The 226,340-nt window shown below is 72.6% G+C and carries 220 protein-coding genes, 12 pseudogenes and 1 riboswitch (1 of these 233 running past the window's edge); of the genes and pseudogenes, 144 read left to right on the top strand and 88 right to left on the bottom strand.

Annotated elements, in window-relative coordinates; translation table 11 throughout:
- The 3 genes from OHA91_RS02245 to OHA91_RS02235 all read right to left on the bottom strand — a co-directional run.
- Positions 1–105: the beginning of a cytochrome P450 gene (locus OHA91_RS02245; protein WP_328738443.1), read on the bottom strand. 1,080 nt of this gene lie to the left of the window's left edge; the window shows 105 of its 1,185 coding nt (coding positions 1–105); its start codon is at positions 103–105; its stop codon lies off the left edge, out of view.
- Positions 95–802: a cyclodityrosine synthase gene (locus OHA91_RS02240; RefSeq protein ID WP_328738442.1), complete on the bottom strand. Its 708-nt coding sequence runs from the start codon at positions 800–802 to the stop codon at positions 95–97. Before OHA91_RS02240 ends, OHA91_RS02245 begins: the two co-directional genes overlap by 11 nt.
- A gap of 245 nt (positions 803–1,047) precedes the next feature.
- Positions 1,048–1,923: a PhzF family phenazine biosynthesis protein gene (locus OHA91_RS02235; RefSeq protein ID WP_328738441.1), complete on the bottom strand. Its 876-nt coding sequence runs from the start codon at positions 1,921–1,923 to the stop codon at positions 1,048–1,050.
- A 103-nt stretch (positions 1,924–2,026) separates the two neighbouring features.
- On the opposite strand from OHA91_RS02235, the gene OHA91_RS02230 reads away from it, so the two are divergent.
- The gene (locus OHA91_RS02230) at positions 2,027–2,989 is read left to right on the top strand and encodes a TAXI family TRAP transporter solute-binding subunit (RefSeq protein WP_328738440.1); all 963 of its coding nucleotides are present in this window, start codon (positions 2,027–2,029) and stop codon (positions 2,987–2,989) included.
- Positions 2,990–3,034: 45 nt separating this feature from the next.
- Here OHA91_RS02230 and OHA91_RS02225 read toward each other — a convergent pair whose 3' ends face one another.
- From OHA91_RS02225 to OHA91_RS02205, 5 genes are all read right to left on the bottom strand, one after another.
- Positions 3,035–3,205, bottom strand: coding sequence for a hypothetical protein (locus OHA91_RS02225; protein ID WP_328738439.1), 171 nt, complete (start codon positions 3,203–3,205; stop codon positions 3,035–3,037).
- A gap of 8 nt (positions 3,206–3,213) precedes the next feature.
- Positions 3,214–3,669, bottom strand: coding sequence for a hypothetical protein (locus tag OHA91_RS02220; RefSeq protein ID WP_328738438.1), 456 nt, complete (start codon positions 3,667–3,669; stop codon positions 3,214–3,216).
- Between the two features lie 270 nt (positions 3,670–3,939).
- A complete protein-coding gene (locus OHA91_RS02215; RefSeq protein WP_328738437.1) occupies positions 3,940–5,319 on the bottom strand; it encodes a sensor histidine kinase in 1,380 nt (459 codons plus the stop codon).
- Positions 5,316–5,990, bottom strand: coding sequence for a response regulator transcription factor (locus OHA91_RS02210; protein ID WP_266496163.1), 675 nt, complete (start codon positions 5,988–5,990; stop codon positions 5,316–5,318). The genes OHA91_RS02215 and OHA91_RS02210 overlap by 4 nt, the downstream gene beginning before the upstream one ends.
- Positions 5,991–6,054: 64 nt before the next feature.
- A complete protein-coding gene (locus OHA91_RS02205) occupies positions 6,055–7,497 on the bottom strand; it encodes an MFS transporter (RefSeq protein WP_408059147.1) in 1,443 nt (480 codons plus the stop codon).
- 293 nt (positions 7,498–7,790) lie between these two features.
- Here OHA91_RS02205 and OHA91_RS02200 point away from each other — a divergent pair, with 293 nt between their 5' ends.
- Positions 7,791–9,131: a phytase gene (locus OHA91_RS02200; RefSeq protein WP_328738436.1), complete on the top strand. Its 1,341-nt coding sequence runs from the start codon at positions 7,791–7,793 to the stop codon at positions 9,129–9,131.
- A 76-nt stretch (positions 9,132–9,207) separates the two neighbouring features.
- Positions 9,208–10,047 (top strand): PaaX family transcriptional regulator, encoded by an 840-nt coding sequence (locus OHA91_RS02195; protein ID WP_328738435.1) that lies wholly within the window; start codon positions 9,208–9,210, stop codon positions 10,045–10,047.
- An 84-nt stretch (positions 10,048–10,131) separates the two neighbouring features.
- On the opposite strand, the gene katG (OHA91_RS02190) is transcribed toward OHA91_RS02195, so the two are convergent.
- On the bottom strand, positions 10,132–12,363 hold the full coding sequence (gene katG, locus OHA91_RS02190; protein ID WP_266496169.1) for a catalase/peroxidase HPI: 2,232 nt from the start codon (positions 12,361–12,363) through the stop codon (positions 10,132–10,134).
- Between the two features lie 293 nt (positions 12,364–12,656).
- Between katG (OHA91_RS02190) and OHA91_RS02185 the strand changes: the two genes are divergently transcribed.
- The 3 genes from OHA91_RS02185 (at position 12,657) to OHA91_RS02175 (ending at position 14,036) form a co-directional block, all read left to right on the top strand.
- Positions 12,657–13,067: a Fur family transcriptional regulator gene (locus tag OHA91_RS02185; protein WP_328738434.1), complete on the top strand. Its 411-nt coding sequence runs from the start codon at positions 12,657–12,659 to the stop codon at positions 13,065–13,067.
- A gap of 139 nt (positions 13,068–13,206) precedes the next feature.
- Positions 13,207–13,575, top strand: coding sequence for an STAS domain-containing protein (locus OHA91_RS02180; RefSeq protein ID WP_266496174.1), 369 nt, complete (start codon positions 13,207–13,209; stop codon positions 13,573–13,575).
- 14 nt (positions 13,576–13,589) lie between these two features.
- On the top strand, positions 13,590–14,036 hold the full coding sequence (locus OHA91_RS02175; protein ID WP_266496176.1) for an ATP-binding protein: 447 nt from the start codon (positions 13,590–13,592) through the stop codon (positions 14,034–14,036).
- 10 nt (positions 14,037–14,046) lie between these two features.
- Here OHA91_RS02175 and OHA91_RS02170 read toward each other — a convergent pair whose 3' ends face one another.
- From OHA91_RS02170 to OHA91_RS02155, 4 genes are all read right to left on the bottom strand, one after another.
- Positions 14,047–14,949, bottom strand: a complete 903-nt coding sequence (locus OHA91_RS02170; RefSeq protein WP_266496178.1) for a SigB/SigF/SigG family RNA polymerase sigma factor — start codon at positions 14,947–14,949, stop codon at positions 14,047–14,049.
- Positions 14,950–15,056: 107 nt separating this feature from the next.
- Positions 15,057–15,788, bottom strand: coding sequence for a metallophosphoesterase family protein (locus tag OHA91_RS02165; protein ID WP_266496181.1), 732 nt, complete (start codon positions 15,786–15,788; stop codon positions 15,057–15,059).
- Entirely contained in the window at positions 15,785–16,039 is a 255-nt protein-coding gene (locus OHA91_RS02160) for a hypothetical protein (protein ID WP_266496183.1), read from the bottom strand. The genes OHA91_RS02165 and OHA91_RS02160 overlap by 4 nt, the downstream gene beginning before the upstream one ends.
- Positions 16,036–16,689: a nucleotidyltransferase family protein gene (locus tag OHA91_RS02155; RefSeq protein WP_266496185.1), complete on the bottom strand. Its 654-nt coding sequence runs from the start codon at positions 16,687–16,689 to the stop codon at positions 16,036–16,038. Before OHA91_RS02155 ends, OHA91_RS02160 begins: the two co-directional genes overlap by 4 nt.
- 205 nt (positions 16,690–16,894) lie before the next feature.
- On the opposite strand from OHA91_RS02155, the gene OHA91_RS02150 reads away from it, so the two are divergent.
- The 6 genes from OHA91_RS02150 to OHA91_RS02125 all read left to right on the top strand — a co-directional run bounded on the left by OHA91_RS02150 (position 16,895) and on the right by OHA91_RS02125 (position 25,747).
- Positions 16,895–17,575, top strand: coding sequence for an HAD family hydrolase (locus tag OHA91_RS02150; RefSeq protein WP_266496187.1), 681 nt, complete (start codon positions 16,895–16,897; stop codon positions 17,573–17,575).
- A gap of 59 nt (positions 17,576–17,634) precedes the next feature.
- Positions 17,635–18,129 (top strand): DUF6328 family protein, encoded by a 495-nt coding sequence (locus OHA91_RS02145; protein WP_328738433.1) that lies wholly within the window; start codon positions 17,635–17,637, stop codon positions 18,127–18,129.
- A 181-nt stretch (positions 18,130–18,310) separates the two neighbouring features.
- Positions 18,311–22,273 carry a Pls/PosA family non-ribosomal peptide synthetase gene (locus OHA91_RS02140; protein ID WP_266496191.1) on the top strand — a complete coding sequence of 1,321 codons (3,963 nt, stop codon included), beginning with the start codon at positions 18,311–18,313 and terminating at the stop codon, positions 22,271–22,273.
- Between the two features lie 94 nt (positions 22,274–22,367).
- Entirely contained in the window at positions 22,368–23,690 is a 1,323-nt protein-coding gene (locus OHA91_RS02135) for a M1 family metallopeptidase (RefSeq protein ID WP_266496193.1), read from the top strand.
- 234 nt (positions 23,691–23,924) lie between these two features.
- Positions 23,925–24,404, top strand: a complete 480-nt coding sequence (locus OHA91_RS02130) for a hypothetical protein (protein WP_266496195.1) — start codon at positions 23,925–23,927, stop codon at positions 24,402–24,404.
- A 305-nt stretch (positions 24,405–24,709) separates the two neighbouring features.
- Complete coding sequence (locus OHA91_RS02125) at positions 24,710–25,747, top strand: hypothetical protein (RefSeq protein WP_328738432.1); 1,038 nt, start codon at positions 24,710–24,712, stop codon at positions 25,745–25,747.
- 48 nt (positions 25,748–25,795) lie between these two features.
- Here the strand turns inward: OHA91_RS02125 and OHA91_RS02120 are convergent, their stop codons facing one another.
- The 3 genes from OHA91_RS02120 to OHA91_RS02110 form a co-directional block, all read right to left on the bottom strand.
- The gene (locus tag OHA91_RS02120) at positions 25,796–26,785 is read right to left on the bottom strand and encodes a nucleotidyl transferase AbiEii/AbiGii toxin family protein (RefSeq protein WP_328738431.1); all 990 of its coding nucleotides are present in this window, start codon (positions 26,783–26,785) and stop codon (positions 25,796–25,798) included.
- A 109-nt stretch (positions 26,786–26,894) separates the two neighbouring features.
- A complete protein-coding gene (locus tag OHA91_RS02115) occupies positions 26,895–27,449 on the bottom strand; it encodes a hypothetical protein (protein WP_328738430.1) in 555 nt (184 codons plus the stop codon).
- 60 nt (positions 27,450–27,509) lie between these two features.
- Positions 27,510–29,375, bottom strand: coding sequence for a serine/threonine-protein kinase (locus OHA91_RS02110; RefSeq protein WP_328738429.1), 1,866 nt, complete (start codon positions 29,373–29,375; stop codon positions 27,510–27,512).
- A 311-nt stretch (positions 29,376–29,686) separates the two neighbouring features.
- On the opposite strand from OHA91_RS02110, the gene OHA91_RS02105 reads away from it, so the two are divergent.
- From OHA91_RS02105 to OHA91_RS02095, 3 genes are all read left to right on the top strand, one after another.
- Positions 29,687–31,573: a VanW family protein gene (locus OHA91_RS02105; protein ID WP_328738428.1), complete on the top strand. Its 1,887-nt coding sequence runs from the start codon at positions 29,687–29,689 to the stop codon at positions 31,571–31,573.
- Positions 31,574–31,759: 186 nt separating this feature from the next.
- Positions 31,760–34,393 carry a SpoIIE family protein phosphatase gene (locus OHA91_RS02100; protein ID WP_328738427.1) on the top strand — a complete coding sequence of 878 codons (2,634 nt, stop codon included), beginning with the start codon at positions 31,760–31,762 and terminating at the stop codon, positions 34,391–34,393.
- Positions 34,394–34,457: 64 nt separating this feature from the next.
- Positions 34,458–35,456, top strand: coding sequence for an RNA ligase family protein (locus OHA91_RS02095; RefSeq protein WP_328738426.1), 999 nt, complete (start codon positions 34,458–34,460; stop codon positions 35,454–35,456).
- 32 nt (positions 35,457–35,488) lie between these two features.
- Here the strand turns inward: OHA91_RS02095 and OHA91_RS02090 are convergent, their stop codons facing one another.
- Positions 35,489–37,573: a SpoIIE family protein phosphatase gene (locus OHA91_RS02090; protein WP_266496216.1), complete on the bottom strand. Its 2,085-nt coding sequence runs from the start codon at positions 37,571–37,573 to the stop codon at positions 35,489–35,491.
- Between the two features lie 336 nt (positions 37,574–37,909).
- Here OHA91_RS02090 and OHA91_RS02085 point away from each other — a divergent pair, with 336 nt between their 5' ends.
- Positions 37,910–38,263 carry a hypothetical protein gene (locus tag OHA91_RS02085; RefSeq protein ID WP_136228359.1) on the top strand — a complete coding sequence of 118 codons (354 nt, stop codon included), beginning with the start codon at positions 37,910–37,912 and terminating at the stop codon, positions 38,261–38,263.
- Between the two features lie 204 nt (positions 38,264–38,467).
- Here the strand turns inward: OHA91_RS02085 and OHA91_RS02075 are convergent, their stop codons facing one another.
- A complete protein-coding gene (locus OHA91_RS02075) occupies positions 38,468–39,835 on the bottom strand; it encodes a pyridoxal phosphate-dependent decarboxylase family protein (RefSeq protein WP_328738425.1) in 1,368 nt (455 codons plus the stop codon).
- Between the two features lie 78 nt (positions 39,836–39,913).
- Entirely contained in the window at positions 39,914–40,441 is a 528-nt protein-coding gene (locus tag OHA91_RS02070; RefSeq protein ID WP_328738424.1) for a flavoprotein, read from the bottom strand.
- A 60-nt stretch (positions 40,442–40,501) separates the two neighbouring features.
- Here OHA91_RS02070 and OHA91_RS02065 point away from each other — a divergent pair, with 60 nt between their 5' ends.
- The 5 genes from OHA91_RS02065 to OHA91_RS02045 all read left to right on the top strand — a co-directional run bounded on the left by OHA91_RS02065 (position 40,502) and on the right by OHA91_RS02045 (position 44,568).
- Positions 40,502–40,909, top strand: coding sequence for an SgcJ/EcaC family oxidoreductase (locus tag OHA91_RS02065; RefSeq protein WP_328738423.1), 408 nt, complete (start codon positions 40,502–40,504; stop codon positions 40,907–40,909).
- A 69-nt stretch (positions 40,910–40,978) separates the two neighbouring features.
- Positions 40,979–41,848, top strand: a complete 870-nt coding sequence (locus tag OHA91_RS02060; RefSeq protein ID WP_328738422.1) for a hypothetical protein — start codon at positions 40,979–40,981, stop codon at positions 41,846–41,848.
- Positions 41,849–41,968: 120 nt separating this feature from the next.
- A complete protein-coding gene (locus OHA91_RS02055; RefSeq protein ID WP_308288993.1) occupies positions 41,969–42,661 on the top strand; it encodes a DUF6882 domain-containing protein in 693 nt (230 codons plus the stop codon).
- A 530-nt stretch (positions 42,662–43,191) separates the two neighbouring features.
- Entirely contained in the window at positions 43,192–43,836 is a 645-nt protein-coding gene (locus OHA91_RS02050; RefSeq protein WP_328738421.1) for a DUF4360 domain-containing protein, read from the top strand.
- Positions 43,837–43,884: 48 nt separating this feature from the next.
- On the top strand, positions 43,885–44,568 hold the full coding sequence (locus OHA91_RS02045; protein ID WP_266496228.1) for a DUF4360 domain-containing protein: 684 nt from the start codon (positions 43,885–43,887) through the stop codon (positions 44,566–44,568).
- Between the two features lie 77 nt (positions 44,569–44,645).
- Here OHA91_RS02045 and OHA91_RS02040 read toward each other — a convergent pair whose 3' ends face one another.
- On the bottom strand, positions 44,646–45,110 hold the full coding sequence (locus OHA91_RS02040; RefSeq protein ID WP_266496229.1) for a hypothetical protein: 465 nt from the start codon (positions 45,108–45,110) through the stop codon (positions 44,646–44,648).
- Positions 45,111–45,241: 131 nt separating this feature from the next.
- On the opposite strand from OHA91_RS02040, the gene OHA91_RS02035 reads away from it, so the two are divergent.
- Positions 45,242–45,793, top strand: coding sequence for a GNAT family N-acetyltransferase (locus OHA91_RS02035; protein ID WP_266496230.1), 552 nt, complete (start codon positions 45,242–45,244; stop codon positions 45,791–45,793).
- A 172-nt stretch (positions 45,794–45,965) separates the two neighbouring features.
- A complete protein-coding gene (locus OHA91_RS02030) occupies positions 45,966–47,075 on the top strand; it encodes a hypothetical protein (protein WP_328738420.1) in 1,110 nt (369 codons plus the stop codon).
- Positions 47,076–47,134: 59 nt separating this feature from the next.
- On the opposite strand, the gene OHA91_RS02025 is transcribed toward OHA91_RS02030, so the two are convergent.
- Complete coding sequence (locus OHA91_RS02025) at positions 47,135–48,031, bottom strand: endonuclease/exonuclease/phosphatase family protein (protein WP_328738419.1); 897 nt, start codon at positions 48,029–48,031, stop codon at positions 47,135–47,137.
- Between the two features lie 494 nt (positions 48,032–48,525).
- Between OHA91_RS02025 and OHA91_RS02020 the strand changes: the two genes are divergently transcribed.
- Positions 48,526–50,688, top strand: coding sequence for a discoidin domain-containing protein (locus tag OHA91_RS02020; RefSeq protein WP_328738418.1), 2,163 nt, complete (start codon positions 48,526–48,528; stop codon positions 50,686–50,688).
- 57 nt (positions 50,689–50,745) lie between these two features.
- Here OHA91_RS02020 and OHA91_RS02015 read toward each other — a convergent pair whose 3' ends face one another.
- The 4 genes from OHA91_RS02015 to OHA91_RS02000 are packed head-to-tail and all read right to left on the bottom strand — an operon-like array spanning position 50,746 to position 55,402.
- Entirely contained in the window at positions 50,746–52,137 is a 1,392-nt protein-coding gene (locus tag OHA91_RS02015; protein ID WP_328738417.1) for a GH1 family beta-glucosidase, read from the bottom strand.
- Complete coding sequence (locus OHA91_RS02010; protein WP_266496243.1) at positions 52,134–53,027, bottom strand: carbohydrate ABC transporter permease; 894 nt, start codon at positions 53,025–53,027, stop codon at positions 52,134–52,136. Before OHA91_RS02010 ends, OHA91_RS02015 begins: the two co-directional genes overlap by 4 nt.
- Positions 53,017–54,069, bottom strand: a complete 1,053-nt coding sequence (locus OHA91_RS02005; RefSeq protein ID WP_266496246.1) for a carbohydrate ABC transporter permease — start codon at positions 54,067–54,069, stop codon at positions 53,017–53,019. The genes OHA91_RS02010 and OHA91_RS02005 overlap by 11 nt, the downstream gene beginning before the upstream one ends.
- A gap of 10 nt (positions 54,070–54,079) precedes the next feature.
- Positions 54,080–55,402 (bottom strand): ABC transporter substrate-binding protein, encoded by a 1,323-nt coding sequence (locus tag OHA91_RS02000; RefSeq protein WP_328738416.1) that lies wholly within the window; start codon positions 55,400–55,402, stop codon positions 54,080–54,082.
- A gap of 252 nt (positions 55,403–55,654) precedes the next feature.
- Between OHA91_RS02000 and OHA91_RS01995 the strand changes: the two genes are divergently transcribed.
- The 5 genes from OHA91_RS01995 (at position 55,655) to OHA91_RS01975 (ending at position 59,872) form a co-directional block, all read left to right on the top strand.
- Complete coding sequence (locus OHA91_RS01995; RefSeq protein ID WP_266496250.1) at positions 55,655–56,959, top strand: ROK family transcriptional regulator; 1,305 nt, start codon at positions 55,655–55,657, stop codon at positions 56,957–56,959.
- Positions 56,960–57,038: 79 nt separating this feature from the next.
- A complete protein-coding gene (locus OHA91_RS01990) occupies positions 57,039–57,869 on the top strand; it encodes a class I SAM-dependent methyltransferase (RefSeq protein ID WP_266496252.1) in 831 nt (276 codons plus the stop codon).
- Positions 57,870–58,043: 174 nt separating this feature from the next.
- Positions 58,044–58,457, top strand: a complete 414-nt coding sequence (locus OHA91_RS01985) for an Ig domain-containing protein (RefSeq protein ID WP_266496254.1) — start codon at positions 58,044–58,046, stop codon at positions 58,455–58,457.
- A gap of 140 nt (positions 58,458–58,597) precedes the next feature.
- A complete protein-coding gene (locus tag OHA91_RS01980; RefSeq protein WP_266496257.1) occupies positions 58,598–59,224 on the top strand; it encodes a nucleoside/nucleotide kinase family protein in 627 nt (208 codons plus the stop codon).
- Positions 59,225–59,353: 129 nt separating this feature from the next.
- Positions 59,354–59,872: a hypothetical protein gene (locus OHA91_RS01975; RefSeq protein ID WP_328738415.1), complete on the top strand. Its 519-nt coding sequence runs from the start codon at positions 59,354–59,356 to the stop codon at positions 59,870–59,872.
- Between the two features lie 67 nt (positions 59,873–59,939).
- Here the strand turns inward: OHA91_RS01975 and katG (OHA91_RS01970) are convergent, their stop codons facing one another.
- Entirely contained in the window at positions 59,940–62,129 is a 2,190-nt protein-coding gene (katG, locus tag OHA91_RS01970; RefSeq protein ID WP_328738414.1) for a catalase/peroxidase HPI, read from the bottom strand.
- Between the two features lie 314 nt (positions 62,130–62,443).
- Here katG (OHA91_RS01970) and OHA91_RS01965 point away from each other — a divergent pair, with 314 nt between their 5' ends.
- Positions 62,444–62,872: a Fur family transcriptional regulator gene (locus OHA91_RS01965; protein WP_266496266.1), complete on the top strand. Its 429-nt coding sequence runs from the start codon at positions 62,444–62,446 to the stop codon at positions 62,870–62,872.
- 28 nt (positions 62,873–62,900) lie between these two features.
- Here OHA91_RS01965 and OHA91_RS01960 read toward each other — a convergent pair whose 3' ends face one another.
- A complete protein-coding gene (locus OHA91_RS01960; protein ID WP_266496269.1) occupies positions 62,901–63,122 on the bottom strand; it encodes a hypothetical protein in 222 nt (73 codons plus the stop codon).
- 269 nt (positions 63,123–63,391) lie between these two features.
- On the opposite strand from OHA91_RS01960, the gene OHA91_RS01955 reads away from it, so the two are divergent.
- Complete coding sequence (locus tag OHA91_RS01955; RefSeq protein ID WP_328741054.1) at positions 63,392–64,147, top strand: crotonase/enoyl-CoA hydratase family protein; 756 nt, start codon at positions 63,392–63,394, stop codon at positions 64,145–64,147.
- 55 nt (positions 64,148–64,202) lie between these two features.
- Positions 64,203–64,775, top strand: coding sequence for a 2'-5' RNA ligase family protein (locus OHA91_RS01950; protein WP_328738413.1), 573 nt, complete (start codon positions 64,203–64,205; stop codon positions 64,773–64,775).
- On the opposite strand, the gene OHA91_RS01945 is transcribed toward OHA91_RS01950, so the two are convergent.
- Complete coding sequence (locus OHA91_RS01945; protein ID WP_328738412.1) at positions 64,764–65,702, bottom strand: LysR family transcriptional regulator; 939 nt, start codon at positions 65,700–65,702, stop codon at positions 64,764–64,766. The genes OHA91_RS01950 and OHA91_RS01945 overlap by 12 nt on opposite strands.
- Before the next feature lie 71 nt (positions 65,703–65,773).
- Here OHA91_RS01945 and OHA91_RS01940 point away from each other — a divergent pair, with 71 nt between their 5' ends.
- Positions 65,774–66,427: a maleylpyruvate isomerase family mycothiol-dependent enzyme gene (locus tag OHA91_RS01940; protein ID WP_266496275.1), complete on the top strand. Its 654-nt coding sequence runs from the start codon at positions 65,774–65,776 to the stop codon at positions 66,425–66,427.
- A gap of 1,173 nt (positions 66,428–67,600) precedes the next feature.
- Here OHA91_RS01940 and OHA91_RS01930 read toward each other — a convergent pair.
- Together OHA91_RS01930 and OHA91_RS01925 are read right to left on the bottom strand one after the other, a co-directional pair.
- Positions 67,601–67,795: an antitoxin gene (locus OHA91_RS01930; protein WP_266496278.1), complete on the bottom strand. Its 195-nt coding sequence runs from the start codon at positions 67,793–67,795 to the stop codon at positions 67,601–67,603.
- Positions 67,796–67,901: 106 nt separating this feature from the next.
- Positions 67,902–68,219 carry an SCO4225 family membrane protein gene (locus OHA91_RS01925; protein WP_266496280.1) on the bottom strand — a complete coding sequence of 106 codons (318 nt, stop codon included), beginning with the start codon at positions 68,217–68,219 and terminating at the stop codon, positions 67,902–67,904.
- A gap of 667 nt (positions 68,220–68,886) precedes the next feature.
- Here OHA91_RS01925 and OHA91_RS01920 point away from each other — a divergent pair.
- Positions 68,887–69,123: a hypothetical protein gene (locus OHA91_RS01920; RefSeq protein WP_136228390.1), complete on the top strand. Its 237-nt coding sequence runs from the start codon at positions 68,887–68,889 to the stop codon at positions 69,121–69,123.
- 159 nt (positions 69,124–69,282) lie between these two features.
- Here OHA91_RS01920 and OHA91_RS01915 read toward each other — a convergent pair whose 3' ends face one another.
- Positions 69,283–69,711 carry a C40 family peptidase gene (locus OHA91_RS01915; RefSeq protein WP_266496283.1) on the bottom strand — a complete coding sequence of 143 codons (429 nt, stop codon included), beginning with the start codon at positions 69,709–69,711 and terminating at the stop codon, positions 69,283–69,285.
- Positions 69,712–70,063: 352 nt separating this feature from the next.
- On the opposite strand from OHA91_RS01915, the gene OHA91_RS01910 reads away from it, so the two are divergent.
- From OHA91_RS01910 to OHA91_RS01900, 3 genes are read left to right on the top strand one after another with little or no spacing between them, the layout of a single operon-like run.
- Positions 70,064–71,401 (top strand): MFS transporter, encoded by a 1,338-nt coding sequence (locus tag OHA91_RS01910; RefSeq protein ID WP_266496286.1) that lies wholly within the window; start codon positions 70,064–70,066, stop codon positions 71,399–71,401.
- Positions 71,398–72,609, top strand: coding sequence for an anhydro-N-acetylmuramic acid kinase (locus OHA91_RS01905; protein ID WP_328738411.1), 1,212 nt, complete (start codon positions 71,398–71,400; stop codon positions 72,607–72,609). Before OHA91_RS01910 ends, OHA91_RS01905 begins: the two co-directional genes overlap by 4 nt.
- The gene (locus OHA91_RS01900; protein WP_266496291.1) at positions 72,594–73,148 is read left to right on the top strand and encodes a YbaK/EbsC family protein; all 555 of its coding nucleotides are present in this window, start codon (positions 72,594–72,596) and stop codon (positions 73,146–73,148) included. Before OHA91_RS01905 ends, OHA91_RS01900 begins: the two co-directional genes overlap by 16 nt.
- A 37-nt stretch (positions 73,149–73,185) precedes the next feature.
- On the opposite strand, the gene OHA91_RS01895 is transcribed toward OHA91_RS01900, so the two are convergent.
- The 3 genes from OHA91_RS01895 to OHA91_RS01885 form a co-directional block, all read right to left on the bottom strand.
- A complete protein-coding gene (locus tag OHA91_RS01895) occupies positions 73,186–73,686 on the bottom strand; it encodes a hemerythrin domain-containing protein (protein ID WP_328738410.1) in 501 nt (166 codons plus the stop codon).
- 108 nt (positions 73,687–73,794) lie between these two features.
- Positions 73,795–74,358: a methionine ABC transporter permease gene (locus tag OHA91_RS01890; RefSeq protein ID WP_328738409.1), complete on the bottom strand. Its 564-nt coding sequence runs from the start codon at positions 74,356–74,358 to the stop codon at positions 73,795–73,797.
- Positions 74,348–74,698 carry an NIL domain-containing protein gene (locus OHA91_RS01885; protein ID WP_328738408.1) on the bottom strand — a complete coding sequence of 117 codons (351 nt, stop codon included), beginning with the start codon at positions 74,696–74,698 and terminating at the stop codon, positions 74,348–74,350. Before OHA91_RS01885 ends, OHA91_RS01890 begins: the two co-directional genes overlap by 11 nt.
- A gap of 266 nt (positions 74,699–74,964) precedes the next feature.
- On the opposite strand from OHA91_RS01885, the gene OHA91_RS01880 reads away from it, so the two are divergent.
- Positions 74,965–76,164, top strand: coding sequence for a serine hydrolase domain-containing protein (locus OHA91_RS01880; protein ID WP_328738407.1), 1,200 nt, complete (start codon positions 74,965–74,967; stop codon positions 76,162–76,164).
- 148 nt (positions 76,165–76,312) lie between these two features.
- A complete protein-coding gene (locus tag OHA91_RS01875) occupies positions 76,313–77,851 on the top strand; it encodes a glutamate synthase subunit beta (protein ID WP_328738406.1) in 1,539 nt (512 codons plus the stop codon).
- 67 nt (positions 77,852–77,918) lie between these two features.
- On the opposite strand, the gene gap is transcribed toward OHA91_RS01875, so the two are convergent.
- Together gap and OHA91_RS01865 are read right to left on the bottom strand one after the other, a co-directional pair.
- Entirely contained in the window at positions 77,919–78,917 is a 999-nt protein-coding gene (gene gap, locus OHA91_RS01870) for a type I glyceraldehyde-3-phosphate dehydrogenase (protein WP_266496304.1), read from the bottom strand.
- A gap of 138 nt (positions 78,918–79,055) precedes the next feature.
- Positions 79,056–80,012 (bottom strand): GlxA family transcriptional regulator, encoded by a 957-nt coding sequence (locus OHA91_RS01865; RefSeq protein ID WP_266496306.1) that lies wholly within the window; start codon positions 80,010–80,012, stop codon positions 79,056–79,058.
- Between the two features lie 114 nt (positions 80,013–80,126).
- Here OHA91_RS01865 and OHA91_RS39805 point away from each other — a divergent pair.
- Positions 80,127–81,359, top strand: a pseudogene (locus OHA91_RS39805) (FAD-dependent oxidoreductase).
- Between the two features lie 93 nt (positions 81,360–81,452).
- Here OHA91_RS39805 and OHA91_RS01850 read toward each other — a convergent pair.
- The 6 genes from OHA91_RS01850 to OHA91_RS01825 all read right to left on the bottom strand — a co-directional run bounded on the left by OHA91_RS01850 (position 81,453) and on the right by OHA91_RS01825 (position 88,113).
- Positions 81,453–83,183, bottom strand: a complete 1,731-nt coding sequence (locus OHA91_RS01850; protein ID WP_266496310.1) for an acyl-CoA dehydrogenase family protein — start codon at positions 83,181–83,183, stop codon at positions 81,453–81,455.
- Positions 83,184–83,275: 92 nt separating this feature from the next.
- Complete coding sequence (locus OHA91_RS01845) at positions 83,276–83,848, bottom strand: PadR family transcriptional regulator (protein ID WP_328738404.1); 573 nt, start codon at positions 83,846–83,848, stop codon at positions 83,276–83,278.
- A gap of 186 nt (positions 83,849–84,034) precedes the next feature.
- Positions 84,035–85,408, bottom strand: a complete 1,374-nt coding sequence (locus OHA91_RS01840) for a carotenoid oxygenase family protein (RefSeq protein ID WP_328738403.1) — start codon at positions 85,406–85,408, stop codon at positions 84,035–84,037.
- A 70-nt stretch (positions 85,409–85,478) separates the two neighbouring features.
- Positions 85,479–85,961 (bottom strand): SRPBCC family protein, encoded by a 483-nt coding sequence (locus tag OHA91_RS01835; protein ID WP_328738402.1) that lies wholly within the window; start codon positions 85,959–85,961, stop codon positions 85,479–85,481.
- Positions 85,962–85,986: 25 nt separating this feature from the next.
- The gene (locus tag OHA91_RS01830; protein WP_266496318.1) at positions 85,987–87,462 is read right to left on the bottom strand and encodes an MFS transporter; all 1,476 of its coding nucleotides are present in this window, start codon (positions 87,460–87,462) and stop codon (positions 85,987–85,989) included.
- Positions 87,463–87,546: 84 nt separating this feature from the next.
- Positions 87,547–88,113 (bottom strand): TetR/AcrR family transcriptional regulator, encoded by a 567-nt coding sequence (locus tag OHA91_RS01825; protein WP_266496321.1) that lies wholly within the window; start codon positions 88,111–88,113, stop codon positions 87,547–87,549.
- A 168-nt stretch (positions 88,114–88,281) separates the two neighbouring features.
- Between OHA91_RS01825 and OHA91_RS01820 the strand changes: the two genes are divergently transcribed.
- The 12 genes from OHA91_RS01820 to OHA91_RS01765 all read left to right on the top strand — a co-directional run bounded on the left by OHA91_RS01820 (position 88,282) and on the right by OHA91_RS01765 (position 100,788).
- A complete protein-coding gene (locus tag OHA91_RS01820; RefSeq protein ID WP_328738401.1) occupies positions 88,282–88,614 on the top strand; it encodes a hypothetical protein in 333 nt (110 codons plus the stop codon).
- Between the two features lie 72 nt (positions 88,615–88,686).
- Positions 88,687–89,628 (top strand): alpha/beta fold hydrolase, encoded by a 942-nt coding sequence (locus OHA91_RS01815; RefSeq protein WP_328738400.1) that lies wholly within the window; start codon positions 88,687–88,689, stop codon positions 89,626–89,628.
- 495 nt (positions 89,629–90,123) lie between these two features.
- Positions 90,124–92,766: a DUF6777 domain-containing protein gene (locus OHA91_RS01810; RefSeq protein ID WP_328738399.1), complete on the top strand. Its 2,643-nt coding sequence runs from the start codon at positions 90,124–90,126 to the stop codon at positions 92,764–92,766.
- A gap of 272 nt (positions 92,767–93,038) precedes the next feature.
- Positions 93,039–93,506, top strand: a complete 468-nt coding sequence (locus OHA91_RS01805) for a hypothetical protein (RefSeq protein ID WP_328738398.1) — start codon at positions 93,039–93,041, stop codon at positions 93,504–93,506.
- An 88-nt stretch (positions 93,507–93,594) separates the two neighbouring features.
- A complete protein-coding gene (locus tag OHA91_RS01800) occupies positions 93,595–94,020 on the top strand; it encodes an ATP-binding protein (protein ID WP_266496332.1) in 426 nt (141 codons plus the stop codon).
- Positions 94,021–94,332: 312 nt separating this feature from the next.
- Positions 94,333–94,935: an ECF RNA polymerase sigma factor SigK gene (gene sigK, locus OHA91_RS01795; protein ID WP_266496334.1), complete on the top strand. Its 603-nt coding sequence runs from the start codon at positions 94,333–94,335 to the stop codon at positions 94,933–94,935.
- Positions 94,932–95,684 carry an anti-sigma factor gene (locus OHA91_RS01790; RefSeq protein WP_328738397.1) on the top strand — a complete coding sequence of 251 codons (753 nt, stop codon included), beginning with the start codon at positions 94,932–94,934 and terminating at the stop codon, positions 95,682–95,684. The genes sigK and OHA91_RS01790 overlap by 4 nt, the downstream gene beginning before the upstream one ends.
- A gap of 125 nt (positions 95,685–95,809) precedes the next feature.
- On the top strand, positions 95,810–97,069 hold the full coding sequence (locus OHA91_RS01785; protein ID WP_328738396.1) for an NAD(P)/FAD-dependent oxidoreductase: 1,260 nt from the start codon (positions 95,810–95,812) through the stop codon (positions 97,067–97,069).
- Positions 97,063–97,812, top strand: a complete 750-nt coding sequence (locus tag OHA91_RS01780) for a DUF1365 domain-containing protein (RefSeq protein WP_276566049.1) — start codon at positions 97,063–97,065, stop codon at positions 97,810–97,812. Before OHA91_RS01785 ends, OHA91_RS01780 begins: the two co-directional genes overlap by 7 nt.
- Positions 97,813–97,883: 71 nt before the next feature.
- Complete coding sequence (locus OHA91_RS01775) at positions 97,884–99,161, top strand: cyclopropane-fatty-acyl-phospholipid synthase family protein (protein ID WP_328741049.1); 1,278 nt, start codon at positions 97,884–97,886, stop codon at positions 99,159–99,161.
- A 40-nt stretch (positions 99,162–99,201) separates the two neighbouring features.
- Positions 99,202–100,023 (top strand): DUF1295 domain-containing protein, encoded by an 822-nt coding sequence (locus OHA91_RS01770; protein ID WP_328738395.1) that lies wholly within the window; start codon positions 99,202–99,204, stop codon positions 100,021–100,023.
- Positions 100,024–100,086: 63 nt separating this feature from the next.
- Positions 100,087–100,788 carry an alpha/beta hydrolase gene (locus OHA91_RS01765; protein WP_328741047.1) on the top strand — a complete coding sequence of 234 codons (702 nt, stop codon included), beginning with the start codon at positions 100,087–100,089 and terminating at the stop codon, positions 100,786–100,788.
- Here the strand turns inward: OHA91_RS01765 and OHA91_RS01760 are convergent, their stop codons facing one another.
- Positions 100,789–102,912, bottom strand: coding sequence for an MMPL family transporter (locus OHA91_RS01760; protein ID WP_328738394.1), 2,124 nt, complete (start codon positions 102,910–102,912; stop codon positions 100,789–100,791).
- Positions 102,913–103,189: 277 nt separating this feature from the next.
- On the opposite strand from OHA91_RS01760, the gene OHA91_RS01755 reads away from it, so the two are divergent.
- The 7 genes from OHA91_RS01755 (at position 103,190) to OHA91_RS01725 (ending at position 109,190) form a co-directional block, all read left to right on the top strand.
- Complete coding sequence (locus tag OHA91_RS01755) at positions 103,190–103,804, top strand: dihydrofolate reductase family protein (protein ID WP_266496346.1); 615 nt, start codon at positions 103,190–103,192, stop codon at positions 103,802–103,804.
- Positions 103,805–103,847: 43 nt separating this feature from the next.
- Positions 103,848–105,092, top strand: coding sequence for a ClC family H(+)/Cl(-) exchange transporter (locus OHA91_RS01750; RefSeq protein ID WP_266496348.1), 1,245 nt, complete (start codon positions 103,848–103,850; stop codon positions 105,090–105,092).
- 83 nt (positions 105,093–105,175) lie between these two features.
- Positions 105,176–105,691 (top strand): SRPBCC family protein, encoded by a 516-nt coding sequence (locus OHA91_RS01745; RefSeq protein ID WP_266496350.1) that lies wholly within the window; start codon positions 105,176–105,178, stop codon positions 105,689–105,691.
- Positions 105,692–106,018: 327 nt separating this feature from the next.
- The gene (locus tag OHA91_RS01740; protein WP_266496353.1) at positions 106,019–106,420 is read left to right on the top strand and encodes a cofilin family protein; all 402 of its coding nucleotides are present in this window, start codon (positions 106,019–106,021) and stop codon (positions 106,418–106,420) included.
- Positions 106,421–106,690: 270 nt separating this feature from the next.
- Positions 106,691–107,017 carry a divalent cation tolerance protein CutA gene (gene cutA, locus OHA91_RS01735; RefSeq protein WP_328738393.1) on the top strand — a complete coding sequence of 109 codons (327 nt, stop codon included), beginning with the start codon at positions 106,691–106,693 and terminating at the stop codon, positions 107,015–107,017.
- A 37-nt stretch (positions 107,018–107,054) separates the two neighbouring features.
- Positions 107,055–107,717, top strand: coding sequence for a class I SAM-dependent methyltransferase (locus OHA91_RS01730; RefSeq protein ID WP_266496355.1), 663 nt, complete (start codon positions 107,055–107,057; stop codon positions 107,715–107,717).
- A gap of 306 nt (positions 107,718–108,023) precedes the next feature.
- Positions 108,024–109,190 (top strand): alanine--tRNA ligase-related protein, encoded by a 1,167-nt coding sequence (locus OHA91_RS01725; RefSeq protein WP_328738392.1) that lies wholly within the window; start codon positions 108,024–108,026, stop codon positions 109,188–109,190.
- Positions 109,191–109,212: 22 nt separating this feature from the next.
- Here the strand turns inward: OHA91_RS01725 and OHA91_RS01720 are convergent, their stop codons facing one another.
- Positions 109,213–110,214, bottom strand: a complete 1,002-nt coding sequence (locus OHA91_RS01720) for a hypothetical protein (RefSeq protein ID WP_266496360.1) — start codon at positions 110,212–110,214, stop codon at positions 109,213–109,215.
- A 173-nt stretch (positions 110,215–110,387) separates the two neighbouring features.
- On the opposite strand from OHA91_RS01720, the gene OHA91_RS01715 reads away from it, so the two are divergent.
- Complete coding sequence (locus OHA91_RS01715; RefSeq protein WP_328738391.1) at positions 110,388–111,443, top strand: MBL fold metallo-hydrolase; 1,056 nt, start codon at positions 110,388–110,390, stop codon at positions 111,441–111,443.
- A gap of 43 nt (positions 111,444–111,486) precedes the next feature.
- Here OHA91_RS01715 and OHA91_RS01710 read toward each other — a convergent pair whose 3' ends face one another.
- A complete protein-coding gene (locus OHA91_RS01710; RefSeq protein WP_328738390.1) occupies positions 111,487–113,943 on the bottom strand; it encodes a CehA/McbA family metallohydrolase in 2,457 nt (818 codons plus the stop codon).
- Between the two features lie 111 nt (positions 113,944–114,054).
- The gene (locus tag OHA91_RS01705) at positions 114,055–114,846 is read right to left on the bottom strand and encodes an SDR family NAD(P)-dependent oxidoreductase (protein WP_266496365.1); all 792 of its coding nucleotides are present in this window, start codon (positions 114,844–114,846) and stop codon (positions 114,055–114,057) included.
- A 146-nt stretch (positions 114,847–114,992) separates the two neighbouring features.
- Here OHA91_RS01705 and OHA91_RS01700 point away from each other — a divergent pair, with 146 nt between their 5' ends.
- Positions 114,993–115,565, top strand: a complete 573-nt coding sequence (locus tag OHA91_RS01700; protein ID WP_266496366.1) for a TetR/AcrR family transcriptional regulator — start codon at positions 114,993–114,995, stop codon at positions 115,563–115,565.
- A 33-nt stretch (positions 115,566–115,598) separates the two neighbouring features.
- Here the strand turns inward: OHA91_RS01700 and OHA91_RS01695 are convergent, their stop codons facing one another.
- Positions 115,599–116,126: an NUDIX hydrolase family protein gene (locus tag OHA91_RS01695; protein WP_266496367.1), complete on the bottom strand. Its 528-nt coding sequence runs from the start codon at positions 116,124–116,126 to the stop codon at positions 115,599–115,601.
- Positions 116,127–116,345: 219 nt separating this feature from the next.
- Here OHA91_RS01695 and OHA91_RS01690 point away from each other — a divergent pair, with 219 nt between their 5' ends.
- Together OHA91_RS01690 and OHA91_RS01685 are read left to right on the top strand one after the other, a co-directional pair.
- Positions 116,346–117,566, top strand: coding sequence for a cytochrome P450 family protein (locus OHA91_RS01690; protein ID WP_328738389.1), 1,221 nt, complete (start codon positions 116,346–116,348; stop codon positions 117,564–117,566).
- A gap of 87 nt (positions 117,567–117,653) precedes the next feature.
- Complete coding sequence (locus OHA91_RS01685; RefSeq protein ID WP_328738388.1) at positions 117,654–118,607, top strand: helix-turn-helix transcriptional regulator; 954 nt, start codon at positions 117,654–117,656, stop codon at positions 118,605–118,607.
- Positions 118,608–118,631: 24 nt separating this feature from the next.
- Here the strand turns inward: OHA91_RS01685 and OHA91_RS01680 are convergent, their stop codons facing one another.
- Together OHA91_RS01680 and OHA91_RS01675 are read right to left on the bottom strand one after the other, a co-directional pair.
- Positions 118,632–119,006, bottom strand: a complete 375-nt coding sequence (locus tag OHA91_RS01680; protein WP_266496372.1) for an STAS domain-containing protein — start codon at positions 119,004–119,006, stop codon at positions 118,632–118,634.
- 152 nt (positions 119,007–119,158) lie between these two features.
- The gene (locus tag OHA91_RS01675) at positions 119,159–119,437 is read right to left on the bottom strand and encodes a LuxR C-terminal-related transcriptional regulator (protein WP_408059146.1); all 279 of its coding nucleotides are present in this window, start codon (positions 119,435–119,437) and stop codon (positions 119,159–119,161) included.
- A gap of 293 nt (positions 119,438–119,730) precedes the next feature.
- Here OHA91_RS01675 and OHA91_RS01670 point away from each other — a divergent pair.
- Positions 119,731–120,370 (top strand): annotated as a pseudogene (locus OHA91_RS01670) (LuxR C-terminal-related transcriptional regulator).
- A 97-nt stretch (positions 120,371–120,467) separates the two neighbouring features.
- Here OHA91_RS01670 and OHA91_RS01665 read toward each other — a convergent pair.
- Positions 120,468–121,286 carry a peptidoglycan recognition protein family protein gene (locus tag OHA91_RS01665; protein WP_328738387.1) on the bottom strand — a complete coding sequence of 273 codons (819 nt, stop codon included), beginning with the start codon at positions 121,284–121,286 and terminating at the stop codon, positions 120,468–120,470.
- Positions 121,287–121,483: 197 nt separating this feature from the next.
- Here OHA91_RS01665 and OHA91_RS01660 point away from each other — a divergent pair, with 197 nt between their 5' ends.
- Both OHA91_RS01660 and OHA91_RS01655 read left to right on the top strand, forming a co-directional pair.
- A complete protein-coding gene (locus tag OHA91_RS01660) occupies positions 121,484–122,137 on the top strand; it encodes a hypothetical protein (protein WP_328738386.1) in 654 nt (217 codons plus the stop codon).
- A gap of 112 nt (positions 122,138–122,249) precedes the next feature.
- A complete protein-coding gene (locus OHA91_RS01655) occupies positions 122,250–122,879 on the top strand; it encodes a GNAT family N-acetyltransferase (RefSeq protein WP_328738385.1) in 630 nt (209 codons plus the stop codon).
- A gap of 52 nt (positions 122,880–122,931) precedes the next feature.
- On the opposite strand, the gene OHA91_RS01650 is transcribed toward OHA91_RS01655, so the two are convergent.
- The 3 genes from OHA91_RS01650 to OHA91_RS01640 form a co-directional block, all read right to left on the bottom strand.
- Complete coding sequence (locus OHA91_RS01650) at positions 122,932–123,357, bottom strand: hypothetical protein (RefSeq protein WP_328738384.1); 426 nt, start codon at positions 123,355–123,357, stop codon at positions 122,932–122,934.
- Positions 123,358–123,511: 154 nt separating this feature from the next.
- The gene (locus OHA91_RS01645) at positions 123,512–123,760 is read right to left on the bottom strand and encodes a hypothetical protein (RefSeq protein ID WP_266496383.1); all 249 of its coding nucleotides are present in this window, start codon (positions 123,758–123,760) and stop codon (positions 123,512–123,514) included.
- Positions 123,761–123,997: 237 nt separating this feature from the next.
- The gene (locus OHA91_RS01640) at positions 123,998–125,329 is read right to left on the bottom strand and encodes an MFS transporter (RefSeq protein WP_328738383.1); all 1,332 of its coding nucleotides are present in this window, start codon (positions 125,327–125,329) and stop codon (positions 123,998–124,000) included.
- 260 nt (positions 125,330–125,589) lie between these two features.
- Here OHA91_RS01640 and OHA91_RS01635 point away from each other — a divergent pair, with 260 nt between their 5' ends.
- The 6 genes and pseudogenes from OHA91_RS01635 to OHA91_RS01610 all read left to right on the top strand — a co-directional run.
- Complete coding sequence (locus OHA91_RS01635; RefSeq protein ID WP_328741045.1) at positions 125,590–126,054, top strand: DUF2199 domain-containing protein; 465 nt, start codon at positions 125,590–125,592, stop codon at positions 126,052–126,054.
- Positions 126,051–126,745 (top strand): annotated as a pseudogene (locus OHA91_RS01630) (hypothetical protein). The gene OHA91_RS01635 and the pseudogene OHA91_RS01630 overlap by 4 nt, the downstream one beginning before the upstream one ends.
- 163 nt (positions 126,746–126,908) lie before the next feature.
- Complete coding sequence (locus tag OHA91_RS01625; protein WP_328738382.1) at positions 126,909–127,589, top strand: helix-turn-helix transcriptional regulator; 681 nt, start codon at positions 126,909–126,911, stop codon at positions 127,587–127,589.
- A 32-nt stretch (positions 127,590–127,621) separates the two neighbouring features.
- On the top strand, positions 127,622–128,125 hold the full coding sequence (locus OHA91_RS01620; protein ID WP_328738381.1) for a DUF3291 domain-containing protein: 504 nt from the start codon (positions 127,622–127,624) through the stop codon (positions 128,123–128,125).
- Positions 128,126–128,181: 56 nt separating this feature from the next.
- Entirely contained in the window at positions 128,182–128,595 is a 414-nt protein-coding gene (locus tag OHA91_RS01615; protein WP_266496388.1) for a response regulator, read from the top strand.
- 7 nt (positions 128,596–128,602) lie between these two features.
- A pseudogene (locus OHA91_RS01610) lies at positions 128,603–128,785 on the top strand (alpha/beta hydrolase); the annotation flags it as partial.
- Between the two features lie 342 nt (positions 128,786–129,127).
- Here the strand turns inward: OHA91_RS01610 and OHA91_RS01605 are convergent.
- Both OHA91_RS01605 and OHA91_RS01600 read right to left on the bottom strand, forming a co-directional pair.
- Positions 129,128–130,249: a nucleotide disphospho-sugar-binding domain-containing protein gene (locus OHA91_RS01605; RefSeq protein WP_328738380.1), complete on the bottom strand. Its 1,122-nt coding sequence runs from the start codon at positions 130,247–130,249 to the stop codon at positions 129,128–129,130.
- A gap of 176 nt (positions 130,250–130,425) precedes the next feature.
- A complete protein-coding gene (locus OHA91_RS01600) occupies positions 130,426–131,127 on the bottom strand; it encodes a DUF4232 domain-containing protein (protein ID WP_328738379.1) in 702 nt (233 codons plus the stop codon).
- A 197-nt stretch (positions 131,128–131,324) separates the two neighbouring features.
- On the opposite strand from OHA91_RS01600, the gene OHA91_RS01595 reads away from it, so the two are divergent.
- The 9 genes from OHA91_RS01595 to OHA91_RS01555 all read left to right on the top strand — a co-directional run bounded on the left by OHA91_RS01595 (position 131,325) and on the right by OHA91_RS01555 (position 138,564).
- Entirely contained in the window at positions 131,325–132,110 is a 786-nt protein-coding gene (locus OHA91_RS01595) for an alpha/beta fold hydrolase (RefSeq protein WP_328738378.1), read from the top strand.
- 178 nt (positions 132,111–132,288) lie between these two features.
- Positions 132,289–132,534, top strand: a complete 246-nt coding sequence (locus tag OHA91_RS01590) for a protealysin inhibitor emfourin (RefSeq protein ID WP_266496397.1) — start codon at positions 132,289–132,291, stop codon at positions 132,532–132,534.
- A 110-nt stretch (positions 132,535–132,644) separates the two neighbouring features.
- Entirely contained in the window at positions 132,645–134,123 is a 1,479-nt protein-coding gene (locus tag OHA91_RS01585) for an RNB domain-containing ribonuclease (protein WP_266496399.1), read from the top strand.
- 222 nt (positions 134,124–134,345) lie between these two features.
- Positions 134,346–134,885 carry a GtrA family protein gene (locus OHA91_RS01580; protein ID WP_328738377.1) on the top strand — a complete coding sequence of 180 codons (540 nt, stop codon included), beginning with the start codon at positions 134,346–134,348 and terminating at the stop codon, positions 134,883–134,885.
- A 287-nt stretch (positions 134,886–135,172) separates the two neighbouring features.
- Positions 135,173–135,820: a hypothetical protein gene (locus OHA91_RS01575; protein WP_328738376.1), complete on the top strand. Its 648-nt coding sequence runs from the start codon at positions 135,173–135,175 to the stop codon at positions 135,818–135,820.
- Positions 135,821–135,949: 129 nt separating this feature from the next.
- Entirely contained in the window at positions 135,950–136,315 is a 366-nt protein-coding gene (locus OHA91_RS01570; RefSeq protein ID WP_328738375.1) for a hypothetical protein, read from the top strand.
- Positions 136,316–136,598: 283 nt separating this feature from the next.
- Positions 136,599–137,024 (top strand): nuclear transport factor 2 family protein, encoded by a 426-nt coding sequence (locus tag OHA91_RS01565; protein WP_328738374.1) that lies wholly within the window; start codon positions 136,599–136,601, stop codon positions 137,022–137,024.
- The gene (locus tag OHA91_RS01560; RefSeq protein ID WP_328738373.1) at positions 137,021–137,911 is read left to right on the top strand and encodes an NmrA family NAD(P)-binding protein; all 891 of its coding nucleotides are present in this window, start codon (positions 137,021–137,023) and stop codon (positions 137,909–137,911) included. The genes OHA91_RS01565 and OHA91_RS01560 overlap by 4 nt, the downstream gene beginning before the upstream one ends.
- A 59-nt stretch (positions 137,912–137,970) precedes the next feature.
- Positions 137,971–138,564, top strand: coding sequence for a TetR/AcrR family transcriptional regulator (locus tag OHA91_RS01555; RefSeq protein ID WP_328738372.1), 594 nt, complete (start codon positions 137,971–137,973; stop codon positions 138,562–138,564).
- A gap of 280 nt (positions 138,565–138,844) precedes the next feature.
- On the opposite strand, the pseudogene OHA91_RS01550 reads toward OHA91_RS01555, so the two are convergent.
- Positions 138,845–139,579: pseudogene (locus OHA91_RS01550) on the bottom strand (type 1 glutamine amidotransferase domain-containing protein); the annotation flags it as partial.
- Positions 139,580–139,611: 32 nt separating this feature from the next.
- On the opposite strand from OHA91_RS01550, the gene OHA91_RS01545 reads away from it, so the two are divergent.
- The 6 genes from OHA91_RS01545 to OHA91_RS01520 all read left to right on the top strand — a co-directional run bounded on the left by OHA91_RS01545 (position 139,612) and on the right by OHA91_RS01520 (position 142,832).
- Positions 139,612–140,100, top strand: coding sequence for a helix-turn-helix domain-containing protein (locus OHA91_RS01545; RefSeq protein WP_328738371.1), 489 nt, complete (start codon positions 139,612–139,614; stop codon positions 140,098–140,100).
- 53 nt (positions 140,101–140,153) lie between these two features.
- A riboswitch (guanidine-III (ykkC-III) riboswitch) is annotated at positions 140,154–140,216 on the top strand.
- Between the two features lie 75 nt (positions 140,217–140,291).
- On the top strand, positions 140,292–140,762 hold the full coding sequence (locus tag OHA91_RS01540) for an Ohr family peroxiredoxin (RefSeq protein WP_266496422.1): 471 nt from the start codon (positions 140,292–140,294) through the stop codon (positions 140,760–140,762).
- A complete protein-coding gene (locus OHA91_RS01535) occupies positions 140,749–141,210 on the top strand; it encodes a hypothetical protein (protein WP_328738370.1) in 462 nt (153 codons plus the stop codon). The genes OHA91_RS01540 and OHA91_RS01535 overlap by 14 nt, the downstream gene beginning before the upstream one ends.
- 165 nt (positions 141,211–141,375) lie before the next feature.
- Positions 141,376–141,570, top strand: a complete 195-nt coding sequence (locus OHA91_RS01530; RefSeq protein ID WP_266496425.1) for a hypothetical protein — start codon at positions 141,376–141,378, stop codon at positions 141,568–141,570.
- A gap of 182 nt (positions 141,571–141,752) precedes the next feature.
- The gene (locus OHA91_RS01525; protein ID WP_266496427.1) at positions 141,753–142,028 is read left to right on the top strand and encodes a WhiB family transcriptional regulator; all 276 of its coding nucleotides are present in this window, start codon (positions 141,753–141,755) and stop codon (positions 142,026–142,028) included.
- A 90-nt stretch (positions 142,029–142,118) separates the two neighbouring features.
- The gene (locus OHA91_RS01520; RefSeq protein ID WP_328738369.1) at positions 142,119–142,832 is read left to right on the top strand and encodes a hypothetical protein; all 714 of its coding nucleotides are present in this window, start codon (positions 142,119–142,121) and stop codon (positions 142,830–142,832) included.
- Positions 142,833–142,874: 42 nt separating this feature from the next.
- Here the strand turns inward: OHA91_RS01520 and OHA91_RS01515 are convergent, their stop codons facing one another.
- On the bottom strand, positions 142,875–143,270 hold the full coding sequence (locus OHA91_RS01515; protein ID WP_328738368.1) for a hypothetical protein: 396 nt from the start codon (positions 143,268–143,270) through the stop codon (positions 142,875–142,877).
- Positions 143,271–143,681: 411 nt separating this feature from the next.
- Between OHA91_RS01515 and OHA91_RS01510 the strand changes: the two genes are divergently transcribed.
- From OHA91_RS01510 to OHA91_RS01465, 10 genes are all read left to right on the top strand, one after another.
- Entirely contained in the window at positions 143,682–145,166 is a 1,485-nt protein-coding gene (locus tag OHA91_RS01510) for an aldehyde dehydrogenase family protein (protein ID WP_266496435.1), read from the top strand.
- A gap of 14 nt (positions 145,167–145,180) precedes the next feature.
- Complete coding sequence (locus OHA91_RS01505) at positions 145,181–146,770, top strand: GMC family oxidoreductase (RefSeq protein WP_266496437.1); 1,590 nt, start codon at positions 145,181–145,183, stop codon at positions 146,768–146,770.
- Positions 146,767–147,870 (top strand): quaternary amine ABC transporter ATP-binding protein, encoded by a 1,104-nt coding sequence (locus OHA91_RS01500; RefSeq protein WP_266496439.1) that lies wholly within the window; start codon positions 146,767–146,769, stop codon positions 147,868–147,870. Before OHA91_RS01505 ends, OHA91_RS01500 begins: the two co-directional genes overlap by 4 nt.
- A gap of 52 nt (positions 147,871–147,922) precedes the next feature.
- Positions 147,923–149,992: an ABC transporter permease subunit gene (locus OHA91_RS01495; RefSeq protein WP_328738367.1), complete on the top strand. Its 2,070-nt coding sequence runs from the start codon at positions 147,923–147,925 to the stop codon at positions 149,990–149,992.
- 1 nt (position 149,993) lies between these two features.
- Positions 149,994–150,980 carry an ABC transporter substrate-binding protein gene (locus OHA91_RS01490; RefSeq protein ID WP_266496443.1) on the top strand — a complete coding sequence of 329 codons (987 nt, stop codon included), beginning with the start codon at positions 149,994–149,996 and terminating at the stop codon, positions 150,978–150,980.
- A gap of 91 nt (positions 150,981–151,071) precedes the next feature.
- Positions 151,072–151,380, top strand: coding sequence for a hypothetical protein (locus tag OHA91_RS01485; protein ID WP_266496446.1), 309 nt, complete (start codon positions 151,072–151,074; stop codon positions 151,378–151,380).
- A gap of 397 nt (positions 151,381–151,777) precedes the next feature.
- Positions 151,778–152,383, top strand: coding sequence for a hypothetical protein (locus tag OHA91_RS01480; RefSeq protein WP_328738366.1), 606 nt, complete (start codon positions 151,778–151,780; stop codon positions 152,381–152,383).
- 125 nt (positions 152,384–152,508) lie between these two features.
- The gene (locus OHA91_RS01475) at positions 152,509–153,231 is read left to right on the top strand and encodes a hypothetical protein (RefSeq protein WP_328738365.1); all 723 of its coding nucleotides are present in this window, start codon (positions 152,509–152,511) and stop codon (positions 153,229–153,231) included.
- Positions 153,232–153,371: 140 nt separating this feature from the next.
- On the top strand, positions 153,372–154,481 hold the full coding sequence (locus OHA91_RS01470; protein ID WP_328738364.1) for an LLM class flavin-dependent oxidoreductase: 1,110 nt from the start codon (positions 153,372–153,374) through the stop codon (positions 154,479–154,481).
- Positions 154,478–155,140 carry a CE1759 family FMN reductase gene (locus OHA91_RS01465; RefSeq protein WP_266496457.1) on the top strand — a complete coding sequence of 221 codons (663 nt, stop codon included), beginning with the start codon at positions 154,478–154,480 and terminating at the stop codon, positions 155,138–155,140. The genes OHA91_RS01470 and OHA91_RS01465 overlap by 4 nt, the downstream gene beginning before the upstream one ends.
- A gap of 303 nt (positions 155,141–155,443) precedes the next feature.
- Here the strand turns inward: OHA91_RS01465 and OHA91_RS01460 are convergent, their stop codons facing one another.
- A complete protein-coding gene (locus OHA91_RS01460) occupies positions 155,444–155,728 on the bottom strand; it encodes a hypothetical protein (protein ID WP_328738363.1) in 285 nt (94 codons plus the stop codon).
- Here OHA91_RS01460 and OHA91_RS01455 point away from each other — a divergent pair.
- The 7 genes from OHA91_RS01455 to OHA91_RS01425 all read left to right on the top strand — a co-directional run bounded on the left by OHA91_RS01455 (position 155,715) and on the right by OHA91_RS01425 (position 160,837).
- Positions 155,715–155,996 (top strand): hypothetical protein, encoded by a 282-nt coding sequence (locus tag OHA91_RS01455; protein WP_328738362.1) that lies wholly within the window; start codon positions 155,715–155,717, stop codon positions 155,994–155,996. The two genes, OHA91_RS01460 and OHA91_RS01455, sit on opposite strands and share 14 nt — an antisense overlap.
- 105 nt (positions 155,997–156,101) lie before the next feature.
- The gene (locus OHA91_RS01450) at positions 156,102–157,613 is read left to right on the top strand and encodes an MFS transporter (protein ID WP_328738361.1); all 1,512 of its coding nucleotides are present in this window, start codon (positions 156,102–156,104) and stop codon (positions 157,611–157,613) included.
- A 47-nt stretch (positions 157,614–157,660) separates the two neighbouring features.
- Positions 157,661–158,101 carry an SRPBCC family protein gene (locus OHA91_RS01445; RefSeq protein WP_328738360.1) on the top strand — a complete coding sequence of 147 codons (441 nt, stop codon included), beginning with the start codon at positions 157,661–157,663 and terminating at the stop codon, positions 158,099–158,101.
- A 129-nt stretch (positions 158,102–158,230) separates the two neighbouring features.
- The gene (locus tag OHA91_RS01440; RefSeq protein WP_328738359.1) at positions 158,231–158,854 is read left to right on the top strand and encodes an ABC transporter permease; all 624 of its coding nucleotides are present in this window, start codon (positions 158,231–158,233) and stop codon (positions 158,852–158,854) included.
- A gap of 117 nt (positions 158,855–158,971) precedes the next feature.
- Positions 158,972–160,225, top strand: coding sequence for a M20 metallopeptidase family protein (locus OHA91_RS01435; RefSeq protein ID WP_328738358.1), 1,254 nt, complete (start codon positions 158,972–158,974; stop codon positions 160,223–160,225).
- A complete protein-coding gene (locus OHA91_RS01430; RefSeq protein WP_328738357.1) occupies positions 160,222–160,410 on the top strand; it encodes a hypothetical protein in 189 nt (62 codons plus the stop codon). Before OHA91_RS01435 ends, OHA91_RS01430 begins: the two co-directional genes overlap by 4 nt.
- A 67-nt stretch (positions 160,411–160,477) precedes the next feature.
- Positions 160,478–160,837 carry a VOC family protein gene (locus OHA91_RS01425; RefSeq protein ID WP_266496474.1) on the top strand — a complete coding sequence of 120 codons (360 nt, stop codon included), beginning with the start codon at positions 160,478–160,480 and terminating at the stop codon, positions 160,835–160,837.
- A gap of 9 nt (positions 160,838–160,846) precedes the next feature.
- Here OHA91_RS01425 and OHA91_RS01420 read toward each other — a convergent pair whose 3' ends face one another.
- A complete protein-coding gene (locus OHA91_RS01420; RefSeq protein WP_328738356.1) occupies positions 160,847–162,061 on the bottom strand; it encodes a hypothetical protein in 1,215 nt (404 codons plus the stop codon).
- Positions 162,062–162,347: 286 nt separating this feature from the next.
- Here OHA91_RS01420 and OHA91_RS01415 point away from each other — a divergent pair, with 286 nt between their 5' ends.
- From OHA91_RS01415 to OHA91_RS01390, 6 genes are all read left to right on the top strand, one after another.
- Positions 162,348–164,912 carry a molybdopterin-dependent oxidoreductase gene (locus tag OHA91_RS01415; RefSeq protein WP_328738355.1) on the top strand — a complete coding sequence of 855 codons (2,565 nt, stop codon included), beginning with the start codon at positions 162,348–162,350 and terminating at the stop codon, positions 164,910–164,912.
- A complete protein-coding gene (locus OHA91_RS01410; protein WP_266496481.1) occupies positions 164,909–165,892 on the top strand; it encodes an FAD binding domain-containing protein in 984 nt (327 codons plus the stop codon). The genes OHA91_RS01415 and OHA91_RS01410 overlap by 4 nt, the downstream gene beginning before the upstream one ends.
- A 255-nt stretch (positions 165,893–166,147) precedes the next feature.
- Entirely contained in the window at positions 166,148–166,888 is a 741-nt protein-coding gene (locus OHA91_RS01405; RefSeq protein ID WP_328738354.1) for a ribosome-inactivating family protein, read from the top strand.
- Positions 166,885–167,733 (top strand): hypothetical protein, encoded by an 849-nt coding sequence (locus OHA91_RS01400; protein ID WP_266496486.1) that lies wholly within the window; start codon positions 166,885–166,887, stop codon positions 167,731–167,733. The genes OHA91_RS01405 and OHA91_RS01400 overlap by 4 nt, the downstream gene beginning before the upstream one ends.
- A complete protein-coding gene (locus OHA91_RS01395; protein ID WP_328738353.1) occupies positions 167,730–168,482 on the top strand; it encodes a class F sortase in 753 nt (250 codons plus the stop codon). The genes OHA91_RS01400 and OHA91_RS01395 overlap by 4 nt, the downstream gene beginning before the upstream one ends.
- A gap of 141 nt (positions 168,483–168,623) precedes the next feature.
- Positions 168,624–168,917, top strand: a complete 294-nt coding sequence (locus OHA91_RS01390) for a WhiB family transcriptional regulator (RefSeq protein ID WP_266496490.1) — start codon at positions 168,624–168,626, stop codon at positions 168,915–168,917.
- 10 nt (positions 168,918–168,927) lie between these two features.
- Here OHA91_RS01390 and OHA91_RS01385 read toward each other — a convergent pair whose 3' ends face one another.
- Positions 168,928–169,218, bottom strand: a complete 291-nt coding sequence (locus OHA91_RS01385; RefSeq protein WP_266496493.1) for a hypothetical protein — start codon at positions 169,216–169,218, stop codon at positions 168,928–168,930.
- 221 nt (positions 169,219–169,439) lie between these two features.
- On the opposite strand from OHA91_RS01385, the gene OHA91_RS01380 reads away from it, so the two are divergent.
- The 3 genes and pseudogenes from OHA91_RS01380 to OHA91_RS01370 all read left to right on the top strand — a co-directional run.
- Positions 169,440–169,931 carry a GNAT family N-acetyltransferase gene (locus OHA91_RS01380; protein WP_328738352.1) on the top strand — a complete coding sequence of 164 codons (492 nt, stop codon included), beginning with the start codon at positions 169,440–169,442 and terminating at the stop codon, positions 169,929–169,931.
- A 15-nt stretch (positions 169,932–169,946) separates the two neighbouring features.
- Positions 169,947–170,168, top strand: a pseudogene (locus OHA91_RS01375) (DUF6228 family protein); the annotation flags it as partial.
- Positions 170,123–170,332 (top strand): annotated as a pseudogene (locus OHA91_RS01370) (DUF6228 family protein); the annotation flags it as partial. The pseudogenes OHA91_RS01375 and OHA91_RS01370, both read left to right, overlap by 46 nt.
- 129 nt (positions 170,333–170,461) lie before the next feature.
- Here the strand turns inward: OHA91_RS01370 and OHA91_RS01365 are convergent.
- Positions 170,462–171,433, bottom strand: coding sequence for a sigma-70 family RNA polymerase sigma factor (locus tag OHA91_RS01365; RefSeq protein WP_328738351.1), 972 nt, complete (start codon positions 171,431–171,433; stop codon positions 170,462–170,464).
- 190 nt (positions 171,434–171,623) lie between these two features.
- Between OHA91_RS01365 and OHA91_RS01360 the strand changes: the two genes are divergently transcribed.
- Entirely contained in the window at positions 171,624–172,784 is a 1,161-nt protein-coding gene (locus tag OHA91_RS01360) for an amidohydrolase family protein (RefSeq protein WP_328738350.1), read from the top strand.
- A gap of 143 nt (positions 172,785–172,927) precedes the next feature.
- Positions 172,928–173,452 carry a DoxX family protein gene (locus tag OHA91_RS01355; protein ID WP_328741044.1) on the top strand — a complete coding sequence of 175 codons (525 nt, stop codon included), beginning with the start codon at positions 172,928–172,930 and terminating at the stop codon, positions 173,450–173,452.
- A gap of 18 nt (positions 173,453–173,470) precedes the next feature.
- Here OHA91_RS01355 and OHA91_RS01350 read toward each other — a convergent pair whose 3' ends face one another.
- The 3 genes from OHA91_RS01350 to OHA91_RS01340 all read right to left on the bottom strand — a co-directional run bounded on the left by OHA91_RS01350 (position 173,471) and on the right by OHA91_RS01340 (position 175,601).
- Positions 173,471–173,743, bottom strand: coding sequence for a hypothetical protein (locus tag OHA91_RS01350; RefSeq protein ID WP_266496504.1), 273 nt, complete (start codon positions 173,741–173,743; stop codon positions 173,471–173,473).
- Positions 173,744–174,012: 269 nt separating this feature from the next.
- Entirely contained in the window at positions 174,013–174,507 is a 495-nt protein-coding gene (locus OHA91_RS01345) for a lamin tail domain-containing protein (RefSeq protein WP_328738349.1), read from the bottom strand.
- A gap of 752 nt (positions 174,508–175,259) precedes the next feature.
- A complete protein-coding gene (locus tag OHA91_RS01340) occupies positions 175,260–175,601 on the bottom strand; it encodes a HopJ type III effector protein (protein WP_266496508.1) in 342 nt (113 codons plus the stop codon).
- A gap of 182 nt (positions 175,602–175,783) precedes the next feature.
- Here OHA91_RS01340 and ligA point away from each other — a divergent pair, with 182 nt between their 5' ends.
- Positions 175,784–177,823 carry an NAD-dependent DNA ligase LigA gene (gene ligA, locus OHA91_RS01335; protein ID WP_328738348.1) on the top strand — a complete coding sequence of 680 codons (2,040 nt, stop codon included), beginning with the start codon at positions 175,784–175,786 and terminating at the stop codon, positions 177,821–177,823.
- A gap of 334 nt (positions 177,824–178,157) precedes the next feature.
- Complete coding sequence (locus OHA91_RS01330; protein WP_328738347.1) at positions 178,158–179,498, top strand: GNAT family N-acetyltransferase; 1,341 nt, start codon at positions 178,158–178,160, stop codon at positions 179,496–179,498.
- Between the two features lie 70 nt (positions 179,499–179,568).
- Here OHA91_RS01330 and OHA91_RS01325 read toward each other — a convergent pair.
- A pseudogene (locus OHA91_RS01325) lies at positions 179,569–180,102 on the bottom strand (transposase family protein); the annotation flags it as partial.
- A 65-nt stretch (positions 180,103–180,167) separates the two neighbouring features.
- On the opposite strand from OHA91_RS01325, the gene OHA91_RS01320 reads away from it, so the two are divergent.
- From OHA91_RS01320 to OHA91_RS01305, 4 genes are all read left to right on the top strand, one after another.
- Positions 180,168–180,557 carry a hypothetical protein gene (locus tag OHA91_RS01320; protein ID WP_328738346.1) on the top strand — a complete coding sequence of 130 codons (390 nt, stop codon included), beginning with the start codon at positions 180,168–180,170 and terminating at the stop codon, positions 180,555–180,557.
- A gap of 598 nt (positions 180,558–181,155) precedes the next feature.
- Entirely contained in the window at positions 181,156–182,493 is a 1,338-nt protein-coding gene (locus tag OHA91_RS01315) for a fibronectin type III domain-containing protein (protein WP_328738345.1), read from the top strand.
- A 56-nt stretch (positions 182,494–182,549) separates the two neighbouring features.
- Positions 182,550–183,299: a lytic polysaccharide monooxygenase auxiliary activity family 9 protein gene (locus OHA91_RS01310; protein ID WP_328738344.1), complete on the top strand. Its 750-nt coding sequence runs from the start codon at positions 182,550–182,552 to the stop codon at positions 183,297–183,299.
- Positions 183,300–183,583: 284 nt separating this feature from the next.
- On the top strand, positions 183,584–184,186 hold the full coding sequence (locus OHA91_RS01305) for a TIGR03086 family metal-binding protein (protein WP_266496519.1): 603 nt from the start codon (positions 183,584–183,586) through the stop codon (positions 184,184–184,186).
- A gap of 5 nt (positions 184,187–184,191) precedes the next feature.
- Here the strand turns inward: OHA91_RS01305 and OHA91_RS01300 are convergent, their stop codons facing one another.
- Positions 184,192–184,914 carry a 4'-phosphopantetheinyl transferase family protein gene (locus tag OHA91_RS01300; RefSeq protein ID WP_328738343.1) on the bottom strand — a complete coding sequence of 241 codons (723 nt, stop codon included), beginning with the start codon at positions 184,912–184,914 and terminating at the stop codon, positions 184,192–184,194.
- Between the two features lie 89 nt (positions 184,915–185,003).
- A complete protein-coding gene (locus OHA91_RS01295; RefSeq protein WP_328738342.1) occupies positions 185,004–185,885 on the bottom strand; it encodes an AraC family transcriptional regulator in 882 nt (293 codons plus the stop codon).
- Between the two features lie 221 nt (positions 185,886–186,106).
- On the opposite strand from OHA91_RS01295, the gene OHA91_RS01290 reads away from it, so the two are divergent.
- Together OHA91_RS01290 and OHA91_RS01285 are read left to right on the top strand one after the other, a co-directional pair.
- A complete protein-coding gene (locus OHA91_RS01290) occupies positions 186,107–187,222 on the top strand; it encodes a serine hydrolase domain-containing protein (RefSeq protein WP_328738341.1) in 1,116 nt (371 codons plus the stop codon).
- Between the two features lie 244 nt (positions 187,223–187,466).
- Positions 187,467–187,775 carry a hypothetical protein gene (locus OHA91_RS01285; RefSeq protein ID WP_328738340.1) on the top strand — a complete coding sequence of 103 codons (309 nt, stop codon included), beginning with the start codon at positions 187,467–187,469 and terminating at the stop codon, positions 187,773–187,775.
- A 103-nt stretch (positions 187,776–187,878) separates the two neighbouring features.
- On the opposite strand, the gene OHA91_RS01280 is transcribed toward OHA91_RS01285, so the two are convergent.
- On the bottom strand, positions 187,879–188,139 hold the full coding sequence (locus OHA91_RS01280; protein WP_328738339.1) for an SDR family NAD(P)-dependent oxidoreductase: 261 nt from the start codon (positions 188,137–188,139) through the stop codon (positions 187,879–187,881).
- A gap of 9 nt (positions 188,140–188,148) precedes the next feature.
- Between OHA91_RS01280 and OHA91_RS01275 the strand changes: the two genes are divergently transcribed.
- Together OHA91_RS01275 and OHA91_RS01270 are read left to right on the top strand one after the other, a co-directional pair.
- Positions 188,149–188,400 (top strand): TetR-like C-terminal domain-containing protein, encoded by a 252-nt coding sequence (locus tag OHA91_RS01275; RefSeq protein ID WP_328738338.1) that lies wholly within the window; start codon positions 188,149–188,151, stop codon positions 188,398–188,400.
- Positions 188,401–189,660: 1,260 nt separating this feature from the next.
- The gene (locus tag OHA91_RS01270) at positions 189,661–190,041 is read left to right on the top strand and encodes a hypothetical protein (protein WP_328738337.1); all 381 of its coding nucleotides are present in this window, start codon (positions 189,661–189,663) and stop codon (positions 190,039–190,041) included.
- Positions 190,042–190,275: 234 nt separating this feature from the next.
- On the opposite strand, the gene OHA91_RS01265 is transcribed toward OHA91_RS01270, so the two are convergent.
- Positions 190,276–190,716 carry a hypothetical protein gene (locus tag OHA91_RS01265; RefSeq protein WP_266496535.1) on the bottom strand — a complete coding sequence of 147 codons (441 nt, stop codon included), beginning with the start codon at positions 190,714–190,716 and terminating at the stop codon, positions 190,276–190,278.
- A 770-nt stretch (positions 190,717–191,486) separates the two neighbouring features.
- Here OHA91_RS01265 and OHA91_RS01260 point away from each other — a divergent pair.
- A complete protein-coding gene (locus OHA91_RS01260; RefSeq protein ID WP_266496537.1) occupies positions 191,487–192,776 on the top strand; it encodes a YhgE/Pip domain-containing protein in 1,290 nt (429 codons plus the stop codon).
- 135 nt (positions 192,777–192,911) lie between these two features.
- Here OHA91_RS01260 and OHA91_RS01255 read toward each other — a convergent pair whose 3' ends face one another.
- Positions 192,912–193,508, bottom strand: coding sequence for a TetR/AcrR family transcriptional regulator (locus tag OHA91_RS01255; RefSeq protein ID WP_328741043.1), 597 nt, complete (start codon positions 193,506–193,508; stop codon positions 192,912–192,914).
- A 167-nt stretch (positions 193,509–193,675) separates the two neighbouring features.
- Between OHA91_RS01255 and OHA91_RS01250 the strand changes: the two genes are divergently transcribed.
- Both OHA91_RS01250 and OHA91_RS01245 read left to right on the top strand, forming a co-directional pair.
- Positions 193,676–194,635 carry an alpha/beta hydrolase family protein gene (locus OHA91_RS01250; protein WP_328738336.1) on the top strand — a complete coding sequence of 320 codons (960 nt, stop codon included), beginning with the start codon at positions 193,676–193,678 and terminating at the stop codon, positions 194,633–194,635.
- A 222-nt stretch (positions 194,636–194,857) separates the two neighbouring features.
- Complete coding sequence (locus OHA91_RS01245; RefSeq protein WP_328738335.1) at positions 194,858–195,589, top strand: hypothetical protein; 732 nt, start codon at positions 194,858–194,860, stop codon at positions 195,587–195,589.
- A 309-nt stretch (positions 195,590–195,898) separates the two neighbouring features.
- Here the strand turns inward: OHA91_RS01245 and OHA91_RS01240 are convergent, their stop codons facing one another.
- The 5 genes and pseudogenes from OHA91_RS01240 to OHA91_RS01220 form a co-directional block, all read right to left on the bottom strand.
- Positions 195,899–196,768, bottom strand: a complete 870-nt coding sequence (locus OHA91_RS01240) for an alpha/beta fold hydrolase (RefSeq protein ID WP_328741042.1) — start codon at positions 196,766–196,768, stop codon at positions 195,899–195,901.
- Positions 196,769–196,776: 8 nt separating this feature from the next.
- Positions 196,777–197,526 (bottom strand): SAM-dependent methyltransferase, encoded by a 750-nt coding sequence (locus tag OHA91_RS01235; RefSeq protein WP_328741041.1) that lies wholly within the window; start codon positions 197,524–197,526, stop codon positions 196,777–196,779.
- Positions 197,527–197,541: 15 nt separating this feature from the next.
- Positions 197,542–198,755, bottom strand: a pseudogene (locus tag OHA91_RS01230) (glycosyltransferase); the annotation flags it as partial.
- A gap of 108 nt (positions 198,756–198,863) precedes the next feature.
- Positions 198,864–199,646: a VOC family protein gene (locus tag OHA91_RS01225; protein ID WP_328738334.1), complete on the bottom strand. Its 783-nt coding sequence runs from the start codon at positions 199,644–199,646 to the stop codon at positions 198,864–198,866.
- Positions 199,647–199,698: 52 nt separating this feature from the next.
- On the bottom strand, positions 199,699–200,712 hold the full coding sequence (locus OHA91_RS01220) for a GNAT family N-acetyltransferase (protein ID WP_328738333.1): 1,014 nt from the start codon (positions 200,710–200,712) through the stop codon (positions 199,699–199,701).
- Between the two features lie 592 nt (positions 200,713–201,304).
- On the opposite strand from OHA91_RS01220, the gene OHA91_RS01215 reads away from it, so the two are divergent.
- From OHA91_RS01215 to OHA91_RS01195, 4 genes and pseudogenes are all read left to right on the top strand, one after another.
- Positions 201,305–202,276 carry an AraC-like ligand-binding domain-containing protein gene (locus tag OHA91_RS01215; RefSeq protein WP_328738332.1) on the top strand — a complete coding sequence of 324 codons (972 nt, stop codon included), beginning with the start codon at positions 201,305–201,307 and terminating at the stop codon, positions 202,274–202,276.
- 50 nt (positions 202,277–202,326) lie between these two features.
- A pseudogene (locus OHA91_RS39800) lies at positions 202,327–203,308 on the top strand (serpin family protein).
- 683 nt (positions 203,309–203,991) lie between these two features.
- Positions 203,992–205,284, top strand: coding sequence for a hypothetical protein (locus OHA91_RS01200; protein ID WP_328738331.1), 1,293 nt, complete (start codon positions 203,992–203,994; stop codon positions 205,282–205,284).
- Between the two features lie 183 nt (positions 205,285–205,467).
- The gene (locus OHA91_RS01195) at positions 205,468–205,929 is read left to right on the top strand and encodes a hypothetical protein (RefSeq protein ID WP_328738330.1); all 462 of its coding nucleotides are present in this window, start codon (positions 205,468–205,470) and stop codon (positions 205,927–205,929) included.
- A 602-nt stretch (positions 205,930–206,531) separates the two neighbouring features.
- Here the strand turns inward: OHA91_RS01195 and OHA91_RS01190 are convergent.
- The gene (locus tag OHA91_RS01190) at positions 206,532–207,002 is read right to left on the bottom strand and encodes a hypothetical protein (protein ID WP_266496562.1); all 471 of its coding nucleotides are present in this window, start codon (positions 207,000–207,002) and stop codon (positions 206,532–206,534) included.
- 897 nt (positions 207,003–207,899) lie between these two features.
- Between OHA91_RS01190 and OHA91_RS01185 the strand changes: the two genes are divergently transcribed.
- The 5 genes from OHA91_RS01185 (at position 207,900) to OHA91_RS01165 (ending at position 210,794) form a co-directional block, all read left to right on the top strand.
- Positions 207,900–208,355: an alpha/beta hydrolase gene (locus OHA91_RS01185; RefSeq protein WP_328738329.1), complete on the top strand. Its 456-nt coding sequence runs from the start codon at positions 207,900–207,902 to the stop codon at positions 208,353–208,355.
- Entirely contained in the window at positions 208,352–208,936 is a 585-nt protein-coding gene (locus tag OHA91_RS01180) for a DinB family protein (protein ID WP_328738328.1), read from the top strand. The genes OHA91_RS01185 and OHA91_RS01180 overlap by 4 nt, the downstream gene beginning before the upstream one ends.
- Before the next feature lie 18 nt (positions 208,937–208,954).
- Positions 208,955–209,248, top strand: a complete 294-nt coding sequence (locus tag OHA91_RS01175) for a hypothetical protein (RefSeq protein ID WP_276566088.1) — start codon at positions 208,955–208,957, stop codon at positions 209,246–209,248.
- A 17-nt stretch (positions 209,249–209,265) separates the two neighbouring features.
- Positions 209,266–209,736 carry a GNAT family N-acetyltransferase gene (locus tag OHA91_RS01170; protein ID WP_328738327.1) on the top strand — a complete coding sequence of 157 codons (471 nt, stop codon included), beginning with the start codon at positions 209,266–209,268 and terminating at the stop codon, positions 209,734–209,736.
- 419 nt (positions 209,737–210,155) lie between these two features.
- Positions 210,156–210,794: an HAD-IA family hydrolase gene (locus OHA91_RS01165; protein WP_328738326.1), complete on the top strand. Its 639-nt coding sequence runs from the start codon at positions 210,156–210,158 to the stop codon at positions 210,792–210,794.
- 52 nt (positions 210,795–210,846) lie between these two features.
- On the opposite strand, the gene OHA91_RS01160 is transcribed toward OHA91_RS01165, so the two are convergent.
- On the bottom strand, positions 210,847–211,389 hold the full coding sequence (locus OHA91_RS01160; RefSeq protein WP_266496573.1) for a hypothetical protein: 543 nt from the start codon (positions 211,387–211,389) through the stop codon (positions 210,847–210,849).
- Positions 211,390–211,523: 134 nt separating this feature from the next.
- Entirely contained in the window at positions 211,524–212,453 is a 930-nt protein-coding gene (locus tag OHA91_RS01155; protein WP_328738325.1) for an AraC family transcriptional regulator, read from the bottom strand.
- A gap of 110 nt (positions 212,454–212,563) precedes the next feature.
- Here OHA91_RS01155 and OHA91_RS01150 point away from each other — a divergent pair, with 110 nt between their 5' ends.
- A complete protein-coding gene (locus OHA91_RS01150; RefSeq protein ID WP_266496578.1) occupies positions 212,564–213,244 on the top strand; it encodes an NAD(P)H oxidoreductase in 681 nt (226 codons plus the stop codon).
- A 53-nt stretch (positions 213,245–213,297) separates the two neighbouring features.
- Here the strand turns inward: OHA91_RS01150 and OHA91_RS01145 are convergent, their stop codons facing one another.
- The 6 genes from OHA91_RS01145 to OHA91_RS01120 all read right to left on the bottom strand — a co-directional run bounded on the left by OHA91_RS01145 (position 213,298) and on the right by OHA91_RS01120 (position 218,997).
- Positions 213,298–213,558: a hypothetical protein gene (locus tag OHA91_RS01145; RefSeq protein WP_266496581.1), complete on the bottom strand. Its 261-nt coding sequence runs from the start codon at positions 213,556–213,558 to the stop codon at positions 213,298–213,300.
- Between the two features lie 74 nt (positions 213,559–213,632).
- Positions 213,633–214,079 carry a hypothetical protein gene (locus tag OHA91_RS01140; RefSeq protein WP_328738324.1) on the bottom strand — a complete coding sequence of 149 codons (447 nt, stop codon included), beginning with the start codon at positions 214,077–214,079 and terminating at the stop codon, positions 213,633–213,635.
- Between the two features lie 376 nt (positions 214,080–214,455).
- A complete protein-coding gene (locus tag OHA91_RS01135; protein WP_328738323.1) occupies positions 214,456–215,772 on the bottom strand; it encodes a glycosyltransferase family 87 protein in 1,317 nt (438 codons plus the stop codon).
- Between the two features lie 827 nt (positions 215,773–216,599).
- On the bottom strand, positions 216,600–217,628 hold the full coding sequence (locus tag OHA91_RS01130; RefSeq protein ID WP_328738322.1) for an ABC transporter permease: 1,029 nt from the start codon (positions 217,626–217,628) through the stop codon (positions 216,600–216,602).
- Complete coding sequence (locus OHA91_RS01125; RefSeq protein WP_328738321.1) at positions 217,625–218,599, bottom strand: ABC transporter ATP-binding protein; 975 nt, start codon at positions 218,597–218,599, stop codon at positions 217,625–217,627. Before OHA91_RS01125 ends, OHA91_RS01130 begins: the two co-directional genes overlap by 4 nt.
- A complete protein-coding gene (locus OHA91_RS01120; RefSeq protein WP_136233079.1) occupies positions 218,596–218,997 on the bottom strand; it encodes a GntR family transcriptional regulator in 402 nt (133 codons plus the stop codon). The genes OHA91_RS01125 and OHA91_RS01120 overlap by 4 nt, the downstream gene beginning before the upstream one ends.
- 110 nt (positions 218,998–219,107) lie before the next feature.
- Here OHA91_RS01120 and OHA91_RS01115 point away from each other — a divergent pair, with 110 nt between their 5' ends.
- A complete protein-coding gene (locus OHA91_RS01115; RefSeq protein ID WP_328738320.1) occupies positions 219,108–219,251 on the top strand; it encodes a hypothetical protein in 144 nt (47 codons plus the stop codon).
- 251 nt (positions 219,252–219,502) lie between these two features.
- Here the strand turns inward: OHA91_RS01115 and OHA91_RS01110 are convergent, their stop codons facing one another.
- Positions 219,503–219,742 (bottom strand): hypothetical protein, encoded by a 240-nt coding sequence (locus tag OHA91_RS01110; RefSeq protein ID WP_266496604.1) that lies wholly within the window; start codon positions 219,740–219,742, stop codon positions 219,503–219,505.
- Between the two features lie 265 nt (positions 219,743–220,007).
- Here OHA91_RS01110 and OHA91_RS39795 point away from each other — a divergent pair, with 265 nt between their 5' ends.
- From OHA91_RS39795 to OHA91_RS01090, 5 genes and pseudogenes are all read left to right on the top strand, one after another.
- Positions 220,008–220,247, top strand: coding sequence for a DUF6193 family natural product biosynthesis protein (locus OHA91_RS39795; RefSeq protein ID WP_353963477.1), 240 nt, complete (start codon positions 220,008–220,010; stop codon positions 220,245–220,247).
- A gap of 103 nt (positions 220,248–220,350) precedes the next feature.
- Complete coding sequence (locus OHA91_RS01105; RefSeq protein ID WP_266496606.1) at positions 220,351–220,641, top strand: hypothetical protein; 291 nt, start codon at positions 220,351–220,353, stop codon at positions 220,639–220,641.
- Between the two features lie 1,135 nt (positions 220,642–221,776).
- The gene (locus OHA91_RS01100; protein WP_328738319.1) at positions 221,777–223,363 is read left to right on the top strand and encodes a serine/threonine-protein kinase; all 1,587 of its coding nucleotides are present in this window, start codon (positions 221,777–221,779) and stop codon (positions 223,361–223,363) included.
- 102 nt (positions 223,364–223,465) lie between these two features.
- Positions 223,466–223,639: pseudogene (locus tag OHA91_RS01095) on the top strand (dienelactone hydrolase family protein); the annotation flags it as partial.
- Between the two features lie 30 nt (positions 223,640–223,669).
- Positions 223,670–223,978: pseudogene (locus OHA91_RS01090) on the top strand (transposase family protein); the annotation flags it as partial.
- A gap of 277 nt (positions 223,979–224,255) precedes the next feature.
- On the opposite strand, the gene OHA91_RS01085 reads toward OHA91_RS01090, so the two are convergent.
- From OHA91_RS01085 to OHA91_RS01075, 3 genes are all read right to left on the bottom strand, one after another.
- Positions 224,256–225,578, bottom strand: coding sequence for a UDP-glucose dehydrogenase family protein (locus OHA91_RS01085; RefSeq protein WP_266496613.1), 1,323 nt, complete (start codon positions 225,576–225,578; stop codon positions 224,256–224,258).
- 85 nt (positions 225,579–225,663) lie between these two features.
- Positions 225,664–225,885 (bottom strand): hypothetical protein, encoded by a 222-nt coding sequence (locus OHA91_RS01080; protein WP_266496615.1) that lies wholly within the window; start codon positions 225,883–225,885, stop codon positions 225,664–225,666.
- Positions 225,882–226,088 carry a hypothetical protein gene (locus OHA91_RS01075; RefSeq protein WP_266496617.1) on the bottom strand — a complete coding sequence of 69 codons (207 nt, stop codon included), beginning with the start codon at positions 226,086–226,088 and terminating at the stop codon, positions 225,882–225,884. The genes OHA91_RS01080 and OHA91_RS01075 overlap by 4 nt, the downstream gene beginning before the upstream one ends.
- Between the last annotated feature and the right edge of the window lie 252 nt (positions 226,089–226,340).

The following is a 226,340-nucleotide window of genomic DNA, read 5'->3' as shown; positions in this document are numbered from 1 at the left end:
CGTGCGGACACGCTTGACCGGCTCGTCGCGCAACTGCGCGACCTCGGCCGGGAGTTGGTCGCCGCGTGCGGAGAACGGGAAGTCGAGGAGGGTGTCAGTGGGCATCGGAGTCTCCTTCGGCGGGGGTGATGATGGCGTGGCCCTGGTTGCGTGAGGCGCGAAGCCCCGAGCCGCGCGAGTAGAGCAGTTCCGCCATGGGCAGGAGCTGGTGGTAGCAGTTGAGGGAGGACGGCACGCCCAGGATGGCGGGCGTGTCCAGGAACAGCGGCGCCTCGGCGCAGACGTACTCCAGGCAGACCTCGCGCTGACGGGGGGTGGCAGCCTTCCCGTTCAGCACCTTCGATGAGAGGAACACGTCGACAAGGGAGTTGCAGGTCTCGCGGAACTCCGGGTCGATGTCGAGCAGATTGTTCAGGTGGTTGTGGAGGCTCCGGTACGCCGGGATGTCGGTGAGGGACGACATCGGACGGGCCCGGAGGCGGACGCCGGTGGGGTCGGCTTCGGCGGCGGCGTTGTTGACCTTGGCGCGGACTCCGCGCAGGTTCTTCACCGCCTTGCGGCGTGCTTCGTCCTCGCCGTATCCGAGGGCCTCGTACATCTCCGCGACATGCATGTCGGTGTAAATGAGGTCGACCTGCGCGAAGTTGCGCATGCCCCACTGGGCGAGGTCTAGGACGCGCTGTGCTGAGAAATAGCTGTTGCCAGGCGAGATGCCGATGACGGCGTGATCGCCTTCATCGTTGATCACCTGGCAGTGCGGGGTGTATGGCCGGACTGTGAAGACTTCGATTGCTGTCGTCAACAGGGGTCGGGTCCTTTGCGCCGCAAGTCCCGTGGGGCCCTGTGCCCCGGGTGTGGCGGCGACGTGATGGAAGGTACCCGAACTCTGAGCGACGTTCCATGTCTTCTGGGTAGTAACTCATCTGTCGGACAGACCAGTTGACCTGGGCATCTTTCCCGGGCCCGGACGGGTGCCGCGACGGCGCCGACCTGGTACTCGTCCATACGGTGAGTGTTCATCAGGTCTTCACAGTCGAGCTCGGCGGGTCAGCGTCCGGGATCCGGGAGCTCGCGGAGGCGGCCCTCGGCGACGAAGGCGACCTCGCCGCCGACCCGCACGGCGCGGACGTCCGCGCCGCGGCCGTCGGCGCTGACGGCCATCGCGCTGGGGCGCCCGGTGAAGCGCCCCTGCCGCAGGACCCACTGTTCGCCGTCGCCGGTACGGCCGTGCCGGCGCAGGTACGCGGCGCCGCAGCCGGCGCCGCTGCCGGTGGCGACGTCCTCGACGAGCCCGTCGTTGGTCCAGTGCCGTCCCTCCGCCGCCGCCGCGTCCAGGACGTACGCGAACTCGGCGCCGAGGCGGGCCAGCGGCACGTCGAGCGGCGCGACCACGCGGGCACGGGCCAGCGCGTCGCCGCGGACGGGGAGCACCAGGTAGCGCAGGCCGGTGGAGAGGACCTCCGGCGGCAGGCCGGGGTCCAGGTCCCCCGGTTCGAGGCCGAACAGCGCCGCGAGACCGCTCGGGTCGGGGCGGCCGAGGAATACGGCGGGACCCTGGTCGAGGAGGCTCGCGTACCGGCCCGGCCCGCGGCGCCGGGTGGCGACCTCCACCGTCCGGGCCGGCAGCCGCAGCGTCCAGGCCCCGCGATCGGCGCCCCCGCCGTGCAGGTCGTGCAGGACCGCGGCGGCGCCGACGAGGGGATGTCCGGCGAAGTCCAGTTCCCCGGCGAGGTCGAAGACGCGGGCCCGCCAGGTGCCCTCGGCCGGTTCGTCGCGGACCAGGAACACGGACTCGAAGTGCCGCAGTTCCCGGGTGACCGCCAGCATCTGGGGCCCGGTGAGACCGGCCGCGTCGGGGAACACCGCGAGGCCGTTGCCGCTGTAGGGGCGGTCGGTGAACACGTCGACGTGATGGAAGCGCATGGGCCGACACTAGAGGGGTGCCGCCCCCGCGCACGGGTGGTGGTGCGTGCCGCATGATGGTGGGCCACCCCGCTCACCCGACGACACTTCCGGAGGCCGGTCGTTGAACGGACCGTCGCGCCGCGCCGTGCTGGGCGCCGGGCTCGCCGCCGCCGCGGGTTCGCTCGGCGGATGCTCGGGGGGCTCCGGCCCCGTACGGCGGCTCCGGCTCGCGACGGGCCCGGAGGGCGGCCCGTACAACGCCTTCGGCAAGGCCCTGGCGCTCGCCGTCGGCGCGAGCGATCTGCCGCTGGAGATCATCCCCGTGAGCACCGCGGCGAGCGTGAACAACCTGCGCAGCCTCGACGAGGGCTCCGCGGAGCTGGCCCTGGCCATGGCGGACGCCGCCGAGGACGCCGTGCTGGGGCGCGACTCCTTCTCCAGGCCCGCCGCGGTGACGGCACTGGCCCGCGTCTACGTCAACTACACGCACCTCGTCGTCCCGGCGGACGGGCCGGTGCGCGCGGTGACGGACCTCGCCGGACGCCCGGTCGCCGCCGGTGCGACGGGATCGGGGGTACGGGTGGTCGCCCAGCGGGTCCTGCGGGCGGCCGGACCGGCCGGCGCCGCCGCACCGGCCGACGAGCGGCCGCTGGGCCTCGCCGCGTCGGTGACGGCGCTGCGCGAGGGCACGGTCGACGCGCTGTTCTGGTCCGGGGGCGTGCCCACGCCCGCCCTGGCCGCGCTGGCGCGCGAGCTGCCCCTGCGGTTCCTGCCGCTGGACGCCTACGTGGGCCCGCTGCGGGCACGCTACGCCCCCGTCTACACGGCGGTCACCCTGCCGGCCGGGGTGTACGGGCTGACGGAACCGGTGGGCACCATCGGCGTCGGCAACTACCTCCTGGCCCGCACGGACGTGCAGGAGGGCGCCGTACGGGAACTGCTGCGGGTGCTCTTCGACCGGTGGCGCGACCTCCTGCGTGAGGTGACGGCGGGCGCCCGCCTGGAGCCGCGCTTCGCCATTTCCACGGGCCAGGTCCCCCTCCACCCGGGCGCGGCGGCGTACTACCGCTCCGTCTACGGCTAGTGCTGTGACCCGGTGAGCCTTTCCGGCCCAGGCCCGTTCCGGCGGTCACCTCCCCCGGCCGCTGCGCTCCGGCGGCCGGGGGAGGTGGTGGTGCGTCAGCATGGTCCTCAGCTCCAGGGTCTCCGCCGGGGTGAGCTTCAGGTTGACGCCCGGCTTCCGTTCCGGTCCCGGCCGCAACTCGTCGGGAAAGTGGAGTCCGGCGCAGTGCGGACTCATGGTCACTATCAACGAGTGGGTCGCGCCGAGAGGTCCGTCGCCCACGGCCGGCTCGACCAGCCCCTGTCCAACTGGTCCCACGTGTGGAAGACCCCTCGCCAGCTCACCATGACGGCCACCGTCACCGGGCGCCGCGCGTTGAGGAAGACCATGAGGCGCCACGGCACGATCCAGCCGAGGAACAGTCCCGCGAAGATCCCCACGGCCGGCACCGGCGACTTCGCACCGGCCACCGTCGCGGCAACGGTTGCCGCCAGGCACAGGATGCCGGTCAGACAGCCGAACGATCCGCCGATCGCTGTCGGCCCCTTCTGGGAGAGGGTCCACGTACCGCACTCCGGACTGCTGCAGATGCTGATGATCTGGTCCAGGCCCGGGCGCTCCGCGGGATCCTTCGCCAGGCACGCACTGATCAGCGGCTCCAGGGCCGGGGGAACGCCCTCGATGTCGGGGTCCCCGTACACCACGTTGTACCGGACGTCCGGACTCGTTCCGTTGCCGAACGGGGGCCGCCCCGTCGCCGCGGTCGGTGTCCGCGCGCGTGTCCGCTCCGACGATGGTGGGCGTCCAGGTACCGCTCACGGCGCGGGCCGCCTCCACCTCGCGCTTGAACCGCTGCCGGTAGCCCGGCTCCGACACGACCGACGCGCCGATCAGTTTGACCGCCACCGGTGTTCCCGACTCGTCGTGCCCGAAGAAGACCTCACCCATCCCTCCTCTCCCCAGAACCCCGCTCAACGCGAAACCTGTGCCGGCGGGAGGTGGAGCCGTGCGACCAGGCCGTGCGGGGTGTTTGCGGCGAGGCCGAGGGTGCCGCCGCTGGTGCGGGCGATCTCGTCGGCGATGGCCAGGCCAAGTCCGCTGCCCGGGACGTTCTGGTGGGCGGGCGAGCGGGTGAACCGCCGCAGCAGCAGGTCCGGTTGGTCCTCGGGTACGCCCGGACCGTCGTCCGCGACCCGGACGACGGTGCTCCCGTCCGGCCGGCATGAGGCGCTCACCTCGACGCGTCCGCCGCACGGCACGAACTTGACCGCGTTGTCCAGGAGCGCGTCCAGGACCCGGCCGGCCGCGTCGGGCAGGGCATGTGCCCACAGGCCGTCCGGGACGCCGGCGGCCGTGAGCTCCAGCCCCGCCGCGCGGAAGACCGGGACCCAGGCCGCCACCCGGTCCCGTACCGCCCGGGACACGTCCTGCCCCGTCAGCCCGGCCGCGCCGGATTCGACGCGCGCCAGCGCCAGCAGACCGTCGAGCAGTTCCTCCAGGCGCTCCGCCTCGTCCAGGGCGCGGGCGTGCTCGGCGAGGCCCGGTCCGGGGGCGACGTGCGGCTCGACGTTCTCCAGCTGCAGCACCAGCGTGGCCAGCGGATTGCGCAGCTGGTGGGAGGCATCGGCGACGAAGTCGCGCTGACGGCCGATGGAGTCGGACACGGCCTCGGCCATGGCGTTGAAGTGCCGCCGCAGACGGCGCAGTTCGGGCGGGCCGGTGTCCGAGCCGGCCCGGGCCTGCAGACTCCCGGCGGCCAGCCGCTCCACCGCCCGGTCCAGGTCCAGGACCGGCCGCATCAACCAGCGGGCGATCCCCGCGGCGACCAGGGCGGCCGCAGCGAACGAGGCGAGCGCCCCGGCGGCGATGAGCGACCAGCGGACCGCGACGTCCCGGCGTGCGGCATCCGTCGGGACGGCCAGCAGGACCGCCCCGCTGACCCGCTCGTCGCGTCCCACCGGCTCGGCGAGCACGACGTCGCCCGGACCCCACGGGCGCAGGGTCGGCAGCCGGTCGGTGGAACGCCCGGTCAGCGCGCGCCCGCGCGCCTCCACCGCCCCGGCGCCGGGTGCCGCCCCCGCCCGGGCCAGGGTCGAGCCCGCCGTGTCGACCACCACCACGCCCGCTCCGTACAGGTCGGCGTACCGGCCGATCTCGGCCGCCAGCTCGGCCCGGTCGGCCTCGGTACGCATCCGCTCCGCGAGATCGGCGAAGCGTACGGCCTCCGAGCGCCGCTGGAGCAGCAGGTGCTCGGTCCGCCCGCGTGCGTACCCCTCGGCCAGTGGCAGGCACAGGAGCAGCGCCGCGACCCCCATGAGGACCGTCAGCACGGCGAGGAGCCTGCGCCTCACCGCTCCCCGCCGAGCTGGTAGCCGTAGCCGCGGACGGTGCGGACGAGCCCGGAGCGGCCGGTCTTGGCGCGGATGCCGGCCACGTGGACGTCCAGCGAGCGCGAGGCGGCGAGGAAGGCGTCGCCCCAGATCCGGTCCAGGATCTCCTCGCGGGAGTGCACCTCGTCGGGCCGGGCGGCCAGGAAGGCGAGGACGTCGAACTCGCGCCGGGTCAGCCGTACTCGGGTGCCGGCGACGGTGACGGTACGGCCCGCCAGGTCCACGTCCACGTCCCCGCGGCGCACCGCCGCCGTGCCCGGGGCATCGCGGTCGGCATGTGCGTCCGTGCGGCGCCGGACGCTGTCGATGCGGGCCATCAGCTCGGCCATCCGGAACGGCTTGACGACGTAGTCGTCGGCGCCCGCCCGCAGACCCTGCACGATGTCGCGCTCCTCGCAGCGAGCGGTCACCACGATCAGCGGCACGCCGCAGACGGTCCGAAGCCGCCGCAGCAGCTCTATCCCGTCCAGGTCGGGCAGCCCCAGATCGAGCAGGACGAACTCGGCCTCGCGGGTGTGGCGCAGTGCGTCCTGGGCCCGCGCGACCCGGCGGACGGTGTGCCCGCGCTGGGCGAGGGCGGTGCCGAGCGCCTGGGCCATCCTGTCGTCGTCCTCGACGAGGAGCGCGTGCATGGGAAGCCTCCTCGCGCCGGGGCGTGCGGCCCGCGCGGCCGCCGCCCCAGGCTACCGTCGCCGTTCAGCGCACGGCTTCGGCGGGAGCGGCGGCCGGGTCCCCCCGGTCGGCGGCGCGATCGGCGTCGGAGTCGGCCTCGGCGCGGCTGAGGGCCGCGTTGCGGGTGTCAGGCATCAGCACGTAGGTCACGAGGGAGATCAGCGCGCACCCGGAGACGTACCAGAAGAACATGGTCTCGTGACCACTGTTCTTGAACCAGAGCGCCACGTACTCCGCGGTACCGCCGAAGAGCGCGTTGGCGATGGCGTACGGCAGGGCCACGCCCAGGGCGCGCACCCTGGTGGGGAACAGTTCGGCCTTGACCGCCGCGTTGATGGACGTGTAGCCGGTGATGATCACCAGGGCGAGCAGCGACAGCCCGAGCGCGGACCAGTACGAGGACGCCGACCCGAGGGCGGTCATGATCGGGTACGTGCCGACGGTGCAGCCCACCGCGAAGGTGATCAGCAGGGGGCGGCGGCCGATCCGGTCGGACAGCATGCCGGCGAAGGGCTGGAGCACGGCGAAGAGGGTCAGCGCGGTGAAGCTGACCAGGGTCGCGGTGGTCTTCTCCATGCCCGCGCTGCCGACCAGGTACTTGGTCAGGTAGGTGGTGTAGGTGTAGTAGGCCACGGTGCCGCCGAGGGTCAGGGCCATGACCAGGCCGGCCTGCCGCCGGTACTGCCACAGGGCCTTGATCGTGCCGCGGGTGCTGTCGTCGTGCGCGTCCTCACCGGACGCCTCCTCCTGGAAGGCGTCGGTCTCCTGGAGCCGGCGCCGCAGCCAGAAGACGACCACCGCGAACAGCGCCCCGAGGACGAAGGGGATCCGCCAGCCCCAGCTCTCCAACTGGCCCGTGGTGAGGGTGTGCTGCATCGTGATCAGGATGCCCAGGCCCAGCAGTTGGCCGCAGGTCATCGACACGTATTGGAAGGACGACCCGAGGCCGCGCCGGTTGCGGGCCGAGGCCTCGGTCAGGTAGGTGGCGCTGGCGGCGTACTCGCCGCCGATGCTCATCCCCTGGAGGAGACGGGCCAGCAGCAGTACCAGCGCGCCGAAGTAGCCCGCCTGGCCGTAGGTCGGGGCGACGGCGATGAGCAGCGCCGCCACGGACATCATGGTGACGGTGAGCGTGAGCGCGCTCTTGCGTCCGTGCCTGTCGGCGGCGCGGCCGAGGATCCAGCCGCCGACGGGGCGCATGAGGAAGCCGACCGCGAAGATCCCCGCGGTGTTCATCAGCTGCGTGGTCGGGTTGTCGCCGGGGAAGAAGGAGTCGGCGAAGTAGATCGCGAAGCTGGCGTAGACGAACCAGTCGTACCACTCGACGAGGTTGCCCAGGGAGCCGCCGATCAGAGCGAGGCGGCGCTTGCGGCGCTCGTCACCGGGCGTCGGAGCGGCAGTCGGAGCAGGGGTGCGTCCGGGCTGGGACCCGGGCTCGGATCCGGGCGCGACGGCGGACGGGGACATGGCGGCTCCAGAGGGAAGTCCCTGATGGGAGAGGGGAGAACGGCCCCGACGGCGGGGGAGTGTCCAGAGCATGCGGGCCGCGTCGCACCCGGACAAGCTCCGCCGCGCAGATCTAACGTTCCGCTAAGGAAGCGGATCTGCACGGGATTTCACGGGGCGGTCATGCTCACGTCATGTCCGCTCCATGGTGGTCACCCGCGGATGGCCCACGGTGGGGGCGGCCCGGCCGCGGAGCACCCGTGGGACCCGACTCCGCTGCCGGCCGCTCCCCGACCCCGTGACCAGGAGGCAAGATGAGCGCGATCTCGAGAAGGCGGACGACGGCCGTCGGCGTGGCCGCCGTGGTGGCCCTGGGCGTGATCGCCGTACCGGCGCACGCCCGCGGGGACCGCGGCGCCCCGCCGTCACTGCCCCAGGTGCCCGCCTCCGTCGAGACGCCCTCCCTCTTCGACGACGAGGCGGGCGGCAACGCCAACGCGGACGACCCCGCGATCTGGCGCAACGCGAAGGACCCCGACCGCAGCCTGGTCATCGCCACCGCCAAGGAGGGCGGCCTGCGCGTGTACGACCTGGACGGGCGCCAGGTGCAGTCCCTGCCCGCCCCGCCGCCGCCCCGGGAAGGGGACGCCGCCGGCCGGTTCAACAACGTCGACCTGATCTCGGGCCTCCGCTTCCCCGACGGCCCCCACGACGTGGCCGTCGTCTCCGACCGGGGCCGCGACCAGCTGCGCGTCTACCGGATCGACGCCGGGCGGACCGGCGCGCGCCTGGTCGACGTCACCGACGAGTCCGCCGCACCGCTCGTCTTCTCGGCCGGTCCGGACGAGGTCGCCGACCAGCGGACCGCCTACGGGCTGGCCGCCTACACCGACCGCCGCAGCGGCCGCTCCTTCGCGGTCACCAGCCGGCGCCACGCCACCGCACTCGCCCTGGCCGAACTCCTGCCCACCGCACAGGGGAAGGTCGGCTACCGCACGGTCCGCACCACCTCGCTGCCCGCCTCCTTCCGGCTGCCCGACGGCAAGACCTGGACTCCCTGCGGCGAACCGGGCGAGGAACCCCAGGTCGAGGGCATGGTCATCGACCCGGACAGCGGCGACCTGTACGCGGGCCAGGAGGACGTCGGCATCTGGAAGCTCGACGCCGACCTGCGCTCGCCCGCCCGGCTGATCGAGAAGGTCCGTTCCTTCGGGGTGCCCGGCACCTGGAACCCGCAGACCGAGGAATGCGACACGGGCGCCGACCCCGGCTTCGGCGGCCGCCACCTCTCCGCCGACGTGGAGGGCCTGACCATCTGGCGCGATCCCGAGCACCCGCGCCGCGCCGGCTACCTGCTCGCCTCCAGCCAGGGCGACGACACCTTCGCCGTCTTCGACCGCGAGCGCGGCGACCGTTACGTCCGCGGCTTCCGCATCACCGCCGGCATCAGGCCCGGAGCGCCCGACGGCTCGCAGGAGTGCGACGGCGCCGCCGTCACGAGCGCCCCGCTGGGCAGGCGGTTCCCGAACGGCCTCCTCGTCGTCCAGGACGGAGCCAACACCCCCGGGACCACCGGCCCCGACGGGGAAGCCCGTACCGACACCGACTTCAAGTTCGTCGACCTGGGCCGCCTCCAGCGCGCCGTACGCCTGTGACCGGCGCCGGGCGGCCGCGCGGAGCCGCGGCCGCCCGGCTCGGTAGGATCGCCACCGCACACGACGGAAGGCGATCATGGCGGACAGTCCCCTCAGGCCCAGCTCGTTGATCAACACGGTCTACGGGGCGTTCCTGCGACGCCTCGGCGGCTGGATCTCCGTCGCCGACCTGCTGACCCTGATGGCGGAACTGGACGTCGACGGCCCGGCCGCCCGCTCGGCGATCTCCCGGCTCAAGAAGAAGGGCGTCCTCGAACCGGAGCGCCGCGGCGCCACCGGATACCGGCTCAGCCCCGCCGCGCACCCCGTCTTCGACGAGGGCGACCGCCGCATCTTCGGCAGCCTGGAGCCGGCCGAGCTCGGCGACGGCTGGGCGATGGCCGTCTTCTCCGTACCGGAATCCGAGCGGTCCTACCGCTACCAGCTGCGCACCCGCCTGACGTGGCTGGGCTTCGGCAACATCGCCCCCGGCGTGTGGCTGGCGCCGGCCCGACTCCTCGGCGACGCCCGCGACATGCTCGTACGGCGCGGACTCAGCGAGTACGTCCACCTGTTCGCCGCCGACTACGCCGCCTTCAGCGACCTGCCCGGAACGGTCAGTTCGTGGTGGGACTTCCCCGCGATCGAGGAGCAGTACGCCGGCTTCACCGAAGCGTACGGCCCCGTCGCCGCGGCCCTGGCGCAGCGGACCGACATCGGGGGCGCCGAGGCGTTCCGCCACTACGTGCCGATGCTCACGCAGTGGCGCCGACTGCCCTACCTCGATCCCGGTCTGCCCGCCGAACTGCTCCCGGCCGACTGGAACGCGGTGGCCGCGCGCCAGGTCTTCCAGCAGCTGAACGAGGTGCTCGCCGCCCCCGCCCTGCGGCACGTACAGGAGATCACCGGTCTGCCGGAGGCGACGGAACGGTCCTGAGAACAGCGGGCTTGGAAACGCCGGTCCGGGCCGCCGGCACCATACGGTGCTGGCGGCCCGGACTCAGCGATCAATGATCAGTGATCAGGAGAGGTCGAACCGGTCGAGGTTCATCACCTTGTCCCACGCGGCGACGAAGTCCTTCGCGAACTTCTCCTTCGCGTCGTCGCTCGCGTAGACCTCCGCGAGCGCCCGCAGCTCCGAGTTGGAGCCGAAGACCAGGTCGGCACGGGTGCCGGTCCACTTGACCTCGCCGGTGGCGGTGTCACGGCCCTCGAAGGTGTTCGCGTCCTGCGACGTCGCCGTCCACGCCGTCCCCAGGTCGAGGAGGTTGACGAAGAAGTCGTTGGTCAGCGAACCGGGGGTCGTGGTGAGCACGCCGTGCCGCGACTGCTGGTGGTTGGCGCCCAGCACGCGCAGACCGCCGACGAGGACCGTCAGCTCGGGCGCGCTCAGGTTCAGCAGGTTGGCCCGGTCCAGCAGCAGGTACTCGGCCGGGAGCCGGTTGCCCTTGCCGAGGTAGTTGCGGAAACCGTCGGCGGCCGGCTCCAGCGCGGCGAACGACTCCACGTCCGTCTGCTCCTGCGAGGCGTCCACACGGCCCGGCGTGAAAGGCACCCGGAGGTCGAACCCGGCGTCCTTGGCGCCCTGTTCGACCGCGGCAGCGCCCGCCAGCACGATCAGGTCGGCGAGCGAGATCCGCTTGCCGCCGTCCTGGGCGGCGTTGAACGCCTCCTGGATTCCGGTCAGGACGCGCAGCACGCCCGCCAGCTGGTCCGGCTCGTTGACCTCCCAGCCGCTCTGCGGCTGCAGGCGGATGCGGGCACCGTTGGCGCCGCCGCGCTTGTCGCTGCCGCGGAAGGACGAGGCCGACGCCCACGCGGTGGACACCAGCTGGGACACCGACAGCTCCGAGGCGAGGACCTGCTCCTTGAGGGAGGCGATGTCGGCGGCGTCGACGAGCTCGTGGTCCAGCGCGGGCAGCGGGTCCTGCCACAGCAGCTCCTCGGACGGCACCTCGGGGCCGAGGTAGCGCACGACGGGGCCCATGTCACGGTGGGTCAGCTTGTACCAGGCGCGGGCGAAGGCGTCCGCGAAGGCGGCCGGGTCCTCCAGGAAGCGGCGCGAGATCTGCTCGTAGGCCGGGTCGAAGCGCAGCGACAGGTCGGTCGTCAGCATCGTCGGGGCGTGCGTCTTCGCCGGGTCGTGGGCGTCGGGCACGGTGCCCGCGCCGCCGCCGTCCTTGGGCCGCCACTGGTGGGCGCCGGCGGGGCTCTTGAACTGCTCCCACTCGTAGCCGAAGAGGATCTCGAAGAAGCTGTTGTCCCAGGTGATCGGAGTGTTGGTCCAGATGCCCTCCAGACCGCTGGTGATCGCGTCCCCGCCCTTGCCGGTGCCGAAGGAGTTGGCCCAGCCCAGGCCCTGCGCCTCGATAGGGGCGGCCTCGGGGTCGGCGCCGACGCTCTCGGCCGGGCCCGCGCCGTGGGTCTTGCCGAAGGTGTGGCCGCCCGCGATGAGGGCCACCGTCTCCTCGTCGTTCATCGCCATCCGGCGGAACGTCTCGCGGATGTCGCGGGCCGCGGCGATCGGGTCCGGGTTGCCGTTCGGGCCCTCCGGGTTGACGTAGATCAGACCCATCTGGACGGCGCCGAGCGGGCTCTCCAGCTCGCGGTCGCCCGTGTAGCGCTGGTCGTCGAGCCAGGTGGTCTCGGGACCCCAGTACACGTCCTCGTCCGGCTCCCAGACGTCGGCGCGGCCGCCGCCGAAGCCGAAGGTCTCGAAGCCCATCTGCTCCAGCGCGACGTTGCCGGTGAGGATCATGAGGTCGGCCCACGAGAGGCTCTGGCCGTACTTCTTCTTGACCGGCCACAGCAGGCGGCGGGCCTTGTCGAGGTTGCCGTTGTCCGGCCAGCTGTTGAGGGGCGCGAAACGCTGCTGGCCGGCGCCGGCGCCGCCGCGCCCGTCACTGATGCGGTAGGTGCCCGCGCTGTGCCAGGCCATCCGGATCATGAACGGGCCGTAGTGGCCGAAGTCGGCGGGCCACCAGTCCTGCGAGGTCGTCAGCACCTCGGCGATGTCCTGCTTCACCGCGGGCAGGTCGAGGCTCTGGAACGCCGCGGCGTAATCGAACTCCTCGCCCAGCGGGTTGGCCACCGCCGGGTTCTTGGCCAGGATCTTCAGGTTCAGGCGTTCGGGCCACCACTGGCGGTTTCCACCGCCCTGGGTGGGGTGCGCGGCGCGCCCGTGCGCGACGGGACAGCCGCCCCCGCCCTGCGCCTTGTCGTCCGTGACGATTGCATCGTGGTTCTCGGACATGGGAATCCTTCCGTACCAGGGGGATCGCGGTGCTCAGGACCGAATGCGGTCGAACAGGCGGGACACGGGGTCCCTGTGCACGGGGTCCGGCCTCGTCGGTCGACTCGACGCCGAGCGGTCACCGTCCCGTACTCCCGCCGCTCGGGAGTCTTCCTGCCTCTTGGCTATCAACGGAACCGATCCTACGATGGACCCAGTCCAAGTCAAGATGAGTACCAAGCCCATATTCGATCGGATGGCGGAAGCCCGTCGGCGAACCGCGGGCGCGCGCCGCACCTGAGGGGGGAGCCGAGATGAGTGACCTGCTGGAACGGCTGCGGGGGCGCGGCTGGCGGCTCACGTCCCAGCGGCGGGTCGTCGCCGAGGTCCTCGACGGTGACCACGTGCACCTGACGGCCGACGAGGTGCACGCCCGCGCCGTCCGACGGCTGCCGGAGATCTCCCGGGCCACCGTCTACAACGCCCTGGGCGAGCTGGTCGCCCTCGGAGAGGTCGCCGAGGTCGCCACCGACGGCCGCGCCAAGCGCTACGACCCCAACGCGCACCAGCCGCACCAGCACCTGGTGTGCTCCGGCTGCGGGCTCATCCGCGACGTCCACCCGGACGGCGACCCGCTGGCGGTGCTGCCGGCGGCGGAACGCTTCGGATTCACCGTTTCCGAGGTCGAGATCACCTACCGGGGCCTGTGCCCGGCCTGCGCCTGACCCGTAGCGCCTCCCGCCAAGTAGATTGATCTACGTGCGCCCGGGTAGGTGCCGTGCAGAACCGGCCGGTCGCCTCGAGCGGAGGCCGGCAGGACGATGCACTGCACGAACCTGCGTACGTGGGAAGAGGTGGCTCCCTATGGCCCCGCCGGCGGACGGCGACAGATTCGCCGTGGACGTACGCTCCGAGGACGACGTGCTGGTCTTCACGCTCACCGGAGAGCTGGACCACGACACGGCGGAACCCCTGCGCGCCGCCCTCACCGCCGCCGTCGACGGCGGTGCGCGCAGGCTGCTGGTGGACTTCTCGGGGGTCCGGTTCTGCGACTCCACGGGGCTGAACGTGCTGCTGCACAGCCGGCTCTCGCTCCGGGAGGAAGGCGGCAGCATCGAGCTGGCCGGGCTGCGCCCACCCGTCGCACGCATGTTCCGCATCACCGGTGCGGACGGGATCTTCGCCGTACACCCCGACGTGGCGCACGCGCTGGCCGAGCCGCGGCACGCGTGAGGGAGGAGCGCGCCATGGAGCCACGCTCTCCCGACCGTCGGCGGAGCCTCCTGCTGACGGGCATGACGGACGTCGTCACCCGGTGCCGTGACTTCACCCGTGACGCCCTCGTCGACTGGAAGTGGATGCCGGGCGCCCGCGACGACTCCGAGGACGTCCTGCTGCTGGTGTCCGAGGTCGTAGCCAACGCCTGCCTGCACGCGGGCGGGCCCCGCACCCTGCTGCTGGAGTGCACGGACGACCTGCTGCGCGTCGAGGTCACCGACAGCAATCCCGTCGCCCCCGCCCCGCGCTCACGTCCCGACCCCGCCCGGCCGGGCGGGTACGGGCTGCTCATCGTGGAGCGGATCGCCCGCCGCTGGGGCACCGTGCCCCTCGCCGACGGCAAGTGCGTCTGGGCGGAGATCGACTCGCCGCTGCGGTCCCCGGATGCCCGGGGACCGCAGCCCGTGTCGTGGTGAGCGGCTGCCCTCAGGACGCGCCGCCGTCCTCGTCAACCCCGCCGTCGCCGGGGTCCTCCAGCGGGTCCTCCAGCATCCCGGCGCGCAGCCTGGCCATGATCCGGCTCAGGAGCCTGGACACGTGCATCTGCGAGATGCCGAGGCGCTCGCCGATCTGGGACTGGGTGAGCTCCTCGCCGAAGCGCAATTGCAGGACCAGTCGGTCGCGCTCACCGAGGGCGGTGAGGAGGGGCTTCAGCGTCTCCAGGTCCTCGATGCGCCCGTAGGCCTCCTCCTCCGCGCCCAGGGAGCGCGGCAGGGCGCCGCCGTCCGCGTCCTGGCCGACGGAGGTGCTGAGGGATTCGGCGACGTAGCAGTTGGCGGCCTGGCGGCCCTCGGCCAATGCGTCGTCGCTGACGCCGAGGTGCTCCGCGAGCTCGTGGTCGGTCGGCCGGCGGCCCAGGTCCTGCTCCATCGCGTCGCAGCACTTCGCCATGTCCAGGCGCAGCTCCTGCAGGCGCCGCGGGACCTTCACGGACCAGCTGGTGTCCCGGAAGAAGCGCTTCATCTCGCCCGTGATGGTCGGCACGGCGAAGGTGGCGAACTCGACCCCCCGCTCGACGTCGTACCGGTTGATGGCCTTGATCAGGCCGATCGTGCCGACCTGGACGATGTCCTCGAAGGGCTCGCTGCGGTTGCGGAAGCGCCGGGCCGCGTACTTCACCAGGCTGAGGTTCAGCTCCACGAGCGTGTTGCGGACGTAGGAGTACTCCGGTGTGCCCTCGGTCAGGGAGCGCAGACGGTGGAAGAGCGCGACGGACAGGCTCCGGGCGTCGTCCGTGCTGACGGCGAGGGGGTTCTCGGGAATCTCGATGGTGTCCACCGGGGCTCCCGTATGGACGGGGTCCAGGGTGTCGCGGGACAGGGGGGTCATGAGTGTCCTCCGACGGGTCGGGGGGCTGCGCGGTGCGCAGCGGGGCCGTCGTGGGTTTCTGTCGGGTTATATACCCGATCGCGGCGCCCTGACCCTTCCGGCCGTCCTCAGCCCGGCGGCGGGGAGAGGTGGTACACGGCGAAGGCGCGGTCGATGACGGGCATGGCGACGTTGCGCACGCGCACCCCGCCGCCCGTCATCCCGTGTTCGGTGCCGAGGTGCGCGTGTCCGTGGAGCGCCAGGTCCGCCCCGGCGCCGTCGATGGCCTCCGCCAGCAGGTAGCTGCCGAGGAAGGGGTAGATCTCCAGGGGTTCGCCCGCCAGGGTGTCCGGCACGGGCGAGAAGTGGGTGAGGGCCACCCGCAGGCCGCTGCCCCGGGCGTCCAGCTCGCGCAGGGTTCGGCCGAGCCCGTCCGCGCACGCCCGGGAGTACCGGATGAAGGCCTTCATCTCCGGTTCCCCGAACTCGGAGGCGCTGCGGCCCGCGAACCCCCCGCCGAACCCCTTCGTCCCGGCGATCCCCACGGTGACGCCCCGGATGTCGAAGGTGACGCCGTCGCCCTCCAGGACGTGGACGCCCTCCTCGGCCAGCTCGCGGGCGACGAGGTCCGGCTGGTCGCTCTGGTAGTCGTGGTTGCCGAGGACGGCGACGACCGGCACGGGCAGCCCGGCGACCTCCGCGGCCACCACCCGGGCCTCCTCTCGGGTGCCGTGCCGGGTGAGGTCGCCGGCCAGCAGCAGCAGGTCCGCGCAGTCGCCGAGCGTGTCGAAGGCCGGCCGCAGAGTGCCGGCACTGCCCGGTCCGAGGTGGATGTCCCCGACGGCCGCGATGCGGATCACGACAGCACCTCCGCCGCCCCGGGCGGCCCGACCCGCTGCACGGTCAGGTCCTCGTGCCAGGGCACGCCCTCCAGTTCCTCCGCGACGATCCGCAGCACGGTCGTCCGGGACCCTGCGTCGGCGACCCCGCCCCAGACCATCACCCACGCGCCGCGCGCCTCCACCCGTACGCCGAGCTCGGCGATGTCCTCGCGCGCCAGCCGGTCGCGCAGGTGCTCCACGCGGTAGTCGAGGTTCTCGACGGAAGTCATGGGGTCCCCTTCCCACGGTCGATGACGGTGAGCCGGTCGAGGAGGTAGAGGAAGGCGTCCGGCAGCGGGGCGTCACGGTGTACGCGGTCCAGCCGGCCCCAGTCGATCTGCTCGCGCAGCATCCGGGCCATCGGCAGCAGGTCGCCGAAGTCGCAGTAGTGCTCGGACAGGGCGGCGAGCAGGCTGTCCATCAGGTCGGTGGGGGAGAGGACCGGCATCCACACCGAGTCCACCGATTTCACGCTCGCCCTCTCCAGCAGCTCCGTATCGACCGGCCGGCGGGCGAGCTCGAAGATCAGGTCGATCTCTTCCCCTCCCGTACGACCCTTGACCAGCCAGTCCTCGGCGGCCCGGCGCATCTCGATGCCGCCGTCCTCCAGCGCTTTGATCGCCGCGTCGGCGTCCTCGCGCCGCACGCAGAAGTCCGTGTCGTGCTGGAAGCGGGCCGGGACGCCGTGGGCGAACGCGGCCACGCTGCCGGCCAGCGCGAACGGCTGCCCGGACTGCTTGAGCAGGGCCGCCACGCGTTTGGTGACCTCCAGGATCGCCTGGGTGTGGTCCTCGGGGAGGGACCCGTCGGTCATGGAGGGCGGACTCAGGGCCTCCGGGGGAGGGGCGCCGCCGACCGCGTCGGCAGGAGGCTGGTTCACGGGGGACCTCCCTCGTTCGATCCGGCGATGCCCGGACGGGGATCCTCTGCCCGGACGGCAGGCGCCTAACCCGTCCGGCGCCGCCGAAACCCCGCGGCCGGACGCGGCGAGTGGCGGCGGGCGCAGCGGGTAGGCGCCGTTCGAGGCGGGACCGCCCCGGGATGCGGCCGCGGCCCGGCCCCCGACCGTGTATGAGAGGCCGAAGATGAACCGCGCTGCCCTGTTCGACGTCGACGGGACCCTCACCGACACCAACCACCTGCACGTCACGTGCTGGTGGGAGGCGTTCCGGCAGGCCGGCCACGCCGTGGCGATGCACGACATCCACCGTGCCATCGGCCTGCCGGGCGAGGACCTCCTCGGCCACCTCCTGGGGGAGGACCACGACACGAGCGGCGACGAGCGGCTCACCGCGGCGCACGACACGCTGTACGCCACCTACTTCGACCGCCTGCCCGGCCTCGACCGCGCCGCCGAGCTGCTGCGCGAGCTGCATGCCAGGGGCTGGCGGGTCGTCCTCGTCACGTCCGCGAGCGACGCCGAGCTCACCGCGCTCAGGGGAGCCATCGGCGCCGACGACGCGATCACCGCGACCGCGAGCGCCGACGACGTCAGCGAGGGCAAACCGGCCCCCGACCCGGTGGTCCACGCACTCGGACTCGCGGGCGCGGCCGCGCCCGACGCCGTCTTCGTCGGCGACACCGTGTGGGACATGACGGCCGCCACGCGGGCCGGCGTCGTCGGCGTGGGGCTCCTCAGCGGCGGGATCCCCCGAAGGGACCTCGAGGAAGCGGGAGCCCGCGCCGTCTACCGGCACCCGGCCGACCTCCTGGCCGGCCTCGACGACAGCCCCTTCGCCGACGTGTCCGGGGAGGCTGGGAAGTAGTACTCCTGCCGTGCGCAAGGGGCATCCGGCCCGCCGAACATCCAACCCTGGGAGAGGGAATGTCCGACGCAACCGATCGACGGGACGAAGAGCGGGGCGAAAGCGAGAAGGAGCGTGCCGACCGGCAGTGGCAGGAGCTGATCCAGGAGATACGCGTCGCCCAGACGGGCGTACAGATCCTCTTCGGTTTCCTCCTGACCGTCGTCTTCACCCCCCTCTTCCACGAGCTTCCGCAGACCGACAAGACGATCTACATCGTCACCATCGTCCTCGGCGCCCTGGCGACCGGCGCACTCATCGGTCCCGTGGCCTTCCACCGGGTCGTGTCGGGCCGCCGGATCAAGCCCGAGGCCGTGGCCTGGGCCTCGCGCCTCACCTTCGTCGGTCTCGTCCTGCTGCTGGCCACGTGCACGGCGGCGCTCTTCCTCGTCCTGCGGGTGGCCACCCACGACGCCGTCGTTCCGTGGCTGGTGGCCGGAGTGATGGCCTGGTACCTCCTGTGCTGGTTCGGCCTGCCGCTGTGGGCACGGGTCCGCTACACGGTCGAGAAGTGAAAGCTCCCGGTCCCGAGCGCCCGGCCGACCACCGCTAACCGGCCACACCCGAAGCTTCAACGAGAAAATCCTTGACCGCGCACTAGGCTGGTGGGTTGTTCGGCGGCAGACGGAACAAACAGGGTGAAACAGGTCTCCGCCGATGAACCGGACCAATTGCCGGAACGACACGCGAGGGCCGATGCCAGCCACACCCGAACGCACTGAACTCGCTCTCCTCGACGACCGCGGCCCGTACGACACCCCGGACGGGGGTACGGGACCGCACGAGGAGCCCGGCAAGTCCGCACGGTTCCGCGCCGGGCCCGCCGCCCCGCCCCGCACCCTCGTCGACATCTTCGAGGCCTCCGTACGGGCGTACCCCGACGAGCCCGCCCTCGACGACGGCGCCACCCGGCTCAGCTACCGCGCCCTGGCCGCCCAGGTCGACCGCGGCCGCCGCGCCCTCGCCGCGGCCGGAGTCGGGGCCGGGGACCGGGTCGGCGTACGCGTCCCGTCCGGGACCAACGAGCTCTACGTGGCGATCCTCGCCGTCCTCGCCGCGGGCGCCGCCTACGTGCCCGTCGACGCCGAGGACCCGGACGAACGGGCCGACCTGGTCTTCGGCGAGGCTGGAGTACGGGCGGTCGTGGGCGCCGGACGGCGCATCGACATCGTCGAGACCGCCCACACCGGCGGTGTCACCGGCCTCACCGCCCCCGGCGACCGCTCCGCACGCCCCGGCCCCGAGCACGACGCGTGGATCATCTTCACCTCCGGCTCCACCGGCAGACCCAAGGGCGTCGCCGTCACCCACCGCAGCGCCGCCGCCTTCGTCGACGCCGAGGCCGCGCTCTTCCTCGCCGAGGAACCGATCGGCCCCGGCGACCGGGTCATGGCCGGACTGTCCGTCGCCTTCGACGCCTCCTGCGAGGAGATGTGGCTGGCCTGGCGCTACGGCGCCTGCCTCGTACCCGTCCCGCGCAGCCAGGTCCGCAGCGGCGCCGACCTCGGCCCCTGGCTGGTGGAACAGGAGATCACCGTGGTCTCCACGGTGCCGACCCTGGCCGCCCTCTGGGAACCCGAGGCCCTCGGCGAGGTCCGGCTGCTGATCTTCGGCGGTGAGGCCTGCCCGCCCGAGCTGACCCAGCGCCTGGTCACCGAGGGCCGCGAGGTCTGGAACACCTACGGCCCCACCGAAGCCACCGTCGTCGCCTGCGCCGCACTCCTGACCGGCGAGGAACCCATCCGCATCGGCCTCCCGCTGAACGGCTGGGAACTCGCCGTCGTCGACGGGTCCGGAGACCCGGTGCCCCTGGGCGGCAGCGGCGAACTCGTCATCGGCGGCGTCGGTCTGGCCCGCTACCTCGACCCCGACAAGGACGCCGAGAAGTACGCCCCCCTCCCGTCCCTCGGCTGGCAGCGCGCCTACCGCAGCGGCGACCTCGTCCGCGCGGAACCGGAAGGACTCGTCTTCCTCGGCCGCGCCGACGAGCAGATCAAACTCGGCGGCCGCCGCATCGAGCTCGGCGAGGTCGACGCCGCCCTCCAGGCCCTGCCGCACGTGGCCGGCGCCGCGGCCGCCGTCCGCACCGCACGCAGCGGCAACCAGCTGCTCGTCGGCTACCTCGTCACACAGGACGGCTGGGACCGGGCGGCGGCCGTCGAACGCCTGCGCGCCGAGCTGCCCGCGGCCCTCGTGCCCCTCCTCGCCCCCGTCACCGAACTGCCCACCCGCACCTCCGGCAAGGTGGACCGCGACGCGCTGCCCTGGCCCCTGCCCGACCTGGACACCGCCGGCCCCGCCGAAGAGCTCCACGGCACCGAGGCCTGGCTCGCCGAGCAGTGGCGCGAGACCCTCGGAGCGGCCGTCACCAGCGCCTCCGACGACTTCTTCACCATCGGCGGCAACAGCCTCGCCGCCGCCCAGCTCACCACCCGGCTGCGGACCCGCTACCCGAGCGCGGCCGTGCTCGACATCTACCAGCAGCCCACCCTGCGCAAGCTGGCCCGCCGCCTGGAGAAGTCCGTATCCGACCAGGGCGCGGCCCGCTCCGTGGCACCGGTGCCGTTGCGCTCCCAGGCCGTCCAGTCGCTCCTGCTGCTCCCGCTGCTCACCGTGCTCGGCCTGCGCTGGACGGTCGCACTGCTGGCACTGGGCAACGTACTGCACCGGTTCGGGCCCTACCCGTGGGCGCCGACCGCCTCCTGGTGGCTCGTCGCCGCCGGCGGCGTCCTGCTCTTCAGCCCCCCGGGCCGCCTCGCCATCGCCGCCGGCGGAGCCCGCCTGCTCCTGCGGGGGGTCGAGGCCGGACGGCACCCGCGCGGCGGCAGCGTGCACCTCAGGCTCTGGACCGCCGAGCGGCTGGCCGAATACGCGGGTGCGACCTCCCTGACCGGCTCCTGGCTCGAACGCTACGCCCGTGCCCTCGGCGCCAAGGTCGGCCCCGAGGTCGACCTGCACGCGCTGCCCCCCGTCACCGGCATGCTCAAGCTCGGCCGCGGCTGCGCCGTCGAGTCCGAGGTCGACCTCTCCGGGCACTGGCTGGACGGGGACCAGCTCGAGATCGGCCCCGTCAGGGTCGGCGCGGGAGCGGTGGTCGGCACCCGCAGCATGCTCTTCCCCGGCGCCCGCATCGGCAAGCGGGCCGAGGTCGCCCCCGGCTCCGCCGTGGTCGGGACCGTCCCGACCGGCCAGCGCTGGGCCGGCGCGCCCGCCGTCAAACTCGGCAAGGCCAAACGCAACTGGCCCCAGGAACGCCCCCCGCGCGCTGTCCACTGGCGGGCCATGTACGGGACCACCGGCTTCTGCCTCACGGTGCTGCCCGTCCTCGCCACCGTGCCCGCCCTGCTCGTGCTGAGCCGGTTCGTACCCGCGGACGCCGGGCTCGTCGAGGCCCTGCGCGGAGCGCTGGTCGCCGTGGTGCCCGCAGCACTCGCCTTCGGCCTCGCCTACGCGCTCCTCCTGCTGGTCGCCGTACGCCTGCTCAGCCTCGGCCTGCGCGCCGGCAACCACCCCACGCACAGCCGGATCGGCTGGCAGGCCTGGACGGTCACCCAGCTGATGGACCTGGCCAGGGAGACGCTCTTCCCGCTCTACGCCGGGCTGATCACCCCGGTCTGGCTGCGCCTGCTCGGAATGAAGATCGGCCGAGGCGCCGAGGTGTCCACCGTGCTGGCGCTGCCGAGCCTGACCACCGTGGGCGAAGGCGCCTTCCTCGCCGACGACACCCTCACCGCACCCTTCGAGCTGGGCGGCGGCTGGGTGCGGATCGGGCACTCCGCGATCGGCCGCAGGGCCTTCCTCGGCAACTCCGGCATGGCCGCCCCCGGCCGCACCGTGCCCGACGACGGCCTGGTCGGCGTCCTGTCCGCCGCCCCCAAGAAGGCCAAGAAGGGCAGCTCGTACCTGGGCCTGCCACCGGTCAAGCTGCCCCGGTCCGCGGCCGCCGCCGACCGGAGCCGGACCTACGACCCGCCCGCGCACCTGCTCTGGGCGCGCGGCCTGGTCGAGCTGTGCCGCCTGGTCCCCGTGTTCTGCTCGGCGGCCCTGGCCGTGCTGACCGTGGCGGCCCTGTGCGCGCTGACCGCGTGGAGCGGCCTGGGCGTCTGGGGCGCCGCACTGCTGTCGGGGGCCGTCCTGCTGGCCGCCGGCGCGGCCGCGTGCTGCGCGGCGGCCACAGCGAAGTGGCTCCTGGTCGGCCGGCACCGGACCGGCGAGCACCCGCTGTGGAGCGGCTTCGTCTGGCGCAACGAGCTCGCCGACACCTTCGTCGAGGTCCTGGCCGTGCCCTGGCTGGCCGGATCGGTGCCCGGGACGCCGCTGATGTCCCTGTGGCTGCGCGGGCTCGGGGCCCGGATCGGCCGTGGCGTGTGGTGCGAGAGCTACTGGCTGCCCGAGACGGACCTGGTCACGCTGGGCGACGGCGTCAGCGTGAACCGCGGCTGTGTGTTGCAGACACACCTCTTCCACGACCGGATCTTGAGGACGGATACTGTGATCCTCCGTGAGGGCGCCACCCTGGGCCCGGGCGGAATCGTCCTGCCCGGCAGCACGGTCGGGGCGCGCAGCACCCTGGGCCCCGCCTCCCTCGTGATGGCCGGGGAGTCCGTCCCCGCCGACACCCGCTGGCTGGGCAACCCGATCGAGGCGTGGCGGTCCTGAGGGGCGGTGGCGCCGGCCGGGGCGGAAGTGGCAGCAGTCACGGCAGGGCACACCAGCACGTCGTACGAGCACGGCGCAGGGAGCGGAAGCGGCAGTGAGCGGCCAGACCTCAGCGGTATCGGACCCGTACTTTCCGGCCAACGGAGACTCCCGTTACCGCGTGCACCGGTACGAGATCACCCTGGACTACCGTCCCGGACCCAACCGGCTGGCCGGAACCGGCCGCCTCAGCGCGATCGCCGGACGGGCTCAGCTCACCGAGTTCCACCTGAACCTGGCCGATTTCAAGATAGGCCGTGTCCTGGTCAACGGGCGGGCGCCGCAGTACACCCACCGTGGCGGCAGGCTGCGCATCCGGCCGGCCAAGCCGCTGCCCGCCGGAGCCGCCTTCACCGTCGACGTGCACTGGTCGGGCAACCCCAAGCCGGTGCGCAGCCCCTGGGGCGGCCTCGGCTGGGAGGAACTGACCGACGGCGCGCTCGTGGCCAGCCAGCCGGTCGGCGCCCCCTCCTGGTACCCGTGCAACGACCGCCCCGCCGACAAGGCCTCCTACCAGATCTCCGTCAACACGCCGTCCGCCTACACCGTCGTGGCCGGCGGCCGGCTGCTCACCCGCACCACCAGAGCCAGCACCACCACCTGGGTGTACGAGCAGCCCGCGCCGACCTCCAGCTATCTGGTCGGCCTGTCCATCGGCATGTACCAGACGGTGCTCCTGGGCGACCCCGGGCTCGGGGGCGTCACCCAGAGCGCCCACGTGCCCGCCCACCTGCTGCCGCGGTTCGCCCGGGACTTCGCCCGGCAGCCCGCCATGATGCAGCTGTTCGAGGAACTCTTCGGCCCCTACCCCTTCGGCGAGTACGCGGTGGTCGTCGCCGACGAGGAACTGGACGTACCGGTGGAGGCCCAGGGGCTCTCCCTCTTCGGGGCCAACCACGTCGACGGCGTACGCGGGTCGGAGCGCCTCATCGCCCACGAGCTCGCCCACCAGTGGTTCGGCAACAGCGTGACCATCGCCGACTGGCGCCACATCTGGCTCAACGAGGGCTTCGCGAAGTACGCCGAATGGCTCTGGTCGGAGCGCTCCGGCGGCCGCACCGCGCACGAGCAGGCCGTCGCCGCGCACCGGTCCCTGACCGCACGGCCGCAGGACCTGCGCCTGGTCGACCCCGGCCGGAAGCTGATGTTCGACGACCGCCTGTACGGGCGCGGCGGTCTCGCCGTCCACGCGATCCGCCGCGCCCTGGGCGAGGAGGCCTTCTTCCGCATGCTGCGCGACTGGGCCACCGTGCACCGCCACGGCGTCGTCAGCACCGCCACCTTCACCGCCCACGCCGCCCGGTACGCGGCCGATCCGCTGGACGACGTGTACTCGGCCTGGCTGTACGAGGCGTCCCTGCCGCCCCTGCCCGTGTAGTTTCCGGACGGGTTGCGGCCGTACCGCTCCACCCCTCCTCGACGACCACGCAGGTCAGGGCCTTGCCCGAGGCGGCCGGAAGTGGGTGGGGAGGAGCAGGGACGCCCTTGCCCGCGGCCTATGCGCCTGCCAGCATTCCAGCGCGCGCCCCGCGGAGGCCCGGGGAAGGAGCAGATCCCGGCGCCTCCCTCCGCACGGTTCCGACCCGTGAACGACGAGCCAGGAGTGCATCCCGTGATCCGATCGAAACTGCGTACGCTGCTGCTCGCCGGCGGCAGTGCGGCCGTCATGCTGGCCACCGCCCTCGTCCCCGCCACCGCGTCCGCCTCACCCGCACCCGGGGCCCGGGACGCGGCGGGCGCAGCCGCCGGCTTCTGGTCCTGTACCGTCCCGCCCGGCTACACCTTCACCTCCACCCAGAACACCCTCAACTGCGGGGACGGCGGCTTCCGCACCTACTACTTCGTCCAGCCGCCCGCCGACGGGCTGTGGGCCTGCACCGTGGGCGACGGGTTCACCTACTCCTCCACCCAGAACACCCTCGACTGCTCGACCGGCGGCGGTTTCCGCACCAAGTACCTCCTGCGCACTCCGAAAACCGGTCTGTGGGCGTGCACCGTCCCCTCCGGCTTCACCTACACGGGCACGCAGAGCACCCTCGACTGCTCGACCAGCGGCGGCTTCCGCACCAAGTACCTCCTGCGGGCCTTCTGATCCCGCGTCCCGGACGCCTGCCGGAGCGCAACGCCCGCTCCGCGGGCTTCGGCAGGCCTGGGACGGCCCACGTCTCCCTCCCCCGCGCGGGGGAGGGAGACGGTCCGTGGGGCCGATGCGACCGGAATCGGACCCGGCCGAGCATGGCTGGTGAGGATTCACGGAAGCTGGAGGTCACGGTGCCCACCCCCGCAACGACACGGACACACGACGGGGCACTGCGCCTCGCCCCGACACCCCGCCGGACCGGGTGGACACGGCGGTGGCCCGAGTGGGCGCCCGCCGCCGCGGTGACCTGTGGCGCGGTGTACACCGTGGTCGAGGCCACCTGGGCCGTGACGGGCACCACGGTGCCCTTCACCCTGCACACCGCCCACTCGCCCCTTGCCCAGCTGATCCTGGCCGGTCTGGCCGTCGCCGCCGGCGTCGCCTGCCGGGCCACCGTGCGACCGTTGGGCCGGCCCGCCCGGACAGCGGTGCGGGGTGTCCTCTTCCTGACCACCCCCGTGTTCGCGACGGGCTCGACGGCTCTGCCCGCCTACTTCGTCACCCTGGCGGCCGGCTCCGGGCTTGAGAGCGCCACCGGCCTGGCCCATGTGCTGCTGAGCACGGCCCTCACGGCCGTCCTCGTCCTCGTCGCTCTGTCGTACCGCAGGCGGCTGGCCGGCGTATGCCCCCGCTGCGGCCGGAAGCACGCCGGCGGCCACGACGCCCCACTCGTCCGTCCTGGCGCCACGACCGCCTCCCGGCGCACCAGGAGGCTGGCCTACCTGCTGATGTGCGGGATGCTGCCGTGGGCCGGTGCCAAGACCATCTGGACACTGGGCGGTGATGCGCTCGGCATCACGGCCGCGAAGTGGAAGGAGTCGAACTCCGGGGGATCCGAGGTGGCGCAAGGGCTTGCCGGGGCAGGTGTGGATTTCACCGTGCTGGCCGCGGGACTGGGATTCTTCCTCCTGACCGGGCTGATGTACCCGTGGGGGCAGGTGTTCCCCCGCTGGACGCTCTTCCTCTCCGGGCGCCGTGTCCCGCGTCTGCTGCCCTTGATCCCGGCCTGGCTGACCGCGCTCGGCCTGTCGGTGTACGGAGTCTTCCTGGTGATCTACGCTCCGCTCGCCGCCCTCGGAGTGATACCGCCGCCCCGACTCGACACGGATCTCGGCGCCACCCTCTCCGGGACCCTCTGGCTGGCCGCCTTCGGCGGAACGGCCTTCGGCGGCCTGGGCTTCGCCCTCCTCGTGGCCGCACGCTCCTACTCCGCCCGGACCCGCCCCGTCTGCGCCACCGCGACGACCCCGGAGCCCTCCCTGGGGGTCGCCCCGGCCGCAGTCCGGGGGGGATGAGGTGCGGTGCCGGGCGGCGCGGGCCCGACAAGGTCCGGAAGGGACGGCCTAGCGGCCCAGCACCGGCTCCAGCGCCCTGCCCAGGCGCTCCAGCCACGCCTCGGCCGTACCCCGTACCCGCGGGTGGTCCGCGCGGAAGTCCTCCCAGTCCACGGACCACAGCGCCACGGCGTCCAGGCGCAGCGCCTCCGTGACGGCCGTGTCGCCCGGCTCGCGGCGGAACACCTCGCGCAGCAGCCGCGGCGACAGCCTCGTGGCCGGCGACTCCGCGAGGAGCACGGCGTCGTAGAGGTCCTTGGCCCGTGCCCGGCCCTCCGCGGCGCAGTCGGCGTGCAGCCACAGCAGCTTCCACGCGAGCGAGAGCTCACGGCCCGCCGTGCGCACGACGGTGGACCCGGAGCCGTCACCACGCGGCACCGCCGTCAGGACGGCGGGCTCGGGGAGCCGCTCGTCGCGGGCGAAGTCCAGCCGCACCTCGCCGGCCGGGAGCCCGTCCGCCTCCCAGGGCACGACCACGCGAAGGCCGGGCGAGTCGTACTCCGTATAGGTCCAGGTGCCGTCCTCCCGGGCGGCGTCCGCGTCGAGCACCACGCCCGGCGCTGCCTCCGGCCGCTCGCGCACCAGGTCGAGCAGCGTCTCGTGCGGCGGGCGGTCCTCCGGCTCCGCTTCGGGGATCCAGTGCAGGCCCTCGGGCGGCACCGCAGGCCGCAGTCCCCGGGTGTCGAACTCCTCGAACCTCCAGATCTCGTACCGGTCGGCGCCGTCGGCCGCCTCCGGCCACTGCTGTACGACGGCCAGGTCCTCCACGTACGGATGGGGGTGCCCGGGGTCGATCGGGACGAGCAGGGGCGCAGGGACGATCCAGTCGAGGTCCGCGGGCTCGCGCGCGTCGGCGCCCACCCACGCGGGCATCGCCATGCTCCCGCGCAGCACCAGCGAATCGCCCAGCGGGGACCCGGCGACGAGGGTGAGCAGGTGGTCGAGCGCCGCCCGGTGCGCGGTGCGCAGGCGTTCGGTCCCGCCGATGGAATCCTTCACTGCCGTCCCGCCCCTGATCGTCCGCTGGCCGGTGGCCAACGGTACGGACCGGCACTGACAGCGAGGGCGTGCCGGGCGGCGGCGGCCGGGTGCCCCGGCGGCACGGGCTTCAGGAAGACGTCGGCGCGGGGGTGGGCGTGGTGGTCGCGGTGGGGCTGCCTGCGTCCACGCAGGTCAGGGACACGATCACCAGCGACTCGATCCCACGCCCGGGCTCCGGGGACGGGAGGGCCGTCAGGGCGGTCCAGTTGCCCTTGGTCAGGGTCAGCGTTCCGTTGCCCAGGTCGGGGCCGGCCTGCCAGCCGCGCTCGGAACGGGCCCGTTCGACGGCCGCCTTGAGGGCGGAGTCCACCGTCGCGGGCGCGTGGCGGCCCATCAGACGTTCGGTGCACCGGCCCAGGACCTCCGAGGGCTGCCTGGCCACCGTGATGCCCTCCGCGGCCAGTACCGATGTCATCTCCGACACCACCGCGTCCGCGGGCAGCGGCGGGCCGGAGAAGCGCGGGGGCAGCGGGCCGAGGTCCTGGAACGGGCCCCCGCACGCCGTGGCCGTCGCCGTCACCAAGGCCGCCGTGGCCAGGGACGCCAGGGTGGTGCGCCCTCGTTGCCGTCGCACGATGGTGTCCGTCCTCTCGGTTCGCTGCACGGCCGGCCAGTCTGCCATCCCGTCGATCTTGAGGAAGCACCGGCCGCGGGCGCGTCGGCAGGATCCGGAAGGGACGGCCTAGCTCTGCTTCGTCCAGCGCTGGGACGCCTCCCCGCCGCACGTCCTGGTCACGAGGCCGCTGCTCATGCCGAGGTCGAGGCAGCCGCCGCCGAGGTCGCTGCGGAGGCTGCCGCCCGGACCCGTGCGCCACACCCGGCCGATGTCCTGGGCGCAGTCGCCGACGAAGACGGCCTGGCCGAGTCCGTTGGAGTACAGGCAGCTTCCGCTCTGCTGGTTGACCAGTTTGAAGCTTCCGTCCGACCGGCTCTGCACGGTCCAGCGGGCGGACCCGTTGGCGCAGTCGGCGAAGTCCGCGGCCCCGAAGACCTGGGTGATGCACTTGCCGTTGTTGCCGTTGCGGTAGCGGTAGGTCCCGGAGTCGGGGAGCGGGGGAGGCTGCGCGGGGGCCGCGGTGGGCGCCGTGGAGGTTCCCCCGGCGGACGGGCGGGCTCCGCCACCGTTGCCGCCTGCGTTCGCCGAGCTTCCGGCGCCGCCCGAGCCGGGCTGGCTGCCGCCGCCGGGCACCGTACCCGGGCCGGGGCCGGTTCCGGTGCCGCCGACCGCCGTGACCGGGGCTCCGCCCGCGGCGCCCGGTGCCTGCCCCGGGTCCCGGGCCGGCGGCTGCGCGGCCGGGGCCGTACCGGACGGGTTGCCGCCGCCCGCCGTCGCCGGGTCCGCCGGGGCGGTCACGGGAGCCGCCGGGGTGTCCTGCGCCTCGGCCCGCGGCGCGGACACGTGCGGTAAGTACTGGATGGCGAGCGTCGTACCGCCCGAGACCACGACGACGGGAAGGACCGCGAGGAGGACACGCGTGCGGCGGCGCCGCTCGCGCCGCTCGCGCCGCTCGGGTGCGTCCGGGCGCGGCCCGGCGGCGGGTGTCGCCCCGGGCCCGGGAGCCGCGGGCTCCGCTGCTTGCGCCGGGTCCGGCTTCCCGTCGGTGAGCGAGAGCGTGGGTACGTCGAGGTCGTGCACGTCCGCGGCGAACGCGGCCCGTTCGGTGAGGCGCTCGTCGATCGCCACCGGCCACAGCGGCTGGGTGAACGGGCCCTGCCGGGAAGCGCGTTCGAGGAGGTCTGCCGCCGTGGGCCGGTCGTCCGGATCCTTGGCGAGGCAGGCCTCGACGAGCTCGGCGAGCTCCGGCTCCAGGTCCCGCAGCGGCTCCAGATCGGGCTCCTCGTGGACGATGCGGTACAGCACGCCGTGCCCCGACTCGTCCCCGAAGGGCGGCCGGCCGCACGCCGCGTACGCGAGTACCGAGCCCAGCGCGAACACGTCGGTGGCGCCGCTCAGCTTCCGCTTCCCCGAGGCCTGCTCGGGTGCCATGTAGGCGGGAGTGCCCACGACCATGCCGGTCCTGGTCAGTTGGCTCTGTTCGGCGGCCCGGGCGACACCGAAGTCGATGAGGGTCAGCCCGTCCAGGGTCAGCATGACGTTCGAGGGCTTGAGGTCGCGGTGCACCATGTCCTGCGCGTGCACCGATGCCAGGCTCGCCGCCGCCTCCCGCAGCAGCAGCCACAGCGCGTCCGCGGGCAGCGGTCCGCCGTGCAGCGTGATGGCTTCCCGCAGGGTGATCCCGGGGACGTACGCGGTGGCGAACCACGGCGGCCGCGCCGTGCGGTCCCCGGCGAGCAGCGGCGCGGTGGCGCCGGCGGGCAGCCTGGCGAGGTTGTCCAGCTCGTGCCCGAAGCGGCGCAGGAAGTCCTCGTCCTCGCCGACCACGGAGGCCAGCAGCTGCTTGACGGCTACGTACCGGCCCTCCTGGACGCCGAGGTACACCCGCCCCATGCCGCCGGCCCCGAGCCGGCCCGCGAGCGGGATCGGCCCGATCCGGCGCGGATCCTCCGCCTCCAGCGGCTCGGCTCCGCTCCCCGTCAGCTCCAACACGTCGCCTGCCCCGCTCGAACCGGAAACATTTTCCAGAATCTATCCCGATGATCGGACTGGGGCAACGAGCCTGGTGGAGCGCCGAGTTGGCCCCCGGGGGGCTGCCGGGGGTCCCCTTGGCGTGTGCACGCGACCGCCGGGCCCTGTCGATCGCGGGGTGGCGCACCGGGGTGGTGCCGGGATCGTGAGAACCATTACATTCGTCCCTCAATTGCCCCTTTTGGGGCAATCATGGTTGGCGGTATCTGTCGTCTATGTGCCGCGTGAGCGGCCCGCGTCGTCCGGAGACGGTCGGCGCCACTGGGAGTGACATGGGACGCGTGCGCGGCTGGACGGGCAACCGGCGGACGGCCCTGCCGATGGTGGCGGGCGGAGCCGTCGTCCTCGGGCTGGGCGGCCTCTATGTCACCGGACTCGTGGCCGGCGGCGACGTCGACCAGGGCACGCGCGTGCGCGGCGTGGACATCGGCGGCATGACCGCCGCCCAGGCCCGCCGGACGCTGGACCGGGAGCTCGGCCCCACCGCCGCCGCGCCCGTCGCCATGAAGATCGGCGACCGCGTCGAGAAGGCCGATCCCGCCACGCTCGGGCTGTCCCTCGACACCGCCGCGACCGTCGACCGCGCCGTGCGCAAGGGCTACGACCCCGTCACCGTCATCGGCGGCCTCTTCGCCTCCGGCCGGCGCGACCTCGAACCCGTGATCCGCGCGGACGAGCAGAAGGGCCGCGCCGCGGTCGACCGCATCGCCGAGACCACCGCCCGCGCACCCCGCGACGGCGCCATCGCCTTCGAGAAGGGCGCGGCGAAGGCCGTCACCCCCCTGACCGGTATCAGCCTCGTGGAGGACCGGGCCCTGGGCACCCTGCGTGACGCCTACCTGCGGACCGACACCGCCCCGGTCGTACTGCCCGTCGAGCGCACCGAGCCGGCCGTCGGCGCCGAGGAGACCGGACGGGCCCTGAAGCAGTTCGCCCAGCCGGCCATGTCGGGTCCCGTCGCGCTCACCGTCGCCGGGCAGAGCATGTCGATCACCCCGGCCGTGCTCGGCGAGCACCTGAAGATGCGACCCGACGCCCAGGGCCGCCTCGTCCCCGCCCTCGACTCCAAGGGGCTGCTCGCCGAACCCGCCGTGGCCCGCCCGATCGAGGAGGTCAGCCGTCCGCCGCTCGACGCCGCGCCCCGCGTGGGCCCCGACGGCACCGTGGTCATGGCCCAGCAGAGCCGTGCGGGCCGGAAGGTCACCGAGGAGGCGCTCGGCAAGGCCGTCCTGCCGCTCCTGACCCGCACGGGCGCGGCCCGCAGCGGCGAGGTCGCCACCGTGGCCGTCCAGCCGGAGCTCAGCAGCGAGGAGGCACGACGGATCGGCATCAAGGAGAAGATCTCCTCCTTCACCGTCGAGTTCCCGGCCGCCCCGTACCGCAGCACCAACATCGGCCGCGCCGTCGAGCTCATCAACGGCTCCCTCGTCCAGCCGGGCAAGGAGTGGAGCTTCAACCGCACGGTCGGTGAGCGCACCAAGGAGAACGGCTTCGTCGACGGCATCATGATCAACGACGGCCAGTACGTGAAGTCGCCCGGCGGCGGCGTCTCCGCGGTCGCCACGACCATGTACAACGCCGTCTTCTTCGCGGGACTCAAGCCCGTCGAGCACGGCGCCCACTCCTTCTACATCGAACGCTACCCCGAGGGCCGCGAGGCCACCGTCGCGTGGGGCACCCTCGACCTGCGCTGGATCAACGACTCCGGCAATGCCGTCTACATACAGGCCGAATCCACCGACACCTCGCTGACCATCACCCTCCTCGGCACCAAGAAGTACGACGAGATACGCGCGACCAAGGGACCGCGCACCAACATCACGCAGCCCGAGAAGCGCACCGGGAACGGACCGACCTGCGAGGTCCAGACCCCGCTCGAAGGCTTCGACGTGACCGTCGGCCGGGTCTTCGTCCAGGGCGGCAAGGAAGTCCGAAACGAGGAGTTCCAGACCCACTACACCCCGCGCGACGAGGTCGTCTGCACCCCGGAGGTGCCCGAGGGAGCCAAGACCCCGGCCCCGACGACGCCCGCGGCCCCGGCGGCCCCCGAGGCCCCCTCTGCCGCGCGGACGGCCGAAGCCGCGCCCGCCCCCGCAGGCGCCCCCGCCAGCGCCCCCTCCCGGCACCTCAGCGCCGCCGGCGCACCCCGTACGTCATGAGCGGCGGAACGGGACGAGGCGTGACACTCCCGGCGCGCTTTGTGCATGCCGGGCGCCATGGAGGCCCGGAAGTGCTACAACTGGGTTCGTGACCATTCCTCGTCGCCACCCGTGCCGGGCACGTCGGTGCGGTCACCTCTAGGCAACCGATTCAGAAGCGTCGCCGGCCAGGTATTCGTCCTCCAGGTGGCGATCGTGGTCCTGCTCGCGGCCGGAGCCCTGCTGGCCCTGGTGCTCCAGTCGCGGCACGACATCGACCGCGAGGCACGCAATCGCTCGGTGGCCGTCGCGGAGACCTTCGCACACCAGCTGGGCCTCCAACCCGCGCTGAAGACGTCCGACCCCTCCACGGTCCTGCAACCCCTCGCCGAGCAGACGCGCAAGGCCGCCGGGGTCGACTTCATCGTGGTGATGGACACCAACGGCATCCGCTACAGCCATCCCCAGCCGGACCGCATCGGGAAACGGTTCGTCGGAAACATCGAGCCCTCGCTGCAGGGCAAGGTGCACACCGAGAGCGTCGAGGGCCCCCTCGGCAAGGAGATCCAGGCGGTGGTCCCAGTCAAGGGACCCGGCGGCGAGGTCGTCGCCCTGGTGTCCGCCGGCCTGACCGTCGAGAACGTCACCGGCGCCCTCGACCGCCAGCTCCCGGTCATCCTCCTGGCCATCGCCACGGGCCTGGCCCTGGCGACCGTCGGCACCTGGCTGATCAGCAGACGCCTGCGCCGCCAGACCCACGGGCTCGGCACGCAGGAGATGACCCGCATGTACGAGCACCACGACGCGGTGCTCCACGCCGTCCGCGAAGGCGTCGTGATCACCGACGGCGACGGACAGCTCCTGCTGGCCAACGACGAGGCCAAACGCCTGCTCGGCCTGGCCGAGGACGCCGAGGGCCGCCCCATCGGGGACGTGCCCGGCCTGGAGCGCCGGATGTCGGACCTGCTGCTCTCCGGCCGCGAGGCCACCGACGAGGTGATCGGCTCCGGCGACCGCCTGCTCGTCGTCAACCAGCGGCCCACCCATCCCCGCGGCCGGCCCGAGGGCGCGGTGGTCACCATCCGCGACTCGACCGAGATGCAGATCCTGACCACCCGGGCCGAGACGGCCCGCAGGCGCCTCAAACTGCTCTACGACGCGGGCGGCGACATCGGCACCACCCTCGACGTGGTCCGCACCGCCGAGGAACTCGCCGCCGTGGCCGTGCCCCGCTTCGCGGACTTCGTCACCGTCGACCTCGCCGACCAGGTCATCGACGGCGACGAGCCCGCCCCGGGCGCCGACATGCGCCGCACGGCGATCAGCGGCATCCGCTCCGACCACCCCCTCTACCCCGTCGGCCGGCTGATCGACTTCCTGCCGTCCACCCCGCAGGCCCGCGGCTACGGCACCGGACGGGCGGAACTGGTACCCGACCTGTCGAAGGCGCCCGGCTGGCAGGCCCAGGACCCGCCGCGGGCCCGCGCCATCGTCGACTACGGCATCCACTCGCTCATCGCGGCCCCCCTCATGGCCCGGGGCGTCGTCCTCGGAGTGGTCAACTTCTGGCGGTCGCAGAAACACGAGCCCTTCGACGAGGACGAGCTGTCCCTCGCCGAGGAACTCGTCGCCCGCGCGGCCGTCAGCATGGACAACGCCCGCCGCTACACCCGCGAACACGCCCTCGCCGTGACGCTCCAGCGCAGCCTGCTGCCACGCGCGCTGCCCGAACAGAGCGCCATGGACGTCGCGCACTTCTACCTGCCCGCCCAGTCGGGGGTCGGCGGCGACTGGTTCGACGTCATCCCGCTGCCCGGCAGCCGCGTCGCCCTGGTCGTCGGAGACGTCGTCGGCCACGGCCTGCACGCCGCGGCCACCATGGGCCGGCTGCGCACCGCCGTGCACAATTTCTCCTCCCTCGACCTGCCGCCCGACGAGATCCTCGCCCGCCTGGACGACCTCGTACAGCGCATCGACCACGACCACAACGGGGACTCCGACGACGCGGACGGCGGCGTACTCGGCGCCACCTGCCTGTACGCCATCTACGACCCGGTGTCCCAGCGCTGCACCATGGCCCGGGCGGGCCATCTGCCTCCGCTCCTGGTCGCCCCGGACGGCCGCACGCAGATCGTCGAGCTGCCGGCCGGACCCCCGCTGGGCCTGGGCGGCATGCCCTTCGAGACCGCGGAACTGGACCTGGCCGAAGGCAGCCAGCTGGTCCTCTACACCGACGGCCTGGTGGAGGAGCGGACCCGGGACATCGGCGAGGGCCTGGAACTGCTCCGGGCGGCACTGAGCCACCCCGACCGGGACCCCCACGACAGCTGCCGGGCCGTGCTCGACATGATGCTCCCCGCCCGGCCGACCGACGACGTGGCCCTGCTCATCGCCCGGACCCGGACCCTCGGCCCCGACCGGGTCGCCCAGTGGGACGTGCCCTTCGAGCCGAGCGCCGTCGGCGCCATGCGCAGCGTCGCCGCCAAGAAGCTCGAGGAATGGGACCTGACGGAACTCGGCTTCGCCGCGGAACTGATCCTCAGCGAGCTGATCACGAACGCGCTGCGGCACGGAAGCGAGCCCGTACGGGTACGGCTCCTGCGCGACCACAACCTGACCTGCGAGGTGTGGGACGGCAGCAGCACCGCCCCCCACCTGCGCTACGCCGCCACCACGGACGAGGGAGGGCGCGGACTGTTCCTCGTGGCGCAGCTCAGCGAGCACTGGGGCACCCGCTACACGCCCGAGGGCAAGGTCATCTGGGCGGAACTGGCCCTGCCGGGCACCCCGGGCGGCGGCGAGGCCGTCCTCACGGCCTTCCTGGACGTGGACCCCCTCTGACGGCGCCCCTCGGCGGGGCGAAAAGGACCTGACCGGCACGGGCAGTGATCGCTACCATCGCCCGGTGCACCGTGAAACCGACTGGTCCCCGTACCCGAAGATCCCCGCGAACACCCGGCTGGGAGAGGCCCGCGGCCGGACCTGGGTGGCCCACGAGAAGATCCACGGAGCGAACTTCGCCGTCGTCTGCGACGCGGCGGGCGCACACCCCGCCAAGCGGCGCGAGCTGCTCGGCGACGGCGGACTCGACGACTTCTTCGGCGTCGGCCGGATCTGGCCCGCCCTGGCAGTCGCGGCCACCCGCTGCGCCCACAACCTGAGGGACGCCACCGGCGCCGCGCCCACGGCGCCCGTCACCCTGTACGGCGAACTGGCCGGCGGCCGCTACCCCCACCCCGACGTACCGGCCGTGCCGGGCGCGGCGGCCGTCCAGACCGGCGTCTGGTACGCCCCCGATCTGATCTGGCTGCCCTTCGACGCGACCGTCGCCGACGAGGACGGCCCGCGCTGGGTCGGCGACCGCACCCTGCGCGCCGCGGCGGGCCCGGCAGGGCTGCTCTGCGTGCCGCTGCTGGCCGAGGGGCCGCTCGCCCGGCTCCAGGAACTGCCGGTCCTCTTCCCGACCCGGCTGCCCGGCCTGCTCGGTCTGCCGGCGCTGCCGGACAACCTGGCGGAGGGCCTGGTCGTCAAACCCGCGGGGGAGTCGCGGGGGCCCGCCCGGTCCATGGCCAAGTCCAAGCAGCCCGCCTTCGCCGAGGACGCACGCTTCGACGGCGCGCGCCCCTACCAGACGCCCCCCGAAGGCGCCGCGGGCGTCCCCGGCTGGCTGCTCGCCCACGGCACCGGCCTGCTCACCCCGGCCCGCGCAGCGTCGGCCGTCAGCAAGCTGGGACCCCGTACCCCGCCCGGGGAGCTGGCCGCAGAGATCGCGCGCGACGCCACCGAGGAGGTCGCCCACGAGCTGGGCGGCCTGGACGAGGCCGTCCAGAGGGCCCTGGAGGACTCCCTGCGCGCCGGAGCCCTCACCCTGGCCCGTTTCGACGCCTCCGACCGCCACATGTGACCGGCGGGGCCCTGAGGCGCGCCCGGGCCGCCTCAGGGGCCGCCCGGGTGGTTCGCGCCGATGCGGGCCGTCAGCAGGGCGATGTCGTCGTCGGCGGACGCCGGGACGAGGTGGGCGATCAGCGAGTCGCACAGGTGGTCGAGCGGCTGGAGGGGCTCCGTCAGGAGGCCGGTGAGCTCGCTCAGACGCTCGTCGATGTCACGGTTGCGCGCCTCGATCAGCCCGTCCGTGTACAGGACGAGCAGGCTGCCCTTCGGGAGCGTGATGTCGGTGGTCGTGAAGGTGACCCCGCCGACGCCCAGCGGCGCCCCCGGCGGGGTCTTGACCAGGTAGACCGTCCCGTCGGGCTCCGCCACCGCGGGAGGCGGGTGGCCGGCCCGGGTGATCGTGCAGTGGCCGGTGGCCGGGTCGCAGACCACGTACAGGAACGTCGCGAGCATCGGCTCCGCCAGATCGGCGAGGGTCGCCTCCAGCTGGTGGAGCAGCGCCGTCGGCGGCATGTCGAGGCGCGCGAGGGCGCGGACGGTCGCGGACAGGCGCCCCATCACCGCGGCGGCCGCGATGCCGTGCCCCATCACGTCCCCCATGAGCAGACCGGCCCTGCCTCCGGCGAGCGGGACGACGTCGTACCAGTCCCCGCCGACCTCGTTGACGTCACTGGCCGGCAGGTAGCGGTGGGCGATCTCGATGCCCGGCGGCGGCGTGACGTGCTGCGGCAGCATGCTGCGCTGCAACACGACGGCGGTCTCGTGCTCGTGGTGGTAGAGGCGGGCGTTGTCGATGCTGATGGCGGCCCGGGCGGCGAGTTCGCCGGCGAGGGTGACGTCGTCGGATCCGAAGGGCTCGAAGGGCCGGGTGCGGTAGAAGGAGGCCACACCGAGGACGAGACCGCGCGCGATGAGCGGGACCATCATGAACGAGTGCACGCCCGTCTCGACCAGCTGCGCGGGCTTGGGGGTGTGCCGGGCGGCCGACGCGACGGCCATGGCGTCGAGATGGGCCATCAGGAACGGCTGGCGGGCCGCGAGGGCCTGGGTGTACGGGGCGGTCGCGGGGAAGGTGAGCGTCCGGCCCAGCGGAGCGAGGATCTGGGTGACCGCGGTGCCCGTCAGCGGGGCCTTGCCCAGACGCCGCAGCGCGACACCCCCGGTCAACCCCATGCCCGGCTCGTTGCCCTGCGCGAGCGAGTCCAGCACGTCGACGGTGACGGCACTGGCGAGGTGCGGGACGGCGAGGTCGGCCAGCTCCTGCGCGGTGCGTTCGAGGTCCAGGCTGGCGCCGATCCGGGAACTGGCCTCGGTGAGCAGGGCCAGCCGACGGCGCCCGGCCTCGGCCTCGGTGTGGTCGCGCTGCTGCGTGGTGATGTCGAGCAGGGAGGCGATCACCCCGATCGGCCGGCCGCCGGGGTCCTCCACCCGTACGTAGGAGCACGCCCACACGTGGTCGTGGTCCGGGTCGGCGGGGGTGCGGCCGCTGCGCCGGCGGTTGAGGACCGGTTCGCCGGTCTCCAGTACCTGGCGCATGGCTTCTTCCATCTCGCCCGCGTTCACCTCCGGCAGCACCTCTGCGAGCCGCCGGCCCACGTGGGCGGACTCCGTCAGACCGTTCATCGCCTCGAGCGCCGCGTTGACCTGGAGGAACCGCAGCTGCGTGTCGAGGACCGCGATCCCGACGGGCGAGCGGGCGAACAGGCCGTCCCACACCGCCGAGGCCCCCCGGATCCGGCGCGCCGCGTGCGCGTCCGCGGCGAACACCAGCACGGCCGAGGTGCCGTGGCGGCGGTCGGGTACGGGGCAGGCCCAGATCTCCAGCTCCAGGGGGTGACCGTCGCGGTGCCAGGCGGTGACCGTGCCCATCACCCCGCGGCCGGTCGCCGCCGTCTCCCACAGGGAACGGCCCAGGCTGCGGTCGGCGCCGGGGTGGAGCAGATCCGCGATGTGCCGTCCGAGCACCTGGGGCGGGGAGTAGCCCAGCAGCTCCTGCGCGCCGTGGTTCCAGCGCACGATCGTCCCGTCGCCGCCGGTGGCCATGAGCGCCACCGGCAGGGCGCCCAGCCATCCGCCGGCGTCCTGGGCGGCGCTGCTGATCAGGTCCTCCAGCGGCATCTCCTCATGCATCCCGCACCCGCTCCTTCCGGGCGGACCCCGCCTCGCCGCGCGGCGGGTCCGGATCGCGGCGCAGCTCCCGCCGGCCGCTCGCCCGGTGCGGTCCGCGGCTGCGCTTCATCCCGTTCATCACCTTCATCCTCACTCCGGGCGACGGGCGGCGCCCCCCGGCCGCCGCACTCGGGTGCGGTCTCCACGATGCGGCGTACACCGTGCGTGCGACCGGCCGGCCGCCGCAGTTCCGTACTGGCGTTCATCCGGTCGGCCGAGCACAGCAAGCCACGCCGGGCCACGCCGGGCCACGCTGTGGGCAAGGACCGACACCACCGCACAGACGAGGACCGCACCATGTCCCACAGGCGACGCATCGGGATCATCGCGGGGGCCGCAGCGCTGCTGCTCAGCGCCACCGCTTGCTCGGGTCTGGGTCGGACCACGGTCGGCCAGCTCAGCTTCCGCGGCCACGACTCGCCGGTCGAGATCAGCTACAACAACACCCTCGTCACGGGCTGCCACCGGATCGCCATCCCCGACGGGGCCACCCATGTCGAGAACAACACCCTCGTCGACGTCATCCTGTATCAGAACTTCGACTGCAAGCAGTCCGACGAGCCGAACAACGAGATCTACGTGGCGACGACCCTCTCGAACGTGACGGCTCCCAGGACCCGCCCCTGGCGGAGCTTCAGCGTCGTCCACTGACGCGTGCGGTCCGCCGGCCGGCTTCCGCCCGGCCGTCTGAGCGGCCGGGCGCGGGCCGCTGTCCCGCGACGATCGAGCCGAGGGCCGGCGCGAACCCGAGCAACTGGACCGGGCACGGTCCGACCAGGCCTTCGCGGCGGCCGGCCTGACCCGCGACGTGGCCTTCGAAGTGACCACCGCGGAGTCCACCGACCGGCTCGTCGGTCAGAGTCCGGCCGCGGCGCGCCGGATCGAGTCCAGCGCGCGCGTCACGTCGTCCTCGGTCGTCGACCAGTTGCTCACCGAGATGCGCATGACGCGCCGGCCGTGCCAGGTGGATCCGCTGATCCACGCCGTACCGTCGTCGAGCAGCCGGGTGAGTACCCGCTCGGTGCGTTCGTCGTCGCCGAACTCGGCGCACACCTGCGTGAACACCACCTCGTTGAGCACCCGGGCGCCGTCGATCGCGGCGATGCCGTCGGCGAACGCGCGGGCGTGCCGGCACAGGCGGTCGACGAGGTCGGCCACCCCCGAGCGGCCCAGGGACCTGAGCACCGCCCACACCGTGAAGGCCCTTCCGCGCCGGGAGAGTTCGGGGACCTTGTCGACGGGGTCCCCGTGCTCGTGCTGGATGAGGTAGTCGCCGCGCTGCCCCATCGCGGCGCGGAGCGCGGACGGGTCGCGCACGACGGCGAGGCCGCAGTCGTAGGGGACGTTCAGGGTCTTGTGCGCGTCCGTCGCCCAGGAATCGGCGGACGCACAGCCCGCGGTGAGGTGCGCGTGGCGCGGCGAGGCTGCCGCCCACAGCCCGAAGGCGCCGTCTACGTGCACCCACGCGTCCGCCTCGCGGGCGGCCCGGACGGTCTCGGCGAAGGGGTCGAAGGCGCCGGAGTGGATGTCTCCGGCCTGGAGGACCACGATGGTCGGGCCCTGCCCGCCCGCTGCCAGGGCCTCCCGCAGGGCCGCCGGCTCCATGCGCCCCTGATCGTCCGCCTTCACCAGGACGGGGGCGCCGAGCCCCAGGTAGCGCAAGCCCAGGTCGACGGCCATGTGCCGGCCTTCCCCGGCGACCGCGCGCACGGGCGGACCGCCGGCGAGCCCGTCGCGGGCGACGTTCCAGCCGGCGCGCCGCAGCAGCTCGTCGCGTGCGGCGGCGAGGCAGGTGAAGTTCGCCATCGTGGCACCGGTGGTGAAGCCGACGGCGCTCCCGTCGGGCAGACCGAGCAGATCGAGCAGCCACGTGCCGGCGACCTCTTCCGCCGCCGCGTACGCGGGCGAGGCGGCCCGCATCACGGAGTTCTGGTCCCAGGCGCTGACGAGCCAGTCCGCGGCCAGCGCCGCAGGCTCCGTACCGCCTACCACGAACCCGTAGAAGCGGCCGCTCGGGAACGCGGTCAGTCCCGGCTCGCAGGCAGTGGCCAGCAGGTCGACGACGTCGGCCGGAGTGCTGGGGGCATCGGGCAGTTCGGTACCGAGCGCGCGCACGATCTCGTCGACCGAGGCGCGTGCGGGAACGGGCCGGTCGGACAGGCTCGCGAGCCACCGGACGGCATGCTCGTGCGCCCGCCGGAGCGCGGCCTCGCGCGCGTCCATACCTCGGACTATGGGACAGGAGCCGCCGCCGCGCAAGCCGCTGCTCGTACGTTCGTTCCCCCTCGGTGGTCTGCGCCGTCAGTGCTGGGCGGCGGTGGTGTGGAGGCCGCCCAGGGCGGTGGCCCAGGGGAAGGGGGCCGGGGCGTCGGTGGGGGTGTTGTCGTGGAGGAGGAGCTGGACCCCGGCGTTGCGCAGGGTGGCGAGGGAGATCTCGTACTGGGGGTGCGCGGCGAGGGCGCTGTTGGTGCAGGAGATCGCGGTGGCGGGGGTGCCGTTGCCGAGGGCTTCGGCGGCGAGGCCGACGGTCAGCCGGTCGGTGAGGCCGAGGGCCCAGGCGTTGACGGTGTTGAAGGTGGCGGGGGCGTAGAGCAGCGCGTCGGGCGCCGGCCACTGCTCCGGTTCGCCGGGGAGCGGGTACTGCCAGAGCACGGGATGGCCGGTGAGGGCGGCGAGCCCGTCGAGGCTCTCCGCGAGCCAGTGTGCGGCGGTGGGGGTGAGCCCGAGGCACACGCTCCAGCCGCGGGCCTGGGCGTCTTCGATGACATGGGCGACGTCGAACACGGGTGGGGCGGCGGAGCAGAGCAGATAGAGGGTCTTCGTGGTCATGCGGCCAATATGATCATATCGCTTGACCTCAAGTGTGGTTGAGGGAGCAAGATCGAGCCCATGGACATCGAACTCGCGGCCGCGGCCGCTGACATCAAGGCGATCGAAGAGGTCGTCGCCACGGTCCAACGCACACAGCGGGCCAAGGACGCCGAGGGCTTCCTGGCGTTGTTCCACCCGGACGCGCTGTGGACCACGGCGCACGGCAAGGTCCTCATCGGCTTCGACGAAATAGCCGAATTCACTCGCGCCGTACTGCCGGGGGCGACCTGGGACGGGGAAGTCACCTACGAGGTCGTCCACGTGCAGTTCCTGCGGCCGGACGTCGCGGCGGTGAAGGTGCGACAGGTCTACCACGCTCCCGACGGCAGCGAGGGCGCCCCGCTGTACGTGATGACGCGCGAGGCCGACGGGCCCTGGCTGCTGACCGCCTGCCAGAACACCCAGGTGGTGAAGGACCCGGCCTGAGCCTTCGCGCGGGGCGCTCCGTGGAACACCCCTGTCGCACCGCAACCGCTGGTGGGGGACAGTGGTGCTGTGGCCGACGTCGACGCGGTGGCAGCCGAGCTGTACGGGCTCAGGCCGGAGGAGTTCACGGCCGCCCGGGACGCTCACGCGGCCGCCGCGCGCAAGGCGGGGCAGCGGGCCGAGGCGAAGCGCATCGCCGCCCTGCACAAGCCCACGCGCGCCGTGTGGGCCGCGAACCGGCTCGCCCGCGCCGACGCGGACCAGGCCCGGCACCTGCTGGAGATCGGCCAGGGGCTGCGCGAGGCGCACCGGACGCTGTCGGGGGAGGACCTGCGGAAGTTGTCCCATCAGCAGCACGTGGTGATCGCGGCGATGGCCGGCGAGGCCCGTCGCCTGGCCGGCGAAGCGGGGCAGGAGCTTTCCGCGGGGGTCCAGCGGGAGGTCGAGCAGATCCTGCGCAGCGTTCTCGCCGATCCCGAGGCCGCCGAGGCCTGGGCGCGGGGGGTGCTGGCGAAGGCGCCGCCCCAGGCAGTGGGCTTCGCCGAAGTGGCCCCCGTACCGGGCACGGAGCCCCGGCCGCAGCAACACGAGGCGAAGCCGGAGCGGAAGCCGGAGCCCAAGCCGGAGCCCAAGCCCAAGCCCAAGGCGAGGCCGAAGCCCGATCCGGAGCCGGACACGAGGGAGGCCGAGCGGACGGGCCGGGAGGCCGCACTGGCCGAGGAGGCGCTCGCCCGGGCGGAGTCGGAGCGGGCGCAGGCCCGAACCGGCCTCGGCGCGCTCGACGAGGAGATCGGACGGCTGGAGGAACGGCTGGAGCGCGCCCGAGCCGAGCGCCAGCGCCTCGCGGCCGCCGCGGAGGACGCCGACCGCCGCCACCGGGAGGCCGAACGGGAGGCGAAGGCGGCCCGGGCGGCGGCCCGGCAAGCCCGCCGCCGCTGACCGGCCGCGTTCCCCTCGTGCTGCCTGCGCGGCGGCACGTGCGACCGGGCCGGAGGGCAGCGCCCGCTCCACCGCCCCGGACCGACGTCGGTGCAGGCGCCGGCACATAGGGTCATGGGCATGATCATGAAGACTGAATTCAGTGACGCCTTCCTGCTGGAGGCCGAACGGCACGCGGCCTGGGGCGCCGCGCAGTTGGAGGCCCTGACCGGGTTCATGCCGGAGGGACCCTGGACGGCCGACCTCGAGGCGTGTCTGTACCGGCAGGGCGACTTGCAGCTCCGGGTCGCCGTGCTGGGCACGTACGACATGCGGGAGCGGTCCTGGATGTGGGGCTGGGCCAACCCCGGACTGCGCGGCAGCCAGGTCGTGGCCCTGACCGGCGCGATCGAGCGCTACGGGCGGGCCCACGGGATCGCCGAGTTCACCGAGGAGGTCCTGGACCTGTCCGGCTTCGAAGACCCCCGGCGGGCGGCGGAGACGCTGGCCTTCGCGGGCATGGGCGTTGCCGAGGCGCCCGGCTACCTGGGCCTCCCGGCGGGGCCGGACAGCCAGGTCTACTTCCTGCCGGACGACGCCCGGGTGCCGCGGGCCGGCCTCGACGCGGTGGCACTGCCGCGCCACCTCGTGACCGGCGCGGGTCTGATCGGCCGTTCGGCCCGGCGGGTGGTCACCGGCTATCTGGAGTACCACGGCCTGCCGTCGCGGGAGGACGGGGACCGGATCCGCGCCGAGCTTCCCGGCGGCAGCGCGGCGGAGATCGAGTTCGACGAGGCGGGCCGTATCGCCGCCGTGCGCCTGACCGCGGTCTGACCGCCGCCCCGACGGGGCCCCGTGCCGCTTTCCGGACCGTGCCGACCGGTACACGTGCCTCGCCGCGCGGCGGCAGGCCCCGTGATCACGCGCGGTCCGGCCAAGTTGCGCACCGGCGGGCTTCGGCGGGCCCGTGCGGGACCGGCCCGCGGCCCCGCCGCCCCACCTGCGTCGCGACGCCCCGGGGCCGTCCGCGGTACCGGGTGCGGGCGGGGTCCGGGGCGGCGGGCACGGGCCCGGAGGGCATGGAACGCCGGAGACTGCTGAGCCTGGTGGGGCCGGCGCCGTCGGCGTCGGACCCACCGAAACGGGCCTTTCCGGTCCATCGTGGGCAACGCCCCCGACCGGCAGGCGGCCATGACGGCCGCGGCCGCCGTACTTCGCCGCCGTAGCGGAATTCGGCCAGCAAACGGGCGGGCGCACCGCCCGGAGGCGGTTGTCCGTATCCCGTCCTTTCGCCGCAGACGGTCCCGTGGTGGCATGTCCATGCCGAAATTGATCGGCGGCCCCCGATGAATGGAGAAACAAGGATGTTGCTCCGCAGAATGACCGTCGCCGCGGCGGTGGCGGCGTTGTCGACCCTGGCGATGCCGGCACAAGCCCACAACGCCACATATCCGCCCGGGAGAATCACCGTCGACGTGGTCGGCGTGAACGGTTCGGGATGTCCCCAGGGGACGGCGAGCGTCGCCGCCGCCTCCGACAACACCTCGTTCACGGTCACCTACAGCGACTACCTCGCGCAGACCGGCGCCGGCTCGGGCGGGACCGATTTCCGCAAGAACTGCCAGCTCGCCCTCCAGATCCACGTGCCGCAGGGCTTCACGTACGCCATCGCCCGCGCGGACTACCGCGGCTTCGCCCACCTCCAGCGCGGGGCCTACGGCCAGGAGCGAGCCAACTACTACTTCCAGGGCATGGCCCAGACGACCCGCAGGACCCACCAGTTCAACGGCCCCTACTCCGACAACTGGCAGGCGAGCGACCAGACGGAGTACGCCGACCTGGTCTGGGCGCCGTGCGGCGAGGAGCGCAACCTCAACGTCAACAGCGAACTGCGCGTCTACGCCGGAACATCGAGCCCGCAGAACCTGAGCTTCATGAGCATGGACTCCACGGACGGCAGCGTCAGCACGGTCTACCACTTCGCGTGGAAGGAATGTCCCGCGGTCTGACACGGCGTGAGCCTCGGAACCAGCACATCACGGTCAGGAGTGACAACGATGTCCCATTCCCTGCTCCGCACGCTGTTCACCGGCGCCGCGGCAGCGGCACTGATCGCCACGGCGACCCCGGCCGGAGCCGCCGGCCCCGCACCGCAGATCACCGCACCGCCCGACAAGATCGTGATCGAACTCGCCACGGTGAACGGGTCCGGCTGTCGGGAGGGCACCGCGGAAGTGGCCGTCGCACCCGACAACACGGCCTTCACCGTCACCTACAGTGACTACCTCGCCCAGGTCGGGCCGGGAGCGCCGCCGACCGGGTTCCGCAAGAACTGCCAGCTCAATCTGCGCGTCCACGTTCCTTCGGGATTCACCTACGCCATTGTCCAGGCGGACTACCGGGGATTCGCATTCCTCCAACCGGGCGCCTGGGGCCAGGAGAAGGCGAACTACTACTTCCAGGGAATGCCGCAGACCACCCAGCGCACCCATCAGTTCAACGGTCCGCTCAATGACAACTGGCAGGCGACCGACAGGACGGAGTACGCGGATCTCGTCTGGGCGCCGTGCGGTGAGAAACGCAATTTCAACATCAACACCGAACTGCGCGTGAACGCGGGCACGTCCAACCCGCAGGCCGCCACCAGCTTCATGACCATGGACTCCACCGACGCGAGTGTGAGCACGCTCTACCACCTGGCCTGGCAGGCCTGCCCCGCCCCCAGGCCGCGTTCCCACTAGACCGCGCCCGTTGTCGGAGGTCCCGCCGAGCGGGACGGTACGGCGCAGACCTCCGACAACGCCGTCGTGCACCCTGCTCAGGCCGCGCGCCGCGCCCTCGACGGGAAGTGGGCGCGGGCCTCGGGCAGGTACATGGGAACGACGGCGGCCGCGGCCAGCAGATCCGGCAGGGCGTTGACGACCGCCCACCAGGCGGGGTCGATCGCGTCCATGCCGAGGCCGCCGAAGCGGAGGAGCAGGAACACGGCACCCACGACGGTCAGCACCGCGCGGGCCCAGCCGTGCCCGGCCCGCATCCGCGCGGCCACGGCCAGCCAGCTGGCCAAGAAGGCGGTCAGCACCCCGGCCGACCAGGCGAGTTGGGTGATCGCGCCGCTCCGCCCGGAGTACTCGGTCAGCTCGTCCAGACCGGTGGGCGCCACCACGAACACTCCCAACACCCAGACCAGGACCTCCGCCGCGACGGCCGCCAGTGTCAGCGCCCACGCCGCCTCGATCTGCCGCGGACGCCTCGGGCCCGCGCCGCTGTTACCGGTGTTCATGACAGCCTCCTTCCGGGTACGCCCGGTGAGAGTGCGAACTGGAGCCGGAGGTTGCCTCCGGTCGGCCCGAGGCAGGGTCGAGGTCCTGGCGCGTGGCCCGTTCCACGCCGGCGTTCGGTTAGGTTGGCGCGATGCCCGAGATACGAACCGAACGCCTTGTCCTGCGCCAGTGGCGGGAGTCCGACCTGCGACCCTGGGCGGCGATGAACGCCGATCGCGAAGTCCGCGAGCACTTCGACGGCGTGCTCACCAGGGAACAGAGCGAGGCGTCCGCGGCCCGCTTCCGGGCCGCCATCGAGCAGCGCGGCTGGGGCTGGTGGGCGGTCGAGGTACGGGAGACCGGCGAGTTCATCGGGTTCACCGGGCTGGACCCGGTGGACGAGGACATGCCGTTCACCGGAGTGGAGGCCGGCTGGCGGCTGGCCCGCTCGTCCTGGGGCCACGGCTTCGCCACGGAGGCCGCACTGGCCGTCCTGGCCTTCGGTTTCGAAACCCTCGCGCTGCCCGAGATCCTCGCGGTGACCACCGCAGGCAACCTCCGTTCCCAGGCGGTGATGCGCCGCATCGGAATGACCCGCGACCCGGCCGACGACTTCGACGACCCCACCGTGCCCGAGGGGCCGCTGCGCCGGAGCGTGGTGTACCGCATCCGGGCCGGACTCCGGGCCCCCGCCGGGCCGTAGCACCCCGAGCGGCGGCGGCCGGGCCGAGGGGGCTGACCTGCGCGGGAGGCGACGGCGTCGGACCGGGGCCCGTGCACGGCCGCCGCCCGGGGCGGGTTACCGTATCCCTTCATCCGAGGGGGAAACACAGATGTCGCAGAACACGGGATGGGCACAACACCCGGGACAGCCCGTGCCACAGTGGGGAGGCGGCTGGGTGCCGCCGGCGGCGCCGAAACCGGGCGTCATACCCCTCCAACCGCTCAGCCTGGGCGACATACTCGGCGGTGCGTTCGCGTCCTTCCGCCGGTACTGGAAGCCCCTGGTCGGCATGATGCTCGCCGTGCAGGGCATCGCCATCCTGCTCATGACCCTGGCCGTCGGCATCGCCGTCGTGGTCGTGTTCGACCGGTTCTCCACCGTCTTCGACCTTCCGCCGGGCGAAAGCGCCGCCGATGAGGACGTGATGGCCCTGCTCCTCGCCTTCGTACCGGCCGCAGTGCTCCTGCTGATCACGGTGACGGTGGGCGCGGCGCTGATCAGCGCGCTGGGTCCGGCCGTGATCCAGGAGGCCGTGCTGGGACGTCCCACGACGTTCGGGGCGATGTGGCGCCGCTGCTGGTCCCGGCTGCCCTCGGTGCTCGGCACCGTGCTGCTCGCCGGGCTGATCGCGGGCGCGCCGATGCTCCTGGTCTACGCGATCGGCATCCCGCTGGTCATCATGTCCGCCGATGCATCCGGGCCGCCGGCCGGCCTGTTCGTACTGATCCTGGGCGTCCTGGTCTGCCTGCCCGTCTCGGTCTGGCTCGCGACGCGCCTCAGCCTCGCGCCCGCCGCCGCCGTGTGCGAGGGGCTCGGCACCGTCGCGGCGCTGCGGCGCTCCTCCCACCTGGTCAAGGACGGCTGGTGGCGCGTGTTCGGCATCACCATGCTCGGCTACTTCGTGGCGATGGCCGTGGGCTACGCCATCCAGATGCCGTTCAGCTTCGTCGGCATGGCCGCGTTCCTGCCGTCCATGATGGACGCGGGCGAGCCGGGCGCGGATCCGAGCGTGGCGATCGCCGGCCTCGGCGTGTACGTGATCTGCATCGTGGTCGGCGGCCTGATCAGCGGCCTCTTCCAGTTCGGCTTCCCGCCGCTGGTCTGCGCCCTGCTCTACGTCGACCTGCGGATGCGCAAGGAGAACTTCGCGGAGACCCTGATCGCCGCCACGCCCCCCACCGCCCCCGCCCCGACCGCGACTACCGCCCCGACCACCCCCACCCCGCCCCCGACCGACGCCCCGTCACCCGACCGGCCGTAACGGGGCCTGCCCGACCTCGCCGCCTCGGGGCGGCGAGGTCGCCTCCGGGGAGTGCAGGGTCAGGCGGTGGTGGCCGTGACGCGCAGGAGGTCGTGGTCCGAGACCGTCGTGTCGAGGGGCAGGGCGTCGGCGGTCGCCCCCAGGACGTGCGGGGCGCTGAGGAAGACGTAGTCGAGCTTCTTCGGGCCGAAGGTCGTCTCGCCCGACCGGCAGGCGGTGGTCGTCGCCGACGGGCAGAGCGCCGGGTCGAAGAACTCGGGGTCGCTCTCGTCGGCCTCCACGAAGGCCCCGTGGGCGCCGTCGCCCCGCTCCGGCAGGTAGAAGCGCGACAGCGTGTCCGTGCGCGGGGAGTGGTTGAAGTCGCCGCCCAGGACGACGGCGAACCCGTCGTCCAGCCAGGCGTGGGCCCGGGCCGCCAGCCGGTCCGCCTCCGGCACCGCGAGGGTGCCGTCGTCCCAGTAGAGGTGGACCGAGCAGGACCAGGTGGGCCGGTCCGCGAGGGAGGCCAGGACGCAGGGCACGGTGATCGGCTCGCGTTCGCCGCCCACCGTCAGGTCGAGTTCCGCCGTGTCCGAGACCGGGCCGCGGACGAGGACGGCGTTCCCGTACGCGTACCCCTCGCAGATGGCCGGGTTCCCGCCCGGCAGGGTGGCCGAGTGGAACCCCGTGTATCCCAGCGGACCCAGGCGGTCGAGGAGCTCGCGGTACTGGTGTTCGCACACTTCCTGGAGGAAGAGCTGGTCGGCCGCCCAGCCCCCGGGATCGGCCTCGGCGACCACGGCCGCGATCCTGCGCGCGCGGTCGTACGGGGGAGCGGCGCACATGTTGCCGCAGATGTTGTAGCTCGTCAGCCGGACCGTCCCGGCCGCGGCAGCACGCGGTGCGGGGGGTACGAGGACGGACAACGCGGCGGCGGTGAGGGTGAGGACGGCCAGGGCGGCAGGGGTTCGTCGCACACCCCTGATGCTTCCCGTGCGGACCCCCACTACCCCGACGCCGCCCGCGCACGGGCCGGAAGAGCGCAACCGCGTGCCTCCGGGCGGGTTCGCACGCGGCCGGCCCGTACGCCGCGCCGACCCGGTCGGCGGCAGCGGGACGCGGCGAGGCGCGCCCGGCGCTGACGTCACACCTCGAACACACACTGACGCCGTCTCCCCTCATGGGGTCACTTCCTGAACCTCCGAGGGCGATCGTCGCCGGGCCCGCAGGCCCGCGAGCCGACGGGATCAGCCTCGATCGGGCTGTCGGCAATGCCAGTACAGCGACGGCAGTTTTTTTCGTCAACACTTTTCACAAGGATTGAAGAAACTCCGAGTTCACAGCCCTGGCACGCATATGACGCCTCGTCCGGCCTTCTTTTCGTGAACGCTCAAGCCCTTGACGGCCTCCTCGGCGGGCAGTTCACTCACGCTTCGATCCCCCCGGATCCACGACGTCAGGAGCACTCCGCATGCCCCTCACCCCCACAGCTCCCAGGCCATCGCTCGCGGCGGCCCTCGCCGCCGCGCTGGTCGCCGCCCTCCTCGTGCTGGTGCCCGGCAGCAGCACCGCCCAGGCGGCGCCCGTCCTGCTCTCGCAGGGCAAGCCCGCCACCGCCTCCAGCGTCGAGGGCGCCGGCACCCCCGCCGCGGCCGCCGTCGACGGCGACAACGGCACCCGCTGGTCCAGCCAGTTCGCCGACCCCCAGTGGATACAGGTCGACCTCGGCGCCCCCGCCCGGCTGAGCCAGGTGGTCCTGCGCTGGGAGACCGCCCACGCGCGGGCCTACCGGATCGAGCTGTCCACGAACGGCACCGACTGGACCACCGCCTACTCCACCACCGCCGGCCCCGGGGGCGTCCAGACGCTCGACATCACCGGCACCGCCCGGCACGTGCGGGTGTACGGGACCCAGCGCGCCACCGCCTGGGGCTACTCCCTCTGGGAGTTCCAGGTCTACGGGACCACCGACACCGGCCCCACCCTCCCCGGCGGCGGCGACCTCGGCCCGAACGTGATCGTCTTCGACCCCTCCACCCCCGGCATCCAGGCCAGGCTCGACCAGGTCTTCCGACAGCAGGAGTCCGCGCAGTTCGGGTCCGGCCGCTACCAGTTCCTGTTCAAGCCCGGGACCTACAACGGCCTGAACGCCCAGATCGGCTTCTACACCTCCATCTCCGGGCTGGGACTGAGCCCCGACGACACCACCATCAACGGTGACGTGACCGTCGACGCGGGCTGGTTCAACGGCAACGCCACGCAGAACTTCTGGCGCTCCGCCGAGAACCTGGCCCTCAACCCGGTCAACGGCACCGACCGCTGGGCCGTCTCCCAGGCCGCGCCGTTCCGCCGGATGCACGTCAAGGGCGGGCTCAACCTCTCCCCGGACGGCTACGGCTGGGCCTCCGGCGGCTACATCGCCGACTCGAAGATCGACGGACAGGTCGGCAACTACTCGCAGCAGCAGTGGTACACCCGCGACAGCTCGATCGGCGGCTGGTCCAACGGCGTCTGGAACCAGGTCTTCTCCGGCACCCGGGGTGCACCCGCGCAGGGCTTCCCGAACCCCCCGTACACCACCCTGGACACCACCCCGGTCTCCCGCGAGAAGCCCTTCCTGTACCTCGACGGCAACGACTACAAGGTGTTCGTGCCCGCCAAGCGGGTGAACGCGCGCGGCACCTCATGGGGCAACGGAACCGCCCCGCAGGGCAGCTCCATCCCGCTCAGCCAGTTCTACGTGGTCAAGCCCGGCGCGAGCGCCGCGACGATCAACCAGGCGCTGACCCAGGGGCTGCACCTGCTCTTCACCCCCGGCGTCTACCACGTCGACCGGACCATCCAGGTGAACCGGCCCGGCACCGTGGTCCTCGGCCTCGGCCTCGCCACCGTCATCCCGGACAACGGGGTGACCGCCATGAAGGTCGGCGACGTCGACGGGGTGCGGCTGGCCGGCTTCCTGATCGACGCGGGCCCGGTCAACTCGCCCTCCCTGCTGGAGATCGGCCCCGCCGGCACCACCACCGACCACGCCGCCGACCCCACCACCGTGCAGGACGTCTTCATCCGCGTCGGCGGCGCCGGCCCGGGCAAGGCCACCGTCGGCATGGTCGTCAACAACCACGACACCATCGTCGACCACACCTGGATCTGGCGGGCCGACCACGGCGACGGGGTCGGCTGGGAGACCAACCGCTCCGACTACGGCTTCCGCGTCAACGGCGACGACGTACTCGCCACCGGGCTGTTCGTGGAGCACTTCAACAAGTACGACGTGCAGTGGAACGGCGAACGCGGCCGGACGATCTTCTTCCAGAACGAGAAGGCGTACGACGCCCCCAACCAGGCGGCGATCCAGAACGGCTCGATCAAGGGCTACGCCGCCTACCAGGTGGCGGACTCGGTGGCCGTCCACGAGGGATGGGGACTGGGCAGCTACTGCTACTACAACGTCGACCCGACGATCCGCCAGGAGCACGGCTTCCAGGCCCCGGTCAAGCCGGGCGTGAGGTTCCACGACCTGCTGGTGGTCTCGCTCGGCGGCAACGGCCAGTACGAGCATGTGATCAACAGTACGGGCGCCCCCACCTCGGGCACCTCGACCGTCCCCTCCACGATCGTCTCCTTCCCCTGACCCTCCGGATTCGACGCGTGCGCTGCGGGGCGGCAGGAGCCGCCCCGCAGCGCACTCTCACCGGGCCCCCGACCGGTGGGCGGCGATGATCGCGGCGTAGTGGCGGCCGCTGGACTTCACGGTGCGCCGCTGGGTGGCGTAGTCGACGTGGACCAGGCCGAAGCGCTTGTCGTAGCCGTAGGCCCATTCGAAGTTGTCCAGCAGGGACCAGGCGTAGTACCCGGCCACGGGCGCGCCCCTGCGGGCGGCGCGGGCGCAGGCGGCGAGGTGGGCGGTGAGGTAGGCGGCCCGTTCCGGGTCGTGCACGGTGCCGTCCGGGGCGACGGTGTCGGGGTAGGCGGAGCCGTTCTCGGTGATGTGGACGGGCCCGGCGCCGTACTCCAGGTGCAGGCGCATGATCAGGGTCTCCAGACCGCCGGCGTCGACCTCCCAGTCCATGCCGGTGCGCCGGACGCCGGGACGGGAGATCTGGCGGGCGTACGGAGCGGGACCCTCCGGGTCGGCGGTGACGAACTGCGGGAAGTAGTAGTTCAGCCCGATCCAGTCGAGGGGGGCGGCGATGGCGTCGAGGTCGCCCGCGCGTTCGGGGAGCTCGACCCGGTAGACCTCCCGCATGTCGGCCGGGAACCCCCGGCCGTGCACCGGATCGAGCCACCAGCGGTTGACGTGCCCGTCCATCCGGCGGGCCGCTTCGAGGTCGTCCTCGCGGGGGGTCGCGGGCTCGACGGTGGAGAGGTTGTTGACGATGCCGACCCTGGCGCCGGAGGCGGCCGCGCGGACGGCGCGGGCGGCGAGGCCGTGGCCGAGGAGGAGGTGGTAGGAGGCGCGGACCGCGGCGGTCAGGTCGGTCAGGCCGGGAGCCATCCGCCCCTCCAGATGGCCGATCCAGGCCGAGCACAGCGGCTCGTTGAGGGTGGCCCACTGGGTGACCCGGTCGCCGAGGCGTGCGGCCACGAGCCCCGCGTACGAGGCGAAGTGCTCCGCGGTGTCCCGGGCGGGCCAGCCCCCGCGGTCCTGGAGGGCCTGCGGCAGGTCCCAGTGGTAGAGGGTGACGGAGGGCTGGATGCCGGCGGCGAGGAGGCCGTCGACGAGGCGGTCGTAGAAGTCCAGGCCCTTGGGATTGGCCGGGCCGTCGCCACCGGGGACGATGCGCGGCCAGGCGACGGAGAGCCGGTAGGCGTTGGTGCCCAGCTCCCGCATCAGGGCGATGTCCTCGGGCCAGCGGTGGTAGTGCTCGCAGGCCGTGTCACCGGTGTCACCGCCGTCGACGGCGCCGGGCACACGGGAGAAGGTGTCCCAGATGGAGGGCGCCCGGCCGTCCTCGGCGACGGCGCCCTCGATCTGGTAGGCGGACGTTGCGGTGCCCCAGAGGAAGTCGCGGGGCAGCGCAGCGACGTCGACGGAGTCCACGCCGGCGCCGGTCGCGGGAAGGCTTTCGTACAGGGTCATTTGACGGCTCCTGCCGTGAGTCCGGCCACCAAGTACTTCTGCAGCAGAAGGAATCCGGCGACGACGGGGATGCTGACGACGAGCGAGGCGGCCATGATCTGGTTCCAGTAGACGTCGTTCTGCGTGGAGTACCCCTGGAGGCCGACGGCCAGGGTGCGGGTGGCGTCGTTGGTCATGACGGACGCGAAGAGGACCTCGCCCCACGCGGTCATGAAGGCGTAGACGGCGACGGCGACGATGCCGGGGACGGCGGCGGGCACCACGACGCGCAAGAGCGCGCCGAGAGGACCGCAGCCGTCGACCATCGCCGCCTCGTCGAGGTCGCGCGGCACCGAGTCGAAGTAGCCGATCAGCATCCAGATGGAGAAGGGGAGGGAGAAGGTGAGGTACGTGAGGATCAGCGCGCCGCGGGAGCCGTAGAGGGCGATCCCGGTGGCGTTGCCGACGTTCACGAAGATCAGGAAGAGGGGGAGCAGGAAGAGGATCCCCGGGAACATCTGGGTGGACAGCACCGTCAGGGTGAACAGGCGCCTGCCGCGGAAGCGGTGGCGGCTGACGGCATATGCCGCGAAGACGGCGATCACGACGGACGCGAGGGTGGCGGTGCCCGCCACGATCAGCGAGTTCACCAGGTACTCGGCGAGCGGGACCGTGTGCCAGATGTCGGTGTAGGGGCGCAGGGTGAGCCCGCTCGGGATCCACCGGAACCGTCCGGCGACGTCCTGGAGCGGTTTGAGGGAGCTGGTGACCATCACGAAGACGGGCAGCAGCGTGAAGGCGGCGAGCAGGGTGAGGAAGACGGCCCGCAGGGCCCGGAACGAGGCCGGCGGATCGAGCGGGCCGCGGGCGAGGCGGCCGCCGCCCCTGGGGGAGTGCGTACTAGCGGGCATCGGCGTCCTTCCGGCCGCGACCGGTCAGGAGGAGGTACGCGGCGGTGACGAGGAGCAGGAAGAGCAACAGCAGGACGGACATGGCCGAACCGGTGCCGAAGTTCCAGGTGACGAAGCTCGATTGGTAGATGTGGATGGAGACGAGGTCGGCGGCCTCGGGGGCCGATCTGCCGAACAGCAGGAAGGGGGTGTTGAAGTCGTTGAAGGTCCAAAGGAACAGGACGAGGACCAGGACCTGGTTGACGGCGCCGAGCGAGGGCAGCGTGATGCGGCGGATCTGCTGCCACACCCCCGCGCCGTCGAGGGCCGCGGCCTCGTACAGGTCTCCCGGGATGTTCTGGAGGGCGGCCGTCACGATGAGGAAGGCGAACGGCCAGCTCTTCCACACGGAGACGGTCAGCATCGCCCAGAAGCTGTTGTCGCCGATCAGCCAGAAGGTGTTCTCGGCACCGCCGAGGCCCAGCTGGTCGTGGAGGACGTGGTTCACCAGGCCGTTGTCCCGCTGGAACATGAACGCCCAGGTGATGACGGCCGCGTAGGCGGGCAGCGCGTAGGGGACGAAGAACAGTGCGCGCAGCAGGCCGCGGCCGCGGAAGGAGTGCTGGGTGAACACCGCGGCCGCGGTGCCCAGCAGCCAGCACAGGGCGACGGACAGGAAGGTGAACAGGCAGGTGGTGGCGAAGGAGTCGAGGAGGGCCCGGCCCACGGGCCGGTTGACGTCGACGGCGAGCTCGTAGTTGTCGAAGCCGGTCCACGGGGCCCGGGACCAGTCCCGGATGAAGAACTGGGTGAGCTTGCGGAAGCTCATCAGGATCCCCATCACCATCGGGATCAGGTGGACGAGCAGTTCGAGCAGCAGGGCGGGCAGCAGGAGCAGGTAGGGCAGGGCGCTGCGGCGGGCCCGCCCGGGGCGGCGGGAGCCGCCGCCGGGCCGGCGGACGCGGGCGAGGACGCCCCCGGTCCCGCGCGCGGCGGCGGAGCCGGTGGGGGAGCCGGTGGGCGAGCCGGTCCCGGGCGGGACCGTACTGGGCGCGGAGGTCATGGCCGGCGGCTCAGTTCGCCATCTGCTGCTGGGCCTTGGCGAGCTTGGCCCTGACCGACTCGGCGGTCACCGGCCGGCCCGCCGCGGCGTCGGCGAAGAGCTCCTTGACGGCCGTGCCGACGGTCGTCTCGAACTGCGACTCCTCGGGCACCTGGGGGAGCGGGGCGGCGCTGGTGGCGAGGGTGTCGCGCAGGACGGTGAGGTCCTGGTCCGCGAAGGCCGGGTCGCTCTGCGCCGCCTTGACGGGAGGGATGGAGCCGTAGGTCCCGTTGAGGATCTTCTGTTCCTCGTCGCTCGTCATGAACCCCACGAACTTCAGGGCGCCGTCGAGGTTGTCGGTGTTCTTGAAGACGGCCATGTTGATGCCGGCGACCATGGAATTGACGCCCGTGCCGGTGCCCGGGGCGGCGCCGGCCGGGACCGGGACGGGGGCCGTGCCCCAGTCGCCCTCCTTCATGCCGTGGGCCTTGAACGAACTGGCCGCGCTCTGCCACAGCACCATGGCGGTCCGGCCGCCCGCGAAGTCCTGGAGCGACTGGTTCTTGTCGTATTCGGCGTTGCCCGGCGCCACGATCCGTGCCTCGGCCATCAGGTCGACGTACTGCTTGACGGCGGCGACGTTGGCGGGGGTGTCGAAGGTGGGCTTGCCGGCGGCGTCGAAGAAGGACCCGCCGTGCTGCCGGGACAGGACGAAGACCTGGTGGATGTTGTTGGCGAGGTTGGCGCCCTCGGCGCCCAGCGCCCACTTGCCGTCGCCGCTGATCCGGCGGCCGGTCTCGACGAGCTCGTCCCAGGTGGCGGGCGGCTTCTCGATGCCCGCCTCCTGGAACATCTTCTTGTTGTAGTAGAGGGCGTACGCCATGGAGTAGAGGGGGACGGCGGCCGGGTCCTGGCCGGCGGCCCCGGCCGAGCCGATGGCCGACGCCACGAAGCGGTCCCGGCCTCCGACGGCCTCGAAGTTCTCGGCGTTCCAGGGCAGCAGCGCCCCGGTGGCCTGGAGCGAGGCGGTCCAGGTGTTGCCGATGTTCAGGACGTCGGGGCCCTGACCGGAGGCGGTGGCGGCGAGGATCCGGTTGAGCAGGTCGGACCAGGGGATCACCTCCAGCTTGACCTTGATGCCGGTCCGCTCCTCGAACTTCTTCAGCTCCGGGCCGAGGGCGGCCTGGTCGGCGGCGATGTCGGCGCCCTGGTTGGAGGCCCAGTACGTGAGCTCGCCGGGGGCGGAGTTCGAGCCGGCGCCGTCGGCGGATCCGCCGCCGCACCCGGTGGCGGTGGCGAGCAGGGCGGCGACGGTGACGGCTGCGGCCGTGGCTGTTGCTGTGGATCTGCGCATGACGGCTCGGTCCCTTTCGGCGGGGCGGGAGGAAGGCCGGTGGGCGGGTCGATCGGGTCGGCGGACGGGGCCGCGGGCGAGGTGGGCCCGGGCCGCGGGTGTCCCTGCGGAATGCCTGCTGTGCTGGACCGACCGTTGGTCCAGGCCTTAATTTAGGACGTGAGTTAAGCGGCGTGGAAGGGTCGCGTCAAGTGGTCGCGCAAGGGTATGTTGCGAGCGGAGTCACGCAGGCGTGACGGCGGAAGGGGCCAGATGACGACAGCTCGTGGCGGACGCACGGTACGGGACCTACGGCGCGGCAACCGCAGCGCCGTGCTCCAGCGGCTGTACTTCGGCGGCCCGATGAGCCGCCAGGAACTCGGACCCGCGACCGGGCTGAGCTCCGGATCCGTCAGCAACGTGGTCGGCGAACTCGTCGCGGACGGGCTGCTGGAGGAGGCCGGCGTCGTCGACTCGGAAGGCGGCCGCCCCCGCACCCTGCTGCGCGTCCGCCCCGGCAGCGCGTGCATGATCGGCGTCGACGTCGGCGAGACCCGGGTCCGCGTCGAGCTCTTCGACCTCGCTCTGACCGAACTCGCCCGCACCGAGATGCCGTTGTTGCCCCGCGGCTGCTACGACGTCGGCCCGATCGTCGACCACGTCGCGGCCGGCATCACCAGCGTGCTGGCCGACGCCGGGATCGGCGCCGACCGGCTGCTGGGCGTCGGAGTCGGCGTACCCGGCATCGTGGACCACGACGCACCGGGCGGATCCGTGGTGCACGGCCAGACCATCGGATGGGACGCCGTCCCGCTGGAGCGGCTGCTGCGCGCCACCGGGGTGCTGCCCGAGGAGGTCCCGTACCTCATCGACAACGGCGCGCGGACGCTCGGCCAGGCGGAGATGTGGTTCGGCGCCGGGCGCGGGGCCAAGGACGCGGTCGTCGTGCTCTTCGGCTCGGGGGTCGGCGCGAGCCTGATCACCGACGGTTCACCGGACGGCGGGACCACCGAGGGCACCCCCCTGGAATGGGGCCACCTGACCGTCTCGGTACGGGGCAGGCGCTGCCGTTGCGGCGCGCGGGGCTGCCTGGAGGCCTATACGGGCGCGGAGTCGCTGCTGGCCCGCTGGGTCGAGCGCGGCGGCGGCCCCGCGCGGCCCGGGGCGGTGGACGAGGAAGAGGCGCTCTCGGAGCTCCTCGCGGCGGCGCGAGCGGCGGATCCGGTCGCCGTGGAGCTCCTGGAGGAGACGGCGGAGTACCTGGGTGCCGGACTGTCGGACCTGGTCAACCTGTTCCAGCCGGAGCGGATCCTGATCGGCGGCTGGGCGGGGCTGCTGCTCGGCCCGTACGTCCTGCCCTCGGTCCGGCGGCACGCGACCCGCTACTCCCTGCGCCACCCGGCCGGACGGGTCACGGTGGGCCTCGGCGCGCTGGGACCGGACGCGGTCACGGTCGGCGCGGCCACGCTCCCGCTGTCGGCGTTCTTCGCCACGGGCGGCCGGCGGGCCGCGCCGGAGCCCGCCGCCGAACCCCCGGCCTGGCACACGTCGCTGTCGACCCGGGGCGGCGGAGCCTGACGCGGCCGCCCGACCGCGGCGTACGCCCGGCCGGGCCCGACGCCACGCGCGCACGGCCGATCGAGGGGACAATTGCCCCATGGCTGACACAGGGCTGTCACCGGACGGTGCCGGCTCCCCGGGCGGGGGGCGCTACGGCGAGCAGGTCTTCCGGCCCGACCAGGGAGGCGAGGGCGACCGCATCGACCTCGGCGCCCTCACGTACGACGACACCACCATGGCCCGGCTCCGAACGCTGGGGGCGGGACCCGGCTGGACCTGCCTGGACGTGGGAGCGGGAACGGGCACGGTGGCCCGCCGCCTGCTCGCCGAAGCGGGCGTCGCCGAGGTCCTCGCCGTGGACCGCGACGTGCGCTTCCTCGCCGCGCACCCCGTGACCGGACTGACCGTGCTCCAGGCCGACGTCACCGCCGACGACTTCGCCCCGGGCCCCTTCCGGCTGGTCCACGCGCGGTTCCTGCTCATGCACCTGCCCTCCCCGCAGCACATGGTCGCCAGGCTGAGCCGGCTCCTCGCCCCCGGTGGCGTACTCGTCGTCAGCGACGCGGTCGACCTCACCACCGCCTCCGCACCCAGCACGCCGTACACCCGCGCCATGCGGGCCATGTGGCAGGGGCTGCGCGAGAGCATCGGCACGGACGTCTCCCACGTCCCCCGGCACCCGGAGCTGTTGCGGGGGGCGGGGCTGGAATCCGTGGCGGCCGAGATCCACGTACCACCCCTCCTGCCGGGGAGCCCGATCAGCAGGTTCTGGGCCGATACCTGGGAGCGGGCCCGCGCGGCGATGGTGGGGACCGGCCTCGTCGACGACGCAGGGCTGGACGAGGCCGTCGCCTACCTGGATTCGCCCCGGTGCACCGGGCTGTCCCCCGGCATGCTCACGGCCTGGGGCTGGAAGCCCGCGTCCTAGCGGAGCGTTCCCGGGCGAAACGCCCGGTGCGGCGCCATCGACGCCGCAGCCGTGGCCGCCTATGATTCCGACGCCCCATCGCACCTCGAACACACATACCCAGTACGGGTGTTGACGGCTTTCCGGGACCCATGCCGGAACCGCCCGCGCCACCCGACGAGTTCGGAGGCCCTGTTGAGCACACACTTACGCACCCCGCGCAGACTGGCGGCCCTGGCCATCGGCCTGGCAGCCCTCCTGGCCGCGCCTGCCGGACCGGCCCTCGCCGCCCCGCAGGTCGGTGCCGCGCCCGCGATCCAAGACGTGGCGGCCGCCCCGGTCGTGGCCAACCCCGGCAACCAGGTCAGCCTCCAGTGGGACAGCGCCTACCTGCAGATGACGGCCACCGGCGGCGTGAAGCCGTACACCTGGTCGGCCTCGAACCTGCACCTCGGTACTTCGATCAACGCTTCGACCGGCCTGATCTCGGGCGTCCTGCGCGGCAGCGGAACCCGTACCGTCACCGTCACCGCCAGGGACGCCACGGGTGCCTCGGCCCCGGTCACCTTCACCTGGCGCGTGATCCGCGACGCCTGCCCCCGCTGCTGACCCCCGGCCTGGCGAACCACTGAACACGCCGCACCGCTGAACACCCCGGGCGGCGGTGGAGCGCGCAGACGCGACGACCGCGCCGCCGCCGCCCGGCCCGCCCCCCCCCGCAGTACGTGATCCTCGGGCAGGATACGCACGTGCAGACGACGACGGAGCTGGTGGTGAGGGCGGCCGAGCTGGCCGGCCGGGGCGGTCGGCGGATCCTCGGCGTGGCCGGGCCGCCGGGCGCGGGGAAGTCGACCCTGGCCGCCCGGCTCGCCGAAGCGCTCGGCCCGCGGACGGCCGTGGTGGTCCCGATGGACGGGTTCCACCTCGCCCAGGCCGAGTTGAACCGCCTGGGGCGGGCCGACCGCAAGGGGGCCCCGGACACCTTCGACGCGGCCGGCTACGTATCGCTCCTGGCGCGGCTGCGCGCATCCGCCGCCGGCGGTGCCACCGTCTACGCGCCCGCCTTCGACCGCTCCATCGAGGAGCCGATCGCGGGCAGCATCCCTGTTGCTCCGGACGTACCGCTGGTCATCACCGAGGGCAACTACCTGTTGCACGACGCGGGGGAGTGGGCCGGAGTGCGGCCGCTGCTGGACGAGGCCTGGTACTGCGCTCCGGACGAGGACGCGCGGGTCCGGCGCCTGGTCGAACGGCACGTCCGCCACGGCAAGGAACCGGCCCGCGCACGCGCCTGGGTGGCCCGCTCGGACGAGGCGAACGCCCGCCTCGTCGCCGCCGGCCGCCACCGCGCCGACCTCGTCGTCGACCCCGGCTGAACCCGTCCCCGTCGCCCGAGCGGCGGATGTGGGCGCGGCGGAATCGAGTTGTCCGAATCCGCTGTTAGGGTGACGTGTGCCCGTCAAGGCGGGCGTATTTCGGTTCCTGACATTCCAACGGGGTAGAACGTGAAGTTTCGTCATGTCCGCGCGATAGCCGTCTTCGGTATCGCCGTCGTCGCGCTCACCGGGGCCCGGGGCTCCCACGGCGCCAGCTGCGGCGGAAGCAGCCACTCCAGCTCCAGCAGCTCCGGCGGCAGCAGCTCCGGCGGCACCAGCGGGAGCGACAGCACCAGCGGCACGAGCAGCACCTCCGGCGGCACCAGCACCACGGGTGGTTCCAGCCGGGACAAGGCCGAGCGCGACATCAAGATCGACAGCTGCAAGCTGGACGGCACCGGCAAGAACCTGGTCGCCCGCCTGACCGTCACCAACAGCGGTTCGGTGGACTACACCTACAACGTCACCATGAAGTTCAACCCGGCCGCCGGCTCGAGCGCGGTCGCGGCCACGGCCCGGGTGAACAGCCTCAAGGTCAAGGCCGGTGCGTCCCAGCAGACCGAGGCCACCGCGCCGTACACCGGCAAGGGCGACGGCAGCGAGTACAAGGAGTGCGTCGTCTCCACCGCGTCGAAGAGCGCGCTCTGACGCATTTCCTGACACGCCGTCCGGAGTCCCGGTCGGCCGCCACGAGCGGCCGGCCGGGACGTCCGCGTCAGACGAGGTCGAACCGGTCGAGGTTCATCACCTTGTCCCAGGCCGCCACGAAGTCACGGACGAACTGCTCCCGCGCGTCCTTGGAGGCGTAGACCTCAGAGAGTGCCCGGAGCTGGGAGTTCGAACCGAAGACGAGGTCCACGGCGGTCGCGGTCCACCGGGGCTCGCCCTTGCCGCCGGCACGGCCCTCGAACACGTTCTCGTCCGTGGCTGACGCCTTCCACTGCGTACCCATGTCCAGCAGGTTGACGAAGAAGTCGTTCGTCAGGGTCTCCGGCCGGTCGGTGAACACACCGTGCCGGGACTGCCGGAAGCCCGTGTTCAGGGCCCGCATGCCGCCGATCAGCACCGTCATCTCGGGCGCCGTCAGGTCCAGCATGCTCGCGCGGTCCAGCAGCAGGGTCTCCGGCGACAGCTTCTCGCCCGCCTGGAGGTAGTTGCGGAACCCGTCGGCCCGCGGTTCGAGCACGGCGAACGACTCCACGTCGGTCTGCTCCTGCGTGGCGTCCGTGCGCCCGGGCGCGAACGGGACGGTGATGTCGAGCCCGGCGTTCTTCGCGGCCTGCTCGATCGCCGCGCACCCGCCCAGGACGATCAGGTCGGCCAGCGAAACCTTGGTTCCGCCGCCCTGTGAGCCGTTGAAGTCCTGCTGGATCCCTTCGAGGGTCTGTACCACCTGAGCCACCTCGGGCAGGTCGTTGACCTCCCAGTCCTTCTGCGGTGCGAGCCGGATGCGGGCGCCGTTCGCCCCGCCGCGCTTGTCGGTGGAGCGGAAGCTGGCCGCCGACGCCCACGCCGTGGTGACCAGTTGGGAGACGGTCAGCCCGGAGGCGAGGATCCGGCCCTTGAGCGCGGCCACGTCCCCGGCCGAGACCAGCTCGTGGTCGACCGCGGGAACGGGGTCCTGCCACAGCTGCGGTTCGGGGATCCACGGGCCGAGGTACCGCGAGATCGGCCCCATGTCGCGGTGCAGCAGCTTGTACCAGGCCTTGGCGAACGCCTCCGCGAGCTTGTCCGGGTTCTCGTGGAAGCTCTTCGAGATCGGCGCGTAGACCGGATCCAGCTTCAGCGAGAGGTCCGTCGTCAGCATCATCGGTGCGTGCCGCTTGGACGGATCGTGCGCGTCCGGCACCGTGCCCTGGGCCGCGGGATCCTTGGGGGTCCACTGCTGCGCCCCGGCCGGGCTCGTCGTCAACTCCCAGTCGTACCTGAACAGGTTGTCCAGGTACCCGTTGTCCCACTTGGTCGGCTCGGTCGTCCAGGCGCCCTCGAGCCCGCTGGTGATCGCGTCGACGCCGCTGCCGCTGCCGTACGAGTTGTGCCAGCCGAGGCCCTGCTGCTCCAGCGGGGCGGCTTCCGGCTCCGGACCGACGTATTCGGGATCGACCGCCCCGTGGCACTTGCCGAAGGTGTGGCCGCCGACGATGAGCGCGACCGTCTCCTCGTCGTTCATCGCCATGCGCGCGAACGTCTCACGAATGTCCCTGGCGGCGGCGATCGGATCCGGATTTCCGTTGGGGCCCTCGGGATTGACGTAGATCAGCCCCATCTGCACGGCGCCGAAAGGTCCGGTGAGTTCCCGGTCACCGCTGTAGCGCGCATCTCCGAGCCAGGTGTCCTCGGACCCCCAGAAGACTTCCTCGGGCTCCCAGATGTCCTCCCGCCCGAAGCCGAAACCGAAAGTCTTGAACCCCATCGACTCCATTGCGCAGTTGCCTGCGAACACCAGCAGGTCGGCCCAGGAGATCTTCCGGCCGTACTTCTGCTTGACCGGCCAGAGCAGACGGCGCGCCTTGTCCAGACTCGCGTTGTCGGGCCAGCTGTTGAGGGGGGCGAAGCGCTGCGCGCCGGAACCGCCGCCGCCGCGGCCGTCGGCGATGCGGTAGGTGCCCGCGGCGTGCCAGCTCATCCGGATGAAGAGCGGCCCGTAGTGGCCGTAGTCGGCAGGCCACCAGTCCTGCGACGTGGTCATCACCTCGAAGACGTCCCGCTTCAGCGCGTCGACGTCCAGGGTCGCGAATTCTTCCGCGTAGTCGAAGTCCTCGCCCATCGGACTGGCCTGGGGCGAGTTCTGGTGGAGAACCTGAAGGTCCAGCTGATTCGGCCACCAGTCCCGGTTCGTCCTGGGACGAGTGGGCTCGGGTGTCGGGGAGGGGATTGCGGGGTTCTCGCTTTCGCTGCCGGACACGTCCGTCCTTCTTCCTGTCTCGGTGCTTCCATCGGCTGGCTGCTCGCTCTTGACAGCGTCCGTATGGTCGCGCACCGGGGACCGCGCGGCGGAGAGAACACGCAGGGCACGCCCGCCCAACCAGCATTCCCGCTACCCGGCCCGCACGGGAAAGGCAAGAAGGGAAGAGATCGTACGATCATCGTTATCGCTGCGCCGGTGTGAATGCCCCGGCCGCCATTCTCCGCCGGGTAATCTGTAGCTCGCTTTTTCGGGCCCGCGGCAGGGCCCGCCGAAGTCCTTGTGTCCCGCCGAGCGTGAACTGGTGAGCCGAAATGAGTGACCTGCTGGAACGGCTGCGGGGGCGCGGCTGGCGCATGACGTCCCAGCGGCGTGTCGTCGCGGAGGTCCTCGACGGCGAGCACGTGCACCTCACCGCCGACGAGGTGCACGCCCGTGCGGCCGGGCGACTGCCGGAGATCTCCCGGGCCAGCGTCTACAACACGCTGGGCGAGCTCGTCGCCCTCGGTGAGGTCGCGGAGCTCTCCGCGCACGGACGGGCCAAGCGCTACGACCCCAACGCGCACCGGCCGCACCAGCACCTGGTGTGCTCCGGCTGCGGGCTCATCCGCGACGTCCACCCGACCGGCGACCCCCTGGCCGGGCTGCCGGCGCAGGAGCGGTTCGGCTTCGCGGTGTCCGAGGTCGAGGTCGTCTACCGCGGGCTGTGCCCCTCCTGTACTGCCGGGCAGCCGGGCGCCTGAACACGCGGCCGCGCCGGGCGGCCACGGCCTACCACTCGGGGTGGACGTCGTGGCTGTCGTAGCGGTCTCCGGCGGCGGTGAGCCAGGGCCGGAAGCGGCCGGGCCCGGTGCCGTCATGGGCGTAGGTGACCGGCTCACGGGTGTCGTCGGTGACGATCACGGCCCCGGCCCGCTGGGCACTGCGCAGGGCATGGGTCCAGTGGCGGCCGCGGTGGCCGGTGCGGTAGTCGGGGATCTTGCACTGGGACATCTCGGTCTCACCGCCCGGGTCTCTGCATAGGATCGGGACAAGGCGTATACCCCGTTCGGCCTGGTCCGAACGTGCGTGTCCGGGCCGATGGGAGTCCCCCGGCCCGCGCCCCCTCTCGTGCCGGGGCCGTGATTGCTCCAGAGTGGTCGTCCGCACCTCCCGCGCGTCCGACGACATCACTCGACCCATGGAGATCCGCCGTGGCCACGACCTCCGAACCGGCAGGGGCGCCGCCCCCCGCCCCGCCCGCAGAACCGGACTCCGTCCGGATCGAACGGGACGGGCCCGTCACCACGGTGGTCCTCGGCCGCCCGGGCGCCCGCAACGCGGTCGACGGCCCGACCGCGACCCGGCTCGCCGACGCCTTCCGAGCGTTCGAAGCGGACGAGGACGCGTCCGTCGCCGTCCTGTGGGGCGACGGCGGTACGTTCTGCGCGGGCGCGGACCTGAAGGCAGTCGGGACCGACCGTGGCAACCGGGTGCTGGCCGAGGGCGACGGGCCCATGGGCCCCACGCGGATGGACCTGACCAAGCCGGTGATCGCCGCGATCAGCGGTCACGCGGTGGCCGGCGGCCTCGAACTGGCCCTGTGGTGCGATCTGCGGGTGGCCGAGGAGGACGCGACGTTCGGGGTGTTCTGCCGCCGCTGGGGCGTGCCCCTCATCGACGGCGGTACGGTGCGGCTGCCCCGCCTGATCGGCGAGAGCCGCGCCATGGACCTCATCCTCACCGGCCGCCCCGTGACCGCTGCCGAGGCGCACGCGATCGGTCTGGTCAACCGCCTCGTACCACCCGGCGAGGCCCGCCGCGCGGCGGAACGCCTCGCGCACGAGATCGCCGGGTTCCCGCAGCTGTGCCTGCGGCACGACCGGCTCTCCGTACGGGAACAGCACGGTCTGGGCGAGCGGGATGCCCTGGCCGCCGAATACCGGCACGGCCTCGTACCGCTCACGGCCGGCGAGACGCAGGCCGGCGCCGACCGCTTCGCGGCAGGAGCCGGCCGCCACGGATCCTTCACCGGCTGAGCGAACGGGAGGCCGGACCGGCGGTCGGCCGGGGGTCCGGGGGCATGATGGCCGTGTGAACGCGTCCCCCGGCTTCCTCACGGTGGCCCCCACGCCCCGGACCGCCGTCGTGTGGCTTCCTCCGGACGGGCTGTGGCCGGCGATCCAGAGCATCCGGGCCGAGCACGACCCGCAGATCCGCCGCTGGCCCCCGCACGTGAACCTGGTCTTCGGCTTCGTCCCGGAGGCCGATTTCTACCGGGCCGCCCCGCTGCTGGCCGCCGCGGCGACCGGTATCGAGCCCTTCGCCATCAGGCTCAGCGGGGTGCACGCGTTCCGGCACCGTGCCTACGCCACCGTGTGGCTGGACCCCGCCGCGGCCGGCCTCGCCCCGTGGGCGGCGCTCCAGGAGAGCCTGGCGGAGCCCTTCCCGGGATGCCGCGGCCGGTTCCCGGCGTTCACACCGCACCTCTCGCTCGGGCGCACCCACGAGCCGCGGAGCCTGACCGCGCAGTGCACGGCCCGCCTGGGCAGCACGGCGGCACGGGTCCACGAGGTCGTGCTGCTCTCCCGCCGCAGTGACGAGCCCATGCTGCCCCGGGCCGTGATCGGCCTGGGCACGGGCGCGATCACCTGGTCAGAACGGTGATCCCGCCCCCGCACCCTCGGAGACGTCGGGCAGGGCCTCACCCAGACGGTCCAGCAGGGCACGCGCCGCAGGGCTCGTAGGCCCGCTGGCCGGCCGGGCGAGGACGATACGGGCACGCAGGCCCGCCCCCAGGAGGCGCAGGGCGCGCAGCCCGTCGCCGACGCCTGACCCCTCCTCCCCGAGCGGCAGCACGGCGACGCCCAGGCCGCGGGCGGCGAGCTGCGCGAGGACCTGCGGGGACGCCGCCTCGAAGGCGACCCGGGGCCGGAACCCCGCCCGGGCGCAGCCCCGTTCGAGGGCGGCCCGTACGCCGGTTCCGCGCGGCAGACAGATCAGCGGCCGGTCGCGCAGCTCGGCCAGCGGTACCGCGGTGCGGTCGGCGGGGCCGAGCAGCGGGTGCCCGGGTGCGACGGCGGCGCCGAGTGGAGCGTCGATGACCGTCCGGTAGGAGAGTCCCGGAGGAGGCTCCTCCGCCGTGGGCCCGAGGAGGGCGATGTCGATCTCGCCGGCCAGGAGCGCGGCCTGCATCCGCTCCGAGGTGTCCTCGGTCAGCGCGATCTCCAGGGCGGGATGGGAAGCGTGGAAGTCCGCGAGGAACGCGGCGACGTCGAAAGCATGACCGGTGGCGCCGGAGACCAGCCCGAGCGTGACCTTGCCGCGCAGCAGTCCGGTGTGCTCGTCCACGGTCTGCCGTACCGCGTGGGCGGCGGCCAGCGCGGCCCGCGCGTACGGCAGGACGGCCCGGCCCACCTCGGTCGGCGTCACCGACCGGCCGGACCGGTCGAGCAGCGGCTGCCCGAGTTCCTTCTCCAACTGGCGTATCTGGGCGCTCAGTCCGGGCTGGGCCAGATGCAGCCGGGCGGCGGCGCGGGTGAAACCGCCCTCGTCGACGACGGCGACGAGGTAGCGCAACTGGCGGAGCTCCATAACCAGTGATTCTAATGCGCAGCACATCAATCTATTGGAGGTATGGCCCCGTTGGCGCCAGGCTGGACCGCATGGCGAACACGACTTCTCAGCAAGGGCACAAGGCCGAGGTCAGGGCCTTGATCGCGGCGGAACGCCAGGAGTTGGCCGATCTGCTCGACGGCCTGCGGGACGACCAGTGGGACGAGCCCAGCCTGTGCGCGGGCTGGCGGGTCCGTGAGGTCGCGGCCCACATGTCGATGGGGTTCCGGCTCTCCCTGCCCGCGACCATGGGCCAACTGGCCCGGGCGCGCGGGAACCTGCACCGCATGACCGACCGGGTCGCACGCAGGGACGCGGCCGCTCATGCGCCGGCCGAGCTCGCCGCGTTCCTGCGGGACGGCGCCCACCACCCGTGGACGCCACCGGTCGGCGGGCTCGCGGCCGCCCTCGGCCACGACGTGGTGCACGGACTGGACATCACGGTCGCCCTCGGCCTCGACCGGCGGGTCCCCGAGGACCGGCTGCGCGTGCTGCTCGCCGGGATCCGGCCCGGCGGACTGAGGTTCTTCGGCGTCGACATCGGCGGCGTGCAGCTGCGCGCCGAGGACCTGGACTGGTCGTACGGTTCCGGGTCCCCCGTCCACGGCGCGGCCCAGGACCTCCTCCTGCTCGCCTTCGGCCGCAGACTGCCGCCCGGCAGGCTCCGCGGCGAACCGAGCCACCGCTTCACGGCCACCGCGTGACCGTGCGCCGCGGCCGGAGGGTGCGGGGCATCGAGCGCTCCCGCGCCGCCGCGCCGCCGCGCTGCGGTGGGAGCCACGGCTGTGCGTGTCCGGCACGCTGAGCAGTGTCTTGCCCACCCGGGCCAGGAGCGGCCCGAGTTCCGCGACCCCCGACTCCGGGTGCGCGGCCAGGTGGACGGCCTCGGGGGTACAGGTGCGCGAGCCCTGCGGCGTGTGCGGCGAGGAGCGTCACCCGGTGGGTGTGGACGTGATCCGGATGGCCCGTCGGTTGCCCGTACGCGCAGTGGGTGACGACGACGGCATGGCCGAGCGTGCGCGGTGAGTTCGGCGGCGCGAGGCGTATCGGCTGCCCATGGGGTGGTCACCACGCCCGTACGTGCTCCCGACGCGGCATGCTGCGCGAGAACTGGCCGGGGCCGGGCGGATCCGGGCGCAGTGCCGTTCCCCTCGCGGGGGGCGGGCGGGTCCGGGCGCGGTGTGGCCGGTCCGTGGCGTCGCGGTACGGGCGGGATCCGGGCGCGGTGCCGTTCCCCTCGCGGGGGGCGGGCGGGTCCGGGCGCGGTGTGGCCGGTCCGTGGCATTGCGGTACGGGCGGAGTCCATTCCCCGTGCGGGCGGGTCGCGGTGCCGCGGAGGGGTGTCTCCTCGGCTCGGCGCGTGCGGGCATGTCTCGGCTGTACCCGGTGGTTGCGCGCTCGTCCTGCGGGGACACCCCTCCCCGTCCCCGCTCCAGCCGTACGAGCCCGGTTCCGGGAGGCGTGGTCTTGTCCGGGCGGAGTCATGGCGTGGGGTGGGGACACGGCGGAGTGTCCCCGCAGGACGAGCGCGCGACCCAGGCCGCCTCGCCGAGACACCCCGCACGCGCCGAGCCGAGGAGACACTCCGGCGGGGCACCGCCCCACCCCATCCATCCCGCCCCACGCAAACCCGCAACCCCGGCGGGAGCCAAGCGGCACCGCCCCACCCGACCCATCCCGCCCCGCGGAAACCCGCAACCCCGGCGGGAGCCAAGCGGCACCGCCCCACCCCATCCATCCCGCCCCGCGGAAACCCGCAACCCCGGCGGGAGCCGAGCGGCACCGCCCAACCCCATCCATCCCGCCCCGCGAAACCGGCCACCCCGGCGGGAGCCAAGCGGCGGGAGCCAAGCGGCGGGAGCCGTGCGGTGGGGGAATCAGGCCTGGGGCGGCGGGGGGTTTCCCTGGTCGCGGCGCAGCTGATCCTTGAGCTTGTCCTGGGCGGTGTCCACCTGGCTGCTGTACTTGTTCTGGGTCCTGCCGTCGACGTAGTCGCCGGCCTTGTCGATGCCCTGTCCGGCCTGGCTCTCGTGGCCGCGCAGCATCTGCTTGAGCTTGTCCATCATCGACACGACGGTCTCCTTTGCGTCCGTCCCCCACGGCCAGGGTTGCCGATGATCGACCGGGCCGCATCCGCAGACGCCCTGACCTCGGCGAATACCGCCCGCGCCGGCGCGGTCAGAGGTCGGCGCCGCGCCGCCCCCGGCGGACCGCACGGACGATCAGGCCCAGCAGCCAGGCCTGGAAGACGTAGGAGAACGCCAGGATGCCCCAGATGCTCGCGTCGGTCTGTGCCCAGGCTCCCAGCGAGTTGACCACCGACAGCAGCAGGGCCCCGGTGGGGACGGCCAGCATCAGGGCGAACAGCCCGGCCACCTGGTTGCCGCCGTCCCCGGCGCCTATCAGCAGCAGGAACGCGGCCGAGCCGAGGTACGCCCTCGACAGCCAGTTGCCGAAGGTGATGCCGGCGAAGGTGCGCACCGGTCCAGAACGCATGGGACTCCTCGTGATGCCCGGGTGGGACGTTGGGGCCTTGGTGATCACCATCGTGGCGGCGTCCCGCCGGCCGCGTCAGAGTGCACGTACTCAGTACACGTACTCAGATCTCCTCCCCCCGGCGGGAGTCAGCAGCACTGCCAGGTGAACATGGCCTCCTCGAAGCGGCCCGCCGCCAGGTCGGCCTCGCCGAAGGCTGCGCGGAGTCCGGGGCGTCGGACGTGGGCACGCTCAGCCGAGAGTTCGGCGGGGGCCGGGTGCCGGCGGGCACGTGCGGGACCCGGGAGCCCGGCCGGGTCTCGGGGTCACTCGGGTGGACCATGCAGTCCTCGTCGTCGAGGCGCCCGTCGAAGAGGAAGAAGAGGAGGGTGCCGGAGGCGGGCAGGGCGAGGCCGGACGCGATGTGGCAGGGCGGGCCGTTCCACCTCCCCTTCCGGCCACGGCATGTCGAGGGGCAGGTCCGGCAGCCCGCCGAGCCGACCCGTCACCGGCGTGCGCCAGCCGCAGGCCCGGCCTGAGCAGGCCGATCCACCGGGCGGCGGCGGGAGCGTGAGTCCTGTGTCGATCTTGCACGAGCGCACTGACAACGCCCGCGGGTGTGTCATTGCGGGCGTCCGACGCGCTGCCAATCGAGCGGACCCGGGGTTCGGCATGGAACGATCTCCGCATGACAGAGAGCATGAGCCCGTACATGTCCTCGCCGCGAGTCACCGTCCTGGGGGTGCAGCCCGGCGACCCACCCTTCCGGATCGTCGAGATCGACGGGGAGATGGTCCGCATGGCGACATCCATGACCGACGTGATCCTGGCTGCCGCGGACGCGGGGATCACCATCCACGACCTCGACGATCCGGACGCCGTCCGCTGGGTCGGCGGCGGGAAGCTCACCTGGCGGCTGCACTAGGCCGCACCGGGCGGCCGCGCGGTGCCGTCGCCCGCTTCCGGGTCACGCGTGCCACCGAGAAGGGATCGGTGACCCGGGTTCGGCCGACGTGCACGCGCGCGTACGGCTGCCACCACTGGTCCGGCGGTGAGCGCGGGCGTGGACGCGGACGGCTGCTGATCAGGTGGCGCGTCCGTAGCGGACCGCTTCGCTCCAGATCCGCTCCAGACGCACTCTCGTGCCGGGGCGGGGAGCGTGCCAGATCCTGTCGTCGCCGGCGTAGATGCCGACATGGCCCATGGTCCCTCCTCGGGGGAAGAAGACCAGGTCACCGGCCGTGCGATCGGCCTTGGGGATGTGACGTGTGTGTTCGTACTGCTGCTCGGCCGTGCGCGGGAGGCGTTTGCCGGCCTTCTTGAAGGCGTAGAGGGTGAGCCCCGAACAGTCGAAGCGTTTGGGGCCCGTGGCGCCGTAGGCATACGGCGAGCCCTGTTTGGAGGCGGCCACCGCGACGGCTTTCTCGCCGTACGACGGTGCCGCGTGAGCCGGGTCCGTGTGGCCGGTCAGGGCGCCGGCCGCGAGGAGCAGTATGAAGAAGACGGCACGCACTCTCGGGCAACAGCAGATCGGAGAAGTGCCCTTGAGGGCCTTTCGGAAGTCGGTCCTGGAGCAGGACATCGTGACACCTCCGCAATCGGTTGGCAGGCGACGAATTCAGATCAGTGGCCTGGTCCTGTTCTCGGTGGCAGTCGTCTTGGCTCTGACGGCGGACCAGTTTTCCCGGACGTCCTGCCCCGGCCGCATCGGACACGATGTGATTTGTCCCGATTTTGCGTTCGATTCGAGATGATAGGCATGGATGATTTGCATACTGGACGACGTGACGGCGGCACCACGGCCGATGTGCTGAATCGGGATGCCGACAGGCATCGGCCCGCCGCGGAACGGGCACGCAGCACGGGTGACCACGACCGACCTGCTCCCGGCGACACCGCCCCGCTCCGCGGCCCGCCGGGCCCTGCTCGCCGGTTCGGCCGGCAACCTCGTCGAGTGGTACGAGTTCGGCGTCTACGGCTGCTTCGCCACCGTCATTGCGGCCAACTTCTTCACCCCTCAAGCGGGAACGGGTGCGGCAGTTCAGGGCGGCGCCGAAGCACTGGTCGCCACCTACGCCGCGTTCGCCCTCGCCTTCTTCTTCCGGCCCGTCGGCGCCCTCCTGTTCGGGCGCATCGGCGACCGGTTCGGCCGACGCCCCACCCTCGTCCTCGTCATCGGCCTCATGACGCTCGCCACCACGCTGATCGGGCTCCTGCCCACACGGGCCGACATCGGCGCCGCGGCCCCCTGGCTGCTGACGTTGCTGCGCGCACTCCAAGGACTGTCCGCGGGCGGCGAGTTCGGCGGCGCGGTGTCCCTGATGGCCGAGTACGCACCGCCCGGCCGCCGCGGCCTCTACGGCGCATGGCAGTCCTTCACCGTCGCCCTGGGGCTGCTCACCGGAGCCGCCACGGCCGCGGCCCTGGCGACGGTCCTGCCCGCCGCGGCCCTGTACGCCTGGGGGTGGCGCATCCCGTTCCTGCTGGCCCTGCCCCTCGGAGTGGTCGCGCTGTGGCTGCGTACGGCTCTGGAGGAACCACCGGGCGCGCCCCCGGCCGGGCCCGCGGCCGCGACCAGCACGACGGACCCGGCCGGGACAACCGGCGTACGGGAGCAGGCCCGTGCCGTCGTCCTCGGCATCGGGCGGATCATGGGCTGGTCTGCGGCCGGATACGCCTTCCTCGTCGTGCTGCCGTCGCACCTCCAGTCCGCGCTGGGGGCGTCGTTCCGGGACGCCCTGCTGGCCACGACCCTGGTCAACCTCGGGTTCGCCGCGTCGATCCTGCCCGCGGGACTGCTCAGCGACCGCATCGGGCGGCGCCCCGTCATGCTCTGGGGTGCGCTCGGGATCGCCGTACTCGCCGTCCCCCTCCTGTACTTGCTCCAGTCGCCGGGTACGCCCACGCAGGCGCGGATCGCGGCAGTGCTGACGGCGGGCGCGCTGGTCGGACTGCTCGCCGGACCGGGACCGGCCATGCTCGCCGAGATGTTCCCAAGACGCGTCCGCTGCACCGGACTCGGGCTCTCCTACACCCTCGCCAACGCCGTCTTCTCCGGCTGCGCGGGGCTCTTCGTCACCGCACTCACCGCCCGGACCGGAAACACCGCCGTCCCCGCCCACTACGCCGCCGCGGCCTGCGCCCTCAGCGTGCCGGCGCTGCTGACCCTGCGCGGCAACGACCACCGGGAGCCGCTGCGATGAGGGTGATCGGCCTGATGTCCGGGACCTCGTACGACGCCGTGGACGCCGCCGCCTGCGACCTCGTACACCGGCCCGGGGAGGACGGCGCACTGCACCTCACCCCGCTGGGCATGGTCAGCGAGCCGTACCCGGCCCGCCTGCGGACCGAGCTGGCCGATGCCCTGCCGCCCGCCCGCACCACGCTCGCCGACGTGTGCCGGCTCGACACCCGCATCGGGCAGGCCTTCGGGCGGCTCGCCGACCGGGCCGACCGCGAACTGTGCGAGGGGCGAGCCGAGTTGATCGCCTCACACGGTCAGACCGTGTACCACTGGGCGGCGGACGGACAGGTCCACGGCACCCTCCAGCTCGGCGAACCCGCCTGGATCGCCGAGGCCACCGGCCGCCCGGTCGTCTCCGGCTTCCGGCCCCGCGACGTCGCGGCCGGCGGGCAGGGCGCGCCACTGGTCGCCCTGATCGACCTGATGCTGCTGCGCGGCCGCCCCGGCGTACCGGCCGCCCTGAACATCGGGGGGATCGCCAACGTCACCGTCGTGCCCCGGCACGCGGACCCCGTGGCCTTCGACACCGGCCCGGGCAACGCGCTGATCGACGCCGCGGTACGCCAACTCAGCGGCGGGCGCCTCGCGTACGACGAGGACGGCGCGCTCGCGGCCTCCGGACGCGTGCACGAGGGGCTGCTGCGGCGAATGCTCACCGAGCCGTACTACCGGTTGCCCGCGCCGCGGACGACCGGCAAAGAACTCTTCCACGCGGGGTATCTCCGGTCCCGGCTCGCGGAGTTCGGGCAGATCCTGCCCCAGGACCTGGTCGCCACGCTCACGCGCCTCACCGCCCGGACCGTCGCCGATGCGCTGCGGCCCCTGGGAGCAACCGAGGTTTTCGCCTCGGGAGGCGGGGTGCGCAACCCGACGCTCACGGCGATGCTCCGTGCCGAGCTGGCCGGCACGCCGCTGCGCACCTCGGAGGAGCTCGGGCTGCCGGCCGCAGCGAAGGAGGCGTACGCGTTCGCCGTGCTGGGGTACCTCACCCTGCACGGCCTCCCGGGCAACGCTCCCGGCTGCACCGGCGCCGCGGGTCCCCGCGTCCTGGGGTCGATCACCCCGGGCAGCCGCCCCCTGCGGCTGCCCGCGCCGCCGCCGGTCGCCCCGCGCTCCCTCTCCGTGCAGGCGGACGGTGTTACCGTGCGCACATGCGCGCTCCGATAGGGCCCTTCGACCACGCCGTGCCGGCTCCCGACTGCCTCGCGGAACTCGTGCCGCCCGTGGCCGACGCGGTCGCGGGCTGGGCCGGCGACCTCCCCGCCGACCAGATCCTCTACGTGGACACCGACCCCGCCATCGCGGACACCGGCGCCTTCGTCGCGCACTACGGGCAGGACCTCCTCGGTCAGTCGGCGAACTGCGTGGTGGTCGCCGCCAAACGCGGCGGTGCGACCACCCTCGCGGCCTGCCTCGTACCCTCCGCCGGCCGGGTCGACGTCAACGGCGCCGTCCGGCGCCACCTGGACGCACGCAAGGTGTCCTTCGCGCCGATGGACACGGCGGTGGAGCTGACGGGAATGGAGTACGGCGGGATCACCCCGCTGGGCATGCCGGACGGCTGGCCGCTCCTGATCGATCCGGTGGTCGCCGACATGCCGTACGTGCTCGTCGGCAGCGGGCGCCGCCGCGGCAAACTGATCGCCCCGGGCAAGCTGTTCGCGCAGCTCCCCGGCGCGGAACTCATCGAGCGCCTCGCCCTCTGACGTTCCCGGCGGCCGGCGCGTCCCCAGCCCCTCGGCGCTACGCGCCCACGATCTTGCGTACGTTCTCGATGCTCCCGCAGTCCGACGCGAGCTGCCTCTCGCGCTCCTCCAGGAAGGCGGCGCCCAGCTCGGCCCGGCGCTCCTCGGGGACGTTCTCCCGGGCGCCGTTGAGGATGGTCCGCTCCTCCTCGTCCAGGTGGTGCGTGACCGCCTTGACGAGGTCCTCCAGGCGCTCGTCCCACTCCTCGGAGCCGACGTCGTCGACCTCCAGGAGCTTCAGCAACGCCTCGTTGCCCTCGGCGTGCTCCTCCTCGCCGTGCTCCACCTCGTCGTCGTCGATGTCCCTGAAGCGCTTGAGCGCGCCGTAGACCTTGCTCTCCTCGGCCTCGCCGTGGGCGATGAGCAGCGCCGCGAACTTCTCCCGGGCCGCCGCTCGGTCGGCCTCGACGCTCCGCATCCGGCGGAACAGCTCCTCCATCCTCCGGTGGTCCTTGAGGATCACCGCGACCACGTCCTGGTCCTTGCCCTCGTCCGCCATGCGACATGCCTCCTCGATCGGTGTTCCCGTCACCTGGCGCTTGCTCGCTCGCCGGGGCCTGAAACCTCCCGCCGCGGCCACCGGGCGGGAGGAGGAGCCGCACCGGTGTCAGCGACGGAGCACCTTGCGCGACACCAGGTTGCCGAGCAGCTGCGCCGACTGGACGAGGGCGATCAGGATCAGCACAGTCACCACCATCACCGAGGTGTCGAAGCGCAGGTAGCCGTAGGTCATCGCCAGGCTGCCGACGCCGCCTCCGCCGACGGTGCCGGCCACCGCCGAGAAGTCGATCAGCGCCACGAGCATGAAGGTCAGCCCCAGGACCAGCGGTCCGAGGGCTTCGGGGACGAGGACCGTGAGCAGGATCCGCAGCGGGCTCGCGCCCATCGACCGTGCCGCCTCGATCACCCCGGGTTCGACGGCCAGCAGGTTGGACTTCACGATGCGGGCGACGCCGAAGGTCGCGACGACCGTCATCGGGAAGATCGCGGCGTTCGTGCCGATCATCGTGCCGACCACCCCGCGGGTGACCGGGGCGAGCGCGACGATCGCGATGATGAACGGGACGGGCCGGATGGTGTTGATGAGCGTGCCCAGGACCGCGTGCACGAACCGGCCGGGCAGCACACCGCCCTTGCGGGTGGCGTGCTCCAGTCGGCCTTCACCGGACACCCGCTTCCACCCGGCCGGGTGCGCGGAGCCCGGCGACGACGGCCTCGACCGCGGCGGGCTCACCGCGCAGTTCCGGGGTCACGCTGCCCAGGGGCCGTCCGCGGACCTCGCCGACCCCGCCGTGGACGAGGGTGAAGCCGACCCCGTGGATCTGCGGGAGTTCCGAGAGGCCGTCCAGGGAGGGGCTGCCGTCGGCGACGGGCAGCGTCCCCGTGAGTAGGCGGCCCGGGTGGCGGGCGCGGAGCCGTTCCATGAGTGCGGCGTCCGGCTCGCTTTGCCGCTCGGAGCGCACGAAGGCGGCGGTGATCGCGTGCCGGGGCCTCGCGAAGACCTCGTACACCTCGCCGCCAGATGAAGGGATAAAAGGATCGTAGATCGAATTTATCTTCTGGCCTTCGAATGCGAGGTTTTGTTCATGAATGTGCAATGAATGGAAGGCCTGGGGTGTGAGGTGGGGTGGGGTGGTCGGAGCTGACCGCACCGAGGGCGCCCGCCAGGGCCGGATGGGCCACGGCCCGCCCGCGCGCGGCCGCGTCGGCGCCGCCGTCACCGCGACCCCTGCCATCGTGGGCCACCGCGCCCCGTGTCTGCCCTGGAGGTTCCGCCGTGTCCCCACGCCCGTACGGCCACGCCCGCCGGATCCGCCCCTCGCTGCACCTGGCCGCCGCCACCGCCGTGTGCGGCGCCCTGCTCGGTGCCTCCGTACTGCCCGCGCGGGCGGCGGCGGACCGCAACCCGCCGCCGGACCGCGGAGCGGCCCTCCGCCAGGAGCTCCGCGCACTGGTCGAGCGCCCCGACGGGCCCCCCGGAGTCATCGCCGTCCTGCGCGACGGGGACCACAGGGAGGTCTACCGCGCGGGCGTGGCCGACGTGGGGAGCGGCAGGCCTCCGAGCGCGACCGACCACATGCGGATCGCCAGTGTCGCCAAGGCCTTCAGCGGAGCGGTGGCCCTGAGCCTCGTCGACCGCGGCCGACTGCGCCTGGACGACACGATCGGCGAGGTGCTGCCCGGCCAGCCCGACCAGTGGCATCAGGTGACACTGCGTCAACTCCTCAACCACACCAGCGGACTGCCCGACTACTCGGCGTCCCGGGGGTTCATCGACATCATCTCCGAGGACCCCCGCCACCACTTCGACTCCCGGCGCCTGCTGGACTTCGTCGCCGACGAGGACCTCGAATTCCAGCCTGGCAGCCGCTACCAGTACTCCAACTCCGACAACATCGCCGTCGCCCTGATGGCGGAGGCCGCCACCGGACGCCGGTACGAAACCCTGCTGCGCGAGCTCGTGTACCGGCCGCTGGGCCTGACGGCCACCAGCCTGCCCCAGGGCTACCGGCTCCCCGAGCCCTACCTCCACGGCTACCGGATCGACCCCCAGGACGGGCCCGTCGACGTCAGCGAGGCCGTGAGCGCCTCGGGTGCCTGGGCGGCAGGCGGCATCGTCTCGACGCCCAAGGACCTGACCGCCTTCATCCGCGGGTACGCGGGCGGCGCCCTCTTCTCGGACCGCACCCGCCGCGAGCAGTTCCGGTTCATCCCCGGCGCGCTGTCCCAGCCCCCCGGCCCCGGCCGCACCGCGGCGGGCCTGGCCCTTTACCGCTACACCACCCGCTGCGGCACCGTCTACGGCCACACCGGCAACACGCCCGGCTACACGCAGCTGGCGGCGGCCACGGCGGACGGAAAGCGCTCGCTGACCTTCTCGATCACCACCCAGACGTCCCTGACCGACAACCCCGAGCTGCTCGCGCGCGTCCGGGAGGTCCAGGAGGACTTCGTCTGCGCCCTGCTGCGCGGGTGACCCCGGCGGGTGCGCAGGGCCGTGCGCAGCCCTGCGCACCCGCCACCCGGGCGGCGTAATCTGGTCGCACCGCCACTTCACGCGCGCGCCGGGACCGCGGTGCGCACCCCCCGTACACCCCGCCGCGAACGATCCAGGGAGGCGGCGAGTGACCGATCCCTTCGGCTTCCTCAGGATCCCCCGCGAGCCCGTCCCCGCCCGGCCCGTCGAGGAACGGCTCGGCGACTGGCGCGAGGTCCACGCCGGCCAGGCCCTGCTCCCGCTCGTCTCCCGGCAGGCCGACCGCTGCATGGACTGCGGGATCCCGTTCTGCCACACCGGCTGCCCGCTCGGGAACCTCATACCCGAGTGGAACGCCTACGCCGCGCACGCCGACTGGCGCGCGGCGTACGAGCGGCTGCACGCGACCAACAACTTCCCGGAGGTCACCGGAAGGCTCTGCCCGGCCCCCTGCGAGGACGCCTGCGTCCTCACGATCAACGCCGAACCGGTGACCATCAAGAACGTCGAGCAGGCCATCGTGGACGAGGGGCTGCGCCGCGGCTACATGGCGGCGAGCCCGCCGGAGCGGCACAGCGGCAAAACCGTCGCCGTCATAGGCTCCGGGCCGGCCGGCCTGGCCGCCGCGCAGCAGCTGACCCGGGCCGGGCACGCGGTCACGGTCCACGAGCGGGCCGACCGGATCGGCGGCCTGCTGCGCTACGGCATCCCCGAGTTCAAGATGGAGAAGGCGCACCTGGACCGGCGGATCGAGCAGATGCGGGCCGAAGGCACGGTGTTCGTCACGGGACACGACGTGGGAGGCACCGACGACACGGCCACCGCGGGTGATGCCGCTGCCGATGCCGCCGAGCTGCGCGGCCGGTGCGACGCCGTCGTCGTCGCGATCGGAGCCGGCGAGCGCAGGGAACTGCCCGTCCCCGGCCGCGAGCTCCGCGGCATCCACCAGGCCATGGAGTACCTGACCTGCGCGAACCGGGTGCGGGAGGGCGACTGGTCCAAGTCGCCCATCACTGCCGAAGGCAGGCACGTGGTCATCGTCGGAGGCGGCGACACCGGTTCCGACTGCATGGGCACCGCCCTGCGGCAGGGCGCGATCTCCGTGGTCCAGCTCGACATCAACCCCGAGCCCGGACCGGGCCGCACCGACGACGAACCCTGGCCCGTGTACCCGAAGACGTACCGGATCTCCCACGCCCACGACGAGGCCCGCGGGCGCGAGGGCCGCGACCCCCGGCTGTTCGCCTGCGCCACCCTGCGCTTCGAGGGTGACGCCGCGGGCCGGGTACGGGCCCTGCACCTGACCGCCGTCGAGCCCGTGGGCCGCAGCCCCCTGGCGGGCACGGAACGGGTCGTACCCGCCGGGCTGGTCCTGCTCGCCCTCGGCTTCTCCGGCCCCGAGCGGGCGGGCGGCCTGCGCGAGCAGCTGGGCCTGGAGTACGACGAGCGCGGCAACTACGCGCGCGACGCCGGCTTCGCGGCGAGCGGGGGGCGGGCACCTGGGGTGTTCGTCGCGGGCGACGCGGGCCGCGGGCAGTCGCTCGTGGTGTGGGCCATCGCCGAGGGCCGGGCCGTGGCAGCCGCCGTGGACCGCTACCTCACGGGCTCCACGTGCCTGCCGGCCCCGGTGGCCGCCCACGACCGGCCCATGACGGCCCTCGGCCGCATGCGCTACGGGGACTTCTGAAAACGGCACGCTCCGGCCGGCCCGAGGGGCCGGCCGGAGCGCGGGTCACTGACTGCGGGGCGGCTGCTCAGCCCGCGGCCAGGAGCGTGAGGGTGTCGATCACGCGGTTCGAGAAGCCCCACTCGTTGTCGTACCAGGCGACGACCTTGACGTGGCGGCCCTCGACCCGGGTGAGCTCCGAGTCGAAGATCGACGAGGCGGGGTTGCCGGTGATGTCGGACGACACCAGCGGGTCCTCCGAGTACTCCAGCACGCCGGCCAGCGGGCCCTCGGCCGCGGCGCGGTACGCCTCGAGGATCTCCTCGCGCGTCACCTCGCGGGAGACGGTCGTGTTGAGCTCCACGATGGAGCCCACCGGGACCGGCACGCGGATCGAGTCGCCCGACAGCTTGCCGTCGAGCTGCGGCAGCACCAGGCCGATCGCCTTCGCGGCGCCCGTCGAGGTCGGGACGATGTTGACACCGGCGGCGCGGGCGCGGCGGGGGTCGCGGTGCGGACCGTCCTGCAGGTTCTGCTCCTGCGTGTAGGCGTGCACCGTCGTCATGAAGCCGTGCTCGATGCCCGCGAGCTCGTCGAGGACCGCGGCCAGCGGGGCGAGCGCGTTGGTCGTGCACGACGCGTTCGAGACGATGGTGTGCACGGCCGGGTCGTAGGCGTCGGTGTTGACGCCGTACGCCAGCGTGACGTCGGCACCGTCCGAGGGCGCGCTGACCAGAACCTTCTTCGCCCCCGCCTTGAGGTGGGCGCGAGCGGCCTCGGCCGAGGTGAAGCGGCCGGTGGCCTCCAGCACGATCTCCACGCCGAGCTCGGCCCACGGCAGCTGCTCCGGCTCCCGCTCGGCCAGCACCGTGATGCGGCGGCCGTCGACGACCAGGGTGTTCCCCTCGACGGTCACCGGGCGGCCGAGCCGGCCCGAGGTGCTGTCGTACGCCAGCAGCCGTGCGAGGGCCTTCGGCTCGGTGAGGTCGTTGACGGCGACGACCTCGAGGTCGCTGTCGCGTTCGAGCAGCGCGCGCAGCACGTTGCGTCCGATGCGGCCGAATCCGTTGATGGCGATGCGAGTCATGAGCGAGTCCCTTTCGTTCGCCATCAGGTTCGCCGCCCGCGCCCGCCCACGACAGCGGCGTGATCGCCACTGTTCAAAAGGATCTCGCCAACAGGGGTGGCGAGATCCTCACGGCCCCCTCGCAGGCCCCTCACCGGCCTATTCGCCCTTCGTGAAGGTGCGCCGGTACTCGGTCGGCGTGGTGCCCAGGATCCGCTGGAAGTGCAGCCGCAGGTTCGCGCCCGTACCCAGGCCGACATCGGCGGCGATCTGCTCGACGCCGCGCTGGGAGCGTTCGAGCAGCTCCCTGGCCACGTCGACGCGGGCGCGCATGACCCACTGCATCGGCGTGTACCCGGTGTCCTCCGCGAACCGCCGCGAGAACGTACGGGGCGACACCCCGGCGTGCCGGGCCAGCGACTCCAGCGTGAGCGGCTCGCCGAGCCGGATCAGCGCCCACTCCCGGGTGGCGGCGAACCGCTCACCGAGCGGCTCGGGCACGCTGCGCGGCACGTACTGAGCCTGGCCGCCGCTGCGGTAGGGGGCGGCGACCAGGCGCCGCGCCGCGTGGTTGGACGCGGCGACCCCGAGGTCGCTGCGCAGGATGTGCAGGCACAGGTCGATGCCGGAGGCGGCGCCCGCCGAGGTGAGGACGCTGCCCTCGTCGACGAACAGGACGTTCTCGTCGACCCGGACGTGCGGGTGCTTGGCCGTGAGGGCCCGGGCGTAGTGCCAGTGCGTCGTGGCGCGCTTGCCGTCGAGCAGGCCCGTCGCGGCGAGCGCGAACGCCCCCGTCGAGATGGCGGCGAGCCGCGCGCCCCGCTCGTGGGCGGCGATCAGCGCATCGATGACGGGCCGCGGCGGGTCGTCGCGGTCCGGGAAGCGGTAGCCCGGGACGAAGACGATGTCGGCCCACGCCAGGGCATCCAGCCCGTGCGTCACGTGGTACGACAGGCCGTCGCCGCCGGCCACGAGCCCGGGCGCCGCACCGCACACCCGCACCTCGTAGGGCATGCTCGCGCGGGTCGTGAAGACCTGCGCCGGGATGCCGACGTCGAGCGGCTTCGCGCCTTCGAGGACGAGGACGGCGACGCGGTGGAGACGAGAGGCTGGCACGGGTCGAGCCTACGCGCGACCCGGGGGTGTCCTGCCCGGGCCGTCGCCGCCGGTGCGGTATGACGTCCCTGGGGATCGCCCGATCCCCGATCTCCGCGAAGGAAGCGGTGTGCCGTGGAGCGAACGACCTGCTGCGTGGTGGGGGGCGGCCCCGCCGGAATGGTGCTGGCGCTCCTGCTGGCCCGCGCCGGGGTGGAGGTCACCGTCCTGGAGAAACACGGGGACTTCCTGCGCGACTTCCGCGGCGACACCGTGCACCCCACCACCCTGTCGCTGCTGGACGACATCGGCCTCGCCGACCGCTTCGCCCGGCTGCCGCAGCGCCGCGTCACCACGGTCCAGCTGCCCATCGGGCCGGACCGGTCCCTGGTCACCGTCGGGAACATCGGGGCCCTGCACGGCAAGTACAACTACATCGCGATGGTGCCCCAATGGGACCTCCTCGACCTCCTCGCCGACGAAGCGGGCCGGGAACCCTCCTTCCACCTGCGCATGGACACCGAGGCGACCGGCTTCCTCATCGAGGGCGGCCGCGTGGGCGGCGTGCGCTACCGCACCGCGGACGGCGCCACCGGCGAACTCAGGGCCACCCTGACCGTCGCCTGCGACGGCCGCGGCTCACTGGCCAGGGCGCTGCCCGAACTGGGCCTGGAGCACTTCCCGTGCCCCATGGACGCCTGGTGGTTCCGGCTGCCCCGCCACCAGGACGACCCCAGCGGGCTCGTCGGCGGCCTGGGCGACCGGTTCTTCACCGCGCTCATCGACCGCGGCGACTAGTGGCAGTGCGCCGCGCTCATCCCCAAGGGAACCGACGCCGAGCGCCGCGCCGAGGGCCTGGAGCGCTTCATGACCCGCTTCGCGGAGGCCGCCCCCTGGCTGGCCGACCGCAGCCACGCCCTCACCTCCTGGGACGAGGTGAAACTGCTCGACGTACGACTGGACCGCCTGCGCCGCTGGCACCGCCCCGGTCTGCTGTGCATCGGCGACGCCGCCCACGCGATGTCACCGGTGGGCGGCATCGGCATCAACCTCGCCGTACAGGACGCGGTTGCCGCGGCCCGCCACCTCGTGCGCCCGCTGCGCGAGGGCACGGTGGGACTGCACGACGTACGCCGCGTCCAGCGCCGCCGCTGGCCCACCACCGTGGCGACCCAGGGCCTCCAACGCCTGGCCCACACCCAGGTCTTCGAACCGCTCCTCGCCGGCCGCACCGCCTTCGGCAACCCCCGGCGCGCCAAGCGGTTGACGGAACTCGTCACCGAGTCACCCTGGCTGAACCGGATCCCCGCGTACTTCATCGCCTACGGCGCCCTCCGCGAGCGCCCCCCGGCCGAATCCCTGCGCTGACCGGCGGGGACCCGGCCCGGCGAGTGGCCCCCGGCGACTGCCCCCGGCGGTCCGCACGGTGGTGGCGTGCGGACCGCCGAGGGGGCGGGGTGACTACTGCGCCATCTCGTAGGCGCCGGAGAGGGCCTCGACACGGGCCCAGACGCGGGCCGCGCGGGCCTCGTCGACGACTGGGCGGCGGACGGCGGCCAGGGCCCAGGCCTGCTGCTCCGGCGTGCTGGAGTCCTTGCCGTGCAGTTCGACGGCGTGCTGGGAGAAGTCGCGCACGAGCACCGAGAACAGCTCGTCCAGCACGGATTCGTCCAGGTCCGTCAGGCGGGCCTGCTCCAGGATCAGCTGCCCGTGGACGACCAGGGCGAACAGCTGCCCCACCGAGAGGAGGAAGTCGAGGTCGCGGCCCTGCGCCTCGTCGGGCGCGATGGTGGCCGCGAACTCGGCCAGGGCGTCGGCCTGTTCGCGGAACCGGGCGACGTTCGGCACGGCGGCGTAGGCGTCGTACGCCGGACGCCAGTCGTGGAAGCGTACGGAGCCCAGACCGCGGGCCGGACCCTGCCGGAACAGGAAGTCGTCGTCGGCCGCGTCGAGCCGCGTCGGCACGGGCGCGTACTCGGCCGGCTCCAGCAGGTGGTTGCGCATGAACTTGAGGATCAGGGCGAGGTTGACGTGGACCGTGCCCTCCAGCTTGGGCAGTCCGCGGATCTCGACGGCCGCCTGGGCGAAGTAGTTGTCCTTCTCGAAGCCCTTGGCGGCGATCACGTCCCACATCAGGTCGATGACCTTCTCGCCCTCCGTCGTGACCTTCATCTTGGTCATCGGGTTGAAGAGCAGGTAACGGCGGTCGTCGGGGCCGGCGGAGCGGAAGTAGTCGACGGCGCGGTCGCTGAACAGCTTCATCCCGACGAGGCGGACGTAGGCGTCGGCCAGCTCGCGGCGCACGTGCGGGAAGGCGGTGACGGGCCGGCCGTACAGGATCCGGTTGTGCGCGTGCGTGACGGCCTCGTACATCGCGTGCTCGCAGATGCCGATCGAGGCGGTGCAGAGGTTGAACTTGCCGACATTGACGGTGTTGAGCGCGGCGTCGAAGGCGGCCCGCCCGGTGTGCAGGACGTCCTCGGCGGCCACCGGGTAGTCCTCCAGGCGGAACTCGCTGACGTACTTGGAGGAGTCGACGACGTTCTTCACGAGCCGGTACGCCGGGTGGCGGCTGTCGGCGGCGAAGAAGACGTAGCCGTCGGGGCCCTCGACGTCGGTGCGGCGGCCGAAGACGGAGACGAGCCCGGCTGCGTTGCCGTTGCCGATGTAGTACTTGGAGCCGCTGGCGCGGAAACCGCCGGCACCGTCGGTGGACGGCTCCAGCAGCATGTCGGTGGAGTAGATGTCGGCGCCGTGCGTCTTCTCGGACAGGCCGAATGCGAACACCTCGCCCTCCGACAGGAGTTGCGCGGCGCGCTCGCGGGCGGCGGCGTTGTCGCTCTGCCAGACCGGGCCGAGGCCGAGGATGGTGACCTGCCAGGCGTACCAGTAGTCGAGGCCGTAGAAGCCGAAGATCTCGTTGAGGGCCGCGATCCGTGCGGTGTCCCAGCGCTTGTCCGGCTCGTCCTCGCCGGCGGCGGACGCCGGGGTCAGGAAGGTCGCGAAGAGCCCTTCCTTGGCGGAGAAGGCGAGGAAGTCGGCCAGCCAGGCGCGGGTGCGGTAGTCCTCGATGATCCGGCGCTTGCCGCGGGCCTCGAACCAGTCCACGGTGGCGCGCAGCAGCCTGCGCGTCTCCGGGTCGAAGTGGGCGGGGTCGTAGGTGTGCGGGTGGAACAGCAGAGGATCGGACACGGCGGATCACCTTCCGAGGGGTCGGAGTCGAGGTTCGCGCGGGTGCGCGGAGGGAGAGACGAGGGAGGGGGCGAGGTGCGCCCGGTCGCGGCTCAGCCGGTCGCGGGCGGCGCCGTGCGGCCGAGCCGCTGGAGGGTGGCCAGGACGTCGTCGAGCCAGGCGATGGTCATCCGCTCCTGCGCGATGCCGCCGCGCAGCACGACGTGCTGCAGTTCCTGGCCGGCGTCGAGCGGCGCGGGGGCCTCGGGCCCGGTGAAGTCGCGCAGCTCGCCGGCGAGATAGCGCGCGAGGCGGTCCCGGTGGGCCTGCTGGTGCCGTGCGACCTCGCGGATCAGGGAGGCCGGGTCGTCGAAGGCCGCCCCGCGGATCTTCACGGCGAGGTCGTGGCGCAGGCTCTCCGGTTCGATCGGCTCGTGCAGCCACTGTGCGAGCGCGGCCCGGCCGGCATCCGCGGCCGAATACTCCTTCTTGTCCGGCCGACCCTGCTGCGGGACCGTACGGACGGCGAGCATGCCGTCGCTCTCCATGCGCTTGAGCACGCGGTAGATCTGCTGGTGCGTGGCGGTCCAGAAGTAGCCGATCGACCGCTCGAACCGGCGGGCCAGCTCATAGCCGGAGCCCGGCTTCTCCAGCAGGGAGACGAGGATCGCGTGTTCGAGCGCCATGCCCCGATCCTGCTATGCAACTCGTTGCATAGACAAGCGGCGGTCCCCAGGTGAGACGCGGCTCACCCGGTGCGGGCGACGGGTGGGGCTGCAGCGGGGGAAGGACGCCGTGAGCCCCGAGCGCGTCTGCTCGCGCTCGGGGCTTCGGGAGGGGGCTTGGTGAGGGGGCCGTCGGGAGGAGCCGGATCAGGCGGCGTCGGGGATCCAGGAGCCGTGGATCATCGCCGGGACCCGGCGCGGCAGGTGGATGGTCGCGACCGGCGGGACGGTCAGGTCGGAGGCGTCCAGGACGAGCAGCTGCGAGGCGTTCGCCTTCAGGTCGCTCACCACGGTCAGCAGGTACCCGGCGTCCTCCTGCGACGCGCCCGCGCCCTCGGCGGGCACGAACACGGCCTCGCTCGGGAGCCGGCCGGCGCCGAAGGGCAGCAGCTGCCGGGCGCCGGTGGTGCGGTCGTACTTGACGAGCGTGTGGGCGGCGATCCCCAGGTCGTCGGGGAAGGCCAGGGCGTACTGGTAGCGGTGCTCGATGCCGAGGAAGGCCTCGTTGATGGTCGGGAACTCCACGGTGAGGTCGTCGGTCAGCTCCTCCTTGACGGATCCGGCCGCCAGGTCGACGGTCCAGCGGGTGCTGCGCGAACCGAAGTTGGGCTCGGCCCCGCGGTCCTCGGCGCCGACCCACCAGTTCCACGAGCGCTGCCAGCCGTCCCTGCCCACGGTCGGGCCCTCGACGACGATCCGCCCGTACGGGTCCTCGTAGGCGTTGGCGAAGTGCATTCCGTAGCCCTGCCCGATCTCCAACCAGCGGACCTCACGGGCCCGGCCGCCGGCGCCCGCGGTGGTGCGCGGCATGACGCCGATCCGGGAGATCTGTTCGTCGTTCCAGCCGTACGGGATGCCCGAGTGCTCGGCCGGGTCGAAGGTCACGGAGCCCTCGAGGAACACCACGTAGTGCTCGGTGATGGCGAAGTCGTGCTTGAGCGCCGCGCTCGCGCCCGGCACCTCCTGGCTCTCCAGCACCTTCCCGTCGGCGGAGGCGACGTGGTGGATCAGGTACGGCGGGAACGGGGAGGAGGCGAAGAAGTGGAGCTCGCCGGTGACCGGATCCTCCTTGGGGTGGGCGGTCATTGCCGAGGTCAGCCTGCCCCCGAAGTCGTAGGCCCCGACGGTCTCCAGATCAGCCGTCAGCTCGAAGGGGAGGGCCGCCTCGCTCAGGGCGAGGAGCCGGCCGGCGTGCTCGATGACGTGCGTGCCCGCCGTGCTGGCGGTCAGGTCGGGTCCCTTCTCGGTCATGTACGGGGCGCCGTCCAGGGCCGGGGTGTGGACCCAGCGGTTGCGGTACCACTCGGCGCGGCCGTCCTGGAGCCGGATGCCGTGGACCATGCCGCTGCCCTTGAACCAGTGGGTGGGCGTGATCCCGGGCTTCGGGTTGTGGCTGTTGCGGATGAGGCGGCCGGTCAGCTCGGGCGGGATGGTGCCCTCGACGGTGAGGCCGGTGGCGGTGATCTCGTCGGTGACGGGGGTGTAGTGGCCGGTCAGGTAGGGCTTGGCGGTGCTGGTCATGGCGATGTCCTCGACTCTCGGACGGCTGGGCGAAACGGTCGGGAAGCGGTGCGCGGAGGGGCGGGTGCGATCAGTGCCGCTCGGCGGCAGCGGCGGCGCCCGCCACGGCCTCGGCCTTGGCCTTCAGGGCGGCGAGCCAGGCTTCGAGGGACTGCCGCAGCACCTGCTCCATCTCCGTGCTGCGGGCCGCGACGGGCTCGCCGCTCCAGGACTCCTCGGTGCGGACCGTCACGGTGCCCGGCACCGTCTCCTGGAACGTCCAGACGTGGATGCCGTCGATGCCGTGGGCCGGACCGCCCCAGACGATCCGCTCGCCGGGGACGACCTGGTGGACGGTGGAGGTGATGTCCAGGCCGTGGGTCAGCCAGCGGAACGAGGTGCCGGGCGCCAGCGGACCGGCGTACTCCACCCGGTCCACGTCCGTGTTCCAGTCGGCCCAGGCGGCGATGTCGGTGTGCAGGTCCCAGACGGTGGCGAGCGGGGCGTGCACGGTGGTCCCGAGGCGGACGACGACCGGGGCTTCGGTGTCGACGGTGGTGGGGTGCGTGGTCATGGGAGGTACTCCTTCGGTGATGTGATCAGCGGGTTCGGTGGGTCGGGCAGGGCGGGGTCAGCGGTGGGGGAGCGGGGACGATCTCCCGCACCGGCCGGGTTCTGCGGGAGAGCAGCGGCGTGAGGGCCGCTCCGAGGAGCAGGACGGCGGCGGAGAGGAGGAAGGCGCTGCGGTACCCCTCGGTGAGGGCCGCGGTGTGCGCCAGGTCGGGCGGGGCGGCGGCGGTGCGGGCGGCGGCCAGGGTGCCCAGTACGGCGAGGCCGACGGCGCCGCCGATCTGGCGGGTGGTGTTGACCAGCCCGCCGGCCAGACCCGCGTCGGCGGGCTCCACCCCGCTCACGGCCGAGCCGGTGAGCTGCACGAAGGCCACGCCGAGGCCGACTCCGACGAGGAGTACGGGGCCCAGCAGGTGGACGAGGAAGGTGCCGTCGGCCGGGATCCGGGCCAGCCACAGGAAACCGGCGGCCTGGGTCGCCAGCCCGGTGAGGAGGGTCCGGTGCGGGCCGATGCGGCGGGCCAGTACGGGTGCCAGGCCGGAGCCGAGCATGTTCGCCGCGGCCAGCGGCAGTTGGGAGAGCCCGGCTTCCAGGGGGCCCGCACCGAGGACCTGTTGCTGGTAGAGGGGGAGGAAGAAGAACAGGCCCACCCAGACCGCACCGAGCAGCGCCATGACGAGGTTGGCGGGGCCCGCGGCGCCGCGGGCGAGGAGCCTCGACGGCAGTAGCGGAGCCGGGTGCCGGCGTTCGACCAGGGCGAAGAGGGAGAGGAGGACTGCCGCCGCGGCGAAGGAGCCGAGTACCAGGGGGTCGGTCCAGCCGGAGCGGCCCGCGGCCGTGAGCCCGTACACGAGCGCGACCAGGCCGGTGGTGACGGTGAGGGATCCGGCCGCGTCGAGCCGCGGGCGGGGCCCGTCGGCCTCCTTCGGGTCGGCCGGTACAAGGCGCAGGGTGACGGCCAGGACCACCGCCGCGCCGATGCCGGAGGCGTGGAACACCCAGGGCCAGCCCGGTCCTTCGGTGAGGACCCCGCCGAGCAGGACCCCGGCCGCGCCGCCCGCGCCGGACACGGCTCCCCAGACGCCGAGGGCCCTGGCACGGGCGGGCCCGGGCGGATGGAGCCGCATGACCAGGGAGAGCGCGGCGGGCGCGATCGCGGCTGCGCCGACGCCCTGGACCGTGCGGGCGGTGACGAGCATCCAGGGGGCGCTCGCCAGTCCGGCGGCGACGGCCGCCGCGGCGAAGAGGGCGAGGCCGGCCGTCAGCAGGCGGCGCCGCCCGAGGAGGTCGGCCGCCCGACCGCCGAGCAGGAGCAGGGCGCCGAAGGCGAGGCCGTACGCGTTGACGACCCAGGACATGCCCGCGTCCGACAGCCCGACCCCGTCGCGTACGGCGGGAAGGGCGACGTTCACGATCGAGGTGCTGAGGGTGACCGCGAACTGGGCGGCGGCCAGCGCCGCGAGGGTTGCCGTGGCGGAGTGCCGGTGGGGCGGTGTGGCGTACATGCGCGTTCTCCTGTGTGTGGTTGACCACTCACTCTTTGGTCCGGAAGGAGGGCGGACCGAGTGGGTCCGCCCGGCCGTCGCCCGTCAGTAGTGCCGGATGCCGGCCGAGAGCGTCCGGGACCAGGGTGCGTCCACCTCGTGCGCGTCCAGCGACACGAGGAGGTGGCAGAGCATGCCCGTCGCGAAGAACTGCTGGACGTCGGCCTCGGCCGCACCCGACGCGCCCCGCACGTACTCCACCATCCGGGCGTAGCCGGCACGCACGGCCTCGCGTACCGCCGCTTCGGACACGGCCGCGGCCTGCGCGTGGGTCAGGACGAGGAGCAGGTCCTTGTCGGCGATCAGGTGGGCGTACGTGTCGCCCATGGTGTGCAGCACCGCCTCCGGGCTGCTGCCCTGCGCCTGTGCGGCACCCTCCTCGAGGCTGGTCCGGACCCGGGTGAAGCACCGCTCGACGACCGCGGTGAACAGCGCCTCCTTGTTCGGGAACAGGCGGTAGACATAGGCCTGGGAGATCCCGGCGGCCTTGGCCACCTCGGTGGTCGTGGTGCCGAAATAGCCGCGGGCCGCGAAGGCCCCGATGGCCGTCCGCAGGACGGTCTCGCGGCGCTCTTCGGCCGAGGAGAGTTGGCGTCGTCGTTCCGTGTTCATGTGAGTAATAAACCACTCACACTTTCGGCTGTCAATGCCCGGGCTCCCCGCCCGGCGCGCTGGGGCGGGGATGACGGGCGGGGGCCGAGCGGCCGGACCGGGTACTCACACGGGGATGAGTACCCCCGCTCAAGCGACGCCGCGGGCGCGCCGCATAGCCTGCCGTCCATGAGTTCCGCGAACCAGGCCATCGAGCCGGAGCAGCAGGAAGAGCCGCACCACAGCAGCGGCACGGGATCGCTGGTCCTCGGCGTCACCGCCGTCGGGTCGTTCGGCTTCCCGTTCCTGCCCGAAGCGCTCCCGCCCATGGTCCGCTACCTGCCGCTCTACCTCGTCCTCCCCCTCGGGATCTGCGCCGTCGTCTGGGGACTTCCCGACCTGTGGCGGGCGTGGGGCACCGAGGACTCCAGTCCGGTACGGGCCCGTATCGGGGTCCTCCTCGGCACGTTGGCGATCCTGGCCCCGCTCGTCTGGCTCTTCTTCTACCTCGGAGCCGGGTGACCGGCGCCGGTGCCCATTGCCCGGCCCGCGACCTGGTTGGCGGGGTGAAGCGCGGCGCGGGACGCTGAGGACATGCGATGGCGTGTGCCCGGCGCGGTGGTGGCAGCGATGGCCGCCGTCCTGCTGGTCGCCGGCACACCGGGGCCGAGCGGCGGCGGGGACACCGAGCAGCGCGTGGCCATCGGCGGCGGCCGGTCCCTCTACCTGCACTGTTCCGGCACCGGAAGCCCGACCGTCGTGCTGCTCCCCGGGCTGCACGAGGCCTCCGACCCGTGGTCGCTGACCGAGACCGCCCCGCCCGTGCCCAAGGCCCCCGCCGTGCTTCCGGGCGTGGCCGCCTTCACCCGCGTGTGCACCTACGACCGCCCCGGCACCATCCGCTACACGCAGCCGCCCGCGCTCACCACCCGCAGCACGCCCGTGCAGGGCACCCGTACGGTTCCCGCCATGGTCCAGGACCTGGACCGGCTGCTGACCGCCGCCCGCGTACCGGGCCCGTACCTGCTCGTGGGGCACTCCTTCGGCGGGATGCTCGCCCTGCGGTACGCGCAGGAGCACCCGGAGCGCACGCGCGGCCTGGTCCTCGTCGACGCGCTGGGGCCCGCGCTGAAGCCCGCGATGGGGGCGGACTGGCCGGCGTACGTCGAAGCGCTCCGGCACCCCGGTACGCCGTTCGACTCCGACCCCGCATTCGAGCAGGTCGACATCGACGGCGGGGTCAACGCCATCGACCGCGGCGGCCCGCTCCCGCCCGTACCCGTCGCGGTGCTCAGCAAGACAGAACCCTTCGCCGCGCCGGCCACCATGTCCAAGGACCTCCTGGCGAAGCTGGAGACGGCCTGGCCCAAGGCCCAGCAGGCGCTGGTGGCCCTGCGGCCGCAGACCCCCCACCTGCTGGCTACCGGCAGCGACCACTACGTCCAGATCCACGATCCGGACCTCACCATCGCGGCGGTCCGCCTGGTCGCGGACCGGGCCGCGACCCTGCCGGGCGCGGCCCCCGAGGGCCCCTAGCAGGACTTCCGGCGGGGCTGTCAAGTCCCGAATGGTCGCGACATGACGTGGCACGGGGGCGGGGGGCTTACTCGAGGGACGGGCTCACACCCACTACGTGGCCCCATCGGTGTCGCCGGTGAAGAGCCGGTCCCCGTCAGTGCGGGATCGCCCCTTCACCGGCTTCTGGTTCACGGCACCGGTTGCGAGGTTTCCCCTCCGGGATGTGGAGGCGTTGACGGCCAGAAGGAGCGAGCGCATGCGAGTCACCATCGTTTTCCCGGTGCCATGTGTCGGGGGGCGGGCGTCATGAGTTCCCTGCCCTCCTCGTCCGAGCACCCTTCAGGCCCCCCGCCCGGTCCGCTGTCGGGCAAGGGCTCGCAACCGCAGCCCGTGCCCGAGGCTCCGCCGCCGGTGCCTCCGCCTCCGCCCCCGTCCCACCCGTCGGCGTCTTCCGTACCTCCGGCCGACGGCGGGGGAGGGCGGCCGAAGCGCCGCTGGCGGTCGCGCAGGACCGTGGTCAGTGCGAGCACGGCGGCGGTCGTGGTCTCGGCGGTGGTCGTCGGCTTCACCGTGCTGGGCGGCAACACCGCGGCCGGCGGGGAGGTCTTCCTGGAGGCCGCCGCGGCGGCCGGACCCGATCCGTTCACCCCCTCGACGGCCAACGGGTCCGAGGAGACGGCCGACCCGCCCGAGACCACCGGGACGGTGCAGGGCGGTACGAACGGCGCGCGCACCCTGGAGGTCGACGGCGGCCACCCGGGGCTCTACGGGGGCACGCGGAACGTTGCGAGCTGTGACGTGGAGAAGCAGATCAAGTTCCTCACCGCGCACCCGGACAAGGGGAACGCCTTCGCCACCACACTGGGTGTCCGGCAGGCCGGCATCCCCGCCTATCTGCGGTCGCTCACGCCGGTCCGGCTGGGCTGGGACACCCGGGTCACCAACCACGGGTACAAGAACGACGCGCCGACCGGCTACCAGGCGATCCTGCAGGCCGGTACGTCCGTACTGGTCGACGGCCACGGTGTACCGCGGGTCCGGTGCGCGTGCGGCAATCCTTTGACGCCGCCGGTCGCCGTCGAGGGCAAGGCCAGGCTCAGCGGTCAGGAGTGGTCCTCGTTCCGGTCCGCCGAGCTGGTGGCAGTCAAGCCGGCGGCGAAGCCGGTGAAGGCCGTAACGGTCTTCGACCGGGGCCGCAAGGCGTGGTACGAGCGTCCGAGCGGCGCGGCGCGGGGGCAGTCCGACCGCGAGGTCGAGGCGCCGCCGGGCCGGCCCGCCGGCTCGCCGTACCCGGCCCTGCCGCCGGCTCATCAGGGCTCGGTCCGGACGGGCCCCGGCGCGGACACGGAGCAGCGGAATCCGGAGGTCCCGGACCCGGCCCCGGGAGTCGCGCCGGACCGGAACCCCGCCCCTGCCCAGGAGCCGGCCCACGAGCCGCAGAAGGATTCCGGGAAGCAGCCCGACAAGGCACCGGCCCCCGACGAGGAGCCGCGGAGGAACCCTGCGAAGGAGAAGGTGTCCGACGGGACCCCGGACAAGACCCCCGCGAAGGAGCCGGGCGGTGACCGGGGCCACGACCCCGCCAAGCCGCGGGAGAAGGCGCCGGCCGAGGACCCCGCAAGCGTCCCGCGGAAGGTGCCGGAGGAGCAGTCGGGCACGGGCGAGGGCAGGGACCCGGGGAAGGCGCCCGAGTCGGTCCCGGACAAGGCTCCTCACAAGGAGTCGGGCAGGGACCCGGGGAAGGCGCCGGGTCGGGACCCAGGCGGCGAGCCGGGCAAGGATCCTGCGAAGGTACCGGGCCAGGGCAAGGACCCGGAAAGGGTGCCCGAGCCGGCCCCGGACAAGGCGCCGGGTCAGCCGCCGGGCACGGGTCGGGGCAACGACCCTGCGAACGTACCGGGAACAGGTCGGGGGAAGGAATCCGGCGAAGTGCCGGGCAAGGAGTCAGGTACGGACCGGGGCAAGGAGCCGGGAAAGGCACCGGCGACGGTGCCGGAAAAGGGCACGGGCAACGTGCCGGACGACAGCCCGGGCAAGGCGCCGGGGCAGGAGCCCGGCACGGGAAACGGGTCGGGCAAGGCGCCGGGGTCGGTGCCGCGCGAGCCTGGTGGGCAGCCGGACAAGGTGCCAGGTCAGGAGTCCGGCGAGAGCACCCGCAAGGTGCCGGGTCAGGAATCGGGCACGGGGCAGGGCAAGCCCCCCGAGAAGGCGCCGGGGCAGCAGCCGGGGTCGGGCCAGGGGTCGGGTACGGGCAACGGGTCGGGCCAGGCACCCGGGACGGTCCCGCATGAGCCTGGCGGCGTGCCGGACAAGGGCCCGGGCCGGGATGCCGGTGCGGGCTCGGGCAAGGTGCCCGGTCAGGGGTCGGGCAACGGCACCGGCAAGGTGCCGGGACGGGAGACGGGCAACGGGTCCAGCCAGGGCGAAGGGTCCGGTCAGGGGTCGGACAAGGGCACGGGGAAGGCTCCGGGCAAGGGCTCCGGACAGGAGACGCGCCGGGGTTCCGGCCACGGCACGGGCGAGGGGACCGGTCAGGGTACGGGCAAGGCTCCCCGTCGGGGGTCCGGCCAGGGCACGGGCAAAGCGCCCGGCCAGGGATCCGGTCACGGCACGGGCGAAGGGTCCGGTCAGCAGTCCGGTCGCGGCACGGGGACGGCGCCCGGCCAGGGGTCCCGTCAGGGCACGGGCAAAGCGCCCGGCCAGGGATCCGGTCACGGCACGGGCGAAGGGTCCGGTCAGCAGTCCGGTCGCGGCACGGGGACGGCGCCCGGCCAGGGGTCCCGTCAGGGCACAGGCCAGGCGTCCGGTCAGCAGTCCGGCCAAGGTGCGGGGAAGGCTCCGGGGCAGGGGTCCGGCCAGGGCGCGGTCCACGGGTCCGGCCAGGGCGCCGGTACCGGTACCGGCGAGGCGCCCGGGCAGGGGTCGGGCGCCGGCAACGGCCGGGTTCAGCCCGAGGGGCAGGTACCCGGCGGGGGAACGGGGCGCCGGCAGTCCGGTACCGGCGGCCTGGACAGGGGGCAGGGGTCCGGGCGGGAGTCCGGCCACCAGCGGGGGAGCGGGCGGGTTCAGGACGCCCCCGACCAGGGTTCCACGCAGGGGCGGCTGGGCCGATCCGACGGTTCGGGGAGCCGGGAGGAGGAGCCGCTGCTCAGGTAGCCCACCCGCTGCGGCAGCCAAGGCCGCAGTCACTCCGGGACCCGGACCCGGACCCGGACCCGGACTCCGACCCGGCGCCGAGCGCGACACGGTCCGAGCAGGGTCGGCAGGGTTCACGGCACGCACTCCGAAGGGAGAGAGATATGGCGGTTTGACTCTCTTGCCAATCCTTCACTCCGTTCGTCACGAATCTGTGGTGACGCTCCAGATGGTGAAGGAGCAGACGAAGCCGAATGCTTGATGAACCTGACGAAAGGGAGGAGGTGAGCCCGATGACCGCTTCGCAGCACATGAGGCGCCTGGTCGTCGGAGTCGCATCCGCAGGGCTGCTGGCCGGTGGCTCGCTGCTGGGTCTGTCCGGTACGGCGAGCGCCGCCCCCGCGGCAGCGCCGGCAACGGCGAACTCCATGCTCACCAGCGACCGTGATCACGACCGCGACCGCGACCGCGACCGCAACCGCAACCGCGACCATGACCGGGACAACCGGCACGACCGCTGGGACCGCCGCAACCACGATCGGTGCACCTGGGTCAAGGGCCACTGGGCGACCGACAAGTGGAGCAAGGGCCACTGGGAGCGCAAGTGGCACCAGGGCACCTGGCACCACGGCTACCGCGACCACCACGGCAAGTGGCACGACGGCTGGTGGAGCAAGGGCTACTGGAAGCAGCACTGGGTGCCCGGCCACTCGGTGAACCACTGGGTTCCCGGGCACTGGAACTGCCACAACAAGTGGTAGCACCGGCCTGGGCGCGGCGGGGGTTCCGGGGCGGGGGCCCCGGAACCCCTGCCGGTTCACCCTCCACGATCAGGAACCAGGAACCGTCATGGACACCGCACTCGCCACCGCACCCCTCACGCGGCCGTCAACGGTGCACCACCCCCTGCCACCAGGGCCGCAGGCCGCCCGGGAAGCCCGCCGCATGGCCGGCTGGCTGCTCGCCGTCCACCCCGTGGCCTGCCCGCACGACACCACCGAGGACATCCTCGTCATCGTCTCCGAGTTGACGGCCAACGCCGTCCAGCACGCCAGGCCGCCCTACGCGCTCACGTTCAGCGTGGAGCCGGGCCGGGCCGGCATCGCCCTCAGCGACGCTTCCCCCGCCCTGCCCCGGCAGCACGACGGCCGCGGCCCCCTCGCCACGCGCGGGCGCGGGCTGGAGATCATCCGCGCCCTCGGCGCCGAACTCTTCGTCAGCCGCGCTCCCCTCGGCAAGCAGGTCATCGCTGTGGTCACCTGGCCCGAGCACTGACCCGCGGCACGGGCGGGGGAGGGCATGCCGCCGAGCTGCCCGCCCGGCTCCGCCGACACGTTCATCTGCTCCTTTTGCCAAATGTCCGGCCATCCGTACGCACGTCCGCTACGAAGAACCTGAAGAACCCGAAGAACTCGAAAAATCCCAAGAAGCTCGACAACCCGAAGAACCGTCGGACACACCACACGGCCCTGCGCCGCGAACAAGACCATGGACAAGGACAAGGACCACCATGCGATGGACACCCCGCCCCCGGACGGCCGGCATCGGCTGCCCCTTCGCCTTGTCGCCCCGGCCGGAGTTCGCCCGGTGAACCAACCGCTCCCGTTCGGGCCAGGTCGCACCGGCAGGGCGAGTCACGCCGGCCGCAGCGACCTCGCCGAGGTCATGGACAGGGTCGCCCACGGAGACAAACAGGCCTTCTCCTCCCTCTACGACGCCCTCGCGCCCATGGTCTTTGGCATCGTCGTCAGAGTCGTACGCGACCGGTCCCAGTCGGAGGAGGTCGCGCAGGAGGTCATGATCGACCTGTGGAGGCAGGCCGCCCGCTACCGGCCCGACCAGGGCAGCGTCGCCGCGTGGGCGTCGACCATCGCCCACCGGCGGGCCGTGGACCGGGTCCGCTCCGCCCAGGCGTCCGCCGACCGGGAACAGGCCCAGGCCGCCCGCGAGCACCGGACGGCGTTCGACGAGGTCTCCGAGCAGGTCGAGACCCGTCTGGAGAGCGAGCAGGTACGCCGCTGCATGCGCGGCCTGACCGAACTCCAGCGCCAGGCCGTGACCCTGGCCTACTACCGTGGCCTGACCTACCGTGAGGTCGCCGAAGCCCTGCGCACACCGCTTCCGACCATCAAGACACGCATGCGCGACGGGCTGATCCGGCTCCGCGACTGCATGGGGGTGACCACATGAAGCAACACCACTCCGACCTCCACACCCTCGCCGCCGCCTACGCCCTCAACGCCCTGGACCCCGCCGAACGCAAGGCGTTCACCGACCACCTGCCGCACTGCCAGGCGTGCCGCGAGGAGGTGGCCGAGTTCGAGGCCACTGCCGCGCGCCTGGCGGACGCCGCCGCCCAGACCCCGCCGCCCGCGATGAAGCAGCACGTCATGGCCGCCGTCGACGGTGTCCGCCAGCTGCCGCCGCGGGTCACCGACACCGCACCGACCGCCGGCTTCGCCAGCGCGCTGCGACGCCGGGCCGTACCCTTCGCGCTGGCCGCCAGCGTGGTCGCGGCCGCGTCGTTCGCGGGCGTCGCAGCCTGGCAGAACCAGCAGGGCGAGCAGTACCAGCAGCGGGCGATCCAGGCCGAGCAGCGACTCGACGACGTCAGCGCCGTCCTGGCCGCACCCGACGCCCGTACGGTGCACGGCCGGGCCAGCAACGGAGCGGCCACCACGGTCGTCGCCTCCGAGCGGCAGAACAGGGCCGCCTTCACCGCCGCCGGACTGCCCGCGCCCGCCCCCGGCAAGACCTACCAGCTGTGGCTCGACCACGACGGCACCATGCGCCCGGCCGGGTTCATCCATCAGGACGGCACCGTCCTCATCGACGGGGACACCGCCGGCGCCGGCGCCGTCGGTCTGACCCTCGAACCCGCCGGAGGCTCCCGCCGCCCCACCACCGCCCCCCTCCTCCTGATGGCCCTGCCCACCTGACGGAGGACCGCCCCCCCGCCCGTACAGCACTACGACCCCACCGCCACCAATCCGCCCACCCGTTCGCTGCGAAGTACGGGTGAGCGACCGCACCCAGCGGCGCGTCGAGTGGCGGGAGTGCCGAGGTGGAAGTCCGGAAAGCAGCGGTGATCGGAGCCGGGATCGCGGGCCTGACGGCCGCCCACGTCCTGGCGCGTTCGTACGAGGTCACCCTCTACGAGGCCGACGTCCGCCTCGGCGGCCATGCCCACACCCATGAGCTGCCCGGCCCGGACGGGCGGCCCATGGGTGTGGACTCGGGGTTCATCGTCCACAACGAGAGCACCTACCCGAACCTGCTACGGCTCTTCCGCGAGCTGGGGATCGCCACCCAGGACGCCGAGATGAGCATGTCGGTACGGTGCGACGGCTGCGGCCTGGAGTACGCGGGCGCCCGCGGCCCGAGCGGCCTGGTCACCGGCCGGGCGGCGCTGCGGGGCCGCTACCTGCACCTGCTCGCGCAGGTGCCGGTCTTCCACCGCAAGGCCCGGCGGCTGCTCGCCGACCCGCCCTCCCACCACGTCACCCTGGGCGACTTCCTCCGCGAGGGCCGGTTCTCCCCGTACTTCGTCAGCCACTTCGCCCTCCCGCTGGTCTCCGCGGTGTGGTCGTGCCCCGCACGCACCGCGCTGTCCTACCCGGCCGCCCACCTCTTCACCTTCCTCCACCACCACGGCCTCCTGTCGGTCAAGGGCTCCCCGCAGTGGAAGACCGTCACGGGCGGCTCCGCCGCCTACGTCGACGCCGTGGCCAAGGGCGTGCACCGCGTCCTCACGGCCAGCCCCGTGGAAGCGGTCCAGCGGACCGGCCACGGGGCGCGCGTCGCCACCGGCGACGGCGCCACCGAGGCCTACGACGCCGTCGTCATCGCCACCCACCCCGACCAGGCCCTCCGCCTCCTCGCCGACCCCACCCCGGACGAACGGCGGCTCCTGGGCGCCTTCACGTACGCGCCCAATCCCACGGTCCTGCACACCGACACCCGCCTCCTGCCCCGCTCACCCCGCGCCCGGGCCTGCTGGAACTACCACCTGCCGGCCTGCGATCCCTCCGCCGAGGCCGTCCGCGTCAGCTACGACATGCGGCGTCTGCAGAACCTGCCCGAGGGCGCCGACTACGTGGTGAGCCTGGGCGCCGACGACCGCGTGGACGCGCGCCGGGTGGTGCGCCGCATGCTCTACGAGCACCCCGTCTACACCCCCGCCTCGGTCGCCGCGCAGAAGGAACTGCCGCGCCTGAACACCGGCGTGACCGCCTACGCCGGAGCGTGGCACGGCTGGGGCTTCCACGAGGACGGCTGCCGCTCCGGCGCGGCGGCCGCCCGCGCCCTGGGGGTGCTCTGGTGACCGGGGAGGCGGCGCCCTCCGCCGCGCTGTACGAGTGCCTGGTCGTCCACACCCGTACCGCGCCGCTGCGCCACGACGTCCGGCACCGCACCTACCTGTGGTGCGTGGACCTCGACCGGCTGCCGGTCCTGCCCCGCCCGCTGCGTCCGCTCGCCCGGTTCGACCCGCGTGACCACTTCGCGGGCCGCGCCCCCACGATCCGTGCCGGTCTCGAGGAGTTCCTCGCCTCCCGCGACATAGACATCGCGGGCGGGCGCGTCGTGATGCTCGCCCACGCCCGCGTCTTCGGGTTCGTCTTCAACCCCCTCAGCGTCTACTGGTGCCACGACGCCTCCGGGGCCCTGGTGTGCGTCGTGGCGGAGGTCCACAACACCTACGGGCAGCGGCACTGCTACGTGCTGCACCCGGACGCCGGCGGCGGGGCGAGGGCCGAGAAGCGGTTCTACGTCTCGCCGTTCTTCCCGGTCGAGGGCCACTACCGGATGCGCCTGCCGCTTCCCGGGGAACGCCTCGACCTGACCGTGCACCTCGACACCGAGGCCGGCCGGCCGTTCACCGCCACCGTACGGGGACGCGCCCGCCCCGCCACGCCCCGCGCACTCCTGCGGGCCGCCGCCCGCAGGCCCTGGTCGACCGTCGCAATCTGGGCCGGGATCCGCTTCCACGGCGTCCGCCTGCTCCTGCGCGGCCTGCCCGTACAGCCCCGCCCCCGGCACACCCCGCAGAAGGGAATGGTTCCGTGACCCGTCAGGCCACCACGACCACCACGACCACCACGACCGACGACCGGCCACGCAGGCCCGACCACCAGGCGCTGCCGCCGGACCCCCGGCCCCGGAGGTCCGTCCGCGCCGACGGGACCCCTCAGCGGGCGGACCCCGCGCGCTGGCCGGACGTGGCCCGACTGCCGACCGCGAGCCCGGCCCGGACCGCCGTCGCCGCACACCTGGTCGGCGGAGCCCTCAAGAGGCTCTCCCTGGACGTGGGCGACCGCACCGCACCCGAAGCAGGCACCACCCGCCGCCCGGACATCACCATCCACGACCCGGACGCCTTCTACCTGCGCATCGGCCGCGACGGCCTGATCGGCTTCGGCGAGTCCTACATGGCCGGCGAATGGGACAGCGACGACCTGCCCGGCCTGCTGACCGTCCTCGCCACGCACGTCGACGACCTGGTCCCGGCCCCGCTGCGCGGCCTCCGGGCGCTGTGGGTGTCCGCCCGCCCCGGCCGTGACCGCAACACCCGGCGCGGCGCACGCGAGAACATCCACCGCCACTACGACCTCTCCAACGACCTGTTCGCCTCCTTCCTCGACCCGACCCTCAGCTACTCCTCCGCCGTCTTCACCGGCTTCCCCGCCCGGTTCGAGGACCTCCCCGCCGCCCAGCACCGCAAGATCGACCGCCTCCTCGACCTCGCGCACGTCACGGACGGCACCGAACTGCTGGAGATCGGCACCGGCTGGGGAGAGCTCGCACTGCGCGCCGCCGCCCGCGGCGCCCGCGTCACCACCCTCACCCTCTCCGCCGAACAGGCCGAACTCGCCCGCGCCCGGATCGACGACGCCGGGTTCGGCGAGCGCGTCGACGTCCGGCTGTGCGACTACCGTGACGTCGAGGGCCGGTACGACGCCGTGGTCAGCGTCGAGATGATCGAGGCCGTCGGCGCCGAGTTCTGGCCCTCCTACTTCGCCGCCCTGCGCGGCGCGCTCCACCCCGGCGGGCGCGTCGCCCTCCAGGCCATCACCATGGGACACCAGCAGATGCTGAACACCGCCGCCACCCACACGTGGATCAGCAAGTACGTCTTCCCCGGCGGCCTGATCCCCTCCCGCCGCGCCATCACCGAGCACGCGGCGGCGGCCGGCCTGCGCACCGAGTCCGACCTGGGATTCGCCGAGCACTACGCGCAGACCCTGCGCCTGTGGCGCGAACGGTTCACGGCGAGCCGCGGCACGGTCGCCGACCTCGGCTTCGACACCGTCTTCCAGCGGCTCTGGGAGTTCTACCTGGCCTACTCGGAAGCCGGATTCCGCTCCCGCTACCTGGACGTCCGCCAGATCGTCCTCACCGACGGGACCCTCCGATGAGACCCGCCGGGTCCGCTGCCGCCGCCGCCCGGGAGGGGTCGTGAACGGCACGGCCTGGGCCGCCCTCGCCACCAACCTCGCGGTCGGTGCGGCCGTCTCGACGGCCGTACTGCTCGCCGCGTTCGCCGTCGGAACACGCCTGCGCCTGCACCGCGTCGTCGACATCGCCTGGGGCGTCGCCTTCAGCGCCGTCGCCACCGCCACCTACCTGCTCTCCGCCGGACACGGAGACCCCGAGAGACGGCTGCTGGTCGCCGCGGCGACCGTCGTGTGGGGGCTGCGGCTGTCGGCGCACATCGCATGGCGCTCCCGCGGCCACGGGGAGGACCCGCGCTACACCGCGCTCCTCGACAAGGCGCGGGGGAACCGGACCCGGTACGCGCTGCGCACCGTCTACCTCCTCCAGGCCACGCTGGTCTGGCTGATCTCCCTGCCGGTCCAGGTGGCCTCGTACGCGGCCGGGCCGGTGGGGATCCTCGGCGTGCTCGGGCTGGTCGTGTGGGCCGCGGGCCTCGGCTTCGAGGCCGTGGGCGACCACCAGTTGGCCCGGTTCAAGGAGGACCCGGCCAACCGGGGCCGCATCATGGACCGGGGCCTGTGGGGCTGGACCCGCCATCCCAACTACTTCGGCGACAGCCTCGTGTGGTGGGGCCTGTACCTGCTCGCCTGCGCCAGCCTGCCGTCCGCCCTCCTGAGCCTGGTCTCCCCGGTCGTCATGACGTTGCTGCTGACCGTCGGCAGCGGCAAACGCCTGCTGGAGAAGCACATGGCCGACCGCCCCGGCTACGCCGAGTACGCCGCCCGCACGAGCGGATTCCTCCCTCTCCCACCCCGCCGCCACCCCTCGAAGCGCAGGAGTTGATGTGTGAACCCGTCACCCGAAGCCATCGACGACCGCGGCGGGGACACGGACCGGGAGCCGCCCGTGCAGGCCGCCCTGGTCCCCGCCGCGGGGCACCGGCTGTCGCAGGGGGCGGCCGCCGCGGTCCTGCTGCTGCACGGCGGCCGGGCGGACGACCTGAGCCCGCCGCCGCGGCTGAACCTGCCCGCCCTGCGCATGCGGCCGTTCGCGACGGCCGTCACGCGCGCCACCGCCCACGACGACGTGCTGGTCGCCCACGTCCGCTACCGGTACCGGGGCTGGAACGGCCACCACGCGCATCCCGTCGCCGACGTCCGCCGCGCCCTGGACGAACTCCGCGCCGTCGCCGGACCGATACCCGTCGTCCTCGTCGGGCACTCCATGGGCGGCCGCGCCGCCCTCCGAGCCGCCGAGGACCCGCAGGTCGAAGGAGTCGTCGCGCTCGCCCCCTGGTGCCCTTCGGGCGAACCCGCCGCCCATCTGCGCGCTCGCGCGGTCGTCGCCCTCCACGACGAGCGCGACCGTGTCACCCGGGCGGCGGACACCTGGGCCTACCTCGCGCGCGCCCGGAAGGCCGAAGCCCGGGTCCACGGCGTCAGGATGCCCCGCGGCGGCCACGCCATGATCGGCGACGCCGGCCTGTGGCACCGGATCACGGCCGGGGCCGCCGCGGCGCTCCTCGGGCTGGCCCCGTTCCCCGACGGCCCCGACGGCCTCGACGGCCTCGACGGGGGCACGATCGGACCGCCGGGGCCGCAGTGGTGATCACCCCGCCCGCGCCTCCGATGCGGTCCGCGGGCCGGCCCCCGTGCCGGGGCGGGCGAGCGCGCTCGGCCACCAGGCGCGCGGGCCGATGTCGATGATGAGGGCCGGCACCAGCAGGGAGCGCACGACGAGGGTGTCCAGCAGGACGCCGAACGCGACGATGAAGGCGATCTGGACGAGGAAGGCCAGCGGGATCACCATCAGCGCTGCGAAGGTCGCGGCGAGGACGACGCCGGCGGAGGTGATGACGCCGCCCGTGGTGACGAGCCCCCGCAACACGCCCTCACGCGTGCCCAGGGTGAGGGTTTCCTCGCGGACCCGGGACATCAGGAAGATGTTGTAGTCGACGCCGAGGGCGACCAGGAACACGAAGCCGTAGAGCGGTACGGACGCGTCGGTTCCGCTGAAGCCCAGCAGGTTCTCGAAGACGAGCGCGGAAACGCCCAGTGTGGCGAGGAAGTTAAGCGCGACCGTCGCCACCAGCAGGACGGGCACGAGCACCGACCGCAGGAGCGCGATCAGGATCAGCAGGATGATGCCCAGAACGACGGGGACGATCACGGTGCGGTCGCGGGCTGAGGTCTGCTGGGTGTCGAACTGCTGCGCGGTGTAGCCCCCGACCAGCGCGTCGGCACCCGGCACCGCGTGCACGCGCTCCCGCAGCCGCTGGACCGTTCCCTTCGCGTCGTCGCTGTCCGCCGCCGCGTCCAGCGTGGCGTCCAGACGCACGCGGCCGTCCACGACGAGCGGAGCCCCCGCCCCCGGCCGGCCGCCGCCCGCGGTGACCGGTACGACCGCGGCGACGCCGTCCGTGCTCTCGGCCGCCGCCCGTACCTCGGCGGCCCGGTCGGCGTTCGCGATGACGACGGCCGGATTGCCCGAGCCGCCGGGGAAGTGCCGGGCGAGGGTCTGCTGCGCGCCGACCGAGGGCGCGTCATTGACGAAGATCTCGTCCAGCGGCACGCCCTTGGACGACAGCGCGGGGGAGAAGCCGGCCAGCACCACCAGCAGCACGGAAGTGGAGACCCACACGCGGCGCGGCGACCGGTCGATCAGCCCGGCGACACGGCGCCACACGCGGTGCCCCTCGGCCGCCGCGTCCGCCGGCCCGGGCACCGCCGGCCAGTACGCGGTGCGGCCCAGCAGGACCAGGACGGCCGGCAGGAAGGTCAGCGAGCTCAGCACCGCGCAGACGATCCCGATCGCGCCGACCGGCCCGAGCGCACGGTTGTTCGTCAAGTCGCTCGCCAGCAGGGCCAGCAGCCCCAGGGCCACTGTCGCCGCACTGGCGGTGACCGCCCCGGCCGACCGGCGCACGGCGGCCAGCGCCGCGTCCGCCCGGTCGCCCCGGACGGCGAGCTCCTCGCGGAAGCGCGCCGCGACGAGCAAGGCGTAGTCGGTCGAGGCCCCGATCACCAGGATCGACAGGATCCCCTGGACCTGGCCGTCCACGCGGACGGCACCCCGGGCCGCCAGCGCGTAGACCACCGCGCAGGCCAGGCCCAGCGCGAACACCGCACTGATGATGATCACCAGGGGCAGCAGCACGCTGCGGTAGACCAGCAGCAGGATCAACAGCACGGCCCCGAGGGCCACACCCACCAGCAGCCCGTCGATCCCCGCGAACGCGTCGGACAGGTCCGCCTGGGTGGCCGCCGGACCGGCGATCCCGACCGAGGTGCCCGGCACCCGCTGCGCAGCCTGCCGCACCTCCTCCAGGACCGCCGGGAGTTCCTCGCCCAGGTCGGGTGCGAGCGGCACGACGGCCTGCACGGCCAGCCCGTCGCCGGAGACGACCGCCGGCGACGGCGGGGCGGTGATCCCGGGCCGGCCGGCGAGGTCCCCGAGCGCCCGCGTGGCGGCCTCCTGCTGCCCGACGGTCACCCGCGCCCCGTTCGACGTCCACACCACGACGGCCGGGACGGACTGTGCCCCCTCGAACGCCTTGCGGGCTTCGAGGACCTTCGTCGACTCGGCGCTGCGCGGCAGGAACGCCGCCTGGTCGTTCGTGGCGACCTCGCGCAGTTTCCCCGCGTAGGGTCCGAGCGTGCCGCCGATGCCGAGCCATACGAGCAGCAGCGCGAGCGGAACGATCCAGCGGGCCCAGCGCGGTGCGTTTCTCAACGAGATTCCCTTGGCCGTGATGTGTGAGTGGGTCGGACGAACAGCATCCATGCCGAGGGACCCGACGACGCCAGCCCCTCGCCCCCACTTCCGGCCGGGGACCCGATCGGGTTGCACTTCTTCGCACGCAATCCCGAGGCGCCGCCGGTCGGCGAGGTCCGGGACGCGCGCGACGCAGCCGCCGTGCGGGTGAATGCACCGGGTAACGGTCGCAGGGTGCCTTGGATGGGCCCGTACGCGGACGGAACGGCCCGACGACCAGCTCCCGGAGACCGGTATGAGGAAGATCAAGGCGCAGTTGTTCATCTCGCTCGACGGTGTCGTCGAGGCGCCCGACCAGTGGCACTTCCCCTACTTCAACGAGGAGATGGGAGCCGCCGTCGACGCCACCCTCGGCCGGGCCGAGACCCTGCTGCTGGGGCGCAGGACGTACGACGGCTTCGCGGGCGCCTGGCCGGAACGGGAAGCGGCGGGCGGGGAGGACGCGCCGTTCGCCGGGGTGCTGGGCGACGCCCGCAAGATCGTGGTCTCGAACAGCCCGCTCGACTTCACCTGGCGCAACTCCGAACAGCTCGGCGGCGACCTCGCCGCAGGGGTCGCCGCCCTGAAGGAGGAGCCGGGCACGGATGCGCCCGTATGGATCAGCGGCTCGGTCTCCGTCGTACGCCAGTTGGTGGCCGCCGGGCTGCTGGACGAACTCAACCTCCTGCTGCACCCGATCGCCGTGCGCGGCGGCATGCGCCTGTTCGAGCAGGACGCGGCCCCGGTCCCGCTGGAGCTGCTGTCCGCCGAGACCTTCCGGACCGGTGTGCTGAACCTCTTCTACGCCGTGGCCTCCACACCCGGCGAGGGGACGTACGAGGACGCCAAGACCCACCTGCCCCAGCACTAGCGGGGTGTCTCCCGGGCGGAGGTGGGGAGACGGCCGCGCCTTCGTGGCCGCGGCGCTGGCGGGGTGCCTGGTCGGGCTGGTCGGCGGTGGTTTCCGGTGGTGCCTGGAACACGCCGACCTGTTGCGGGCCTCGGTTCTGGAGGCGGCCGCAGGCCTGGGCGGGGCGGGCCGGCTGATCCCCGTCGCCCTCACCGCGGCGGGCGCGGCGGTGGCCTGCGCGATCGCCCGGCGGGTCCCGCACGCCGCGGGCAGCGGGATCCAGCACGTGGAGGCCGTGTGGCGGCAGGAGGCCGAGGTCCGGTCGGCCTGGCTGCTGCCGGCGAAGTTCGTGGGAGGGCTCGTCGCGATCGGCTCGGGCCTGGTCCTGGGCCGGGAGGGGCCGATCGTCCACATGGGTGCCGCGATCGGCTCCGGGGCGGGCCGGCGCGGCCGGCTGGACGCCGAGGACGCCCGCATGCTGCACTCCGCGCTCGGCGGGGCGGGTCTGGCGGTGGCGTTCACCGCTCCGCTGGGCGGGCTGCTGTTCGTCTGCGAAGAGGTGACCGGCACGGTGCGGCCCCGTCTGGTGCTGCTGACGCTCGTCGGCACCGTCACCGCGGTGGCCGCCTCCCAGCTGATCGTGGGCGACGCGCTGGTCCTTCCCGTGTCGGCCCTCCCCGCCCCACCGCTGTGGATGCTGCCGGTCTTCCTGCTGTACGGGGTGACCGCCGGGGCGCTGGGCGCCGCGTACAGCGCGCTGGTCGTGGGGACCCTGGAGGTGTGCGACCGGCTGACCCGGGTGCCCCTCGTCGTCCGGGCGGCCGTCATCGGTGCCCTGGTCGGCGCGCTGATGGCCTTCGACCCGCTCCTGACGGGCGGCGGCGACCAGCTGAGCGAGCGCCTGCTGGCGGGCGGGAGCCTGACCTCCGCGGCGCTGGCGGTCTGCCTCGCCGTACGGTTCGTGGCCGGCCCGCTCAGCTATGCGGCCGCCACTCCCGGCGGGCTGTTCGCTCCGCTGCTGGCCCTGGGAGCCCTGTGGGGGACGCTCACCCACGCGCTCGCCTCCCCTCTGCTGCCGGCCGGTGCGGCGGGTCCGGCCGCGTTCGCCGTGGTGGGGATGGCCGCCGTCTTCACCGGCGTGGTGCGGGCACCGCTCACCGCCATCGTCCTGGTGACGGAGATGACCGGCGCCGGCGTGCTCCTCCTGCCCCTGCTGACGGCCTGCTTCGCCGCGGCCGTGACGGCCGACCGGCTGGGGAGCGCACCCATCTACGACACCCTGAGGCGCCGCATGCTGGAACGGGCCTGACGGGTGCCGGGGAGCGCGCGGCAGGGGCGCCGGTCGGGGGCGGCACGGCGACCGCTACCGTCGTGCTCCGAGGAGGGAGCCCCATGCCCCGCACGTTCAGCGTCCACGACACCGTCTTCGTCGAGGCCGACCCGTCGACGGTCTACCAGCACGTCTCCGACCCCGCCCTGATGGGCCGTTGGAGCCCGGAGAACCTGGGCGCCACCCCGGCCGAAGGGCCCGGCACCGCGACCCGGGTCGGGATGGTCTTCGACGGCCGCAACAAGCGCGGACCGCTGCGCTGGACGACCCGCTGCACGGTGACGGCCGCCGACCCGGACCGGCTCTTCCGGTTCAGGGTCCACGCCATCGGCCTGCGCCGCCCGTGGCTGCCCGGCCCGATCGCCACGTGGGAGTACCGTTTCGCCGCCGTGCCCGGAGGCACGGAGGTGACGGAGACGTGGACCGACGACCGCCGCGGCTGGCCCGACCCGGTGGCCAACACGTTCGACAGGATCGCGACGAGGGGCCACACCTTCGCCGAGTTCCAGCGGAAGAACATCCGGACCACCCTGCGCAACCTGAAGTCGCAGCTGGAGGCCCACCCCACCGCTCCCTAGCGGGTGCCCATGGGCGTTTCCACAGCTTGGCGAGCGCTTCCACGGAGTCGTCCTGGCCGTTCGCGATGTCTGGTGACCTGCAGGACGAGGAGCACGTCGGAGGAGGAGCGGACGCAGATCTTGTCGCCGATGTCCCACCCGGCGTCCTCACGAGGGCTCCGTGGCGTGTGCGGCCGACCGGGTGACTTCTGCCCGCACCGCGGCCCGGTACGCCGCACCGCACGCGCGTCGGCGTGAGGATGCACGGGCCGGTCGGCGTCGTCGGGGACCACGACCGGCGGACGTTGCCGGCGCCCGGACCCGACCAGCACGGAGGGGTGAGCCCCCATGAGCAGCGCGATCGGCCTGTCGGAGGGCTGCCTCGCCGCCATCCAGCACCTCAGGGAGCAGCGGGAGGTCAACACCTTGGTCCTCCGCCTCGCGGACCCCCCGGACGTCCTGGTAGCCGAGCTGGAGGGCAACCTGACGCATGACGAGCTGGTACAGGGCCTGCCCTCGGACGAGCCCCGGCTGGTCGTCCACGAACTCTCCTTCGCCAGCCCGGAAGGCACGCGCAGGAACGAACTCCTGTTGATCCTCTGGATGCCGCCGGCGGCCGAGGAGCAGGAGGAGGCCTACACCGCCGGGTACACCGCCCTGAAGGAGTACCTCGGCGACGTCCACGTCCACCTCACCGCCCGGCGCGCGGACCAACTGGCTTACCGAAGGCTGGTGGCCCTGGCCGGCTGACACGGCCCCGGCGACCGCGGCGCCGCCGCCGGCCCCGTCTCCGGCCCCCGGCTACGCGTGCCCGCCTTGAGCGCGGCCACGTACTCCTCGTCCGTGACGCCCGCGTGCATCTCGGCCCGCACTTCGGTCACCAGCGCACGCAGCCGGATCGGCGGGAGCCTGGTCGGTGGTGCTGTCGCTCCGCTGGTTCATGGTCACGAAGCTGCACCCCGTGCCGCGCACGCGAACTCCCGCCGTAGGGTTGGGGAAACCCGATCGAGGAGGACCGGCGTGGCGAACATAGTGATCGCGCAGACGACCGTGAACGACGAGGCGAAGGCCTACGAGATCGCGCAGGGCGCGGTGGAGGCCAGGCTGGCGGCCGCCGCCGACGTCGAGGCGCGGATGACCCTCTTCTACTGGAACAAGGACGCACTGCGCCACGAACGCGGCTACCGGGTCTTCTTCACGACGACCACGGACAGCGTCGCGGGCCTGGAGGCGTGGGTGCACGAGCGCCACCCCCACGACGTGCCCCAGTGGATCGTGCTCCCGGCCGCCGCGACCTCGGAGCAGTACCTGGCCTGGGCCGTCAAGGAGACCACCGCCGGCCAGTAGCGGACCCCGGGTCCGAAACGCTCTAAGGTCGTTCCCCGTGACCGAACTCCCCGCCCACCTCCGCGCGACGTCCGACGCCTACGACGCCGTCGTCGCCCTCTACGCGGACCTCGCCCGCGACTGGCTCGACGGCGTGCCGCTGGACCGCTCGGTCCTCGCCGCGTTCGCCGACCTCGCCCGGACCGCGGGTGCCGGGCCCGTGGCCGAGCTGGGATGCGGTCCGGGATACGTGACGGCGCACCTGCGCGACCTGGGGTTGGACGTCTTCGGCGTCGACCTCGCGCCGGCCATGATCGACTTCGCCCGCGCGGCCCACCCGGACCTGCGGTTCGAAGTCGGTTCGATGGACGCCCTGGACCTGGCCGACGGCACGCTGGGCGGCATCGTGTCCTGGTACTCGGTGATCCACACACCACCGCCGGAACTCCCTTCCTACTTCGCGGAGTTCCGCCGCGTGCTGGCTCCGGGCGGGACACTCCTGCTCGCCTTCTTCGAGGCCGAAGGCGGGCCGGTGGCGGCGTTCGACCACAAGGTGACGACCGCCTACCGGTGGCCGATCGACGACCTCGCGGAGACGGCCCGCGCCGCCGGGTTCGTCGAGGTCGGACGGATGCTGCGGGAGCCAGGCGCCGACGAGCGCTTCCGCCGGGGACACCTCCTGATGCGGACGGAGGATCCCCGGACGCGCATCCGGGCGTGAGCCCCGCCGCGACGCGGGGGCCGCCGCGACGGGTGGGCCGCCGCGACGGGTGGGCCGGCCCGGCGAAATCCACGTGCCCCGGCAGGCACGGTCGCGCTACCGTTGCGCCCATGAACGTCAACGGCCCCAGCACCACCGCGACCGCGCGAGCGACCAGCTCGCCGGTTGCCGCCGCCTGACCTTCCCCTCTCCCCGGCGACCGGAAAACGGTCCGCCGGCCATGCCGTGGCATCCCCGCCCCGGCCGGAGACCCGCCCGGTCCGTTCTCCGGTGCCCCTTCCCGCTGTGATGCGAAGGAGCCACCCCATGAACACCGAACAACTGCTCAGCACGTTCGTCGAGTACTTCGAGGAGCGCGGACACCGCCGGATCGTCGGCTCGACGCTCCTGCCGCCACCCGGCGACCCCGTGCTGTTCACCACCTCGGGCATGCACCCGCTCACCCCGTACCTGGAGGGCCGCCCCCATCCGCTGGGCAGCCGACTGGTCAACGTACAGCGCTGCCTGCGCACCACGGACCTGGAGGAGGTCGGCGACGCCACGCACCTGACGGTCTTCGAGATGCTCGGCACCTGGTCGCTGGGGGACTACGAAGGACCGCTCAGCCTCGACTGGGGACACGGGCTGCTCACCGAGGGACTGGGCGTGGACCCCGGCCTGCTGTACGCCACCGTCCACGCCGGCGACGACCGGACCGACCAGGACACCGCCTCCCTCCGGCTGTGGCAGGACAAGGGCGTACCCGTCGAACTCACCGTCGAGGACAACTGGTGGTCCAACGGCCCCGTCGGCCCCTGCGGCCCCGACTCGGAGATCTTCCTGTGGAGCGGCGAAGGCCCGCCCCGGTCGACCCCCACCCGCGACGACCGCTGGGTGGAGGTGTGGAACCACGTGACGATGAGCCACCGCCGCCTCGACGACGGCTCCCTCGTTCCCCTTCCCCGGCGCAACGTCGACACCGGACTCGGCCTGGAGCGGCTGGCCTCACTGCTCCAGGGCAAGCCGTCCGTGTTCGAGTGCGACGTCTTCGATCCCTGGCGGCGCCTCGTACCACCCCTGTGGCACCTGGACGAGACCTCGCTGCGCATCGTCTGCGACCACCTGCGCTCGGCCGTCGTGGTGCTCGGCGACGGGGTGCGCCCGGCCAACACCGGGCGGGGCTACGTGCTGCGACGCCTCGTGCGACGGGTGCTCACCCTGCTGTGGCGGGACGATCCCTCCCGTGGCGTCGGGGACCTCCGGGAGGAACTGGTCCGGCACACCCTGGACCACTTCCGGCAGGACGTGCCGCCGGGCGATGTGCTCCGCCACCTGATCGAGGAGGAACAGCGGTTCCGCCGCCAACTGGAGCGCGGCCGGCGGGTGCTCGCCCGCCCCCGGTTCCGGGGTCTGCTGACCGAGGAGGACCTCCACTACCTCCACGACACCCACGGTCTGCCGCGCGACCTGGTCACGACCCTGCGCCAGGAGTAGGGGAAGGAGCAGGCGGGGCGGTTCACCTCGGCACGACGGCGCCGGAATCCGGCGACTGCTGCAGTCCGGACGCGTCCACCGCCTCGAAGTCGGACCCCTTGAAGCCCTTGAGCCCGGCGAGCTGGTCGTTGTCCCAGCCGGAGTTCTCCTCACCGGAGATGAACCAGGCCGAGCCGTTGTCGGCGACTATGGCGCCGTACTTCTTGAGGGCCTCGGCGACCGCCTTGGCCTGCGGGGCCAGCTGCGAGGTGTCGACGGAGCCCTTGAGGCGCAGGCGCAGGCCCATGGGCGGCAGCGCGGGGTCCGCCGCGGCGCCCGCCTGGTGCCGCGCGGGCCAGACGAAGCTCTGGTCCGAGCGCGGCACCGTGATGCGGACCGCGTGGTCGACCCGCCCCGACGCGGCCTCGTCGTAGCGCACCAGGCCGGGCAGGATGGCGAGTCCGGCCGCATCGGCCGACGTCCACCCGTCGGGCCGCAGTGCGTTGCTCCGCAGGTCGAAGACCGCGCCCCCGCCGGCGTGCCAGGCGTTGCCGCCCTGCGGCTTCGCGTCCCAGAGCTCGTAGGACTTGCACAGGCCGCGGTCCCAGACGATGACGTGGCGGTCGCCGTCGCTCGCGGGACCGTTTTCGATCCTGGCGTTCTGCGGGATCCGGTACCCGGAGGGGTCGCTTTCCTCGGCGATGTCGAAGGAGACCTTCGATTCAGGCACCGTCGTGTCCGAGACGGTGATCGGAATCCCGATCGGCTGCCCGTCGACGAGCCCCGAGCCGAAGTCGGGGTGCAGGGGCTCCGAGGGGCCGATCGAGGAGACGTACCGGGCGGAGTCCGGGTGCACGGGAAGCGTGTCCACGGGCGCACGCCAGAAACTGTCCGGCAGCGCGGTCTCGCAGTCCGCGGCAGCGGCCGCGGACCGGCCCGGATCCGTGTACCCGGACACCGGACAGGCGCAGGCCACGGCGAGGACGGTGGCGACGGAGCGGATCCGGCGGGCCGGGCGCGATACTCCCGCGGGCTGCGCTGCCATGGCTTCACCCCATCCGGTACCCCTTCCCAGCGTAGGTAGGTTCCCGCCGACGCGCTCAGCGGCCGGTGCGGGGCATCCGGGGCGCTGGTGCGGCGTACGCCCGGCGGCGGGAGACTGGTGCCTGTACAGCCTTGAACAGCGGCTCCGGCCCGGAGCGGACCGCGGGAGGATCCATGACCGCGCTCGGTGACCTGATCGAGATCGACGACAGGACCGTGCTGGTCCTCGGCCGGGAACTGGACCTCGCGCACGATCAACCGGACGTCGGCAACGCCCTGGTGCACCGGGCCGGCGACACGCTGGTGCTCGTCGACACCGGCGTCACGACGGCCTTCCGCGCGGCACTGCGGACGGCGGCCGACCGCGTCGGGCCCTGGTCCCGGGCGCTGGTCCTGACCACGCACGGCCACCCCGACCACGTCGGCAACAACGACGTGGCCGACGAACTGGGCGTACCCGCCGAGCACTACGTCCCCGCCCGCGACCTCGACCAGATGCGGGACCCGGAGTCCTACTGGGTGCGGTCCTTCGAGCGCATCGCCTGGGCGGCGCCGCTTCCGGCGCCCGCACTGGCCGCCCGGGTCGTGTCGCTCTTCACGCCGATGCGGCCCTTCGCCGCGACGACCCGGACCTACGAGGAACGGCCGCTGGAGATGATCCGGATCGGCTCGCGCCGGTTCACCGGCTGGACCTTCGCCGACGGCGCGGTCCGGGTGCTGCGCAGCCAGGGCCACTGCGCCGGGCACGTGATCGTGCACCTGGGGGACTGCGGCGTCCTCCACCTGTCCGATGAGGGCAACGGCGCCTGCGGTGCGATGTACGACGCCGACCAGCTCAAGATCCAGACCGTGCTCGGCGCCGTCGCCGGCCTCTTCGAGGAGGGGGAGGCCGCTACCCTCACCGACGGGCACACCTTCGCCCTGCGCCGCGGCGCCGAGGCGGTGTCCCATCTGGACGGACTGCTGGAACAGGCCACGGCCCTGCAGGGGGCGGCGCTCGGGCTGACCGGCGAGGGCGGGCGGATCGTCCCGAGCGCGTTCACCTCCCGCTACGCGCAGGCCGTCGCCGAGCTCGGGGTGGGCGGCGCCAACCCCAACCCGATGTTCACCGCCATGATGGCGCTCAACGAGCTCGGCGAACTGGGCCTGCGCCCGGAACCGGCCGCGGTCGCCGACGCCGACGCCCCCTGGTCCCGCCCCGCACTCCGCGACCCCGACCCGCCCCGGTAAGGCGGCGCGGCGCACGGCGGTGCGCGAGGCGGTCCCGGACACGCTAGCCCGCGCTGATGGCCGTCACGTGCGTGGTGCCGTCGCGCAGGGCGGTGATACGGACCTGGCCCGCGGGGAAGGGGTCCCTCCCGTTCGGGCCGGGGATCTGGCCGAACGGGGTCCAGGAGCCGTCCGGCATCCTGGCGTTGTGCCAGATCCGTCCGTCGAGCCCGACCGCCACGACCTGGGCCGAGCCGTCGGGCGTTCCCGTGATGCCGATGGCGCTGGCTCCCATGGTGGCGGTGGTGACGCCCCGCGGGGCCCGGAATCCGGTCCAGGAGCCGTCCGGCCGCCGCAGTTGGTGGTACACGATCCCGTCGATCCCGATCGCCAGGACCTGCGAGGACCCGTCGGGCATCCCGGTGATCGCCAGGGCGGGGCCGGCGAAGGTCGGGGCACCGCCGTAGCCGGCCGGCCTGCCCCAGGGCGTCCACGTACCCGTACGCCCGCGGACGCAGTGGTACATGGCGCCGTCCGTGCCGTAACCGAGCACTTGGGCGGACCCGTCGGGCATGGCGGTGATCGCCACCTTCGTCGCACCCCAGCGGCTCGTCGCGGGGGAGCCCGGCATCGCCCTGAACCCCGTCAGGCCGCCGTCGGCGCGCCGCAGCTGGTGGTACGCGGTGCCGTCCATGGCCGTCGCCACGATCTGGCAGGTGCCGTCGGGGAAGGCCGCGACGTCCGCCTCCCGCACCGTGAACCCGGTCGAGCCGTCAGGCCCCGCGACGCGCTGCCAGGGCTGGAGCGTGGCCGAACCCCGTGCGGTCGTCAGCCACAGGCCGTTGTCGGGCGCGACGCCCAGCACCACCACCGAGCCGTCCGCCATCCCCGCCAGGGCGCTCTGCACCCCGGCGAACGAGGCGGCGCCGACGGCACCCGGCAGCGGACGCATGCCGCTCCACGACCCGTCGGGACGGCGCTCGGTGTGGAACAGCACGCGCCGCTCCACGTCGTACGGGGGCAGTCGGGCGGAGTAGAACCACACCGGGTTGGTGATGGCGACCAGTTGGTCCAGCGTGGTGGAGGCGGGCTCGGGACGGCGCACCTCCGCCCGGGCGAACATCGACGCCTTGCCCCAGCCGCGCCACCTCAGCTGCCCCCGGCCACTGCCGTCGATGCAGGTCGCGGCCATGATGCCCCACTCGGTGTACAGGGTGGCGATGCTGTCCGGGGCGCCCGTCACGTTCAGGGTCACGTCGACGGCGTCGAAGAACGAAAGGGGCAGTTCCTCACCGGGCCCGGCGACAGCCGCGCCGGCGCGGGCCGTGAAGTCCAGGGTCACGGCCGCGGATTCGACGGCGTACGAGCGTCCCATGCGCAGCGCGTCCAGTACGGCGGGGGTCGACAGGGCGGCGGCACGCACCACGTTGTGCGGCCGGCCGACGGCGTCCGCGGGGCTGTGGGCGTCGCTGTTGCCGACGGCCGCGACCCGCTTGCCGAGGCAGAGCATGACGTGCCAGGCGGCGATGTTGGCCGCGTCGTCCAGGGTCCACGGGCCGTTCCACACCTCCAGCGCGTCCACGCGGTCGAGGCCGAACTCCCAGAAGGATCCCGGCGCCGGAGTGAGCGGATGGGCGGCGATCGTCAGCCCGCCGAGGCTGTGCACGCGACGGGCGTGGCCCTCGAACACCCCCTGGTCCGCGGGGCCGTAGCGCCAGTCCACCCATTCCCCCTGGGGCAGGCCGACGGCCAGCCAGTGGCCGTGCCGGGTGGTGACCTCCTCGGCGTTGATCACCAGCAGGTCGGTCGGGACGTTCCCGCTCCACGTCACCCCGGTGGAGCTGGTGTTGTGGTCGGAGGTGGCGATGAAGTGCAGCCCCTCCTGGCGGGCCGCCGCGACGATCTCGTCCACCGTGCGCTGCCCGTCGGAGTGCCGGCTGTGCAGGTGCAGATCGCCCCGGTACCAGCCGGGGCCGCGTCCGGCGACCGCGGCGGGCAGGATGTCGTACGGCACCCGGGGCAGCGGGGCTCCCTGGTGGAGGGTGACGTCGACCTGCCAGTCCATGCCGCCGGGGCTGCCGACCATGGGCCCCAGGATGACGGACCAGCGGCCGGGATCGACGGGACCGGGCACGTAGCCGGGGGTCGCGTCCGACGCGGCGAGGGTGAAGCCGGTCCGTGCGCCGCCGGACCAGCCGCGGAACCCGGTCGGGCCGAAGATCCCCAGGTCCAGGATGCCGGCGGAGGCGTCGTGGGCGGCGGTGACGGAGATCCGCTGCACTCCGGCGGGGACGTCGAAGGCGACGTACGCCCATTGGTCGTTGCCGTAGGGCGAGCGGCCCTTGTAGGTGGTGGTCACCGTGTCGGAGCCCTGGCCCCGCGTCGCGGCGTGCGCGACCGGTGCGGGTACCAGCGCGGCGGTCCCGCCCGCGGCCAGCAGGGCTCCTAATCGGAGCAGGGACCTGCGTTCGACCTGCGGGCCGGCCTCGGGCCCGTCGCTCGGAAGGTGTTCACTCGGCACAGCCGTGCTCTCCGTTCACATGAGGTGGCTGGGAAGGCGTGCAGGTGCGAGGACGAGCAAGGGCGAGGAGCGGGGCCTCGGGCGGGGGCGGCGGTCCCGTCGGCGCAGGACCTAGCGGCGTGAGCGCTGGGAGTCGACGATCTGCCGCACCGAGCCGTCGACGTCCGCCCGGGCCTGGATCCGCTCGGCGAAGCCGGGGAACTGCCCGGCTATGGCGCTGAGCAGCCGCAGCTCCAGCGGGGCGACGTTGACCTCGCACAGGTCGCGGCGGACGGCCCGTACGACGCCGTCGGCGACCTGGCCGGGCGTGACGGTCCTGATGCCGTTCGGTGTGGAGGCACCGGTGGCCGCGAACATCCCGGCGTCACGGACGAAGCCGGGCTGGACCAGGGACACCCCCACGCCCGTGCCCCGGAGTTCCTGGCGCAGGGCCAGGGCGAACCCGCGCAGCCCGAACTTCGTCGCGTTGTACAGGGAGGTCGATTTGGTGGCCGCCTTGCCGGAGATGGAACCGACCAGCACGATGTGGCCGCGGCCGCGGGCCACCATGTGTTCCGCGAGCAGCCGGGACAACAGGACGGGCGCCCGCAGGTTGACGTCGAGGGCGCGGTCGAGCTGCTCCTCCGTGTAGTCCAGGAGGTCGCCGCTGGCGGGCAGTGCGGCGTTCGCGACGAGGACGTCCGTATCCGCGCAGGTCTCGGCGAGACGCACGACGTCGGACCGGACGGCCAGATCGGCGACCACGGCCCGGGCCCCGCAGGCGTCCGCGGCGGTCTTCAGGGCGGCCTCCTGCCGGCCGGTGACGGTGAGGCGGGACCCCTGCGCGGTCAGCCGCGCGGCAAGGGTGCAGCCGATGCCTCCGGTGGCCCCGGTGAGCAGAACGTTCGATCCGGACATCTCCACGACGACTCCCGTGCGGCGCTGCGGCGTTCTTCTGTTCGTTCGAACGAACAGTAGGGACCGCGTCCCTGCTTGTCCACACCCCTGCCGTCCCCGACTCCCCGCCCCCGCAGGGACGGACACGCAGGCCGATGGGGCAGAATGCGGACATGCCCCACGCATCCGCCACCCGCCAGAGCATCATCGACGCCGTGCTGCGGATCATCGGGCAGGACGGCATCGCGGCCGTCACCAACCGGCGGATCGCCAAAGAGGCCGAGGTCTCCCTCGGCTCCGTCACCTACCACTTCGCCACCCAGCACGAGCTGCTGCGCGAGAGCCTGCTGCACTTCGTGGCCGAGGAGACCCGGCACTTCACGGCACTGGCCGACGAGTGCTCCGACGAGCACTTCGACATCGGCCAGGCCGCCGAGGTGGTGGCGCAGGTCGCGGGCGGCAACGCCTTCGACAGCCGGCACATAGCGCCCTTCGAGCTCTACGTGCAGGCCGGCCGCGACGAACGGCTACGGGCCGCCGCAGCCGAGTGCTTCGCCGCCTACGACCTGCTGGCCACCCGTATCCTGACCCAATTGGGCGTCCCGGACCCCGAACGGCTGGCCGGCGTGGCCGTCGCCCTGGTCTTCGGGCAACAGCTCCGCCGCCTGGCCACCGGCGCACCCGCCGAGGACCTCGTGGACACCCTGCTGATCCTCACGCGGTTCACCCCGGCGCAGACGCCGTAGACGCAGACGGACGCCCGCGCGGGGGCGGCCGCCTCAGTACGTGCGTCCCACGTGCGCCAGGGCCTGCTTCAGCAGCACCGCGTGGCCGCCCGGCATCTCGCCCTGCACGGCCGGCGAGGCCGCTTCCTGCGGGCTGAACCACACCAGGTCCAGGGCGTCCTGCCGGGGACGGCAGTCACCCGTCACCGGTACGACGTAGGCGAGGGACACCGCGTGCTGGCGGGGGTCGTGGAACGGAGTGATCCCGACCGTGGGGAAGTATTCGGCCACCGTGAAGGGCTGGAGGGAGGCCGGCACCAGGGGCAGGGCCACCGGGCCCAGGTCCTTCTCCAGATGGCGCAGCAGCGCGTCACGGATCCGCTCGTGGTGCATGACACGGCCGGACACCAGCGTCCGGCTGATCGTTCCGTCCGCGCCGATCCGCAGGAGCAGCCCGATGCTGGTGACTTCGCCGGTTTCGTCGACGCGCACGGGAACGGCCTCGACGTACAGGATCGGCATCTGGGCCCTGGCCGCGTCCAGCTCGTCACTGGTCAGCCAGCCTGGCGTAGTTTCGGTCATGTCAGCCATTTCTTGATCATACTTTCCGGAGTGGGCCTTGGCCCAGATCGCGCGTCCATCGGTAATCGACAGGCCATCAGGTTGCCATTGATACCGGGAGTTGACGGGCCGTCGTGACGGGGTACGGCTCGTCCGCCCTGACCGAAAAGCAGCATTCGTGGAGACTCGGACGCATATCCTCACTTCCCATGGCAGAGGCGTCGTACTCCTGGAGGCACGATGAGTGAGCGGCCGGTCCTTCTTCCCTACGCCGACCCGGCATTCCTCGCGGACCCGTTCCCGCTGTACCGGGAACTGCGCGAGGAGGGCCCCGTACGCCGCGTCGTGGCCGCGGGCGGCCTGGACGTCTGGCTCGTCACCCGCTACGAGGACGGGCTCGCGGCCCTGTCCGACTCCCGCCTCAGCAGCGACGTACGCGACGCCTCGGACCCCCGGCTCCTGGCCCAGCTGCCCGGAACGGAGCGCGAGTCGATGCTCAGCAACATGCTCCGCAGCGACCCGCCCGACCACACCCGCCTGCGCCGCCTGGTCTCCAAGGCGTTCACCGCCCGCAGGGTCGCGGAGATGCGGCCCCGGATCCAGGCCGTCACCGACCGCCTCCTGGACGCGATCGCCCCGGCCGGCCGCGCCGACCTCGTCGCGGACTTCGCGCTGCCGCTGCCCGTCACCGTCATCGGCGAACTGCTCGGAGTACCGGCGGACGACCGCCTCGACTTCCAGCGCTGGACCGACCGCATGATCATGCGGGGTGCGCAGCCGCCGGACCCCGCCGTCGTGGACGAGGCGTGGCAGCACATGCGCGCCTACGTGACCGGCCTCATCCGGGACAAGCGGGCAGACCCCGGGGACGACCTGCTCAGCGCCCTGATCACCGCCCGGGACGAGGAACGGCGCCTGAGCGAGGACGAGCTCATCGCCATGGTCTTCCTGCTGCTCGCCGCCGGCTACATCACCACGGTCAACCTGATCAGCGGCGGCATCGCCATGCTCCTCACCCACCCCGGCCAGCTCGACCTCCTGCGCTCCGAACCCGAGCTCCTGGGAAGCGCGATCGAGGAGTTCCTCCGCTACGACGGCCCGGTCAGCCCCGGCATCGCCCGCTTCGCCCGCGAGGACGTCGAGATCGCGGGTACGGCCATCCCGCGCGGAGCGACCGTCCTGATCGCGTCGGCCATCGCCGACCGCGACCCGGCACGGTTCCCCGACCCCGACCGCCTCGACATCACCCGGCAGGACAACGCCCACCTCGCCTTCGGCCACGGCGTCCACTACTGCCTGGGCGCGCCGCTGGCCCGGCTGGAGGGGCACATCGCGATCGGCACCGCGCTGCGCCGGCTGCCCGGGCTCGCCCTGGCCGTGGAGCCGGACGGCATCCGCTGGCGCCAGGGCGGACTGCGCGGCCCCCTCAGCCTCCCGGTGACCTTCGACGCCGGTGCGTAGAAGGCCCGGCCGGCCGGTCACGGCATACTGGAGGCGCCTGTCGCCGGCAGCCGTGCCGGGGGTGCGGACGGGGCGAGGGAGGGCCCGATGACGAACCTCTTCTTCGAGAGCGGGGACCTGGGGGCCACGGAGGCGTTCCTGTCCGCCGCCTACACCCCCATGCAGATCGGCGGCCGCCCCGCGGACACCCGGGCGCGGATCTCCCGTACCGCGGTCGGCGGGCTGAGCGTGGACCGCCTGTCGTTCGGCTACACGATGGGCTACGACGCGGGCTGCCTGGGCAAGGTGTGCCTGGTGACGATGCACAGCGGAACCATCGTGGACACCACAGGCGGCCGCGAGGAGGTCTTCGGCCCCGGCGAGACCTTCCTCCTCGCCCCTCCCGACCGGCCCTACGAGGGGCAGGTGCGCGAAGCCCGGTACACGATCACGATGTTCGACCCCCGCCTGCTGGGCCGGGTGGCCTCCGCCCCCGCCGGCAGGGACGTACGGATCACCGGCCCCCGGGCCGTCGGCCCGGCCGAGAACCGGCGGCTCGGCGCGGCCGTCGCCTACCTCCGCGACCATGTCCTCGACGACAGCGGGGCATCCGCAGACCCCGACGGGCTGCTGGTCTCGACGGCCGCCCAGCACCTGGCGGCCACGGTGCTGTGCACGCTGCCGAACACCGCCCGGGAAGACGCGCCCGCCCCGCGCGACACGCGCGACGCACACAGCGACACCCTGCGCCGCGCCGTCGCGTTCATCGAGGCCAACGCCCACCGCGACATCACGCTCGCCGACATCGCCGCCTCGATCCCGGTCACCCCGCGCGCGGTGCAGTACGCCTTCACCCGCCACGCCGGCACGACGCCGCTCGGCCACCTCCGCCGGGTCCGGCTGGCCCGTGCCCATGCCGACCTCCGGTCCGCCGATCCGTCGGGCCATGCCACCGTCGCCGGCATCGCCGGGCGCTGGGGCTTCGCGCACCAGGGCCGCTTCGCCGCCGCCTACCGGCAGGAGTACGGCGTGGCGCCCTCCGTCACGCTCAGATCGGGCTGAGCGGCCGCGGCCGCTGTCCCACGGTCACGGCCCCGTGCCGGGAGGTCCGTCGGGCGCCCCCGAGACGGTGAGGTCGAACACCCGGTCGGCGCCCGTGATGCACAGCAGGCGGTGGAACTGCGGGCCGGGATCGGCGAGCGTGAGCGTCCGCCCGTTCGACTCGCACAGCGAGCGCGCGTGGAGCAGGGCGTTGAGCCCGACGGAGTCGCAGAAGTCGAGCCGCGAGAGGTCGACGACCACCCGTGCCGGGGCACCGGGAGCGGTACAGGCCTCGCGAAGTGCCGTGCGCAAGGGCTCGACACGGTCGAGGTCCAGGTCACCGGTGAGGGTGATGACACTGCAGTCGGCCCGGGCGGCGAGCGTGACACTGTGCGGACCGCGGGCGGCCAGGGGGTTCATCTCGTTCCTGCCTTCGGGTGCGCGGGCGGACCTCGGCACGGGCCACCCGCCCCGACGCTATCCGGGCCGACGGGCGCGTACAGCCCCGTGGACGAAGGCCGGCAGGTGTTCGTTCGCCGGACAGGCGCGCAGGTCGTGGCGCCGGCGTGGCGTCAGGGCGTGCCGTACCGGTCTGGCCCCCGATGCGATGAGGCGGTGGCGGTCATCACACCGGCCAGATCCGCGCGGCGCTGTATGCCGAGCTTGCGGTAGGTGCTGGTCAGATGGGTCTCCAGGGTGCGTCTTGCCAGGTGCAGGAGGTCCGCGTCCGAGATCTCGGCGTTGGTCCGGCGGTCCGCGGCCGGTGCGGGGACACGGCGTTCGCTGCCGGTCAGGGCGGACTCGCCGGTGAGCGGGGCGGAGCCGCTGCGGGCGCCGCGGACGCGCAGCACATCCGGGGTCAGGGTGCCCTCGGGAGCGCGCTGCGGCCCGTTCCCGTGGGCCCGCGGAACAACAGCGGCCGCCCGGAGCCCGCCCGGGCGCGCTGCGCCTCGGAGGCCAGCAGGGCGAGTGCGTCTGCACGTTCTAAAAGGGACGCCATCACACGCTCCTGGCGATCTGGTGGTCGATCTCGTGGTTGATCTCGTGGTGAGCCACGAGTGTCGGCGGGCCGACCGCAACAGGACGATTCTCGAAGCTCGTTCGGCGTGTTGCACGCGCTCCGCTCACTTAAGGATGTTCGGTCATGGCTCTGAGTGCCCGCGCCAGGATCCCGGTCGAGGTCCACGCATCGGATCCGCTCTCCTTCGCCGGAGCGACCGGCCAGTTGCGCCGGCAGCCCGAGGTCGAGCTCGTCGAGGAGATGGCCGGACGCCCGGGGACGGTTCGCGGTCCTGCTCGTCGACGCGCTGGACGAGACGACGCTGTCGCGTCTGCGGCGGCTCACGCGCACCGAGGGGACCCGGGTGGTCCTCGTTGCGCGGGCCCTGCGGGAGGCGGACCTGCTCCAGGTCGTCGAACGCGGGGTCCGCGCCATCGTCTGGCGGCGGGTGGCGACCGAGGACCGGCTCCTCCAGGCGGTCCGCGCGGCTGCCCGGGGCGACGGCGACCTGCCCTCGGACCTGATCGCCCGGCTGATCACCCAGGTGGGCGGCATGCAGCGCAGCGCCGAGGGGCTGCCGGGCAGCCCGGCCTCCGGCCTCGTACAGCGCGAGGTCGACGTGCTGCGGCTGGCCGCCGACGGGCTGAGCACCGAGGAGATCGCGGGGAAGCTGGCCTACTCGGAGCGCACCGTGAAGAACGTGATGCACGGGCGCACCACCCGCCTGCACCCGCGCAATCGGGCCCATGCCGTGGCGTACGCCCTGCGCGAGGGGTACATGTGACGGCCCGAACCGGACGGAGCCGTCGAGGCCGTCGGGGCCGTCGGGACCGTCCGGGGTCGAGGGCACGGGCGGCGCACACGTGGTACGAGACGCTCCGTCAGGACAGCAGTCCCGCAGGCAGGTACTCCCCGAACGTGGCGGCCGGCCGTCCGGTGGCCTGGCGGACCAGGTCCCACACCGGATCCTCCTCCGGTTCCGACAAGGGCGTGCCGAGGCGGGTGGCGACGTCCCTGCGGAGGGTCGGCAGCAGGGCGTACAGGCGGTCGCCGGGGCAGGACGTGGCGTTGAAGTCGCGGTGGCCGTAGATCTCCGACGCGGGCAGGCCGTACTGGCTGCAGATGTGGGCGCACAGGTCGGCCAGCGCCGCGAACTGCGCCGCGGGCGGGGTCTGCGAGGTGTAGGTGCCCTCGTTCTCGATGCCGATCGACACCGTGTTCTGCCCGACGCAGTGCGCCGCGCGCACCTGGCGCCTGCCGGTGTTCAGCTCCGCGAGGCTGTGGTGGCGGCCCTCCATCACGAAGGCGCCACGGCTGATGGTGAAGTGCTGCCCGGTGTCGATCCAGCCCTGCGCGTCCATGTGGTACGTCTGGATGGCCTTGGCCAGGGCGAAGGCGCGCTGCTTCGAGTAGTCCGTCACGTTCGCCGTCGCCGTGTGGTGGACGACGATCCGCTCGGGGCGGTTGGCGAGGACGACGACGGGCTCGGACGCGGGCCGCGCGCCCCAGGCGGCGCAGCCGATGATGTTCGGCCCGGCGGCCGCGTACGCGCGCCCGGCCGCGGCGACGGGCAGTGCCGCCGCGGTGGCCAGGGCGAAGGCGCCCGTGAGGACCGAGCGGCGGGTGTACCGGGCCGAGGCGGGTGCCGCTTCCGGTGCCGGTTCCGGTGCTGATGCCTGGTGCGGTGCGGGGAGGGTCATACGGTGCCCGTTTCCGTAGGAGGCTGCCCATTCAAGGGAGCCCGGCCGTACGCGCCGCGCCGACACACCGAACGGCCGCCGGACTCTCCCCGACCGGCCGCCGTCGTACCGCCCACCTCACTGACCCCACCCGCCTCAACGGCGGCCACCGCGGGGCGGTTGGATGGGCCGTGGACCACGAAGGGGAAGGGGGAGCGGTGGCACTGCATCCTGAGGGCGTCTACACCAGCGGCCCGATCGCACACCTCGTCGGGCTCGCGGCGGGCGGACCCGACGCGCTGGAGTGGGAGGTGCTGCGGCTCGCGCGGATCACCCGGACCGACCACCACTGGGACGTGACCTGGCGGGACACCGCCCAGACCCTCGCCTCCCGGCTGGACCATCTGGCCACGACGTTCAGCGAGGAGTTCTTCGCCACGTGCCCGCAGGACGCCCGCCGGGCATGGACCGCGGCCGCCGGGACCGGACCCGTACCCGAGTTCATGACCGAACTGGCGGCGCTGCTACGGCTCGCGGACCGGCAGGGGCCCGCGGCGTACGAGGAGGTCCCGCTGGCGGCCTGGGAGGTACGGGCCCGGTTCCCCCTGCTGCTCGGGCTGGACTCCTGGGCGTACGACGGCGAGTACGGCTCGTACGAGGAGAGCCTGCTGGCCTTCATCGAGGCCGAACACCCCGACTGCCACTACGAAGTGATCCCCCGCCTGACCCAGGCGCTGGAGGCACGGACGCTGAGCACACGGTCCGCCGCCTTCGCCCGGTCGTTCCGCACTCTCGTGCCCGAGGCGATACCGGAGACCCTCGCCGCCCTCGCCCGGGTGTCGTACGCCCACATGACGGACCACCACGTCTGACGTCTGCCGCCCTCCGCACGGGGCGATCGCTCCACGCGGAGCGGGTGGCTCGTACGGCGTGTCCACCGCCGTACGGGCGGGGCGGCCCGGTCCGGCTGCCTACCGTGATCCCATGAGCAGACTCCCAGCAGAGCCGTTGGCCGGCTACGGCATCCGGCCCGCCCGGCCCACCGAGTCCGCAGCGATCGCCGCGCTCCTGGTCCGCGCCTTCGCCGACGACCCGGTCATGGCGTGGATGGTCCCCGCCGTCGACCGGGAACGCAGGATCGCCCGCTACTTCCGGCTGGCCCAGCGCCAACAGCGGCCGCGCCCGGGCGGCGTCCGGGTCGCCGCGACGGGCGACGGGCGGCTGCTGGGCGCGGCGCTCTGGTCGGGGCCCGGGCGCTGGAAGGCCTCCGCGGTACGGGAACTGGCGACGCTGCCCGAGTACGCGCGCGTCTTCGGCCTCCGTGGGATGCCGCGGGCCGGGGAGGTCCAGAACGCCATGCACGAGGCCCATCCGGACACGCCGCACTGGTACCTGCCGACGGTGGGGACGGACCGGGGACTCCAGGGGAGGGGGGTCGGCTCGGCACTGCTGCGCCAACAGCTGACCGAGTGCGACCGGCTCGGGCAACCCGCCTACCTGGAGTCCAGCAACATCACCAACATCCCCTTCTACGAGGGGCTGGGCTTCCGCGTCACCGGTGAGATCCGCCTCCCGGGCGGCGGGCCGACCCTGTGGCCGATGTGGCGCGGCTGAGGCGTGCCGCCTTCAGGAAGGGGCAGGCCCTCGCGCAGGTCTGGCCCTGCACTCAGGTCTGGCACTGCCGCGTCGCTGCGGGAGACCAGCCGCTCCAGGCGGCACCGTCGGCCTTCGCGTGCACGCGGATCTCGACCTTCACGGGGCCGCACACCCGGGTGCTGCTCCCTACTTCGAGCGGGCCGACGGACTCGCCGGCGCGGACGTAGGTGCGTCCGCTGCCCAGCTTCTCCCAGTGACCGCCGTCGACGACGCGGAAGAAGGCCTCATAGGCGACGTTGAGTCCCTTGGACCCGGTGTTGCGCGCCTTGATGTACGCCGTGATCTCGCGCGTGGGGAACCTTCCGGCGGATCCGCGCTCGGCGCTGATGCACCCGTTGACGGCCACCCGGCCGGTCGACGTCCCGCCGCCGCAGGCGATCGCCGCGGCGTCGGCGATGGCCGGGACGGCCAGCACGGTCAGTGCGGCTGCGGCCAAGATCGTTCCGATGCGCCTCAGGTACAACGCTCCACACCCTTCGTCCGAGTTCCCCGTCTACGGACAGACCATGGCCCGCGTCGGGGGGTGGGCGGCAGGGTCTCGCCGGATCTTTCGCCCGAACGGGTGCAGAAGGTGCCCGGGCGGCCTGCCGTCAGGCCGCCTCCCGCCCTGCCCGAGCCCGGCTGCGGGCGGCCCGCCGCAGCTCGACGCCGCCGGCGCGCCAGCCCGCGGGAGCGGTCCAGTGGGGATGGGCGCACAAGCGGCCGGACAGGGCGATCAGCCGACGCCGCAACGCGGTGGTCCCGCCCTCGGCGGGCACCTGCGCGAGTTCGGCGTACGTACGCAGCCACGCCTCTTGGAGCGCGACCAGGTCATCGGGGAACCGGAGTGAAGGCCTCACCCTCCTATTCCAACACGTGTTCGATTTTGCGCGCGACCACCCGCGCCGCCGAACCCGCGACCCACCTGCGTGGTGACCTGCCAGCGGGGTGCGCTGGAACGGTCGCGTGACCGCACACGATGCAGCCCGGGCTCTGCCGGGCATCGATGACCTTCGCGAGCACTGCCGCGGCCGCGCGATGCCGGACGCCGTGCTCAGCCCGTTGCAGCGGGCGCGGCCGGGCGCCCGCCCGCCCGCCTACGGCCGCCCCGCCTCCCAGCCCGTCCCCGCCGGCGGCTCCGCGCAGGCCGGCTCCGCGGGGCCCGTCGGCGGTTCGTGGCGCGTCCGCGCGGTCCGCAGGGCCAGCGCGGCGGCGGCGACCAGGCCCACCAGCGCGATGCCCGCACCGGACAGGCGCAGCGCCCCTGCCGCGCCGAAACCGGCCACCAGCGGCCCCCCGAGCGCGGTGCCGAGGGGCACCGACAGCACCCGTACCGCGGAACTCGCCGCCAGGGCCTGCGGCAGCAGAGCACCGGGCGCGGAGCGCTGGAAAAGGGTGGTCGACAGCGAGGAGTAGGGCGGCCAGAGCAGTCCGGCCGCCCCGAAGCAGACGACCGACACGGCCGTCGGGGCACCCAGGCCCAGGGGGAGCATCAGTGCACCGAAGCCGATGACGATGCCGACCGTCGTCGGCCACATCCGCCACCGGCCGAGGAAGCCGGTGAGCACCGAGCCCAGTACGGCGCCGATGCCGAAGGCCGTGTAGTACACCGCCAACAGGCCGGCCGAGGCACCCAGGTCGTCCGAGACGTGCAGCGGGAGCGCCACGTACACCGGGCCGAAGAGGAAGAAGAACATGAAGCTCAGCGCGAGGAGGCCGGACAGCGCCGGAACGCGCCGGATCACCGCGAAACCGGCCGTCCGCGAGGCCGTGTCGTCCTTCGGCTCCGGGACCGCGTCCCGGGGGACCCCGACCAGGAAGGTGAGTGCGAGGACGACGAACGTCGCTGCGTCCACGGCCAGCACCGCTGCCGGGCCCCCGAACACGATCAGCAGCGTCGCCAGCGGCGGCCCCAGCACCGTGGAGATCGCTCCCACACCCGACAGCACGGCGTTGCCCGCCAGGTGATCGCGGTCCGGCAGCACCCTGGCGATCAGCGTGTAGACACCCGCCTGCCCCCAGGAATGCAGTGCGGAGGAGACCGCCAGCAGCGCGACGTACCCCTCGATGCCGAGTGCGCCGAAGGCGTGCAGCACCGGGACGGCCCCCAGCGCGCCCGCGCGCAACGCCGCGTCCCAGCCGGCCAGTTGACTGGGTCGGCGGTGGCGGAGGAAGCGGCCGAGCAACAGAGCGCCCACCGCCCCGGACAGGGTGTAGGCGGCCGCCGCGAGCGCCACCCAGAACCCGCGGTCCGCAGCCGGCGCCAGCTCGATCGCCAGCCAGCTCACGGCCACCACGGCCATGCCGTCCCCCAGGGACGAGACGGCGAACCCCGGGAGGACCCGCCGCAGCGTCGGGTGACTGATAACCGGCCAGTACGGCGAAGAACGCATCACACGGCTCAGGTCCAGGCCCACGGGTACCTCCACGCACGTCAACGCAACCGACCGACCCCACGACCCTTCCCCACGCAAAGGCGCGCGGGGTGATCTTCATCTTTCGGCAGAAACGTCACGCTCGACGCGAACGGAGCCACTCGGGTACAGCCCGGGTGCGGCCCGCGGGGCAGGTGGACGGGAGGGGATCCCGCCCGGCGCGATGTCGGAGCCGGTCAGTAGGCTCCAGGGCCATGACCAGTGATGTCGGGTTCGCCTGCTCGTGCTGCGGGGCCCACCACCCCGAGCTGCCGATGAACTACACGGCCGAGGCACCTGCCGTGTGGGATGCGGCCTTCGCCGATGCGGAAGACTGCCTGCTCTCGCCCGAGCAGTGCGTGGTCCGGGGTCGGCACTACTTCGTCAAGGGCCTGATCGAGATACCGGTCATCGGCAGCGACGACGTGTTCTCGTGGGGCGTCTGGGTCTCGCTCAGCCGCGAGAACTTCTCCCGGGCGGCGGACCTGTGGGACAGGCCCGGCCGCGAGGGCGAGAAGCCGTACTTCGGCTGGCTCACCACCGAACTGCCGGTCTACTCGGCCACGACCCTCAACCTCAAGACCCACGTCCACACCCGCCCCGTCGGTGAGCGTCCCTACGTCGAGCTCGAACCCACCGACCACCCCCTCGCAGTGGAACAGCGCACGGGGATCACCCTGGACCGCGTGCGGGAGATCGCGGCGGCCGTGCTCCACTCCGGCGACAGCACGCAGGCGTGACGGCGGGCAACTCCGCATCACCGATCCCGACCCCGAACCCGAATCCGATCCCGATCGCGCCCGACGGACTGACCCGCAGAGCCCTGCTGTTCGTGGAGACCGACGGCCATACGGGTCCCGGCGGCGGACATCCGTCGTCACCGCGACGTGTGGATCGGACGCGGGATCCCCGCTGTGCCGATCGACCGGGCGCAGGCCTTCCAGGACCACTGGGGGCGGCCTCGCCCTACCCCCGGCCCCGTTCTACGAGGGTGGCCCGCGCATCCTGGACGCCGACTGTCCCGAAGGGGCGTCCGCGCAGGGCTGGGCGTTCGGGGCCGGGCCCTGCCGGGTGTCCATGGCCTACGGGTTCATGATCGGCCCCGAGTGAGCCTTCGGGATCGGCGCCGGCCGCTGGACGCCCCTTCACGCCGGCGTGAACGGTTGGGTGGAATCGCCGGCACTGGCCGCCCACGCGAGACGCTGGGCCAAGACCGTCACGAGGATCACCGGCGACGACGCCGTCGAGCGTCTGGACCTGGACGGGTACGAGCCGGTGCCTGAAGTGCAGGGTCTGGCCGACAACTGGTGGCGGGGGAGGGACTCGCTCGTCGCCGTCTACCGAGGAGAGGCCGTCGCCCTTGACGCACCTCGATGCCTGGAGGCCCACGTCTACGACGGCCGCGACGAGTGGGGCCTCCGCGGCGGCTGACAGAGGCCGCCGAGGGGCAGCAGGTCCCGATCGGCCGCGGTCGCTCCGTCGCCGTCTCCGGATCTCATGGGCCCTCCGGAGGGTCCGGAGGCATGGTGCGCGGTGCCGTACGCCGCTTTCGGGCCCTTCTATCTCCAACCTGGGTTGTTTCTAGAATGGCCGGGTGACGGACATCGACGCGATCGCGGTGCTGCAGGATCCGGTGCGCCGCCGACTGTACGAGTACGTGGCTGCTCAGGGGCGCGAGGTCGGCCGCAACGAGGCCGCCGAGGCTGTCGGAGTGGCGCGTACGCTCGCCGCGCACCACCTGGACCGGCTGACCGGGGCGGGGCTGCTGGAGAGCGGTAGTCGCCGCCTGACGGGACGGTCGGGGCCGGGGGCCGGCCGGCCGGCCAAGGTGTACACGCGGGCGCGGGTCGAGCGGTCGGTTTCGCTGCCCGCCCGCGACTACCGCACCGCCGCCGAGCTGCTCGCCGAGGCCGCCGAGCAGGCCGGACTGGACGCCGGGCTCTGCGTTGCCGCGCGCCGCAGGGGCGAGTCCCTGCGCGGTGCGGCGGCGCCCTGCGGCGGGCTCGACGAGGCCGTGGAGCTGCTGGCCGCCCGCGGCTACGAACCGCACCTGGAACAGGGGGAGGGGAGCGAGACCGGCCAAGGGGCCGTCGTCCGCATGCGCAACTGCCCGTTCCATGCCGTCGCCGAACGCTTCCCGCCGCTCGTCTGCGGCATGAACCTCGCGCTGCTGGAAGGGCTGATCGGTACCGACGGTCCGGTCCGCGCCCGCATGGACGCCAGGCCGGGGGAGTGCTGCGTGGTGGTCGAAGCTTCTAAAAACAATGAGCATTGACATAGAAAAGGGAGCCGTGCTGGGATGAGGCCATGACCGAACCCGCGCCCGGCGCCCACCTCGCCCAGCTCAACGTCGCCACGCTCCTCCACCCCTTCGAGGACCCGCGCATCGCGCCGTTCGTCGAGATGCTCGATCCGGTCAACTCCGCCGCCGACGGAGCGCCCGGCTTCGTGTGGCGCCTCGTCGAGGAGGGCGAGGGCGACGCCACCGGCCTGCGCCCGGCGGGCGAGGACGTCATCGTCAACCTGTCCGTGTGGGAGACCCGGGAGGCCCTGTGGGACTTCGCCTACCGCAGCGGGCACCTGGAGGTGATGCGGCGGCGCCGCGAATGGTTCCGGCGGCACGTCGAGGCGCACCTGGTGCTCTGGTGGGTCCCCGCCGGTCACCTGCCGACCGTCGGGGAGGCTCTGGAGCGGCTGAGCGACCTGCGGGCGCACGGACCCTCCCCGCGCGCCTTCACCTTCGCCTCCACGTATACCGCAGCCGAGGCGGCCCGGCACCTTCCGGCCGCCGTGCCGTCTGCATGCCCCTGAGCTCCACCCCTCTCGGGTCGCCGCGCGGTGCGCCCGAAAGCAGGATGGGAAGGGTGATGACGGTCCTGGTGGTCGGAGTGCCCGACGGAGAGCAGCTGGAACTGCTGCGCTCGGGCATCCAGCGCAACCCGCACTTCCAGGTCGTATCGCACGCCCACGACCCCGCCGTCGCCCTCGCGCACGCCCGCGTCCTGCTGCCCGACATCACCGTCATGTCCCTGCCGGCCGGGCTCGACAGCATCGAATCGGACCCGGAGGTCCTCCGCGTGTTCCGGGGGGTGCGGGGTCTGGACCCGCCGAGCGGTGTGGTGCTGCGGACGCCCGCTGCGCAGGTGCCCCGTGCGGTGTCCGGCCTCGTGGTCGAGGGGGCCGTCCACATCGTGCGCGAGGGGGACTTCGATGCCCTGATGCGCGCCCTGCGCACGATCGGCCTGCGGCGTGCCAGTTGCGACCCGGACGAGATGCCCTGACCGGACGCCGGACCACGCGAGTCTGCCGCTCGCCCTGCGCAACCGGCTGATCCGCGAAGGCGACGCCCTGACTCCGGACGACCCGTACGACGTCCGCACCCCCGCCGGCAGCCACCTGAAGTGGCTGGTCGCCCCGGCACCGGCGGCCCGGGCCCTGGGCGAAGCCGCCGCGCTCACCGCGTCGGCCTGACGGGCCGAGGCCGGGGCCGCGGCCCGCACTCGTGCCTGTGCCCGTGCGGGGGCTCCCGGCTCGACGCCGTCGGCGTGCTCAGCCGCGGTGCCACCCGATCGTGGTGCCGAAGGACCACGCGCACCGCCGTGTTGCGCAGGGCGACCGCCTGGGCTGCCGGGCGGCGGGGACCCGCCGCGCGTGCTCCTCGCAGGACTGGCACCGGCTGCCCTGCGACAACTCCGCCTGCCCCCGGGGGACACCGGGTCGCCACCGCGCCGCGGGATGCGGCCGGAGCCCGGGGAGGGTTCCCGTCCGGGCTCCGGCTCCAGGCCTGCTGCCTGGGCGACGTCGCGGCTGCGCTCAGGCGGAGGCCAGGGCCTCCAGGGCGGGGACCGTCTCGGCCGGGGTCGGAAGGGCTGCGTTCTCCGCGCGGAGGCGGTCGGCGGCCTCGCGCAGGTCGGGGTCGACGGTCAGCCGGGTGACGAGCGCGGCATCGACGTCGTCGGAGGCGGAGCGCAGGGCGGCGCCGGTCGCCATGAGGGCGTCGGCGTTGGTGAAGTGGTCGGCGCCCTGGGGGAGGAGGAGCTGGGGCAGCCCGGCCTGGAGGGCGGTGAGCAGGGTGCCGGACCCGCCGTGGTGGATCACCGCGTCGGACGCGGTCAGCAGCTCGGCGAGCGGGACCCAGGGCAGCGGGCGCACGTTGTCCGGAAGGGTGCCGAGCGGCGCGAGATCGGCGTCGCCCACGGCGAGCAGGAACTCGGCGTCCACCGACGCGGCGGCCTCGATCAGGCGGACGATGGCGCGGACGCCGTCCAGCTCGCTCAGCACCGTGCCCAGGGTGACGGCCACGCGCGGCCGGGTGCCGCGGCGGAGCAGTTCGCGGGGGACGAAACCGCCGCCGTTGTACGGCAGGTAGCGCATCCGCAGGCCGCCCGGGTCACCGCCGAGGGAGGCCGGGACGATGTTCAGCGCGGTGGGCTCGGCAGGGCCGGCCACCCCGTACGTCTCGTACGCCTCGGTGAAGTTGGCGGACAGCCGGCCGACCATGTCGTGGCCGGAGGTGACGCCGAAGTTCTGGATCACGGACGGGATCTTGAGCTTGGCCGCGACCAGCGGGGCCGAGGCCTGGAACGAGTCGTAGACGAGCAGGTCGGCGCCCCAGCTCTCGGCAACGTCCAGCAGACCGTCCACGGTGGGACGGGACAGGAGCGCGAAGCCGTGGGCCGCCCTGTCGAGGATCTGGTCGGTGGTCAGGTCGGTCGCGACGTAACGCACCTCCTCGCCCGTGGACTGTTCGAACACGTCCCGGATGGTGCGGCCGTCGCCTATCTCGACCACCGGAAACCCTGCCTGGCGCAGCTGGTGCAGCGGCTGCGAGCCCGCGAACAACACTTCGTGCCCGGCGGCGCGTAAGGCCTGCGCGGTCGGGATCATGGGGAAGAGGTGCCCGGCCGAGGCCGGGCCGGTGAAGAGTACGCGCATGGTTTCTCCCTGCCGATCGTCTGACGGCCGGGGACGAGCGGTGCGGGCTCGCTCCCGGTTCCATCCGATGAACTGACGGGACCGCAGGTGGTGTTCCCGCGGGGAGATCGAAAACCGGACGTTCTGGGAGGACCGTGGGCCAGGCGCCCTCCGGCTCCCGCTCCAGCGCCGGTGCCCTAGCTGTTGCCGGACCGGAAGAGGAAGTCCTCGACGGCGCGGAGATCGGTGTTCCAGTGCGTCACACGGGGGTTGGGGCCCACGGTCAGGGATCCGACCTCGTCCGAGAGCCTGATGTCCAGCGATGCCACGTCCCTGTTGCTGCCGGGGGCACGGTCCTGGTAGCCGAGCGAGAACGACGTGACGGTCCTCGTCTGCTGGCCGGGCCGGAAGACGAACACGCCCGCGTACGCCTTCTCCTTCGGCCCGATCGTGGCGACGGCCTGCGGCTTGGAGTCCGTCGGGGCGATCGGACCGCCGATGTCGGTGCCGAAGCGGACGTACGGGTAGTGGTAGAGGGTGCATGCCTTGTCGGTGAAGTTGGTGGCCGTGATGAGGAGGTGTTGGCCCGAGTCCTGGCGCCATCCCGACGTGTCGATCGAGAGGTCGTTGTCGTTGCAGGCCGCGATGGCGGTGGTGCCGTCACCCGGACTCTGCGAGGGGCCGGCCGTACCGCTGCTGTCGCCGGGCCGGGCTGTCGTTCCGGCCGGGCTCGGGGAACCGGACGGCGTGGCGGCGCCGGGCGCGGTGGGGGTACCGGAGGCGGTCGGGCTCTTGCCCTGGTCCGCGCCGCCGGAGTCGCAGGCCGCGGACGAAAGGAGCGCGGCGACGGCCACCACCCCGAGAGTGCAGGTCTTCCAACCCTTGCGGACAGTGCGCATGATGGCCCCCGTGTGCCTTCACATGGCTTGAATGGTGCGGTCGACGCTTCGGTTCTGCCCTGCGGAACGACCGAAATCCTCGTCCGTCGGGACCGTTACGCACTCAGGACGTGAAGGACACCATTCCGTTCAAGTGACCACGGCCCGTCCACTCTCGGGACGCGCATGTTCGGCAAGGCACGCCCTAGCATGCGGGGATGGAGATCCGAGTCGGCCAGGTGGCGGTCCACGCCGTGGAGCACGGGGCCGGGCGGCCCGTGCTGGTGCTCCACGGCGCCGGCGTCGACCACCGCGAGGCCGAAGCCTGCTTCGAGCCGGCTCTCGACGGAGCCGCAGGACTGCGGCGGATCTATCCAGACCTCCCCGGGATGGGCCGGACGCCCGCACCCGCATCTCTGCGCAGCGCCGACGACCTCGTCGACACTCTGCTGCGCTTCGCCGACGAGGTCACGGACGGGACCGCGTACCTCCTCGTCGGCCACTCGGCCGGCGCGTACTTCGCACAGGCGATGGCCGCACGGCGCCCGGAGCGGGTCGCCGGCCTGGCGCTCGTATGCCCGTTGCTGCCCGGAGTGCGCGAGGTACCGGAGCACCGCGTGGTCGTCGGAGCCGGGGACATCGGCGACGACGCCTTCCGGGGCTACTTCGTCATCCAGACACCCGAGATGCTCGAACGGTACCGACGCTACGTGGCGCCGGCCGCGGCCCTCGTCGACGAGGCGGCGCTCGAGCGCATCGGCGCACGCGGGGCGCTCACACCCGAGCCCCCGCCCGCGCCCGCGTACCCCGGGCCGACGGTGGTCGTGGCCGGGCGGCTGGATTCGACGGTCGGCCACGCCGCCGCGGTCGACCTCGTCCACCACTACCCGCACGCCTCGCTCGCCGTGGTCGACGACGCAGGACACGCCCTGCCGCACGAGCAGCCGGAACTCCTGCGCGCCCTCCTCGCCGAATGGCTCACGCGCGTCGAGCGCTCGCTCTGACGCCCGACCCCGCACCCCTGACTCCTCGGGGCCGTCCCGTCGGCCCGCGACGGCGTTTTCCGGACGTTCGTACGCTCCGGCGCCCGCTCCGTGTCCGCGGGCCGAGGTTCGGGGCATGCGCGGCAATGGCTGCGACGCGCAGACCGTGTGAGAGACCAGCGAACAGGAAGGAACGGCCATGCTGATAACGGTCACCCGCTCCGGAGGCTTCGCCGGCGGCCTGGAGAAGCTCAGCGCACTCGACACGACCGGACGCGCGGATGCGGCGGATCTGGAGGAGCTCGCCCAGCAGGCCGTCGCCCCCGTGCCCGACGGCTACCGCTACCGGATCACCGTCGACGACGAGGTGCTCGACCTCCAGGACCCCTGCCTGTCCGACGCCCAGCGGACGCTGATCCGTACCGTCCTCGGCGTGGGCGCCTGACCGGCGCGCGAGGCCTGCGAGGCAAGGGGGGCCGGGCGCGCCCGGCCCCCCCTGCACCCGGACGGATCGCCCGCCGTGCCGGTGACCGCCCTCCGCCCTACGCTCGGGGCATGCCACGCCGCCCGATGCGCATGTCCGAAGCGGCCAAGGCCGCGCTGGCCACCGCCCTGAAGAAGCTACGGACCGACCTGCAGGCCCCCTCGGGCTTCCCCGCCCCCGTGCTCGCGGCGGCCGAAGCCGCCGCCCGCGCGCCCCGGCTCCCCGACAGGGACGCCACCGACCTGCCGCTCTTCACGATCGACCCGCCCGACTCGAAGGACCTCGACCAGGCCATGTACCTGGAGCGGCGGCCCGGGGGCGGTTTCCGCGTCCACTACGCCATCGCCGACGTTGCCGCCTTCGTCACCGCCGGCGACGCGCTGGACGCCGAGGCCCGCAAGCGGATCGTGACCCTGTACTTCCCCGACGGCAAGGTGCCGCTCCACCCGCCCGTGCTCTCCGAGGGCGCCGCCAGCCTGCTGCCGAACCAGAAGGTCCCCGCCCTGCTGTGGGAGCACGACCTCGACGCCCACGGCGAGGTGACCCGGTCGTCCGTGAGCCGTGCCCTCGTGCGCAGCAGGGCCAAACTCGACTACGCGGGCGTGCAGCAGGCCATCGACTCCGGCACCGCCGAGGAGTCCGTGGCCCTGCTGCGCGACATCGGCACCCTGCGCGAGGCCGTGGAGGCCGAGCGGGGCGGCATCTCGCTCAGCCTGCCCGACCAGGAGGTCACTTTCGAAGACGGATCGTTCCGGCTGCGCTACCGGGCCGCGCTGGCCGTCGACGGCTGGAACGAACAGATCTCCCTCATGACCGGGATGGCCGCGGCCAAGATGATGCTGGACGGCGGCCCCGGCATCCTGCGGACCCAGGACCGGGCCCCGACCCACGAGGTGACGCGACTGCACCACATCGCGCAGGGCCTCGGCATCGACTGGCCGCACCACGTCTCGTACGCCGAGCTGATCCGCTCCCTCGACCCGCACGACAGGAAGCACGCGGCCTTCCTCCACGAGGCGGCCGGCGCCCTGTTGGTGAAATCGGTCTACAAGTCCTTCCCCGACCACGACCACATCCCCGCAGAGACGGTCCACGCGGCGATCGCGGCACCGTACACGCACTGCACGGCCCCGCTGCGGCGCCTGGTCGACCGGTACGCCGGCGAACTGTGCGTCGCCGTCGGCGCGGACCGGGAAGCACCCGAGTGGGTGCTGGCGGCGCTGGGCGACCTGCCGAGCAGGATGGAGAAGGCGAAGGGAAACGCGGCGGACCGGCAGTCCTTGGACCTGGTGGAGGCGGCGCTGCTCATGGACCGGGTGGGCAGCACCTTCGATGCCGTGGTCATCGACACGGACGCGGAACTGGCGCAGCCGAACCCGAGGGAGGGACAGGTTCAACTGGCGGAGCCCGCCGTGCTGGGCAGGGTGACCTCCGCCGCCGTGGACCTCGAACTCGGTGCGAGCGCCCGGGTCAAGCTCGAACGGGCGGACCCCGCCTTCCCCGACAAGAACAGGCGCGTCCTCTTCAGCCTGGTGCAGGACCAGCGCTGACCACCCCTCAGGCTCGGGCTCTTGAGCGGGCTCCGGGAACAAAGAACTTGGCGCGGTGGCGCTACTTCTGACCTGCATCTTCATCGACCACCATCCGATGTGGCGTCACTAATGGCTCGACGTGGTGCCATTCATGAGCCATGATGGCGTCATGGGTGGCGCGCCCGTCGGCTTGGGCCGGTGGGTGCGCGTTCGCGGGTGGGCCGTCGAAGGGGTCGGATCATGGAGACAGCGCAGAGCCGGAGCCGGAGCCGGCAGCAGGCGACGCGGCCCGGCGCCGTCAGTGCCTTCGCCCGCTTCGTGGTCTGCGGGGGCGGCGTGGGGCTCGCCTCCAGCTTCGCCGTGGGGGCCCTCGCCGCCTGGATTCCCTGGGTTTTGGCCAACGCCCTGGTCACCGCGGTCTCCACGCTCCTCGCGACCGAGCTCCACGCCCGCTTCACCTTCGGTGCGGGCGGTCGCGCGAGCCGGCGCCAGCACGCGCAGTCGGCCGGGTCCGCGGTGGCCGCGTACGCCGTGACCTGCATGGCGATGCTGGCCCTGCGGCAGTTGGTGGAGACGCCCGATCCGGTGCTGGAGCAGGTCGCCTACCTGTCGGCCTCCGCGTTCGCAGGCGTCGCGCGGTTCGCGGTGCTCCGCCTCGTCGTGTTCGCCCGGAACCACTCGCAGGCCGCGGATGCCCTCCGCGGGCCTCGGACCCTGCCCGCGACCGTGGCCCGCACCGCGGCCCCGGCGAACTCCGCGGAACTCTGCCGCGCCGCCTGACCCGTTCGGGGCTGCTGTGGGGGGAGCGCTGCCCCGAGGCCCTCGGTCGCCGCCGCACGCCGGGCTGACGTAGCGTTCCGGCATGAGCACGCCCCCGCCTCCGCAACACCCCGGCCCGTACGGCCCCCGCAGCCCTCGGCCCCCCACGGTGGACAGCCGTACGCCGCACAGCCCCCGCACCAGCAGCTCCACCCGGGGCAGGCCCGCCCCGGGCAGCCCTATCCGGGACAGCCGTACCCGCCGCAGCCGTACCCCCCCCCGGCCAAGGCGCGTGGGGACAGCCCCCGATGGGCCCGCCGCAACGCAAGAACAGGACGGGCCTGGTCGTCGGGATCGTCGTGGCCTCGCTGGTGGTGCTGGGCGTCCTGGGGCTCGCGGTGAGGCTGCTGGCCGGGGCCGCCGGCGGCTTCCCCGAGGCCACCCACCGGCTGATCGTCCCCAAGGCCCTCCTGGACGGCCAGTACACGCTGGACCAGGACCTTTCGGCCACCGCGGGAGAGGAAGCCCTGAAGGGCACCCACGACTCGAAGATCCGCGATCCGAAGCCGGTCGTCGGCCAGTACAGCTCCAAGTCCCCGCAGGGCACGGGCGCTCTGGTCGTCTCGGGCATGTACGGGCGGTTCAAGGACCCCGAGGACGCGCGCAAGAAGATGCTGGACGGCGCCGAGGACGCCGAAGGCGCCACCGTCGCGGTCCCCGCGAAGGACATCACCCCTCCCGGTTCCGACATCACCCTGTCCTGCCAGGTGCTGATCGTGAAGCAGGGTGGAGTCGAAAGCTCCCTGCCGATCTGCGCCTGGGCGGACGAGAACACCGGCGCCTCGGTCGGGTTCGTGACGCCTCAGAGCACCCAGCAGAAGCCCGGGGCCGTCGACCTCGCCAAGTTCGCCGAGGCCACCCTCAAGGTGCGTGCCGAGGCCAGGCAACGGCTCTAAACGATCGCAGGGTTATGCCCAAAAGGTCACTTTCTGCAGCCTGAAGCGGTCGGATAGCAATGACGCGGCGCCTGGCACGGCCTGCCGACCGTCGGCGGCGATCCCAGCGCGCCGAGGAAGGAACGTCCAGTGATCCGCACTCGCTACGCCGTTGCTCTGGCCACCATGGCCGTTACCGCGCTGGCCGTCACCGCAAGTCCCGCCTCGGCGGCACCCGGTGACACGGTGAACATGTGCGCCAGCGCACTCACCCCGGACGGCTGGGTGGACGTCCAGTGGTGGAACAGTGCTGGGTGCGGCTCCGGCTTCACGCCCAACATGAAGCAGATCAAGGACCTGAGGGGCTACCCCGTCGGCACGCAGGTCAACGCCTGCGCGTCCACGTGGCCGCCCGCCGGCTGGACCATCACCAACACCTACTACTCCAGCGGCTGTCGTTACTCCGCCGTCCCCAGCTTCAACCCCAACACCTGGACGCTGAAGCGCACTTTCTGATCGCGGGCGGATGCCGTGGTCGACCCTTCACGCGGTTCGACCACGGCGTCCGGCCGGAGCCCGCGGAGCGCCACGCCGCCGGCGAGGCGGCGCTCGATCACCTCATCACCTCATCTCCGTGCCGGGGATGCCGCCGGTGCCCTGGGGCGCCTCGCGCTTGCTAAACGGACTGCCGGTCCGTACGCTCGGGATCATGCGGACCGATGGTCCGTTTCTTGCGGCTGCCGCGTTCTCGCGAGCCGCCGGCATCGCTGCCACTTCGAGCGGAACGGAAGCCTTGACCATGACCATCCCCATGACGGCTGCGGAGCTGTACCGCCACAGCCTGCGCCTGCTGCTGGCGAAGGACATCCCCGCCTGGGTCGACCTGTGGCACACCGACGGTGTCCTGGAGTTCCCCTTCGCACCCCAGGGCTGGCCGCCGCGCCTCGAAGGCAAGGCCGCGGTCGGCGAGTACATGCGTCACTACCCCGACCACGTCGACCTGCACGACTTCCCCGAGGTGGCGATCCATCAGACCACCGTCCCCGAAACGATCGTGGTCGAGATGCGCGGGGTCGGCCGGCTGGTGAAGACCGACACCTCCTACGACATGGCCTACATCGCCGTGGTCACGGTCGAGAACGGCCTCATCACCTCCTATCGCGACTACTGGAACCCCCTCGCCGCGTCCCAGCCGGGCGCCGACTTCACCGGAGCGAACCGATGACGACCACCCGGGCCACCCAGGCCACCCGGGCCACCCGGGCCACCCGCGCCACGCTCGTCATCGGGGCCGGCGGCACCACCGGCCGCCGCGTCACCGCCGGACTGATCGCCAAGGGCCGCTGCGTCAAGGCCGCCGGCCGAACCCCCACCCCGCAGCCGGGCGCGCAGCCCGTCCGCTTCGACTGGAACGAGCCCGCGACCTGGACCGAGGCCCTCGACGGCGTCGACCGCGTCTACCTCATCCCGCCCACCGGCTCCCCGGACCCGGCCGAAGTCATGCTGCCCTTCCTCCACCAGGCGCGCACGGCAGGCGTACGCCGTGCGGTGCTGCTCAGCTCGTCGGCCATCCCCGCGGGCGGCCCCGCCGTGGGCCGGGTGCACGAGCAGCTGCCCGGCCTGTTCGAGGAGTGGGCGGTGCTGCGGCCCTCCTGGTTCATGCAGAACTTCGCCGATCCCGCCCCGCACGCACGGACCATCCGCGACGACGGCGCCATCCTCACGGCCTCGGGCGACGGCCGCGTCGGATTCATCGACGCCGAGGACATCGCCGCCGTAGCCGTACACGCCCTGACCGACGAACAGGCCCCCAACACCGACCTGATCCTCACCGGGCCGCAGGCGTTGAGCTACGCGGACGTCGCCGCGATCATCACGGACGTCACCGGCCTGCCCGTCGTTCACCGGCAGCTGACCTTCGAGGAGCTGCGCGACCGCTGGGCGGCCGAGATTCCGCTGGAGTTCGCCACCATGCTGGCGGCCATGGACCGCGCCATCGCCGGCGGTGCGGAGGACCGTACCTCGGACACCGTCGAGCGCCTCACCGGGCGCCGCCCGGGCACCCTCCGGGCCTTCGTCGAACGGGAGGTGCGGGCGGCCGCGAGTCACTGACACCAGCCGGCCGAATATCATTCCCGGGGGCCGGAGAGGCCGCTGACCGAGGAGGACCCGTGGCCCAACGAGCGGAGCGTACGGAGCGCACCGAGCGCGCGGACGCCCAGCGCAACCGAGAGGCCGTGCTGGCAGCCGCCGACGCCCTCTTCGCCGCCAGCAGCAGCCCCCACAGCGTGTCCATGGACGACATCGCCGCGGCTGCGGGCGTCGGCAAGGGCACCCTCTTCCGCCGCTTCGGCGACCGCGCCGGCCTGATCGCCGCCGTGATCACGTCGCGCCTCGAACCGCTCCGGCGCACGGTGCGGGAGGTCCAGGAGACAACGGGTTCCTCGCCGCGGCAGCAGGTGGCGGACCTCCTGGACGCCGCCCTGACCTTCAAGATCGAGAACCGGAACCTCATGTCCGCCGCGGAGGACGCCGGGATCAGCAGCCCGTACCAGGCCCAGCACTACGGCTGGTGGCACGAGACCCTCCGTACGGCACTCGACCGGGTCCCCGGCGTCCACGCCCCCGACTTCACCGCCCACGCACTGCTGGCCGCGATCGGGGCGGACCTCGTGGCGCACCTCATCGACGAACAGAAGATGTCCCCCGAAGACCTGCGCTCGTCACTGGCCGCCCACCTCGACGACGTCCTCGGTGCCGCATGACCCGGTCCTTCCGCCCGCCCTGCCCGGCACCCTGGTGGACCACCACCGCATCGACCTGACCACCCTGTACCAGCGGGGCCGAGCGCGTGTCTGGAGGTACGGCAACTTCACACCGAGAGCAGGTCCTTCAAGCCGCCGACCCACTTCACCCTCGGGGCCTGCGCCCCCAACGCCGACCTGCTGCTGGTCCACACCAAGCAGCACCCGATCCTGCGCGTCCCCCCGAGGCCCCCGCCGACCTCACCGGCCCCGCCGGGTCGGGGCAGGGCCAGGGCCGGGCTCAACCCGGGCGGTCCACCCTTCCCGCCGCCGCATGCGCGCGGACCAGGGCCAGGTAGTCGGCTGCGAGGCGGTGGCAGTCACCGGGCCACCGCGCCGAGACGTAGTTGCCGTCCTTGACGGTGAAGCCGCGCCCCGGGCGGGCGGCGGTGTCACGGACGGGCAGGGGCGGGCCGGCGAGGAAGTGGCGCGGATCGGCGAGGGCGGCCGTGACCTCCTCCTGCACGGTGGTGCGGTACGTGCGGTAGTAGCGCCCCAACCAGAACCGGGTGAGGTTCCACCCCGTCAACTCCAGCAACGACGTCAGGGCCGTCGTCCGCCTGCCGTGGAGGACCGAGCGCCCCGTGGCGGGATCCTCGGCCCGGGCGGCGAGCAGCACGCCGTGGCAGACGGCCCCCACCGGCAGCCCCTGGGTGAAGACCCGGGCGAACAGCTGCTGGGCGGTGGCGTCCTCCAGCAGCGTCCGCATGCCGGGGGCGTGGCCGCCCGGTACGAACAGGCCCGTGACGCCGGCCGGGTCGATGTCCGCGTACGAGGAAGGGGCCAGGAAGGACGGGTCCTCGGTGAGGCGCCGGTAGGCGGTCAGCTCGGCGCGACGGGTCATCAGCCAGGGCGAAAGCCAGGAGAAGCCGAGGTCCGTGAGCCGGGGGTCGGCGAGCGCGACCTTCCCGCCCGGGGTCGCGAACCGCACCTCGAAGCCGGCGTCGTGCAATGCGGCCCAGGGCACCGCCGCCTCGGTGGGGTCGTAGTCGCCTGCGGGGACCCTACATGCGGTTCTTCGGCTGCCCCGTCACTTTCGACGCCCCGGGCAACTCGATCACGGTCGCCGACGCGGACCTCGACAGGCGACGCTCCCTCTACGATCCGGCGCTCAACGCCCTGCACCGGGCCTACGCCGACCGCCTCCTGCAACAGCTGGCCGCGGCCGGGACCGTCGCCGAGCGCGTCCGGCAGTGGCTGGAGCGCGCCCCGCTCGGCGACGTGGGCCCCGAGGGCCCCGCGAGACAGCTCAACCTCAGCGTCCGGACCCTGCGCAGGGCCCTGCACCAGGAGGGCACGTCCTGGCGCGCGCTCCTCGACACCGCCCGCCACGGCCGGGCCAGGCGGCTCCTGGAGACCACGGCCCTGCCCCTCGACCGGATCGCCCCGCTCGTCGGCCTGAGCGGTGCCACGGCCCTGGTCCGGGCCTTCACCCGGTGGGAGGGCATGCCTCCGGGCGCGTACCGCAGCCGGTACCGGCCCGAGTCCCCGGGGTGAGGAACTGCACCTCGGGCGGGGCCCCGGCCGCCCGTGCCCGGTGCTAGATTGTCCGGCGGCCGGATCCCAGGCCCCGGACGAGATGCGCCGTACCCGGTTACGCACGACGACGCGCGAGGTGCCGCACGCGCGGCACCGCCCGCTGTCCGCACCCGGGCAGCGTCCTCGTCGAGCAAGATGGGCCGAACGCCATGACCGTGCCACTCACCCGCAGCCTGTACCGGACGACCGCGCACGCCGCCGGGGGCCGCACCGGAGCCGTCCGCACGGACGACGGGCGCCTGGACGTCCGCCTCGCGCCGCCGCGCAAGAAGGTGCCCGGCACCACCAACCCCGAACAGCTGTTCGCAGCCGGCTTCGCCGCCTGCTTCACCTCCGCGCTCGCCGAGGTCGCCGCCGAGTTCGGGGCGGACGCCTCCGCCGCGCGGGTGGCGTGCGAAGTGGAGCTCGGTACGACGGACACGCCCGCGGGATACGGCCTCGCGGTGTCCCTCACCGTCAGCCTGCCGGGGTGGCGGGCGGCGGACCTCCAGCCCCTGCTGCACCGGGCGGACGCGGTCTGCCCGTACTCGCAGGCGGTACGCGGCAACGTACCGCTGACACTGCTGGCCGTGGACGACCAGGACGGCCCGACCACCTCCGCCGCCGATGACCGCGCCTGAGCGGGAGCCGCAGCGGGAGCCGGGCCCGGAGCCGGGGGCCGGCGTCCCGGTGCCCGAACACGGAGCCTGGCTGCGGCGCGGCATCAGCCGCAACGGCGGACCGCTCGTCGAGGACCGGGACGACGAAGTGGTGTGGCTCCAGGCCGGGCCCTACTACGCCGACAGCCGGGGCTTCGCCGGAACGACCTCCTTCGACGGCGCCCAGGTGCGCTTCCACCACCTCACGGGCGAGCCCGGCGACGACACGGGCACCCTCACGTGGGACGGGGCGAACCTCATCGAGCGGGGCGCCAACCCGGACGGCAGCACCTTCCTGGAGATCTGGACCCCGCTGCCCGGGGCGGACGGCAGCGCCGGCTCCTGGTCCGGCCCGGACCACCACGTGGTGCGCGTCGGCCGGCACGTGGTGCACGTCGATTCCCGCGCGGGGACGTACTGGCGGCTCTGACCGTTGAAGCCCCGGCGCTCCGCAGCCCCGGATCCGGCTTCTTGCTCGACTACCCTGAACGGAGAGCGGCCTCGTGACCGCCGGTGCTCGTACGTCGTCAAGTAGCCTTTCGTGCCGCGGTGGTTGGAGGCCGCATCCTCAGGGGGTCGTTGTCGTTACCGGGGTATGAGGAAGATCATCACGGGAGCCCTGGTGGCTGCCCTCACCGTCCTTGCCACCGGTACCGCCGTGGCGGACGACAACCGCGAGTCACGCGATGCGCCGGTGGTCGCGCTGATCAACATCGGGCAGATCGACGACCCGATGGAAGACGTCCTCGAGCACACCCTGAACTTCGGCGACGGATACAAGCGGGACTGACAGCGGCTGCGCGCGGCCGTTGCCACTGCCGTCGTGGATGCCGGGATCCTGCCGGACCCCAGGGGTGGGAACGCCCGGAGCCGGATGCACCTGCCCGCGACCACGCATGGACGCCCGGGTTCCGGTGATACGCGGGGGACAGGCGGTCACGACGGACCGCCCCTGCCGGAAGGAACCCGGGCGTGACCGACACCTCCCGTACGGACGTACTCCTCGACCCCCGCCACGACGCGCCGCTCGACGGACCGTGCCGCTCGGGGGCCCGGAACGTCTTCGAGCGGGGCGCCAACGAGCAGGCCGCGGCTGCCCGGGAGCGCGAGGAGGCCGCCAAGGCGGTGTGCCACCGCTGCCCTGTTCGCCTCCCGTGCCGCCGCCGCGCACTGGCCGACCGGGTCCCGCACGGTGTGCGCGGCGGCCTCACCCCGGACGAGCGCCACCTCCTGCTGGCACACGGCTGACGGACGCGGTCCACCCCCGCCGGGCCGCCGCCGTGCGATCGGCAGGTGACCAGACGGCCGCCTCCGCCTCGCCGCTCCGCATGCATCGACGTGCCCGACGGGCAGGGCGTGATCGAGGTCATCGGCGACGGAAGCGGCAGCCTGCTCCTCCTCGCGGGCGACCCGGCGGTCCTGGAGGCCAACGACGGCTGCGGCAGCGTGGGTTGGCTGGCGGCCCGCGCGGGCACGGGCGGGCCCGGGCTCGCCGAGGTCAAGTGCCCCACCGAGTGGCTGGGCGCCCCCGGTCTCGTGCCCGATCCCCGTACCGGGCAGGCCGAGCCACCGGATCCGGAGTGCCTGCGCCCGCTGCTGTCGCTGCTCGCCCCCGGGCGGTACGTGATGACGGCCGGGCTCGCTCCGCACCACCTGCGGGTGGTCCACCCGCGTGCCCGCCAGGTCCACGGCTGGTACGCCGAGGAAGAGCTCGCGCTGGTGACCACCGACGCCTGGCCGCCCCGCGACCACCGGGCGGTGCGCGGCTACGGCGACCGCATCCGCGCCGGGGGCGCCCTGCCGGCCCTGATCGCGCTGTTCCCCACCGCCGGGAGCAGCGCGGGCTGTCTCCTCGACGGGCACCACAAACTCGCCGCGTACCAGCGGGAGGGGGAATCTCCGCTGGTCATCCGGCTGACCCCGCAAGAGCCCCGCCCCTTGCGGCGTGCCGACCTCGACCGTGCCCGGGCGGCATTCGCCGACGGCGCGCCCCGGCCCCGGGGCGAGGCGCTGGGACGGGTCTTTGCCTCCATGCGGGCGGACTCCTTCTGAGCGCGGGGTGATCGGAGCCCTGACACCGCCTGGGAACAAGGGTCAGCCGGGCACGCCGGCCGGCGTGAGGTCGAGCACGACCATCTTCTCCGTGCGGTAGCCGTCGAGGGCCGGGTGGTTCCACGACTCGCCGGCGCGGACCTGGTGGAACCTGAACGTCGCGTTCGTCTCGTTGGCGCTGACGATGCACCGCACCGGGCTCGGCCGGTCCAGCACGGCCACGAGCCGGCGGAGCTCCAGGCCGAAGGCGATCCCGTGCAGCAGCAGGGTCCGTTGACCGTCCTCCGGGACCTGCGGGGCGTCGTCGACGATCCGGACGTCGACAGGGACGTGGTCCTCCAGATGCACGGAACTGTCCGCGCACTCCCAGCCCGTGAGATCCGCGAAGGACGACGGAGCGCCGTCGGCGTCGCCCGTCGAGTCGGCCCATGTGAGCACTTCCCCCCCGGCGGGTGATCCCTCCGGCGAGCCGTTCGCGCAGACCGGGTGCGAGGCCGCCCGGCGGCGGTGCGAAGAGGCCCTGGCCCGCGAGCACTCCGAGCAGCTCGGCCGCGGCGTCGTTCATCGTCAGCGACAGCATGCGGCCCATGATCGCAGCCGGTGGCCGGGCGAGACCCGCGGGTCGTCCACGACGCCGTGACCGCTGCGGTCGGGCCTGCGCGGGTGGTCTGGACGCTCTGCATAATGCGTCTGCCCTGATCTGCCCCAAACCTCCGAGGGGCGACGGGGAGTGACTCCCGTCACTTTCAGTGACGGATGGGACATGGCTTCGGAGGACCGGGGCAGGCGCGCCCGAGCAGCACCGCCGCGGGTAGGCCGCGGTGGCCGGAATCGGAGGTACAGCGCGTCGTGTCCGAGCAGACGACCATCCACATCGCCGGGACCTGGCGTTCCGCCGTATCAGGAGCCACCCGAGAGGTGCTCGACCCGGCGGACGCCACGGTCCTCGCCGTCGTCGCCGAGGGCGGCACCGCGGACACCGACGCGGCCGTCAGCGCCGCCCGCGCGGCCTTCGACGGAGGGGAGTGGCCCCAGACCCCCGTCCTGGAGCGGGCCGCGCTCCTGCGCCGCACCGCCGTGCTGCTGCACCGCGACCGCGACCGCATCGCGCTGCTGGAGAGCCGCGACGCGGGCAAGACCCTGGAAGAGGGCCGCGTGGACGTGGACTGCGTCGCCGACGCCTTCCTCTACTTCGCCGACCTCGTCTCCGGCGAGAGCGCCGGCCGCGTGGTCGACGCCGGCACCCCCGACGTCCACAGCATCGTCGTCCACGAACCCGTCGGGGTCTGCGCCCTGATCACCCCGTGGAACTACCCGCTCCTCCAGGCCTCCTGGAAGATCGCCCCCGCCCTCGCCGCCGGCAACACCTTCGTGCTCAAGCCCAGCGAGATCACCCCGCTGTCCACGGTGGCCCTCATCGGGCTGCTGGTGGAGGCCGGCCTGCCGGCCGGCGTGGCGAACCTGGTCACCGGCGCAGGCGATCCCGTCGGCGCGCGCCTCGCCGCCCACCCCGACGTCGACCTCGTCTCCTTCACCGGCGGCCTCACCAGCGGTACGAAGGTGATGCGCGCCGCCGCCGACTCCGTCAAGAAGGTCGCCCTCGAACTCGGCGGAAAGAACCCCAACGTCGTCTTCGCCGACGCCTGCGCCACCGAGGACGGCTTCGACACCGCCGTCGACCAGGCCCTCAACGCCGCCTTCATGCACAGCGGACAGGTCTGTTCCGCAGGGTCCCGGCTGATCGTCGAGGAGAGCGTCGCCGAGCGCTTCGTCGCCGAACTCGCCCGCCGGGCCGACCGGATCCGCCTCGGCCGCGGCACCGACCCGGGCGTGGAGTGCGGACCGCTGGTGTCCGCCGCCCAGCGCGAACGCACCGAGGAGTACGTGGCCTCCGCCCTCGCCGAGGGAGCCGTTCTCCGCTCCGGCGGCGTACGGCCCGACGGGCCCGGCTACTTCTACCGTCCGACCGTGCTCGACCGCTGCCACCGGGGGATGCGCGTCGTACGGGAGGAGGTCTTCGGGCCCGTCCTGACCGTCGAGACCTTCCGCACCGAGGACGAGGCCGTCGCGCTCGCCAACGACACCGAATACGGCCTCGCCGGCGCCGTCTGGACCACCGACGCGGGCCGCGGCCGACGCGTTGCGGGCCGACTGCGCCACGGCACCGTCTGGATCAACGACTTCCACCCCTACCTCCCGCAGGCGGAGTGGGGCGGTTTCGGCAAGTCCGGCACCGGACGCGAACTGGGCCCGTCGGGCCTGGCCGAGTACCGCGAGACCAAGCACGTGTACCAGAACCTCGCCCCGCGCCCCGTGCGCTGGTTCGCGGGCTGAAGGAGGAGCAGAGCATGACCCCCCCCACGCACATCCCCACGCCCGGCACCGCCCCCGCAGCGCGCAAGTCCGTGCACGAGTACCGGTACGACTACGTCGTCGTCGGCGGCGGCACCGCCGGCTCGGTGATCGCCTCGCGCCTGACCGAGGACCCGGACGTCACCGTCGCCGTCATCGAGGGCGGCCCCAGCGACGTCGACCGCCCCGACGTGCTCACCCTGCGCCGCTGGATGGGCCTGCTCGGCGGCGAGCTCGACTACGACTACCCCACCACCGAGCAGCCCCGCGGCAACTCGCACATCCGCCACAGCCGCGCCCGCGTCCTCGGCGGCTGCTCCTCGCACAACACCCTGATCGCCTTCAAACCGCTCCCGTCCGACTGGGACGAGTGGGAGCAGGCGGGAGCCGAGGGCTGGCACGCGTCCGCCATGGACCCGTACTTCGACAAGCTCCTCAACAACATCGTCCCGGTGGCCGAGAAGGACCGCAACGCCATCGCGCGCGACTTCGTCGACTCCGCGCAGAGCGCCCTGGGCGTCCCGCGCGTCGAGGGCTTCAACCGGAAGCCCTTCCACGAGGGCGCCGGCTTCTTCGACCTCGCCTACCACCCCGAGGACAACAAGCGCTCCTCCGCGTCGGTGGCGTACCTCCACCCCGTCATGGACGAACGCCCCAACCTCCGCATCCTGCTGGAGACCTGGGCCTACCGCCTCGAACTCGACGGCACCCGGGCGCGCGGAGTGCACGTACGCGCCTCGGACGGTACGGAGTCCCTGATCACCGCACGCCGCGAGGTGCTCGTGTGCGCCGGCGCCGTGGACACCCCGCGGCTGCTGCTGCACTCGGGCATCGGTCCGCGCGCGGACCTGGAAGCCCTCGGCATCCCGCCGGTGCACGACCTGCCCGGTGTGGGGGAGAACCTGCTCGACCACCCGGAGTCCGTGATCGTCTGGGAGACCGACGGGCCGATACCGGAGAACTCCGCGATGGACAGCGACGCGGGGCTGTTCGTCCGCCGCGACCCCGAGTCCGCCGGGCCCGACCTGATGTTCCACTTCTACCAGGTCCCCTTCACCGACAACCCCGAGCGCATCGGCTACGAACGCCCCGCGCACGGAGTGTCGATGACCCCCAACATCCCCAAGCCGCGCAGCCGCGGCCGCCTCTACCTGACCAGCGCGGACCCCGAGGTGAAACCGGCCCTGGACTTCCGCTACTTCACGGACGAGGACGACTACGACGGCCGCACCCTCGTGGACGGCATCAAGCTCGCCCGGAAGATCGCAGCGACCGAGCCGCTCGCAGGCTGGCTGGGGCGCGAGGTCTGTCCCGGCCCGGAGATCACCGGTGACGAGGAGCTGAGCGCCTACGCCCGCTCCGTCGCGCACACCGTCTACCACCCGGCCGGCACCTGCCGGATGGGCGCCGCCGACGATCCCGGGGCCGTCGTGGGCCCGGACCTCAAGGTCCGCGGACTCGAGGGCATCCGCATCGCGGACGCCTCCGTCTTCCCGACCATGCCCGCGGTCAACCCGATGATCGGAGTGCTCATGGTCGGCGAAAAGGCAGCCGAACTGCTGGCCCGGGACGGTGGTACCCGATGAACACCACCGCTGCCACACCCGGTACCGCGTCCGCCGGCAGCCCCGCCGGCTCCTCCGTCTTCTCCGTGGACGGCCTCTGGAAGGTCTTCGGCCCCGACAAGGCCGCCGCGAAGGTCCCCGGCTCCGCCGACGCAGGCCTGCCCGCCGCCGAACTGCGCGAGCGCACCGGTTGCACCGCTGCCGTCCGCGACGTCACCTTCGACGTCCGCAAGGGCGAGGTATTCGTCGTGATGGGCCTGTCCGGATCCGGCAAGTCCACCCTCGTGCGCTGTCTCACCCGCCTCATCGAGCCGACCGCCGGAAGCCTGGCCATCGACGGCGAGGACGTACTGGCCATGGACGCCACCCGGCTGCGCGCCCTGCGCCGCCACCGCGCCGCCATGGTCTTCCAGCACTTCGGCCTGCTCCCGCACCGCACCGTCCTCGACAACGTGGCGTACGGACTGGAGATCCAGGGCGTCGGAAGCAGGGACCGCCGGACCAAGGCCGCCGAACTCGTCGCCAAGGTCGGCCTGGACGGCCTGGAGCACCGGCGCCCCGGCCAGCTCTCGGGCGGCCAGCAACAGCGCGTCGGCCTGGCCCGCGCCCTCGCCGCCGACCCCGAAGTGCTCCTGTTCGACGAGCCCTTCAGCGCTCTCGACCCCCTCATCCGGCGCGAGATGCAGGAGGAGGTCGCCCGGCTCCACCACGAAGAGGGCCGCACCATGGTCTTCATCACCCACGACCTCGCCGAGGCCCTGCGCCTGGGAGACCGGATCGCGCTGATGCGCGACGGCCGCATCGTCCAGCTCGGCACGCCCGAGGAGATCGTCGGTTCGCCGGCCGACGACTACGTACGGGACTTCGTCCGCGACGTCCCGCGCGAACAGGTGCTCACCGTCCGCACCGCGATGCGCCCCGCCACCGCGGGCGAGGCCGAACAGGGGCCCGCGCTGGGCCCCGCCACCACCGTGGTCGAGGCCATCCAGGCCGTCGCCCGCAGCGGCGGACCGGCCCGCGTCGTCGACGGCGGCCGCTGCCTCGGCGTCGTCGACGACGCCGGGCTGCTCGCCGTCGTGGCCGGGCTCCCCGCCCCGAGCGGACGGGGGGTGGCGGCATGACCTGCCCCGACCGTCCCCCGACCCGTGTCCCCGACCCCCGGAGGTGGTGCGCATGACCGCGACCCCGACCCCGACCCACGCCCAGGCCGGCTCCCGGGCCGCGGTTCCCGCGCAGGCCCGGCAGTCCTCCGGACGGCCCGCGGCCCCGGCTCCCTCCCGCACCGCGCCCGCCGCGCAGGACCGCCCCCGCAGAGGCCTGCGCGGCCCGGCCGCGGGCCGCGCGTTCCTCCTGCCGATGGGCGTCGCCCTCGTTCTGCTGATCCCGCTCGCCGCAGCCTTCCCCGGCGCCGGCAGCTGGCCCGCCGCCCTCGCCGTGGACCTGTCCGGCCCGCTCGGCCGCGCCGGCGACTGGATCATCGACCACCGCGACAGCCACCCGCTGTTCCTCTACTTCTTCGGCCACGTCAGCAACGCCGTCGTGGTGGCCGTCCGCGCCGTGTACGTGCTCCTCCTCGCCGCCGGCTGGACCGGGGTCACCGCTCTGGCCGCCCTCGTCGCCTGGCGCCTCGCCGGCATCCGCCTCGCCCTGACCTGCGCCGCCGCGTTCGCCGCCTGCGGACTGCTCGGCATGTGGGTGCCGACCATGCAGACCCTCGCGCTGATGGCCGTCGCCGTCGCCGCCTCCGTCGTACTCGGCGCCCTGCTCGGCCTCGCCGCGGGGCTCTCCCCGCGCGCCGACCGCCTGCTGCGCCCCGTACTCGACACCATGCAGATCCTGCCGGCCTTCGCGTACCTCCTGCCGATGGTGCTCGTCTTCGGCATCGGCGTGCCCGCCGCCGTCCTCGCCACCGTCGTCTACGCGGCCCCGCCGATGGCCCGCCTCACCGCCCTCGGCCTGCGCGAGGCCGACGCGGGCGTCATGGAGGCCTCCGCCTCGCTCGGCGCCACCGGCCGCCAGCGGCTGCTGACCGCCCGCCTCCCGCTCGCGCGCCGACAGCTCCTGCTCGGCGTCAACCAGGCCATCATGACCGGCCTGTCCATGGCCGTCATCGCCTCCGTGATCGGCGCGGGCGGCCTCGGCGACCGCGTCTACCAGGCCCTCGCCTCCGTGGACGTCGGCGCCGCCCTCGCCGCCGGCATCCCGATCGTGCTGCTCGCCGTGGTCCTGGACCGCACCGCCGACGCCGCGGGCCGCCGGCTCGGAGCCGAACCCGTACCGCTCGGAGAACAGCACCTGCTGCGGCGGGTGTTCGCCGGCTGGTACGGCCGCCTGCTCACCGTCCTCACGGCGGTGGCCGTCGCCGTCGCCGGCCGGATGGCCGGCACCTCCGTATGGCCCGAGTCCTGGACGGTCTCCCTGGCCGATCCGGTGAACTCGGCCGTCGCCTGGATGACCGACCACCTCTACTCCGGCGTACCCGTCGTCGGCGGCACCGCCGACTGGGCCGCCCGTTTCACCGGATGGATCCTCGACCCGCTGCGCAGCGGGCTCCAGGCCGCGCCCTGGTGGCTGCTCCTGCTCCTGGCCTGCGCGCTCGCCCTGCTCGCCGGCACCTGGCGCACCGCACTGACCGCGGTCCTGGCCCTCGCCGCCGTCGGGGTGCTCGGCGTGTGGGAAGCCTCCCTGGACACGCTGTCCCAGGTCCTGGCCGCCGTCGCCGTCACCCTCGTCCTCGGCTTCGCGATCGCCGTGGGAGCCGCCCGCAGCGCCCGGGCAGAGCGACTGCTGCGGCCCGTCCTCGACGTGTGCCAGACCCTGCCGCAGTTCGTCTACCTCATCCCCGTGGTCGCGCTGTTCGGCGTCGGCCGTGCCCCGGCCGCCGCGGCCGCGATCGTGTACGCGCTGCCCGCAGTCGTCCGGATCACCGTCCAGGGCCTGCGCGAGGTGGACCCGGCCGTCGTGGAATCCGCCCGCTCGCTCGGCGCGACCCGTGCGCAGCTGCTGCGCCAGGTCCAGCTTCCGCTCGCCCGGCCCGCGCTGCTGCTGGCCGTCAACCAGGCCGTGGTCCTGGTCCTGGCCGTCGTCATCATCGGCGGCCTCGTCGGCGGCGGCGCGCTCGGCTACGACGTCGTCCTCGGCCTCGCGCAGGGCGACCTCGCCACCGGCCTGGTGGCCGGCGCCGCGATCGTCTGCCTCGGCCTGCTCCTCGACCGTGTCACCCAGCCCGCGAAGGAGGCCTGACATGCGCGGTACACACCTCCGGCGCCCACTGCGCCGCCGACGCGGCGCGGCCGTCCTCGCCGCCGCGACCGGACTCGCCGTCCTCACCGGCTGCGGGGCCGCCGACATGACCCGCCAGGCCTCCCCGTACGCGGCCGCGGAAGGCGCGAAGACCGTCACCCTCTCCGTCCAGTCGTGGGTCGGCGCCCAGGCGAACACCGCCGTCGCCTCCTACCTCCTCGAACACGAGCTGGGCTACCGCGTGGACACCGTCCAGGTCGACGAGGTGCCTGCCTGGGACGCCCTCAGCCAGGGGCGCGTCGACGCGATCCTGGAGGACTGGGGCCACCCCGAACAGGAAAAGCGGTACGTGGAGGGCAAGAAGACCATCACCCGCGGCGGGGACCTGGGGGTGACGGGCCACATCGGCTGGTTCGTCCCCACGTACTTCGCCGAGGCCCATCCGGACGTCACCGACTGGAAGAACCTCGACAAGTACGCCGACCAGCTGCGGACCCCGGAGAGCCGCGGCAAGGGCCAGCTGATGGACGGCTCCCCGTCCTACATCACGAACGACAAGGCCCTGGTGAAGAACCTGGGCCTGGACTACGAAGTGGTCTTCGCCGGCTCCGAGGCCGCCCAGATCACCCAGATCAAACAGTTCGCCAAGGAGCGCAAGCCCTTCCTGACGTACTGGTACGAGCCGCAGTGGCTCTTCGAACGCGTTCCGATGACCGAGGTGAAGCTGCCCGAGTACACCGAGGGCTGCGCGGACGATCCGGAGAAGGTGGCCTGTGCCTACCCGCACACGCCGCTGCAGAAGTACCTCAACACGCGCTTCGCCCAGTCGGGCGGCGAGGCGGCCGACTTCCTGAAGAAGTTCCGCTGGACGAAGGCCCAGCAGAACGAGGTCTCCCTGATGATCGCCGAGGAGAAACTGTCACCGCAGCAGGCGGCGAAGAAGTGGGTGGAGCGCAACGAGAACGTCTGGAAGCCCTGGCTGACCTGACGGCCCGTCCACACCCGTGCCCTCCCCCGGGGAGGGCACGGGTGTCTGTCGATGACAGGCTGTCCCTCTGAACACCGAGGGGGAGGCAGGCATGGCCGAAGTCGGCGGGTGGATCTGGGAGCGCAACCTGCGGTCGTTCCTGGAGCTGCTGTCCCATTACGTCGGCTGCGACTTCGGCGCCACGGACTGGGAGACGGTGGTCCTGGCGGTCGAGGAAACCGACGACGAGCGGGCCGACGGCTGGTACGCGTACCCCTTGGTCGGCGAAGCACGGCAGGCAGAGGTCCGCCTCGCCCGCTCCGTCGGAGGCGACGAGGTCTCGGTGACCGTGCACGGCCCCTTGACGGCCGACCTGCGCCTCCGCGCCGACACCTTGCTGTCCGCCTACGCCATGCGCTGAGGCCGAGGCCGCGCAGGTCGGGGGCGTCGCGTCCGGGTGCCCGCTCGATGCGGCTCGGCATCTGGTCGAGGAGGTGGAGCGACCGGCCCGTCCGGCAGGGTCCGGCCCGCCGGCGAGGCGGCCGGCGGCCACGGCGCGGTGGGTCTCGCGGATGCGCGGCCCGAGGCGCAGCCCGGCCGCGGTTCGGTGCCCGCCGGCTCCGGATGGCATACCGCCGACCCCAGGGGGCGGACCCGCTGCGGCGCTGCGCCAACCCGGCATCGTCTCGGGAACCGTGCCGGCGGACGCCCGTGGAAGGGCCCAGGGCGACGTACGGTCGAGCGACCGGCCGGGCCTCGCCACCGGAAAGCGCGCCGGCCGGCACTCCTCGATGCCATGACCGGAACAGGAGCAGCCGTTGCTTCTCTACGCCCAGACCCCCGCACGGCGGAACCGCCAGATCCTCGCGGACCTGATCGCGCTGCTCCTGATCGCCGCGGCCGTGAAGTTCGCCCTGGCCGTCCACGGCGCGATCATGATGCTGGCCGAGCCGGGACGGAAGGTGGAGAGCTCCGGCGACAGCCTGGCCGCCGCCCTCGACGACGCCGGGGAGACGGCGTCACGGGTCCCGTTCGTCGGCGACCTCCTGAAGGCGCCCTTCCGGTCCGCGGCCGACGCCGGCAGCGGAATCGCCGACGCCGGCCAGTCGCTGCAGGACACCGTCGGCCAGGTGGCGTTCCTGACCGCGCTCGGCCTGATCGTCGTCCCCGTGGCGTTCGTGCTCCTGCTGTGGCTTCCCCTCCGCCTGCGCTGGATCCGCCGCAGCGCCACCATCCGCTGCCTCCGCGATACCCCCGGGGGCGCCGACCTGCTCGCACTGCGCGCCCTCACCGGACCGCCGGGCGAGCTCGCCGCCCTGCCCGCCCCGCCGGGCGGCCTCGCGGACGCCTGGCGCCGCGGCGACCGGCAGGTGATCTCCGACCTGTCCGAGGTCACCCTCAGGCGAGCGGGCCTGCGGCCCTGACGGCCGTCTGGAAGGATCAAGGGCTACGGTGCCCTTGATCGCTGTTCCCCGGCCGTCGGGCGTTGCACGGCCGAGGGTGCGATGCGTGGCACCCACCGCACCATCCGAGTGACGAGGAGGATCTGATGAGCGTGGCCGACGGGGGGCGGCAGTGGCCGGACGAGGTGAGCGTCGAGAACGCGAGGGCGACGCTGCTGCAGCTCCTTGCGCGGGCGGGGGTCCCGTCCGATGACGCGCGGCAACTGATCGGGCTCCTGGAGGCGGGCGCACTGGCGCTCGCACATGAGGAGCTGAGCGCCGCCCGGACCGTACCCCGGGAGAAGGGGGAGGAGGGCGTGGAGGAGGCCGGCGCCCGGGCCGTCCTCGAGGAACTCGGCGCCGTGGCCGAGCGGACCCTGGTGCGGGCCGTCGGGGCGGAAGGAGAGCAGGGCCCGGCGGGGGAGCGCCCTCGGGCCAGGCGCATGGAGGTGGAGCGGGCGCGGGTGGCGGTCACCCCCCTGTACCTGTCGTTCACCGCGGTCTCGGAGCTGGATCCCGAGGTGACGGACGAGGTCCTCGCCGCCGTCCTCGGCACGATGAGCCCCAGACAGCGGGCCGGATACGCCGGGCGGCTGACGGAGTTCGCGGCGGACCACCGGACCCGGCTGGAGCGGATGTTCGCCGGGTTCGGACCGGGCAGTGCCATCACCATGCACGGCCGCTACTCGCTCCTGCACTCCGCCACGAGCATCGCCGTCCTGGAGCGGCTCGCCGCCGCACCGCAGGAGCTGCGCGAGGAATGGGACGCCGTCGAGCTGCCGCCCGCGTGGCTGGACGGGCTCACGACCGCCTGGAACGCCCCGGCCTGACAGCCGCCACCCAGGCGGTTCCACGATCACCGCCGCCCGGACCGCCTTTCCGGGCGGCCCCCGTCCCCTCGGGAATACCTCCGCCGCACCCCTCGTTTGCGGGTATAGTTGAATCGTAAACAACCTTGGGAAGGGGAGCCATGCAGTTCGGGATCTTCACCGTCGGAGACGTCACTGCCGATCCGACGACCGGACGCGTGCCCAGCGAGCACGAACGCATCAAGGCGATGCTCGCCATCGCGCAGAAGGCCGAGGAGGTCGGCCTCGACGTCTTCGCCACCGGCGAGCACCACAACCCGCCGTTCGTCCCCTCCTCGCCGACGACGATGCTCGGCTACATCGCCGCACGCACCGAGAACCTGATCCTGTCCACGTCGACGACGCTGATCACCACGAACGACCCGGTGAAGATCGCCGAGGACTTCGCGATGCTCCAGCACGTCGCGGACGGCCGCGTCGACGTGATGATGGGCCGCGGCAACACCGGACCGGTCTACCCCTGGTTCGGAAAGGACATCCGCGACGGCATCGACCTCGCCGTCGAGAACTACGCGCTGCTGCGCCGCCTGTGGGACGAGGACGTCGTCACCTGGAAGGGCAAGTTCCGTACGCCGCTGCAGTCGTTCACCTCCACCCCCCGCCCCCTCGACGGCGTCGCGCCCTTCGTCTGGCACGGCTCCATCCGCTCCCCGGAGATCGCCGAACAGGCCGCCTACTACGGCGACGGCTTCTTCCACAACAACATCTTCTGGCCCGCCTCCCACACGCAGCAGATGGTGAACCTCTACCGGCAGCGCTACGCCCACTACGGGCACGGCACCCCCGAGCAGGCCATCGTCGGTCTCGGCGGCCAGGTGTTCATGCGCAGGAACTCGCAGGACGCGGTGCGCGAGTTCCGCCCGTACTTCGACAACGCGCCGGTGTACGGCCACGGTCCGTCCCTGGAGGAGTTCACCTCCCAGACACCGCTCACCGTCGGATCGCCCCAGGAGGTCATCGAGCGGACCCTGTCCTTCCGGGACTATGTCGGCGACTACCAGCGCCAGCTGTTCCTGATGGACCACGCAGGCCTGCCCCTGAAGACCGTCCTGGAGCAGCTCGACCTGCTCGGCGAGGAGGTCGTACCCGTGCTGCGCAAGGAGTTCGCGAACCTCCGCCCGGACGGCGTGCCCGACGCGCCGACCCACGCCGCTCGGGTCGCCGCCGCGACCGCGGCCGAGGAGAGCTCGAAGGAGGAGACGCAGGCATGAGGATCGTCGTCGTATCCGCGGGACTGAGTTCGCCCTCCTCCACGCGGCTGCTCGCCGACCGGCTCGCGGCCGCAACCCTGGAACACGTGGACGCCGAGACCGAAGTCATCGAACTGAGGGAGCTGGCGACCGAGATCGCCCAGCACTTCGTCACCGGGTTCCCGCCCGCCCGGCTGGCCGCCGCGCTCGACGCGGTGGCGGCCGCGGACGGCCTGATCGCCGTGACACCGGTGTTCGCCGGCTCCTACAGCGGCCTGTTCAAGTCCTTCTTCGACCTCATCGACAAGGACTCCCTCACCGGCAAACCGGTGCTCCTCGGCGCGACCGGCGGCACGGCCCGGCACTCCCTGGTCACCGAGCACGCTCTGCGCCCGCTCTTCACCTACCTGCGCGCGCTCGTCCTGCCGACCGCCGTGTACGCGGCCTCGGAGGACTGGGGCGAGGAGGGACTGGCGCAGCGGATCGCCCGTGCGGGCACCGAGCTGGCGCGCTTCACGACGCCCGCCGCGGTCCCCGGCCCGGGCGCCGCCCCCGACGTCGACACCGCCGCCGCGATCGCACCCCGTTCGCCGACCGGGGCGATCACGTCGGTGGACCCGGCGGACGGGTTCGTGACGGTGCCGTTCGAACAACGGCTGGCAGCGCTGCGGGTCCCGTAACCGCCGTCGCTCCACGCCCGCCGCCCGCCGGCTGCCCGTCCCCGACGCCGCCCTCGAAGCCGCCTGCGTCGACGCGCCCGCCGTGGTCAGGGCCGACCTCGCGCGGCTGCTGCGCGACGGAGGGCGGCCCCGGCTCGCCGAGCGGCTTGCCCTCCGGGCGCGCACCGAGTACGCCTCACCTCCCCCTTGAGGGAACGGCAGACCCGCTACGGACTGAGGCTGCTCGCCCAGTCCGCACTGCCGCACCCGATCGGCGGCGTGGAGCCCGGCAGCCTCTTCCACGGAGTCGCGGACCGGCTGCTGTCACTCGTCGCGGCCGGAGAACCGGTGGGCGGCGGCCCCGGTGGCGACCTGCCGGCCCGCCGCCTGCACTCCCTCGTCACCTCGTGGATCTGCGAACGCCGCATGTGCGCGGTCATGGCCCGGCAGCTCGCGACGGAACCGGCCGTCACCGCCACCCGCACCGCCCTGCTCGTCCGGGTGGTCGACCTGGAGGCGCCCGAGCCCGAACTGCAGCTCTCGATCGGCGAGCTGAGCGCCGCCAGCGGAGGGCCGGCCCGTACTCGCGGCCCGCGTGGCGCAGGACATCAAGGACACACACCGCTACGGCGACCCGCTGGCCGACCCCACCGCCGCCCTCGCCGCGGTCGGCTGCCTGGGCGCCGACGGCGGTCTCGTCGAAGGCCTCCTCGCCGTCGGCCTGGCCACGTCCCTCGGAATCCGCCAGAACTGGCCGGACACCTGCCGCGCCGCCGTCGTGGCACTGCGCCGCCACCTCGAACAGGAAGTGCGGGAGGCGGCGTACGCCACCGTCGTGGGCGAGAACTGGGCGCGTCCTGGCACCGGGAGCCCCTGACCCGCAGGCGCCCGGGGGCGACTGCACAGGTGCGGACAGCAGTGGACAGTCAACGCCCCCGCCGGGCATGGAAAGTGGACACCGCCCGGCGGGAGTCTGTGCGCCATGAACCTTGGACGTACGAAGGACACCCCGGGCGCCCCATCCCGCCCGGGGCCCGCACTGGCGGCGCTGGCCGCGGCGCAGTTCACCGTCATGCTGGCCACCTCGATCGTGAACGTGGCCCTGCCGCAGATCCGCGCCGGCGTGGGACTGTCGGACGGCGGCACCACCTGGGTGGTCAACGCCTACGGCCTCGCCTTCGGGGCGCTGCTCCTCGCCGGAGGCCGCGCGGCCGACCTCCTCGGCCGCCGCCGGGTACTGCTCGCAGGTCTCGCGGTGTTCGCGGGGTCCTCGCTGGCGGCGGGACTCGCCGCCTCCCCGGCCGTGATGATCTCCGCCCGCGCGGTGCAGGGTCTCGGTGCCGCCGTCATCGCCCCGGCTGCGCTCGCGCTGGCGATGGACCTCTTCCCACCCGGCCCCGCCCGGGGGAGAGCACTGGGGGTGTGGGGAGCGGTCTCCGGCGCGGGCGGCGCGGTCGGCGTCCTGCTGGGCGGCGTACTCACCCAGGCGTGGGGCTGGCCCTGGGTCTTCCACATCACCGCTGTCGGCGCAGCGCTGGTCCTGGCCGCCGTGGCGGCGCTCGTCCCGCGGGCCACCGGCCGTGGGACCGGGCGGTTCGACCTGCTGGGGACCGCCGCCGTCACCCTGGCCCTGACCTGCCTGGTCTGGGCACTGACCAGCGCACGGGCGCTCGGCTGGACGAATCAGGGGGTGCTCGGCGCCCTCCTCGGAGCCGCCGCCCTCTTCGCCGCCTTCGCCGTCATCGAACGCCGCCGCACGGACGCCCTGATACCGCCGAGGCTGTTCGCCACCGGCCAGGTCGCCGCGGGCAACCTGCTGATGGCGCTCCTGGGTTCCGTGTGGATCGCCCTGTTCTTCTTCCTGCCGCTCTACCAGCAACAGGTCCTCGGAATGAGCCCGCTGACCACCGGCGCAGGCCAACTGCCCCTCGCCTTCGCCAACATGCTCGGCGCCTTCGCGGCGCCCCGCATCTCCCGGCGCATCGGTGCGACCGCGACCGTGGTCGCGGCCCTGCTCACCGAGGCCGCCGGAATGCTGTGGCTGTCACGGATGACCGCCGAGGGGACCTACCTCGTCGACATCCTCGGCCCGAGCGTCCTGGTCGGCCTCGGCCTCAGCGTCGCCTTCGTCCAGCTCACCGCCCTTGCCGTGGACGGCGTCCCGCGACAGGACACCGGCCTGGCCGGGGGACTGGTGAACACCACCCGGCAGGTCGGCGGCGCGATCGGCCTCGCCGCCCTCGCCACCCTGGCCGGCTCCGTCACCGCCCACGCGTCCGGCCACCAGCCCCACCTCGAAGCCCTCACCGCCGGCTACCGCACCGCCTTCGCGGTCTCCGCCGCGATCCTCGCGGCCTCCGCGCTCCTCGCCCTGCCGCTCACCCGCCGGGGCAGGCCTAACCGCTGCGCGCTCCTCCCGTCCCGCATGCCCGAGGCCACGGCGCCGCCCTCACCGGGCGGGGCGCCGCAGCACGCACCCGCTCCCACCCCCTGATCCAGAGCCCGACGACCCACCCGTTCCGGAAACAGACAGGACACCGCATGCACACCATCGATACCACCGCCCCCGTCGTGGTCCGCCTCACCACGCAGATCGACGCCCCCCTCGCCACCGTCTGGTCGGTGCACACCGACGTCGACGACTGGCCGGCCTGGAACACCGGCGTCGACCAGGCCCGACTCGACGGCCCGATGGCGGTCGGCACCAGCTTCACCTGGCTGACCCACGGGATGACCGTCACCTCCACCGTCCGCGAACTCGTCCCCGGCCGGCGGATCGTCTGGGACGGGACCGTCCAGGGCATCGTCGGCATCCACGTCTGGACCTTCGAACGGACCGACGACGGCGTCGTCGTCCGCACCGAGGAGTCCTGGAGCGGAGACCCCGTCGACGCCGCGGCCGACGAACTCACCACCGCCCTGCAGGCCTCCCTGCAGAGCTGGCTCGACTGCCTCAAATCCCGCGCCGAGCAACCCGCCTGACCATCCCCCCGCACACCTCATCAAGGACCTCGCGTGCAGCGCGTCGGCCCGGCGGCCCCCTCCGAGCCGACGCGCCGCCCCTCCCGACCCTGCGCACCCATCCGCCACGCACCCCCGGAGACCTTCACCGTGACCAGTACCGCCACCCTCCCGCCGGCCGACACCGGCGCCCCCGCGACCCGTCGATCGAGCGAGGTCGACAACCGTGCGGCCTACGCCAGCTTCGGACTCGCCTACCTGCTGGGCCACGGCGCCGCCGCGGCCTCCCACGGCGACACGCCCCTGCTCGGCCTGCCCGAGTGGCTCCCCCCGGCGCTGCTGGGGGCGGGGCTCGTGAGCGGCATCGTCCTGGCCACCATGGCCGCACTGCGGGCCCAACGCGGGGCCGCCGCGCCGGAGGTCCTCTCCGGCAAGCTCCTCGGTACCGCCTGGATCGCCGCGTTCACCGCCCTGGCCCTCGCCATCACCGGCCTGACCTCCGTCCTGGACGCGCCGGAACTCGAATCCGTCCTGTGGCCCGCCGGATCCGGCATCGTCGTCGGCCTGCTCTACCTCGCCGAAGGAGCCGTACGCCGCAACGTGCTGCACTACGGCCTCGGCATCTGGCTCGCCCTCACCTCCGCCGCCGTGCTCTCCCTCGAAGCCCCCGGCCTCTACTGGTCCCTCGCCGCCGCCGGCGGCGGCGCCTACGCCCTGGCCACGGTCCTCGAAGCCCGCCGCCTCCGTTCCCTCGAAGGCCCCGCGCACACCTGACGTCCCGCAGACCGAGCACCGCCTGCGGCGCGCCGCAGGCGGTGCGCCGGCGTGGCGGGCCGGGTGCGCGGCACCATGGCAGGCGCCCCGTATGTCCGTTCTCGTGGAGGAGGTGCCGTGCACGTGGCTCCGCCGGCCGGCGACGGTACGACGCCGGAAGCGCTCGACGGGCTGCTCGCCGAGGCGCGCGCCGCCCTGCCCGGCATCGTGGCCCTGCGCCGCAGCATCCACCGCCACCCCGAAACCGGCGCGCACCTGCCCCGCACGCAGCAGACCGTCCTGGCGGCGCTGGACGGGCTGGGGCTGGACCTGGCCACCGGCTCGCGCCTGAGTTCCGTCATCGCACGCCTCGAAGGCGCCCGGCCCGGACCGACGGTCCTGCTGCGCGCCGACATGGACGCGCTGCCCATGGACGAGGAGACCGGTCTCGGCTTCTCCTCCTCGGTGCCGGGCGCCATGCACGCCTGCGGACACGACACGCACACCGCCATGCTCGTCGGAGCCGCCCGCCTGCTCTCGGCCCGCCGATCACAACTGGCGGGACGCGTCGTCTTCATGTTCCAGCCCGCGGAGGAGTCCGGCGGAGGGGCCCGGCACATGATCGACGAGGGGGTGCTGGACACCCCCGACGGCAGCGGGGTCACGGCCGCCTTCGCCCTGCACGTCACGACGCGCTTCGCCGCCGGAACGCTCCATCTGAGGCCCGGACCCACCTTCGCCGCGTCCGACGGGCTGCACGTGACCGTACGCGGACGCGGCGGCCACGCCTCGGCACCGCACCGGGCCCTCGACCCCGTCCCGGTCGCGTGCGAGATCGTCCAGGCCCTGCAGACCATGGTCACGCGCACCGTCGACGTCTTCGACCCGGCCGTGGTCACCGTCGCCTCGATCCACGCCGGGACGACGACCAACGTCATCCCCGAGACCGCCGAGATCCACGGCACCTTCCGCACCCTCACCCCGGCCGCACGGCAGCTGGTGCGCGATGGCATCACCCGCGTCGCGCAGCACGTCGCCGCCGCCCACGGAGCGCACGCCGACGTCACGTTGACCGAGGGCTACCCGCCCGTCGTCAACGACCCCGCCCGCACGGCCGCCCTCCACGACACGGCGGCCCTCCTCCTCGGCCCCGACCGGGTCCGCCGGCTGCCCGAGCCGTTCATGGGCGCCGAGGACTTCTCGTACGTCCTGCAGAAGGTGCCGGGCGCGATGGCCTTCCTCGGGGCGTGCCCGCCCGACAGCCCACCGGAGCAGGCCCCCGACTGCCACTCCAACCGCGTCGTCTTCGACGAGGCCGCCATGGCCACCGGTGCCGCCGTCCACGCGGCCGCGGCCCTGCGGGCCGGGTTCCCCTCCGGCCCGGCCACTTGACGGCCCCACCGGCCGAGGACCGGCGGGCCGTCGCACGGCGCCTGCACACGGTGCCCGCGGCCCTGGCCGGCTACCGGGCACCGCTCCACCCGGGTGCCCGGACGGGCCTGCCGGCGGCGCCCCGGCACGTCGCCGGGACGGCGGCGCAGATCGCCACCGCAGCGGTCGCCGAGCTGCCCGACTGACCGAAAGCCACCCGGACGCGGTGGACGGTGCGGGGTCGCCCGGCCGCCGTCCTGGCAGGATGGCGCCATGGAACGCGTACTCGGAATCGGCGGATACTTCCTGCGGGCTGCCGACCCGGCGGCCCTGACGGCCTGGTACCGCGACTGCCTGGGCCTCGGCGCCGACGAACACGGCCTGTGGCGCCAGGAACCCGGGCCGACGGTGTTCGCGACGTTCGAGTCCGACACCGACTACTTCGGGCCCCGCGCTTCGGCCCAGCAGACCATGCTCAACTTCCGCGTACGCGACCTGGACGCGATGCTCGCCCAACTGCGCGCCAAGGGCGCCGACGTGGCCGAGGAGACGCAGGACATGGCCGGCGTCGGCCGCTTCGGCTGGGTCACCGACCCCGAGGGCAACCGCATCGAACTCTGGCAGCCCGCCTGACCGCCGCCCTCAGTCCTGCCAGTAGAACAGCAGCGTGCTGACGTCGAGCGGTTCGCGCGCACCGAAGTAGTAGACGCCGAGGTCGGTGACCCGGACCGCGCCCGTGGGCCCGTCGATCCAGCGGAATCCGGCCGGTTCGAGGGCGGTGCGTGCCGCGGGGTCGTCCTCGTGGTTGCCGGCGAACGGCCCCAGGGTGCTGATGAAGACCTCGCTCCTGCCGCCCTCCCCGTACCCGATCACGTGGTACGTCCCGCCGCCCTGGCGGTGGGCCTCACCGCAGGAGAGCGGGGTACGGGGCGCCAGCCCCGCCGCCGCCAGCGCGGCCGTCGCCCGGGCCAGCTGCCGCTCCTCGTCCGGCGCCGGCGGCGGCTCCGTGCACAGGGCCTCGATCCGCCAGCGCGGGTCGCTCTGCTTCTCGCACTCCGGCCCGTACTCGTGGACGATCGCCCGGCGCACTTCCTCGTCCAGGCCCTCGACCTCCACCCTGGGGCGCCCGAGCGCCTCGTACACGGCCCGGACCGGTGCCGCGTCATCGGTCAGCCGGTGCAGCGCGTAGGAGGCCCACAGCGCGGCGTCGGCCGTCGGAGCCTCGTCGAGGTAGGCGCGGATCCGGTCCGGGGAGGTCAGCAGCGACTGCGCGAGGTGGGCCACCCCGGGGTCGGGGTCGGCGAGCGCGTCGGTGACGTCCTCACCCGCGCGGTCCCGCATGCGGACGGCCACGGCCCGGTCTTCGGGCCGCCCGCCCGCGAGCTCGGCCAGCACCGCCTGCGCCCCGTGCCGGTCCACGAGTGCGTCCAGCCCGGCATCACCGACCGCCCGCCGGGTCCACCAGGGGCTGAACGCGAGGGTCGCCAACTCGGCAGCCGCAGCGAGGTCCCCGAGGGCCCCGCGCGCCTGGAGGACGGCCTCCGGCATGCCGTAGGCCTCCTCGCGCCGCCGGTCCTCGTGCCGCAGCCAGGGCAGGAGCTCGGCCCGGTCCGACAGGAGCCCGAGCAGCGCCTTGCGGATCGTCCCGTTGTCCTCCGTGTCGCGGACGCAGGCGAGCAGTTCGCCCACCCGTGCCTGCGGAACCCGGCCCGTCAGCGCCTCCACGCACGCCTTCCGGCGCCACCACGGCTGCGCAGGGTCGACGGCGCACCGCGCGAGCCGGTCGGCGTCGTACACCCGCAGCCGGTCCGCGTCGATCCGGCCGGCCTCGGGCGTCAGGGTCTTGATGTTGGGCATCCGGGGATGCTACTTCGCGCTCCGGCGCCCCCGGAAGCGGATTCCGGGGCCGAGCCGGACCCCCGTACCGTCCGGGCACTTCGCGCCGACGCACCGCGAACGGAGTAGCGACCGGCCACCTCCGATCCGCCGCCCCGGGGGCCCGGAGCCCGGTCCGGGGGAGCCGGGACCGTACGCGAACGGGCGAGCGCCGCACTGCGCCGGCCCCGGCGCCGGGATATCAAGGAGCGTGACGGTGAGCGTGATGCTCCGGCGGTCACCACCCCACGGCTGAGGAGTACGTCTCGTGGAGTTCGAGGTCAATGGCGCCCGGCGAACGGTCGACGTGGACGACGACCCGGCCGCCGTGGAGGTGGTGCGCGACCGCCTGGGACTGACCGGCACCAAGCTGGTCTGCGCCGGCGGCGTGTGCGGGGCCTGCACGATCCAGGTCGACGGCGAGCCCCGGGTGTCCTGCCTGACACCGGCGGCCCGGCTGGCAGGCCGGAGCGTGACGACGGTGGAGGGCCTGTCGGGCCATCCCGTGACCCGCGCCTTCGCCGCCGAGGACGCCCTCCAGTGCGGCTACTGCACCCCGGGCTTCATCGTCGGGGCGGCCGCCTTCTGCGAGCGGTGGCGCGCCGAGCACGGCACCACCCCGCCCGGGCGCGAACAGATCGCCGAAGCCCTGGCGGGCCACCTGTGCCGCTGCGGCGCCTACGAGGGCATCTACAGGGCGGTGGCCGCGGCCTGCGCAGGCGACCACGACACGGCGCCGACCGGCAGGGAGGCGACGGCTGCCGCGCGCACCGAAGCCCCGGAGAAGACCGACGGATCGGCCCGCTACACCACCGACCTGCACCCCGACGGGCTGCTGGAAGGCGTGATCATCCGCTCGCCGCACGCACACGCGCACGTACGCTCCCTCGAGGCCGGCGACCTGCCGCTGGTGCCCCTGCTGCCACCCGACGGCATCGTGCGGTACGTCGGACAACCGGTCGCCGCGGTCGCGGCACCCGACCGGGCCGCCGCACGGGCGGCCGCCGCCCGCGTCGTCGTGGACTACGAGGTGCTGTCGGCGGCCCTCGACGTACGCCAGGCCCGCACCGGCGAGGGCCCACTGGTCTACGAGGACAAGGCGGCGCGCAAACGGGCACCCGGATCCGGCGAGACCCCCCAACTGGTCCCAGCCCGCTGGCGCGGCAACCTGCGCGGCCCGTCCGCCATGAGCAAACGCCCCGCCGCGGCCGTACGCCGCATCCAGCAAGCGCGGACGAAGAACCCCGAAAGGGTCGTGGAAGGCGTGTTCACCACCGCGGCCCAGACCCACACCCCGCTCGAACCGCATGCCTGCCTCGCCCATTGGGCCGAAGGCACCCTCCACATCCAGGTGTCCACGCAGTCGGTGAAACGCGTGGCCGAACTCGCCGCCGAGCGCTTCGGCGTCCCCGTCGAACGGGTGGTGGCGCGGGCCGTCCACGTCGGCGGCGGCTTCGGCTGCAAGATGGGCCTGACCTCCGACGTCGTCGCCGCGGTCGAGCTCGCCCGGCTGCACGGCGCCCCCGTACGCGTCGTGTTGGACCGGGACGAGGAGCTCACCGACGGCGGATACCGGCCCGGCACCCGCATCCGGCTGGCCATGGCCGCCGACGCCTCCGGCGACCTGAGCGCCCTGGCCATGGACGCGGACAACGACGGCGGCGTCTCGGTGGGCGGCTCCGTCGCGGCCCTGGCCCGGTTCATGTACGGCAAGGCCCCCCGCCGGCTCCGCGACTTCGACGCGGTCACCCACCAGCCCCCGGGCGCCCCCTTCCGCGGCCCGGGCGGCCCCACCATGTGCTGGGCGCTGGAACAGGCCGTCGACGAGATGGCCCACCGGCTCGGCCAGGACCCGATCGCCCTGCGCCGCCGCTGGGACGGCAACCCCAAACGGCACGCCCTGTACGACTGGGCCGCCGCGCTCCCGGTCTGGACGGGCCGTCGCGGCGGCACCGGGCGGTACCGCCGCGGCGTCGGCGTCGCAGCGGCCAACTGGCTGTACTTCCTCGACCCCGTCACCGAGGTCGAGCTCACCGTCGAGGACGGGGTCGTCGTCGCCCGCTGCGCCGTACAGGACATGGGCACGGGCTCGCGGACCGTGCTGCGCCGGGCCGTCGCCGAGGCGCTCGGCCTGCCGGAGACACGGGTGCGCGCCGAGATCGGCCACAGCGACACCGTCCACGGCCCCACCTCCGGCGGCAGCCGCACCACACCCTCCCTGGTGCCCGCCGCCGCGGACGCAGCCGCCCGGCTGCGCGACGCGCTCGGCGGATCCGACGTGGCCGCCCGGCTGGACGCGGCGCACGGCGTACGGGTGACCGGCCGGCGCCCCCGCGACCGCCGCGGCTACGTCACCCCCTTCACCCTGGGCGGTATCGCCATCGGCCGCGGGTTCACCGGGTCGGTGCAGGTCGCCGAGGTCGAGGTGGACACACGGCTCGGCCGGATCCGCCCGCTGCGCGTGTGGAGCGGCATCGCCGCGGGCCGCATCCACGAGGACCGGCTGGCCCGGAGCCAGTGCGAGGGCGCCGTCGTCCAGGGGATCGGCTACGCCCTGTACGAGGAACGGCGCGCCGACCCGGTCACCGGCCGGGTGCTGACCGAGAACCTGGAGGACTACCGCATCCCCGGCATCGGCGACACCCCGGAGATCACCGTTCACTTCCACCAGGAGGGCTTCGAGCACGTCCCCGGCGGCGGTGTCGGCCTCGGCGAGATCGCCACCCTGCCCACCGCGGCGTGCCTGGCCAACGCCGTTCACGACGCGACCGGCTGGCGCCCGTACGACATGCCCATCCGCCCCGACCGGCTCCTGGAAGGACTGGGTACGTGAGCACCGAGCCCGATCCCACCGACCTCACCGGCCTCTCGGACGCCGTACGGGCCCGCGGCGGGGAACTGCGCGCCGGCGGCACCGACACCGGCGCCCGGCAGCGCAGCGGCCTCTCCACCGGGCCGTTCACCGACCTCGACGGCGCCGCCGACCTGCACGGCACCACGGTGCTGCCCGACGGCGGGCTGCGGATCGGCGCCCTGACCACCCTCGCCGCGCTGGCCGCCGATCCGCAGGTGCGCGCCGGCTGGCCGGCCCTCGCGCTGTCGGCGCGGACCGCGGCCACCCCGCAGATCCGTGCGGCGGGCACCCTGGGCGGCAACCTGCTGCAGCGCAACCGCTGTTGGTACTTCCGCAACCCGCACGTCAGCTGCCTCCAGAAGGGCGGCGCCGGCTGCCCCGCGCGCGAGGGGGACCACCACTTCGGCGTGGTCAGCGGAGCGGGCCCCTGCATCACCCCGCACCCGTCCACCCTGGCGATGGCCCTGCTCACGTACGACGCCGAGGCCGAGGTCCACGACGAACCGCCGCGCAGCGTCGCCGACCTGTACGGCGACGGCGACCGGCTCCACCAGGCCGACCACCTGCTGCCGCCGCACCGCATCCTCACCGCGGTCCGGCTGCCCGCACCCCTGCCCGGCGAACGCGCCGCCTGCCACAGGGCCACCAGCCGGGCCTACGCCGAGTGGCCGCTGGTCGAGGCCACCGCCCGGCTCGCGTTCGACGGGGCCACCGTCACGCACGTCGCCGTCGCGGCGGGCGGGGTGGCGCGCGTCCCGCTGCGGCTGCCGGAGGTGGAGGCCGCGCTGATCGGCCGCGAGGCCACCGCCGGGGCCCTCGCCGCGGCGGCGGAGACCGTGCTGAGCCGCTGCCGGCCGCTGCCGCAGACCGGCTACAAGACCACGCTGTTCCGCGACACCGTCCTGGAGGTGCTGGAACAGGCGGTCGGCGCCGCGGCCGCCACCGGCCGCGACCGCTGACCACATCCCGCACGCCGGGACCGCGCGCTGATTTTTTGGCATCACAGGCCAACTATTCGCCCGGCCGCCGCCAGGACGACTACAAAGGTCGAGACCGAACCGAAACCGAAACCGAATCCGGCGATGGGGACGACGTCTCCCGTCGGCGCTCGGAATATGTCGAAGGCGGTGGATGCGCGTGCGTGAGTACAGCAAGGTCGAACCGATTCCGTTCAGATTACTTCAGAGGAGTCCGGGTACCGGCTCCTCCACCTGATGCAGGCGGCCATGCTGAAACCCGTGTCGTTTTCCTCGGCGTACGCATCGGTGGACGAGTATCGGCTCCTGACGTCGACCATCAGGTCGAGAGCCGCTGATGCTCACGGTATTTTCAGCATGGCCGGCCCGGGGGGCGAGGGCGATTCCCAGGACGAATCCCACCTCCCCCTCCGCATTCAACTTCGAGGCTTGTTCATCGAGCTCTACATAGAGCTCCGCCTGCAGGACGCAGGCCCTCGCATCGTCGGATTCCGCAACACCTTCGAGAACGGGCAGGCCCCGCCGGAGGCGTACGTGCGCCACGTGCGGGACTCGGCCGCCCCGCCGGGCATCAGCCGAACGCAGGAACTGCCGTTCGGCGGCCGCCGCCGGGACCTGGAGTCGGCCGCGGGCGTGCGGCGTTCGGGGATCCTCCTGGGACGCCGCCCCCTGGGCGACGCGGTCATGTGGCTGCACCAAAACCGTGATCCGAAATCCACCGCGCACGGAATGCTCGTGCTCTCGGTGATGCTCTGCGAGGCCGCCCGATTCCCCGCCCTGGCCGATGCGATGTCACGCATCTGGATGACCGGGGGAAGGCTGCCGGACGCAGTGGGCGCCGAAAAATCATCAAACAGACACCCATCCAAAGGCGTTGGGGCGCCGAAGAAGGAACGAGGCCCTTACCGGGGGCACGTTTCCACCCCGTACGATCTGCGATTCCCGTCCTGGGGATCCACGGAACAGGAGCGAATGTGATAGTCAAGCGCGCCGGTCGCCACGTGGTTCTCACCGCCGTACCCGCAGCCGTGTTCCTGACCCTCGGTCTTTCGGGACCAGCTCTCGCGGAGGGCGGAAAGGCGTACCAGATCGACCTGGCGCAGCTGAACAAGTCGGGTTCCCGCGGCACGGTGCTGCTCAACCTGAAGGGCAATCAGCTGACCGTGCAGATCGAATCCGAGGGCATGGTGCCCGGACAGCCGTCGGCCCAGCACCTGCACGGTTCGACGAAGGGGCACGACTTCAAGTGCCCGGACGCGACCGACGACACCAACCGCGACGGAGTCCTCAGCAACACCGAGGCCACGCACGACTACGGCGACATCAACATCTCGCTCACCACGACGGGGGACACCAACCCCGCCAGCGGTCTGGCCGTGGAGCGCATGCCCAAGGCCGACAAGCAGGGCAAGCTCTCCTACAAGCGGACCCTGACCGTCGGGCAGGACGTGGTCGAGCACATCAAGGACCTGCACGTCGTACAGCACGGCATCGACCGGAACAAGAACGGCAAGTACGACTTCGAGGGAGCCGGCAAGAGCGAGCTCGACCCGAAGCTGCCCCAGGAGGCCACGGCCCCGACCAACTGCGGAGAGGTCAAGGGCGCGGCCGTCGGATCCCTCCCGGTCGGTGCCATCGAGACCGGCGGCGGTTCCTCGCAGACCGCGTCGGAGGGCGCTTCCGTGCCGGTGACGGTCCGCGACGGTGTGGCGATCACCGTGCTCGCGGTGGCGGCCGGTGCGGTGGCCCTCACCCGGAAGCGGGCCTCCGCCGTACCCGTCCCCGTCCGCGCCCGCCGGGAGAGCACCGGGGGCGGCGCGTGAAGCGGACCCCCGCCCCGGTCACGGACGCGGGCACCGTGCGGCCGGGGCCCCGGCCCCGGCTCCGGCCCCGCAGCGTACGCCCCCTCGTGGCCGCGGCCGCGGCCCTCGGCGCCCTGCTCCTCGCGGGATGCGGAGGCCAGAACGCGGTGAAGCCGCCCGCCCCGCAGGGGCAGGCCGGGGTGCCGGGCGCCGCCGCCCCCGGCGCGCCGGCTCCCGCCGGAGACGGCGCCGCGGCACCCGCGGACGCATCCCAGAACGGTACGGGTGGCGGCGCGGCCAAGGCCGGGCCCGCCCTCGCCCGGTCGGAGCCGCAGAAGATCACGATCCCCTCGCTGGGCCTGACCAGCACCCTGGAGACGCTGCGGCAGAACCCCGACGGCACCATGCAGACCCCGAAGGACCCCGCGCTCGCGGGCTGGTACGAGCCGGGGCCGACACCCGGCTCCCAGGGACCGGCCGTGATCGCAGGGCACGTCACGTGGAACGGAGCATCAGCCGTGTTCGAGAAGCTGAAGACGATGAAGGGCGGTGACACCATCAAGGTGACGCGCAAGGACGGCAAGACGGCCACGTTCACGGTGGACCGGGTCGCCGAATACCCGAAGGCCGAGTTCCCCACGCTGGAGGTCTACAAGAACCTCGACCACGCGGGCCTGCGACTGGTCACCTGCGGGGGGGACTTCGACCCCAAGAAGCACTACTACGACAGCAACGTGGTGGTGTTCGCCCGCATGACGGACGCCGCGTAGCCGGCACGCCAGGGCCGCGAAGACGTCCGCCGGCCGCAGACACCCCACTGCGGCCGGCGGGCCCGTCGCGACGGACGTTTCATCCGCCGGATCGTGAGCAGGCGAGCCTTCGTCATCACCATCCCACGGAAGGAGCAAGCAATGTCCGACGTGTCGCGACTCCCGGGCCGGGCCGAGCACCACTGGGCGTGGCAGGCGGAAGCGGCCTGCCGGGGCCTGGGCTCGCGCAGGTTCTTCCACCCGGCGGGAGAACGCGGTGAGGACCGCGCCGCCCGCGACGAGGCGGCCAAGGAGATCTGCGCCGGGTGCCCGGTGCGGACCGCGTGCCTGCGGCACGCGCTGAGCACCGGTGAGGCGTACGGAGTGTGGGGCGGCCTCACCGAGGAGGAACGCCGGGCCCACGCGGCCCGCAAGAGCGTGACCGCGGCGGCCTGACGCCCACGGCTCAGGGAAGGCCGGTGCTCAGGGGCAGGGTCGCTCCGGCGCGTACGGAATTGATGACCGCCTCGTGCAGGGCGCGGCTCGCCTCCTCACTGGGGCACGGAATGGGGCTTCCGGCAAGGGGAAGCCAGTCGGACGCCCCGCTGTACTGCACCGTGACGTGCGCCAGACCGTCGACCTCGGTCCACGTGGTGTGGATGTCGAGCTCACCGGTGAGGGCGGGTCCCTCCTCGCCGGTCATGACTCCGTCCCGACCGGCGAAGATCCCGCGAGTGGTCCATGATGCCCAGCTCATCCGGCCTCCTTGCCGCGCTGCACGCAGCGCACTGCACTCGTCGTCCTGCCAGTGTGAACGCGACGGCCCTCCCGCGCCCTGTGGGCGCGGTGCCGCCGCTGCGCGGTCACGGAACGTGCACGGAATCCGGGTGCGCCGGCCCGTACGGGGCACGTAGGGTCGGCCTGCCTCCCGGTTCGGGAGGCGACCGCCAGATCGTGACTCCGGATGGATCGACGGGTATGGATCTTCTTCCTTTTGCCGCTGCTCACGCCGCGACGGTGGCCGGCTGGCCGGCCACGGCCGGTGAGGTCGCCCTGTGGTGCGGGCGGCAGGAGTTCCCCGTGCCCGCGCAGACGATCACCGACTGGCAGCTGGACACCGACCTCCGGGCCCACGTCCTCGTCGAGGACGAGAGGGTCGTGGGCTACGGAGAGCTGTGGTTCGACGCCGAGGAGGACGAGGTCGAGCTGGCCCGGATCATCGTCGCGCCGGACACCCGGGGGACGGGCCGGGGCCGCGAACTCGTGCGGGGCCTCCTCGCCCGGGCCGTCGGGGCGGGCTACCGCGACGTCTTCATGCGCGTGCACCCGGACAACGAAAGAGCCCTGCGGTGCTACCGCGGCGCCGGGTTCGAGCCCGTCGACCCCGCCCTCGCCGACTCCTGGAACGAGGCCCAGCCGGTCGCCTACGTGTGGCTCCAGGGTGCGGGTGACGGCGGGGTCGCGCGCTGACCCAGGGTTCTCCGGGTGATCTCCCAGGACGACGATTTCGATGAACGGCCGCACGTGGTCATCCGCTGCCGGGACAACGCGTCCGTGCGGGTCGGCTTCCACGACCGGCACAGCTCCGACGGCCATTGCGTGCACTACGCGGTCGCCGTGGAGGCGCCGGGGATGCGCGCACGCCTCGACGACGCCGTGGCATGGATCGGGGACGGCGGCGATCTCGCTCCGTTCCTGGAGAAGCTGGCTGCGGACTTCACCGGCTGGGACGGCGAGCGGCGCTGGGAGACCGACGACCGCGACCTCCCGTGTCCGCGGCCTTCCGGTCGGGCGGGTACATCGCCCTCACCTGGACCCTGCGCCCCTGGCGGCACGACGCCGGGGGCTGGAGCGCCTCGGTGACCACGCGGCTGGAAGCGGGCGAGCAGATGGCATCCCTCGCCGCCGACATCCGCCACTTCCTCGAAGACGGCGCCGCCCGCCGACCCTCGGGACCCCCGGGCCGGACGCCCCACGGGGCGTCCGGCCCGCCGCGGTGGTCAGGGGCGGGGCATGCCGGGGTCCTCGCGGTGCGGCGGAAGGCCGGTGAGCTTGTCCGGGTTCGTGATGGAGAAGATGCCGGCGATCCGCTCGCCGTCCGGCGTGAGGTCCACGATCACCGCGGCGAGCGGACCGGCACCGGAGAAGACCAGCGCGCACGGATCGCCGGCCACCCACCGGTACCTGACCTCCAGCCCCGCCGCGGGCAGGCCCCGCGCCACCGCGGCGAACACGGCGGCGACCCGGTCGCGGCCGTGCACGGGCCGCAGGCTGACCGCCGCACCCTTGCCGCCCCCGTCGGTCCACAGCGTGACGTCCGGCGCCAGGACCTCCATCAGCGCCCGCAGGTCACCGCCCAGCGCGGCCTCGGCGAACCGCTCGGTGACCCGCGCGTGCAGATCCGGTACGGGCCGGTGGCGCGGGTGGCGCTCCCGTACGTGGCGCCGCGCGCGGGTGGCGAGCTGACGCACCGCCGCCGGCGAGCGGTCCAGGATGCGCGCGATCTCCGTATGCGCGAACCCGAACACCTCGTGCAGGACGAACACGGCGCGCTCGAGCGGCGACAGCGTCTCCAGGACGACCATGACCGCCATGGACAGTGCCTCGGCCCGCTCGGCGCCGCTGCCGACCGCGTCGAACTCGCCCGGGAGCAGGGGCTCGGGCAGCCACGGCCCGACGTAGGCCTCCCGGCGGCGGCTGATGTCCGCTCGCCGCGCCAGGGCCTGGTTGACGGCGATGCGCACCAGATAGGCCCGGACGTTGTCCACCGGCCCGGCGGACGGCCGGCGATTGCGGGCGGACCAGGCCAGCCACACCTCCTGCAGGACGTCCTCGGTGTCGGCGATGGTGCCGAGCATGTTGTAGACCACCGAGAACAGCAGTTCGCGGTGCCCGATGAACTGTTCGGTGACGACGTCGGCCGTCGTGGGCGCCGCGGCCGTCGTGGGCGGCACCGGCGTTGCGGGCGTCATGGGCACGGATGTCCTCCTTCTCTCCCGCACCCAAGAGCCTCCGCCCGCCCCGAATGTGACACGGACCGGCGGAGTGTGAGCCGGGACACAGAACCACGCCCCGATGTCACACCCGGCGCCCGGCCTCCCCTCAGAGGTGGCATCCGGAGGGGAAGACCCTTCCGGACCCACGGAAGAGGAGAAGACCCCGATGTCTCGCACCCGCATCCACAACGTCCGCGTGTTCGACGGCGAACGCACCCTCGCCGCCGCGGCCGCCACCGAGGTGGTACTCGAAGGCGGACTCGTCACCGAGGTCGGCGACAGCGCCCACGGCCCGTTCGACGCCGAGTTCGACGGGCGCGGCGGAACCCTGCTGCCGGGACTCGTCGACGCCCACACCCACGTGTTCGACGGCAGCCTCGCCGAGGCACTGCGCCACGGCGTCACCACCGAACTCGACATGTTCTGCCTGCCCCGCCCGCTGGCCCGCCACCGGCAGCTCGCCGCCGCCCACGACGACGTGGCCGACCTGCGCAGCGCCGGCGTCCTGGCGACCGCACCCGGCGGACACCCGCTCCAGCTCCTGAAGGACCTGACGGGAACCCTCCTCGACCCGGCCGACGTACCGGAGTTCGACTCCGTCACCGAACCCGCACAGGCCACGGCCTTCGTCGAGGCGCGACGCGCCGAGGGCTCCGACTACCTCAAGCTCGTCATCGACGACGGCGCCACGCACGACACCGACCTGCCTGCCATGACCCGGCCGGTCGCCCGGGCCCTCACCGCGGCGGCGCACGCGGCCGGCCTGCGGGTGGTCGCCCACGCGATCACCGCCGCCGAGGCCCACCGGGCGCTCGACGCCGGCGTGGACGGCCTCGCCCACGTCTGGGCCGACCTCGCGCCCGAGGACCCGCAATCGCGGCGGCTGGCCGAACGCATCCGCGCACAGGGGGCCTTCGTCGTCTCCACCCTCGTATGGTTCGAGACGCTCACCGCCCAGCGCCCGCCCCGGCCCGGAGGCTGTGCGCATCCCGGCGACCTCGCCAACGCCGTCGGCGCGCTGCGCGCCCTGCACGCGGCGGGCGCCGCCATCCTCGCCGGAACGGACGCCAACCCGTTCGCCCCAGCCCACGGCGCCGCCCTGCACAGGGAACTCCAGCTGCTCACCGGGGCCGGTCTCCGCGCAGAGGAGGCCCTCGCCGCGGCCACCGCCGTCCCCGCCCGCCACTTCGGCCTGAGCGACCGCGGCCGTATCGCCCCCGGTCTGCGCGCGGACCTCGTGCTGACCGAGGGCGATCCCACGCGCGACGTCCACGCGCTCGCCTCGCTCACCGCCGTCTGGCGGGGCGGCGTCCGTACCACCCCCTGACTGACCCACCCGGCGGTTCCCGCTCCGCCGGGCGGCCGTCCGTTCGGCGGACTTGCGGGCCGGCACGGGGACGCGGCCGCTCCGACGGGATACGGATGTCGTCGCCGTACCACGACCCGGCCGCCGCTTCCAGGGAGACTTCGATGAGCTACATCAACCGACGCGACCTCGCTCTGCTGGCCCTTCGGGCCGGAACCGGAGCGGTGCTCATGGCGCACGGCACGCAGAAGCTGTTCGGGTGGTTCGGCGGTGCCGGCCTCGACGAAACGGCGGCCGCGATGGAGCACATGGGCTTCACCCCCGGCCGGCAGAGCGCCCTGGCCGCGGGGCTCGGGGAGACCGGGGGAGGGGCGCTGCTCGTACTGGGCCTGGCGACGCCGGCGGCCGGCGCCGCGGCCGCAGGTGCCATGGCGGGCGCCGTCTCCGTCCACGCTCCCGCGGGCTTCTTCGCCCAGGGCGGCGGGTTCGAGTACCCGGCCTTCCTCGGGTTCACCGCCGCCGCCATCGGCCTCGCCGGGGCGGGCCGCTACTCCCTCGACCACGCCACCGGCCACACCTTCGACCAGCGGTGGATGCTCGGCCTGGCCTTCGCCGCGAGTGCCCTCGCGGCGGCGGCCGTGGTCACCAAGCGCGCGCGGGCCCAGTCGGAGGGCGGCGAGGAGGAGTGACGGGCGGGCGACGGCCGATCAGTGGCCGGCGGTGATCCATCGCACGAGGGCCGCGTTGACCGTGTCGTCGAGGGCGGACAGGGTGCGGATGGCCGCCATGTCACCGGGAAGCGGTGGGACGCCGACGGCGGTCAGCGCCGCATGCAGGTCCAGGCGCCGCCGGTCCCAGGGCTTCAGGGACGAGGCGGGGCGCGGGCCTGACGGCTGCCGCTCCGCCTGAGGATCTGCCGTGCCGAGGGGAGACAGGCCGTCCCTGTCGAACTGCTCCTGCGGCGCGGCATCGTAGGACATGGACTCCGCACGATCGGCGCCCGGGAAGCGGTAGGGGTCGAGGGCCAGCTGAGGGACCGTAACGGCTGACGGGGAACACTGCCAGGACTCCACACGAACCTCCCGGGTCGGATGAGCTGCTGTCTGCGAAGAGTTCGAGGACGGCCGCCTCCTGAGGGGGAAGCGGGCCCTACGGCGTCGGGGGCCGCGTGCCTCGGCCGGCTGCCGAGGCACGCGGTTTCCGGCGGCCGGCAGCTCACGGTCCCCGACGGAGTGGCTGCCGGCCCGGGTCAGCGGCGGCGGTCGTCGTGGTGTCCGCGGCGTCCCCAGGTCTCGGTGTCGACGACGTTGCCCCGGTCGTCGCGCAGGGTGGCGGTGTCGCGCTCGTCCCACACCTGGTGGCGGCGGTCCTGGTAGACGTCGCTGCGGGTGTCGCGGCCGCTCCCGGTGTGGACCCTGACACTGGAACGGCCGTCCAGGCGGAGGTGGTTGAAGCGGTAGCGGTTGCCGTCCCGGTCGGTGAGGGTGAAGCCGTGCAGGTTCACCGCGTGGCGGCCGGTGTTCTTCACCTCGACCCATTCGCGGTTCAGGGCGCGGCTGTCGCGGCCGTGGCCGTGCCCGTGCCCGTCGTGCTGGACGTCGCCGATGACGATCGAGGAGTGCCGGCCGCGGTGGCCGTGCCGGTCGTCGTCGTGGGCGGCGGCCGGCACGGCGGCGGCGCCGACCAGGGCGCCGGCCGCGAGGACCGCGGCGAGAACACGGCGGGTGGAGGGAGAAGCAGACATGCAGATGGCTCCTTCAACAGTCGGCCCGGCCCGGTCCTGTGCGAGCCGGGCGAGCTCCGTGCGGTACCCGGCGTCCTGCCGGGGAGCCACACTCTGGCCCGTACCGCTGCCAACCGCCACAACTTGTGATGTGTGTTTCTCAATGCGGACATGTCCGTAACTCTCGCTTGTAAGAGGCAGGCGTCACAGGCAGGTTGACGTCCATGGGCCGGGGTGCGGGCGCCGCCTGCAAGACATCCAAGTGAGAGCGTTTTGGCCGGATAAGCAGCTCATTCACGCCATGTCGTGCGCTGTGCGCCGAACGGGGGCGGAGTCCTGTAACAGGCGCTTCGGCCGCGCGCTCACGCGCAGTGAGGCACCCCCGCTCTGATGTGCGGTTCATCGGCGGTGCGGGGCGCCCCGGCCTGCTCGCCTCCACCGGCGTGACCGCCGCGGAGCGCGGCGCCGTGCTGGACGGCGGCGTGCAGAACCAGCGCAGGGCGCCGGATCCGCTTGCGGCAAGAACCTGTCCACCGAGCAGCAGGCATGGTGTGGTCGAACGTTCGAGTTGATCTCGAAGGTGTGATCACATTACAGAGCCGCGCCGCCCCGCCATGAGGGGATTTTGGGGCGGCGCGACCGTGTTGACGACCGTTTGTCTCACCGCTGCGCCGTTTGTGCCGTGGTTCACGCGACCGTCGGAACGCCGCGCGGCGCGGAGAACGCACCGGCCGGCCGGACCCACTCGTCGTCGTGACCGGGCACGGTCCGGGTCAGCCCTTGCGGGTCAGCGGTTGTCCGGCGAAGCGCACCCCTGCCAGGCCGTGGGCCATGAGGTTGCGGATGTTGCTGTGATCAGCGTCGTTCGGCGTTGCCAGCACGCTGCGGTAGTGCTCACCGAATGCCTGCAGGGCCTCCTGGTCGCTCAGCCCTTCCAGCAGGGCCAGTCCCAGCGTCTTGCAGGAGCCCTCGTTCTCACCTGCGGCGTTCTCCAGCGCTCCGTTGCGGAACGCCTGCGGCCGGTACGCGTAATGCGCGGCGACGAAGGCCAGGGTGTCGGCGAACTCGTGCTCACCTGACGCAAGGCTTGCGCGCAGCGAGTTCAGATCGGTCATGGTGGTTCCCCTGGGTTGGACAGACGATCCGATTGCCGTCCGTGACCGGGGGACGATACCCCCTCCAGGCCGGCCGGCAGGAATCGGGCCACATGCCGGAACGAGCCACATCTGCGCAGGTCACGATGTGCGCCGAGGGTCGGGCCGTGCCGTTGTCAGTGCCGGGCACGATGATGACCTTCATGACCGAAAACAGTGCCCTGCTCTCTCCCGCCGCCTACGTCGAGGCCGTGACCACCGCCGTGGCGGCGTCGGCCGCGTACTACGGCGACGGGACCACCCCGCTCGGCGACGACGAGTACGACGGGCTGCTGCGCGCCATCGCGGCCTACGAGGAAGCCCACCCGGACGAGGCGCTTGCCGAGTCGCCGACCGGGAAGGTGGCGGGCGGGGCCGTGCAGGGTGACGTGCCGCACTCGGTGCCGATGCTCTCCCTCGACAACGTCTTCGACGCCGACGAGCTCGCCGAGTGGGCCGCGGGGCTGGAACGGCGCCTCGGACACCCCGTGGCCGCCTGGTGTGTGGAGCCGAAGCTCGACGGCCTCGCGGTGGCCGCCCGGTACCGGGGTGGTCGGCTCGTCCAGGTCCTCACCCGCGGCGACGGCTTGGCCGGCGAGGACATCACCCACGCGGCCGACGCCGTCCTCGGACTGCCGCCCGTTCTCACCGAGCCGATCGACGTCGAGCTGCGCGGCGAGGTGCTGCTGACGACCGCGCAGTTCGAGGAGGCCAACCGGATCCGGCTCACCCACGAGGCCACGCCCTTCGCGCACCCGCGCAGCGGAGCCGCCGGCACGCTCCGGGCCAAGGACCGCCCCTACCGGATCGAGTTGACCTTCTTCGCCTACAGCGCGATCGGCCTGGACGACCTCGGCCACGTCGCTCTGCTGGAGAACCTGGCCGCGCTCGGCGCGAACACGGCCGCCAGCACGGCCGCCGCCCCGATGCGATGCGAGACCGTGGAGCAGGTACAGGAACGCATCGACGTGATCGCCGGCCTGCGCGCAGACCTGCCGTTCGGGATCGACGGCGTCGTCGTCAAGGCCGACACGGCCGAGGACCAGCGGCAGGCCGGCAACGGCTCGCGCGCCCCGAGATGGGCGGTGGCCCGGAAACTGGCGGCCGAACACAAGGTGACGCGCCTGCTGGCGGTCGAGTGGAACGTCGGACGGACCGGGATCATCGCCCCGCGCGCCGTCCTGGAGCCCGTGGTCATCGACGGGGTGACGGTCACCTACGCCACGCTTCACAATCCGTCCGACATCACCCGTCGCGGGCTCATGATCGGCGACCAGGTGTTCGTGTACCGGGCCGGCGACGTGATCCCCCGGGTCGAGGCACCGCTGGTCGACCAGCGCACCGGCGCCGAGAGCCCGATCGTCTTCCCCGAGGCCTGCCCCCGCTGCGGCGACGCGATCGACGCCTCCGAGCAGCGGTGGCGGTGCGTGCGCGGCCGCAGCTGCCAGGCCGTGGCCTCGGTGATCTACGCCGCCGGCCGGGACCAGCTCGACATCGAAGGTCTCGGCGGCACGCGCGCGATCCAGCTGGTGGAGGCCGGGCTGGTCAAGGACGTCGCCGACCTGTTCACACTGACCCGCGAGCAGCTCCTCGGTCTGGAGCGGATGGGGGAGACCAGCGCCGCCAACCTCCTGGCCGCGATCGAGACCGCCCGCGGGGCCGCATTGAACCGCGTGTTCTGCGCCCTCGGTGTCCGCGGCACCGGGCGCACGATGTCCCGCCGGATCGCCGCGCACTTCGGCTCGATGGCCGCGATCCGGGCCGCCGACGCCGACACGCTGGCCGGGGTCGACGGCATCGGCACCGAGAAGGCCCGCGTCATCGCGGCCGAACTCGTCGAACTCGCCCCGCTCCTCGACAAGCTCCAGGCCCAGCAGGTCGGCACGCAGGTCACCGAGCCGCAGAAGCCCGCGACCGACGCGAACGAAGGCGAAGCCCCGGCGGACGGCCCGCTGGCCGGCGAGGCCGTTGTGGTCACCGGCTCCATGACCGGCCCCCTTGCCGTGCTGTCCCGGAACGAGATGAACGAGCTGATCGAGCGGGCCGGCGGAAAGGCATCGTCGTCGGTGTCCAAGCGCACCACCCTCCTGGTGGCGGGCGAGAAGGCCGGCTCGAAGCGCACCAAGGCCGAAGAACTGGGCATCCGCATCCTCGACCCCGAGGAATTCGCCGTCCTCGTCGCCGACCTCCTCCCCGCCACCTAGCCACCGGCGTCGCCGCTACGGGTCACTCATCCTGCAGGTTGACGGAGCAGGAAATGGTGCCCTGGGAGTCAGGCTTGTCCTGACTCTCCCGGAGCTTGCCGTCGACGTAGACGCGGCAGGCGGTGCCGGGCGGCGCGTGGGGGACGGCGACACGCCGTTGAAGCCGAAGCCGACGTTCTGGGTGACCGTCCACGGCCACGACTCGCTCGTGGTCTTCGTCTGGTCGGTCTCCCCGGAGAGATCGCGGCTTGGGGCGGGGAGCACGGCCTCGTCCCCTGAACCCGGCGGATCCGGCCGGGTCGGGTCAGTGGACCACGGGTCCGGTGTCGGTGATGTGAACGGTCTGGTGGGAGCCGATCGGCTCCTTGCCCATCGGCGCTGGCGACGAGCCGCGAAAAACCTGTTGGACGGGCTGGAGGGGCGGTGCCACTGTCTGGCTGTGACCATGATCAAAACCTATTCCGCCGCTGTTCCGTTGGCCGACGGCCTCGCCCTGCGACAGGCGGGGCCCGCAGACCTTGACCAGATCGGCGCGCTCCTGTCCGAACGCGGCGAGTCGGACGACGCCATCGACCACCGGCTGGTTGTCACCGACCCCGACGCCGGCTTGTCCGCCTGTGCCGTGGTTGTCGACGGCGACCGGGTCGTGTCCACCGCGACGCTCCTGGACGAGGAGGTGTGCATCGGAGGAGTACGCCTGCCCGCCGGCCAGGTGGAACTGGTCGCCACCGACAGCGAATACGAGGGGCGCGGGCTCGTGAGGGCGCTCATGCACTGGGCTCACGAGCGTTCCGCCGCCCGCGGCCACCTCGTCCAGGCGATGATCGGAATCCCCTACTTCTACCGGCTGTTCGGCTACGAGTACGCCATCGACATCCCGCAGGCGCTGAACGTGAACTCCTTGCCGCTTGGTGAGGGAACGGCCACGCTCCGTGCCGCCCGGCCCTCAGACATCCCCTCCATGGCGGCCCTGCAAGACTCGGCCCAGACCGGGTTCGACGTGACCATGCCGCACTCGGCGGCGTGCTGGCGATGGCTCCTGGAGCACGAGTCGAGCAACCTCCTGGTTCTCGAGCAGGCCGGCACGGTCATCGCCACCGCGCGTACCACCCCTCCCGGCGAGGAGGTACTCCTGGCCGAGGCGGCGGCACGCGACGAGGCGGCGGCACGGGACCTCCTGAGGGGCGTGGCCGCCCTGGCACCCGGGGACCGGATACAGGTCGTCCATCGGGTCGGCACCGTGACAGGCAACGCGTGGCAGGATCTCATCGACCACGAGCCGCGCCGGAGTGCGGAGCAGTACTACATCCGCATCCCGGATGTCGCAGCGCTGCTCGACAGGCTGCGTCCGCTGTTCTGGCAGCGCCTCACCGGGGCCGGGATCGACCGCACCGGCCGAGACATCGTCATCTCGACCTTCGGCGCCCACCACCGGATTCCGGTTCTCGCCCATGGGCTCGGCGAGGTCGTCACCGGCGGCGCCAGCCAGTCGCCGGGATCTGTCGGTGGTGCAGGGGTGGCGCCCGACCATCTGGCCGCCCTGCTGTTCGGCCCGCACGGAATGGAGGGGCTGACCCGGTTCCGCCCCGACGTCTACGCTGCGGACGAGGAGCTGTTCCAGGCGCTCTTCCCGCCACTCACCGCCGACGTACTGAGCTACTACCTCCCCTACTGAGGGCTGTCCCGTAAATGATCTCCGAGTCGTTTCGGGCAGGGTCAGCCGCCGCGCGGGGGCCGCTCGCCTCTGCCCCTAGGGCGAGGTTGTGCATCCGTGCGATGCCCGGCATGGCGTGGCGGCCCCGTCGCCTTTGAGGCGGCAGTCGCGGAGGATCTTCCAAGTCTTCATGCGGGCGAAAACGTGCTTGATGTGGGCGCGGACCTGCTTGCGGGCCCGGTTGGTGTGCTCATTTCCAGTCCGGGAGGCTGGCCTGGCCTGGCCGGGCTCGCGGCGGTGCGGGATCACCAGGCCGGTGCCCGGACATCCGCCGTCGGCGATCGTGACCGTCTTGCCGACGGCGGCCTTGGCGCCGGATTCCACCCAACCGCGGGAGTCGTGCCGTCCACCATGAGCACGGTGTCCTTGGCGAACCGCTTGCGCGCCAGGAAGCCGCCACGAGCAGTGCCGGGGCCTCCAGCGGAAGGCCCCACGGCCGGCCCTGGCGGACTCCATCCGCACCCCCACACCGCCGAACGGCCGCCAGCTTGCCAAACTGGCGCGGGCTCAGCCCGGCGAACGGGGCTGTCCAGGACGGTTCCGATGCCGTGATCACACCAGCCACCGCTGGATCATCTCAGTTGCAGACGTTGCTGGTTCCGACTGATCCTTTGCGTATTCGACGATCCGATGGAGAACGACGTGGGGCTGACGCTGTTCCCGGCAGACGGAGATACCCGCAGTCCGGACGTCGGCTGGTCCTACAGCGGCTTCGCCGCGTTCCGGCGGCAGCTGGCGCGAGCCGAGGGCTTCGATCTCGACGCGATGCGGGGCTTCGGCGGGGAGCGAGCCTGGAGCGATGTCTCCACCTCGCTCGAACCACTCCTCGATCGCCCCGATGACGGTGGAGGCGAGCTCTCGCCCGCCGAATGCGCCGCGCTCCTGCCCCGGCTCGAGGCGATCGTCGACCAATGGCGGAATGGGGCCGGCGTCCCTCGGACACACATCGATGCGGCCCAACAGCTGACGGTCGTTCTCCGGCTCTGCGTCGCGAAGGACGTCGAACTTCTCTTTCTCTGATGCCGGCGAAACCGGGGCAGGTCATTGCGCTCCCGCAGCTACGGGACAGCCCTTGGCGGCCTGACCCGGAGAATCGGTGGCAACAGACGGCGACCTTGCCGGGGGTGCACTGACCACCCCGACATGGGCGTCGGTCCCTGCGGGGTCGAAGCCGCCACGGCGCCGCGGTCAACGTCGTCCACGGCGGTAGGTGCCCGTTCCCAGGCGCCTTACAGGTTCCTGTTCTGCTCTGGGGGCACACCCGGCCGGGTGTGCCCCCAGACGCTATTGCTGGTGCAACTCGGCCGCTGTCAAACGCCTGCCGCGGCCGCGTTCGTGGTTCGCCCCTCGCCTCGGAGCCCACCCGTCGAGCTCGTCCGTCACACACGCAGCACCCGGGGCGGGAACGGAGCGTGATCTTCAGTGTCCGCAGCGTCGAAGGGCGCGGGCAGGGGATCAAGGGCGCCCTATCCGGACCTTAAGGGACGGATAACAGCGGGCTCGCAGCCCCTCAGAGGCCCGTTCGGGCCGCAAACCGCGCTTAGTGTCACGGGTGTTGACCGAGGCACTTTCGATGCTGCCGCTGCACCGGCGGATCGGCTTTAGCAAGAGGTTTGTGATGTCCCGAAAGCGAATTGCCCTGGCCTGCGCGGCCGTTGTCGTCGGGGTCGGCTCCGTCGTCATCCCCGTGGCCGCCAATGCCGGAGAGGAAAAGAGCGGCTTCACCGCCGCCTGCCGCGTCGCGGACCAGGCCACCGTGTGGTGGGCGTCCGGCGAGGTCGTCCTGGCCAACAAGGGGGACCGGCCCGTACGGGACTGGACCGCCGAGTTCGACGTGTCGCAGGGGCAAGTCACCCTCGACAACCCCTGGGCGTACGAACTCCGCCAGACCGGCAAGCGCGTCACCATCAAGCCGATCGCCGACCGCGCCGACGTGGCCGCCCAGGGCAACCGGGCCGTCAAGGTCGGGATCAACCCCGCCGGCAAGGGCATACCCAAGATCAGCGGATGCCGCGTGAACGGCCCGGCGGGCAATGGAGGCGACACCGGCACGAACACGGCCGTCCCCGCCGACAGCGGCTCCTTCGTCAAGGACGACACGGCCGTCCACCTGATGTGGAAGCCGCCCACCGGCGGCGCCGAGGTCGTGCGCTACGAGGTCTTCCAGGACGGCAAGCAGGTCAAGACCGTCGAGGACACGATGACGGACATCGAGCGGCTGGCCCCCGCCACCCGCTACGCGTTCAAGGTCCGCGCCGTCCGGGCCGACGGCCGCACCACCGGCTTCAGCAAGGACATCGTGCTCACCACCCTCGCCGCGCCCGGCCAGGACAAGGCGAAACCGGTCATCCCCGCGGACCTGGAGGCGGCGGCCTCCGGGCCGTACCAGGCCTCCCTGCGCTGGCGCGCGGCGACCGACGACGTCGCCGTCACCGGCTACCGCATCTACCGCAACGGCGCGAAGGTCCAGGAGGCGGACGCCAAGGCCACCTCGGCCACCGTCTCCGGCCTGACCGCGAGCACCGCCCACCGCTTCAAGGTCACCGCTGTCGACGCCTCCGGCAAGGAGTCCGACCCGACCCGCGAAGCACAGGTGACGACCACCGCGGCCCCCGACGGCAACGGAGGCAAAGCCACCCCCGGCGACTTCGCCGCCACCACCGCCACGAAGCAGGACGGCGGTGTCACCCAGCACTACCTGAACCTCACCTGGTCCGTCCCACAGGGCGTCGGCCAGATCACCGCCTACCAGGTCTACCTGAACGGCAAGCCCGCACAGACCTTCATGTGGGGCACCGGCGACCCGGTGCTGCCGGTCCCGACGACGAAGGGTTCGCGCGAGGTGCTCGTCGGCTCCCACCCCGGCACGACGTACACCGTGAAGATCCGGGCGCGGCTCGGCGACGGCACGTGGGGCGCGTTCTCCCGCGAGCTGACCGTGAAGACCGGCGGCTGACCAGCCCGTCTGTCGCCCACGCGCACGACCGACCCCATGACCAGGAGCATCCCCTCATGAGTACGACCCGCCCCGCCGCCACGACGACGTCCCCCGACCCGGCACGGCCCCCGGCCCGCCGCACCGCCCTCCTGCGCCTCACCGCGCTCGTGGCCCTCCCCCTCGCCGTGAGCACCCTCGGCTCCGCACCCGCCTCCGCACACGGCTCCACCGCCGACCCGGTGAGCCGCAGCGTGGCCTGCACCAAGAACCCGAAGGCGAGCGAAGCCTGCCGGCTGGCCCTCGCCCAGAGCCCCGGCATCCCCGGCGACTGGAAGTCGATCGTCCAGGGCCGCGCCATCGATCACAGCACCCCGACCAGCTCCCCGCAGCACCGCGCCCGCATACCCGACGGCAAGCTGTGCAGCGCCGGCAACGCACAGTTCTCCGGCCTGGACCTGGCGCGGGACGACTTCCCCTCGACGACACTGCCCGGCGGCGCCGAGTACGACCTCCGCTACGACATCAGCGCGCTGCACAACCCGTACCGCATGGAGATGTACGTCACCAAGGACGGCTACGACCCGAAGAAGCCGCTGAAGTGGTCCGACCTGGAGGACACCCCCTTCCTCAGCGCCGACAACACCGCGGCCACGGCGGCACCCGCGGGCTTCCTGGGCGCGAAGGCGTTCACGTTCAAGGCGGTGCTCCCCGAAAAGAAGGGCAAGCACCTGATCTACACGATCTGGCACGGTCTGAAGCGGCCCGACGGCTCCTTCCAGAGCGAGGAAGCCTTCTACTCCTGCTCGGACGTCACCTTCAAGTAGGCGGACACCGGCAGGTCCCACCCTCCGAGCCCGGGTACCCCCTTCCCCGGGCTCGGAGGCTCAGCCACCGCTCGCGGCGCGGGCGAGCTCGTACGGACCGGCCGGGGGCGCCCCGGGCGGGTCATCATGCGAGCGACCGTCGCCTCCCTGACCACCGAGCAGGCCCAGCGCACAGTCCGGAATCCGAGGCTCTGCGCTTCTTGCCGTGCCCCGCTCCGTGTGGCGATGAGTGCGGGCCGCGCTCCCGGTCTACCCTGCAGGCCCACTGCCCGGAGGAGTAGGAGATGGCCGTTATGTCGCTGGTCGATCTGGAGGCGCAGGCCCAGGTTGTGTCCCGTCTCGTGGCGGGTGTGCCGGATTCGGGCCTGGCCGGGCCGACGCCCTGTCCCGAGTACGCGGTGGCGGACCTGCTGGACCACATCAAGGGCCTCGCCATCGCCTTCCGCGACGCTGCCCGCAAGGACCTGGGCCCCACGACCGACACGGCACCGGTTCCGGCCGGCCTGTCCCTGCCCGCGGCCTGGCGCGAAGAACTGCCCCGCCTCCTCGGCGAACTGGGCGAAGCCTGGAAGGACCCGTCGGCCTGGACCGGCATGACCCGGGCGGGCGGCGTGGACCTGCCCGGCGAGATCGCCGGTGCGGTGGCCGTGGACGAGCTGCTGATCCACGGCTGGGACCTGGCCCGGGCGACAGGCCAGGAGTACGTGCCGGACGGGGCTGCGCTGCGCGCTGCACACGCGTTCCTCCTCGCGGCCGCTCAGGAGGAGCGCGGTGAGGGGGACATCTTCGGCCCCGTGGTGCCGGTTCCGGACGATGCGCCGCTGTTGGAGCAGGCAGTGGGGCTCTCGGGGCGGGATCCGGGCTGGACATCGCCGAGGTCGTCGTGAGGCGTTCAGGTGTTGTCGGTGCGGGTGGTGTGGGTGAGGGTGGCGAGGGCGGCTTGGTGGTGGGGTGGGGTGGGGAGGTCGGTGAGGTGGTAGCCGGGGATGGTGGGTGGGGTGGGGTGGGTGCTGACGTAGGGGTGGGTGAGGCCGTTGGCGAGTCCGGTGCCGGTGGCTTTGAGGCAGGCTTCTTTGCGGGCCCAGCAGCGGGCGAGTGCGGTGGTTCGTTCGTGGGTGGGGAGGGTGGTGAGTTCTTGGGTTTCGGTGGGGTGGAGGAGGTGGAGGACGTCGTTGATGGTTTGGGGGGTGGGGTGTTCTTCGATGTCGATGCCGACGGGGGTGGTGGCGAGGGCGATGTAGGCGTGGTCGCCGCTGTGGGAGAGGGAGAAGTGGAGTGGGTTTCCGGGGAGGTTGGGTCGGCCGTGGGGTTGTCCGCAGCAGGGGCAGTCTTCGCGGGTGAGTTGGATGGTGTGGGCGGGTTGGTTGAGGTAGAGGGCGAGGATGGTGCGGAGGGCGAGGTGGGAGGTGGTGTAGCGGTGGGTGAGGCCGGGGGTGTGGAAGCGGGTGGCGCGTTCGTTTTCGTTTGCGTCGAGGATGGTGTGGGCGTCGGTGACGTGGTGGCCGCCGACGGTGTGGATGGTGGTGTTGAGGGCCCAGACGACGGGTGTGGTGGGGGTGGGTGCGGGTCCGGGGACGGGTGGGTTGGCACCGAGTTGGTTGATGTGCTCGATCACGCGTTTGAGGGTAATCGAGGCGGTTGGGATGCCGGCTGCGGTCGTGTGATGCAGTGGGCGGGTCGGGGTGCCGGTGTGGGTGCCGGTGTTCAGGTTCCGGTGCTGCCGGTGCCGCGTTCGATGGGGATCCACAGGTGGGAGCCGGTTGTCGTGCCGGTCTCCACGGGCTGGGTGAGCAGGAGTTCGGGGCCCGGCCGACTGGTGTAGGGGTTCGAGGGAAACCACTGTGTGAACACGTCGCGCCAGAGTTCCTGGAGGGCACTCGGGAAGGGGCCGTGGTTGTCGAACACGGCCCAGGTGCCGGCTGGGACGTCGAGGATGTCGAGTCCTTCGGCGTTCGTTTCGGGGTGGGCGGCGACACCGACCCAGTAGTCCACTTCGGCGCCTTCTTCGCGGCTGTCGGTGAGGTGTACCGCGGCGGAGAGGATTCCTTCCGGCTCCAGGCCGGCGAGCTTCTTCATCCGCGTGATGCTCTGCTCGGTGAGGCCTTCGATGTGTGCTGTGGCGGCTGCGTTGATTCCGTCGTGCACGAGCGGGACGGTGGCCTTCCTGCCGATGATCCGGAACGGTTCTTTCTCCACGATCCGGTAGCGCATGCTCGTGCTCCCCTCGACGATGACGCGGAAGGACATGCGCGGCTGTGCGGTGAGTACCGCACCCGTGCGGCGGGCCTCACCGGGTCCGATGCCGTGTACGGACCGGAACGCTCGGGCGAACGCTTCGCCCGAGCTGTATCCGTAGCGGACCGCGATGTCGAGGAGCGTCAGCTTTCCGGCCAGTACCTCGGCTCCGGCGAGTGTCATGCGCCGGCGCCGGATGTAGAGGGGGAGTGGCATTCCGGCAAGGGCGGAGAACAGCCGCCGGAAGTGGTACTCGGACACGGCGGCGATCCGGGCCACCTCGGTCATGTCGATGTCCTGGTCGAGGCGGGTTTCCAGGTGGTCGAGTGCCTGGTTGAGCCGTTCCAGCACGCCTGTGTCTCCATCGTCTTGGGTCTGCACCGTGGGGATCGCCCAGCCTGCCATCGGGCGCAGGGTGCGCGGGTGGCGGGCGGCCGGGTTCCGGTCCCGTGTCGTTCACTGCGTGCGGTCCGGGTCCGGGGTGGTCGTCGGCTCTGGTCGTGCACGGCCCGACAAAGGTGGTGCGGGAATGGTCGGGTGGGAGCCAGGGGTATTGCACGAGGTTTGTGTTCATGACTGAAATCGAGGGATGGTGCGAGCCGCGGTTCGCCGCGGTTCGTGAGGTGCTTGCGGGTTTGCTGGGCACGTGTGACGTGGGTGCCTCGGCGGCTGTCTTCCTGGACGGTGAGCCGGTGGTCGACCTCTGGGGCGGGTACGCCGACGTGGACCGTTCGGCCGGGTGGGGGCGCGACACGCTGACCGGTGTGAACTCGACCAGCAAGAACATGACCGCTCTGTGTGCGCTGGTCCTGGCCGACCGGGGCGAGCTCGACCTGTCCGCCCCGGTTGCCGTGTATTGGCCCGAGTTCGCGGCGGCCGGCAAGGAGAACGTGCTGGTGCGCCATGTGCTGTCGCACACTGCGGGACTGCCGGAGCCGTCCGGGCTTGTGGCGGTCGAGGAACTCTACGACTGGGAGAGGGTGACGGCGGGACTGGCCGCGCAGGCACCGGAGTGGGAGCCGGGGACGGAGGCCGGCTATCACGCGCTCACCTTCGGATTCCTGGTCGGTGAAATCGTGCGGCGGGTCACCGGCCGCAGTTTGGGTGAGTTCTTCGCGGAGGAGGTGGCCGGGCCGCTGGGCGCGGACTTCCATTTCGGGTTGGCTGCCGAGCACGACTGCCGTGTCGCGCCGCTCATTGCGCCGGTGTCGCTGACCGACGAGTTCGCTGCCGGCGCCCCGCTGGGGCCGGACGGCGTCCGCCGGGAGTATGAGGGTGCGGCGGTCCGGGTCAGGGACGTCAATTCGGTGGCCTGGCGGCGGGCGCAGATTCCGGCGGTGAACGGTTTCGGCAATGCCCGGTCGGTCGCTCTCGTCCAGTCGGTCCTGGCGAACCACGGGTCGGCCGGGGGCGTGCGGCTGCTGTCTTCCCTGGGCTGTGAGCCTGCGTGGCAGGAGGTGTTCCGGGGCGATGACCGTGTGTTGCGGACGCCTGCGTCGTGGACGATGGGGTTCGGTGGGTTCGGCGGCACCTTCGGGTGGGGCGGGTGGGGCGGTTCGCTGGTGGTGAGCGACCCCGCTGCGCGTATGACGGTCGCCTACGTCATGAATCAGATGATCGACCGGGACCGGCAAGAGGACAACCGCGGCATGGAGATCGTCATGGCCGCCTACGGCGGACTGCGCTGACCGCCGGGCGGCGGTGTTCGACGGGTTGGTGGCCGGGACGGTCGGCAGCGGGCGAAGCCGCCCGCGGCAGCGCCCCGGTGGCGCGCGTCTGGCCGGGGCTGGTGGCTCAGTTCCGTGGTGCGGGTGTCGTTCAGGGCCTTCAGGCGTTGTGCACGGCGGGCTGGTCCGGCTGGCCGCGAGGGATTCGAGGCCCGGTACCGGGGCATCCGTACGGTTTGGCCCAGCCGAACGACAGGAGGCAGTAGTGACCACCTATGTCATCACCGTGCCCGGCACGTTCCTGAAGGACATCGACGATGAGACGTGCTCCGAGCTGACGAAAAGGCTGGCGTCGCACCACACCGGCCTGAGCGAGACGGAGGACGTGGAACTGCTCACGGTCCACGAGGGCGGTACTTTCTCCGTCCGGCTCGAAGTCGATGCCGCGGACCGGGTGGCGGCCGAGGACGCCGCTGTCCGTCTCTTGGTCGCGGCCCTGGAGTCGTTGGGGTTCCCGGAGAAGGATGCGCCTTTGGGGCCTTGTGCGGTCACGGGCATCGACGGTGAGTCCTGAGGGCTCTTCGTTCCGTTGCGGGTGATCACCACCGTCGAGGCCAGGGGTGAGTCCGGCCCGGCCCGGGCCGGATTGTCCCGGCCGGTCCGGGCGGGGTTGCTGTTCAGCTCCGGGGTGGTGTGTGGGCGGGGACGGGGTAGTGCACACCGGTGAGGCGTTCGGAGAGGGTCCACAGGCGGTGGGCGGTGGTGGCGTCCTGGAGGGCGTGTTCGCTGCTGCGGAGGACGGGTTCGCCGCGGAGCTGGAGCGGGCCGTCGGGGACGACGTAGCTGCCTCCGGGCAGGTCGGGAACGGTCGCTGCGTACAGGGAGGTCTTGGCGCCCTCCGGTGTGGGGCGGAAGGCGCTGCGCAGGAGCAGGCGCATGAGGGCTGCGTGGGTGCGGCCGCGCTGTTCGAGGACCGCTTCCGGCGTGCGGAGCCCGTGGTCACCCGGGCCGTCGAACGTGGTGAACTGCCCGCGGGGACCGATCCCGGCGAACTCCTGAAAGCCATGGTCGCGCCGGTCTACTTCCGCCTCGTGTTCACGGGCGAACCGGTCGATGGGACCACCGCCGACCGGGCCGTGGACATCGCGCTGGCGGCCGCACACGCCCGTGCACTGTCGGCGCCCATTGAGAGCGATTGAGAGCGCTGGGGTCCTGAGGCCGTCCGTTGGGCGCCCGTCTCCTGTTCCGGTGCAAGGAGCTCCGCTCCGCTGTTCCCGGGCCGGCTGCGTCCCGCTGTGAGGCTCCCTGGCCTGCAACGATCGGGAAGACTTGTGCGAGTTGGCTGATCCGGGCGGGGGCCCGAGTGGCCTGCTGGGCCGGAGTGGTGTGGATCGGTCGGGGTGTTGGGGTGCGTGCGGTGGGGGTTGTGGGGTGGGTAACGTCGGGCCATGGCTTTCGGTGGTGTTGGCGTTGGTGATGGCGTTGAGCGGCGGGGGCACGTGCTGCTGTTGGCGGGGGATGCCGCGGTGCGCCGTGGTGGGGTGTTGGTGGCTCCGGGTGTGAACGTGGCTGCATTGGCGATGGTGCCGGCGGGTGTGTTGCTGGGGTGCGGGGTGCCGGCGGACATGGTGTGTTTGGAGGGGGTGCGTGATCCGAACACGGTGCTGACGCGGTTGCGGGTCGCCGTGGGGGCGGCGGGTCCCTTGTTCGTTTATGTGTCGGGGCGGCTGACAGCGGATCGTCGGGGCCGGCGGTTGTATGTGGCGTTGGCGGGGACGACGGCGGGCAGTGTGCGGTACACGTCGTTGCCGTGGGAGTGGCTGGTGGGGGAGTTGCGTTCGCGTTCGACGGGTGCGGCTACGGTGGTGGTCGATCTGGTGGCCGACAGGGCGGCGTGGCCGCTGGTGGGGGAGTGGGGGACGCTGCCGGGGCTGGCCGGGCTTGCGGGTGTGGAGGCGTTCGGGGTGGTGCGCGGGCCGGGGACGCCGGCCGGAGACGGCGCTGCCGGCGGTGTCAGCGGATACACGCGGCAGTGGATCGACCAGCTCGGGCGTGCTCCGGTGCGGCCGTCCAATGTGGAGCTGCATGTACTGGCGGCGGGGTCGGCGGGGCTGGCTCCGGGCACGTTGGTGGTGCCGTCCGCGCGGGAGCTCGAGATGCGTGCGGCGGCGGCACCCGGACACCCCCACCACGACCCCGCACCCGTGTCCGTGGCCAACGCCGAACCCATGCCTGTTCCTGCGTTCGGGCCCCCGCCTGCTCCTGTGCCCGTGTCTGTTTACGGGTCCGGACCCGTTCCCGTACCCAGCGCTGTATCCGACCCCGGCCCCGCCCCCTGCTCAGTACCCGGATCCGTGCCCGGCCTCGGAGCGCAACGTGGACCCGGGTCTGTGGTGGTGGGGGATCCGCGGGCGCGTCTTCATGCGTTGGCGGTAGGTGGCCGCCATGGGGAGGCGGATGTGCTGGCGAGGGTATGGGAGCAGGGGGTGGTGGAGCGGTGGGGGCGGGTCTCGGCGGAGGCGGTGCAATGCGTGGAGATCCGCGCGGATCTTGCGCGGATGGCGGGTGATTTCGTGTCCGCGGCGCGGTTGTGGACGGGTGCGGGGTGGGCGCGACTGGAGTGGCAGGGGGTGGATGCGGCCGAGGTCCGTGACGCCGCCGCTGGGGCGCTGTACTGCTGGACGCAGGTCAGGGACCGGGCCGAGGCGCTGGAGGTAGGGCCGGAGCTGGTGGGCCTGCTGAGGGCGCTGCCGCTGATGGATCCCGATCACCTGCGGCTGGCCGAGCTGCGGCTGGAGGCGCTGCGGACCCCGGATCGCTCCCGCAGCCTGCGCCCGTAACCCTGGCCCGGCCCCCGGACACTCGTACGGTCGCCGGGCTGGGGCGGGGCGTTGTCGCCCCGTACGCGGTCCTGTCCTGCGCGCACCCCGTCCGGTTGCTGTGCTTGCTTCCTGCGTGAGCGCGTGTGCCTGAAGCGCCCGCGCCCGCCCGGCCGTGTTCGCGGCTCCGGCACTACCGTCGGCGGCCTACCGGAGCGGTCTTCGAACTTCCGGCGGTCTCGGGCGTTCCGGTGTTCACCTGCCCCCGGTGGCGGGCGTGTCCTTGTACTGGTCGTTCATTCGGGTGAAGTCGGCGCGCAGTGCGTCGTCGTTGGCGACCTGGCCCTTGCCGGCTTGGACCATCGGGCCTTGCAGTGCTTTGCACTTGCCCGACAGGCCGTCCAGGTATGTCTTCCAGGACTGGTAGAGCTCGCTCTGTGCGGCAGCGCTCTCCACGCCGGAGACGGCCGCGCCCTTTTGGCCGGCCTCGAATTCGGTCTGGGCCTTCTTGATCCCTGATACCAGTTGCCCGACGTCGTTGCTCGCCTTGTTCCACACTGCCTGGTCGGACTTGAGGTCTTCGCCCCCGCCGCCCCCGCCGCCGTCGGGTGCGGCGCTTGCGAGCCGCATCTGCGTTGCGGCGGCTGTCCCTTCCTTGAGTCCGGCCCACTCCGCGTCGAAGGACGTGCTGCTCACCCGAGCCCCCGTAAGAATCTGCGATTGCAATGTTCGAGGGCTCATCCTACGAGCCGGGCCGGCAGCGCCAACCCCTGCCCTACTGCCCGGGCGGTATGCCCCGGTTGACGCTGATCGCGCCGCGGCCGCGCCCGGCGGGTTGCGCGAAGTACGTTATGCAAAGCCCGAGTTGTGCCGCAGTCCCTGGCGCGCCATCGGGTGTGCCGTGTTCCGGCGGCCGCCGTACGGGTGGGCCGTACGGTTGTCGGTGTTCGAGCGGCACTGCGGCGGCCGTCACGGCGCCTGCGAGGTCGGGGTCTGATTGATCCCCTGCCGGCTGCCACCCGACGCCGTCGACGTGACCGTGCTGCGCGGGGCCCACGTCGGTGACCGCCCCGATTTCCCGGTGAGCACGCCGGTCGTGGCACTGGCCTCCCCCCGCGCCGCGAGCCGGTGACCGAGTACCGCAGGGCCGCGCACGTCCGGGACCACCCCCGGACGGCACGGTTCTCGGGGAGACGCCGGTCGTCCCGTCTCCGGACGGCTCTGTCCACCGCTGCCTCCCGGCACTGGAACATGCGGCGGCGGGCTTCCGCTGAACCTGGTAGCACCCCGCGTCGGGCACCGCGGGATGTGGGGTGGGCTGTTCCGGTGGTCCGTGGGGCGGGTTCGGGGGTGCTGCGCGAGGTGCGCGGCCACCTTCACCGGCACAGGGAGATCCTGGGGCCCCGTGCGGCGCGGCCGCCTCCACTGTCGTTCGAGCCCGGCCCGCCGGGAAGCTACGGAGCCCGATGTCCCCGACCGTCGCCCCTGAAGCCACCGCCGCGGCCCTCGTGCGCCGCCCGCAGCTGTGGCTGGTGCCCACGATCCTCACGGGTGTGCTGGCCCTGCTGCTGTCCCTCCTCTACATGGGCGGCATCGTCAATCCCGACGCGCAGTTGCGGAACCTCCCCATCGCCCTGGTCAACGAGGACACGGCCAAGCCGCCGCCGGGGCAGCGGCAGAACCTGGGCGCGCAGATCACCGCCTCCATTGCCGCCGACCCGGCGGGCGGCAAGGCGCAGTGGCGCGAGCTGAGTCTCGCGCAGGCGCGGGACCAGCTGGACTCCGGCAAGGTCTACGGCGCGTTGGTGGTACCGGCCGGATTCACCGAGGCCGTCACGGCGCTGCCCACGGCCGCGGCCACCCGCCTGCCGACGCTGACCGTGCTCACCAACCCCGGCAAGGGCAGCCTCGGATCCTCGCTGGCCGGCCAGATCACGACGCAGGCCGCCCACCGCGCGTCCCGTGCGGTCGGCGAGCAGCTCACGGCTGCCGCCGGCGCGTCCGCCGCTCCCGCCACGAGGTTGCTGCTCGCGGATCCGGTGGACGTGGTCACGCAGGTCGGGCACCCGATCGGTACCCGCAGCGGGCTGGGCCTGACGGCCTTCTACTACACCCTGCTGCTCGTGCTGGCCGGATTCATGGGCGGCAACGTCATCAGCAACGGAGTGGACACCGCCCTCGGCTACGCCGACAACGAGATCGGCCCCTGGCACACGCGCCGCCCGACGGTGCCGATCGACCGGACGCAGACGCTGCTCCTGAAGATGCTGATGACGGCCGGCATCACGCTCGTCAGCACCACGCTGGTGATGGTGGCGTGCGTCGGCATCCTGGGGATGGACGCCTCCCACCTGCCGCTGCTGTGGGTGTACTCGTACTGCGCGGCGCTCGCCGTGGGTCTGGGCGTGCAGGCCATCAACGCCGCGTTCGGCGGCATCGGGCAGCTCGTGTCGATGTTCGTGTTCATCGTGCTGGGACTGCCCTCGTCGGGTGCGACGGTCCCGCTGCAGGCCGTCCCCGACTTCTACCGGTTCCTCTCGCACTTCGAACCGATGCGCCAGCTCAGCGACGGCGTACGGGCGATCCTCTACTTCGACGCGCGCGGCGACGCCGGCCTCACCCGCTCCTGGATCATGATCGCGCTCGGTACGGTGCTGGCACTCCTCTTCGGCTTTGCGATGACCACGTACTACGACCGCAAGGGCCTCAAGCGGCTCACGCCGCAGCCGCCCCCGCCCCAGCCGGTCCAGGACTGACCGGCCGTCCGCCGCCGTCCTGCCCGTCTCCCGGCGTGCCCTCGCCGAGACGGCGCTGGGCCCAGGTGTCCGAAGGCACCAGCTTCCTGGAGAGATCGCGCGGCCGTGTCCAGGGCGTGATGTCGCCCGTCGGCATCAGGAAGCCTGGGGTCGCTGGAGTCCCTGGAGGAGGAGGGCGATCAGGCGTCGGGGGTCGTAGCGGGGGTCGTCGTCGCGTCCGATGCAGAGGTTGCCGATGCCGCGCATCAGCTCGTACGGCTGCGTGCCGGGCCTGATGTCGCCGGCCTCGACCGCGGCGTCGAGCAGCTGGGCGCAGACGGGAAGCAGACGGTCGAGGAAGTAGGCGTGCAGCGCGGCGAAGCGGTCGCTGTCCGACTGCAGGGCGTCGGCGAGGCCGTGTTTCGTGACGAGGAAGTCGACGAAGAGGTCGATCCACTGGCGCAGTGCGTCGAGCGGGGAACCGGCGCCGGCCAGCAGGTTCGGGCCGGCTTCGGCGCATGCCTCGATCTGGTGCTGGTACACGGCGGTGACGAGGTCCGCCCGGGTCGGGAAGTGGCGGTAGATCGTGGCCATCCCGACGCCCGCCTCGGCCGCGATCCGACGGATCGGCGCGTCGACGCCGGAGGTGACGAACACCTCGGCTGCGGCAGCGAGCACGGTCTCCCGATTGCGCTGGGCGTCGGCCCGCTTGCTGCGGGACGGCGAATCTGCTGAAGGGCCCTCGGCGGCCATCACGTTCTCCTTCGACACCGGTTGACAAAACGGAGCGACGCTCCGGATAGTAAATGGAGCGACGTTCCGTTTCAGCTTAGCCGAGATGGGACGCCCCTGACCGCTTTGTCCGCCCGCCGGCTGCGAGAGTCCGGCGGGCGACAGGTGCCACCGAAAGGGAACCCACCATGAGCACAGCCATCACCGCCGACGCCTTGGGCACGGCCGTCCCGGTCCTGTCCCTCAGCCCCGTAGTCCTGTCCGTGCCGGGACGTCCCGTGGATCTCCAGGTACGCATATCCGCACCCGTGACCGGCACCGGCCTGCCCGTCATCCTCCTCTCCCACGGCCACGGCCCGTCGAACAACCTCTCGTCGCTCAACGGCTACGCGCCGCTCGCCGACTTCTGGGCGGCACATGGATTCGTCGTCGTCCAGCCCACCCACCTCACCTCCAGGACCCTGACCGCCCTGGTCGCCGACGCCCCCGGCGCACCCGACTTCTGGCGCTCCCGCGCCGAGGACATGACCCACGTCCTCGACCGGCTCGACGTCATCGCGAACGCCGTGCCGCAGCTCGCCGGGCGGATCGACCCCACCAAGGTCGCCCTCGCCGGACACTCGCTCGGCGGCTTCACCGCAGCCCTCCTGCTGGGCGCCGGACTCACCGACCCCGACACCGGGCACGTGGTGCACCTCGTCGAGTCCCGGATCAAGGCGGGCGTACTGCTCGCCCCGCCCGGCAGGGGCGGCGATGTCTTCAACGGGCCCATGGCCGAGCAGTGGCCGGTCATCGGGGCCGTCGACTTCTCCACCATGACCGCACCCGCGCTGGTCGTCACCGGTGACAAGGACGACCCCCGGCACTTCACGGACATGGGCCCGGACTGGCACGCCGACCCCTACACCCTCGCCCCCGGCCCCAAGACCCTGCTCACCCTGTTCGACGCGGAACACGGACTGGGCGGGATCGCCGGATACGACGCCGCCGAGACCACCGACGAAAACCCCGAGCGAGTCGCCGCCCTCGCCCGGCTCACCGCGGCCTACCTCCGCACCCGGCTCCACCCCGGCGACAACGCCTGGCAGGCGACCTGCGAGGCACTGACGACCGGACCCGACCCGGCAGGACGAGTCGAGTCCAAGTAGCCCCCTGCCGCGCCCGCCCGAAGGGGCGAAGGGGGGCACCCGGCGGGCCGGGACTCGACGACGCTGACCGGGCCGCGAGCCGCCACTGCGTGAAGTCCCCCTGCACCCGGGGCCGTCGGCCGCAATCGGCTGCCGCGGCAGACTGTCGCATCGCACCGCCGCCCGCGCTGTCTCACGTGCGACATCTGGCCGGTCACCCGGCGCCAGATCTACCGTGGGGCCATGACGGGACACAGTCCGGGGGTGCCCGGCGGCGTGGAGCGGGGCGAGTCGGGGACGACGGACGTGGTGCTGCGGGCGGGCGGTGGCTCCTGGCTCACCGTGCCGCGCTCGCTGGGGAGCGCCGCGCTGACCGCGCTCGGTACGGGCCTTGTCGGGCTCGCCCTCGTCCTGCCGGTGGCGGTGATCGTCCTCTTCTCCGGCGCCGGCTGGGCCGCGGTGGGGGTGGTGGCCCTCTGGATGGTGTCCGCAGCCGTCGCGGCGGGCTTCGCGGGCGCACTGGCCGTGGCCTGCTTCCGGGTGTACCGGATCAGGTTCTCCGCCGCCGGTGATCCCCCCGGGGTGCGCCTGGTGCGCGGCCTGGGGATCGGTCCGTGGCGGCCGATGGAGGAGCCGGACCGCCTGCGCCTGGAGCAGGAGATCGAGGAGCCGTACGCCGGGGACCCCCTCCCCGCAACCCGCGTCCTCACGCTGCGCCTGATCCGGGACGACTCCGACGTCTGCCGGGCCGTCCTCCTGCCGGGCACCGACGCCCGACAGCTCCTCGCGGCTTTGGAGCAGGCCCTGGGACCGGCCGTCCTGCTCGAACTCCACGTCAGGCGCACCACCCGCCCCGCACCCCGGCGCCGCCCGGGCCCAGGGAACCGCGGCTGGGGCGGGCCCTCCGGCATGGGCATCAGTGGCGCCGGGGGCTACAGCTGCGGCGGAGGCGGAGGCGGGGGTGGGAGCGGCTAGCCGGCATGCCTGGTACGCCTCTCCGGCGGCCACGCCCGTGCTGCTCGACCAGCACACCTGGCGGCACCCGCGTCGTGTCGTCGTCGCCTGCTGCAACAGGCTCTTGCCGACCGTGCCGGCGTGCCCGGCGAACCGGAAGTCGCCCCCACCCCCTTCGACAGCCGGGCCCAATTGGACGACTGCGCCGGACTCAGCGCCACGGAGGATCCGCGCAGCCCGTGCAGGATCCGCCACGCCCGCTCCACCGCCTTCCACTGCGCCGGCGCCGGGCCGACTCGCGCTGTTGCGGCGTGAGTCGGCCCGGTCGGCTCACCCCCGGCCGACCGGTGTCGGCAGCGTGGTGAGCTCGCCCAGGACGCGGGCCGCAGGCGCCGGTGCGAGCAGCCACTTCAGGTGGCTGCCCTCAAGTGTGCGGACGTCGTACGGGTTGTCCGGGGTCAGCGCATCGCCCTCCCTGATCAACCGGTCCTGCAGGGCGAGCGGGAGGCTCGCATCGTCGGCCAGACGGATGTACGTCTTCGGGATGCGGCCCCAGGTGTCGGCCTGCGCCCGGTCGGCCGAGGTGCCGACGTCCAGGTTCTCGTCGGGCTGGAAGGTGTTCAGGAAGGTCAGGAACTCCTCGTCGGTGCCGTCGGCGAGGAAGGCCGCCTTGAACGAGGCGAGGGCGTCCGGGTTCGCCGTACGGAAGTTGACGCGCAGCAGGCCGAGTTCCGCGGGGCTCCCCGCCAGCGCCGAAGCGAAGGCGGCGGGATCGACCGCGGCCATCTCCGGCTCGGCGTAGTAGTCGCCCACGTCGAGGTGGACCGGGCACCAGGCCGCGACGTAGACGATGCGGTCGATGAGGTCCGGGCGGGCGTTGGCGGCTGCGGTGGCCGTGACGCCACCGCGGCTGTGGGCGACGAGGATCACCGGGCCGTTCTGCTTGGCCCGTTCCAGGATTCCGATCAGGTGCGCGGCGTTGTCGGCGAGGGTGACGCCCTTGAGCGAGCCCGGCGCCGTGGCAAGGCCTCCGGGGTCCTGGGGCGTCTGGTAGGCGCGCGTGTAGGTCGCCTGGAATCCATGGCCGGGCAGGTCGACAGCGACCGAACGGTGCCCGAGGAGGCCGAGTTCGGCCTGGAGCGGGGCGAAGGAGAAGGAATTCGCGAAGGCTCCGTGTACCAGTACGAACGTCGGTTGCATCTGTGTGCTCACTTTCCGGTGGTGTCGGGTGTCAGGCGCAGGACCAGGCAGACGAATCCGAAGCTGTCCCGGTATCCGTGCAGCCACTGCGAACGTGCGGCCGTGGCCGTTTCCAGTGCCTGGACGCCGGCCGGATCGTCCGGGTGGTCGAGTGCCCACGCGGCGAGTGAGCCCCAGCAGGCCCACTCGTAGGCGTCCAGCTCAGCGCGGGTGCTGACATGGCCGTGGACGGGGGTCCATCCGTCGGCGACGACGAGGTCCACCGTGGTCGCCAGGTCGGCGAGTTCGCCGAACGCCTCGATGGCCGCGGGTGACGGGTCGCGGTCCCAGAAAGACTCACCGATCAGGACCCGGCCTCCGGGAGCCAGGTGCTTGCGGGCCGCGGCAAGAGTGGGGAGCAGACCGCCGAAGGCATGTGTCGCGCCGACGCTGATCACCAGGTCGAACGGCTGTGGAGAGACGAAGTCCGCCGCCTCCCGCCGGTGCAGGACCAGACGCTCCTCCACCCCGAGTGCGCTCGCCGCCCGGCCGGCCTGCCGCAGGGCGACCTCGGAGACGTCGACGCCCTCGGCCTGCACGTACGGGCGCGTCGCCAGAGCCCGCACGAGCCATTCCGCCGTACCGCATCCGAGGTCGAGGACCCGCTCGTCGCCCCGCGGAAGAGCGTGTCCGAGCAGCCGGCCGACCGACGCGTCGTCCAGAGGAGCCTTGATCGCGTGATCGGCGTGCGCGATGCCGGAGACCTCTTCACGGCTCAGTGGCGCCGCGTTCGCTGCATCGAGGAGCAGCTTCGCCACCACCGACGCCCCGTCGGTGCGGATGCTGGACGCCACGGTGGCTGCTCGTGCGCGGGTCTCGGGGGCCAGGGCCGTCTTGAGGGCGGTCGACAGCGACTCGGCGGTCGGCGACGGACCGTCGTGTGCCACGCCGATGCCCAGCTCGGCCACCCTGTCGGCCCAATAGGGCTGGTCCGCCATCTGGGGTATGACGACCTGGGGTACGCCCGCCCGAGCTGCCGTCGTGGTGGTGCCCGCGCCGCCGTGGTGCACGACGGCGGCCACCCGGCGGAAGAGCTCCTGCTGGTTGACCTCGCCGACGGCGAAGCAGTCGTCCTCGTCATCGACCGGTTCCAGGTCGGCCCAGCCGCGGGAAAGGAGTACCCGGCGGCCCTGGGCGCGGACGGCGTGGATGGCCGCCCGGGTGACGGTCTGCGCGTCCCGCACGGGAATGCTGCCGAAGCCCACGAACACCGGCGGTGTCCCGGGTCCAGGAAACGCTCCAGGTCGGCCGGGAGCGGGCGTTCGTCCGGCCGGATCCACGCGCCGGTCTGCACCACCTCGAGGTCGGCCGGCTCCAGCCACGGACTCAGGACCGGATCGGCTGCCAGGAGGGGCCGGTCGGTGAGGATGTGGTCGCGGACGTCGTCCACGGGAGGCAGGCCGATCGATGCACGGTGCGTGTTGATCGCCTCGCCGAACAACACATTCAGGTTCTCCCTGTTCAGCTCCCACAACACCCGGTTGTCGGTGAGTTCGGCCGGGACCGGCCGGCCCGGCCACGCGAGCGGCGGGTGGTGCGGTGAAGGCAGGAAGGACGGGTAATAGGCCACGGACGTAAAGGGGATGGCAAGCTGCTCGGCCACCGACCGTGCAGCTGCCATGGCCGGGATCAGGCCCGTCGCCACTACGGCGTCGCAGCCCTCGGCGGCCGCGGCGACCGCCTCGTACGTGGCGGCGAGCAATGCGGCCGTGCGCTGGGCCAGGCCCTCCGCCGCTGTCGGCGCCGTTCCGGTCACCACCGCCTTGACGACCGGCCGCAAGGGCAGGCCGATCGGCGCCAGCGGGAGGCCCACGGTCTCCAGCAGCTCCGCGAAGTCCGGCGGCGCGCACACGCGCACCTCCGCGCCGAGCGCTTGCAGACCCACCGCGAGTCCCACCATCGGCTCGACGTCTCCACGCGACCCGTACGCCATCAACAACACACGCATTGAGCGAACTCTCATTTCCATGAATGCCGGCCGAGGCCGGTGATTGCGGGGCAGGACCGGAGCCCTGCCGAAGGTCCCCGGGACCACCCCATGCCGGAGCTGCGGCGGCTACCGGGCCCAGGGCAGTTCACGGCTGCCCTCGGTGCCGGGTACGGAGGCGACTCCGTCGGAGCGCATCGAGACGTGGGCCTCGGCCTGCTCGTGCGCGTGGATCCGGCGGGTCCGGTCCGCCGGCAGGATCAGGGTCTGGCCGGCCGAGACCTCCTGGGTGCGACCGTCGCACGTCACCTCCAGGACGCCCGCGGTGACCGTCCAGACCTGTTCGCGGCTGATGGAGTGCTCGGGGCCGGTCGCACCGGCCTCCATCCTGACCGTCCAGGTGCTGAGTTCCGCGCTGCCGCGGCCGGGGGACGCCAGGCCGGTCATGGTGGCATTCGGGGAGACGGTGACGTCCTCGGACGAGGGAGTGACCACGTGCGCGGCGGGCTCCTGGTCCCGGTCCTCACGGTGGTCGGGGGCGGCCCACTCGACGAGTTGGACGACGACTCCGTTGGGGTCGGTCATCTGGAACAGGCGCTCGCCCCACGGCTCTTCGCGCAGCGGCATGGTGATGGGGGCGCCGGCCGCACGCAGCCGCGTCTCCTCGGCGTCGAGGCCGGTGACCGTGAGCGCGAGGATCAGGCCGCCCGCCTCCCGGTCCCGCTGCTCGGCGGGCAGGACCTCGGTGCCCTTGCGGAGCAGGACGATGTCGACGGCGGCGTCCTTGCGGGTCAGGGAGGCGAAACCGTCGTCGGCCATGGCAACTTCGTAGCCGAGGTGGGTGCAGAGGAAGTCCCGTGAGGCGTCGACGTCGGCGACGGTCAGGGACAGGGTGGAGGTGGAAACGTTCACGGCAGCTCCTGGGCGGGTGTGCATGGGGTGGACGAGCCGGGGCGTCAGTCACTCAGGTCGTGGGCACATCGAGCTGGAACTCGCGGGTGCGCCGGTATGAGCGGAATCCCAGGCGGTGGTTGACGGCCAGCATGTGGACGTTGTCCTCGGCGTTGTCCGTCTCGATCTCGACGACGCCGGGATGCTCGGCGCGAAGCCGCCGGGCCATGGCGGCCTTGACCCACAACCCGAGGCCGTGGCCGCGGTGCGCGGGCACGACCGCAGTGTCGTACTGCTGGGCACGCGGTCCGGAGCACCCGGGGAGCACGATCTCGGTGTAGCCGGCCATGGTGCCGTCGTCGTGGACAGCGGCGACCGTCAGCAGGGTGTCGCCGCGGTCGGCGACCACCTTGGCCATCGCGCGCACGCGCTCGACGTCCCAGGCCACGCTGCCGTAGTCCAGGTCGCCGACGGGCATGTCGTTCATCGCGTTCTTGGCCGTGGCGAACGCGTCGGCGAGCTCGCCGGGAACCGTGCCCGTCCAACCGGTCAGCCGGTAGCCGGTGTGCTCGGCATCGGCGATCCGAAGCAACGCGGCCCCGTCCAGCTCGCTGAGGCGCAGCACGAGGTGATCCAGGGTGAGCGCCCGGCGGAAGCCGTGCCGCTCGCTGAAAGCCTCGCCCGGGCTGTCGGCCGCGGCTGTCGCGACGAGGCTGCGCCGGCCCTCGGCTCGGCAGGCCGCAACGGCCGCCGACAGCAGGAGGGAGCCGGTTCTCAGGCGTCGGTGTGCGGGATCGACGTGGAGTTCCAGTTCGGCCAGGTGCTGCCGGCCCGGTGAGGTGAACACCCGCAGGCCGGCGACGCCGAGGGGGGTGCGGTCCCCCGCGTTGGCGAGCCAGGCCAGCCGGCGGCTGCCGAGGGCAGGCTGCGTGAGCTGGGCGTGGATCTGTCCGGGGCCGGGGGCCGGCACACCGGGCAGGTCGTGGGCCATGGATGCCGCGACGACCTGGTACCAGGCGCCGGCCTCGGCGGCCGAGACGCTCTGGAGCGGTATGACGTGGGCGGCGCCAGACGCAGATGAAGTCAAAGCTGAACTTTCTTGGTCGGTTCGGTCGTATGTCGAAGGGTGACGAGACCGTGCTCGAAACGAGGCCAGGGGAGGACGGCCTGCTGGCATCCACCGGAGAGCGGTGCAGGCGGCGTACGCGGCTGCAGGCAGCCCGGGAAGCGCCTACGCGGTCGCTCGAGTACGGGGCCGGCCGCTGAAGTGGCCCCGGCTGTCAGAAACCGCCGGATCTGAGCCGGCGCCGTTTCCTCCTCGTGCTCGATCGGCCGGTCAGGGACGAAACCAGTCGAAACGATCACGCGGAGCAGGGATCCCGCCGGCTCTTCCCAAGGTGCCGTCACGTCGCTTCGACGCTTGATTAGACATCCTGCGGCGGCGGGCACGGTGTGCATTTCGTGCGGAGGGCCTTCGCATTCTGTGCAGGGTGCTCGACCGCGACAAGCCGACGGCTCCTCCACCTGCATGCCGACCACATCCGGTCCCGCCGTACCCGATGTCCCTCGAGTCTCGAAGCCAGAGTGGATCATGAGATGATCCAGCCGACTGGCGTGCTCCGGCACGACGCGAATGCGGTGGGGGCTTGGTGAGTGGGTCGAGGGCATCGGCTTCGGTCGTGCCGCCAACAGACAGGTTCGAATGGTTCCTCGAAACCGTCTCCAACGAGGTCATGCCCTTATCGCTGAGCAGTGACCGACAGGACAACTTCCACGCGGACATCCACGACGTGCCACTGGGCCCCGTCACGCTGTCGGCTTTCGAGTTCTCCCCGATGCGGGCATGGCGGTCCGCGAAACACATCCGGCAGGGCGATCCCGAGGGCTACCAACTCGTACTCGTGACACAGGGCAGCCTCAGGGTCTCCCAGGAGGGTCGGGAAACGCTGGTGGCGGGGGACTTCGTGCTGTCCGACACGTCCAGCCCCATGCTGACCGAGTGCCTCTCCGCCGACGGCCCGATCCACGCCCTGACGCTGCACATACCGCGGTCCGTCCTGCCGCTGTCCCCCCGCAGGCTGGGACCACTCCTGGTGCATCGCCTCCCCATCCAAGAGGGAACGACCGCGATTCTCGCGGAATTCCTGCGCACCCTCTTCGGCCAAGCTGCGCACTGCGGAGCGGAGGCATTGCTTTCCATGGGATCCGCCACGGTCGACCTGGTCACTGCGTGCTTTGCGCAGCACCTGCAGTCTCTGAACGAGGCGCCGGTGGAGGCACGGTCCCAGCTGGTGCTGCAACGGATCCGGCACTACATCGAACACAACCTCCCTGACCCCGACCTCTCACCCCGCACCATCGCCGAACGGCACAACATCTCCCTGCGCACGCTCTACACACTCTTCGACGGCGAGCCCGCCAGCATTGCGGGAGTCATCCGACGCCGGCGCCTCGAACGCTGCCACGACGACCTCGCCCGCCCCGAAATGGACCACCGGACCGTCCAGGCGATCGCAGCCCGTTGGGGCTTCACCCATCCCGCCACCTTCAGCCGTAGTTTCCGCGAAACCTACGGCACCACGCCCACGGAACACCGCGCCCACGCACGACAGCACCGCAGAACGGACACGACCGAGCAAGCGCAGCCCTGACGGTGACGTGCGAACGGGCGCTTCACGGGTGCGCTGACGATAGGGGTGGAATGGGAATCGCGACGACGACGGTCCGCGCGGTGAACGGGTTGACCGCACGGTGGGCGGATGCCTCGGAGGGCGGCACGGCGTTCTCGGCGGCAGGGGTGTGGCCGCTGCTGGCTCACCTGGCCGACGGCGCCGAGGGCGTGGCCCGGGCCCAGCTGGCGGAGGCTCTGGGCCTCCCCGCCGGACAAGCGGCGCACGCCGCACGTGAGGTGATCGCCGCGATGGGCGCCATGCGGGGACTGGAAACGGGCCTGGGGCTGTGGACGAAACGCACCCTGGAGCTGAGGGAGGAGTGGGAGGCGAGCCTGCCGACCGATGTCCACGGGGTGCTCACCGGGGACCCCACGGCCGACCGTCGGGCGCTGGATGCCTGGACGGTCAAGCGGACCGGCGGGCTGATCGACCGTATGCCGGTCACGCTGACCGAGGATACGCAGATGGTGCTGGCGAGCGCGCTGACCATGAGCACGCGGTGGCTGAGCCCCTTCCACGAGATGGAATTGGAGACTGCGTACGAGCCCTGGGCGACCGAGCCTCGGCGTGGGCCCCGGCCTGCGGGTGGAGAAGGTGCGCCGCACGCGGCCCGAGCCGCCGTCGCTGGAGGTGACGACCGTGGCGTACGACGTGAACGCGAGCCACGACCTCCGGGATCTGCACCGGTTGTTCGGGCTCTCGGCGGCGCGGGACACCTCGCGTGGGCACTTCCCGGGCATCAGCGACTTCCCGCTGGCCATCGGGTCGGCCGAGCAGAACACCAGGGCGAAGTTCGGTGCGTTGGGTTTCGAGGCCGCCGCGGTGACGGCGTTCGGTGCAGCCGCCGCGGGCGTGCCCTACCTCCGTTACGTGAGCACCAGGATCAGTGCCGCCTTCGACCGCCCCTTCGGCTTCCTCGCCCTGCATCGCCACACGCGACTCGTGCTGACAGCGGGCTGGGTCACGGATCCGTTGCCGTTCCCCGAGTACGACTGGGAGGACGAGCGGTGAGGAGACGGCAACCCACGCCGTTCCCAACCGATGCCGGGGCATCCCATGACCACGCAAACCCCACACCACGTGGACGGAGGATCTGGCGGCGGGGCACGGAGCCGTGAGCGGCTGACGTCCGCTCCCCGCGGACGGCGGGTGAATCTGTCGTTCAACGACGCGGAGCTGGAGGTGGTCCGCACGGCGGCGGGCGGTGCGGCAGGTGGGGCGGTCGCGCAGGAGGTGTTGGTGCCGGTCTCCCGGGACGCGGGGGACGTACGCGCGAGCTGGTCGCGGCCCGGTGCACGTGCGCGAGACCGCGGTGGCGCTGCGCGGCGTACGGCTGGCGGAGCCTTTTCGTTGTGGGGGAGCGGAACGCACACCGCGGCCCCGCCCGGCCGCCGACCGCTCGGAACGGAGAACGGGCGGCGGCAGACACCGATCCGACGCAGTCACAGGGACGGTCGGCCGCGCCCGGCTCGCTCGTGGAGGCCGCGTCCTCGGGACGGTTCAGGCGGGCCGCACGCACCTCGCGCGCGCCTCGCGCGGGCCCAACGCCCGTACGGCCAAGGGGTCGTAGAGATCCCGCTCCTCGATTTCTTGATCATTCCGGGCAACCGATCAGGCCCTCCGTAGGTCGTACAGGAGTCGGGCGTGTTCGAATGCCTGACCTATGTGACGCGAAGGGGATCATCTTGATGCGGTTGAACCGCACGCACAGCACTGCAGCGCGCCGGATCGGAGCGGCTCTGGCTGCCGGTACGGTCGTTTTGGGCGCCGCGACCACTGCCCAGGCAGCGCCGGCACCGGCGCCGGCGCCGGGAACGCCGGCCACCGCGGTCGGTGAGCAGGGCGCGAACCGGCCTGAGGGCAACCCGGACTCGTTCGGCGGTCTCGCCACCTCCGAGGAGCTCCTCGACACCACGGTCGAGAACGGCCAGAAGCAGAGCCTCCGTCTGGGCTTCAAAGTCACCGGCGACAAGCCCGTCGAGGGGGCGGAGCTGGGCGTCCACCTGCCGCCGGGCCTGGAACTGAATCCTCAGGAACGACCGTCGAACTGCGAACACTTCAAGGTCGACTCCGTGCGGGAGTACCGTGACGAATACCTGTTCTGCAGTTTCACCGGCACCTTCGAGCCGGGTAAGTACTACCGGCTCGACACGGGGCTGAACATCACCGCGACCCCGGAGCTGTGGCGGGACCTCTTCTACGTCTCGTGGACCCCGGGCGGCAAGCCGATCTACAAGCCGCAGCAGGGCGGGGTCAAGGGAACCGCCGCCGCCATCAAGGTCACGCCGTCCGAGCCGTTCAAGGAGTGGGGTTTCTGGGGCCGCGAGGTGTCGGTCGGAAACCCTGCGAACCAGCCCGACTTCACCGTGGACGGGGCGACCGGTAGCGGCCCGGCCGGCGGCCAGGTGCTGCTCAACCCGGGCTGGCAGATCAAGGGCACCGGGTCGGTCGCCACCACGGCCGCCGACGACAGCGTGGTGGAAACCGAGTTCGTGCTGCCTCCCGGCATCAGTTTCGTCGGCGGCCGCCCGGGTCCGGAGGGGCGCCGGGTGTTCGGCGGGACCGGCGGCTCGGTGAAGGGGACCTTCAAGATCGAGTCGTGGGTCAAGCCGGGCACGTACCACGGCGAGTACCGGTACAAGGCCGACCGCGGTCCCGGCCGTCTCAACATCGCCGACATCGACCGCAACCTCGGCAACAACACGGCCGAGCTCACGATCACCGTGACGCCGGCCAGCGGGCCGCAGCCCGGACCGTCGACGTCCGCCTCGGCTTCCCCGAGCCCGTCCGGCTCGACCACGCCCTCGGCCTCGGCCTCCGCGAGCACCGCCCCGGGCACCGGCAACACCCCGGGTCCGAACGGCGGTACCGGCGGCAACCTGGCCAACACCGGATCCGCCGCGCTGGCCGCGGGCGGACTGTCCGCCGTGGCCCTGACGCTCGGCGGAGCCCTGTACGCCATGGCGCGGCGGCGCCGTTCGGCGTAACGGCACACGCCGTGCGCGGCGCCGGCGCAGCGAGGGGCGCCGGCGAGTCCCGTGCGGGGGCGGTTGAACGCCCCCGCACGGGACGACTCGACGCCGCTCACCGGTCCGGGCCACGGTGGCGCCCACCGGCCCGCCGGGTCCAGGGTCGGATCAGCGCCCGCCGGGTTGGAGAACGCCGAGGACGTGGACCTCACCGACTCCGACCCGCAGGAGGGTTGCACCAGAAGGGGGCCGGACAGTGATCGGCAGCGGTTCGTGATCGCCCGTGAGTCGGTGGCCGACGTCCTGGCTGAAGCGCGTGGGGGCGGGGAGGTCTCCCCGGCCGCGGTGGTCGACGGGCGGCCAGCGCGGGTCGCGGCGGCCGTGCCCGGTTCGGTGGTGCCGCAGTGGCGGGAAGGGCTCACTCCGGCGGTGCTGGCGCCCGGTTACCGGCGGCTCATGGGCACCCTGGCCGTTCTAGACGGCGACGCGATGGACTGTCGGCAGCTCGAGGCGGCCCTCGGCCTGGAGCCGGTCCCGGCGAGAGTCGAAGGGGTGCGGGCGAAGCGAAGCGCCTGGCGGCGCGGGGCTGGCTGTTGGAGGATCGTCCGGGGCTGTTCAGCGTGGCTGTCGGGCGAGTCGGCGGTCGCGCGCGAGGCTGCGTGAGCGCATCAGCCATGCGAACGTCCGCTGCACCATCCACATCTTGCGCAGTACTGTGGACCCCCGGTGTGGTCGGTGCGTTTGACTACGGCCAGCGCGATGCTCAGGACATCGCGGGCGAGGTCGACGAGGCGTCTGGTGTGGTTGCCGTCTGCCCGTACCCGTGCGCTGCGCCAGTACATCTCCCCCGAGCGTGGCGAGCCACCGTCCGACGTCCTCGCTGAGCACGGGTGCGGAGGTGGCTCCCGCAAGGGCTGCGCCGTGCTCGCCACCCGTACCGGCGTGTCCGCAGCCACGCGCAAGCGGGCACCGGCCGGCAAGGCCCTGCCCACCTGGCGCTCGGTCCGCCAGTACGCCTGCCACGTTCAGGGCCGAGCTCGTGCACGGCAGGATCGCCGACGTCCGTCCCTTCGACCGCTGCTCAGACGGCTTCCTCGCCCTCGTCCGACTCCCACGCGCAGGCTCGCACACGACCCGGCGGACCTCAGCATCCGACTGCGCGAGCTGCACAAGTGGGCGGGTTCTCGAACGACGCGACTGACCAGGACGGGTCCAAATAAAGGAGGGCCGGTAAACCGGCCCTCCTTACTCAAGCCGTACGGCTGTTAACAGAACGCCGCCTGCTTGCCGCCTCGCATGCTGGCGGAGTCGGCCCCCCAGCTGTTGCTGCCGATCGTGGCGTATGCGAAGACGCGGATGCACTTGTTGCCGGTGTATACCGTGGCGGGCCCGGCGTACTCGCCGAAGTTGCCGGCGTCTTCGTCGTAGGCGCCCGAAGCAAGGTCAGGCGTGCAGTACGTCGAGGGGTTGGTCTCCTTGCAGCGCTGGATGGAGACGTGCATCGAGTGCTTGGTGCCGTAGCTCGAGAGCAGGACGGCACAGTTCTTCTGGGTTGAGCTGTTCCAGTAGACCTCGACCTTGTGGTAGGTGCCCATCTGCTGGTAGTCGACAAGGCTTCCGCTACACACGGAAGAGCCCGAAACCATCGCCGCAGCCTGAGCCGGCGCCGCCGGCGACAGGACCAGCAGACCGACGGCGACTGCCAGAGTCGTCAGGATCGCGCGCAACTTGTTCATGTCCCCCCCAAGGGTGTGTGGGTGTACTACAGACCCTAGGAGGACGGTCATGAAAATGTCATGGCCACGCAACATATGTGATCCAAGACATGATCGCATGGGCTTCAACTGGTCATCTATACACGCTGATTGAGCCATTCCTTCGCGATAGGCGCGTTGTCCGGCACCACTTCTCAGTGGCCGTTGGGCCGATTGGGCCCGGACCTTCTGCGGCCGGCCGTGACCGTCAGGCCCGTTGCTCGTACATCAGCATGCGGGACACCCGCAGAAGCCAGGCCGTGCCGACCGACCCGGACGAGGTCCGTCTCCGGGCCCCACATCCACCGTGCGCAGGCCGGGTGCTGACAAACCCTGGCAAGGTCCTGGCGCCGGCGCCCTACGGCCCACCGGGCTGGTCCCCGAATGTGACCACCGAAGCAGCGGGCGCGGCCATGCCGACCGTCGGCAACGTGGTGGCGGGCCACGACGTCCAAACGGTAGGCCGGTGGGTGCGGCTCTCGTGCACCGCGCTGCGGCGCCGTGTACGCGGCGCTGTTCCCGCAGCGGACCGGCCGCATGGTCCTCGACGGCGTCGACAACCCACCGCTCGCTGGCCGAGCGGTCCCTGACCACGGCCCGATCCGGCAGCGGGCCCTGGACAACTTCCCGACCTGGTGCACCCGTCGCGACGACTGCGTCTACGGGACCGACGCCGGTACCGCCGGCAAGAAGGTGGCCGCTTTCATCGACGAGGGCGCTGTGGCCCGAGCTCGCCGACGCGCTGGCCACGGCCGAGCGCGACGGCGATCCGGCGGGCTTGTTCCGGCTCCTCGACCTCACTCTCGAAGCGCAGGGTGAGGGGGAGGAGCGGCAGGACAGGGCGATCAGATCCCCGCGGACAACGCAGGGGCCGCCCTCATGGCCGTGAACTGTGCGGACGAACCGAACCGCTTCCTCGACCAGGCCTCTCCGGCGGCCGCACAGAAGGAGGTCGCCCGCCTGGAGGAGGCGTTCCGCAAGGCGTCGGCGGTCTTCGGGCCGCACCTGCTGGGGCTGGCGCTCACCTGCGCCGGCCGCCCAGCCGGCACCGACTTCATCCGGAAGATCGACCGCCCGGGGGCCCCGCCGATGCTGCCGATCGCTACCCGGGGCGACCCGGCGACCGCGTTCGAGTGGACGGAGGAGACTGCCGAGCGTCTCGGATCGGGAGTGGTCGTCGCCTACGAGGGCGAGGGACACACCGGATATCTGTTTTCGGCCTGCGTGCGCGGCTACGTGAACCGCTTCCTGCTCGACGGGCAGCTGCCAGCCGGGGCGGACCACGGACGGGATCTTGAGACCACGAGCAGCCCATGGCAGGCTCGTGCCGCATGATCGATGAATTCGCGAAAGACAACCTGCACGGGAGACTGCGGCGGGACCGCAAGGCGCTGCTCTGGAAACTCGACGGCTTGTCCGAATACGACGCCCGCCGACCTCTGACCGCGACCGGGACCAACCTCCTCGGACTGGTCAAACACGTGGCCACCGTCGAGGCCAAGTACTTCGGCGAGGTCTTCGACCGCCCCTCCCCGGAACCGCTGCCCCGGTGGCAGGACCACAACGGCAGCGATCTGTGGGCGGCCGAGGACGAGACCCGCGATCAGATCATCGGGTTCTACCGGCGTACGTGGGAACACTCGGACGCGACGATCAACGAGCTTTCCCTCGACGCCCCCGGCCACGTGCCGTGGTGGCCGGAGCCCCATCCCAACACGAACCTGTTCGCCATCATGGTCCATGTCCTCGGCGAGTCCAACCGGCATGCCGGGCACGCCGATATCCTGCGCGAGGGGATCGACGGCCGGACCGGGATGCGCCCCGAACACGAGAACCAGATCGACGAGGAGGCCCGTGCTGCCTACCGCGCGAAGATCGAGCGGGCCGCCAGGTCGGCCGCACCCATCAAGGCTTAGAGGCCGTCTCATCCGGCGGTGCCTGGAAGTCCCGAGGCCATCGCCAGCCTGATCAGCAGGCCGACGGCGACGAGTGAGACTCCGACCACCGCCCAGATCTCGCACGGCTCGTACGCAGATCGCGCCGACGTGTGGCCCGGGGGAGTCGGCGATGTCACGGTGGAGGCGCTGGGGTCGTTGAAGGTGTGGGAGGCGGTGGAGCGGGCTCGCGACCCCCTCTACGGAGTTCACCGCCGACCGGGGGCGGCGGACCTGGAGCTGGACCCATCGGTGAGGCTGCTCCGGGACGGCGACAGTTCAGGCAGCGAATGAGAAGGGCGGTCCGTACCGTGTCAACCAGCAGGGCCTGCCGGATCCGACGCGCCGAACCCGAGGAAGCCGGTGAGCTCGAACGCCTCCAGGAGCGATCGTCGACTCACTGGGGCTACCCACCGGGCTACTTTGACTGGGCGGGCGAAGCCCGGGCGATCCCAGCGGCCTATGTCCGGAGCAACCCGGTCTTCGTCCTGGAGCAGGACGGCAAGAGCCTCGGCTTCTACGGTTTCACCGAGGAGGGTGATGGCCTGCTCCTGGACAAGCTCTTTGTCGACGCCGATGAAATCGGCAAGGGCTACGGCAGGCTTCTCTGGGAGCATGCGGTCCAGACTGCGAGCGAGCTCGGGCGATCGGAGTTCATCGTCGCTTCGGATCCGAACGCCGCTCCGTTCTACGCAGCCATGGGTGCGGTGCAGTACGCGACAAAGCCGACCGCCGAGCCGTCCTGGACGCTGCACATGTTTCGTTACACCGTTTCAGGCTAAGGGCTGTCCGCAAAAGGCCGACGGGACGAGGGCTCCCTGAAGGCACCGATGCGGGCTGGGCGGACAGCGTGTGGAGCACTTCGGAGGCCCCGGTCCGAACCCCGGGAGGGCGGCGCCGCCGGCCGGTGCAGCGCCGCGGCCACGGGGGCCGTTCACAAGGGCGAAGGCTACTCAGCTCGCTTCACCAGCGCTCGTTGTGCGTGTGCCCAAGCTGTCAGCGCCGCTTCTTCGCCGCAGCGAGGCCGAGGTTGTTCGGCGCCGTGCTGATCGCGGCGATTCGGGTCGGCGGGTTGCGACAGGGCTGTCACAGGCTTCGAGGATCGCTTGACCCTGCCCCAGAGGGAGAGGCGACAGTGTCTCTGTCGATCACATGAGCGGGCGGTTCTGCTCGCTGGTCAAGGACGAAGAGGGGGAGTCGCGTGACGGCGACCTGCGTCATTCTCGATATCGGCGGCGTGCTGGAGATCACGCCGGAAACCGGATGGGTGCAACGGTGGGAAGAGCGGCTGGAGCTGCCACTGGGCACGGTCCATGACCGGATGCACGACGTATGGCGAGCCGGGAGCGTCGGGACCATCAGCGAGCGAGGGGTCCAGGAGCAGGTGGCGGTCCGTTTGGGGCTCGACGCCTTCCAGGCCGAAGCCTTCATGGCTGATCTCTGGGCGGAGTATCTGGGGACGCCGAACGAGGACCTCATCGACTATGTGCGGGGGCTGCAGGGACGCTGCAGGCTGGGCATCCTGAGCAACAGCTTCGTCGGTGCCCGGGAGCGGGAGACGGCGCTGTACCACTTCGATGAGTTGGTGGAGCAGATCGTCTACTCCCACGAGATCGGCATTGAGAAGCCCGACCTGGGTGCCTTCGAGGCCGCGTGCGCCGGCTTGGAAGTGCAGCCGGGGGACTGCCTGTTCATCGACGACGCCGCAGTCAACGTCGAGGCTGCCCAGGCGGCTGGCATGCAGGCGCACTTGTTCGAGGGCAACGCCCGGACCATCACGCGCATTGCGGCTCATCTGGACGCCGGGCCCTTGGTCCCAGGGCGTTTCCTGATTGCGTGACATTGGCCCGGCCGGTCTTCAGCGGCTGCCGGCCAGGCGTGGAAGACCGGCCCTAGCCGCGGCGCAGCCGGGAATCGAGGACCGCGCCGAGGAGTTCGGCGTCGGATGCGGTCAGCAGCCGTTTGGGCAGGACCATCACCCAGGTCCTGAGGCCGGTCCTGCCCACAACGACGTAGAGACCCGGGGTCTCGTGATACCGCGTCATCGCATCCCAGCCCAGGCGCTTGATGTCCGCGCCGTCGAGGACGGCCGCGATGCCCGTGCCGTCGACGATGCAGTCCGCGCCCTCATGGGCCTGCTGGGCGCGGAGGGCATGTGTGACGATCTGCCGGGGGGCGAGCAGGGCGAACACGGTCGCGTAGACGGCGGCCGCGGCCACGAAGCCGATGTTGACCGAGCCGCCCTCGGCGTCGACGCGCACCCCCAGGATCGCGATGAACAACGCGCCTGCGACAGCGAGCCAACGCAGTTGCCGAAACGTTCCTGCGGCCTTCAGTCCCGCACGGAGTTCGCTCTTCTCCACCCTGCCCGTAAACCGCAGGACGGCCTCGCTCGTGACCTGGGGCTGCTGCGGCTGTCGTATGTTGATGTCCACAGGCGTGGAGCATAGCGTTCCGCCGGACACCTCTACGGCCTGGTGCTGGACGCTGTGGTGTTGTGGACACCGAGCGGCTCGGTGTTGCGGTCCGGAGCGCGGGTGCCCGTGTCTTTGCGGCCGCGTGCCCTGACTCACGCCGCCGTGGTGCGGAACGTGCTGGGGCTGAGACCCTTGTGGCGTTTGAAGGCGGCGCTGAAGCCGAAGGCGTCGGCGTAGCCGACGGTTTTGGCGATCTGGGCGATGCTGAGGTCGGTGTCCGCCAGGAGTGCCTCGGCGTCGTCCATGCGGCACTCGGTGAGGTAGGTGAGGGGCGGACGGCCCATCAGCTCGCTGAAGCGCCGGGCGAACAGTGCCCGGGAGACGCCGGCTTGAGCGGCCAGCGACGCGACCGTCCAGCTCTCGGCGGGCCGCCCGTGGAAAGCGTGCAGGGCGGGGGCGAGGACCGGGTCGGCGAGGCCGCGGTACCAGCCGGGCGCGTCGGCGCCCGCCCGGTCGAACCAAGTGCGCAGCGTGCAGACCAGAGCCCAGTCGAGGAGCCGGTCCATCAGCGCCTGCGAACCGGCGGAGAGCCGGGCGGCGTCCGCGGCGGAGTTCTCCAGCCAGGCGCAGACCTCCGCGTCCTCGGCGATGACCAGAACGGGCGGCAGAGCGCGCAGGAGCCGTTCGTGGCGGTGACCCGAGGCGCGGTAGGCGCCCACGATCAGCGCGGTCGCTCCCTCCGGGCCGGTGCCCCAGTGGATGCCGTCGAGTTCCTGGCCGGTGCACGCGGCGTCCGCGGTGAAGCAGTTGATCTCGTACGCGGCATGGGGGCGGTGGACAGTGGCGGGCTCGTCCGCGAGGCGGAACCGTGCGGGGCCCCGGACGATGGCCGTGTCGCCCGCGCCGATCGCCCGCTCGTTGCCGTCGGACAGCAGCAGCGTTCCGCCACCGCGCAGCACGCTGACCATGGTGAGCGGAGCATCGTCGGCGAAGGTGATGCTCCAGGGCGCCGTCAGGACGGCATGGCTGACGACCGAGCCCTCGGCCCGGATGCCGCTCAGCAGTGAACTCAGAGGATCCACAGCGCAAGCGTAGACGATCTCCTATGTCCTGGAGAGTTTCTCCCATGGATCATCTACGGTGCCGCAGTTGTACTGGACTCACTGCACAGATCGAGCCCTCGGGAGACACCGTGCCGCAGCACAGCAGTGACACCAGGACAGCCCTCGTGGTCGTCGCGCACCACCGCAGCGATTCCCTTACCGCCCACACCGCCCGCCGCGCGGCTGCCCAGCTCGAGGCCGCCGGATACCGCATCGACCTGCTCGACCTGCACGCCGAGGGGTTCGACCCGCGGATGAACGCGGAGGACCAGCCGGACTGGGGCAACCGGGAGAAGCCGTACTCGGACGAGACACGCGCCCACATGCGACGGATCGTCGGCGCCGATGTCGTCGTCGCGGTCTTCCCGGTGTACTGGCAGAGCGTGCCCGCCGTCCTCAAGGGATGGATCGACCGCGTTTGGAACTACGGGTTCGCCTACGGCCGCAGCAAGCCCCGCCTGGCGGGCAAGCGCATGCTGTGGCTGGCCCTGGCCGGCGCCACCGCCGACGACCCCATCGCGGAGTCGATGCAGTCCGTCCTCGAGGCCAACCTGAGCGACGGCATCGCCTACTACTGCGGCTTCTCCCGCTCGACCGTGGGCCTGCTCCTGGACGCGGAGGAGCGACCGCAGCGCATCGACGCCGAGGGCAATCTGCTGGTCGGCGAAGCGGTCGCCGGCGCCGAACGGGAGGCGCAGTACACCGATTTCGACCGTCGGGCACGGAAGTTCGTGGAGGAGTTCCTGGCGGACGAACTCGTCGCGGTCTGACGGCTCCCGATCCGGTGGGCTGACACCACGACAGATCCATGGCCCCGGCCCCGTCAGGGTGCTGACGTACCGTCGGAATCCGCCGGCGCCCCGGCCGCGGGCTCACGACCGGTGCCGGGGACGCCGCCACGGACGGCCCCGGCACCCGGTGCGCACCCGGCATGCTGCCCACAGCCGAAGTCGGGCACTCCCGCGATCTTCTCGCCGCCCTGGGTGGAGATGTTGCTCACCCGGCCGATCGTGCCGTCGGGCAGCTTGAGCAGCGTCCACCAGCGGTTTCGGTACCCGCTGCCTCGAAGACGTCGAGTGTTCACGGGTTCATCCGGGTTCATCCGCTGTCGTCGGATGATCTGGCGATCGGCGGTGACGGGCGCCGTCAGGGGCGGATCTAGATGAACTCGCAGTCCACGGTGGCGTCACCGGGGTGGTAAACCGGTGCGCCGGGGACGGGGGAGTTGTTCGAACCACCGCTGGCGTACACCGCGGAGATCCAGCCCAGCGTCCGGCCCGGAGTGATGATCTGGACCCAGTACGTGTTGGTGTACGCGCCGTCCGTCACGCGCCCGGCCGCGCCTCCGTCCATCTGGCAGTACGCCTGGACCCGGACGTTGGTCAGCCGCTCCGTGGTCGCCAGGGAGCAGGAGGCCCTCTGGCAGGTGCGCACCCGGACGTCGGAGGCCCACACGTGCACGGATCCGCTCGGCGGGTGTGCGGCCGCCGGCTGGGCACCCGCCATCAGGATCGACGCGAAGGCCAGGAGCAGCCCCGCGAGTGACCGCAGGCCGGCGGTGCCGAGGCGTCCGCGCCGGCGCGTTGTCGGTGACGAGTGCGTCATCGTGCGTTCCCTTTCCGAGGTGTGCCGCGGGCGGCGGGTGCCGCGCGCGATTCCGACCTCCTGACGGGAACCGGTCATGTCCCGTATGAGCGTCGCGCCGGCGGAATCGGCCCGCTCCCGCACGACCTTCACGCGCCGCGTTGGGCGCCGGGGACATGCTTTCGCCGATACCGACACACGGTCATGAGGGTGGGAGTCGACGTAGTGGCCAGTCGTGCCCAAGGGGCTACGTGCCCACACCGGCTGCTTCAAAGGGGCCGCGAACGACTTCACCGGCCGTCCAGCCCCCTCGACTCGGCCGGGAAAGCAGCGCAGGCGGTGCAGCAGGCGCCTTTGGTGGCCGGCTCCTTGCCGAAGGGGTGTTGCGGTGACGAGATCAACCAGCTCCGCGGGAATCGTCCGCGCCCACCGGGTGGCGCCCGCCGGTTTCGTGGTGCTCCCGGTGCGGTCGGCGCTGGGCATCGCGGCCGACCGGGGAGTGGTGCGGGGGCAGGGGGCCGGCCGTGGCCTGGGCGGCGGTGCACAGGGGGCTCGCCACGGTCCGCCGGTGGTGCGGCGGTTCGGTCGCGGGGTGGGGCGTGGCGGTGCGGTCGGCCGACAGCCGGGCGGTGAAGCGGGGCCAGGCGATCAGGACGATGGGGTAGACGGCGTAGCCGACGCGGGTGGCCGGGGACAGCGCTATCGCCAGGAGCAGCCCCAGGGCCAGCCTGTCGGCGGCGGCGACGATGCTCCGCGGCGGGCGGACCAGCAGCGACGCCCCCACCCCCACCGCGCTCAACGCGATCAGCGCCGTGGTCACTGCCTTGCCGTGAGGAAGCAGCAAGACGATCAGGTGCCCGAGCAGAGGACTCTGGGCGGAAGACGCCGTGGGGCCGAGGCCCAGCGGGTAGAGGACGACGTTCTGGTAGAAGGCGCTGGTGTCGGCCAGCACCGCGGGTGTGATGGTCAGCGCGGCCAGCCCGGTGGCCGCTGCAGCGCATCTGAACGCGGCGCGCCTCCCGCTCCGTACGGCGAGTACGGCGACGATCACCGGGATGGCCGGCCAGGCGGTCCACTTCAGAGCGGCGGCTATCCCCACGACCAGGCCCGCGCGCCCGGCATGACCCCGCTGTGTGAAGGCCAGGGCCAGGCAGAGCAGTCCGATGACCGGCGGGTCCACGCCGCCGATGCTCAGGGGCAGCGCGACGACAGGACAGGCGATCAGCCACAGGGCGCCCGTCAGCCCGGCGGTGGCGCCGCGCGCGGTGCCGCTCGACCCCGTGGCGAGGCCCCCGCCCCTGGTCAGCACTCGCACGGCTCCCGCTACGGCCGCGAGGAACACGACGAGGAACCACACGCGGGCGCTGGCGAACGGGGTGTCACCGAACAGCAGGTGCGGTATCCCGAAGAGCGCCATGCCGGGAAGGTAGGGATTGAAGTCCCGTACGGCGTGCGGCGCGGGGTTGTACGGAGTTCCGGTGGAGAACAGCAGGTCGGCCGCCCGTTCCACGACGCCGACCTCCATCTGCGCCCTGCCGATCACCGACAGGTACAGCAGCGGTACGGCCGCCGCACCGGCGACGGCGACCACGGCGGGAGTGCGGGCCCACGGCGTGGACGACCGCGCCGCGACCAGGGCCGCGCAGGCGTATCCCGCCGCGCCGACCAGGCCCCACACCTTCTGCGAGGTGTGGTCGGGAGAAGCCAGCCCCACCACGAGCGCCGACACCGTGCACGCCAGCAGTACCAGCCGGTCCCACCGTCGTCCGCCGGCGAAGGGCTTGGCTGCGGAGCGAGACCGAGACCGAGGCTCCTGTTTCCGAGCAGCTTGCGACATCAGGCATCAACCTTTGAAGGAGAGGTGAGGGCATGAGGGCATGACGAAGTGAGGGTGGGGTGAGGATGAGAGGGAAGCGGGAGAGTGCCGCGGTACCGGAGTGCTTCCGGCGGGGTTCGCATCACGGCTTTGAGGGGTGTGGCCGGGTCCGACGACAGCGACGGCGCCGTCACGGACCGGGTTCCGGTACCCGGTCCGTGACGGCGGTGCGAGCTCCCCGGTGTGGAGACCGCGCACCGCACGTCCGGTTCTTGCTCCGGCGCGGGCTCCGGCGACCGTCATCGCGCCGGTCCCCGGGGGGCGCGGCTCCGTCGCCGAGTCCGGTGTCGATGAACCCGACTGCCCGTCGGCGCGCGGGGTGTTCTGTGCGACGGCGACGGCTGTGGCGGCACCGCTGTTGGCCGGGGACCGGGACGTCATCGCTGCGGCGTCGTACGCGGAGCCGGACACATGCCGCGCGGGCCTCGACGGCGCGGTGGCAGGCGCCGGGGCAGGCGCGATCGCGGGGACGGTGCCCGGCGACCGACCCCCGCCCGGCCTGGGACTTCGTACCGCCCGCCGGTTCACGGTTCGCCGGTTCGCCAGGGCGGCTGGGGACGGCGTGGACAGGGACTCGCACGGCTGCACTCACGCGGCAGTGCCTACAAGCCGGTGCTCACGGGGCAGTGCTTACGAGGCAGTGCCTACGAGCCGCAGGGCGGCGCTCACTCGGTGGTGCTCGCGCGGCGCGGGGTGCCGCCCGTGCAGCTCTTCAGCACGCGGTAGGCGGCGAAGACCAGTACGGCGACGATGGCGCAGGTGAGGGCCGTCGCCATGAGCTGGAGGGGCCAGTAGTGGGAGAGGGGGTGGAAGTCGCGGTAGTAGCCGACGACGTCGAGCTTGTCGTACGTGGTGCGGCAGTCAGGGAAGAAGTCGCCGCCGCAGTAGGGGTTCGGCAGGCGGGCGCCGGTGGAGGTGAGGACGCCCTCGTCGACCACGATCCCCGTGCCTGACGGAGCGCCCTGCCCCCGGTTGGGTACCTGGGTCACGCTGGGCCACAGGTAGGGCAGTGCCGTGTGGACGATGGCGAACACGCCGGTCGTGGCGACGACGGAGGTGCCGAGGGCGGGCAGGGAGCGGCGCCAGAGCAGACCGGTCAGGACTCCGACGACGAGGCCCAGAAGGGCCAGGGCGACCGTGAGCGGCCCGCCCGCGTAGAAGGTCGGGAAGTCGGACCAGGACTTCGCGGTGTCTATGCGGCCCTTCCCGGCCGACCAGGCAAGGTGGTGCAGCGCGACCACCAGTGCGGTGCCTGCGACGACGAGGGCGGCCGGGAGGGCGAGTTTGGCGGTGAGCCAGTGCACCGGGGAAACCGACTGGGCCCAGGTCAGCTGAGCGGTGCCCGTCTCCAGTTCCCGGCTGGTCAGCGTGGTCCCGGCCCAGGCGGCTACGAGGAAGGGGAGGGCGAGGACGGCGAAGGTGGTGGCGGAGTAGACCTCCTTGTAGCGGATGATCGCGGGCTGGTCGTAGGCGCAATTCAACGCCCCGGCGCACGCGTTGTACTGCTCCCACGCCGCCGCGGAGGCGTCGGTGAGCGGGCCGCCCAGCCACAGCAGCGCCGCCGAGAGCAGGACCACGAGCCCGACCCAGACGCACAGCGCCGGCCGGTGCAGGCGCAGCAGCCACCGGGTCAGACGGGGCGCGGGGGACGGATGCCGGGTGGCCGCGGGAGCGGTGGGGGCAACGGCGGTCATGCGGGCTCCTCCTGGGGCATGGCGGAGGCGGAAGTCGCTTCCTGGGACGTGGGGGAGGCAGAAGCGGAATCAGAAGCGGAAACGGGACCGAGAGTGAGCGGGGGCGCCGCCGGGTTGCGCAGGTGGGCGAGGACCAGCGCCTCCAGGGACAGGTCGTTCGTCTGCCAGCCGGCGGGCAGCGGCCCTGCGGGGCGGACGAGGGCGGTGACCTGGCGACCGGTGATACGGGATTCCACCGTGGTGTGCGGGGCCAGTTCGAAGTCGGCGCCGGTGGCGGCCTCCCGTGCGGGCCCGGTGATCAGGGAATGCACGGCGAGCAAGTCGTCGATGTCACCCGCCAGACGCACCCGGCCGTCGCCGATCAGTAGCAAGTGGTCGCAGGAATCCTCCAGTTCGGCGATGACGTGTGAGGACATCACGATGGTGGTGCCGTACCGCGCGGCCGTGGCCATGAGCGTGCCCATCAGCTCGTGCCGGGCCAGCGGGTCGAGGTCGGCCACCGGCTCGTCCAGCAGCAGCAGTTCCGGCCGCTTGGCGAGGGCGAGGGCGAGCGCCACGCGCGTGCGCTGGCCGCCGGACAGCGAGCGGACACGGGCTCCGAGGTCCAGGCCACCGCCCGCCGCGACCCGCTCCGCGGTGCCCGCGTCCCAGCTGTCGGGGTTGAGATCGGCGCCCATACGGAGCGTCTCGGCGACGGTGAGCTGCGGGTACAGCGGCTTGTCCTGGGAGACGTAGCCGATCCGCGGCCGCACGTGGGCCGGGTGCCCGCCGAGCACCGTGACCGCCCCCTCGCTGGGGGCGATCAGCCCCGCCGCCAGGGCCAGCAGCGTCGACTTGCCCGCGCCGTTGGGCCCCACGAGCGCACTGACACGTCCGGCCGGCAGCTGAAACGTGCAGTCACGCAGGGCCCACCCGCCGCGCCGCCGGAACACCTTCCCCAGCCCGGTTGCCTCGATGGCAGTGCTCGTCATCGGTGATCCTGCTCCTTCTCGGTGGTATCGAAGTGCTCGTCCAGCACGACAGCGAAGAGTGCTGCCACGTCATCCCGCTCCAGGCCGGCCGCTCGAGCGCGCGACGCCCACTCGGAGAGCTCGCCCCGCAGCGGAGAGTCACTCGGTGTGGCACCGAGTGACCTGCGCACGAAGGTGCCGAGGCCTCGCCGGGCCTCGACCAGGCCCTCGCGCTCCAGTTCCCGGTAGGCCTTGAGCACGGTGTTCGGGTTGACTGCCGTGGCCTCCACGACCTCTCGGGCAGCCGGAAGCTTGTCGCCCGGCTCCAGCAGGCCCAGGCGCAAGGCCTGCTTGGTCTGCTGGACGATCTGTACGTAGGTGGCAACCCCGCTGCGCCGGTCGATCCGGTATTCGATCATCCCGGCAAACACCCTTTCACTATTTGAGTAGTGAATAGTGGATCGAGGGGGGCGCGGATGTCAAGGAGAGCCCCGGCCGGGGGCGCGGTACCGGCATCCGGTGGTTGCGGGTGTCAGTGCCGCATGACCTGGACGACCTGGCGGTGGAGGTCGCAGTGAAGGGCCACGGCAGTGGGCGCAACGCGCCGAGGAAGCAGGACGCGCCCGTGAACCGGCTGTTGTCGGACAGCGCGGCCACCGGGACCCGTCTCTGACGATCCGCCTCGATCGCCTCGCCGACTGCCGTGTTGCGGACTGAGGCGGTGTGGAGAGCGACTTCGGGGTGGGTGGCGCGCCGGTCCGTTCGCGCGGCGAGGGCGCGCACCTGCCTCGCTCCGCCGGGCCGGCTGCCGGAGCGGAGTCGACGCACGGGGTGGGGCGCAACCGGGTCTGGTCCGCCGGCGCCGCAGGAGCAGAGTGGCTCCGCCCGCGGGGGCGAGTGCCGCGCCGGAACCGTCCGGCTTGGTCAGGGCACGCCGTTCCTGCGGGGTGGGCGATGCGGCTCAGGAGCCTCGAGGAGCGCAATGACCGTCTCGTAGCTGACGGTCTCGTCGCCAGTTGCGTCGACCGCTGCGATGATCCTGTCGAGTTCGCCAGGGGAGACTGCGTCCGCGAGACCTTCCCGCAGCTGTCTGGTGTCGAAGTGGGCGTCCAGGTCGTGGTCATAGAGTTCGCCGAGGGCCACCTGGGTGGTGAGCCGTGTCATGGGTGCGTCCTTTCTCCGTCGTAACGGATGGCGACCGACCGCGGGGATGGTGCCACGTTCGATCACTCCGCAGGTGGGCGAGTCCTACGGCGAAGGCTCGCCCATGTCGTCGGGAAGATTGGGCGGCCACCCGAGGAGGACGCATAGATTCCGATGAACCGACGTACCAGTTCCGGCGCGACGCCACGCGGCACGACGGCCCCCCGAACCCTCTGGACGTGACAGGGGTGAAGGGTTTGGCCCAAGCCGCTGGCATTGCGAGCTCCTGGATCCGCAGGGGCATCGCTGGCCGTATTCAGGTACTCAATCGCCAGCGCCTGGTTCTACGCCTGACGTCCCGTTCTCCCCGCCCTTCGTCTCGATCCACGCACCCCGGGGAACCGGCGACTACACCATCAGAGAGTGGTGGAACGGCCCCGCCCTGCATCACGTCACCACAGCCGCCGAAGCGGTCGCCATCGCCGTCGGCCGGATCCCCGCCGACCTACTCCCGACGTCTATATGAACCCCGCACAAGACTCCTGAGAGCCATACCGGCGACCCGGGAAGGGAAACCGATCGGGCAGGGCCGACCGCATCCACCTCCGCCTCCACTGACAAGCGGAACGGTGCCCGCCAACGGCAGGCCGCGCTGTTGGCCACCGGCCCCCGTCTGGGGGGTCCCCGCCACCGCCACGCCAACGCTCTCTCGACGTGCCGGCTTCACCCGGCTCTCGCGCAAGGCGGCCGTCGGTGACACCATCCGCAGCACCGACGCCGCCCGCCCCTTTCGCTCCGTCGCCAGCACCGTGGTCCTGCGGCCGGAGCTCATCCGCCGCGGCTTGCACCTCCAGGCGGAGTCCGGCCTGCTGTCCGGCATCGACCTGCTGGTGCTCCGGCCCGACCCGATCAGCGAGTAGCTAGGCCGCCGCGCCGTGCTCGACCCGAACCAGGCGGCGAAGACGGTCGAGGTGTTCGGTGGGGGCACCGCCGTCAAGGCCCTCGCCCGGCAGTACCAGGTGGGCCCGAAGACGATCGGTGGTTCTGGACACATCCGGCGCCCGCGAGCTGTCCGAGCGACTCGACGTCCTTCCGGACCGGCCGCCGAGCATCAATCGGCGCCGGACAGGAAGATCACCCTCGACCCTGCCTGGCCTCTGGCCAGGACCGATACCTGGTCCGAGGGCCTTCGGCCGACGCACGCGGGTCTCGGGGGCTGGGGCGGCGGCCGGTGCCGGTGGGTGGAGTGGGCTTGTTTGCGGGTGGTGGGTGTGGGCGGGGTGGCTGTGCATACTGCTGGGTATGAGCTTTTCGCCCGTGGCCCGTATCCATTTGATGATCACGTTTGTGCTGGTGACGTGCGGGGTGGCGGGCGGGGGCTGTTTCGGGTGGCTGCTGGGTGGACGGGTTCTGGGGGTGTTGGCTGCGGTGGCGGCGGGGCTGGGTGCGGGAGTCGGGTCCTTCCTGTCGCGCCGGCATGTGGCCGCTTTCCTCCGCCCCGACCCCACCCTCGTTCCCGGCCCCGGCCCCGGCCCCGGCCCCGGTCCTGGCCCCCGCCCCGGTGCTGCTCCCGTTCCTGCTTCCGGTCCCAGGCCTGCGCCCGGTCCTGGGTCCGTTCCCGCCGACGGTCCCGGTCCTGACTTTGGTTCCGTTGCGGGTTCTGGCGATGTGGTGGTGGGTGGCTATGCGGAGGGGGTCGCGGACGCGGTTTTGGTGAGTGTGGCGACGTATCAAGCGGCGGCTTTCCCGCTGACGGCTTTCGGGGTCAGTGAGGAGGAGCGTGCTGCGCGGAGAGGTGTCGCCTACCGGGTCTGTGCGCATGAGGGGCTGCCGCAAGCCGTGCGGGTCTCGGCGGCTGCTGCGTTGGAGGCGGTCGACGAGGGCGCGGATCCCGGGCGTGCGCATGCCGCGGTGCGGGCGTTGTCGCTGGTCGTGTATGACCAGCGGGCAGCTCGCTGAACCCTGACTCTGCCTTGTGGCGCGTGGGGGCCTTTAGGGTGGCGTGATCAGGGCGGCCCGTATCGGGCGCGGCGGTATCGGGCGTGGAGGTTGGGGGTGGCGTCGGTGGAGGGCTTGCGGCCCGATGATCCGTCGGAGATCGGTGGTTACCGGCTGCTGGGGCGTTTGGGTGAGGGCGGGATGGGCGAGGTGTTCCTGGCCCGCACGGTCTCGGGTCGGCCGTTGGCGTTGAAGACCGTGCACCGGGATCTGAGTCAGCAGGCGGGTTTCGCTGAGCGTTTCGATCGGGAGATTCGTACGAGCGACCGGGTGAGGGGTGCGTGGACGGTCTCGGTGGTCGATTTCAGTCCGCCGGGGGCTGCGCCGCAGTGGCTGGCGACGGAGTATGTGGCGGCGCCGTCGTTGGCTGACTGGGTTCACCGGCAGGGGCCGCTGCCAGTGCCCGCCTTGTACTGTCTGGCCCGGGAGCTGGCGGCTGCGTTGGTCACGGTGCAGGCGGCCGGGGTTGTCCATCGTGACATCAAGCCGGCCAACGTGCTGCTGGGCCGCGAGCGGCCTTTCCTGATCGATTTCGGGATCGCCCGCGGGGTGCGCGATGCCCGTTACACGCAGACCGGTGCGGTCATCGGCACCCCCGGTTATCTGGCTCCGGAACAGGCCACTGGTGCTGTGGTGCTGGCTGGGGCGGATGTGTTCTCTCTGGCGGCGGTCCTCGTCCACGCGGCGACTGGGCGGGGCCCGTTCCTGGCTGCGGGTGAGGAGTTGCAGCTGCCGGCTTTGCTGTACCGGATCGTGCATGACGAGCCTGGTCTGGAGGGTGTCCCGCAGGATCTGGCCGTTCTGGTGGGGGAGTGTCTGGCCAAGGATCCGGCCCTGCGGCCCACTGCCGTGGAACTCCACCGGCGTCTGACCGCCATTGCGGACGGGCGGGGGCTGGGGGAGTGGGAGACGGTGGTGCCGGCTGCCCTGGCCGAGGACGTGGCCCGCCGGGAGAGCGAGCTGGCCCGCCTCCTCACCCCACCACCCCCGCCGGTGCCGGTGCCGCCTGTGCCGGCGGGTTCGCCGGCTGTGCCGTCGTCTCCCACGGCTCCTGCTGCGCCCGGTGCCGGGCGGGCGTCCGGCCGGGGCCGGCTGTTCGCCGCGGCCGGCGCGGTCGCCGTCCTGGGGGGCCTGGCTGCGTTCCCGCTCCGGTTCCTCATGGACGGCGACCGCGACCGTGACGGCGGCGGCAAGGACGTGCCGACACCGGCCGCCTCTGCCTCCGCATCCGCGTCGGGGACGGTTGTGCTGCCCGCCTCGTGGGTGGGGACCTGGTCCGGTACCGGACCCGGGACGCCGGACGCGGACGGGATCACCCGGGCGAGGACGGGCCCGTTCTCGGTCACGGTCAACCTGAGTGCCGCGGCGGTCGGCGAGCTGGTGGGCCGGCAGGTCAGTGATGTCAAGGAGCTGGTTACAGGGCGGAACTTGGGCTGTACCGAGGCGCTGGAGTTGCGGCAGATCCGTCAGGACTCCGCTGTTTTCGCCGCGGTGACCAGCCACCCGACCGATCGCACGGCCACCTTCGAGTGTCCCCGGGGCAACCTCTACGTCCTGACCCTGACGCAGCCCGACCGCCTGGCCCTGGAGTCGGAGGGGGCTCAGTCGGTGGGCGCTCCGGAATCCCTCACCCGCCGCAACTGACCCACTCACGCCATCTGCCCTCGGTGTCTCACTACGACCAGTTGCTCCGACCCGCCCATGCACCAGCGGCAGCGGCCACCATGAGGGCGAAGCACGGTGACCATGCTCACGGTCGAGTACCCGGCCGATGGTTTGACGATGATCGGGCACCTCGCGCTCCCGGCCGGTGTCGACCGCCCGCCCGCGGTGCTGCTCGGGCCAGAGGGCACGCGGGGCCAGCGACGTCGAGGCCGCCGGGCCGATGCTCTCGCCGAGTTGGGATACGTAGCGCTGTCCGTCACCTAACGAGCTCGTGCATGGTTGGCGGTGCGGCGCTGGATCTTGATCCCTGATCATGTTCATGTGGTGGGGACAGTGACTCGTGCAGCGATCATCAGCGATCGGCGGATCACAGGTCTGTCGGCTGATGTGATCGCCGAACTCGTCGCCGAGGCAGGTCCGTTATGGCATGAGCGGCACCAGGCGAGACTGGAGTCCAGGCCAGGCCAGGCCAGGCCACGCAAGCGAGCCGTGGGCGCCGGCGCAAAGCACCAGCTGGTCTTTGTCGACCGGCTCCTGGCCACGCTCGTCCACCTTCGCCACGGTGCCCCTCACGACGTGCTGGCCTGCTGGTTCGGCGTCGACCGGTCCACAATCACCCGCGCGATCGGCGAGGTGCGGCCGCTGCACGAGCACGCGGGCGAACCAGTCGCGTACGTCGGCTTCGTCGTGGGCGCAGCGCACGGTCGGCAGAGGGGCGACGAAGGAACGCAGCCACAGATCGGCCGCGGGGCGGGCGTCGGAGTCCTCGGCACCACGAAGAACGAAGTCGGCACTGGTCATGGCAGGGCACCTCCGGCTTTCGAGGGCGTTGATGATGTGATGCGGGCCTCATCCTCGGGGACCGCCGGTTCTACTTGCCGGGTCGTCCAAGCTGGTGGAGAGTCCAGCCGGCCGTGCGCCAGGGCTCGGGGTCGAGGGTGGTGCGGCAGTCGACGAGCAGGGGGTTGGCCGGACGGTCTACGAGAGCCTGGGGGTCGGCCTGCCGGTACTCCGGCCACTCGGTGGCCAGGACGACGAGTTCGGCTCCGTCGACGGATGCGGCCAGGTCGCTGGTGTAGTCCAGCTCCGGGTTGCGGGTCATGGCGGAGGCCACAGCCTGCGGGTCGTGAACGGTGACGTTGCCACCGGCCTGCTGGAGGGCGTGGGCGAGGGCGAGGGCTGGGGATTCACGTACGTCGTTGGTGCCGGGCTTGAACGCGGCGCCCCACACGGTGACCCGGGTCCCCCTGACCGGTCGGTCGCCCAGAGCCTGGCGGATGAGGTCCATGGCGACGTCGGTGCGGCTCTCGTTGATCTTCTCGGCTGCACGCAGGAGGGTGGCCGCCTGTTCGGCGCCGAGCTGGCGGGCGGAGGCGGTGAAGGCACGGACGTCCTTGGGGAGGCAGCCACCGCCGTAGCCGATGCCGGGCCTCATGCCGCCGGTGCCGATCCGAGGGTCGATGCCGAGGATCTCCACGATCTGGGAGACGTCGCCCCCGGCGGCTTGGCACATGTCGGCGACGGCGTTGATGTAGCTGATCTTCAGGCCGAGGAAGGTGTTCGCGGCGCCCTTGGCGAGTTCTGCGGTCTGCGGGTCGGTGACGAAGATCGGGACACCGGCGACCAGGATCGGCGCGTACACGGCACGGATCGCTTTCTCCCCCTCGGCGCTGGTGACGCCGGCGATGAGCCGGTCCGGGCGGAGCGTGTCCTCCACCGCGTGCCCCTCGCGCAAAAACTCGGGATTCCACACGACCTCGACGTGCTGGCCAGCCGGAGCAAGGCGCTGGGCGAGAGCCGTGACCTGAGCGGTGGTGCCGACGGTCACGGTGCTCTTGCCGACGATCGTGCACGGCCGCGTCAGGAGAGGGGCGAGCTGGCGGATGGCGCCGTACACCTGCCCGGTGTCGTAGGAGCGGCCGTCCGCGTCGATCGGCGTACCGACACCGATGAAGTGCAGCTCGGCGAACTCGGCGGCCTCCCGGATGTCGGTCGTGAACCGCAGGCGTCCGCTCCCGGTGTGGCGGGAGAGCAGCTCGGGTAGTCCGGTCTCGTAGATGGGGCAGTGGCCGGAGTTCAGGCTGTCGACCTTGGCCTGGTCGACGTCCACACCGATGACTTCGTGACCCAGTTCGGCCATCGCCGCCGCGTGCGGGATGCCGAGGTGCCCGCAGCCGATCACTGAAACACGCATTCCTTGACTCTCATCCTGGGAGGGGCCCGCGTGGCGGGGCCGGGGAACGAGTCCAGAGGCTAGCGCCGTTCCCCGGCCCCGAATCTCACGTGTTGTCTGTGTCGAGGTTCAGCAGCCGCGCCAGCTCGCTGATCGCGGCGGCCGTCTGCCGTACGACCACGTCACCGGTCTGCGGCGCCTCCAGTGGGTAGTCGAACCACGAGCCGTCCGAACGGGGGAATCCCACCGGGTCGACGAGAAACACCTTGAGTCCGGCCGCGCGGGCCCGCCTGGCCACCCACCGCCGGTCGGCGTGCAGCCCGATCACGACAGGGCCTTCGAGCCGGGGTGGAAGGTGACCGGCGGGATCCGCTGGTCGTAGCGGCGCATGAACTGCTCCTCGAACCCGACGCGCGCCCAATCCGTCGAAGTTGTTCGTGATGAACGGGCCGACCATGTGACCAGCCTCTGCCATGCGCTGGAGCGCGTGCAGCGAGACAGTGCCGGGGGCGGGTGCAGATCGTTGCGCATGCCGTCCACCGGCCTCGAGCGCTCGGGTAGTGGTCAACGTCGCCCGATCAGGACCTCCGCGAGATCCTGGGTCTCGTCGCACATGGAGAGTACGTACGGCCGTGGCCGCCTGGTGCCCCGGTCTTCGACGGCCGGTCGAGGTAGGTCGCGTCGAACGAACAGGGCGTTCAGGCTCTTGTGCCGGAGTACGTCACCGCCCCGGGACGGGTGTCAGTTGACTACTATTTCCGGCAGGCGTAAATCTGACGATGC

Origin of the sequence: Streptomyces erythrochromogenes (assembly GCF_036170895.1) — a bacterium.
Classification (GTDB): Bacteria; Actinomycetota; Actinomycetes; order Streptomycetales; family Streptomycetaceae; genus Streptomyces; species Streptomyces erythrochromogenes.
Note: the sequence above shows the minus strand (reverse complement) of the source record. Positions and strands in the feature narration are given on the sequence as shown.

Bases quoted from the DNA above. Each gene is read 5' to 3' on its own strand.
- OHA91_RS02090 (WP_266496216.1), bottom strand. From the start codon at position 37,573: ATGCATGAGGAGATGCCGCTGGAGGACCTGATCAGCAGCGCCGCCCAG.
- OHA91_RS01995 (WP_266496250.1), top strand. From the start codon at position 55,655: ATGACGACAGCTCGTGGCGGACGCACGGTACGGGACCTACGGCGCGGC.
- OHA91_RS01965 (WP_266496266.1), top strand. From the start codon at position 62,444: ATGAGTGACCTGCTGGAACGGCTGCGGGGGCGCGGCTGGCGCATGACG.
- OHA91_RS02070 (WP_328738424.1), bottom strand. From the start codon at position 40,441: ATGACCACGAAGACCCTCTATCTGCTCTGCTCCGCCGCCCCACCCGTG.
- OHA91_RS02085 (WP_136228359.1), top strand. From the start codon at position 37,910: ATGTCCCACAGGCGACGCATCGGGATCATCGCGGGGGCCGCAGCGCTG.
- OHA91_RS02000 (WP_328738416.1), bottom strand. From the start codon at position 55,402: ATGCGCAGATCCACAGCAACAGCCACGGCCGCAGCCGTCACCGTCGCC.
- OHA91_RS01900 (WP_266496291.1), top strand. From the start codon at position 72,594: ATGCGCGCTCCGATAGGGCCCTTCGACCACGCCGTGCCGGCTCCCGAC.
- OHA91_RS01245 (WP_328738335.1), top strand. From the start codon at position 194,858: ATGACGGGACACAGTCCGGGGGTGCCCGGCGGCGTGGAGCGGGGCGAG.
- OHA91_RS02145 (WP_328738433.1), top strand. From the start codon at position 17,635: ATGTCCGACGCAACCGATCGACGGGACGAAGAGCGGGGCGAAAGCGAG.
- OHA91_RS01260 (WP_266496537.1), top strand. From the start codon at position 191,487: ATGTCCCCGACCGTCGCCCCTGAAGCCACCGCCGCGGCCCTCGTGCGC.
- OHA91_RS01565 (WP_328738374.1), top strand. From the start codon at position 136,599: ATGACCATCCCCATGACGGCTGCGGAGCTGTACCGCCACAGCCTGCGC.
- OHA91_RS01725 (WP_328738392.1), top strand. From the start codon at position 108,024: ATGAACACCGAACAACTGCTCAGCACGTTCGTCGAGTACTTCGAGGAG.
- OHA91_RS02035 (WP_266496230.1), top strand. From the start codon at position 45,242: ATGCCCGAGATACGAACCGAACGCCTTGTCCTGCGCCAGTGGCGGGAG.
- OHA91_RS01820 (WP_328738401.1), top strand. From the start codon at position 88,282: ATGAGTTCCGCGAACCAGGCCATCGAGCCGGAGCAGCAGGAAGAGCCG.
- OHA91_RS02210 (WP_266496163.1), bottom strand. From the start codon at position 5,990: ATGCACGCGCTCCTCGTCGAGGACGACGACAGGATGGCCCAGGCGCTC.
- OHA91_RS01365 (WP_328738351.1), bottom strand. From the start codon at position 171,433: ATGACGCCCGCAACGCCGGTGCCGCCCACGACGGCCGCGGCGCCCACG.
- OHA91_RS02055 (WP_308288993.1), top strand. From the start codon at position 41,969: ATGATCATGAAGACTGAATTCAGTGACGCCTTCCTGCTGGAGGCCGAA.
- OHA91_RS02015 (WP_328738417.1), bottom strand. From the start codon at position 52,137: ATGACCCTGTACGAAAGCCTTCCCGCGACCGGCGCCGGCGTGGACTCC.
- OHA91_RS02185 (WP_328738434.1), top strand. From the start codon at position 12,657: ATGAGTGACCTGCTGGAACGGCTGCGGGGGCGCGGCTGGCGGCTCACG.
- OHA91_RS01360 (WP_328738350.1), top strand. From the start codon at position 171,624: ATGTCTCGCACCCGCATCCACAACGTCCGCGTGTTCGACGGCGAACGC.
- OHA91_RS02020 (WP_328738418.1), top strand. From the start codon at position 48,526: ATGCCCCTCACCCCCACAGCTCCCAGGCCATCGCTCGCGGCGGCCCTC.
- OHA91_RS02200 (WP_328738436.1), top strand. From the start codon at position 7,791: ATGAGCGCGATCTCGAGAAGGCGGACGACGGCCGTCGGCGTGGCCGCC.
- OHA91_RS01450 (WP_328738361.1), top strand. From the start codon at position 156,102: ATGAACCTTGGACGTACGAAGGACACCCCGGGCGCCCCATCCCGCCCG.
- OHA91_RS01635 (WP_328741045.1), top strand. From the start codon at position 125,590: ATGAACTACACGGCCGAGGCACCTGCCGTGTGGGATGCGGCCTTCGCC.
- OHA91_RS01685 (WP_328738388.1), top strand. From the start codon at position 117,654: ATGACGAACCTCTTCTTCGAGAGCGGGGACCTGGGGGCCACGGAGGCG.
- OHA91_RS01720 (WP_266496360.1), bottom strand. From the start codon at position 110,214: ATGGCAGCGCAGCCCGCGGGAGTATCGCGCCCGGCCCGCCGGATCCGC.
- OHA91_RS01140 (WP_328738324.1), bottom strand. From the start codon at position 214,079: ATGACGCACTCGTCACCGACAACGCGCCGGCGCGGACGCCTCGGCACC.
- OHA91_RS02205 (WP_408059147.1), bottom strand. From the start codon at position 7,497: ATGTCCCCGTCCGCCGTCGCGCCCGGATCCGAGCCCGGGTCCCAGCCC.
- OHA91_RS01485 (WP_266496446.1), top strand. From the start codon at position 151,072: ATGGCCGAAGTCGGCGGGTGGATCTGGGAGCGCAACCTGCGGTCGTTC.
- OHA91_RS02105 (WP_328738428.1), top strand. From the start codon at position 29,687: ATGGGACGCGTGCGCGGCTGGACGGGCAACCGGCGGACGGCCCTGCCG.
- OHA91_RS01305 (WP_266496519.1), top strand. From the start codon at position 183,584: ATGGCCGTTATGTCGCTGGTCGATCTGGAGGCGCAGGCCCAGGTTGTG.
- OHA91_RS01075 (WP_266496617.1), bottom strand. From the start codon at position 226,088: ATGCGCAACGATCTGCACCCGCCCCCGGCACTGTCTCGCTGCACGCGC.
- OHA91_RS02050 (WP_328738421.1), top strand. From the start codon at position 43,192: ATGTTGCTCCGCAGAATGACCGTCGCCGCGGCGGTGGCGGCGTTGTCG.
- katG (WP_266496169.1), bottom strand. From the start codon at position 12,363: ATGTCCGAGAACCACGATGCAATCGTCACGGACGACAAGGCGCAGGGC.
- OHA91_RS01560 (WP_328738373.1), top strand. From the start codon at position 137,021: ATGACGACCACCCGGGCCACCCAGGCCACCCGGGCCACCCGGGCCACC.
- OHA91_RS01990 (WP_266496252.1), top strand. From the start codon at position 57,039: ATGGCTGACACAGGGCTGTCACCGGACGGTGCCGGCTCCCCGGGCGGG.
- OHA91_RS02180 (WP_266496174.1), top strand. From the start codon at position 13,207: ATGGCCCCGCCGGCGGACGGCGACAGATTCGCCGTGGACGTACGCTCC.
- OHA91_RS01835 (WP_328738402.1), bottom strand. From the start codon at position 85,961: ATGACCACGCACCCCACCACCGTCGACACCGAAGCCCCGGTCGTCGTC.
- OHA91_RS01125 (WP_328738321.1), bottom strand. From the start codon at position 218,599: ATGACGAGCACTGCCATCGAGGCAACCGGGCTGGGGAAGGTGTTCCGG.
- OHA91_RS01185 (WP_328738329.1), top strand. From the start codon at position 207,900: ATGGCCGTGAACTGTGCGGACGAACCGAACCGCTTCCTCGACCAGGCC.
- OHA91_RS01380 (WP_328738352.1), top strand. From the start codon at position 169,440: ATGGATCTTCTTCCTTTTGCCGCTGCTCACGCCGCGACGGTGGCCGGC.
- OHA91_RS01715 (WP_328738391.1), top strand. From the start codon at position 110,388: ATGACCGCGCTCGGTGACCTGATCGAGATCGACGACAGGACCGTGCTG.
- OHA91_RS01945 (WP_328738412.1), bottom strand. From the start codon at position 65,702: ATGGAGCTCCGCCAGTTGCGCTACCTCGTCGCCGTCGTCGACGAGGGC.
- OHA91_RS02170 (WP_266496178.1), bottom strand. From the start codon at position 14,949: ATGACCCCCCTGTCCCGCGACACCCTGGACCCCGTCCATACGGGAGCC.
- OHA91_RS01350 (WP_266496504.1), bottom strand. From the start codon at position 173,743: ATGTCCTACGATGCCGCGCCGCAGGAGCAGTTCGACAGGGACGGCCTG.
- OHA91_RS01600 (WP_328738379.1), bottom strand. From the start codon at position 131,127: ATGCGCACTGTCCGCAAGGGTTGGAAGACCTGCACTCTCGGGGTGGTG.
- OHA91_RS01695 (WP_266496367.1), bottom strand. From the start codon at position 116,126: ATGACCGAAACTACGCCAGGCTGGCTGACCAGTGACGAGCTGGACGCG.
- OHA91_RS01280 (WP_328738339.1), bottom strand. From the start codon at position 188,139: ATGCGCCTGCTCCTGCGCAGCGCCTTCCGCCCCACACCGGAGGGCGCC.
- OHA91_RS01470 (WP_328738364.1), top strand. From the start codon at position 153,372: ATGCAGTTCGGGATCTTCACCGTCGGAGACGTCACTGCCGATCCGACG.
- OHA91_RS02235 (WP_328738441.1), bottom strand. From the start codon at position 1,923: ATGCGCTTCCATCACGTCGACGTGTTCACCGACCGCCCCTACAGCGGC.
- OHA91_RS01590 (WP_266496397.1), top strand. From the start codon at position 132,289: ATGCTGATAACGGTCACCCGCTCCGGAGGCTTCGCCGGCGGCCTGGAG.
- OHA91_RS02045 (WP_266496228.1), top strand. From the start codon at position 43,885: ATGTCCCATTCCCTGCTCCGCACGCTGTTCACCGGCGCCGCGGCAGCG.
- OHA91_RS01605 (WP_328738380.1), bottom strand. From the start codon at position 130,249: ATGCGCGTACTCTTCACCGGCCCGGCCTCGGCCGGGCACCTCTTCCCC.
- OHA91_RS01315 (WP_328738345.1), top strand. From the start codon at position 181,156: ATGTCCCGAAAGCGAATTGCCCTGGCCTGCGCGGCCGTTGTCGTCGGG.
- OHA91_RS02040 (WP_266496229.1), bottom strand. From the start codon at position 45,110: ATGAACACCGGTAACAGCGGCGCGGGCCCGAGGCGTCCGCGGCAGATC.
- OHA91_RS02195 (WP_328738435.1), top strand. From the start codon at position 9,208: ATGGCGGACAGTCCCCTCAGGCCCAGCTCGTTGATCAACACGGTCTAC.
- OHA91_RS01405 (WP_328738354.1), top strand. From the start codon at position 166,148: ATGCAGGCGGCCATGCTGAAACCCGTGTCGTTTTCCTCGGCGTACGCA.
- OHA91_RS01905 (WP_328738411.1), top strand. From the start codon at position 71,398: ATGAGGGTGATCGGCCTGATGTCCGGGACCTCGTACGACGCCGTGGAC.
- OHA91_RS01895 (WP_328738410.1), bottom strand. From the start codon at position 73,686: ATGGCGGACGAGGGCAAGGACCAGGACGTGGTCGCGGTGATCCTCAAG.
- OHA91_RS01310 (WP_328738344.1), top strand. From the start codon at position 182,550: ATGAGTACGACCCGCCCCGCCGCCACGACGACGTCCCCCGACCCGGCA.
- OHA91_RS01615 (WP_266496388.1), top strand. From the start codon at position 128,182: ATGACGGTCCTGGTGGTCGGAGTGCCCGACGGAGAGCAGCTGGAACTG.
- OHA91_RS01390 (WP_266496490.1), top strand. From the start codon at position 168,624: ATGTCCGACGTGTCGCGACTCCCGGGCCGGGCCGAGCACCACTGGGCG.
- OHA91_RS02175 (WP_266496176.1), top strand. From the start codon at position 13,590: ATGGAGCCACGCTCTCCCGACCGTCGGCGGAGCCTCCTGCTGACGGGC.
- OHA91_RS02065 (WP_328738423.1), top strand. From the start codon at position 40,502: ATGGACATCGAACTCGCGGCCGCGGCCGCTGACATCAAGGCGATCGAA.
- OHA91_RS01800 (WP_266496332.1), top strand. From the start codon at position 93,595: ATGGACACCGCACTCGCCACCGCACCCCTCACGCGGCCGTCAACGGTG.
- OHA91_RS01680 (WP_266496372.1), bottom strand. From the start codon at position 119,006: ATGAACCCCCTGGCCGCCCGCGGTCCGCACAGTGTCACGCTCGCCGCC.
- OHA91_RS01665 (WP_328738387.1), bottom strand. From the start codon at position 121,286: ATGACCCTCCCCGCACCGCACCAGGCATCAGCACCGGAACCGGCACCG.
- OHA91_RS01620 (WP_328738381.1), top strand. From the start codon at position 127,622: ATGACCGAACCCGCGCCCGGCGCCCACCTCGCCCAGCTCAACGTCGCC.
- OHA91_RS01190 (WP_266496562.1), bottom strand. From the start codon at position 207,002: ATGAACAAGTTGCGCGCGATCCTGACGACTCTGGCAGTCGCCGTCGGT.
- OHA91_RS01535 (WP_328738370.1), top strand. From the start codon at position 140,749: ATGACCGCGCCTGAGCGGGAGCCGCAGCGGGAGCCGGGCCCGGAGCCG.
- OHA91_RS01110 (WP_266496604.1), bottom strand. From the start codon at position 219,742: ATGACACGGCTCACCACCCAGGTGGCCCTCGGCGAACTCTATGACCAC.
- OHA91_RS01845 (WP_328738404.1), bottom strand. From the start codon at position 83,848: ATGGCGCTCGAACACGCGATCCTCGTCTCCCTGCTGGAGAAGCCGGGC.
- OHA91_RS01250 (WP_328738336.1), top strand. From the start codon at position 193,676: ATGAGCACAGCCATCACCGCCGACGCCTTGGGCACGGCCGTCCCGGTC.
- OHA91_RS01355 (WP_328741044.1), top strand. From the start codon at position 172,928: ATGAGCTACATCAACCGACGCGACCTCGCTCTGCTGGCCCTTCGGGCC.
- OHA91_RS01465 (WP_266496457.1), top strand. From the start codon at position 154,478: ATGAGGATCGTCGTCGTATCCGCGGGACTGAGTTCGCCCTCCTCCACG.
- OHA91_RS02225 (WP_328738439.1), bottom strand. From the start codon at position 3,205: ATGAGTCCGCACTGCGCCGGACTCCACTTTCCCGACGAGTTGCGGCCG.
- OHA91_RS01595 (WP_328738378.1), top strand. From the start codon at position 131,325: ATGGAGATCCGAGTCGGCCAGGTGGCGGTCCACGCCGTGGAGCACGGG.
- OHA91_RS02160 (WP_266496183.1), bottom strand. From the start codon at position 16,039: ATGACTTCCGTCGAGAACCTCGACTACCGCGTGGAGCACCTGCGCGAC.
- OHA91_RS01255 (WP_328741043.1), bottom strand. From the start codon at position 193,508: ATGGCCGCCGAGGGCCCTTCAGCAGATTCGCCGTCCCGCAGCAAGCGG.
- OHA91_RS02140 (WP_266496191.1), top strand. From the start codon at position 18,311: ATGCCAGCCACACCCGAACGCACTGAACTCGCTCTCCTCGACGACCGC.
- OHA91_RS01745 (WP_266496350.1), top strand. From the start codon at position 105,176: ATGCCCCGCACGTTCAGCGTCCACGACACCGTCTTCGTCGAGGCCGAC.
- OHA91_RS01920 (WP_136228390.1), top strand. From the start codon at position 68,887: ATGACAGAGAGCATGAGCCCGTACATGTCCTCGCCGCGAGTCACCGTC.
- OHA91_RS01345 (WP_328738349.1), bottom strand. From the start codon at position 174,507: ATGTCTGCTTCTCCCTCCACCCGCCGTGTTCTCGCCGCGGTCCTCGCG.
- OHA91_RS01505 (WP_266496437.1), top strand. From the start codon at position 145,181: ATGACCCCCCCCACGCACATCCCCACGCCCGGCACCGCCCCCGCAGCG.
- OHA91_RS01130 (WP_328738322.1), bottom strand. From the start codon at position 217,628: ATGACCGCCGTTGCCCCCACCGCTCCCGCGGCCACCCGGCATCCGTCC.
- OHA91_RS01825 (WP_266496321.1), bottom strand. From the start codon at position 88,113: ATGAACACGGAACGACGACGCCAACTCTCCTCGGCCGAAGAGCGCCGC.
- OHA91_RS01830 (WP_266496318.1), bottom strand. From the start codon at position 87,462: ATGTACGCCACACCGCCCCACCGGCACTCCGCCACGGCAACCCTCGCG.
- OHA91_RS01475 (WP_328738365.1), top strand. From the start codon at position 152,509: ATGAGCGTGGCCGACGGGGGGCGGCAGTGGCCGGACGAGGTGAGCGTC.
- OHA91_RS01420 (WP_328738356.1), bottom strand. From the start codon at position 162,061: ATGCCCAACATCAAGACCCTGACGCCCGAGGCCGGCCGGATCGACGCG.
- OHA91_RS01495 (WP_328738367.1), top strand. From the start codon at position 147,923: ATGACCGCGACCCCGACCCCGACCCACGCCCAGGCCGGCTCCCGGGCC.
- OHA91_RS01840 (WP_328738403.1), bottom strand. From the start codon at position 85,408: ATGACCAGCACCGCCAAGCCCTACCTGACCGGCCACTACACCCCCGTC.
- OHA91_RS01530 (WP_266496425.1), top strand. From the start codon at position 141,376: ATGAGGAAGATCATCACGGGAGCCCTGGTGGCTGCCCTCACCGTCCTT.
- OHA91_RS01690 (WP_328738389.1), top strand. From the start codon at position 116,346: ATGAGTGAGCGGCCGGTCCTTCTTCCCTACGCCGACCCGGCATTCCTC.
- OHA91_RS02150 (WP_266496187.1), top strand. From the start codon at position 16,895: ATGAACCGCGCTGCCCTGTTCGACGTCGACGGGACCCTCACCGACACC.
- OHA91_RS02075 (WP_328738425.1), bottom strand. From the start codon at position 39,835: ATGGACGCGCGCGAGGCCGCGCTCCGGCGGGCGCACGAGCATGCCGTC.
- OHA91_RS01445 (WP_328738360.1), top strand. From the start codon at position 157,661: ATGCACACCATCGATACCACCGCCCCCGTCGTGGTCCGCCTCACCACG.
- OHA91_RS01575 (WP_328738376.1), top strand. From the start codon at position 135,173: ATGGGCCCGCCGCAACGCAAGAACAGGACGGGCCTGGTCGTCGGGATC.
- OHA91_RS01290 (WP_328738341.1), top strand. From the start codon at position 186,107: ATGACTGAAATCGAGGGATGGTGCGAGCCGCGGTTCGCCGCGGTTCGT.
- OHA91_RS01340 (WP_266496508.1), bottom strand. From the start codon at position 175,601: ATGACCGATCTGAACTCGCTGCGCGCAAGCCTTGCGTCAGGTGAGCAC.
- OHA91_RS01655 (WP_328738385.1), top strand. From the start codon at position 122,250: ATGAGCAGACTCCCAGCAGAGCCGTTGGCCGGCTACGGCATCCGGCCC.
- OHA91_RS01180 (WP_328738328.1), top strand. From the start codon at position 208,352: ATGATCGATGAATTCGCGAAAGACAACCTGCACGGGAGACTGCGGCGG.
- OHA91_RS01385 (WP_266496493.1), bottom strand. From the start codon at position 169,218: ATGAGCTGGGCATCATGGACCACTCGCGGGATCTTCGCCGGTCGGGAC.
- OHA91_RS02005 (WP_266496246.1), bottom strand. From the start codon at position 54,069: ATGACCTCCGCGCCCAGTACGGTCCCGCCCGGGACCGGCTCGCCCACC.
- OHA91_RS01545 (WP_328738371.1), top strand. From the start codon at position 139,612: ATGCGGTTCTTCGGCTGCCCCGTCACTTTCGACGCCCCGGGCAACTCG.
- OHA91_RS01790 (WP_328738397.1), top strand. From the start codon at position 94,932: ATGAAGCAACACCACTCCGACCTCCACACCCTCGCCGCCGCCTACGCC.
- OHA91_RS01460 (WP_328738363.1), bottom strand. From the start codon at position 155,728: ATGTCCTGCGCCACGCGGGCCGCGAGTACGGGCCGGCCCTCCGCTGGC.
- OHA91_RS01585 (WP_266496399.1), top strand. From the start codon at position 132,645: ATGCCACGCCGCCCGATGCGCATGTCCGAAGCGGCCAAGGCCGCGCTG.
- OHA91_RS01240 (WP_328741042.1), bottom strand. From the start codon at position 196,768: ATGCAACCGACGTTCGTACTGGTACACGGAGCCTTCGCGAATTCCTTC.
- OHA91_RS01490 (WP_266496443.1), top strand. From the start codon at position 149,994: ATGCGCGGTACACACCTCCGGCGCCCACTGCGCCGCCGACGCGGCGCG.
- OHA91_RS01815 (WP_328738400.1), top strand. From the start codon at position 88,687: ATGCGATGGCGTGTGCCCGGCGCGGTGGTGGCAGCGATGGCCGCCGTC.
- OHA91_RS01580 (WP_328738377.1), top strand. From the start codon at position 134,346: ATGGAGACAGCGCAGAGCCGGAGCCGGAGCCGGCAGCAGGCGACGCGG.
- OHA91_RS01540 (WP_266496422.1), top strand. From the start codon at position 140,292: ATGACCGTGCCACTCACCCGCAGCCTGTACCGGACGACCGCGCACGCC.
- OHA91_RS01805 (WP_328738398.1), top strand. From the start codon at position 93,039: ATGACCGCTTCGCAGCACATGAGGCGCCTGGTCGTCGGAGTCGCATCC.
- OHA91_RS01755 (WP_266496346.1), top strand. From the start codon at position 103,190: ATGAGGAAGATCAAGGCGCAGTTGTTCATCTCGCTCGACGGTGTCGTC.
- OHA91_RS01085 (WP_266496613.1), bottom strand. From the start codon at position 225,578: ATGCGTGTTTCAGTGATCGGCTGCGGGCACCTCGGCATCCCGCACGCG.
- OHA91_RS01925 (WP_266496280.1), bottom strand. From the start codon at position 68,219: ATGCGTTCTGGACCGGTGCGCACCTTCGCCGGCATCACCTTCGGCAAC.
- OHA91_RS01425 (WP_266496474.1), top strand. From the start codon at position 160,478: ATGGAACGCGTACTCGGAATCGGCGGATACTTCCTGCGGGCTGCCGAC.
- OHA91_RS02115 (WP_328738430.1), bottom strand. From the start codon at position 27,449: ATGGCAGACTGGCCGGCCGTGCAGCGAACCGAGAGGACGGACACCATC.
- OHA91_RS01500 (WP_266496439.1), top strand. From the start codon at position 146,767: ATGAACACCACCGCTGCCACACCCGGTACCGCGTCCGCCGGCAGCCCC.
- ligA (WP_328738348.1), top strand. From the start codon at position 175,784: ATGACCGAAAACAGTGCCCTGCTCTCTCCCGCCGCCTACGTCGAGGCC.
- OHA91_RS01940 (WP_266496275.1), top strand. From the start codon at position 65,774: ATGGCGAACACGACTTCTCAGCAAGGGCACAAGGCCGAGGTCAGGGCC.
- OHA91_RS02010 (WP_266496243.1), bottom strand. From the start codon at position 53,027: ATGCCCGCTAGTACGCACTCCCCCAGGGGCGGCGGCCGCCTCGCCCGC.
- gap (WP_266496304.1), bottom strand. From the start codon at position 78,917: ATGACTCGCATCGCCATCAACGGATTCGGCCGCATCGGACGCAACGTG.
- OHA91_RS01700 (WP_266496366.1), top strand. From the start codon at position 114,993: ATGCCCCACGCATCCGCCACCCGCCAGAGCATCATCGACGCCGTGCTG.
- OHA91_RS01120 (WP_136233079.1), bottom strand. From the start codon at position 218,997: ATGATCGAATACCGGATCGACCGGCGCAGCGGGGTTGCCACCTACGTA.
- OHA91_RS01740 (WP_266496353.1), top strand. From the start codon at position 106,019: ATGAGCAGCGCGATCGGCCTGTCGGAGGGCTGCCTCGCCGCCATCCAG.
- OHA91_RS01320 (WP_328738346.1), top strand. From the start codon at position 180,168: ATGGAGAACGACGTGGGGCTGACGCTGTTCCCGGCAGACGGAGATACC.
- OHA91_RS01960 (WP_266496269.1), bottom strand. From the start codon at position 63,122: ATGTCCCAGTGCAAGATCCCCGACTACCGCACCGGCCACCGCGGCCGC.